This window comes from Gemmata palustris (genome assembly GCF_017939745.1).
Lineage (GTDB): Bacteria > Planctomycetota > Planctomycetia > Gemmatales > Gemmataceae > Gemmata > Gemmata palustris.
The window spans coordinates 5,917,305-6,147,990 of the sequence record NZ_JAGKQQ010000001.1 but is presented as its reverse complement, the minus strand read 5'-3'; the positions used below and the strand labels follow the sequence as shown (position 1 = coordinate 6,147,990).

The window sequence follows — 230,686 nt, the reverse complement described above, 5'->3', positions numbered from 1 at the left end:
GGAACTCTTCCTGCGTGGCCTTCTTGGTCGCGAGGAAGTGCAGATCGTCGAGGAGCAGCGTGCTGCACTCGCGGAACTGGCGCCGGAACGCGGACATCTTGCCGAGCCGCGACGCCTGCACGAACCGCGTGGTGAACTCTTCCGCGGTTACGTAGCACGGGCGCTGATCGCTCTGCCGCTTCATCCCCGCGTAGATGCCTTCGAGGAGGTGCGTCTTACCGGTCCCGACCGGGCCGTGAACCACGAGCGGGTTCGCCCCCTGCCCCGGTTCTTCGATCACGCTGAGCGCTGAAGCGTGCGCGACGCGGTTACACGGGCCGCTGACGAAGTCCGCGAGCGACTTCCACCGGCGCCCGGTGCGCTGCGACGAGATCGGCCGAGCGAGGGCTTCCGCTTCCGGATCGGGGCGCTTGACCTTCGGCTTCGGTTGCGAGACCGGGTCGCCGAACAAGTCGACTTGGGGAATCGCGGGGTGCGGAGCGCGGAGGGCAGATTTGGAAGCAGAATCCGCGGCTTTCTTGTCTTCGCTCCGCGCGGCCCCACGATCCCGGTTCTCGCTCTTCTTGTCTTCGCTCCGCGCTCCGTTTTCCTCGCTCCGCGTTTCTTCGAGGGGGAGGTTGTCCACAGCCCACCGCAGAGTCGTGTCCGCGCCGTAGACTTCGGCGACCGCCGCTTTCACGGCCGTGCCGAATGTGTGCTCGAGCCACTCCTGCATGTGCTGGTTCCGGGTCGCGACGACGATCCGGCCGCCGAGCGGGACGAACGTCGCGTTCCCCTGGAACCAGAGGTTGAAGCGCGCGGCCCCGACGCGGGACGAGACCGCGTCGGCCAGGGCTTGCACGGACGGTCCCGTCCGCACGGGGGCGGCCGAAACCGGCGTGTCCTGGTATGCGAGAGCACGAGTAGCGAGTCGGGGTGGCACAGACAAACTCCCCGGTGCGATTCTGAGTTCCTTTCAATATCTGCGCCCCGAGCCCCGCGCCTACGCGCAGGAAGGTCGGTAAGTGGCGGTATCCGGGAACGGGGCTTGGCGCGGCCGGCAGAGTCACGCGCGCCGGGTATGCGCGCAGTAATCGCGCCAGAAGGCGCAATATGGCGCCGTTTGGCGCAAGTGCCCCAGTTGAAAGCGCGAAGGTGTACTTGAACGAAATCAGAGTGAAGTTAGATGCTCCACGACGCGAGCCAAACCTCGCGCCGATCGTACTCGGCGAACCCGTGCCGTGCGTAGAGGCGCATGGCCGGTGCGTTCCGGGCATCGACGGATACGTTCAGCGGGCCGGAGTACGCAACCGAGGTGATAACAAAGTTCAATAATTCCGAACCGAATCCGCGCCCGCGCTTCGTGGGTTCGATGCCCAGGTACGTCAAATCAATCGCCCCCTCCGCGCCCGGTTCGATGATCGCCAAGCCGACGTGCTCGTCGCCCCGCGTCGCGAGATACCATTCGGAATGAGGGGTCTCGGCGAAGCCCCGCATGATCTCGGCGGCGGTTCGCGGGCGGTTCAGCTCGGGGCAGTCGAGGCTGTCTATGTGTGTGGCGAGGAGCGTGTCTTCCATGTGATCGACGAGCGGGGGCGCACTGAACGCGAACGTTAACCGAGGGGTTGGTTGCGCCGAGCTTTTTGTTCGGGTGCCCGAGTGCCGCAAGAACACCAACTGCGTGGTGTGTTTGAAACCGTGGCGCTCGAGTGGGGCCATTTCGTCGCGTTCGTTCTGGGCGGCAAACGCCTGGCAAACCTTCACGCCGCGTTCGCGGAGCCACGCGCACGCGGCGGCCGTAACTGCGTCCTCGAATTGTCGGGAATGACCGCGCGGTGGTAACGCGATTCCGAGTGCTCCCGGTAGCGTTTGAACGAGGGCCGCCGCCCGTAGTCGCCCGCTTTCTCGTGCGACAAAAATGCGCGACGCTTCGCCGTCCGAAAGGAGCCGGTCGTGACAGCGCTCCACGAACTGATCGCGGTCTGCGGCACCAGATCGGGCGAACAACAGCCGGCACGCGGGCAACAGTTCGTGTGGCGCGGCCTGCGACACGTCGAAACGTGACATGGGCAACTCGGACTCAATTCACACAATCGGAACAGTCGATTAAGATGATTACATCGTACCTTATGGACGGACCTCGCACATGGTTGTGCCAACTCCTCACCCCACAGTTTCCACAGTGGATACCGGCATTCGCGTCATTACCGAGCCGTCGGTGTACGTTCTCGGCAAGCAAACGGTGGACGACGCCGAACTCGATCGCTTCCTCGCGGACCACGGCGTGAGCTGGGAGAGCGACAGCGAGGTCGCCGGCGAGGTGCTCACCGAAACGGCCGGGCGCGTGTGCTACATGAGCTTCGCGAAGCCCCGCCCGGGCGGGAACGCGGCGTACCTCACGCACATCAAGGAAGTCGGCCACGGCAGCGTGCTCGAGCACGCCGTGTGGAACTTGCTCCTCACGGGGGTGTCGCGTTCGCTCACGCACGAACTGGTGCGGCACCGCGCGGGGTTCGGGTTCTCGCAACTTTCACAGCGCTATGTGGATGAGTCGGTGGCCGAGTACGTCGAGCCGGACATCATCGCGAACGACCCCGAGTTGCACGCGATCTGGCTCGAAACCGTGAAGCAGTCGCACGCGGCCTACGTCAAACTGGCCGAAGCGCTGAACACGAAACTGGCCGATCCCGCAGCGGCCACGGCTGCAATGCTCCCACCCGATTCGGACCGCACCACCCGGCGCAAGACCGCGCGCCAAGCCGCACGCAGCGTGCTGCCGAACGCGACCGAGACGAAGATTTTCATCACCGCCAACGCCCGCGCGCTGCGGCACTTCTTCGAGCAACGCGGGTCCGCGTTCGCCGAACCCGAGATTCGCAAGCTCGCGGGGGCGGTCCTCGACGTGCTCCAGAAGGACGCGCCTAACCTCTTTGGCGATTACCAGAAAGTTCCGCTGCCCGACGGCACCTTTGAACTCACCACACAGTTTAAGAAGGTGTAGAGGAAGATTTATGGTCTGACTTCTGCTCATTGATAAACGAAGTCAAATCTTCTTCCGATAGGATTTGTACCACAGCGAGATCGGCCAGTTGCCAGCGGATTGCCTCTCGCTGTGTTTTGTTTCCCTTGTTCAGATTCGTGATTCCTGCGTGCCCTTCCCACCCGGTGCGGGTTTCTGGAACGCGATCACCAGCTTCCGTCAGCCGGGTCGCACGCTCCCATTCAACTTCAAGTGGCGGCGTTTGCGGGAACTTCTCTACCGCCGGTGCGATGACAGTGCGAATTTGGTCGATCTTCAGGAATAACACCCAGCGACGTTTTAAATTCGCACCAACTAAAATCCAGGCTTGAGCTACACTGGTCAATGGTTCAAGCCAGACGGAAAGGCGCGGGACGATTTGCTTCTCGTCTTCGGATGACAACTTAAAGAAAGACGGGATCGCCTTCCCTTCTTGAACTCGTCGAAGTGCTTCGGGACTGAGATTGTCGAGCTTGGGTTCATTGCCCATGCGGATAGCGCGTATCCCTCCAGGCACGGGAGTCCCGTCCAGGCCAGGAATAATTGGTTCGGGCTGGGCGTCCGACGGCATCAGTGTTTGCTCGCTACGAGGCGCTCTAAATAGCGAACGATGCGCAAGGGCAATACGTCGTCGGTTGGGTTATCACCGCCCCACACTTCGCCGGTGGTCTTGTTCCGGTAGAACCAGTGGCACGCACCTTCGACCGGAATTTCGACCGACATCTGATGCGCCCCGATCTCCCAGAAATACTCGACAGGTCCATCGGTAATTGCGGCAGCTGCCGGAACGGGCAATGCACCTTCCAAAGAGATCCAAGCAACATGCCAGACAACTTTGGCCCGGTGCGCGAGTGCGGGCGACACGACCGCATCGGTCGCCATGCGCTTCAAGTACGCGAGGTGTTCATCTATCTTGCCTTGGTCGTCCGCGCGCGCGTTCGTGCGACAAAACTGGAATCGCGAAGCCCCCTTAGCTCCGCGCACGACTCGGAATTTTTTCTCTCGGATAGGTTCAGAACTGTGCCGCGACCGGTCCGAGAGGGCGAAAGTGAGATTGTCCTGCCGGGGCCAAGTATTCATGGAGCTTCTCCATCCGGGAACAAACGATCGAACTGTTGATACATGACCTCTGGAGCAGTTGCAAAGAACAGGTCGAGTGTCTCCCGAGAGTAGTCAACAGGGTAATCATCATCGTGTCGATTGTCTGGGCTTCGGTACTTTAATTGAACCCCAATATCTTCGGGCGGCTCGTAGTTTACCATGCGCCCCATCGTGAGCTCGCACGTTACCGGGAACAGCCCCGGCAATTCCGTTTGCGAGTCGCCACGAATTTCAAACTCTTGGGACGCGGCAAAGAACCCGTTCAAGGAGCGAGTTAACCCCAGCTGATCTATCAGACGAGTCGTGGAAGATTCCTCCCAAAGAAGCCAAGTCATTTCAAACCACAAGGAGCACGCTCGTTGCTTGTGAAAGTCTAAGATCAGCGAGAGGAGATCGACCGCCCAGTTCACGCGCTCGGGTATCCATTTCTTTCCCGGACCAGATTCGGCGGGAAAACCGCATTCAACCTTCGCCCTGATGTGATCGACCGTAAGAAATCCCACGCTCCCAAACATGATTTGGAACTCATCCGAGTAGGATTGCTTCCGTCGGGTAAAACCTAACTCGGTGATGTCGTCGATACGGTCGCCGTAGTGATTGAGCAGACGGGCGGCGAGCTTACTTCTCGAGGCGCTCAAATTGAAGCCGACGGCGGTCGCTTCAAACGCAATCGGCATGAATTCACTTGCCTTGAGCACGGTTTCTGCACCTCGCTTTGAGCTTCTCAACTCATTTTACCAAGAACAAGGGCAGCGCTCACCTTTCTTCGGTCCAAATGGCTCGCGACCGGCTACAATCCGCCTCGTGCCACCTTTCCGCACGAGGTTTACCCGATGGTTCGCTTGCTCGCTTCGGCCGCGTTTGTGTCTGCATTTGTTGTCGGACTCGCACCTACTCCACCCACCCTCCGCGCCGCTGACCCCAAACTGGCCGCCGCATCGGGAGAGGGGGCGGCAAAAGACTTCTTCTTCAAACCGAACGACCGCATCGTCTTCCTCGGTGACAGCATCACCGCGCAGTACCAGTATTCGACCTACATCGAGCTGTACCTCACCACGCGGATGCCCAAGGGGAACTTCGCGTTCATCAACGCGGGCATCGGTGGCGACACCGCCAACGGCGGCGCGAACCGGTTTCAAACCCACGTTCTCGCCGAAAAACCCACAGCCATCACGATCAACTTCGGCATGAACGACGGCGGGTACGGCGCGTTCAATCCACAAACGAACAAGGTGTTCGTCGAGAAGACCGCGGCCATGCTCGACATGGCGAACAAGGCCGGGGCGCGTGTCGCGCTGCTCTCGCCCAACGCGGTGGACCGTCGCAACAAGAGCAACGGCAAGCAGTACGTCGAAACGCAGAAGGAGTTCTACGCGCCGCTCAAGGATCTCGCGGCCAAGCACAAGGTGAGCTTCGTCGATCAGTACGCACTCACGCGCGCCGCGACCGACAAAATGGAAGTGGACGACCCGGCGGCGAAGAAGGCCGTGCCGTACTACGACGGGTTCCACACCTCCCCTCCGGGCGGGATGCTCATGGCCCACGCCATCCTCACCGGCCTGAAGGCGCCGGCGCTCGTGAGCGACGTTTCAGTGGAAGTGAAGAGCTCGCAAGCGGCCGGTAAGGGATGCAAAGTGGACGGTCTGGAAGTCACGCCTACGAGCGTAGCCTTCACCCGCACCGACGATGCCCTGCCGCTCCCGGTCCAGAAGGACTGGCTGCCGATGCTGCCGTACACGAACGAACTCAAAGACCTGAACTACTACGGTCTGACCGTGCAAGGTTTGAAGGACGGCGACTACACCGTGAGCATCGACGGTACTGCGGTGGGCAAGTTCTCCGCGGCGGAACTGGGCAAGGGCGTGAACCTCGGTAACGTCACCACCGGCCCGGTGTGGGAGCAGAGCAACAAGGTGCTGCAAGCGATCAACGCGAAGAACGGCATCGTGGCGCAGCGGTTCTACGACGTGGTGATGTTCCAGTTCCCGAACAAGGAGTGGCTGAAGGATCTCGCCGAGACCGCGGCCGAGCGGCGGGCGAGTGAACTGAAGAAGCGGATGGAAAAGATCGATGCCGCGCAAGCCGAGATCTACAAGCTCGCCGCGCCCGTCGCCCGTAAGTTCGAGATCAAGCCGGCTCAGTGACCCACGACCTATGTCGTGCGCTCAACTACTGATCGGAACTGTTCGGCGCGCTGCGTAACCACAGCGCGCCGAACGTGACTTACCGCTTCACCCGCCAATCGACGCGCTCCTTGTAGGCCATCGTCTCGTCCACCAGCGCGAACAATTCAGGGTCGTAAGCCTTCAGCATCTCGCGCGTCGTGATGGGTCGGTCGGCCCCATTCGGAGCGACTCCGGTCCCGACCGCGTCGAAATACGCCTCCACGCCCGCGGTCCAATATTCGGCGCGGTCGCGTGCCGCCGCCGTGCCTTTCCACAACTTCTTGTCTTTGGCCGCGTCGAATAGTGTGGTGAGCTTCTTGTCGAACTCGATGTCCAGTCGCTTCACGCGCAGTTCGTACTGTTGCTTCTCGCGCCGGTTCTCGAACTCCGGGTCTGCCGGGCGCGTCGCGGTGACGTGGTACAGCCCCTTCGCGAACACGCTCACCACCATGCACTTCCCGGCGAACGGCTCGTCGGGCGCTTTGAGCACGCTCTCCTCCGGGACGACCATCAGCTTCAGCGCCGGCGCGTAGTCGAGGTACCGCACGAGATCGAGTTCCGTCTTGTTCTTCGCGCCGGCGAACTCGGGCAGGTCGCTCAGCTTCTCCGTGCGACCGAGGACCACGAGTCGCGCGCCGTCCGCGATCATCGCTTTCAGGATGTCGTGCCGGTACGCGAACATCTTGCGCACGGTATCGTTCGCCGCGAGCAGGGCCGCGTCGCTTACCTGTTTCGACCCCAGCACCGGGAACTCGCGGGCGAATGTGAACTTGGTGTAGTACCCGTCGAACTTGAACCGCGCGGGCGGGGCAATCACGCTCGGCTGCTTGCGCACCGGGGCGTACCGCCAGTCGGTCTCCGGCTTCAGGTTCATCGTCTTCCTCACGAGTTCGTAGCCGTCCGGGTCGTGCTGCTTCAGTTGCTCGCGCGTCGCGATCGGCCCGTGGTTCCAGTTGTTCACGCGGTTGCAGTCGAAGTAGCACTGCGCGATCTCGGCCCAATATTCTGCCGGGTTCGAGGCCGCGTAGGTGTTCTTCCACAAGCCCTTCTCCAGCGCACCCTTGTACGTTTCGCCCAGGCGGTTGCGCCAGCCCACGTCGACGCGCCCGAGGGCCGCATCAACCGTGTGCAGGAACTCGTGGACGCCGATGCTCTCGTCGTCGTACCGGTCGCCCGCGAGGTTCAACAGGTTCTCCTCGCCGAAGCTCGTGACCCCGAGCCCGCCGGTCCCGCGCACGCGCTCGTTCATGTACGCCGGGTTCGGGGTGTTCCGGTACTCCGGCATGTCGGTGTAGACTTGGTCCTTGCCGATGATGATGAGCCGCGTGCCGTGCTTCGCCATCGCTTCCAGTACGTCCGGGCGCCCCGCGAGCATGTGCGTGACGATGTGGTGCGTGCGCACGAGCGCCTCGTCCGCGACCTCGTTCGCCGCGAGGATCGACAGCCCGTTCATGTCGATGTGCTTCTTGTAGAACTTGCGGGCGGCCTCCTTGTCGCCCGCGCGGTACTTGTCGAACACCGCGTCCGGCGGCGCGGCCACCTTGGGCTGGGCCGAAGCACTGGTGAGAAAAAAGGTGACGGCGAGAAGCGCGAATAGCGCGCGGTAACGCATGTGCGGCTCCGGGAGCGAGTAGCGAAACGGTTCCCGGCTACGTTACGCGGGGCGCGCCCGCGACTCAAAGATTTTCGCCCGACTACCGACACTGCGTTCGGCCCCGCGCTGGGTTACAAATTTCTCCGCTCCCCAATTTCCGCGCGCGAACCACGAACCAACTTCAGCGGTCCTGTTCGCGAATTCTCACCCTTCGAGGGCACAATGGTGAACCGTCTCCCGGTCCGCAACGAGTACGGCTACCAGTGGATGATTACCGGGCCGAACAAGTACCAGGTGTGCGGGCGCACGGCCGACGTGCTCCCGGCCGGCGCGTACACCGTGTTCCTCGATAGTTGCGGGCACCCGAACTACCAGGGCCGCGACGTCCAGGCGGACGAACTGATCCACTTCCCGGACAGCCTCCCGGCTCAAGTGCAGAACGAGATCAAGAAGTTCTGGGCGCTGGGCGACCGGTTCGCGCGCTACGGGTACCTGCACCGGCGCGGGTACCTGCTCTACGGCAAGCAGGGGTGCGGGAAGTCGTCGCTGGTCAACCAGATCATCTCGGATGTGGTCGCCGACGGGCACCTCGCGTTTTACTGCCAGTACCCCGGCCACTTTATCCACTGCATGCAGAAGTTCCGCGAGGTGGAACCGACCCGACCGATCGTGTGCGTGTTCGAGGACATCGACGCCATCATCGAGCAGTACGGCGACTCCGAACTGCTCCAGTGGCTCGACGGCAACCACCAAGTCGACAAGGCCGTGAACCTCGCGACGACCAACTACCCGGAGAAACTCGACCGGCGCATCATCTCGCGCCCCCGTCGCTTCGACCGCATCCTGCGCATCGACGCCCCGGACGCCCGGATGCGCGAAGCGTACCTCGCCCGCAAGTTGCCGGAACTCACCGCGACCGAACTCGCGCGCTGGGTTGAACTCACAAACGACCTCCCGTTCGCGGCGCTCGCGGAAGTGGTCATCAGCGTGTGCTGCATGGGGAACGAACTGGAAGAGGCGGCGAAGTTGCTCCGGTCGATCGATGCGCACAACCCGTCGAGCGCCGAGTTCGCGAACACTCCGCCGCAAGACGGGACGAACGAGGACGCTGACGAGTACGAAGATCAGCTGGCTTGAAGACCCGTCACAGATCGCAGGGCCGGAAGTCGTAAAGTCGGGTCGCGATCTGTTCTTCGACTTTACGACTTCCGGACCTGCGACCTGTGACGCTTTTAGTCCCCAATCGCACCGTTCGCCCACTCGATTGCGACGTGAACGTTGTTGAAATCGGGGTCTTCGAGGGTCCCGCGCGGGTGGCACACACCGCCCGGCGGGAGCGCTTCCATTCGGATGCTTTCGCCCTCACTAATCACGCCGCCGAGCGCCTGAAACGCGGTGAAGCGCTCGATCATCTCCGTGACCGCATCAATGTGAGTCGGGCCGACGCCGCGAACACTCAGGTCCGGGCGCCCGTACTGGCGCATCCCGCGCGTGTGGAGCCACGTCGTTTCGGGCTTGTCGTCGTCCGACACCAGGATCACGGTGTGGGCCAGCGGTTGCGATTCGCCCAGCGCGAACACTTCGTCCCGCCACTCGTCGGCGGACCACAACCACAAGCGCTGCGGGTCGTAAACCGACGTCCCGCCGCAATCGAGCAGCCACGAGACGACGCCGATCGCGTCGCGGAAGTAGTCGAGCGTGTTCGGATCGGTCGCAGTGCCGCGAACGACCACCGTGTGCGGGGCACGTTCCGCTTCAGATGCCGTTACCGGCGCGTCGCGCCGGATCTGTTCCCACAGTGGGCCGGACTGGTACTCCGCGGCCTCGGTCGGGGCTTCGGCGCGGGTGAGCCGAACGACCTCCAACCACGTACCCGGGCCGTGGGAGCGGTACTTTAGCGCACTGAACGGCTTGGTCAGATCGAAGTCGCCGAACACCACGAAGAACAGGAACGGGTCACCGCCCCCGGGTACGAAATGCGGGCGCGGCCACGAAACGAGCTTGCTCGGCATGTCGCCTCCGTTATTTCAACTCGCGTGGCTGTTGTACGCCCTCCGCGGTGACAAGTCCGACACAGACCAGGGGCGGTTTCGGAACTGATGACAACACAGGTTTGAGAGTACGGGCGGTCAGGTCGTCCGCGTCCGTGAGCAGCACGATGATGTCGGGGCCGAAGTCGAGCGCGGTACGCACCGCGACGAGGTGGTTGCTCTTCCCCCGCGAGTTCAGTGCCGCGAGTGCGGTGGTCGCGGCGCGGACGTTCGCGTCGGTCGCGGCTAGCGCGGTGCCGTTGGACGCGAGGAGCGGGTAAGCGCTGCTGTCGTAAACAACCACCTGGAACCGCACGGTCGCGGGCTGCTGTTTGAGTGTGGCGACGAGCGCGGCACGGGCCGCATCGAATTTCCCCGCTGCACCCATGCTGCCCGAAGTGTCGAGGACGTACACCACCGTTTGCGTCGGACCCAATGCGCCGTGTATCGCGCGCGCGGCAGATGTACCGGGCTTCGCTCCACTGATGCCGCTCGCGGGCTTCACGTTGGGGTCGTGGACAGCTGATGGAGGCGCGGGGGGCGAAGTCGTGATCGCGCCCGGTTTGCGGATCAGCGCAACAAGTTCGGGCGGAAGTGCCTTGGGCACAGCGGGTTTAAACGGTCCCGCCGACAGCGCCTGATCCGCACTCGTACCCGTTAATGCTTCGGGCGGTTGTGGTGCGGTGGGCGCGGGTTTCGTGGGTGTGATCTCGGGAGTCGTGCTTGGTGGTGTCGGTGTCGGAGGCGTTGGTGGAACCGGCTGTGGCGAGACCTCGACTCCGGCTGCGTCCTCGGTGAAGCGCATCCGCACGTCCGGGTCGGCCGAAGCGCGGGTGTTGATCGCCGCTTCGCGCGGCTTTTGCTCTTCGGAGCGCGACAGAACGAAAAGCGCTATTGCAACGACAACGTGAATGGCAACGGACGCACCCACCGCACTGCGAAACGCGACACGGGTCGAGCGGGAGTGCGGCCTCATGACCCGCGGAATACCGGTGCGCGCGAAAAAAGGGAAGACCGAAGCGAATGGTTGAACGATTTTCCCGGGTTCCAGGTTGAAGACCGAGGGCGCGAAGTTATGGGGCGTTTTGAACCCGGAACTCGGGGTTCGGGAACTTGGAACTCCGTCGTCGGTGGACGAACCCGCGCCCGTTCCGCACCATGACCGGTACGCGACGTTGTGTTCTCCCAAATAAAATGAGACCCGCCATGCAACGAACCCTCATTCTGTTGAAGCCGGACGCGGTGCAGCGCCGGTTGGTCGGCGACATCATCACTCGGTTCGAGCGCAAGGGTTTGCGGCTCGCGGGGTTGAAGTTGGTGCAGGTGTCGCGCGAGCTCGCCGAAAAGCACTACGCCGTCCACAAGGGCAAGCCGTTCTACGAGAGCCTGCTCACGTTCCTCACGAGCGGGCCGACGGTCGCGCTGGTGTGGGAGGGGCGCGAAGCGGTCGCGGTGTGCCGTAACCTCATGGGCGTGACCGACGGTGCGAAGTCGGCGCCTGGCACGATCCGCGGGGATTTCGCGCTGAGTGTGCAGAACAACCTCGTTCACGGCAGCGACAGCACCGAGAACGCCGCGATCGAAATCGCGCTGTGGTTCACCCCGGAAGAGCTGGTCGCGTTCACTTCGACGGACGCGAACTGGGTCGCGTAACAAGGTATTCGCGCCAGCTCGCACAAACCGAACTGCTCCCGCCTTCTGATTGCACCCGCGATCGGAAGGCTTTGCTTTTGGTGCCGCTCCCGGTCGAAAGATGGTGAAGTTGGGGCGGACGTGACATCACAGGGGGCGGAGCCATGAGAAACACGCTGATTGCGGCGCTGGTGACGTTGGTATTTGCAGGCACTGCCAGCGCGGGCGGATTGTCGCCATCGAAAGTGGGCACGCGCGGGACGACCACGCGCACGGCGGTTGTCGATCCCCGTGGTGGGGGCTTTGTTCCGGCCGCTGCGAAACTGCAACCGGTCATCGGTTCGGTTCAGCGCACGGGGCACTTCACCAACCCGTTCACGCACAAGTCGAAGTACACCGGCACGGTCTACAACCCGCTCTCGGGTCAGTTCAGCAAGCAAACTTTCCGCCGATAATCACTCCGTGACGCGCAATCGAGGGCGGCTTCTGGCTCCGAGGAGTCGAGGCCGCCCTTGTGGTATAATGAGGGCGAAGTTTTCGGGAGGGCAACGCATGAGCACAATTCACGGAACGATTCGCGGTGGTAAAGTCGTTTTCGACACACCACCCGACTTACCCGATGGAACGCGAGTGGTTGTTGATCTGGTCGCGCCGAGTGTGGAAGAGTCGCTTCCCGATGATGATGGCAACAGTCCCGAAGCGATTGAAAAGCGCCTCGCGCTAATGGACCAGTTTCAAGCCTGGATGACGCCGGAAGAGTTCGCCGAGTGGGAGAAGATGCGCGCGGAAGATAAGGCGTTTCAACTCAGTCAGTGGGAAAAGTGGAATCAGGAGGCCGCGGAATCGTGGGAGTGAAACGTTACCTCCTCGACACCGGCATTGCTGGAGCGTACATCGCTCGCCGCGATCCGGTTTTCGCTCGCGCCCGGGATGAAGTGTGAAAGGGGAACGTTATCGGTATCTGCGTTCCGGTTCTCGGAGAACTTCACTACGGTGCAGAACACAGTGCATCACGGGAACGAGCACTTCGCGAACTTCGCGCTGCGTTGCCGTCGCTGAAGATCTGGCCGTACGCGAACGATGCCGCAGAAGAATACGGGCGCTTGGCCGCCGAACTACGGCGCATCGGGCGCCCGATGCAGCAGATTGACATCCAGATTGCCGCAATCGCGCTCGTGCTCGGCAGGTGTACCGTTGTCACCACGGATTCCGATCTCTCTGCGGTGCCGGGGCTACACACGGAAAATTGGGCGACCAATTCGCCCGTGGCTTGAACAACTCCCAAGCTTGCTCTCGCCTATTTTTCACGGCACAATCCCGGTGTTGAAACACACACCAACCGAGGTTCCCGCCCGTGGCCAAAACCACTACCGCTTCGCCCGTCGCACCCGCGGACCGGGCGGCCGAACTCCGCAAGCAACTCGATCACCACAACCACCTGTACTACGTCGAAGCCGCGCCGGTCATTTCGGACCGCGAGTTCGACAAGTTGCTCCAGGAACTCGCCGCCATCGAAAAGGCGCACCCGGAACTCGTCACCCCGGACAGCCCGACGCAGCGCGTCGGTGGGGCGCCGATCCCGGGGTTCAAGCAGGTCACGCACAAGGTGCCGATGCTGTCCATCGAGAACAGCTACGACGAGGGCGACTTGCGGAAATTCGATGCGGACGTGAAGAAAGCCCTCGGGCCGAGCGCGGTTGTGGAATACGTCGTGGAACTGAAGATCGACGGCGTGTCGATGTCGATCACCTACGAGAACGGCAAGCTCGCGTTCGCGGCCACGCGCGGTAGCGGAAGTGTCGGCGACGACGTGACGCACAACGTCAAGACGATCGCCGCCATCCCGCTGAAACTCAACACCGCCAACCCGCCGACAATCTTCGAGGCGCGCGGCGAAGTCTACATGACCCGCAGCGAACTGGCCCGAATCAATTCCGAGCAGACCAAGAACAAACAGGAGCCGTACAAGAACGCCCGCAATCTCAGCGCCGGTACGCTCAAACTGCTCGACCCCCGCGAGTGCGCGAAGCGGAAGCTCAGCATGTTCGCTTACGGGTCCGGCGCGATCGACGGACTGGTCATCAAGAAGCAATCGGAGATGCTCGCGAAACTCAAGGAGTTCGGGTTCCCCGTGAACCCGCACGAGCGGCTGTGTGCGAGCATTGATGAGGTGATCGCGTACTGCAAGGAGTGGGACACGAAGCGGAAGGAGTTGCCCTACGACACCGACGGCATCGTGGTGAAGGTGAACGATTGGGCGCAGCGCGAGCGGATCGGGTACACGGCGAAGGTACCGAAGTGGGCGCGGGCGTTCAAGTTCGAGGCCGAGCAGGGGACGACGAAGCTCGGCGCGGTCGTGTTCCACATCGGGAAGTTCGGCGAGCTGACCCCGGTCGCGACGTTCGACCCTCCGGTGCAACTGGCCGGCACCACGGTCACGCACGCGAGCATGCACAATGCGTCGTGGGTCGCGGAGATGGACGTCCGAATCGGCGACACGGTCGTGGTCGAGAAAAAGGGCGAGATCATCCCGCAAGTCGTGGACGTCATCAAGGCCGACCGCACGGGTGCAGAGCAGGTCATCACGTGGCCGGAGAACTGCCCGGAGTGCGGCGGACCGGTCGTCAAGCAAGAATCCGCGAGCAGTTACAACTTCATTTGTGGTAACTCGGAATCGTGCTCCGGCGGGATGTGGAAACGACTCGAAGGCTACGCCCGCAAAACGCGAATGGAGATTGATGGACTTGGCCGCGAGGTCGCGATTCAACTCGTCGAATCCGGGCTGGTGAAGTCGGTCGCCGACCTCTACCGGTTGACCAAGAAACAGCTCCTCGCACTGGAGAAGTTCGCAGACACCAAGGCTCAGAAGCTACTCGACGGGATCGCTGCGAGTAAGGACCGCGGACTGGCTCGACTGCTCCCGGCGCTGGCGATTTACAGCGTCGGCGAGAAGATGGCCGACGACCTCGTCGAAGAGTTCCCCGATGTCGACCTCATCATCGCCGCGAAGCCGGAAGATCTGGCACGAGTGAAGGGTTGGGGGCCGGAGCGGGCAAAGTACCTGCGCGCGTACTTCGACGGCGAGAACGGTCAGAAGCTCATCGCGGAGCTGAAAGAACTCGGCATCAAGATGACGCACGACAAGAAGGCCGCGCCGGTCGGCGGGCTTCCTCTCGCGGGCAAGACGATCGTGGTTACGGGTACGCTCGTGAATTACGACCGCGTTAGTATCGAGACCGCGATCAAGGACGCGGGCGGGAAGGCGAGCGGGAGCGTGTCGAAGAAGACGGATTTCCTGCTACTCGGCGAAAACCCCGGTAGTAAGCACGCCAAGGCAAAGGAGCTCGGGGTGAAGATCATCAACGAGGACGAGTTCCGCCAGATCATTGGCGCGGGGTGAACCGAGTCGTCGAAACGTCGAGGGGGCGCAAACTTTGCGCCCCCTCGACGTTTAATCATGTATGCGACCGACGGCGGTGCTTCGATTTCACGCTCGGGCGCGGTCGGGTTCGGTCACCCGTTGCCAGGAACGCTTTGTCAGCCCGATGAGCCACCATCCACTCACCATGCCGAGTACGTATACGCTCCCCACGAGCAGCGGCAGCGGTACGTCCCAGTTCCACGACCACGCATTCACGCGCGTGACGCTGGAGTTTTCGTAAGTCAGAACGCCGAGAACAGCGATCAACGCGATCAGGAACAAGCCGCTAATGAGCCGCATGGTTTTCTCCCGAATAGGGATGAGGTTTTCGCCAATTCGACGCTCACGGTGATGCGAACGGAGTGCCGATCCTTAAATGTGGCACCCCATTCGCATGTTTCGGTCTGTATTCACCCCCACGCAGTGGAGTCGCTCATGTCGAGGAATTCCGACGACGCGACCGATTTGACAATCAATCTGTTCCAGGAGGTGGTACAGCCACCATCGATCGACCCCGCGTCTTTGCGGCGGGCGATGCGGTACGGGGCGCGCGCCCAATCGCAATATCGGGGTCGGGAGTTCTGTGACGTGGAGACGGAACTTCAGGCCGGGTGGTTTCTTCGGGGAGAAACAGCGGAATGGGAGTGGGTGCGGGCGGCCGTGTGCATTGGTTACGAGCAGGGGCCAGAGGAAGTGTGAACGTCAGTGCTTGGTAGTACGCACCTGATTTCACGATCGGCGGCGTGGTTGTCCACGCCGCCGATCGTCTTTTCTCGCCGAAGTACAACGGTAATCCGCGGGGCGACACGTCGAAGAGTATAATGCCGCGGAACCAATTTCGGGGAGCTGTGTCGTGTCGCAATCGCTTTCGCGCTGGCAGGCGGTCACGTTAGGGTTGGTGGTGGTCGCCGCGCTCGCTCTGGGCAGTTACGGCGTCGCGCGCATCGCCGACAAACAAGGATTGTGGGCCGACACCGTCGAAGTTACGGCGGGGTTCCCCGAAGCACACGACGTTACCCCGGGTACGCCGGTGCGCATCCGCGGCGTGGACGCGGGGCAGGTAATTACGGTCGAATATCCCGATCACGACGGCCCCGGCGCGGAAGTGACCGTCCGAATGCGCCTGCAAGCAAAGTTCGCCAGCCGATTGTACTCTAACGCTTCGGCTCAGATCCACGGAACCGGGATGCTGGGCTCGAAGGTTATCAGCATTCAACCCGGCGACCCGAATAAAGGGGCTCTCGCCGACGGCCGGCTCCGGGGCGTGAAGCCGTTCGCGCTCGAAGACGCGATCGCCGAAGTGCGCGACCTGGCGAAAGAAGCGAAGGGCACCGCTTCCGAGGTGAAGTTGCTCGCTTCGGAAGCACGCGAAACCGTGGCGGCGGCGAAGGGATTCATCAGCGGCGTCGAGGAGAGCAACGGCACGTTCGCGAAACTCATCCGCGACGACGATTTGTACGAGGACGCGCGCGGAACGCTCGGTGACTTGCGCAAGTTGGTCGGCCGAACGGATAAGGCCGTGGGCACGATGGAAAATGAGATGGGCAATCTCCGCGGGTTCGTCTCCGACGGCCGCGATACACTGAAGTCCGTGAAGCAGGGAAGTGAAGCGCTGAGCAAACTGCCGATCGTGCGCAGTTACGTCGAGGACTCCGTGGCCCTGCTCGTCCGCCCGACGATGTCCCGCACGCAGATGCTTTATCAGTCCAAAGACGTCTTCGAGCCCGGTACCGCCACACTCACCGGTGACGGCCGCCGACACCTGGACGGCGTGGCGAGCACTCTCAAGGGAAACAAAGCGGCCGGGTCCGAAATCGTCGTGGTCGGGTTCCACGACCCGAAAGATAAAGTGACGACGTCCGCTGTTGCACAGGAGTTAACCAAGAAACAGGCCGAGGTGGTGGCCGAGTACCTGAAGGCCGCCGGTGCCCACAAACTGGGCGCCTTTTCCCGGCGCAAGATCATTCCGTTGGGAATGGGAATGAATCTCTCGCCCACCGACCCGGACCCGAACGCCCCCTCGAACGTGCAGATATTGATGTTCACACCGCGGTAAAAAGAAATTGCGAAACTCAAATCCCGGGCGCGGAAAGAGACGAAAATAGTGTGGAGGCGCCCGGCCCGCGCAAGCCGTTTCCGGGCGCGTAGAATGTCCTTGTCTTGAGATTCATCCGCTCCCTGGATTGGCCGTGATTGCACCCCCGGAACTGCCGCCGCTCAGCCCCGCGGACAAGGGCCGCGTCACGCTGCTCTACCACTTCGCGCGGCTCCAAATGCCCGCAGTCAAGCTCTCCGAACCGGCGTTCCTCACGCACCTCCAGCGCACGCTCCGCATTTTCCTCCCGAAGGCCCCCGGCCCGCTCTCCTGGGCGGGGTACCTGGAGGGCCTGTACGCGGTCGATTGGCTCGTCTGCGTCGGGTGCCTGGACGGGCAGAACGCCGCGTGGGAGGCGCTGTTCAACGCCCGCACCGGGCGCAGTGATTGCCTGCTCGTGGACGCGCTCCGCGCCCGAGCGGTGCGCCTCTACCCGCGCAACGAAGAGCGCCAGGACACGGCCGTAACGGAGTTCTGGAGCAATCTGATCGCGCCCGAGAGCGAGGGCACGCTCCCCGTGCTCGCGCGGTACGACGGCCAGCGCCCGCTGGCCCCGTGGCTGATCCGCGTGTTCCAGAACTGGCACCTCTCGAAGTTGCGCCAGACCACCGGTGTCACGGCCCTCCCGGACGATGAAATCGCGCTCCCGATGGACGCGCCGAAGGCGAACGGTTCGGACCGGTGGCACGAGACGTTCGTCTCCGCGGCGCGCGAGTGGCTCGGCACCATTGATGACGACGAGCGCCTGCTGCTCGGCCTCCGGTGGCGGTACCGGTTGAGCCAGCGCGAGGCCGCGAAGCTGTTCAATTTGAACGAGGGCACGCTCACCCGGCGCACGGACAAGCTCCGCGACCGTGCGCTCGAACACGTCGGCGGAAAGCTCATTGCCGAGGGCTGGGCCGGTGACGATTTGGAAGACTTCGTTTTAACGGAACTCGGCGCGCTGCTCACCGACGATCCGCGCCTGAGCGCCGATCAACTCGGGCGCCTCCTCGCCGCGAAGGGCAAGGCGCTTCCCGCGGAGTGAACTTTGACCGGATGACGTGCTGAAGGAATTGGCGCGGCCCGCCCGCCGAATCACCACCGGCTCGCGCTCGGGCTGGTGCTACCGACGGGCACGGGACCGATGGTCAACGGCGCCCCGTAGATCGTCTTCCACCCCAATTCCACGACCGGCCAGATCGTCACATACGCCTGCGGCGCACCGTTGGGCGGTACGAGCGTGATTCCCCCGCCCTCGCGCTGGTGGTTCTCGGGCAGACAGTTGATGCGCGAATACGGGTCCGCCTCGGACGGGTCCGCGAGGAAGCGGCGCCCGTCCACCGCGACGATGCAGTGCGAAATCAGCCCGTGCCCGCCCCACGACCAACACGCTTTCACCAGTCCGCCGCGCTTGCCCGCGCTCGAATACGCCGGGAACGCCGGCACGAGCCGCGCTTCGCCGGCCAACCGCGCACGCACCTGAGTTTCGATCGCCGATTTGGTGTCCGCATCGAACACGCTGTGATTGTCTCGCAGAAACGCCAGGTCGTCGGGCGCGAGCGCGGCCGTCGCGTCGATCTTTTGCTGGATACTGGTGATCCGATCGGCCCGCGCCAGCAGTTCCTGAATCTCGCCCAGACGGTCCGCGAACGGCGGGTAGTTGGCGAGGGCCGCGCTGTGGGCTGCGAACTGCTTGCGGAGCGCGAACACGTCGCGGGCCGCGAGCGCTTCGGCGATCTTGCTCCATTTCTCGAGCCGGTCGCGGGCCAGAGTGAGCCGGGCGCGGAGTTCCTCGCGGTCGGCCCGGTCGCTGAGTGCCTTGCCGTGCTCGGACCACAGCGCGAGCCACCTCTGGTCCTGTTTGTCCACGCGGAGCTCTTCGGCGTCGATGCGCGCGAACCGGTCGAGCAACTGCCGCCGCTGAGTTGCCTTCTCGCCCTCGGCGTACAGCGCCGGGTTCACGCGCTCGAGCCGGTCCGCGAGCCGCGGGTTCTTCTCTTTGAGCTTGTCATACGCGGCGGCGATCGCGCGGTCCGACGGGCGCGGGCGGTCGATCGCGCGCTGGACTTCGGCCATGAGCCAGAGCCCCTCGGACCCCTCGCCGGCGCGGTTCGCGTGCGGGTGCGGGTAGCCCGCGGGCAACTTTTTCGCGGCCGCAACGACGGCGTCTTCGGGACCGCCCTGTTCGGCCTGTTTGATCGCGCGTTCGAGCGCGTCCACGAGCGCGACCCGCTCGCGCGCTTCGATCGCGCGGTGAGCGAACGGGATCGCCTCCGCGCACCCGGCGAGCGCGGAACCGTTTCCCCAGGCGGTGAGCAACTGGGTATCGTTCTCGTGGGCTGCGGCATTCGGTAAGCGCCGGAGCCGCTCCAAAAGCGGCCACCAGCGGAGCGCATCCGTTCCGCGCTGGCGGTGTACTTCGGTCACGCTGGGGTGCAACGGCCCGGCCGCGAGAACGGCTTGCCATGCTTCAGCAACCTCGCGCTCGGTCTGCGGGGATTTGGCGAACACGCGGAGGAAGGTGTCGGCCGCTTTGATGCGCGTGCGCCACCCGGCCGCGGCCGCCTCGTAGATCCGCGCTTCCGCAACGGTCGCGAGTTTCGGGGCGTGGGCGTCCCAGAGTTTCACGAGTGCCCGACCGTCCCCCGGTGCCGCGACCGCGGCCTTCAGCTCGTTAAGCAGGGGCACCTGTTCGGCCGCGGCTTTGGCCCCCGTAACGAGCTTCGGGTCCGCCCAGTCGTCGATCAGAGCCGCCTGGTACGCGGTTACGGCCGCCCGGGGGTTGCGATCATCCAGGGCCTTCTTTACCGCGTTGCGCGCGGCGACGCGCTTGCGGGCGCCCTCGTACACGGGCTTCACATCGGTCGGCAGTAAGCGCCCGGTCGCGAGCAGCCGTTCGCCCTCGCCCGCGATCTTCACCCAATCCTTGACCCGCGCCGCGCACAGTTCCCTCAGCGCGCCGACCGGGTTCACCCGGTCCCAGAGGTCCACGGGTACGTCCTTACCGGTTTTCTTGAGGCGCTCCGTTTCGGCCTCGATCTGAACCCAGTCGCGCGTGCCCGCCCCGGCGAGCTTCCGCAACCGGACGAACGGATCGAGCGTGAACGGGGGGATCTTGTTGAACGGCTTGTCGAGTGATTCCCGCAGTGCCCGTGCCCATCCGCTGATCTCGGGATCTTTGCACGCGATCAGGTCCGGCCACAGTTCCGACGCGGCCGGGTGCTGCATGTCGGCCGGCGTGAACAGCAGGTTCTCGTTATCGGTCTTGAGCACGTACTTCGCGTACAACTGCGGGTCGGCCACGATCGCGCGGAGGGCGATGAAGATGACCCACGCCGAGAACTGGTCGAGGGTGCTGCCGAGGCGCTCGACGGCCCGGGCCGGGTGCTGGTACGCGGGCTTGCCGAATTCGAGTTGTTCGAGCTTCTTCGTCGGGTCGGCCGGGTCGAGCGCGGGCACGCACATGCCGTCGTAGTCGACCAGCACCGGCGCGTCGCCCACCACCATGATGTTGTCGTGCTGGAGGTCGCCGTGCGCGATCTTCGTGCTTCGGAGCTGTTCCGTGAGGGCGACCCAGCTATCGGCCATCTTTCGGACGTCCGCGAGGCCGGGCCCCTTGCGCTCGACGGCTTGCCGCACCCACTCGCCGAGGGACACGCCTTTGACCCAGGCCATCGTGAGCGTGGGGTACCACAGCTTCCCGACCCGGATTCCGTCCGCGTGGTACCGGAACTTGACCACGCACGGCGGCTTCTTGGGGCCGAGCGTGAGTTCGAGGTAATCGGAAACGGCCCGGTAGCGCCGCGCGCGGTCCTCGTTGGGGAAGTTGAACAACTTGAGCGCGACCACGCCCTTCGGCCCGGTCATCTTGTACACGCTGGCGAACGCACCCGACCGCGCGCGCGGAACCCCCATCGGGCTGCGCTCCGCCCGGCTCTGGCGCAGGTCCGGGTCGCGGAACGCGGTGTCCGGGTTCTGGAGCGCGTCCTTGTAGTCGGATTGGGTCGGCCAACTTGCCATAGCGATTAGGGGCTTCCTCTATCGGTCTCTACGGGGCACGGAGCCGCGAGCGGGAATAGAACTCGGACGGGCCGGTGTCGTACCTTCTCCTCGTGCTGTGTTGGGAACGTGCGAACGGTGCGGTACTCGCCACCGGGTGACGGGATCGTTGGAACAGGGTTTAACGTAAGGTCCGGTTCTGGCGATCGCAAGGGATTTCGTGCCCGGAGACCGTGTTCTGTGCGGAACGTGTCACGGACGAATTATGATTCTGTGAAGTGGGACTATGAACCCGGCGAAACGGGTTCGCGGGAATGACATCGGGGCGCGTGATGTGAACCGTCAAGCGGAGAGGGAGGGATTCGAACCCTCGGTACGGTTTCCCGTACACAGCATTTCCAGTGCTGCACAATCGACCACTCTGCCACCTCTCCGTGGCGCACTCACCCGGCACCCGAAAGTGTCTGCAAGTTCGCTCGTTTAATAAGCATAGTGGACGCGGCGCCCCGCGACAACGCGGTGGTTCGTGTTCACGGCAGAAGATCGCTAACCCGGATCGATGCGCCGGGGGCCGCGAGCGGCGAAACGGTGTCTGTGGGTGCCAGTGTCGCGTGCGAGCCGTAGGCCGTGGCGTCTAATCCGGCGGCGAGAGGCGCCGGGTTGCGGAAGACGTGGAGTTGTCGGTTCGCCACGTCCAACACCCAATATTCGGGGACGTGCGCGGTCGCGTACAGTTCGGCCTTCGTCGTGAGGTCGTTAGACAGGGTTGCGTCCGCGACTTCGACGATCAGGGCCGCGACGGTCGGGTGATCGGTGTAGTCTCGTTTCGTGCCCGGAATTACGGCCACGTCCGGTTGTGGTTCCGAACCAAAAGCCAAGCCCAACACCGAGAACGGTTGCTGGACGTTGATCCAGTAGTCTGGTGTGAAAGCAACCCGGAGTATGTCCGTGACGAGTCCTACACCGAGCGCGTGGGGCCAGTTGATCGGACTCATTTCGACGACCTCTCCGAAAATGAGTTCGACCCGCTTACCGTCGAAGAAGCCGCGGTTACCGAGTTCGTAATACTGCTCTCGGGTCAACCGGCGCGAGCGTTCCGATGATGGGGGTGGGTTAGCAGTCATATGAGCCTCCTCACCGTGAGATTAACGTCACTGCTTGCCGAGTGCGAGGTCAACAACCCAGCACCCGCGGACGTGTGTCAGCGACGTATCGCGGCAGTGAGAAAGAATGTCGGCGTTGTCGCAGCCGGCGTCCTGAAGTGCGTCGGCCAGGATCGGCATCGCGCTGAAGTCGCGTGACTCGTACATTACACGAGCAAGTGATCCGACAGTTCCGGTACGCCACGATGGAGAAAATGGTCCTGAATGTGTTTCAATATCGTTAAAAAGAGATTGAAAATGGCTCAGCCAATAATCTCGCTCCTGGGTTGGTCGGGCGAGTGCGCCTGCCGCGGTGTGTAGTAGTCGTTCGTAAAGTTGATCGGGCGGTGTTCTACCACAAAGGTGAATCCAACACACCATGTCGGCTGCAACTTTCGCGTCCTCCGTCATTCGCAGGTGATAGAGGTGCGCACCGCATTGCGAGATAGCAGCCGACCAGTCATCGCTGGTTGCGTTCCCGTCAGCGAGTTTTTCTGCGACAAGAAGAGCCCGCCGACATGAATAGTCTGGGAAGAGGTGCGCCACCGTCCACGCAATGGCACACCCTTTCAAGAGCCGTTTTCGTCCCGAAATCTCACTCCGAATCACAATTAATCCTCACTTCGGTTCGCCCAAGTGAGTTTTGAAGAACGTGGCGGTCTTCGCCCACAAGCGCTCCATCACCACCGGGTCGGACGTGTACATGTGCGTGACGCCCGGTAACGGCAGTGATTCAAAGTCGCGGCCGGCACGGAACAGTGCGTTCGAGAGCTTCAGCGTGTGGCGGTAGTACACGTTGTCGTCCGCGGTGCCGTGGACCAGCAACAGCGGGCGCTTTAGGTCTTTGGCGAGCGGGAGCAGGCTCGCGTCGTCGTACTGCTTTCTGGATTCGGGAAGTAAGCCCATGTAGCGCTCGGTGTAGTGCGTGTCGTAGTCCTCCCAGTCGGTGACCGGGGCGCCCGCAACAGCGGCCTTGAACACTTCCGGTGCGCGGAGCACGCCGTTCGCGGCCATGTACCCGCCGAACGACCACCCCACGATCCCCACGCGGTCCTTGTCCAATTCCGGGAACTTGGCGCACAGGAGGTTCAGCCCCTTCACCTGATCTTCCAAGGGCACGGTACCGAACTTCTGGTAGATGCTCCGCTCCCACTCGCGCCCGCGGCCGGGCGTTCCGCGATTATCAACCGCGACCACAACGAACCCCTGATCCGCGAGCCATTGCGGGACGAGCCAGTTCCGCATCGCCTGGACAACGTGCAGGTGCTTCGGCCCGCCGTACACGTCCACAATCACCGGGTACTTTTTCTTCGGGTCGAAGTTGCGGGGCCGCACGACCGCGGTCCAGTAGTCGCCGACCTTCTCGATTTTCACGTTCAGTTTGATGTCTGGTTCGATCGCGACGGACGGTAACTCGCCCAGCGCACGATTGCCTTCAAACCCCACCACGGATTTCGGCATCTGCTGAAGTGTGGTCGTGGTCTGAACGCTAATGTTGATGTCGGGTGAGTAGACTGCTGTGCGAATACCTGGAGCGGCCGTGCGGTCGATTTGCGCGATTACCGAGCCGTCCGGCCGGTTGGTACCGACGGCCCACAGCTTCGACTGTGACGGGTCGTCCGTTGCCTGAATGAGCAAGCCGCCTGTTTTCTCATCGAGCTGAGCAATGTCTGTCACTTGAAGGTCGGACGGGGTGATGAAGCGCGCCGGCTTCTCGGAAGGCCGTGTGAGATCGAACAGGGCGAGCCGCGCGTCGCCGTCATTTTCTGTGATCCACAAAAAGCGGTCACTATCGAGCCACCACGGGAACGACCCCCGTAAGTTGGTCCAGGCCCCGGGAGTGTCGTCGTTGAGTAGTAACTTCAGTTCCCCGCTTCCCGGTTGAACCTGATACAGTGCGATGTTGTTTTGCTTGCGGCTCTGAAGTTGAGCGGTCAATCCGCCCCGCTTGTCCCACTTGACTGCGGCCAAATACTCGTACTTCTCACGATCCCACGCGACCCATTCCGTCTTCCCGCCCCCAACTGGAACCACGCCCAATCGCACGCTCACGTTCTTCTTGCCCGGGCGCGGGTAGAACTGCTCGGCCGGTTTCGCGTCCGGTTTGAACGGGTCCGCGACGAACCACGTCTCGACGCCGGTGTGGTCGGCTTCTTCGTAAGCGATGTGCTTGCCATCGGGCGCCCACCAGTACCCGGTAAACCGCCCCATTTCTTCTTGCGCCACGAACTCGGCCAGTCCGTGCGTTTTGATCGCGGTGCCGCCCTTCGTGACCGCGGTCTCTGTGTTTGTGGCGAGGTCGCACACGAACACATCGAACCCGCGAACATACGCGACCTTCTTCCCGTCCGGCGACCACTTCGGATCGACGACCGAGCCGCCCTCGCCGGTCTTCAGTTGGGTGACCTTCCCGGTCGCGCGCTCGTACACGAACAACTTGCCCGATAGCGGCAGAAGAATGTTCGTCCCGTCTTTGTCGAAGTGGAAGTCCGCGAAGCCGCCGGCGGAGAGCCGCATCCGCTCGCGTCGGGCCTTCTCCTCGGGCGTGAGGTTCTCCGCACTTCCTTTGAGCAGCGACTCCGGAGAGAGAATTTCTTTCGTCCGCGCGGTCGCGACATCGAACTCGAACAGCTTGAGCGTGGGCTTGTCGACCTCGGCGCGGAGGAACAGCACCGTCTTGCCATCGGGCGCGATTTTGGGGTTTTGCGGGCGGCCCAACATGAACCGCCGCGTCTCCGCGAACTTCTTCAGGAACGACGTGTCCACGGATTTACTTGGGGTAGGGTCGGCCGCGTGCGCGAAGGCGGCACTGGATAGGGTTAGGGCGAGCGCGATGGTGGTTTTCATGGCTGACAGGATACCACGCCGCGTGTCTGGCGCGAATGAATGTCCCGGCCGCCGATTGCCCGTGTTCTGTCGTTTTTTTCGGTTGTGAAGCTTCGTTCGATTGGGCAGATTGCGGGTTTTCGTTGACTCCTCCCCGAACTTCTCAAATCATCAGGGTGTTCCAACGAATGCCCGGGTAGCAGCGCTCGATTTTCGTCAGGGTGCGAGCGGAAATCTCCGGCGGAGACCATTATGGAAACGATTTTCTTGGTTTGTGCGGTTACGGGCGGCACGCTCGTTGTTTGTCTGCTTGTTGCGGGGATGATCGGGTTCGGCGGCGATCACGATACCGATCACGACACGGGTCACGATACCGCCCACGACGGGCTGCACGAAAAAGGCGTTAGTAACTGGTTCTTCGGGATGTTGTCCGTTCGGACCCTCACGTCCGGGCTGCTGTTCTTCGGTCTCGGTGGGCTGACGGCGCGCTATTACGGGGCGAGCGAACTCGCGGCCTTCGGCGCGGCCCTCGGTTCGGGCGCAGCCACCTTCTACCTCGTCGCGACCGCGATGAACACGCTGAAGCAACTCAAGGCCGACGGCACCGTTCGCGTCGAGCGCTCGGTCGGCTGTACGGGTACCGTGTACCTGCGCGTCCCCGGCGCGAAAGAGGGTTCGGGGAAAGTTCACCTCGCGCTCCAGAACCGCACCGTTGAGTGCCAGGCGATGACCGCGGGCACCGAACTCGCGACCGGCAAACCGATCAAAGTCGTCGCCGTAATCAACTCGGACACCGTTGAAGTCGAAGCGGCCTGATGCCGCACCCAACCGGAGTTACATCATGTTGTCGCTCGCTCTCCTCGCTCAATCGAAATCCGGCGACCCGAACCTCGCGGACGTCCCGTGGCCGGTCGTCACCGCACTGGCCGCCGGGCTGGTCCTCTTCAGCCTCCTCATGCTCCTCGTGAGGCGCTACAAGCGCTGCCCCTCGAACCGCATCCTCGTGATCTACGGTAAGACCGGCGGCGGGAACGCGGCCAAGTGCGTCCACGGCGGTGCGGCGTTCGTGCTGCCCCTCGTTCAGGACTACGCCTACCTCAACCTCGACCCGATCCAGATCGAAGTGCCGCTCAAGGGCGCCCTCTCGATCGAGAACATCCGCGTGAACGTGCCCAGCGTGTTCACCGTCGCCATCGGCACCGACCCGGAAACGATGCAGAACGCCGCGATCCGGCTCCTCGGTCTCGGCACCCAGGAGATCAAGGAACAGGCGCGCGACATCATCTTCGGCCAACTGCGGCAGGTGATCGCGTCCATGCGGATCGAGGACATCAACCGCAACCGCGACCAGTTCTTGGAGAGCGTGCAGAAGTCGCTCGAACCGGAGCTGAAGAAGATCGGCCTCGTGCTCATCAACGTGAACATCACCGACATCACGGACGAGAGCGGCTACATCGAGGCCATCGGCCGGAAGGCGGCCGCGGTCGCGATCCAGCAAGCGAAAATCGACGTGGCGGAACAAGAGAAGAAGGGGCAGATCGGCGTCGCGGAGGCCGAGCGCGAGCGGGCCATCTCGGTCGCGAACGCGACGAAGGTGCGCGAGATCGGCACCCGCGAAGCGACCCGCGAGCAGGCCATCAAGGTCGCCCAACTCGACAAGGACCGGGAGGTCGGCGAGCAGACCGCGCTGCTCGAACAAGAAACGCTCATCAAGGAATCGCAGCGCCAGCAAGCGATCCGCATCGCCGAACTCGACCGCGACCAGAAGGTCGGCGAGCAGCAAGCCGTGTTCGAGCGGGAATCGCGCATCGCCGAGGCCGACCGCGACAAGCGCGTGCGTTTGGCTGAAGCCAATGCCACAGCGATCGGCGGTGAGGCCACTGCGCAAGCCAGTATCGCGGGCGCGCAGGCCACGCTCGCGGTGAAGAACGCCGAGGCGTATCAAATTTCCGAAACGAAGAAGCGCGAAGCGGAAGCCGCGGTTCTGGAAGCGCAGAACAAGGCGATGGCCCGGGCCGCACTCGCACAGGCCGAGAAGATCGAAGCCGAACAGCGCGCCGCGCTCGAAGCTCCCGCGAAGGCTCAGAAGGCGAAGATAATCGTGGACGCCGAGGCCGCTGCGGAGCGCGTGAAGCTCGAAGCGCAAGCCGCCGCCGCGACCATCTACGCGAAGCTCGAAGCCGAGGCCCGCGGCCAATTCGAGATCCTGGCGAAGAAGGGCGAGGGGTTGAAGAAGATCATCGATGCGTGCGGCAGCCCACAGGCCGCGTTCCAGTTGCTCATGCTCGAACACATGGACGCGCTCGCGGACGCCTCCGCGAAGGCCATCTCGAACATCAAGTTCGACAAGGTGGTGGTGTGGGAAGGTGGTGGGGGAGGGAACGCGGCCGCCGGCACGTCGAGCACGGCTTCGTTCCTTCAGAACATGGCCCGGATGATGCCGCCGATGATGCAAGTGATGAAGGACATCGGCGGCGTGGAGGTGCCCGAGTACCTCGCGAAGCTCACCAGCGAATCACCCACCGAGAGCAAGCCGCCGAGCACGAACGGCACACACGCGAAGGTCGGGTAAGGGTTTCGTTGGGATTTTGTAGGGTGGGTCCAGGCTTTGCGCAGGCCCACCACACCCGCTTGCGAGCGCGAATACAAACGAAGCGCCCGCAAGCTCTTTGTTGTAGTTGTAGGGTGGGTCCAGGCTCTGCGCAGACCCACCACACCTGCTTGCGAGCGCGAATATAAACGAAGCGCTCGCAAGCTCCTCATTGACGAGTCGAAGACCGGATAGGGGCCGGCGCAGAGCCCGGACCCACCCTACAAGACCCACAAGACCAAAAATGCCTCGCAAGCCCCGGGCCTACCAGCAAGCCAAAGACCGGCTGGTGGGCCTGCGCAAAGCCTGGACCCACCCTACAAAATCCCAACGAAATCCGGATTACAGGCACTTCATAAACGCGACCAGATCTTTCTTCTCGTCCTCGGTGAGTTTCGTTTCGAGAATCAGGTTGAAGAACTCGACCGTGTCTTCGAGCGTGAGCAACCGGCCGTCGTGCAGGTACGGCGGGCTGTCCTTGATACCGCGGAGCGGGAACGTCTTGATCGGCCCGTCTACGCTCGCCGTCCGCCCGAGTACCGTCACCGGCTTAAAGAACCGTTCGGTCTGCAAGTTGTGTAGCGTATTGTCGGTGTAGTACGGGGCCGGGTGGCACGTCGAACACTTCGCCTTACCGACGAACAGCGCCTCGCCGCGCTTCTCGCTGTCGGTCGCCTTCGATTGATCGAGTTTCCCGAACAAATCCAGCTTCGGTGCGGGCGGGAAGTCGACCAGATCCTGGAACTCTGCCATGAAGTGGACCTGGGTGCCGCGGTCCAGCGGGTTGACGCCCTTCCGCGCGGCCTGCGTGTGGTCGCCGTCGAAGTACGCGGCCCGTTGCTCGAACTCGGTGAAGTCCTCGATACTCTTCAGTGCGCGCTGCGAGCCGAACAGCCGCTGCACGTTCACGCCACGCAGCGAGGGCACGTCGATGCGGTGCCGGAACTCTTGCGGTCGGATGTCGCCGACCAAGTGCGTGGCCGCGTTCGTGTGGCCGTTCACGTGACAGTCGAAGCACGTGACACCGCGGTGCGCCTTCTCGCTGCGCCGGTCGGCGGTCATGTTGAACTGCTGTTGCGGGAACGGGGTAACGAGCAACCGCAGCCCTTCCAGTTGTTTCGGGTTCAGTGCGTCCTTGAACAGCTCCTCGAAGTTGTCGATGGTGACGAGCTTACCCTTCGAGATGTCGCCGAGGTCGAGTCGGGTGGTCAGGAAGATCGGCGGCGGGAACTCGGGCAGGAAGTGGTCGGGAAGGTCGAAATCGAGATCGAACCGCGTCAGGTCGCGCGCCTCTTGTTTCTTGATTTCGTCGATGTGGAACTTCGGGAACAGCATCCCGCCTTCGGGGTGGTTCGGGTGCGGCAGCGGTAGGTACCCGGCGGGGAACAGCCCCTTCTCGCGGATCTCTTCCGGCTTCATGTCCGCGAGTGCGGCCCACGTGGTCCCGGCGGCCAGCTTCGCGCGCGGCCCCTGCTGCACGGCCTTGCCGCGCGTCATCTTCCCGTCCGCCGCGGCGCGCTCCGCGAGGTCGTACCGCGCGGCCAGCATTTCGTTATGCTTCTTCGCGATGTCGGCTTTCGCGGCCTTCATCTTCGCCATGACCGCGGCGAAGTCGTTGGCCGCCGGCGGTTGGGCCGCAGCCGGCTCCGCGACCAGTGGTTGGTCCGGCTTCGGCGCAGGCGGTTGGTTGGCGGGCACCAGTTGCCACGCCGCGAGCGCAATCAGACTCCCGGCGGCTATCACCGGCAGGGTCCAGCCCGAGTTCCGAACGCGACTCATGGAAGGTTCCTCGGAGAGGGGGCACGAACCGACCGGCACCGCGTCGGCGCGGTCCGCGAACCTGAAACGAGTTGTACTACAATTCGATGGATTGGTAAATCACCACGAACCAACGGGATCGATAGGACCGCTCTATGAGTTGCGATCCGCGAGAAGTGAACTCAGGGGCAATTTGTATGCCGCAGATCTGATAGCTAACGGCGCCGGTTCCACTCGACACGGGAGTATTTTTCGGCGACCAGTGCGTGCGCTTGGGGGAGTGGCACCGGAGCGTAGTCACCCTCGGGGCGCCACTCCGCGATGAGCAGTTGCTTGGCCTCCTCCGCGCGCAGAGGTAAGTTCGTGACGAAATCCCCGTGCGCGCGGTCCCGGCGGTACTCGGGCTGACGCTCCGGCGGGTTCAGGTATTTCGCGACGAGTGCGAGGTCGGAACCGCAGAGCAGCGTACCGTGGTGGAGGAAGAACTTGCGCTTGCGCTGCTGGGCGTTTCCCGAAAACTTCACGCCGGTCACCGCCAGATCACTCGTTCCCTCCACCGACGCAGCGACCACCGGTTTCAGTGCGTTCACGATGCGCGCGAGGATGTACCGGTTGCTGGCGGGGATCTCGTTCAGCCCGGGGGCGCGGGCGTAACTCAGCACGAGACTGAAGCACAGGCACCCGGGACCGAGCAGGACCGTTCCTCCCCCACTCGCCCTGCGCAACACCGGCACCCCGTCCGCCGCGCACGCGGACAAGTTCACATCGATCACGACCGACCCACCGGACCCGACCACAACCGCGTGGGTCGGTTGCTCCCAGAGTCGCAGTACCTCACCACCGGTACCTTCTTCCGCGGACACGAGCAGCGCTTCATCGAGCGCGAGGTTTACGGCGGGATCGGGCAATGTGAGATCGAGTAACTGCATGAGGGCCGTGGAAACAGGTGGTGCGAAGTCGGACGCCGTATCCGTTGCTGTATCAAGTGGGCAGCAATGGCACAGTGACGCTTCCCCGGACCCGCGAAGCAGATGCGTGAAATGCGATTCACCAGCGCAGGCAAACACGGTTGCCCGGCCCATCGTAGGTGAAGACGAAGTGTTCGAGGAAGTCGCGTCCCAACGCGGCCGCGGTGCCTTTGGGGTTAATCGGCCCGTCGAGCGCTTCCAGGGTGAGCCACCGTTTTTCGCCGGCGTCCGCGAGGGCGATTTCCACCACGAACACGCCGTGGTGACTCACGGTGTCGCGCCCGAGGACGTGCAACCCGGCTTCCGCAATCGGTTCGGCGCCGAGAACGTGAATCACGCCCGGGTCGAGAACGGTGACGCTCGCGCCCGTATCGAGGTACGCCGGGAACGGACCAAATTCGTTGAGCGTGCCCGCAACGCGGACCACGACCTTCACGACCGCCCCGCGCTGGCGAATGGGAACAGACAGTTCACTCATTCGCGTCACCCGGCGGCTCATCGACCGGTGCGCCGCCGTCGAACTCGCGAATGATCTTTTTATTTTTGATCGCTTGCTTCGCACTGGCCCCGCGCCGGTGCCTGCGGTCGCCGTCCGCGTGCCGGAACTCGCCGGTTTTCGGGTCCGCGTACTTTTTTTTGTTGGCCTTTTGGGGCTTTTGATCGCGCGCCATGTTTTGGCTCGATTGGGGAGTGGGCCTGCAACCCCGGACACCGAAATGGCTGCTGAGGTTCACGCTTTTACGCGACGAAATGTGAGGCTGATCCGACCGCCGGTCGCGTCCCGGTCTGTCAGAATCGCGTGCCGCCAGTCGGCTTGCATTTCGGGGCACATCCACAAGAGCGAACCGGAAGAAAGGCGGTAGCTCTCGGTCACCGTCTTATCGTCGATGCGGTGAAACGTGATGGTGCGTTCTGCGCCGAGCGAGACGACCGCAATGCCGGTGCTCGGTTCCAACTCCGCGGTCGAATCGGAGTGAAAGCCCATCGAGGATTTGCCATCGGGATAATAGTTCGCGAGGCAGTTATTCGGCTCGAATCCGACCTCCCCCGTGACGCGAGCGAATAGCGGTGCTACCACATCGGGAATCGGGGTGTGAGGCCACTCGATGCCCGAGTAGTTGTACGGCACGCCGAAACTGGCCGACTTCCGGGCACGAATGCGTGTGTCCCACACAACGGAAGCAACGAGGTGTTCGTAGAGCGCGTAGCCACCGGGCAGGAAGTCGGCGGAGAGCCGAATGGAGCCACTCTCAAGTAAACTGGGAGTCATTGCTGTGTCCCGCGTGCGGTTGTCAGATGAGACACCACACGCGGGAACCGCGTTCACTTTACCGGCGCGCCCCACGCCTTCTTCATGAGCTCGAAGCCGACGGGATCGTGCTTCTCCAGTTCGCTCCGCGTGTACGGGGCGAAGTCGTTCTTGCCGAAGTACGCTTCGCTCAACTCGGCGAAGTATTCCGCCCGGTCGGTAGTCGCGTAGGCCTTCTTCTTCCCGCCCCCGATGTACTCGACGCTCTCGTAGAGCTTCCGCTCGATGGCCTGCTTGTAGGCAGATTCGAGTGGATCGTATGCGTCGCCGAGCGTGAGGAAATGGTACGCATGGGCCAGTTCGTGAAGCACCATCCAGGGCTGCGCTCGGCGGGACCAATCGACGAAGTTCTTGAGGTTGTTGATCTCCACGCCGCCGGCCTTCTCCGGGTTGTAGCCGTTGTCCTTGAGCCACCCCTTCGACACGTGGAACTCCGCAGCCCCGTTCTTTTTCGTTTGCCACTCCACCCAGAACTTGACCTTCTTGAGTGCCGCGAGCGGCTTTTCGGGCACGACCGCGCACAACTTCTTGAGCTGGCTATCCAACTCCTCGAACGCGACTTTCGCCTCGTCCGCGTGCTTCTCCACCTCGGGGTGCACGAGCACCGTGAACCCCTGAACCTCGCGTTTCTTGTAGTTTTCGCTCGGCTCGAACGCGCTGGCGTGTGGGGCCGCAAACAGCAGAACGGCAACAGCGGGAACAAAGATGTGTTTCATGGGTGTGGCATCGTAAGATGGGGAATCGCAAAGACAGCATAGCGAACGGAATCACCAGTGCATCACGTACCCGCCGTCCACGTTGACCGTCTGGCCGGTGACGTTCGCGGCGCGGTCGCTCGCGAGAAACACTGCCATCGCCGCGATGTCTTCTGGGGTTTGCCACCTGTTTAGGGGCACGATCTTCGCGATCTTCTCCGCGGCCCACGTTTCGTAGTCCGTGCGCGCCTCCGGCGGTTGACGGTCCGCCCACGATTGCCACACCGAACGGTTCAGTGGGGTCTTAATCATGCCCGGGCACAGGCAATTCACACGCACACCGAACGGCGCGAGATCCTTGGCCGCGCACTGAGAGAAGTTGATGAGCCCGGCCTTGGATGCGCTGTAAGGCGGGTCTGTCTGCGAGCCGATTTGCCCAGCAACGGATGAGAGGAACAGTATCGTTCCCTTCTTGCGGTCCGCGAGGCGCGGGGCGAAGTGGTGTGCCACGATCGCGGCGCCGATGAGGTTCACTTGAAGCACGCGCGCCCAAACTCCGGGGTCGATTTCCCAGAACGGGAAGCCGAACTTGCCGGAACCGATCCCCACCGCGAACACGACGTGATCCACCCCACCGAACTTCGCCCACGTCTCAGTGGTCGCAGCGCGAACGGCCGAATCGTTGGTGACATCGACTTGCCAACCCGTGCCGCCGAGTTCGGTCGCGGCCGTTTGCGCGTCCGGGGACACGTCCCAGATGCCGACGCGACAACCTTCCTCGGCAAATGTGGACGCGATCGCGCGCCCCAATCCGCGTGCGCCGCCGACCACAATAACGGCACTGTCATTCAAACCCAGGTTCACGGTTCATCCTCGGCGCGAGTCGGTATGCGGGTTCAGTAGATGAAAACGCACGCGGTCTTCACCCACTGTGATACCCGACGTACCACCCGCCCGACACACCCACTTTGGTTATTGTCCCGGGTGCTTGATCCCGGCGGCGATACGCGCTTTCTCGAGGTACTCGTTCAGCGGGCGCATGGCCTTCACGTCCATGCCGCGCACGTTGTCCTCGTTCTCGTACATCTTCTTCAGAGAATTGAAGATGCCGGGGTCGCCGCCGGTAAACCCCATCACCAGCGCGAGCCACCGCTCCGCGAGTGCCCGCGCCTTCGGATCAGCCGGATCGACGCCCGTGTCCATCGCGGCCTTCACGTCGGCGTGTAGATCCGCCCACATTTGCGGGCCCTTTTGGATGGTCTCTTCCATCTCGGGTCCGCCGGTGTTGCGCCGGTCTTCGAGCTGTTTCAGTTGCTCGGGGGTGTAATACTTCTCGATCATGGTCATCACCTCAATCGTTTGGAGAAACGTCTCGGCGGGCACGTCGCTCGCCGCGTCGAGTGTTTCGGAAAGCCCCTGGAGTCGATCGCCCAATTGGGCCAGTTCCGCGGCCTGCTCGCGCACTTTCGCGAGGTGGAGCCGGACCACTTCGCGCGGGTCGTAGTCGGCCCGCGTCATGTACTCTTTGATCTGCTCCAGGCTGAAACCGAGTTGCTTCAGGCACATGATCTGGTGCAACTTGGTCACGTCCGCGGCGGTGTACCGCCGGTGCCCGGAACCGTGCGCCGACCCGCTGCGGTCCGACGGGCACAGCAGCCCGATGGCGTCGTAGTGGTGCAGCGCGCGCACCGTCAATCCCGTGCGCGTGGCCAGTTCGCCGATCTTCCACCGTTGTTCCGGCATGGCATCGATCTCCCAAAGTCACCCGACGCGGGCATGGTACAGCCTGACGTTACGTGAGGTTCAAGGAGGAAAATCAAGATTTGTCGAAGTGAGCGAAGCGATACGGGACGGGTCTACAACGAGCCGCGACCGCAAGGGAGCCGGGAGGCGCTTCCCGTTCCCTGCGGTCGCGGCTCGCTTAAAGGCATTAGCACAAGCTGATTTGCGCCCGCGTTTACTACACCTTCAGCCCGACCGCGCGCATGAGGGCGAGGCCGTTGCCGTGTGGCACGACGCCGGGACGCATCGTGTAGTCGAACTGCAACTCGCCGCCCCCGAAGCCGTCGGAGAAGTGGACGTTCACAGCGCCGGGAATCGTGTCGGTCACTGCGGTTAGACTCAGGTCGTGCGTTGTCACGAAGCCGATCGCGCCGGCGTCCAGGAGCGCTCGCGTTACGCCTTCTGCGCCCGCAACGCGGTCCGCCGAGTTAGTACCCGCGAAAAGCTCATCGAGCAAGAAGAGGAGCGGTAAACCGCTCTCGCGGGTCGCAATGTCGAGCAAGAGCCGCACCTTCGTGACTTCCGCGAAGAAGCGCGATTTGCCCTCTTGGAGCGAGTCCTGCACTCGCATCGTCGCCCCGAGAGCGAGCGGCGTCAGCGCGAAGCTGGTTGCACGTACCACTCCGCCTGCAAGGGCCAGTGCTGCGTTCACGCCGACCGCGCGTAACATCGTGCTCTTACCCGACATATTCGACCCGCTCACGATCAGGACGCGCGGTCCCGATTCGCCGCCGAGGGTGACATCGTTCCGAATGCACTTCTCGGCGGGAATCAGCGGGTGACCCACCCCGGTTGCCGTGAGTCGCACCGGGCCGGTTTCGACCGTCGGGTAAATGTCGGTGGGGTTCTCGTAGGCGTAGCCCGCGAGCGATGAGAGCGCTTCCGCTTCGCCGACCGCGCGCAACCACTGCGCGATTGCAGGGCCGGACCGCGCCCGCCACGCTTCGAGCTTGAACGCGAACCGCACGTTCCACACGCGCAGAACCGCGACCGGAATAAAGAAGGCGTTCCGCCGGGCGTTGTAGCCGTCGAGGAGTAATCGGAGTTGCCGAATTTGTTCCGAAGGCAGGTACCCGCCCGCGCGCATCGCGTTTTGAAGTTCTTTGAGTCGCGCCGCGTTGAAGGTTTCGCGCTCTAATCGGCCGAGAACGGCTTCAAACAGGGAAAGGTTCTCGGTCGCGCGATCGAGCGGCGCGAGTACGCGCCGTGCCCACGACACGAGCGGAAGCGCCAGTGCGAGTGACGGTAACCCGAACACGAGCACCGGCAGGGCGGACGTACCGACGAAGAACCACCCGGCCCACGCGAGCACGTTCGCCCAGCCGAGGAGTTCCACCGCCCACCGCTTCCACGCGGGCGGGGATTCGATCGGGACCGTTCCCCATTCCGCTAGGGCGTGGTAATCGGCTGCAGGGGCTTCCGCGCCGGCAACCGCAATAGCTTCGCGCAAATCGAGCTTCGTAGTCAAATCGGCAACGGCTTCCTGGCGCGCTTTGACTTCTGCCGGGGCAGCCGGTGCGAGTAACCATGCCGCGAGGGTGTCTTCACCGGCCCGCGTGCGGCAGGCGGTCACGCGCTCGAATACCGATCCGGGACCAAAGAGGTCGAGGTCCGCGGCGTAGGGGTGCGCGTCGCTAGCGAAGCGCTCGCCTTGACCCACCCCGCTGGGCTTACCGGCCAGTCGATCGAGCCCGCCCGCGTAGAACCGCGTCGCGCGCTCGGCCCACGCTTTGCGCCGGCGCGTCGCCTCGAACGTCGCCACGAAGTACACGAACACGAGCGCCGGGAGCAGCGTAAGCCACGGCGAAAAGAGGTCCGCGCCGAGGGTCAGCCCCGCGACCACGAGTACCACCAGGAACGCCCCGAGGCGCGCGGTGCTGAGCGCGTCGAGCCGGGCCGCGAGTGCGGTCACGGTCGCGCGGCGCGCGGCCAATCGCTCGGTGTAAACGGAAGCGGGTGAAGACTGTGACAGTGGAGCGTCACTCATCAAGAGGTAGGAACGAACGCGGGGGCCGCGCGCGGCCCCCGTCGAAGGTCAAGTTTATGAACCGAACTCCGGTGCGGTCACGGGGTCGTGACGTTGGCGCTGATTTTGTACGAGCCGATCGAATCGCAGTTCCACGGGCTGGGGGAGATTCTTATGTAGAGCTTACCGTTCTCGGTGATCTTCCCCTTATACGATGCGCCGATGACGAACGGGGTTCCGTTCGCGCCGATCCGCCCGACCACCTGACCCGGGGCGCCGATCCGCTGCATTCCGCCCAGCACCACGCCCCCGCCGGCGTGACCGGGCAGCCCGCCGGCCTCGGACATGTACTGCCCCGGTCCCTGCGGCCACTGGTCGATCTTGCCCGTCGCGGTCACTTCGAGCTGCTGCCCGGAACTGACCTCGATGGCCGTTTCCAGCCAATCCGCCTGGTTCATCTTGGCGTACTTGGCCGCGTCCAGTGCGAACTCCGAGGCCGACGCGGACCCGACGGACCGGAACGTGCGGATGTCCGAGAGCTTTACGGTCGCGTCGCCGAAATACTTGGTGCGCACCTTTAGCGTGCTGATGTCCATCCGGCCCTTGATGGTGAACTCGGCCGTTTCGATTGTGTCGTGGTCGCGCAGTTCCAACTGGTCCGGTGCGAGCTTGCTTTCCAGAAGTTTGAGAACCGCCTTTGAGCGCCGGTTCACTTCCGCGTCCTCACTTTTGGACGCACGGCGCAGCCCCGGGACCGCGAACTGGCCGATGTTGGCGAGTGTTTGTTCCGCGTTCTCGCGCGTGCGGAAGTCGGGCGCGGCGAGGTCGGCGATCGCCTTGTCGATTTTCGCTTCCGTTCCATCCGGGTAGCGGAACCCGAACTCCAGGCGCCGAACCTCGTCCGCGGGGACGATCAGCTTGCCGTACTTCGTGGCGATCGCCAGCGCCGGCTCCATCAGCGACACCTTCATAACGGTGTCGTCCACCATGCGGATCTCGAACGAGGTCGGTTCGCTCTTGGGTTCGGCTTTCGCGGCCGGTCCGCTCGACTTCGCTCCGCCCGATTTGCTGTCCTTTGGTGGCTGGCTCCCGGTGCCGGTCGTTGGTTGTGCGATCGATGTGGTCCACCCGACGACCGCGACCAAGAGGGCCGCGGGAATCACGCGCGTGAACATGGGTATCACCTCGCGAAATCGGAACCGAGTCGTTTCGCAAGCGATGATACCGCGCCGGGAGCGCGGGGTGTTGGAGTTGTTACGCGCGTGATGCGCAACGGAAGGCAGCCCGGGGTTTCAACCCCGGGTTGCTGGTTTGTACGAGTCGAGTGCTTGCTTCATGCCCTCATCGAACAGCACGCGCGGGGTGTAGCCGAGTTTGGTTCGGGCCTTCGCGATGGAGAAATCGAGGTTCAGCCCGGCGAACTTCAGTTGCGCCTGGGTGATGCGCGGCGGGTGCGGCTTGTTCTTTCGGCGGAACACCCCCTCGCGCCAGTTGGCCCCGATGCGCGCCAGCCACACCGGGACCGGCGGGAACCCGCGCGGACGCTTCAACCCGAGCCCGTCCGCCACCGTCTCGAAGAACCGGCGCTTGCTCACGAATTCGCCGTCGGTGATGTTGAACACTTCGCCCACAGTGCCTTCCGCCGGTGCGTCGATGGCGAGCAGTACCGCGTCCGCGATGTTGCCCACGAACGTCGTGTTCAGCGCGAAGCGCCCGCGCGCGATGTACATGACGCTCCGCTCCTTCAGTCGGTCCGCGAGGCGCGGGAGCACCGTGCGGTCGCGCGGGCCGTACACGAACCCCGGCCGCAGGATCACGACCGGCACCTTCTGCTTGCGGTGGTACTGGAGCGCGAGGCGCTCGGCCTCGACTTTCGATTGCGTGTACCCGTCGATGTGGTCGTTCGGCAGCGGTTCGGTTTCGTCCGTGCCGTAGTGGTGCCGGGCCGCGTACACCCCGAGCGAACTGACGTGAACGACCCGGTGGAGCGATCGCCCCAGGGTCGCGTCGAGCAGGTGGCGCAGTCCCTCCACGTTCACCGCGCGGTAGCCGTCAACGTGCCCCCAATCGCCGACCTTCGCGGCGCAGTTCACGACCACGTCGCAGCCCTCGACCGCGCGCATAAGCGCTTCCGAGTCCGTGAGATCCCCACGAACTACGGTGGGCCCGAGCGATTCGATGAACGTGGTATCGCTCCCGGCGCGGGCGAGCGTGCGAACCGTGTCCCCGCGGCGGATGAGTGCTTCGGCGACGTGCGAACCGACGAACCCGGTCGCACCGGTGAGTAGAATCGTGTGAGGCATTGCGAGTTCCGCGTTCCGGGTTCCGACGTCCGAGTTCCAAGTTTGAAGGCCCGCTGACCCAAGAACCGCCCGGCGCCCGCGCCGCTAACTTGGAACGTGAAACGTGGAACTCCGCTGATTGTGAGGCAGCGGATGTTCTGGGAAACGCTGCGAGAACGGCAAGGCTCGGCGGCCCGAACCGGGTATAGTGGAACCACCGGGAACGGCACCACGAGGAGCAGACGTGATGAACTCATTCCGCGGGCGCGTACTCGTGGGTGCCCTCGCCGTACTTTCACTACCGGCACTCGCACGGGCCGGGTTGCACTACTCCGGTGAGCAGTTCGCGGAACTGCCGAGCCGTCCGTCCGGGTTCCTGACCGACCAGCGCGCGCTGAGGGCCGCCGGGCGCGAGCGCCCCGACGGGTTGCCCTCGCCGCTCCGTGACGACTACCTCGCTGCGGCCACACGACTGGAGAAACTCGCAAAAACGCGGGCACTGACGGCTGATGAAATCGCGGATCTCGGGGCGGTTTATATTCGCCTGGGCAAAACCGACAGTGCGCTCAACGTGCTCGCGCCGGCCGTTCGCAAGTTCTCCGAACACTTTCGCATCGCGGCGAACCTCGGCACCGCGTTCCAACTGACCGGCGACCTCGAACGCGCGGGCGTGCAACTCGAAGAAGCCGTTCGGCTCGCTCCCGCGAAACTCAAGCCGTTCGAGCAGGCGCACCTCAAACTCGTGCGCCTCCGACTCAAGGAAGGTAAGGCCGCGAACCAGCCGGCGACGATTGATGACCTGTTCGGCGTGAAGTTCGTCGGCGCGTCCGGTTCGCCCGAAGCCGGCGCGCTCGCAGACGCAGAGTTGAAGAAGCTCCCCGCCGATGCGCTGGTTACGGTCCAACAACTCGGTTTGTGGCTGCCGGCGGATGCAAGACTCTTGTGGCAATTCGGCGAGCTGTGCAACGCCCTCGGCGACGTGCGCGCTGCGGCCGCCGCTCTCGACGGCTGTGTTACGGAATTCGCACTCGGCTCACCCGACCTCCGCAAGCGCCGGCTCGTGTACCGCGCCGCGGCCGATGAACTCGCGAAGAAGCCGGGCCACGAACAGCACCGCGGGACACTGAAGACCAAGTCGTCGCGCCCGCTGATTAAGGCGTTCGACGAAGCGCTCTTGCCCGCGATCGAGAGCGACAAGACCAACGCGCTGCCGTGGCCCCTTCTCGCCGCGACCAGCATCAACGCGAAGGGCCGTCCGGCGTTCGTGAAGTACCTGGAACAACTCGACGGCAAAACGGTCGCGCTCACCGGGTTCATGCAGCCGGTGAAGGACGAACTCGCGGCACGGGAGTTCCTGTTGCTTGAATACCCGGTGGGGTGCTGGTTCTGCGAAGTGCCCGACCCGACGGGGCTACTGAATGTGGAACTGAAAGCGGGCAAAAGCGCCGAGGCCCGCAAGGGGCTCATCAAGGTAACGGGTACACTCGTCCTCAACCGCGCGGACCCCGAGGGGTACCTCTTCTCACTAAAGGACGCCCGGATCGGCGAAGCGGATTGAAACAAGGATGAATGAAGAGCCACGGATCAACGCAGATCAAGACAGAAGACGGAATAGCCACAAAAAAGAGGGCAGGGGGCAGAGGGCAGAGGTATTGTTGCCTCGAATGGGGCTAGAGAAACCATACGCATCCGATCTGGTACCTTGCTTTTCGTCCTCTGCTCTCTGCCTTCTGACCTCTGCTTTTTTGTGGCCAATCTGTTTTTGCTTTTGCTTTGTCTGATCTGCGTTATCTGCGTTATCTGCGTTGATCCGCGGCTTTTCTCGTCCCAATCGTGGAGCGAACCAAAGTGCCTTGTGCCGGGCTGTGAAATGAGCAACGGCCGGGAACCTCCCGGCCGCGCGTTGCAATGCTGTTGCGGTGCTTTAGCGCACCCCGCCCTTGTACTTCTTCGTGCTGCGGAGCTTGTGCTTGCGGGCCTTGCGGCGCTTCTTGGAAGCGTTCCGCTGGCTCTTCGGTGCGTGTTGAATGCCCATTGTCGGTTCTCCGGTATGTGTATGCGAAGACCGGCATTCTAGCGGTACCGGCGCCCTTTGCCCACGCCACTCACCTCACCACGACTTGCCCAGTGCCTTCGCGGTGAGATCGTAGCCGTCGGCGGCGGTGATCTTCGCCCGCACGAAATCGCCGGAGCGCAGGTTTTTGCCCTTCACGCGGACCTCGCAATCGATCTCCGGCGCGTCCGCGAAGGTCCGCCCGCGGAAGTGGCTCGCGAACTCCGGGTCCGGGCCGTCAATAATGACGGGGTGCTCTTTGCCGACCTGTGCTTCGGCCCACCCGAACGCGACCCGCTGCTGCACTTCCATGATCGCGGCCACGCGCGCCTGTTTCACGTCTTCGGGCATGTGCCCGTCGAGCTTCTCCGCCGGCGTGCCGGGTTCGAGCGAGTAGGGGAACACGCCGGCGCGCTCGAACTTGAAGTCCGCAACGAACTGCTTGAGTTCCTCGAACTCCGACTGCGTTTCGCCGGGGAAACCCGTAATGAACGTGGTGCGGATCGCGAGGTCCGGCCATTTCTCGCGCAGGCGCAGGAGCAAGTTCTCGGTCGCGGCGCGGTCCACGCGGCGGATCATCCGCTTCAGGACGCGGTCGCTAATGTGCTGGAGCGGCATGTCCAGGTACGGAATGATCTTGGTCGCGCCGGCGAACGTCTCGATCAGTTCGTCCGAAATGTGCTCGGGGTAGGCGTAGAGCGTGCGAATCCACTCGATGCCGTCGACCTTGTCGAGTTCGCGCAGCAACTCGGCGAGCCGCGTGCGCCCGTATAGGTCCATTCCGTAGTAGGTAGTATCTTGTGCGACGATGATGAGTTCGCGCACGCCGTCGGCCACGAGTTCGTGCGCCTCGCGGACGATCTCTTCGATCGGCTTCGTAACGTGCTTCCCGCGCATCTTCGGGATCGCGCAGTAGGTACAGACCCGGTCGCACCCCTCGCTGATCTTGAGGTACGCGAAGTGGCGCGGGGTGATGCGCAGACGGGCGGTGTCTTCGAGCGCGCGAACCGGGGCCGGGCGGAACAGTGACTTCTGCTCGTCGCGCTGGGACACGGCCCGGTCCACGACGTCGGCGATTTCCTCGCGCCCGAACACCCCGACGATCTGATCGACCTCGGGCACCTGTTCGAGGAGCACCTCGCGCTGGCGCTCGGCCATGCACCCGGCCACGACCACCGCGCCGACCTTGCCGGCCTTTTTGAGTTGGAGCATTTCGCGGATGACCGCGAGCGATTCCTGCCGGGCCGGTTCAATGAACCCGCACGTGTTCACAATCACCACGTCCGCGCCGTCGGCCCCGGGCTGGAGAGCGTAGCCGTCCTGGGCGAGCTTGCCGAGCATCCGCTCGCTGTCCACGGTGTTCTTCGGGCAGCCCAAGCTAATGAAGGCGTAATTCCCCTTGGACTCGGGCGCGCGGGACGTGCCGGCACCGGGCGTTGAGGTTAGCGGCAGGCTCTTAACGGACATTCGGTTGCGGCCCGGCATGGTGTTCGGCAAAGATCGAACAGTCTTTATAGGAGTGGGGGCCGAGTCGTGTCAAGCGGCGCGGGATCGGCGCGGAGGGCTGTTACAATCGTTGTACTGGTAGGGCATAGTCGTTGGGCGCCTGACCCGCGGCCCACGGGGGTATTAATTGGGTTGTTACAATCGTCGTGACGAAGTGTCCGGTTATCGGGCGCCGTGCGCGTGGCGACAGAGCAATTGATGACGAATTAGCTTCAGATCATAGGCAAGTACCGTCGTTGACAGACTCGGGAACCCGTTCTTTGGTCGATGTTTAGTAATAATCACATTTTCATGCGACACACGCCCGAGATCGCCGCTGTATCCATGAAATTCAAGGTTTCGCGCCTCGACAGCACAATTCCGAGATTTGCGTTCCACAAACGAATCGGCCGTGCATTCTCGTGCGAAGAGACTCCCGGCTCATAGCCTTCTCATAAACTGCGGGCATACTGGAAGTGAATCTGCACCGAACCGTCCTCAAGCTCAAGCACAAACACAAGGGCATGTAACGTCAAGCGAAACTTAGCGGGGCGCTAAGTGTTGTTCTCTTGTGTTCTTTTCTAATTGGTTTTTGACACGGAACATACAGTCCATAAACACCACGCGGGTACAGCTATGTCGCGATCGTGGCTTCGCCAATTGCTCAAGAAGCGGTTTGTCGGTCAGGGTGCGTGCGCCCCGATTCAGCCGGCGCTCACGGTCGAGGCGCTGGAGGACCGCGCCCTGATGGCCGTCGCGGTGTGGACCGGTGGTGGGATCCCTGCCCCGACGGGTGGGAATTTATCCGCCTTGTGGAGCAATTCCCTCAACTGGCAGCTCGGTAATATTCCCCAGGACGGGGACGATGTCATCTTCCCGGCCGGGCTCGCGGCCGCCAACAAGCCCCCTGCGGCGATCGTCAACGGCGCGTTCATCTTCCCGAACGGGGCTCACAACCCGCCCCCCACTCCTCCGGCCGTAGGGATCGACGGCGGGAAGCTCGCGAACTCCATCATCGATGATAACCCGTTTCACAGCTTTGCGACCCGCAAGAACTGGATCATCGGCAATCTGCAGATCAACGACGACAATTATCACATCGACGCACTCACCGCGGGCACGACGCTGACGATCCTGGGGCGCGTGACTGCCAACATCCCGCAGACCGTAGGTTCGCTCGCCGGGCTCTCGCTGCTCGGGCCGACGTTCACGCCGGGGAACGGCGTTTCGAACCTGACCGTCCAGTTGAACGGCCTCAACCAGGAGTTCCGGAGCGATGGCGTCGGTGTGTTGTACATCAACGCGAACATCATCGACCCGGCCGGGGGGATGGGCGGGTTGCTGAAGCGGGGGACCGGCACGATCGCGCTGGCCGGGAACAACACGTTCACCGGTGGGGTGCGTGTCGCTGAGGGCATCCTTATCGCCTCGAGCGACAACGCACTCGGCGACACGGTCCGCGGAACCGTCGTGGACTTCGGTGCGACGATGGGCATTGCGAACGGGGCCACCGTCTCCGACTCGCTCGACCTCGTCGGGGACGGGGTGGGCGGGTTGGGGGCCCTCCGCGGTATGAATGACCCGTACCGCACGTTCCGCGGTTCTACGACCACGCAACTGCCGCACGGTACCTGGTCCGGGGGGATCGCGCTCATTGGCAACGTGAGCATCGGCGTCGACGTCTTTACGCTGGGAACCCCTGGGACGGGGCTCATTGTCGATACCACCGGGATCAGTGGGAGCGGCAATCTGACGAAGGTGGGCGCCGGTGATTTGGAGTTGGAGGTCGGGAACACTTACGGGGGCAATACTCTGATTCGGGGGGGGAGCGTCACGATCTACGATAACAATGCGCTCTCGCCCGGTTTCTCGACCACGGTGTTCAACGGCACAACTCTGAGGCTCGACAGTGGGCTCGCCGTTAACGAAACACTTTTCCTGAACGGCCCCGGCATATTCGTGGACCTTGCCCAGCGGCGCCTCGGCGCTCTGCTTTTGGACTTCGTGGGCGCGTCCACGTGGCTCGGCACCATTACCCTGCAGAGCGCTTCAAACATCGGGGCGACTCAGGGCAGCGAGTTGCTGCTTTCTGGGGCGCTCGGTGGTGCGGCCGATATGTCGAAGACCGACCAGGGGAATGTTCGCATCGCTCGCAACAACAGTGCGACCGGGGTGCCCACCGGCTTCACGCCCTTCACCGGTAACACGAACGTCAATAACGGCACCTTGGAGATCGCTAACGCTCTGGCCCTTGGGTCCAGTGGTACCGTTACGGTTAACTCGACTTCGGGTACGGACGGGGCGGTTGGTACCCTTCAAATCGAGGGGAATTACACATTAGCACGGCCGCTGGTCCTGAACGGTGTCGGGTTCGAGACCAGTGGCGCGGTTCACATCATCGGCGGGTCGGCGATTACATTCAGTGGCGCCGCCACGCTCGGATCTGCGGCCTCTCTCAACGTCGACGGTGGGAGTTCGCTGACTGTCTCGGGCAGCATCCGCGACGTCGCGACGCCCCCCGGGGGCACCATTCCGAGCTTGGAAAAGACCGGGACCGGAACCCTGACCCTCTCTGGGAACAACACGTACCTCGGGTCCACGTCCCTGCGTCAGGGGCTGACCATTATCCAATCCAACCAGTCTCTGGGCGGGACCAACGGGGCCGGTACTCGGGTGTTCGCGGGGGCCACGCTGCAAGTGGCCAATGCGATCACCATGACCGAAGCCTTGACACTTTCGGGGACCGGGGTGTCCGGTACCGGCGCTCTCGTGGTCGGCCCGGGCAACAGTCAAATCACCGGCCTCATCACTCTCCTCGGCGTTGACGCGACCCGGGCCGATATTAACGTGGCCGCCGGCGGCTCGCTCACGTTTTCGGGCGTTGTGAGTGGTGACGCCGATTTCCACAAGATCGGCGCCGGTGAGTTGCGCCTCAGCGGGACCGCGAATAACACGTTCGTCAAGCCCACGTTCGTCGACGACGGGCGCCTCACGCTCGCGAAAACGCCCGGCCTGAACGCGCTGAACGGTCAAGTGTTCGTCGGCGACGGCACCGGTGCCAATAACTCGGCCGAGCTGCGCCTGGAAGCGTCCAACCAGATCCCCGAATCGGTCAGCGCGACCACGATTCGCGTGCGCGTCCAGCAGGACGGGCTACTCAACCTGAACGGGTTCAATGAGACGCTCGGCGCGGTGACCCTCGCCGGCGGCGAGTTGACGACTGGGGCCGGGTTGCTGACCCTCGCCAGCGACGTGCTCGTTGCTGGTGCGGGCGACACCGCGAAGATCACCGGTAACGTGTCCCTCGGCGGGGTCACGCGCACCTTCAGCGTGAAGTCGCTGGCGGCGACCGAGTTCTTCTCGAGTTCGGCCGTGTCTCAATTCGGTAGCGCAGTCACGTTCACCGTGAACATCATCACCGGGAGCGGGCCAGCCGCGGGCGGGTCGGTGGAGTTCTTCGACGGCGCGACCTCCCTCGGGTTCGGCACTCCCTCTTTCAACGTCGGGGTCACGACGTTCACGCTCACCACGAGCAACCTGTCGGCCGGGAGCCACACGATCACCGCCGAGTACTCCGGGGACGCGGTCTACGCGGGCACGACCGTGGCGCTGCCGTCGACCCAGGAGGTGGTCGGGGCCCCCTCGCGGCAACTCCTCACCTCGAACGCGAACCAGACCAGCCCCGGGAACGCGGCGTTCACGTTCACGATCACCCGGTCGCAGGCGAGCAACCCGCTCCCAACCGGGAGTGTCACATTCTTTGCCACGGCAAACGGGGTTACGACTCCGATCGGTGGCGCTTTCCTGAACGCCAACGGGGTCGCGACGCTGAACTCCGGGCTGGGTGCCGGGGTGTACGTCATCACTGCCCAGTACTCCGGTGATGCGTACTACGCCCCCTCGAGCGTCACCCTCCTTGGGGGCCAGATCGTCGTCGACGCCCCGTCACTTCTGCTCACGTCCAGTGCCAACTCGTCCGCCGTGGGTCAGGGTGTGACGTTCAACTTCACCGCCACGAACCAGTTCGGCAGCCCCGTGCCGACCGGGACAGTAACGTTCTTCGATGGTGCCACCATCATCGGTGTGGCGAAGACACTCGTGAACGGCCAGGCGACCTCGGACCTGATCTCGACCCTGGCCGCGGGCACCCGCGTGATCACTGCCGTGTACTCCGGGGATCCGTTCTACGAGGCCCAAACGGTGGTCCTCTTGGGCGGGCAGATCGTGGTCAACGCCCCCGTGCTGCTCCTCAGTTCCAACGCCAACCCGACCCCGGTCGGGCAGGCCATCACCTTCACTTTCCAGGTCAACTCCGCGACCGCGACCGGGCAGGTGAATTTCTTCGATGCCGGCATCCCGCTCAACACCGTCCCCGTTAACGTGGTCAACGGGGTGGCAACGTTTACCACTAACGCGCTGCCTGCCGGATTACGCGCCATCACCGCCGTGTACTCCGGGGACGGGGGCAACGCGGGCGGGACCGCGACCCTCGGGCCGGTCCAGGTGGTGGCCACCCCGCTCCAGATCCAGCTCAGCTCGAGCGCCAGCCCGTCGTCAACGGGGCAAATTGTAACGTTCGATTTCGTTGCCACCCGTCAGGCCGGTGATCCGGTGCCCGGTGGGATGGTGACGTTCTTCGACGGGGCGACGCAGCTCGCGGCGGTGAATCTCACCACCCCCGCGGGTGGGCTCACCAGTTTCGCCTCGTTCAGTCTCTCGAACCTGACGTTCGGCACGCACTTCATCACCGCCAGGTACGCCGCGGGCGCCGGATCTGCCTATGCGGACACGACGGTGCAGCTCCGGCCGCAGCAGGCGGTTACCAACCCCCTCACTGTGCAGCTCCGCTCGAGCGCCAACACGTCCCTGGTGAACCAGAGCGTGACGTTCACCTTCACCGCCACGCGCCAGGTCGCCGCTAACCCCGCGCCGACCGGGACGGTGACGTTCTTCGATAACGGGGTCGCTATGCCGGGCGCGATCGCAATACCTCTTACCGGTGGCGTGGCGTCGTTCACAACATCGGCTCTGACTCAAGGCTCCCACACGATCACCGCCGCGTACACCGGGGACACGTTCTACGAGGGCCAGACGGCGACGGTGGCTCCGACCCAGATGGTGGTGGCCACGCTCCCGACACCCAACAAGACGGTTACGGCCGCGCAGGACGGTTTCCTCGAGGTGAGCGGCGTGATCTCCGGGAGCCCCGGTGACGGGATCATCAAGGACGGGGGCGGGGAACTGCGCCTCAGCGGGGCGAACACGTACAGTGGTACGACCACGGTCGCCCGCGGAACCCTGCAGTTGACCGGGAGCAACACGCTCCCCGACGGCACCGTCGTTGCGCTCGCGCCGGGGACCACGCTGGACTTGAACGGTCAATCGGACGCGGTCGCCTCTCTATCGGGCTCGGGCACACTCGTGCTCGGCGCCGGGGCGCTGATAATCGGCGGCGATAACTCTTCGTCGGTTTTTTCGGGCACCATCACGGGTACCGCGGGCGGCGGGGTGGGGAAGGTCGGTACCGGCACGCTCACGCTGGACGGCCCCGCCAGTCTCGGCTACGCCGGCACGACGATCATCGTCGGCGGGACCGTGTTCGTGAACACGGACCTGAGGAACGCGCCGGTGGAGGTGCGCCCCGGCGCCACGCTCGGTGGAACCGGGACCGTTGGGAGCGTCACGGTGACCTCCGGCGGTACGCTCTCGCCGGGGCTCAGTCCCGCGCTCCTCAGTATCAACGGGGATCTGACCTTTTACTCCTCGACCTTCGTTGTGGAGGCGAACGGCACGACGCTCGGGTCCGGCTACGACAGCGTCGCGGTCAGCGGGATCGCGACGCTCAACAACAGCGCGACCCTGGTGTTCAGCCCGACCTTCAGTCCCAACGTGGGCGCCACGTTTACGATCCTTACGGCCACGGGCGGCGTTACCGGTACTTTCAGTGGGCTGGCGGACCTGGCGACCTTCACCATCGGCACCCGGACCTACCAGATCGACTACACCGCGAACAGTGTCCTCGTCCGCGTGCTCGCCCTCGCTTCGACCGCGACGATCCAGTCGAATACCAACCCGTCGCTCCCCGGTCAAGCCGTGACATACACCGTCACTATCGCACCCGCGGCGGCCGGTGACGCTGTACCGGCGGGCACGGTGGAGTTCTTCGTCAACGGCGTGTCGATCGGGACGCAAGCGCTCGCTGCAACGGGCACGCTCAATCAGGCGGCGGCCTCGTTCTTGACGACGTTCGCGAACGCCGGCTCGTATACCGTTACCGCGACGTTCACGCCGACCCCGTCCACCTACGAAGCACGCACCCAGACCGATCTGCGCTTGATACAGTCGGTCACCGTCGTCTCGACGACGACCCTGCAGGCACTGAACGGGCCGAGCGTTTTCGGGGACACGGTCGGCTTCGTCGCGCGGGTGGCGCGGCAGACCGGGCTCGCGGTCCCGACCGGCACGATTACCTTCATCAACTCCACGACCGGCGAGGTCTTGGGAGTTGTGGCCCTCGACGCGACCGGCGCCGCGAGCCTCAGCACCAGCACGATCCGTGCGGGCACGAGCATCATCTCGGCCGTCTACTCGGGCGACACGTTCTACCGGTCCGGGTCCGGTACCGCGTCCCAGATCGTTGACCGGCAGGCGCGCCTGGTGGTCGGCACGGACGCGGGTCCGGTCGCCACGGTCCAGGTCTTCGACCCGCGGACCGGCGCGCTGCTCCGGGTGCTCACGCCCTTCGACGGTTACACGTTGGGGGTGAAGGTGGCGACCGGGGACGTGAACAACGACGGGATCAGCGATATCATCGTGTCCGCGGGGGCGGGGGCGCCCGGCGGGCACGTGAAGGTGTACAGCGGGTCCGATTACTCGGAACTCGCGAGCTTCTTCACGTTCATCGGGTACACGGGCGGGGTGAACGTGGCGGCCGGGGACGTGAACGGCGACGGGTTCGCGGACATCGTCGTCGGCACGGCCATCGCCAACGACCACGTCAAGGCGTTCTCGGGGCGCAACCCCGCGGACACGCTCCTGAGCTTCTTCGCCTACTCGACGAGCGGCGGGAACCCGGTCGGGGTTACGGTGGGCGCGGGCGACGTAAACGGCGACGGCCTCGCCGACGTGATTACCGGGTCGGCCACGTTCGCCGGGCACGTCAAGGCGTTCTCGGGGCAGAACAACGGGCAACTCCTCGGGAGCTACTTCGCATACGGGGCCGGGTACCTCGGGGGCATCTACGTCGCGGCCGGGGACCTGAACGGCGACGGGCGCGCCGAGATCATCACCGGGGCGACGAACGCACCGCACGTGAAGGCCCTCGACGCGCTGACGGGTGCGGAGCTGCAGAGCTTCATCGCGTACCCGGGTGCAACGTTCGGGGTCCGCGTCGGGGCGATCGATCGCGACGGCGACGGGCTCGCGGACATCCTCACGGGCGCGGGCGGCAGCGCCCCGCACGTCAAGGTCTTCGACGGCCAGACGCTGGACCTCCTGGACAGCTTCCTGGCCGTGCCGGTGAACATGCCCCCCTCGCCCGGGATCTTCGTCGGCGGTAGTACCAAGTAAGTTCGGTTCCACCGCCCCGGCTCACGTGAGCCGGGGCGGTGTCGTTTTTGTCCGGGAACGGTGCCGTTCCGATCAAATCTGCGGGTTCCCGGCGCGAATCATTTCCTGTTCCGTAGCGCGGCCCGCCGAAAGCCCGGGCTTCGCCTCTTGGCACCGTGTCGTTTCGCGGTCACAATAATTGTTATTCGTGTCCGCGTTCCCCCGCGAGCCGAGCACCATGTCCGAACTCGACCCGGCCGATTTTGCCGTACCCAAAACTCCGCCCCGCGCGCCGGACCCCGAGACGCTCACGGGCGGGCGCACCGGTCCGAGCGCGCCGGCCCGGTCGATCCCGGGCACCCGGCCCGTCCGCATCGGGCGCTTCGAGGTCCGCGCGCTGCTCGGCGAGGGCGCGTTCGCGCGCGTGTACTTGGGGTTCGACCTGGAACTCGAACGAGAGGTCGCGATCAAGGTTCCGAAGGTCGACGAACTGACCCCGGAGTTCCGCGAATCGTTCCTCCGCGAGAACCGACTGGCCGCCATCATCCACCACCCCAACGTGTGCCCGGTCTACGAGGTCGGCACCGACGGCACGCTGCCCTACATCGTGATGCGCGTGGTCCCGGGCACGCTGGCCGGGCTGCTCCAGCGCCGCGCGGCCCCGGTGCCCCCGCGCCACGCGCTCGCGATCGCGCGGAAGCTCGCACTGGGGCTGGCCGCGGCGCACGCACAGAAGGTCGTTCACCGCGACCTGAAGCCCGCGAACGTGCTCTTCGACGAGACCCACCGCGAGGTTTTGATCGCCGACTTCGGGCTGGCCCGGCTCGTCGATCAGGGGTCCGCGGCCAGTAACGGGGTGCCCAAGGGAACGCCCGCGTACATGTCCCCGGAGCAGGCCCGCGGGCTGGTGGCCGAGATCGGGCCGCTGTCGGACGTGTACAGCCTCGGCGTCATCCTCTACGAGATGCTCGCCGGGCGCGTGCCCTTTTTCGGGTCCGTCTGGGAGGTGATGCGCGACCACTGCGAAACCGCCCCGGTGCCCCCGTCGCGGGTCGTTGGGGACCTCGACCCGGCGCTCGATGCCGTGTGCCTCAAAGCGCTGGCCAAGCACCCCGCCGACCGCTACCGCTCCGCGAAAGAATTCGCGACCGCACTCGGGGCCTACCTGCGCTCGAGTGAGCGGGGCGGCGCGCTCCCGGTGGCCGCTTTTGATAGCGCGGAACCCCGATTGGGTGGCGCGCTGGAACTCACCGAGGAGCCGCCCCTCGCCGACGAGGTTCCCGAACTCCCCACCGTGCCCGTGGGCCGGTCGCCACAATCCTCGGCCAAGCACCGGCCGGTCCCGCCCCCGCTCCCCCGTTCGGTCCGCGAATTACGCGCGCCAAAAACTGCGGCGCCCGCACCGCGAGCCCGTCAGCGCCTGCCCGTAATTGCGTTACTCGTGTCGGGCGCAGCGCTACTGGTCGGCGGGGCGGCAGTGGCGCTTCTGGTGATGCAGAAGCCGGAACCCACGAAGGACTCGGGTCCGCCGGTCGCGCTCGGCGACGGCGCGACACCGAAACCGCCCGTAACAGATCCGGGCGCATCCACACTCGTTATCACTAAGCCCGAACCCATTTCCGAAGCCCCGGACCCGCGCCCGGTTTCGACTTTGAAGCCGGAACCCCCAGAACCGGAGCCGAAAAAGCCGGAACCGGCGCCCGCGGCCCCGGACCCGAAGCCGGCGATCGATGCGGACCTCCGGCGCGACTGGAGTGACTACCTCAGTGCCTCGGGGGGGGAAACGTCCCACCCGTTCTTCAAAGAGCGCGGGCCGACCCGGTGGCGCGCGTGGCGCGAAGCGGCCGAAGGCGATTGCGTGTACGGCATGGTCCTGTACGCGAACTGTCTGGAAAACGGCATCGGCGCGGCCAAGAGCGAATCGAAGGCGGCCCGGCTGTACCGCAAAGCGGCCGAGGCCGGTGAGCCGATCGCGATGACCGAGTTGGGCGGGTGCTTTCGCGACGGTAAGGGCGTTCCGAAGGACGAAACCGAAGCGGTCGCGTGGTTCCGCAAAGCCGCTGATCTCGACGACCGGATGGCAATGTATTTACTCGGGGTCAGTTACCGGGACGGGCGCGGGGTGACAAAAGACTCAGCGGAATCCGCCGAGTGGTTCCGCAAAGCTGCCGATCTCGGTGGGCCGGCCGCGATGGTCGAACTGGCGTACTGCTACGCGACCGGTTCCGGGGTGACGAAGAACCCACCGGAGGCGGTCGCGTGGTTCCGCAAAGCCGCCGACCGCGGTAACGCGATCGGGATGGACGAATTGGGGTACTGCTTGGCTCACGGCCGCGGGGTCAAGAAAGACCCCACGAAGGCCCACGCGTGGTACGAGAAATCGGCCGAACAGGGGTACTCCAACGCCCAGAACAATCTTGGGCTCCTGTACGGTAACGGGCTCGGGGTCTCGACCGACTACGCCAAGGCCCGCGAGTGGTACGAAAAGGCCGCGTCGCAGAACCACCCCGGTGCTCAAAATAACTTGGGCGTCCTGTACGAAAGCGGACTCGGCGTCACCCAGAACTACAAGACGGCGCGCGAGTGGTACGAGAAGGCCGCCGAACAGGGGTACGCCATCGGCCAGTACCACCTCGCGCTGCTGTACTACCGGCCCCTGGGTGTCACGCAGGACTACACCAAAGCGCGCGAACTGTTCGAGAAAGCGGCTGCCCAGGGCGATTCTAACGCCCAGTTGTACCTCGGGTTCCTGTACGGTACGGGCCGCCACGACAGCAAGACCGGCACACCCGACCACGCCAGGGCGCAAGAGTGGTACGAGAAGGCCGCGGCCCAGGGGCACGCGCAGGCCCTCCACAACCTCGGTGTCCTCTACAGTTCGGGCAAGCACAAGGACGGGAACGGGAAGCCGGACCACGTGAAGGCGCGCGAGTGGTACGAAAAGGCGGTCGCCCAGGGGCACGTCGGGGCCACGAACAACCTCGGTCTCATTTACGAACACGGGCGCGGTATACCCGCGGACGCCGGGGAAGCGGTTCGACTGTACCGCAAAGCCGCGGACCACGGGGACAAGAACGGTATGACCAACCTGGCCCGGTGCTACGAGAAAGGCATCGGGGTCGCAAAGGACGAAAAACAAGCCGCGTCGTGGCGGGAAAAGGCCGCGAAATTACCCGCGGAAAAGTGACCGGGCTGCAGTTCCGCGCCCGGCGCCGAAGAGCGCGGATCGATTGTTCGGAGGCTGGCTCGGTGATATAATTCGGCTATTCGCAAGGAGATAGCCATGTCCATCACGATCGCCGACGCGCTCCTCGTTACTGAACTCGCCCGAGCCAGCGCGCCGGTAGAGTTCCGCGCGAGTGACGGTCGGATCTTGGGGACGTTTACCCCGGCTTCTATGCACGGTGCAGAACCGCACATCTCCGAAGAAGAACTACGCCAGTGCGAGGACGTGACCACTGGCACGTGGTACACCGCTGCGGAGGTCGGGGCGAAATTGAGGGATCTGCGATGTTCGCGGTGATCTGGCGCGATTCGGCTCTTGACGCACTGGCGGATGCCTTCGTTCAAGCGAACACGTCAACGCGCGACGCGATCGAACGGGCTGTAATTCGGTTCAATAACCAGCTCGCTGCGGACCCAAACGATCTCGGCGAGTCGCGCTCAGGGGCCGGGCGCCGGATCGCGTATGATTCACCGTGTGCGATTCGGTTCACTGTTGATACCGCGGGCGGCACCGTTCGGGTCACGCACTTCTGGACGTACTGATTTCCTCATTTTGCACCGTCTTGTCCGTCCTTTCTTCGGCGATAGCGTAGACCACACAAGACGCTTCCCGGAGTTCCTTCATGCCTCTTCCGATCCGCACCGACACCTGCGCGCTCGACTTCCTCTCGCTCGGAGCACTGGTCCACCGGCTCGACCCCGGTGTCACGCCGTTCCGCAAGGCCCGCGGGTTCGACGTTCACGTTTCCGGCGGCGAGTACAACGTCGCCGCGAACCTCTCCGACTGTTTCGGTTTGCGCACCGGCGTCGCGAGCGCGATGGTCAACTACCCGGTCGGCGACCTGGTGCAGGCCCGCGTGCGCGAAATGGGCGTCACGCCGTTCTACAAGCACTTCGAGCACGACGGCGTGCGCGGGCCGAACATCGCCACCGTCTACAGCGACCGCGGGCAGGGCGTCCGCGCCCCGGTCGTTTTCTACAATCGCGCCAACGAAGCCGCTTCGCTCCTCAAGGTCGGCGACTTCGATTGGGCCAAGATCATGGCCGGCGGCGTGCGCTGGTTCCACTCCGGCGGCATCTTCGCGGCGCTGTCCGAAAACAACCCGGAGCTCATCATTGAGGGCATGAGGGCCGCGAAAGCGCAGGGCGCGATCGTGTCGTTCGACCTGAACTATCGCGGGAAGCTGTGGAAGCCGGTCGGCGGCGAGACGCGCGCGGTGGAAACGCTCCGGCGCATCGTCGCGAACGTCGATTGCCTCATCGGGAACGAAGAGGATATGCAGAAGGGACTGGGCGTCAAAGGCCCCGAAGTGACGAAGAAAGAGGAATCGAAGCTGAACCCGGACGTGTTCTTCGGCATGATCGAGAACACGGTGAAGGAGTTCCCGAACATCAAACTGGTGGCGACCACGCTCCGCGAAACGCACTCGGCCAACCGGCACGACTGGGCCGCGGTGCTGTGGCTCGACGGGAAGCGGTACGTCAGCCCGACGACGCAGCTCGACGTGATCGACCGCATCGGCGGCGGAGACGGGTTCGCGGCCGGCACCATTTACGGGCTCCTCAGCGGGCGCGACACCCAGCAGGCGCTCAATCTCGGCTGGGCACACGGCGCGCTGCTCACCACGTACCACGGCGACACCACGATGGGCACGCTCGCGGAGGTCGAAGCGTTCGCCTCCGGCGCCGGGGCTCGGGTGCAGCGCTAACGGAGGCGGTTCGCGTTTGCTGTCAGTTAACACCGGGCGGTACCGCGACGGTCCCCGCCCGGTTTTTGACAACAACTGAATACGGACGATTAACGAATCACTTGACGAGTTCCACTTCAAAAATGAGTGTGGCGCCCCCGGGAATACCCGATCGACCTTTGGGACCGTAGGCCAAATCCGCTGGTATCACGAGCTTCCGCACGCCACCGGGCTTCATCCCCGGGATTCCGCGCTCCCAGCCCCTAATTACCGATTTTTCGGTACCCGGGCGGAGAACTGCGTCGAACGGTACGCCCCGCGTTTTACTGCTGTCGAACTGGTGCCCGTTCACCAACCAGCCCGTGTAGTGCATCGTCACCGTCGCACCCTCCGCAACGGGTTCGCCGGTACCCTCCTTCAAGTCGCGGATTTTTAGCCCGCTGCCAATGTCTTTGAGACCGGGATCCTCGGTGCCCCCGTTGGACCCGTCGGACATCGGTTTGCCGGAGCCGACCGTAACGTCTTTCGGCGCCTCCGAGTGGTTATGGTTGTGCGCTTCAATTAGCTCGATCTCGAATACGAGTGTGCTGTCGGGCGGAATTTTCCCTTTCCCCCGCTTTCCGTAGCCCTTGTCCGGCGCGATCACCAGTTTGCGAACCCCCCCGGGTTTCATGCCCGGAATACCTTCTTGCCACCCGACGATCAGGTCCTCGAGCTTGAAAGTCGCGGGTTGCCCGCGGTCCTTACTACTGTCGAACACGGTGCCGTCGGGAACCCACCCGGTGTAGTGGATCTTCACCTCCGCACCGGGCGGGCACGATTCGCCCGTTCCGAACCTTAAATCGCGGCATTTGACGCCCGTGCTGAGTTCCTTCAGGTCGGGGTCATCGACCGAGCCGTTCGAGCCGTCGGACATTGTCTTCGGGGCCGCGGCTTCCGAGACGTACACCACCAACCCCACAAGTATCACGATCGCCGCCACCGCGAGCGCCGGTACGAGGATCTGCTTCATCTTCTGTTTGTCCAGCCCCTCGGGCTGGCTCTTATTGGGTTCCGCCACCGTGTGCCTCCGCGAGCGCGAATGAGGAAGATGGAAGTTGTTATAGGACCGCCCATCGGAATAGGATCATCCCCATTGTTTCCTCACGAGGGCTACCCATGCGCGTGTTCGTTGTTGCCGCGTTCGTCGCGGGCGCTTGCCTCACCACGAGCGTGAGCCCGCTCGGGCGCGCGCGCGCCGAAGATAAGAAGGACGAGAAGAAAGAAAAAGAGTTAACCAAGCTGCTCGACGACATCGAAACCGCGATGAAGGCGAAGAAATACGCGGACGTGATTCCGCTGGCGAAGAAGGCATCCGAACTGGACCCGAAGAACCCCGCGGCACCGTTCGCCGCGGCCACCGCACACACGCAACTCCGCCAGAACGCGGAAGCCGTCAAGGAGTGGACGAAGCTCCTCGCGCTGGAACCGAAAGCGGTGCGCGCCTACGATTCCCGCGGCGACGCGCAACTGAAACTCGGCAACTTCAAGGAAGCCCTCTCGGACTTCGACGAGTACCTCAAGTCGGACCCGAAGTTCGCCCCGGACCACTGGCGCCGCGGGATCGCGCTCTACTACGCGGGCCGCTTCAAGGACGGCGTGGACCAGTTCGAGCAGCACCGCACGGTGAACGGCGAGGACGTCGAGAACTCCGCGTGGCACTACCTCTGCAACGCGCGCGCGAACACGCCCAAGAAGGCCCGCGAAGACCTGATCCCGGTCACGAAAGACGCGCGCGTGCCGATGAAGCAGGTGCTCGAGTTGTTCGCGGGGAAGATCAAGCCGAAGGACGTGATTGATGCGGCCGAGAACGAAAAACTCAAGGGCGAACCGCTCAAGGAGGCCCGGTTCTACGCGAACCTCTACGTCGCCCTCTACTACGAGTCCGAGGGCGACGCGAAGAAGTGCCGCGAGCACCTCACGGAAGCCGTCGAGAAGTACGAAATCAGCCACTACATGTGGGACGTGGCCGCCGTTCACCTTAAGCTACTGAAGGACAAGAAATAAGCGTGCTCACCGCAGAGGGCGCGGAGAGCACGGAGAGAAGAACCAGAACTGCTCTTTAAACTCTCCTATTTGCCTTTCTCGGCGCCCTCTGTGCCCTCTGCGGTGAAACTCTTTTCTTCTTCCACGCCCGATTCGATCACGCGCATCGACTTCCACTTCCCGCTACGGAACCGGAACCAGAAGCACGCGCTCATACCGAGAATGTGCAGCGTGGCGAACACCCAGCACCAGTACACGCTCCCGCCCGCGAACACCGTGATCGCGGTGGGGATCACCATCAGCGGCCACGCCAGCGCGAACGTCAGCTTGGTGACGTACTTCGTGTCCCCGGCGCCGCGGAGCGCGAACGCGAACGACACGTTGATCGCGTCCGCCACGGAGAACACCGCGACGCATAACAGGAGCGTCGGCACGAGTGCGACGATCGTGGCGAACTTCTCTTGCTCCTCCGGCTTGTCCGGTCGGAACGGCTCGACCAGAATGCTCGGGATCGTGACGTAGGCGAGCGCGATGAGACACATGTACCCGAACGCCCACTTCAGCCCGGTATAGGTACTCTTCTCCGCTAGATCCGGCCGGTTCCCGCCGAGCCGCTGACCGACGAGAATGCAGATCGCCTGCCCCATCCCCATCATCGGCAGGAACGCGATCATGTTCAGCCGGATCGTGAGTGTGGTCGCCCCGAGCGCCGCGAAGCCGAGGTTCCCGACGAGTATCGTGAAGCAGTGGAACACCAATACATCTAAAAATACCTGCATCCCGGCCGGGCCGCCGTAAACCATCAGTCGGCGAAACAGTTCGCGCTCCGGCTTCCATCCGCTGAGCGTACCGAACTCGGCGCGGTACTTCTTGCGGAGCATCAGCGCTAGCGCAAATAGCGCCGCGGCCCACGACCCCGCAACCGTCGCCCAACCCGCGCCCTCGATGCCGAGTTCCGGGAACCCCAATCGGCCGAAGATCAGTACCAGCGCGAGGGCGATGTTCACCGCTGTGCCGAACGCTTCGATTCCCAGTACGGTCCACGTCTGTCCGCGGCCCGAGAAGAACCCGTTGACGGCACCCATCACGAGCATTGGCAGCGCGGCAAACGCCAAACACTTGAGGTAAGTGGCTTCCAGCGGCTGGATCTCCGGCGGGTGGCCGGTGAAGGCGATGAGGAGCGGCGCCGCCGGTGCTACCACCAAAAACAGGATTCCCGCGACGATCGCGAAGTGAATCCCCTGCCACACGGCCGCGCCGACGCGGTGGGGCCGCTTCGCTCCGGTGTACTGCGCGACGAACGTCGATGTGTAACTCGCGGTAACCTGCAGCAGCCCGAAGAACAGCCAGTACCACATCACCGCGGGGAACGACGCGGCCATTTCCAGCGGGTCGTGCCACGACAGGAGCACGGTGTCCACGAACACCTGCACCGTCATGAAGCTCTGGCTGACGATCAGTGGCAGGGCGAGTTTGAGAAGTTCTTTCGACCCACCCGGAACTGCCGTCGGCGCGCCGGGCGCGTCCGATTCGGGTGGGAGCGCGTGCCACTCGGCGGCTGCAGTTTCACCGGCCTCGCTCGCACCGACCGGCTCCGAATACGGGCTGGTCGGCATTCCGAGGTCCGGGGGCGGAACAGCGGTCGGATCGGCACCGGATTCGAGACGGGCGGCGGGTTGGGCACTTTCGGTCGGGGAGGGTTCAACCGGATTAATTCCCATGCGATCCGTCGTCCTTGTTTTTATGGTCCGGGCGAGTCACTTGATGGGCAGCAGCCAGATGTTCCGAAACTGCACCGGGTGCCCGTGGTCCTGAAGCATGATCGGCCCGGGCTTGGCGATGTCCCCGCCGAGGCCGGCTGTTGTGTTGTCGCTCGTCACGGGCGCGTTGTCGTGAATCTTGATTCCGTTATGAGACACCGTCATGCGGGCAGGTTCGGTTTTCTTGCCATTTTCGACTTTCGGCGCCGAAAATTCGATGTCGTAAGTCTGCCACACGGTCGGCGCCTTGCACGCATTCTCCGTCGGCGCCGCGACGCCGTAAATCGCGCCGCAATCGTTCTTTCCGCTCTTCAGCCCGTAGCTGTCGAGGATCTGGACCTCGTACCGACCTTGCACGTACACGCCGGAATTTCCCCGCCCCTGGCCCGCGCCGGCCGGCTCGTAGGGCACGCGAAACTCGACGTGTAACTTGAACGTCCCGCCGAACGTTTCCTTCGTGATGATGTCGCCGTGCCCCTTCACGCCCTCCATGATTCCGCCGTCGCGGAGCGTCCACTTCACTTTGTCCTTGCCGTTCGGCTTCACCCACTTCGAGAAGTCCTTGCCGTCGAACAACACGATCGCGCCTTCTGGCGGTTTGGCGCCGGGTGCGTCCTTCATGTCTTCCGGCTTCGCGGGCTTGAACTTGTCATCGAGCTTCCACGAATCGGCGTCCGCAGCGAATCCGACTGCGACTGGCACCAGGAACAAGGAGAGCGCGAGTGTGAGGCGCATGGGGCAGGCTCCAGAGGTGGGGAGACCGAGAGGATTGTATTGGGAAGGGCGCTCTCGTTCCGCGGGGCGTTTCAGGTGGTCGCGCTGATCGCTGTGTCAACCGAGTCGTTCTCGGTGTTCGTGGAGGGATCTTCTCTTCAAATCGCGCGGGAATAATTCCCGCATCGGGGCATCTCATCTGTGAGGGACAACGACGGGTGCGAGTTGCTCTCAACGACCGGTCAAATCGACTTCGCGCCTATTACGATTCCACATCACAACGTGTTGAGGGTGCGTTCCATGTTACGAACGTGCGTGATCTGCTGCGCGCTGGGCGGGGTTCTCGGCTTGGCGGTCGGGTGCAATCAGTCAAAAGATACAAAGGCCACGCCGACAAAGAAAGAAGAGGCCGTGGCCATCTACAAGTCGGACCTGGACAAGTTTGAAAAGCAAATCAATGACCTGAAGGCGAAGGCAGACAAGGCCGCGGGCGAAGAGAAAACCAAACTGGACACGAAGCTGAAAGAAGCCTCGGGCAAGCGCGACGCGGCCAAGAAGAAGCTGGAAGAGTTGGAGAAGGCCGCGTCCGACAAGTGGGAGGCCGTGAGCAAAGAGGCCAAGACCGCGGTCGAAGACCTTGAGAAAGCGGTCAAGGAGTAACGCGGTCAATCGCTCCACAACGACCGAGACGCGGCCTCGGTCGTTGTGGGCGCTCAGTGATTCACGATGCGGAACGTCATTTCGAGGAACACTCTACACCCGACCTTCACGCGGATGATTCTTGCCAGCACCGGGACCGCTCGTTGAATAGACGCAGCGCCGATTCACTCATTTCAAACAGAGTCCCTCATCATGCGTTCCCGCATTCGTGTCGGCATCTTGTTCGTGTTGGCCACCGCGTTCGCGCCGGCCGCGCGCGCCGATGACCCGAAGCCCCTGACCAGGATCGCGTTCGGGTCGTGCGTCGATCAAGACAAGCCGGTGCCGATCTTCGACACGATCGCTGCGGCCAAGCCCGACTTGCTGTTGCTCCTGGGCGACAACATGTACGCGGACCTCGACAGGAAGCTGAAGGTCACGCCGGACGTCATCCGCGACAAGTACCAGCAAATGGCGAAGGTACCGGGGTTCATCAAGTTAAAAGCCGCGTGCCCGATGCTCGGGACGTGGGACGACCACGACTACGGCAAGAACGACGCGGGCGCCGAGTGGGAGCACAAGGACGCCGCTCAGAAAGAGTTTCACGACTTCTTCGACACCCCGAAAGACGATCCGCGGCGCGCACAGAAGGGCGTGTACCACGCGGAGATTTACGGCCCCGTCGGGAAGCGCGTGCAAGTAATTATGCTCGATACGCGGTACTTCCGCAGCCCACTGGCGAAAGGACCAGCCGACCCGAAAACGCGCATCGTGCCGTACCTACCCAACACCGACGCGGACGCAACCATGCTCGGTGCCGAGCAGTGGAAGTGGCTCGAAGCGCAACTGAAAAAGCCCGCCGAGGTGCGGTTGCTCGTGTCGAGCATTCAGGTGGTCACCGACGAACACCCGTTCGAGAAGTGGACGAACATTCCCAAAGAGCGCGAGAAGTTGTACGCACTGTTGAACAGCACCGGGGCCCGTGGCGTGCTGATCCTCAGCGGCGACCGGCACCACGCGGACGTCTCCGTCGATACGAAGTCGATCGGCTACCCGCTCTACGACATCACGAGCAGCGGATTCAATCAGGCGTCGAAGAACTGGCGCGTGCCGGAGAAGAACTCGTACCGCCTCGCGGGGATGCCCTTCGGAGACAACTTCGGATTCATTACCATCGACTGGACCAGTGACGATCCGCGCATCGGTGTGCAGATCCGCGACGAGGACGGCGACGCGACCTGCGGGTTCAAGGTGCGATTGAGTACGCTGAAGGGGAAAGCGCCGGCAAGCCCGGCGAAGGCGCCCGACGGCGTGCTAACTCCGGCGGACACGGCGAAAAAGATCGGCGAAACGGTGAAGGTGCAATTCGTAGTTCAGTCCGTTGGTGGGAAGACAAACTTGTACCTGAACTCGAACAAAGACTTTCGCGCGAAGGACAACTTCGCGGTGGTGCTCCCGATGAAAGTGCAAACCGGACCGTGGGCGAAGGCGGGGCCGGACACGTTCGTGGGCAAGACGATTCGCGCTACCGGCAAGATCGAAGTGAACAAATCCGATTCCGTGCAACTGGAGATCGCCGACGAGAAGGGCCTGGAGATCGTGAAGGAGTAGTCCATTCGTTGAGTAGATCGTCTATAAGCGCGAACGGCTCGCCCGAAGGCGAGCCGTTCGTCTGTATTCATCTGTCGCTGGTCGCGTTACTTGTCGAACTTGATTGTCTTCGCTCCCCCACCGACACCGTAGACTTTCACACCTTTGATGTCGGCTGGTGGGTTGTCCCACGTGTGGCTCGCTTTCACCTTTGAGACGACTTGCGTCACGATACCGGTCGGGCGTACCGCGGTCAGGTCGTACTCGTAGATGCCGTCCTTCGGCGCCTCCTTCATTACACGCGGTGTGAGCTTCGCGTCCTTCCACCCACCGGTCGGAACTTGACCGGTCGCGTTCACCGTCAGCTTCTTCTTGTCTTTGTCGAACTCGTAGTTCACATCAATGACCGTCTTCAGCGCCTCGCCCTTCGTTTCTTTCTTGTCGTCAGCAAAAGCGCTGAAGGCGAGCGTTGCGGCAATAACCACGAACGCGGTGCGAGCAAATCGCAGCATGGGACTTCCCCGGGTGAAGTGAATTCGGCCAATGTGCCGGATCAAAAGCATGATATACCGCGGTCTCGCGGTCGGGCGCCACGGTCCGGCTCATTCCCGTACCCGATCGCGCAACACGCGATCAACGAGCAACACGAACTGTTGCGGGTCAATCGGCTTCTGGAGGAAGTCGTAAGCTCCCAGGCGCATCGCCTCCACCGCTTCGCGCACCGACCCGTGACCGGTGATCACCACAACCGCGCACGAGAGTGCGCGGTCCTGGACTTCGCGTAGCACGCGCATCCCGCTGGCTTTTGGCATCCGCAAATCGGTGACAACGAGGGCGTAGGGGCGCTCGGTCAGCAACTCGAGCCCGCGCACGCCGTCCGCGGCCGTATCAACCTCCACGTGTAACGCTTCCTGGAGTAGTTCCTGAAGGGATTCGCGGCTGTCTTCGAGGTCTTCCACGATCAAGATTCGGCGCGACGCGGTGGCGGTGGAAGGGCATGTGCGTTCGGCGATCATCGCGCGCTCCGTGTCCGTTCTGGCGGCGCCTTCGTCCGGTATTTGCCTCCGGACGAGAGGTTTGATCCGAATAATTGCTGCACACGGCGCGCCGCTCGCGACATTGTGTGTTGGGTGGGGAGAGCGGGCGGATGCTCCAGCATTAGTGCAGTTCCAGACGCACCTCGCTTCTTCTGAAGAACGTGGAGCGACAGTGCCGATTATTCCGTTGTGGCAACCCTCACGACAACTCGGCTCGCCTACTGCGCGTTCCTCGCGCTCGCGGGGTGTCACGCGCCCAGCGCAGCGCCCGTCCGAACCGCGCCCGCCGGGGCTCAATTGCCCATTGTGCCTCGATCCGCGATCGAAGTTGATGTGTCCGAGGTACCGACTCACTCGGCTTCACCAATCACGCGCCCCGGCGAGTACCGCCAACTCACGGCCGCGGACTGTCAGCGCCTCGCCATCGCCAACGCCCCGTTCGCGGACGACCTCGATAGGCATTCCGAGAACGAGGCACCTTCGCACGCAAAGCTGATGAAGAAGGCCGCGAAGTTCGCGGAGGTGAGTTGTTTGGTTCGCGGGCACGCGGCCGACGAACTTCGTAATCGCGCCGCGGCCGAGGCGCTCGAAGATTTCTTCAAGTTGGCCGAAGCCGAGGGACAGTTCGATTTGCTCAGTGCCGCCGGAGCCGAACTCCGCACGCAGCTCGCGGATGCGGAGAAAGCCGAGAAAGCCGGTCTCAAGGACCGCGCGGACATGCCCGCGCTTCGGCGCAAACTGCTGGACATCGAAGCTCAACAGTCCAAACTCGAAGCGGGAGCTGGCGCGCTGAACGCGAGCCTTCGCACCCGGCTCGGGCTTGCGGCAAACGATCCGCTCCCGTTGTGGCCCTCCGATCCACTGAAAGTGAAGCCCGACGACGTGGATGCGTTCCCGGCGGTCGCGATCGGCCTGCACTACCGGCCGGACCTGAACGCGCTCCGCGTGCTCGCGGGTGGAGGGGGCGCGGGCGACATGACGAACGCGGTGCTCACCGGCATCAACCCGCTGCTCGCAAAGCTGAAGCCGGACAACCCGCTCGTGCTCCTGTTCTCGCCGTTCGCAAAAGAACCCGCGCGCCAGCGGGCCGCCATGAGCGCGCGCGTCGCGGGTGTGCTCGCTGCACGTGAGCGCCAAGCCGAAGCCGAGATTCGCGCGGCCGCGATCACGCTCCGCGGGCACCGGGCCGCTGTTGCCGCTCGTGCTCTTGATGTGCGCGCGGTCGAAGCACGAATCACAGAACTTCAAAAGACGCAGGCCGCCGGGGTGAATGTCGCTGCCGATCTCGTGACCGCGAAACTCGACCTGTTCAAAGCGAAAGGCGAGCTACTGTCGAGTGTCGTCGAATGGCACCAGACTGAAGTGAAGTTGCGCCAAGCGATGGGGTTGCTGGTGCGCGAACAGAATTGAGATCAACGTTCCCGTGTTGAAAGCTTGTGCCTTTGGTTTTGTGACACAGGCCTCTGGCCTGTGGAGGCGGCGCCCACACAGTCCAGAGGCCTGTGCCACAAAACTAAGACCACACGTATCAATTCAACAGAGCAATCAACGGGTGAAGAACAAGATCGCGAGGGGTGATTGACGTGCGTTGTCAACGCGCCCGTCAATCACCCCTCGCAACTCGACAATCTCAAATCTTATTACGGCTTGATGCTGGCACCGACGGCGTTGGCGTCGATCTTGTACTTCAGGGTCGTGGTGGTCAGTTCGGACTCCACGCGGCCGAGCTTGTCCTTCATTTGAACCTTCACTTCGCCGCTCATGCTCACCTCGCCGGTGCCGGCCATGAACGACAGTTCGGTGCAGGTACCCTCGACACCGAATCCGGCGAACCGCACCTTCCCGCGAGCGGTCACGGCCGACAGCCCCGCTGCGCCCTTCTCCGGCGACTTGATGTCCACCTTTTCGCACGCGACCTTCAGAACGAGATCGTCACCGTTCTTCACCTCGAACGTCGGCTCGCCCTCGCCCACGCGGAGCACGATGCGGTACTTCGTGGCCGCGGCCGGCGCGGTTTCTGGCTTGGTCACCGGGGCTTCGACCTTGGGGGTGTCGATCGGCAGCGCGGGCGGGGTGCCCGTTTTCGGCGGCTGGAGCGCATCATTGCCGCCGGAGGGAATCACGCTGCCCATCGGCGGAAGGGCCGGTGTGGTGCCGCCAGCGCCCACGACCGGCTTGCTCGGAGGCGCAAATTCCACCGGCGGTGCGGGCGGAACACTCCCCGGCAGCGGGGTCAGCTTGTCGGGCGCGGGCGGAAACAGGTCGCCCGTCGGCGCCGACGGGATGATCTTGGGCGCGTCGGGAACGGGGGCCGGCACCGGCAACTTCGGCGGGGTCGGGGCGCTCGCGGGCGGAGCGGGAATCTTCGCGTCGGTCAGCGCGGGGGGCGGCGGCAGTACGGGCGGGGCACTCGCCGGTATGACCACCAGATCGGGCACTTTCGCGGACTTCGGTGGTTCCGGCGACGGGGCCGGCGGGAAATCGGGGATCGGGGGCAGCCCACCGGTTGGTGCAACTGCGGGTGCCTTCCCGCTCGGTGAATCGGGCAGTTTGGGCAACTCGGGTGCGGACGGAGTGGACGGCCCGGGCAACGCGAGCGTCGGCGCTGCGGGCGCGGATGGCGCGCCGGCCGGCGGCAGCTTGGTCACGTCGGCGAACGCGATCGGTTCCTCGGGCTTGCGCCCCTTCGACTTGTCGAGTTTCGGGCACTGACTCGCGGCGGCGGCCAGCCCGCCGATCGACACGCCCAGAACGCCGGCCATCAGCTTCCAGCGGGACAACGACATGGTGAGTGCTCCTCTGCGCGGCGCGGCCACCAGGGGGACCGCGGGGTTCCGAACCCGCGGGGTCGCCGAGCGCCAGGTTGAATCGGGGGAACAAATAGCCGCGCATTCTTCCCGTGTCTGCGCCACTTTCCCAGACCGGGGATCGGCGACACCGGCTGCGCCGCTTCCCCCTCTCACCACAGGACATACACTCTACCCTGACCGCCCCCCTCCCGGTCGCCCGGCCCCGTCTTTACCTCACGATTTTCATGACCAAACCTAAAGTTTTTGTCGCTCGTCGCGTTCCCGAAGAAGGACTGAACGCGCTCCGCGCCGTGTGTGACGTGGACGTGTGGCCCGATCAACTCCCGCCCCCGGCCGACGAACTGCTCCGGCGCGTCAAAGACTGCGACGGTCTCGTGTCGCTCCTCACGGACCGCGTGGACGCGGCGCTGCTCGATGCCGCGCCACGGTTGAAGGTCGTGAGCAATTTCGCCGTGGGGTTTAACAACGTGGACGTGCCCGCGTGTACCGCGCGCGGCGTCTGCGTGGGTAACACGCCCGGTGCCCTCACGGATGCGACCGCCGACATCGCGGTCACGCTGCTACTGACCGCAGCGCGCCGGATCGGAGAAAGTGCGGCCGACGCGAAAGAGGGGCGCTGGCTCACGTGGGAGCCGCTCGGCTGGCTCGGTTCGGACCTCGCGGGGCGCACGCTCGGAATCGTCGGCATGGGGCGCATCGGGTTCGCGACCGCGAAGCGCTTGCACGGCGGGTGGGGCATGAAGGTGCTCTACACCGCGCGCGGGCCGAAGGCGGACGCCGATCACGCGCTCGGCGCGACGCGGGTCGAACTCGACGAACTGCTCGCGCGCAGCGACTTCGTTTCCGTCCACGCGGACCTGAACCCTTCAACGAAGGGGTTGTTCAGCGCGGCCCAGTTCAAAAAGATGAAGCGCACCGCAGTGTTCGTGAACACGTCGCGCGGACCGCTGGTCGATCAGTCCGCGCTCGCAGACGCGCTCCGAAGCGGAACGATCTTCGCCGCGGGACTGGACGTGACCGACCCCGAACCGCTGCCCACAGATCACGAACTGTACAAGCTGCCGAACTGCACCATCGTGCCGCACATCGCGAGTGCGACCATCGAAACGCGCAACGCGATGGCCCGCTTGTGTGCGAACAATCTGCTCGCAGGCGTGAGGGGGGAGCCGCTCCCGAACTGGGTGAATCCCGAGGTCGCGGAGAAGCGGCGGAAGTGACCGATTTCGGGCCGGTAACGGGTCTGTAACCGAAAAATCCGAGGGGCGCGCGGTCGCGTCGGACTGGTGTCAGCACCGGCGGTCACATGGGGCCGCCGGGCAACACCAGGAACCAATCCGATGCACCTTTCTCACTTCACCCGGCGGCGCTTTCTCGCCACCGCCAGTGCCCTCGCCGCAGGCAGCTTTCTCGGCTCGCGTGTGCGGGCCTGTCCGCACCTCGATGGTTCCGATTCTCTGCGGGAAGCGAAGGAACTCGCAGCGGGAATCAACGCCTTCGGGCACGAGTTGCACCGCCGACTCACGAAAGGCGATGCGAGCACGTTCTTCTCGCCGTTCAGTATCGAAGCCGCGCTCGGCATGACCAGTGTCGGCGCGAGGGGTGCAACGCTCGAAGAGATGCAGAAGACGCTGCACCTGTCGGCCGATCCGCACCCGGCGTTCGGTGCGCTAATCAATCACCTGAACCGCGCGACGCGCCCACTTCCGACGCGCGCGGACCAACCCGATTCGACCCCGCTCAAACTGGTCAAGCGCGGCTACGAACTCGTCACCGCGAACGCGATCTGGGCCATGAAAGGCTACCCGTGGCGCAAGGCGTTCATGGACCTCACCCGCAAGCACTACGGCTCGGGCGTGGTCGAGACCGATTTCGGTAAACCCAGAGAGGCTCGCGCGCAGATCAATTCGTGGGTGGAAACCGAAACGCGGAAGAAGATCCGAGACCTGATCCCAGACGGCGTCCTCTCCCCGCTCACGCGAATGGCGCTGACGAACGCCATCTATTTCAAAAGCGCTTGGCTGTACCCGTTCGAGAAGACGAGCACGAAGGACGCCCTGTTCACCCGTGCGGACGACACAAAGGTTGATGTGCCGCTGATGACCCAAACGGGCTCGTTCGAGTACGGTGAGTTCGATATCGGGCTCGCGCGCCGGCCGGACCCGGTACAAGTGCTGGAACTGCCGTACTCCGGCAACGAACTCTCGATGCTCGTCTTTTTGCCGAAGAACGCGAGTTCCGTCGATCGGCTCGTTCAGGCGCTCACGGGCAAGACGCTGACGAACGTCGCGATGAAGCCGCAGCAGGTGAACGTGTCACTTCCGCGGTTCAAGGTCGAAACCACGTATTCGCTGAAACCGGCGCTGATCGACCTCGGCATGAAGGCCGCGTTCGCCGATGCCGATTTCACCGGGATGCACACCAACAGCGAGCACCTGTTCATCACGCACGTCTTGCACAAGGCGTTCGTGGACGTGAACGAAGACGGGACCGAAGCCGCCGCCGCGACCGCGGTGGTCGTCGGGCGCGAGATCGTGAGCGCCAACCCGCAGCCGAAGGAGTTCCGGGCCGACCGGCCGTTCGTGTTCGCGATCCGCGACAACGCGACCAACACGACACTGTTCCTGGGCCGGTACTGCGGTCCCGTGAAGTGACCTATGAGCCCGCAGGAGAGCGAACGGGCGTCTCTCTTTGCGGGTCGTTACACGGGTGCCGGATGCGCGACCCCCTCGCTGGCGCGTTCGCTCACTTATCCTCAACTCCGGCACAAGTTCCGCAAAGCTCCCCGCTGATGTTTCATACGGTCAACTGGGAGTTACTCATGTTCGTTTGGCTCGCAGCACTGCTCACGTCCCTTCCGGCCGCGCCAGGAGCTGCTGCGCCGCGGTACTATTTCATCCTCTTCGGCGGGCAGTCGGTCCCGTTTCAGCCGCGGACCGCGCACACCTGGGCGACGTTCGTAAAGACCACACCGGGCGCCGACGGGAAACTCGCCATCGAGCACGTCACCATTAGTTGGCTCCCGGCGAAAGGGCCGGTGCAGCCGTTACGGGTACGGCCCGCCGCGGGGAAGAACTACACGTTGGAAGAGACGTTCGCCGCGGCCGCGAAGAACAACGCGCGCACGTCGATGTGGGGGCCGTTCGAGACGGACGCGCTGCGGTACGATCTCGCGGTTTCGCAGGCCCACGCGCTGACCAGCGGCGCGGTGCGGTTCCGTAGCGTCGATTCGTTTCGCGGCAACCGCAAGGTTCAGAACTGTGTTCACGCGGTGACCTACGCCGACCCGAACTTGCAGCACCTGTGCCAACCGGTGCTCCGCGTGGGCGAACCGGACACGAGCAAACTGGCCGCGAAGTACGTGAAGAGCGGCGCGTTTACCGGCACCCAAACGCACGACTGGCTCCTGCCCGCGTTGGGTTTGGACAAGCACCCGGTGGTGCGCCGCGAACCGGGCGAACACATCCCGCGCCAGTGGCGTTAGGCGGTACAATGCCCGCGTCGCCCGCCCGTCTCGGTGCCGCCATGTCAGAAGCGATCACGGTGTCCGTGCGCCCCGATTCCGTCGCGGTGCTCACGTTCGATCAGCCGGGCAGCAAAGCGAACGTGCTCACGCGCGAGTTGTGGGCCGAGTTCGGTAACGCACTCGCGGCCCTCGACCGCCGCACGGACGTGAAGGGATTGGTACTGGCAAGTGCGAAGCCGGGCATCTTCATCGCCGGCGCCGATCTGAAGCTCCTCGCGAACGCTCCCGGCCCGAACGATCCCGAAGTGCGGGCGTTCATCGAACTGGGCTTGCGCGTGCTCGAACAACTGGAAGCACTCCCGTTCCCGACGTGTGCGGTGATCGACGGCGCAGCGCTCGGCGGCGGTTTGGAGGTCGCGCTCGCGTGTGATTACCGCGTTTGCGGCACGAACTCGAAGGTGCAACTCGGCTTGCCGGAGGTGAAGTTGGGGCTAATTCCCGGCTGGGGAGGGACGCAGCGATTGCCGCGCGTTTTGGACATGAACCGTATGCATCACGCGAGCGACCTGCTTACGACTGGTAAGAACCTGAACTACCAAGAGGCGACTGCTTACCAACTGGCCGATGTCGTCGTTGAGTCTTCTATTTTGGTCGAACCAGCGGCCTACCACGTTCTTCGGATTGACCGAAAGGAGCGCCGAGCATGGAAACTCCAGCCACTTCCGAAGAACAATTGGAAGGCGTTTAAACCGAACCATAACGTCGCCGGTGCAGCAGCGGAAGCCGTTCGCGTGATGATCGAAGGGGCCGCGTTGCCGCTTTACGACGCGATTAAACTCGAAACCGAGGCGTTCATGCGCCTGGCCGGGTCGGACGAGTCGAAGCGCCTCATCGCGGAGTTCTTTGCGAGTCGCAAGAAGTAGGGTGGGTCAAGGCTTTGCGCAGGCCCACCATCCCCCAGGGTATCGCGAGCGCGAAGGGAATCAGCGCTCCCAAGCCCCGGCTACTCGGCATGCCAAAGACGGGCTGGTGGGCCTGCGCAAAGCCTTGACCCACCCTACAGGATCGGAACAGGCCCAGGCATTCTTGCCTGGGCTTCAAGACAAACAATTGTCGTTAGAACCAGCCGAAGAATAGTCGGCGCACGTCGAGGAAGATGACGAACACCATCAGCGACAGAATCAGGAACAGGCCGGTGTACATCGCGATCGCGAACATGCGCTCCGGCACGGGCCGGCCGAGGACTTTTTCGAGTATCAGGAACACCATGTGTCCGCCGTCCAGCACCGGGATCGGCAGGAAGTTCACCACGGCGAGGTTCACCGAGATCATGCCGAGGAACAACAGGAATTGCCAGAAGTCCTCGCCCGCGAACCGGTAGGACACGGTCGCGATCGTCAGCGGTCCGCTCATCGTCTTCACGCTCACGCGCCCGAACGCCATCGCGTACAGGTTCATGTACACGACCTTGATGAACCGCCCCGTGCGCCGGGCGCCCAATTCGATCGCGTCGCCCACGTCGGCCGCTTTTTGGATCTGATTTTCGGCCTGGAACAACAGTCCGCGATCTTCGGTCGGGAACTCGGTGTTCGGGCGCCCCTGGAGCGTGACCGTGAACGTTTCGGTCTCGCTGCGCTTCACCTTCAGGTCGATCTCGAACGGCGGGCTGCCCTGGAACGCGGAGTCTACCGCCGCCCACTGGTGGGCCTGGAGGTCGTCCTTCCACTCGCCCGAGCGCGGTTTCCCGTCGGGGCCTTGTGCCTTGAATCGCACCCCGATAATGGTGTCGTTCGGTCGGAGCGTTTTCTCCTCACCGCCGGCGTCTACAGGCGGGTCGTCCAACCCGATGAACCGGCGGGCGCGGTAGTACAGGCCGGTCGGGGGATCGCCGGCCGTCGTCTTGGCTTTGGCGGCCGGGCCGTCCGAGACGACGTCGTCCACGATCGGTTCGACCCAGTAGGCCAGCCCCAGCCCGCTGATCGGCAACGGGCTGTTCGGGAGCACTTGCGTTTCGCGATCGAACCGGAACGACGGGTCGAAGTCCACTTTCAGCCGGACCTGCTCGTCGGTCGGGTGGGCCTCGCGCGACACGACCAGTTCCACCGACAGCGGGCCGGCCTTACCCGCGGCCCACTGGTTCAACTGGTGCGGCAACAGCAGCGGGTCGAGAGGGCGGGCGTCCACGCCTTTCTGGTTCGGAGTCTCGAATTCTTTCTTGCCCCAATCCAACCCGTTGACGTACCAGACGCGCTTGCCCTTCTCGTCGGGCGGCAGCATGACTGCCTTGATGCGGTCGCCGCGCTTCGGCTGAGCGCCTTCGGTGTGGGCGATCACGCCGGCTTTTTCGGCGTTGCCGTCGGCCCGTAGTGCGACGATTTCGCCCATGCGCATCCGCATCCCGAGGTCGTACCGGTACGACGGCTTCACCATGATAGCGACCGGTTGCGCGCCTTCCGGAGCGTCGGCCCGCACCGCGTGGAAGGTTACGTCCTTGCCCGCGAGCAGTACCATTCGGCGGTGGTAGTCGGTGTACGTCGCGACCGGCGTTACGGCCGCGGGGTTCGCGGCGTCGCTCATTGCGACGATGCGGTCGCCGGGCAGGAACTTCGGATCGGCTTCCGCGGCCGGGGTGCCGAGAATCACTGGCTTGAGTTCCGAGCGCTTCGGCGCGGTCATGAGCACCACGCGGTACGGCGGCGAGATGCCCAGTTGCGGGAACCGCTGCCCCTCTTCCCGGAGCGGCGAGACGAACTTGCCGCCCGACGCGGCCCCGTTCCGCTCCCACTCGATGGGCACCAACTCGTCCTTTTGGCTGCTCATCACGATCGGGCGGATGTCGTCGAAGTACGGGGTGCCGCGGGTGCCGATTTTGGTGATGTGGTCGTCGGTGCGCATCCCGGCGCGCCACGCGGCCCCGCCGCTCTCGACGGTGTTCACCGTGCCCGGCTTCTCCTGAACGCCGTGCAGGTACGCGGCGACGAAGCACGCCATCCCGAGGATGATGTTCATCACCACGCCCGCGGAGATGATGAGCATCCGCTGGCCCACGCTCTTCTTGCGGAAGCTCCGCGGGTCGTCCTCGGCCTCCTCGTTGTCGCCGCCGTCGCCCTCGCCCACCATCTGCACGAACCCGCCCAGCGGGATGATGCCGATCTTGTACGTGGTCTCGCCCCACTTGTATTGGCAGAACGGGACCGCCGGGCCGAACCCGATGCTGAACATGTTGACGTGAACGTCGCACCACTTCGCCGCGAGGAAGTGCCCGAGTTCGTGAATGAAGATAATGAACCCCAGCCCGAGCACCACCTTGAGGGTGTCGATCGGGTCGAGGTACGCGCACACGAGCGCAATCACGACGGCGGTGGTGACCAACGAGAACGCGTTCTCGCGCACCCACGACTTGACCGCGGACACCTCACCGCTGTGGTCCGGTTCACCGGCGGGCGCGGGGGTTCCCGGCGGGCCGCCCGGCGGGTTCACGGGGACGGAGCTACCGGCGTTCGGGTTCGGGTCCAACGGGCTACCTCCTGCCGCGCCCACGCATCGAGGGTTTTGAGCCGCTCGAGCGTGGGGCGGGTTTCATAGTCGTGCGAAGAGAGCACCGCCCGGCAGCACCGGGCGATGTCGAGGAAAGCGAACTCACCATTCAGGAACCGACCGACCGCGGCCTCGTTCGCTGCGTTGAGCACGGCGCCGCAGGTTCCACCGCTCCGGGCCACTTCAAACCCCAACTCCAGCGCGGCGAACGTCTCCCGGTCGGGCTGCTCGAAGTGCAGCGCCGTGAGCTTCTGCCAGTCGAGGCGCTTGGCCGGACCGCCGACGCGCTCCGGGTGCAGGAGCGCGAGCTGGATCGGCAACCGCATATCGGGCGGGGAGAGTTGGGCGAGAACCGAGCCGTCCGCGAACTCGACGAACGAGTGGACGATCGATTCCGGGTGAACGATCACGTCGATCTGCTCCGCGGCCAGCCCGAACAGCCAGCGCGCCTCAATGACTTCGAGCGCCTTGTTCATCAGTGTCGCGGAGTCGATCGTGATCTTCGGCCCCATTTGCCAAGTGGGGTGCTTGAGTGCCTGGGCCGGGGTAACGGCTTCGAGGTCCGCAGCGCGCTTGCCGCGGAACGGCCCGCCGCTGGCGGTGAGCACGACCCGCGTTACATCGGCCGGAGTGTGCCCGGTGAGCGCCTGAAAGATCGCCGAGTGTTCGCTATCGACCGGGAGCAGTTTCGCGCCGCGCTCGGCGGCGAGTTCGGTCACGAGCGGCCCCGCAACGACGAGCGTTTCCTTGTTCGCGAGCGCGACCGTCTTCCCGGCTTCGAGCGCGGCCCACGTTCCCGCGAGCCCCGCGGCCCCAACTACTGCCGAGACAACGATATCCGTTCCCGCATCGGTCACGAGCCGGGCGACCGCGTCCTCGCCGCACAGCAGCTCGGTTTCCTTCGGAAAAAGCGTCCGGTCGGCTTGTTTGAACGCGACCGGATCACACAGCACCGCGAACCGCGGCTTGAATTCCCGGCACTGAGCGGCGAGTTGTTCCCATTTGGAATGTGCGGCAAGGCCCGCAATATCGAGCCGGTCGGGGAGGTGTCTCACCACATCGAGCGTACTGGTACCGATGGACCCGGTGGACCCGAGTAGCGCGACCCGCCGCGGGCGTTGGGCGGTAAATGTGGGGGACGGCATCGCGCGCACCGGTGGACCGCGGGTTGGAACCCGCAAGTGATACCGGGCATTGTACGACCGAGCCGAAGAAAGCAGCAAGGTGGGCGCGAGCGGAGTATTCGGTGCGACCCGCAGGTCCGTTTTTGGCCCGGCGCGAACGAAATCGCTCCAAGTTCGCTGTTACTCCTTCCCGAGTACATGGTCTACTACCCAACACCCGCGCACGTGTAGGCCGGCCCCACGGCAGTGGTTGAGGATGTCGGAGTTGTCGCACCCGGCGTCTTGGAGCGCATCGGCGAGAATCGGCATCCGGTCGAATGCGCTCAGTTCATAAATGCCTTTCGCGAGTGAGAGAACATCTGATGTGCGCCACTCTTGTTCGAAGATGACGGGGCGAAAGGGATTGCCAACGATCTCGCGCAGGATCGCTGCCTGCGCCGCGCGCTCCGCCGGATATGTCGGGTGGCGACGACGGAATAGCGAGGTCGCGCTCACTTCTGCAGCGCGCTGGACAACTGGCCCGATGTCGAGTTGGTGCGGTTCCGCCAGTAGTTCCAAATACATTTGCTCACTTGGGTTACTTCGCATCGACCAAATCACGGCTGATGTGATGTGCGGTTCTGGATCAACAAAATCCCCGTCAGCTCGCGATTCCGCTAAATTCAGTATTCGTGCACGTTGGGAATCGGAGATACCAGTTGTTTCTGCCATGCGCTCCAGGCACGCAACAGCGAAGAGAAGGAGTTTGCGATAACGCTTAGGACCGCGGACCAAGCCCAACATGATTTCCGGGTCGTCGCATGCCGACCACTCTATTTCAGTCATTGTTTAGCCCTCGAAGCCGTTCCCAGCATGACTGATTTAGCGCGTGCAGCAAAGGGGCACTTTGCGACAACCGCGCACTTTCGGGTTCCGTTCGGGCACGATTAGTGGCACAATACCCTTGCCTACCAACGAGCAAGTTTCTTCCACCACCCGCCAATTGATATCCCGAACGTCCGTGCTCCCGCGTTGATCGTGGTCGCCCCTCCCGGTTGTTGGCGACTACGATACCTAGAGACAGCCGCACGCGCGTTACAGCGGGGTAGTTCAGCGATACGAGGCGATTCCATGAAAACCCTTTTGCCCGCGTTCGGGTTGGTCTTGCTTGCCGGCGCGGTCGCGGGGCCGATGGTATGTGCCGATCCGCCCGCGAAACCCGCTCCTGAAATCGCCACCGCGCAGCCGGATTTCAACCGCGACGTGCGGCCGATTCTGGCGGCGCGGTGCTTCAAGTGCCACGGCCCGGACGAGAAGAGCCGCAAGGCCAAGCTCCGGCTCGATACTCGCGAGGGCGCGGAACAGATCCTCGGGAAAGCGAACGATAGCGAATTCCTCCGGCGCATTGAAACGACCGACGAGGGCGAGGTGATGCCCCCTCCATCAACGAAGGTCGTGCTCACCGCAAAGGAGAAGCAGACACTCAAAGCGTGGATCACGGCCGGCTCACCATACGCGGCACACTGGAGCTTCGTGCCGCCAAAGCGCCCGCCCGTGCCCGAAATTCGGAACGCGAAGGAAATCGTCCGCAATCCCATTGATGCGTTCGTCGTGACTCGTCTCCAAAAAGAGGGCCTGGCACTTTCGCCGGAAGCCGACCGGTACACACTCATTCGCCGGGTGTACCTCGACCTGATCGGTATCCCGCCCACACCAGAAGAGGTGGACTCATTCGTCAAGGATCAGTCACCGAACGCTTACGAGAAGGTGGTTGATGCGCTGCTGAAGTCCCTGCGGTACGGTGAGCGCTGGGCGCGAAAGTGGCTCGACCTCGCCCGCTACGCGGACACCAACGGCTACGAAAAGGACCGCGGGCGCTCCATTTGGCCCTACCGCGATTGGGTCATTCGGGCGCTCAACGACGATATGCCGTTCGATCAGTTCACGATCGAGCAACTTGCAGGAGACATGCTCAAAAGCGAAAAGGGCGCGCCTCCTTCCCTCACGTCACAGATTGCGACCGGGTTTCACCGCAACACGATGCTCAACGAAGAGGGCGGTATCGACCCGCTGGAGTTCCGCTACCACGCGGTTACCGATCGCACGAGCGTGACGGGAACCGTGTGGCTCGGGCTCACCGTCGGCTGCGCGCAGTGCCACACGCACAAGTTCGATCCGATCACGCACACCGAATACTTCCGCTTCTTCGCGCTCCTGAACAACGCGGACGAACCCGAGCTTCCGGTGGCGACGCCGGAATTGACCAAGAAGCGGGCCGAAATCGAATCGAAGATCCGTGCCGCACAAGAGGATGGGGTTAAGAAAGTCGCCCCGGAAGTGCTCGCGACCGCGTTCGACGAGTGGGTGTCCGCAGGGCGCAAACACGCGGTGAAATGGACGACGGTACGGCCAACGAAGATGGAAGCTGCACCAACGAAACTCGCGCTGCAAGCGGACGGCTCCGTGTTCGCGAGCGGCGACGCTCAGAAACGCGACCTGTACACGCTCGCTCTCAACGATCTGCCCGCGGGAATCACGGCGATCCGGATCGAAGCGCTACCCGACGACCGCCTACCCGGGTCCGGTCCCGGCCGCGCGTACTACGAGGGGCCGAAGGGCGACTTCCTTCTGAGCGAATTCACGCTCACCGCGAACGGAAAGCCGGTGGCGATTGCGGGTGGCTCCGAGTCGCACGTGCGCGCGAACCTGGGCGCGAAGATGGCGCTGGACGGGCACCCGTTTACCGGCTGGGCCGGGAGCGGACGCGCGGGGGGCGCTGCGTCAGCGGTGTTCAACCTCGCGCAACCGCTCACAACGAAGGGCGCACAACTCGAACTCCTCTTCGAGCGCCACTACGCGGCCAGCCTCGGCCGGTTCCGCCTCGCGGTAACGACCGATAGTCGCGCGGTAACAGCACGCGACCTGCCCGCGGAGGTGGAGGAACTCTTCGCGCGCCCGGCGGAATCACTCACCCGTGCGGAACGAGCGATTCTGTTCCGACACTGGCTCACGATCGCGCCGGAACTAAAGTCCGCACGCGACGAGGTCGACGCACTTCGCAAGCAACTTCCAGTGCCCCCAACGACGCTCGTGATGCGCGAGCGCCCCGCCGACCACCCGCGCCCGACGTTCCGCCACCATCGCGGCGAATTCCTGGAGCCGAAGGAGGAAGTGCGGCCCGGCGTTCCCGCGGTACTGCCGCCGTTGCCGAAGGGCGCGGAAGTGAACCGGCTCACGTTCGCGAAGTGGCTCGTGGCGCCGGAGAACCCGCTCACCGCGCGAGTCACGGTGAACCGCCACTGGCACTCGTTCTTCGGTCGCGGGCTCGTTCGCACACTTGATGACTTCGGCTACCAGGGCGAAGTCCCGACGAACCCGGAACTGCTCGACTGGCTCGCTCTGGAGTTCCGCGAGAACGGGTGGAGCGTGAAAAAACTGCACCGACTGATTGTCACGTCCGCGACCTACCGGCAAGTGTCCGAGGTGACGCCCGAACTGCTGGCGAAAGACTCGGAGAACAAGCTCTTGGCTCGCGGTCCGCGGGTGCGCCTCGAAGCCGAGCAGATCCGCGATTCGGCTCTGACGGCTGCCGGGTTGCTCTCGACGAAAATGTACGGGCCGAGCGTGTTCCCGCCGCAACCGCCGGGCGTAACGACCGAGGGAACTTACGGCCAACTCTCCTGGAAGGTGAGTGAGGGCGAGGACCGGTACCGGCGCGGGCTGTACACGTTCACCAAGCGCACCGCCCCGTATGCGATGTCCAACACGTTCGACGCCCCCAGTGGCGAAGCCTGCACCGCCCGGCGCGAAGTATCGAACACCGCGCTGCAAGCGCTCACGATGCTGAACGATGCGGTGCTGCTCGAAGTGGCGCAGTCGCTCGGCCGGCGCACAGCCACGCACGACGGTTCGACGGCCGACCGGGTGAAGTACCTCGTGCGGCTGTGCCTCGTGCGCCCGCCGACCGCCGAAGAGTTGTCGCTGTTGACCAAGTTCTACGAGACGCAGTACGCGCGGTTCGCGGACGATCCGAAGCGCGCGGCGACGGTCGCCGGAACCTCGCAGGACGCCGTTGCTCGTGCGGTCTGGACCGCTACGGCCCGCGCGGTCCTGAACTTCGACGAATTCGTAACCCGGGAGTGAGTCGTGATCGAGATCACCCGTCGGCACTTCTTCCGCGACTGCGGCTACGGGCTCGGTAAGGCCGCACTCGCGTCGCTGCTCGTGGGCAGCGCTCGCGGGGCCGATGCGCCACGCGCCCCCGAGCCCCTCGCGCCGAAAGAGCCGCACTTCCCGGGCAAGGCGAAGGCGGTCATCCACCTGTTCATGACCGGGGCGCCCAGCCAACTCGACCTGTTCGACTACAAGCCCGCGCTGGCCAAGCTCGAAGGCAAGCCGCTCCCGCCGGAAGTGATTAAGGGGCAGCGGTACGCATTCATTCGCCCGGACGCCGCGGTCCTTGGCCCGCAATTCAAGTTCGCCAAGCACGGCAAGTGCGGCGCGGAACTGTCCGAGATGTTACCGCACCTCGCGAAGACGGTCGATGACGTGTGCTTCCTGAAGGCTGTTCACACGGACCAGTTCAACCACGCCCCGGCGCAGATCTTCTTCAACACCGGGTTCTCGCAACCGGGCCGGCCGAGCATCGGGTCGTGGGCGGTGTACGCACTCGGCTGCGCGACGAAGGAGCTGCCCGCGTTCGTGGTGATGTCCACCGGGGGTGGGATCAGTGGGGGCGCGGCCAACTGGAGTAGTGGGTTCCTCCCGACCATTTACACCGGCACGCGGTTCCGCAACCAGGGTGACCCGATCCTGAACGTGTCGTCGCCGGCCGGGGTCGATGCCGCACTCCAAAAGGATACGCTCGACCTCGTGGCCGAGATGAACAAGAAGCGGCTCGGCGCGGTGGGCGATCCCGAGATCGCAACTCGTACCGCGGCTTATGAAATGGCGGGCCGGCTCCAGACGGCCGCACCCGAACTCACCGACTTACGGAAGGAGCCGAAGAAGATACTCGATCTCTACGGCGCCGACCCGGACAAGCCGAGCTTCGCCCGCGCGTGTCTACTCGCGCGCCGAATGGTGGAACGCGGGGTGCGGTTCATCACCATCTACCACGAGGGCTGGGACGCGCACTCGGATGTGGTCGGGAATTTGCGCGGAAACTGCAAAGCGACCGATCAGGCGTCTGCGGCGCTCGTCGCCGATCTGAAGCGCAAGGGGCTGCTCGACAGCACGCTGGTCGTTTGGGGCGGCGAGTTCGGGCGCACGCCGATGGTGGAATCGAACCCGGTGCTCGGGCGCAGTTTGGGGCGCGACCACCACCCGCAGGCGTTCACGATCTGGATGGCGGGCGGCGGGACCAAGCCGGGCGTCACGCTCGGCAAGACGGACGAACTGGGATTCCACCCCGCAGAAGGCGGGGTTCACGTCCACGACGTGCAAGCTACGATTCTCAACCAACTCGGATTCGACCACGAGAAGCTGACGTACCGGCACGCGGGCCGCGACTTCCGCCTCACCGACGTCTTCGGGCACGTCATCAAGGACGCGATCGCCTGAGCCGGTTCGCATTCCGAAGTCGGTCGGGTCGCGACTGGTGGGAAATCTGTCGCGCACCGCTGACTCGTACCCAACACCGATTACGCTTGGTTCCGCATTCGTTTCAAGAATTCGGCGAAAAGCGCGGCGATGTTCCATGCATCGTCGTGGCCGCGGTGGTGCGTCCCTTCGAGCTTCAAACCATAGAGTGCCAGGGCTTGGGGAAGGCCGATCTCCGTGGGTAGCCCTTTGGCAACGGAGCAGAGCGTCTTCACGTTCAGGTGGCTGGGGCCGAACGGGTAGCGCACGCCCTCGTCGCGGCACTGCTTGTCGAACTGCCGGCGGTCGTAGTCGCCGAAGCTCGCCCACAGCCGCTCCTGCGACAAGTATTCGGTTTCCAGAATCTTGCACGCATCCTTGAACAGGATGCCGGTATCCACCTGCTCCTGAGTGAGCGTGGTGAGCTGTGTGCAGAACGGGCTCACCTTCGAGCGCTCCGGGCGCACGAGGATGCTCCGCTTCTCCAGGCGCCGACCGCTACTCAGTTCGAGCGGGGTCAAGCCGATCTCGATGATGTCGTTCATCTCGCCCCGCGGTGGGGTTCCGCCGTCCCAGCACGTCGATTCGATGTCGATGACGAGGACGTGGTCGAGTCGTTTGGCCATTGCGCGTCCCGTTCCGAATGATTTACGGTGCCGGCGCCCTCGCAGCGCGAGAGCGTGTGATATCGTATGGTCAGTGTAGCAACCGTGCCGCACCTTCTGGCGCGGCATGTGCATTGCGAACGCACTTGTGTCACAAACTCGAACGCGGAGAGACCAAATGGCAGACGACACTCAAGACGGCACGAGCGACAAGGACACCGAGTCACTGGGCACGGTCGGCGGCGCGGCCGGCGGCGCGATGGCCGGGGCCGCGGTGGGGTCAATCCTCGGCCCGCTGGGTGCGGCCGTGGGCGCGGCCGTGGGCGGGGTCGGCGGAGCGATTCTCGGCAAGGACGCGGCGAAGGGCAAGTCCGCGCCCGCGGTGAAGAAAGCAGTCAAGGCCGTCAAAAAGGTTGTTGCGAAGAAGCCGGCCGCGAAAGCTGTCGCGGCCAAGAAGCCCGCGGCCAAGAGCGCGCCGGCCAAGAAGCCGGCCGCAAAAGCCGCAGTCGCGAAAGCTGTTTCGGCCAAGAAGCCGGTTGCGAAGAAACCCGCGGCGAAGAAGCCCGCGGCCAAGCCGGTCGCGAAAGCTGTCGCGGCCAAGAAGCCCGTTGCGAAGAAGCCAGTCGCCAAGAAGCCGGTCGCGAAGAAAGCAGCCCCCAAGAAGAAGTAGCGGTCCGTCGTTTGAACGGGCCGAACTTGAAACGCGGCCCGTTAACTTCCACACTAGTGGCATCCCCGTCGGAGCTACCCAATGGAAGTGCTAATCACCGCCGACCGGATTCACGCGCGCGTGGAGGAATTGGCCACCGAGATCGCTCGCACCTACGACGGTAAGCCGGTCACAGTAGTGGGCATTCTGACCGGCTGCCTCATGTTCACGGCCGACCTGATCCGGCGCATTAACTTGCCTCTGCGGGTCGCGTTCATTACTGCGTCGAGCTACCGCGGGGAGACGCTCGTTCCGGGGCTCCTGGAGATCCGCGACGAACTCTTGCCCGACATCGCGGGCAAGCACATCCTGCTCCTGGACGACATCCTCGATACGGGGAAGACACTCACGCGCGTGGTCGCGCACCTGATCGACCGCGGCGCGGCGTCGGTGAAAGTGGGCGTGCTGCTGCGCAAGATCGGGCGCCAGGAGGTGCCGTTCGAGCCCGACTTCGTCGGGTTCACGATCCCGGACAAGTTCGTCGTCGGCTACGGGCTGGACTTCAACGACGAGTACCGGCACCTCCCGTTCGTCGGGGTGCTCCTGGGCGGCGAATAGGGTTTCGTATTCCGCGTTTCGAGGTTCGCGATTAGAGTGTGTTTCGCCCATATCCGTATCGTTTCCGGGAACCCAAGTCGATACTTGTGAAGCTCTTTTTCTTGGCGTCCGATCTCGGTGATAGTGACGCGGCGGGGCAACTCGCGCTGTTGGCTCGCGCGCTGCCGCGCGACCGGTTCGAGGTCACGGTCGGGGCGCTCGGTCCCGCGACCGGGGCCGCTGCCGATGCGCTGCGGGCCTCGGGCGTCGCGGTCGCCGCGCTACCGGTGCGCACCGCGCTCGACCTCAGCGGAATGCGCCGGCTCCGGCGCGCCGTTCAGGGTTGCGGCGCAACGATCTTTCACACGTTCGGACCCGACGCGGTTCGGGTCGCGCGCCTGTGCTTGGCGGGCTACGACGAGGGGACCGCCCCTCGACTCGTGGCCACCGGCGCGGTGCCCCCCGGCGGCGGGGTGAGCGGGTGGCTCACCGCGCGCCAGGTCCGGCGCGCGGACCGCGTGATTGCGACCGGCTGGGCGCAGGGCGAACGGTACCGGCGGATCGGAGTGGCCAGCGACCGCCTCACGCGAATCGCACCCGCCGTAGCGCTGATCGAGGAACCCCCCGATCGTGTCCAATTCTGCTCGGACGTGGGTGCCCCCAAAGATGCGCAACTGATCTTCGCCGGAGGGCGCCTGGACGCCGCACACGGCACGAAGGACGCGGTCGGTGTGTTCGACATGATCCGGTACAGTTCGCCCGCGCTCCAACTGGTGCTCACCGGCGACGGGCGCGACCGGGCGGCGGTGGAGGGGTTGGGGCGGGCGCTCGCGTTCGACGACTTCCGTGTCCGCTTTAGCGGCGCCCGGCCCGATCTCGCCGCCGCGACGCTTCTGGCGGATCAGGTGTGGGTGACGTGTGAGCGCGGCGGCGAGCACCTGGCACTGCGGGCGATGGCCGCGGGCAAGCCGGTGGTTGCGTACAACACGCCGGAACTGAGTGAAATCATTGAGGACGGCGTGACCGGTTTCGTCGTGCCGCACGGGGACCGCCCCGCGCTGGCCGCCAAATCGCAGGCGCTACTCGCGGACCCGGACGCGGCCGCACGCATGGGCGCAGCCGGCCGAACCCGCGCGGCGGAACGGTTCGGTGTGGCTCGCTTTGCGGAGCAACACGCGCGGGTGTATCAGGAACTGGGGTGATCGGTCTTCTCGTTACGACACTCGGCGGCGTAATGAGGAGGAACCCGACGCTAGCCGCGAAGGGCCAAGAAGTTCCGTAGGATGGTCGGCCCCTCGACCGTGAGGAAGCTCTCCGGGTGGAACTGAACGCCGTGGAGCGGCCATGTTTTGTGGCGCACGCCCATGATCTCGCCTTCGGCGGTCCAGGCCGACACTTCAAAGTCCGGGTTCGCCCACGTCTCTTTCTTGATGACCAGCGAGTGATACCGGGTCGCATCGAACGGGTTACTCATCCCCGCGAACAGCCCCTTACCGTCATGGTGAATGGGCGACACCTTCCCGTGCATGATGCGGCTGTTGCGGATCACCTCGCCGCCGAACGTGTGGCCGATGCACTGGTGGCCCAGGCACACGCCGAACACCGGTACCGTGGGCGCGAACCGCTCCAGCACGGCGTTGGAGATCCCGGCTTCCTTCGGCGTACACGGGCCGGGGGAAATGACGATGTGCGTGGGCGCGAGCCCCGCGATCTCGTCGAGCGTGATCTGGTCGTTTCGCACGACCCTCATGTTCAGCGCGGAGTCGATCTCCCCGAACCGCTGCACGAGGTTGTAAGTGAACGAGTCGTAGTTGTCGATCAGGAGGAGCATGGGGGAATTCTATTAGTCGGGAACCCATTCGTGGAAGCCAAATGGCTCGGACAACTGCCGGTAGAAGTCATCGAGCGACTTGGCCGACGATGCTCCGTGGAACGCACCGATCCCGCCGTTCGGTCCGCAGACGTGGCCGAAGAAAATTCGCACGTGCCCGCGGCTGTCCTTCACGACCTGTGTGCCGCTCCCCAGGCGAAGGTGATCGTGGCTGCTGATTCCGTGTCCGAACACCCATTCGCCGTTCGGGAACCGTAGTGTGTCCCAATCGGGATGTAATTGTAACGCCGTATCGGGATCGGGAATCGACTCCATCTCGGTCTTCAGTCGCCGACCGACGCTCGGCAGCCCATCGGGGGAAATCGCGCGCCGCGTGCGGCGGTACTCGCGATCCTCGGGCGTGAGTTGAAATGCGTATTGGTACAGACTGGGGAGAATGCTGATACCAACGCACCCCGCACACGATAGGCACCCGACGCCCGCGACCAGTAGCAGTAATCGGAGCGGCGATTGGCGATTGAGCCAATTGTACCGGCGGTGCCAGAGGTCTGAAACGGGCATCAGTTACCCCTGTCGGCCGGGCAACTTCTGAGCACTGTTGGCAGTAGCGTCGAATCTGTCCTTCGCGTCCGCGTCCGGGACCACTTCGAGGTGCGCATCCGTTGCGGGGATGTCGTACCAGGCGCCATCAGCGAAGTCGATGATCGCCCGGCCCCCGTAGTTCACCGTCACCACGCGGCCCACTTTGCCCGCGAACCGCTCGTACTCCGTGTGCCCCGGCTTCACGCGGACGTACTTGTCCGTCCACGTGCGCTTCAGCACTTCGGCTTCGTCATAAGTTGGGAATCGCATGGTTGAATCCCGAAGGCCGCGATTAGCGGCTCCCTTCGCTCTTCCGGTATTCTGTCGTTAATTGGCCCGCGAACCCCCAGTTTTCTGGGTCGATCTCGTCGATAATGATGTGCGTGTGCTCCGGCCGCTTGCCCAGAACGCGCTGGAGCGTCTGCGTGATCTCGGCGACGATCTGCGCCTTTTGTTCGGCCGTGACGCCGTCCCGGGTGATTCGCACGTTCACATAAGGCATGGTTTCGTTTCCGTAACGGGCTACCCCCGGAACGCTTTCGGGCCGTGCGCCGGCGGGTCAAAGTCGAGCTGCTTCAGGAACCGCAGCGCGTCCGCGGCGCCGTACTCGCGGTCCATTCCCGGATCGTGCCAGTCCACCGAGAGCGGCCCGTCGTAACCGATGGCGTTCAGCCCGCGGATAATGGCGGGCCAGTCGATGCCGCCGTGACCGGGCGAGCGGAACTGCCACCCGGCCCGCGGGTCGCCGCTCGGCCAGTACCCTGCCAGCACCCCGGCGCGGCCGTTGAGCGTCAACTGCGCGTCCTTGATGTGGACATGATAGATGCGGTCCGGGAACCGGCGCAAGAACTCGACCGGATCGATCCCCTGCCAGTGCATGTGGCTCGGGTCGAACGTGAAGCCGAAGTCTTCGCGCCCGTCCAAGGCGTCGAGGACGAGTTCCGCGGAGTACAGATCGAACGCGAGTTGCCCCGGGTGGACCTCGCACGCGAACCGCACGCCCGCTTCACGGGCCGCGTCCAGGATCGGGTGCCACTGGTGCGCGAACTGCCGCAGCGCGTCCGCGATGACGTCCTGCCGCGGCGCCGGGTACCCCGCGACGTACCCCCAAATGGGCGACCCGGTGAACCCGCTCACGACGCCCGCCCCGAGTCGCTCCGCGAGCCGGAACGTCGCCTTCATTTCCTCCGCGGCGCGCTGCTGGACCCCCGCGGGCGTGCCGTCGCCCCACACGTAATCGGGGAGCAGCGACTGGTGGCGCTTGTCGATGACGTCCGAAACGGCCTGTCCAACTTTATGATTCGCGATGACGGGAACTTGCAGGTCGTGGCGCGCGAGTAGGTCGAGGCGCGCGGGCGCGTAGCCGTCGTCGGAAAGCCCGCGCTGTGCTTCGAGGTGATCGCCCCAGCAGCACAGCTCGAACCCGGCGTACCCCCAACTCGCGGCCTTCGTCGCGAGCGAATCGAGCGGCAGATCGGCCCACGGACCACTGAAGAGCAGGATCGGCCGGCCCATTCACTCACCTGCCGTCAGAGAAAGCGGAAAGACAGAAGGCAGAGAACAGAGAACAGAGAACAGAGAACAGAGAACAGAGAACACAGATCGGATGTGTGGAGCTTTTAGCCCCGTAGGGCGCCAGTGTTGACCGGCACCCTACGGGGCTTGTTCGCGTTATCGGACGCCCCTTCCGGGGCTAAGCTCACGCACGTTTTTCTTCCGTCCTCTGAGTGGAGGCCCCAATGGACGATCAACCCAGCGGGGCCTCGGCATCGTCCGCGGGCTTCTTCGGCTCCGCGGGCGGCGTGGGCGGGCTAATCGCCGGCACCGGAGGCGGACTGCTCGCGGTCGGCGGGCTGAACGGGAGCGTCGCCGGGGGCGGAGGCGGCGATTGCACGACCACCGGCGGCGGGCTGACCACGACCGGAGGAGGGGCCACCACGGGGGGCGAAACCGCCGGCTTGTTCAGTAGGGCGCTGCCGAGCGGAACGGTGGCATCGGCCGGCGCGGGCGCCGGGGTCGGTGCCAGTTTCGGCGGGGCCAGCGGGGCTTCCGGCTCGTCGTCCTCGAACACTTCGTCCAGTTCCGCCTCGTCCACTTTCTTCCGCATCAGGAAGTAGATCATCGTCGCGGAGGACCAGAAGAAGCTGTAGCTGAAGCCCAACATCATCAGGAACGCCAGCGTGAGCCAGAAGCACACGATCCCGGCGCCCCACGTGTTGTACATCCAGAATTCCTTCTTGCTCTCGACGTAGAGCTCCTGGTTCACCGGCTTGTACTGGTACACCTGACGGATCACCTTCGTCGATTCGGTCGTTGTATTACCGTCGCGGTCCAGCCCCACCCACTCGCCCTGTACGGCGTAGGGGCTGTCCTTCGTCAGCAGTTCCTTCCAGCCGAACGATTCCGGGGCGTAGATGAACAGGTACTCCGGTTTCCGGTCCTGCCAGACCCCGCTGGCCGTGAGGCCCACGGCCCACTTGCCGACGTACACCGTGACCGACGCGAAGAACAGCACGAACAGCGTCACCGCCGCGCCGTAGATGATCGCGACGAACCAGTTCCAGAGGTAGTGCCACGGCGCCTGGTAGACGTAGTTCACCGACCGGCTCAGCGCGTCGAACGTGTCGCTCTGGTCGCCCTCCACGCTCAGCGTGGTGTACATCATCGGGTACCCGACGAGGCCGACCAGGAACACCGTCATAATGGCCCCGCCGACGATGACCAGCGGCAGGCCGACGCCGAGCAGCACGATGTCACCGATGAACGGGATCAGCGCTACGAGGCCGTACAGGACCAGCCCGACCACGACCAGGCCGATGATCCCGAGCGGCACCAGTGGCGCGCCGAGGTAACTCAGGTAGCGCTGGGCCACGAACCGGACCGCTTGCTTCAGGGTGATCGGCCCTTTGTTCGCGAGCTGGACCGCCGCGAGCCGGGTGATGACGCCCCCGCAGAACGCCCACACCGCCACGTTGCTGAGCAGGATGAGGAACAGGTACATGCGGGTGAGCGGGCTGACCCCGGGCGAGAGGAGCTTCGCGACCGGCAGCAGCAGTTTCACGAGCGGCTCGATGAGAACCGGCACGGACCCGCTGAAGAACCCGTAAACGACCTTCTCGCGGTCCGCGGCCGACCCGCCGAGCGCGTCGGTGAAGAACAGGAACGGGTTCGGCCCGCGGTACTCGTACCACGGCATCGTGCGGAACCGCCCGCCCGGGCCGGCGAGCGCGTCGAGTTGCTGCCACTGCTCGTAGTCCCGCTTGTACCGTTCCGCGCCGATCCGGGCGAGGTCTTCGTCGGTGTAGTTGGCGTCGTTCGCCTTTTTCTTGCCGTCGTATTCCTTCCGAAGGGTCCCCCCGCTGTATTCCTGGTCGGTCGCGAGCGGGGCCTTGTAATAGAAGACGTTCGACAGCAGCCACCAGGAGAACGACATCGCGAGGATGCCGAGGGCGGCGACGAACAGCTTCCTCGGGTCCAGGGCAATCTGGAAGGACCGAAATATGTTCGTCCACGGTAGGGCCGTGCGGTAACTGAACCCGCCGGATTGGTCGCGCCCGTCGGCCATGCTGGCTCCTCAAAGTGTCTGAAGTGTGTCGCGAGCCGCGAACCGGTGGGCGTCCGCGGGACAGGGGGGGATTATACCCGCCCCGGCGGGCTCGGCAATCACCCTGGGGAATGATGAACGCCCGGTACCCTACCGGCGGCCCAAGGGCGACCGAATCCGGGTGACACATCCCGACGGTTCGGCGCCGGTCGTTCGGCCCGACCGTGCGCGGGCGCCGGCGGGCCATCGGGCACTCGTTCGGTCCGCGCAAGCGCCAACACGGTCCGCCACACGCCTCCCCCCGGAGGCGCGCGGCGGACCGCATTTGGGGATTAGGATGGGTCGTCCCGCTTGGCTTAGAAGAAGAACCCGATGCCCACATTGAACCCGTGAATCAGCCGGAAGTACTTGGTCCCGTAGTTCGGGTCGATGTTCCCGAAGTTGTACCCCACCGGCTCCCGCATGTACCGGGTGTTGAAGAACGACATCCCGCTGTACCCGAGTTTCAGTTGCACGCCCTCGACCGGGTACATCCACAGGTTGAAGTCGGCCGTGGCACTGGGCACCAGGTCGAACGACTCGCGCCCGAACTTGGACTGCGTGGTCTTGTCCCCGAGTTCGTACTTGGCCCGCTGCTTGGCCACGTCCATGTACGCGGCGGCCGTCAGGTCGAGGCTGGCCGAGAACATGTTACCGAGGTAGACCTCGTGCCCGCACCCGACGAACAGACCGTACATGCGCTGCGAGAGCGAGTTGGTGTACACGGCCGCACTCTGCGGCGTGCTGTTGCCGGAGTTGTCGATGTCCACCGTGCGCCAGGTGAAGCGCTCGAAGAACCACGCGAACCGGGCACCGGAGAGCCCGTACACGCTGCTCATCTCGGTCGCGTACATCGGGATCCGCATCCCGATTTCGGCCTGTTGGTACCGCTGGGTGAATTTCGTGTCCATCACGTCGGCCGCGTTCCAGATGCCGACCGTGTTGCCCCCGCCGTTGGTCCCGTTGTCGAACGCGGTGTCCTGCAACGGCCCGTTGAACAGTTGGTTGAAGTTGTACACCGGGGCCGACAGAAACGTGTCGGCCAGGTCGGGCCGGGCGCGGAACCCGAGCGGGTACTGTGTGGCCCCCGCCGAGTAGTGCGCGTCGTACAACTGCAAGTAGTTGGCGTAGATCCGGGTACCGGTGTCAAATTTGTACCCGATTTCCACCTTGAACCCGGGCTGGAACTCCCGGCGGCCCATCTTGTTCGTGTTCAGTGCGTCGACCCCGCTCCCGACGAACGTGCCCGGGACGCCGGTGATCGCGCCCTGGGCGTCGAAGAACCCGCGCACCCCGATCGACTGGTTCCCCAGGGCCCGCGTCTGCGTGAGCATGACGAACTCGGCACCGAAGTAGAACCCCGGTTCCCCGGCCCGCCCGGTCGGAATTGGGATCACGTTTTCACTGTTGATGGGTGTTTGGAACCCCCCACCCTCTTGGGCCGTGGCCCCGCCCGGCCACGCGATCGCAACCACGGCCGCCAGCACGGCTCCCCCGATGTACCGATGGCGCATAACCCGCTCCCCCTTCAACGGACTGCATGAACGACCGGCCGCCGCAGGCTCCCCAACCTGCTTCGACCCGGCCCCCCGGTTCGTCCGAGAGGCCGATCCCCTGAATACGGCACTTTGCGCACGTGTTGCGGAAAGTCGCGGGACGATAACGCACGCTCCGCTCAGGTCAAGCGCTCTTGCCCCCGAAAATCGGCCCTTCACCAAGAAAAATCAGGGCTTCGGACCCGTACCGCGCGAAGCTGAACGGGCTACCGGCGCGCGGGTAAACCGGGGCGCCCCGCGCGCGGTCGCGACCTGGGTAACCCGCGCAGAATTGGTACCCGTTGCCCGGAAAATTCGGGGCCGAAATGAGCGGACCAGAGGCCCGGCGCGCGGTTTACCCGGAACGGCTCGCGGTCAAAGAGGGTGAATCTCCCGACGCGACGCGGATTACGACTGCGGGGCTCTCATTTTGGTGTCGCCCCACCTGCATAAAGGGCGTCGGCGCTTTTGCACTGTGCGCAAGCGCCTTCAAACGGGGTAAAATCGAACTACTTTCCGTGGGTGCCCAAAATCACTCCGAGCGCCGGCGCGTTCGCGGGCAATACACGGTGACGGACACGAGTCGTTCCGGGTTCCGAGTTGGAAAGGCCCGTAGCTCGACTGCAGCTCAGGCTCTACGACACGGAACCGTTGAAAGAGGCCTCCCATGCCCACCGGGCAAGCCGAACGGTTGATGCCCACGCTCCGACGGGTCGTGATGGCCCGCCAGTCGGCCGCGCGCACGGACGGCGAGCTCCTCGGCGCGTTTGTTCAGAGCGCAAGCGGGGGATTGGGGGGCGCCCGGGCCGGGGACGCGCAGTCGCAGGAAGCCGCCGACGCCTTCGCCGAACTGGTCCGGCGGCACGGGGCGATGGTGCTCGGCGTGTGCCGGCGCGTAGTGGGTGACCACACCACCGCGGACGATGCGTTCCAGGCCACATTTTTGGTCCTGGCCCGGCGCGCCGCGTCCGTGCGGCCCCGCGAACGGGTCGGGAGCTGGCTCTACGGTGTGGCGTACCGCACGGCGCTCAAGGCCCGAATGGTTCTGGCCCGGCGCCGGTCCCGCGAGAAGCAGGTGGACGTCATGCCCGAACCGACCGCCCCGTCCGCCGCGCCCGCGTGGGGCGACCTCCAAGTCGTGATCGACGAGGAACTGGCCCGGCTCCCGGACAAGCTCCGGCTCCCGGTCGTGCTGTGCGATCTGGAGGGGCGCCCCCAGCGCGAAGTGGCGAAGCACTTGAACGTGCCCCCCGCCACGCTCGCGACGCGCCTGGCCTCGGCCCGGCGCACCCTCGCGACCCGCCTCACCCGAAGGGGCGTGGCCCTCTCGGGGGGCGCACTCGCGGGGCTGTTGGGCCAGCACGCCTCCGCGTCGGCGGTCCCGTACACGCTGGTCACGGGCGTGGTGCGCGCGGTCGAAATGGGCGCTGCGCAGGGCGCACTGAACTCACTCGTGTCCGCTCAGGCCGTTCAACTATCCGAAGGAGTGATACGAATGATGATGATCGCCAAACTGAAGGCGGTCGCGGTACTCGCCGCGGTCGCCCTGGCGCTCACGACCGGGCTGGGCGTGGGCCTCGTGCCGGCCGCGGCCGGTGACCAACCCGCCACAACGGGCGGGGCGAACGCAACCAAGGCGAGTTCCAAGGCCGCGACCGCGGAATCCGTCGGCGAGTACGTTACGGAGCGCTTGAAGAGCATCCGGGCGGGGGAACCGGGCCTCGACGACACGACCTTCCTCCGCCGCCTGAGCCTCGACGTGCGCGGCACCAACCCCACCGACGTGGAGACGTGGTTCTTCGTCTCCGACGGGGACGAAGACAAGCGCGCGAAAGTGGTGGAGTGGATCACCGACGACGAGGTGACGCGGGCCACCATCGCGAAGAAGCTCGGCGTACCGATCGAGCGCGTGCGCGTGGTCCGGGCGCGCCTGGTTACGGACGAAAAGGGCACGGTCACGGCCGAGATCGGGGACGCGCCCGCGATTGTGAACGGCGCCGGAACGCTCAATTTCACACCGGACGGTAAGAAGCTGATTGTGACTGCCGACACACAACTTGTGTGGGGCGAAAAGCTCGTGGGTGACAAAGACGCGAAGAAAACCGACCGGTCCGTTGTCCGCGTGTACGGGGCCAAAGCCGGGAAGTCGGGCGACCACCTGGGGTTCTGGCCCTCGGCCCTCGCGGGCTCAAAGCAAGTTGAGGGCACGTTCTTCCACTCTGTGGTCGACGCGCGCGGTGACAAGGACGTGTTCCTGACGCTGCCCGACGAGAAGCCGGGCAGTGAAAGGCTCGCGACCTTCGACTACTTCATTGCGGACTCCGTGGACACCGACGGCGAGTTCCTCAAGCGCGTGCTCACCGACGTGCGCGGCAGCGGGCCGACCGCACTGGAAGTCAAATACTTCACCGAGGACAAGGACCCGAAGAAGCGCGAGAAACTCATCGACACGCTCCTGAAAGACCCCGCGGTGCAAAAGAAGCTCGGCGACGAGTGGAAGAAGAAGATGCTCGCGTTCAAGACCGCGAACCTGAAGGCGCAGGGGGAGTTCCTCTACCGCGTAACCCCGGACGTCACCAGGGAACTGGCGATCGAGGTACTCCCGTCTAAGCCGCTCGTCGTGCCCGTGCAACCGACCGCACCGAAAGCCCCGAAGCCGCCGGTTCCCCCGGCCCCCCCCGCGCCCAACGCGAAGCCGCCGGCTCCCCCGGTCGCTCCGGCGGCCCCGCCCGCGCCTCAAGCCGACCGCCTGGAGAAACTCGTCGGCGAGCTGATCGCGGCCCAGAAGAGTAACGAGGCCGTTCTGGAAGCGATTACGCTCGCGACGCTGAGTCGGTTGCCCACGGATGCCGAGAAGAAGCTCGCGCTCGCCGTGGCCGGTACCGCGGCCGACCGCAAGGCCGCGTGGGTCGCGATGGCCCGCGCGCTCGCCGGCACGGACACGAAGAAGGCCGACGTCCTCGTTCCGCGCTTCCGCGTTGAACTGGTCCACCCGCTCGTGCCGCCGACCCCGCCCGTTCCTCCTGCGAAACCGTAATTCGCGAACCACGAATGAAACAGGGCCTACCCATTTGGGTAGGCCCTGTGTTTTTCTGCCCGGGTCGCGAACGAGAACCGATTACCCCGCAACACTTTCCGGGCGCGGGGCGAGTGCGGGCGGCTCCTCGGCCAACTCGAAGCCCAGGAGCGGTTCGTCCGCGAGGCGCGCGGCGATGCGCACCGTGAACGTGCTCCCGCGTCCGAGTTCGCTGTGAACGGTGACGTCGCCGCCGAGCAACTTCGCCAGTTCACGCACGATCGAGAGCCCCAGCCCGGTGCCGCCCTGCTCGCGCGTCATCGGGTTCGCGGCCTGCCGGAACTTCTCGAAGATCAGGTCCTGTTCTTCGGGCGCGATCCCGACCCCGGTGTCCGACACGGTGAACACGAGATCGGTCCCGTCGGTCGCGGCCTTGAGCGTGACGCGCCCGCCCTCCGGGGTGAACTTCACCGCGTTCGAGAGCAGGTTGGTTACGATCTGGTGGACCTTACCCGCGTCCTGGCGCGTGGGCGGGGCGTTCGGGTCCGCGACTACCTTCACGTCAATGTTTTTCTTCTCGGCCTGCGGGCGGATGAGGGACGCGGCGTGTTCGCAGGCCTGGGCCGCGTTCAGGGGTTCGGGGTGCAGCCGCATCTTGCCGGCTTCGAGCTTCGCGAGTTCCAAAATGTCGTTAATGAGGGCCATGAGCCGCTGGCCGCTCGTCATGATGTTCCCGGCGTACCGGTGCTGTTTCTCGGTCAGGTTCTCGGCCGCCAGGAGTACTTCGCTGAACCCGATGATGCTGGTGAGCGGGTCGCGCAACTCGTGGCTCATGGTGGAGAGGAACTCGCTCTTGAGCCGGTTGCCCTCGAACAGCGCCATGTTCACGCGCGCAAGTTCGTCCACTTTGCGGTCGAGGTCCGCGATCAGCTTCTTGTTGCGCTCCTGAATGTTCGTCAGGTTGCGGAGCATCCGGTTGAAGGCGTGCGACAGGTCTTCAAACTCGTCGCCGGTTTGGATCTCGCTGCGGATGTTCAGTTCGCCGGCCGCGATCGCCTCGGACACTTCCTTGAGGTGTTTTACCGGTTTCACGATGACGTAGCGGATGATGAGATAGCAGCCCGCAATGATGAGCAGCGACGTGCCGATGGCGAACGAGAACAGTACCGCGCGGTTGGTGTGGAACCCCTCCTCAATGGACTGCGTGGAGAGCCGGATGCGGACCACGGCCATCACCTCGCCCGGTTTCAAATCGGGGCGCGCGAGGCGCTCGCCGACTTTTGCCGCGTCCTTGTGACAGTTCACACACGTGTTCCCGGCCCGGATCGCCCCGTAGTAGTAAAACGCGGTCTCTTTCGGGGCCAGTCGCGTTTCTTCGTTCCGGGTGGGGTCGTTCTGGATGCGGTGAACGGCGGTGAGGTCTTCGCTGATGGACTTGTTGTCGTCGTCCTTCGCGTCGGGCTTGATGAGCTTGTAGTTGTACCCCCTGAGTGTGTCCGGCCAGTTCTTCTCGGTCAGCTTTTGGAACTCGTCTACGGCCTCGAACTGTTCGCCTTTCACGTGCAATCGGGCGACGGTCGGCGACAGCAGCGCCCGACCGGTCGTTTCGAGTTGCTCGTAGGCGAGACCTTCCGTCTGCTTCGCGTACACGAGGAAGCTGCCGGTCATCAGGATGAGCACGCCGGCGCCGAGCAGCCAGCGGCACTTCCGCTCCAGGCTGGTCTCGCCGATCAACCGCTTGAACGCCTTGTATGACATGGCAGAATTCGTGGGTCGGGATTCGAGATTCGGGGACAACGTTCAGAACCGGGTCAGGGCCGGGAAGTTGGCGCCCGAGGCGCCCTTTTGCGCTTCGCCGGTGTCCCGCTCGCTGTGCCCTGGCACTGCGGGCAATAGTGCGACGCGCGCCCGGCGAAGCGGGCGCACGCGATCGCGGTGCCGCACACCGGACACGGCCCGTCGGTGCGGCCGTACACCGCGAACTCGTTCTGAAATCCGCCGCGCAGCCCCGATCCGCCCACGTAGTCGCGGATGGTCGAGCCGCGCGACTCGATGGCCCGTGAGAGCACCGCTTCGATGGCCTCGCGGAGCAGGTCGCATTCCGCGTTGGTGACGCTCTTGCCGGTACGCCCCGGGTGCAGTTTCGCGCGGAATAGGGCCTCGTCCGCGTAGATGTTGCCCACACCTGCGACGATCTTCTGATCGAGTAGAATGGCCTTCAGGTTACGGGCGGTCCCACGAACGGCGCCACGAAAGTAGTCCGCGTCCAAACCGAACGGCTCAGGTCCGAGGTCCGTGTGCATTTCAGCTTCGAGTGCGGCGCGATCGGGAAAATACTCTGCCGAGCCGAACCGACGCGGGTCACGGAGCCGGAGTTCGCTCCCACTGTCGAGCGCGAACACGACGTGCAGGTGATCCGGTTCTGTTTGGATTGCGGGCACGACGGTGAATTGCCCCGACATACCGAGGTGAACGCGGAGTAGAGGGGAAGGGGATCGGGGTGCCAGGTCTATCAGAATCCACTTCCCGCGGCGCCGAACACCCTCGACACGCGCGCCGGTCGCGTTCGCGTTCCACGCCGGCTTCCACGGGCGCCGGAGCTTGTGCTTACTCTGTCGCACGCCGGTGATCGTGCGCCCGACGAGCAGCGGGCGCAGATCCCGAACAACAGTTTCCACTTCCGGCAATTCGGGCATTTGAATGCAATCGACCGTAGAGTGCGGGGACGGACACCGAGATTATGACGCATCCGCACCGCGGCGCGAACCCCGTTCGGGCTGCTACAATCAATCTCGTTGTTATCTCGCCTGAGCTTCCTGCGGTGAACTTTTCATGCCAACAGTAACAGCAACAACTCCTTCGATATCTGCCGTTCCCGACGCGCGCGGGCGGTTCGGTCCCTACGGCGGCCGGTTCGTGCCCGAAACGCTCATGTTCGCGCTCGAACAACTCGACACCGCGTACCGCGACGCGAAGAACGACCCGGCGTTCCACGCCGAGTTTCACCGCCTGCTGAACGAGTACGTCGGGCGCCCGAGCCGGTTGTACTTCGCGGAGCGGCTCACGAAAGAGGCCGGTGGCGCGCGCATTTACCTCAAGCGCGAGGATCTAAACCACACCGGCGCGCACAAGATCAACAACGCGCTCGGCCAGGCGCTCATTACGAAGCGCATGGGCAAGACCCGCGTGATCGCGGAGACGGGTGCCGGGATGCACGGGGTCGCCACCGCGACCGCCGCGGCGCTCTTCGGCATGACGTGCCGCGTGTACATGGGATCGGAAGACATCCGGCGCCAAGAACTGAACGTGTTCAGGATGCGCGCGATGGGCGCGGAAGTGTTCCCGGTCGAGAGCGGCAGCAAGACGCTGAAGGACGCGACGAACGAAGCGATGCGCGAGTGGATGAGCAGCGTGGAGCACACGCACTACATCATCGGCAGCGTGGTCGGCCCGCACCCGTTCCCGCGCATGGTGCGCGATTTCCAGTCGGCAATTGGCGACGAAACGAAGGCCCAGTGCCTGACTCAAGTGGGGAAGTTGCCCGAAGTGGTCGTCGCGTGCGTCGGGGGCGGGTCGAACGCGGCTGGGATGTTCTACCCGTTCGTGGACGACGCGACCGTGGAACTGGTGGGCGTCGAAGCCGGCGGGCGGAGTACCCGGGCGGGCGACCACGCGGCCACACTGAGCAACGGCAAGCCGGGTGTCCTTCACGGCAGCTTCAGCTACGTGCTCCAGGACGACGACGGCCAGACCGCGGACGTTCACAGCGTGAGTGCGGGACTCGATTACCCCGGCGTCGGCCCCGAACACAGCTACTGGCACGACGCGAGCCGTGTGCGATACTGCAGTGTAACCGACCAAGAAGCCCTCGATGCGTTCCACCTGTGCGGTCGGAAGGAAGGCATCCTTCCCGCGCTGGAAACCGCGCACGCGGTCGTGGAAGCGATGAAGATTGCCGCGAAACGGTCGAAGGACGACGTCGTGGTGGTGTGCTTCTCCGGCCGCGGCGACAAGGATTGTGCAGAAGTAGCGAGGCTGACCGCGCGTTGAGGCGAACCCCGCCCGCAAGGGCGGCGGGTGAAGTACTCGGCGCGGGTGTCGACTACTATTGGTAGCACCACTCCCCGCCCTTGCGAGCGGGGTTCGCCTGTGGGTGGTTGCAATGCCCAAGTCTGAGGTGACACCACCCCGCCCGCAAGGGTTGGGGCGCCGAGGGCTCCCATGATCCCCACACTCATTCAGCGGCGGGGCGCGCAGCACCTCGCGGAAGAGGAAGCTGCGGAGGTACTGTCGGCCGGCGACACACCCGCACTGAATCCGCCGCGCGCCGTGGTGGAACTGATCCCCGAATCGGTCGCCCGCGAGAACTTTGTCTTTCCGGTCGCCCTTGAAGGCCGCTCACTGCACGTCGCCACCACCGACACGTCCGACATTCTGCTCCGCGACAAGCTCTCGTTCATCTTCAACAAAGACATCAGGTTTATTGAGTATCCGCGTGCGGATATCTTCCGCGCCATCAACGAGCACTACGACCGATCAGAAACTCAGTCCGTCGATTCGATGCTCGTGGAGTTCACGGACACGGCGATCGATTTCGCGCGCACGAAAGACAGAAGCTCCGGCGCCACGCCGCACACCAGTGCGCCGACGCCGCAAGATTGGCGCGCCGTGCGCCTACCCCGCTCCGCCTCCGCTCACGGGGAGAAGCCTCGGAAACCGACACAGGTTATCAAAAGCGCGCTCAAACTCGAAGGTGTTGGGAGCGGTGATTTTGACCTGGATGAGATGTCAGAGGGGCCGGGCGAGTACGGCTTGAACAATTCCGGCGAAGAGCGTTCCCCCAATCTCGGGAGAAACGGTGTGTGGTACTACACGGTCGAAGACGGACAGCGCGCCCTGATGATCCGCAAAGACGGCCGCATGGAGGTGATCGTCGGCCCGCGGCGCGTGTGGATCGGTTCCAGTCGCTTCGAGCGGATGCGGCATTTCGTCGCGCACCCCGGCGACTTCCTCATCGTCCGGTTCCGCGACGGGCGGCAGGAGCACCTCGCCGGACCCGCGGACATCTGGTTCGACCCGCGCATTCACGAACAAATCACTCGGCAAGAAGCGCTGCAACTCGCCGCAAAAGAAGCGGTCGTGGTGTACTCGAAGGCGATCGAGAACGCGCCGATCACCCGGCGCCTCGTGTACGGCCCCACGCTGTTCGTTCCGGCGCCGGGCGAGTGGCTGCACACGTTTTCGTGGCACGGCTCCGACGGCGGTTCGCAGGGCGTTCGGAAGGTCGCGAAGGGGCTCGTGTTCCAGAAGCTCTGGCTGATGCCGGACCAGATGTACCACGACGTGACCGATGTTCGCACCGCCGACGACGCGGTGCTCACCATCAAGCTGATGATGTTCTTCGAGCTACTCGACATCGACCGGATGCTGGAAGCGACGCACGACCCGATCGGTGACTTCGTGAACGCGGCCACGTCCGACGTGGTGGACTTCCTCGGCCACCGCACGTTCGAGGGGTTCAAGAAGGAAACCGGCCTCCTCAACGAACTGGAAACGTACCGGCAACTCACCGCTCGCGCGACGCAGAACGGGTACCGCATCAACAAGGTGGTCTATCGCGGCTACGGCGCACCGGACCGGCTGCAAACGATGCACGATCAGGCGATCGAAGCTCGTACCAAGCTCCAACTCGAACGCGCGACCGAGGAACAAGCACAGACCCTGGAAGACTTCAAGTTGACAGCTCAAATGAACCGCGCAGCGCGCCGGCGCACCGAACAAGCGATCGAGGTGGACACCGAAATCGACCTCACCCGCAAGCGCCAAGACGCCGAGCGGCAGCAGAAAGAAGCCGAGCGCACTGCGACCCGCGAACAGCGCCGGCGCGACGCCGAAACCGAGCAGGAAACCCGGCGGCAGGCCGACGAGCGCCAGCGCGCCCACCTCGCCGCGCTCAGGGAGATGGGAGTCGATCTCACCGCGCTACTCACGCAGGGTCGCGCGGATCGCGTGATCGAGCTGCGCGGCGGTAAGGGCGTGAGTCCGCACCTGCACCTCGATAACTCCGATGGCGAATCTTCGTGACAGCGGCGTTACGCGCGAGATGCGATGTTGAGCTTCTGCCCGTGACCCGCTGGAGGCTCCGTCATGCGTCTCGCGTTTGCGCTTTTCCCGTTCCTCGCGTCCCTCACCGTACCGGCCGCCGACCCGATGGCGCCACCTGCGCCGAAAACCGTGAAGGTCGCGGCGGTGCAGTGCTCGTCCAACATCGGTGACGTGGTGGGGAACACCAAGAAGCTCACCACGCTCACCAAAGAGGCCGCCAAAGCCGGCGCGAAGTTCGTTGTGCTGCCCGAAAACTCGATTACCGGCTACCTGTCGCAAGACCTCAAGACGAACTGGCACGTGAAGGGAATGCCCATCGAGAAGCCGTTTGAAGGGAAAGACCCGAAGGATTTTGCCGAAGAAGTACCGGGGGCGTCCACGAAACACTTCTGCGCGCTCGCAAGGGAACTGAACATCTACCTGACGATTCCGCTACTCGAAGTGGACGTCAAGAACGGCAAAAACGACCCGCGCTACTTCAACACGGTGTGCCTCGCGAATCCGAAGGGTGAATTGGCCGCGCACTACCGCAAACTGACGCCGTGGCCGTACCCGGAGAAGTCGTGGGCCACGGCCGGGGATCGCGGCGTGCAGACTTACGACACGGAGTACGGCCGCGTGGGGCTGGGCGTCTGCTTCGACATTCACACCATTCTGGAGAAGTACGAGCCGCACAAGATCTGGTGCCTCTTGTACCCGATCGCGTGGGTGGACACGGAGCACCCGGCCGAGTGGATGTGGACGAAGTTGCCGGAGCGCGTGAAACCGTTCAAGCACCACCTCGTCGGCGCGAACTGGAGCGTCGATCAGAAACAAGACTGGCGCGGGTACGGGTTCAGCGTCGTCGTCTCGAATGAGGGGAAGGTGATCGCGAGCGCGAAGAGCTTGTACGGGAGCGAGATCGTCTACGCGGATTTACCCACGGCAAAATAACTGCGCTCCGGGAACGCGCCACACTCAGGCCGCGAGTTCGTACACGGGCGTTTCGGGCTGGTCCGCGGCAAACACCTTCACGACAACACCAGGGGTCTGGCGCGCCGCCGCGAAGAGATAGTCCGCTACCCGTTTGCACGTTTCGACCGCATGAGTCGGGTCGTTCGGTGCGAGGACGATTTCGACCTTGCCTTCGCGCACACCGGAACGCACACCGTCCACCCACACACCCGCGCGCCCGCGGAGGGCTTCGATCTCGTTCACTTTCTGGACGATCGAGTGCAGCACGGCCAGTGCGTGTTCACCCTTCTCTCCGCCGATCAACGGCAGTTCAAGAATAGTGACAACTTGTGGAACAGGTTCAAAGCTCAACGTGCCGCGCTTCAGCGGGTGTCCGACGCGGATGAGCGGCCCTTCGGTAACCGGGCCGTCGAGCGGGACGGTCGGCTCCATGTTCACTGTGATCCTCTTCAGTGGGCGCCGAACGTGAATCAACTTCGGTTGTCGATCCGAGCTACTCATACGGCACCTCCCGCGGTCCCATCGGCCGGCAAAACAGCTACGCGGATCGGGGGAAACGGAATCTGAATGTGATCGTTCGGTTCGTGCAAATTTGCGGCGTTCGCATAGACGAGCAATTCGTACACGTCTGGTGCTGGAAACACAAGCCGGTTGAGCGCGATTGTCCGTTCGAGCGGGAACACTTCGTCTGCTGCGTCGAGGTCGTCATCGAAGTGAGCAATCGTCACCTCACGCGCGCCCCCAACGAGACGCAGAACAACGCGGAAGAAAAATAAGCCGAGATCGCCCTGAAGTTGAACGTAAAGAGTCAACACTGGCGGCCGGTAGTTCCGAGACGTGCCGGGTGGAAACCGGAGTGTGTGGACCGGGAACCGGATGATGGCCGGTCGTTCGGTACCGTCCTCCTCGACATCTTCGCATAACACCGCGAGCCGTAGGATGGGTAGCTTCCGCGCGGGTTCCGGGTTCACGGCGGTCTCCGGCAACAATCGGCCCCGTTCATGTTACCCCGCTGCACGAACCGTCACAAGAGCCGGTCACTACAACGCTCTCCATGCACACCACGATCTTCGCGCTGCTGGCGGTGGGCGCCGGCGCGTGCATTGCGCTACAAGCCTCCGCCAACGGCAAGTTCCGGCAGAACATCGGCGACAACCCGATGTTCGCGGCGTTCCTCTCCATTTGCGGAACCATCATCACCGCGACCCTCGCGATGCTGATCCTCCGGCCGCCGATGCCCAGCACCGCAGTGCTGCGCGAAACGCCGTGGTGGAACTGGATCGGCGGGCCGCTCGGCGCGCTCATCGTGCTCGCCGGGGCCGCGCTCACGTCGCGGTTGGGCGCCGCGCTTTTCATCGCGCTGGTCGTCGGCGGGCAACTGCTCTGCTCGCTGGTACTCGATCACTTCGCGCTCATGGGGCTCAAAGAGCAACCGGTCACCGCGGGCCGCGTCCTCGGGGCGCTGCTCGTGGTGACCGGCGTGCTGTGCATCAAGTACCTGTGACCGCGGGCGCGGTTACTTTTTCGGCTCCGCGAACTTCCGCAGGTCGAGTTCGCCCGGTTGGGGCAGCGGTTGGAACAGTTTCACGGTGTACTTCGTATGGGTGTCGTGCAACACAGTAACCACCCTGGAAATAAGGAGCAACCGATCGGTGTGACTGAACGCCGCTTTCGTGTACCCGGCCGCCGCACACGCCGCGAGCACGGGGCGAACGTGATCGAGCGAATGGTCCTTGCACGCGATGATGCGGAGCTTCTTCGGCCCCTTCGGGTCGTTGAACGCTCGGCTCAGGTATCTGGTGAGAATGTCCAAGTTGGAACAGGTGACCTCGGCGATCCGCTCGTTGACCACCTCGCGGACGGTGTACGCCGATTGCCCCGCGTCGCCGACCACGACCGCGAGGTCCTTCCCCAACTCGGCCGCAGCGTCGGCCGCGGCCTTTTCTCGCTTCGAGTCTTCGAGCTTTTGCTTCTCGGCTTTCAGGTCTTCGAGCGTGGTATCCAGGAGTTGCTTCTGCTTTTCCAGATCCGCCAGCCGCTTTTCGAGTCGTTTCACGGCGTCCGGCTCTTCGGGCGCTGCGCCCGATACGGCCAGGCCGAGTGGTTCGGTGGCTTGGGCGACGCTCTCCGAGCGCCCCGCCAGGCCGAACCCCAGCACGCCCGTGCCGACGACGAGTACAGCGACCACAGTCGCGGTCAACACTTTCTTCATCCAGAACATGCGAAGCACTCCATCGATTAGTCCGGCCACCGCCGGCGACACGCCGGTTACGGCCAGAGTCGAAGTCGAATAAACCATTGCGGATCGAACAGTTGCGGACGCCAGCCCGGTCGGGAGCGTAACCGCCGCACCCACCAGTGCGGCCGGGGCACCATTGCCCAGACGCGCCCGCAGGTGCTGGAACGCGCGGTTGAGTCGCGCAGAGAGCGTACCCTCGGGGCAGCCGAGGCGCTCGGCTGCTTCGCGTCGGGTCAGACCCTGCAAGTGGCACAGCACCACCGGCACGCGGTACCGCTCCGGCAGTGCGAGCAGCGCCGCGTCGAGATCGAGTTTTTCCTCGGTCGCTGCTGTCCCGGGCGCCGGGATCTCGTGCTCCATTGGCCCGGTGACGGCGGTCCGGCGCCGGTTGGAGCGGCTCACGTTTCGGGCCGTCATCAGCGCGACCCGATACAACCACGGACCGAGCGGCACATCGTCGTGCAATCCCGTGGCCCGACGGAGCAGGACGAGGAACGTTGCCTGGAACGCATCTTCTGCGTCCTGTGTGTTGACGAGCGCCCGGCGGCACGCGCCCCACACGACCGGTCCGTACCGGCGCACGAGTTCCGCGAACGCGGCTTCGTCGCGTGCGGTCAGGAAGCAGTCGAGCAGGTGCCGGTCGGTCGCGGCGTCCGTGCGCTGCTCGCGGAGAATCATCAAGACCCGGTTCATGCCCCCATACTGTCCGGAAACCGTCCCGCGCGTGCAGAAAATCCGCCGGGCGCGTGTAAAACACCCACATGAACCCAATCGACAGCCTCTTCCAGCGGTTGCGCGCCGCGAAGCGCGCCGCGTTCATGCCGTTCGTGACCGCCGGTGACCCGGACATCGCCTTCACGCGCGAATTGCTCCCCACCGTGGCCGACGCGGGCGCGGATCTCATGGAGATCGGCTTCCCGTTCTCCGACCCGATCGCCGACGGCCCCGTGATTCAGGCCTCCTACACCCGCGCGCTGAACAAAAAACTGAAGCTCGCGGACGTCTTCGCCGCGCTCCGTGACACAACGGCCCGGCCCGCGTGGAGCGCGCCGCTCGTCGCGATGGCGTCGTACTCGCTGATGTTCAAGATGGGGCCGACCGCGTTCATCGACGCGGCGAAGGCTGCCGGGGTGAGCGGGGCCGTGGTGCCGGATTTGCCCGTTGAGGAAGCGGCCGAGTTATCGAAGCTGGCAGCGGATCAGGACTTCAAGCTCGTTCTTTTGGTCACGCCGACCACATCGCCGCAACGGGCCGAAAAAGTGGTGAAGGCGTGCGGCGGGTTCGTGTACGTGGTGAGTGTCGTGGGCATTACCGGTGCGCGCGAGGCACTGCCGACCGCACTGCGCGAACAACTCGGTCGCCTGCGCACGATGACCGACCTTCCGCTGTGCGTCGGGTTCGGGGTGAGCCGGCCCGAGCAGGTCCGCGAGCTCAAGGAAATCGCCGACGGGGTGATTGTCGGCAGCGCCGTGGTGAAGAAACTGGAAGCCGCCGCGACCGATCGCACGAAGGCGCTCGCCGACGTGAAACAGTTGGTGAGCGAACTACGCGCGGCACTGGGATGATTTGTGTAACATAGGGTGGGTCAAGACTTTGTGCAGGCCCACCCTACGTTGCGCCACAATCACATGCCCGAAATGACCACGGAGTACCCGCGGTTCTCGATCACCGAGCAGTCCCCGAAGGTGTCAAAGATGAGCGGAACCACAGCGGTCGGCATCTTCGTCACGATGTAGTACCGGCCGTGTGGCCTCAAGAGCTCGCGGGCGCCTTCAATGAACAGCCGCGTGATTTCCGACTTCGCGTAGTACGGCGGGTTCGCCAGGATCACATCGAACGCGCGCTCTTCCAGCCCCTCTAACCGCGTCGCGGTCACGAACCGCGCGTTGGTGATGTTGTTGGCCTTCGCGTTCAGTTCCGCGAGCGCAACGGCCCGCAGGCTGCTATCGATGAACGTCACGCGCCCCTTCGGTCCGGTCATCGCCCCGGCCAGGCACCCGACCGCGCCGTTGCCGCACCCGAGGTCCAGAATGCCGTCGCGCTCCTTGATTTCGACCACTTCGAGCATCGCCCGCGAGCCCGCGTCGAAGCGCCCGTAACTGAACGTCCCCGGCCGCGACACGAACTCCATCGGTTCCCCCTCGCCGATCTTCGCGTGGTACGTGACCTCGTGCCGCCGGCGCGCGTCCGACGAGTCCGTCTTCGTACTGAAGAACGCCATGCCGTTTTCGCTCGACGGGGTCTCGCCGCACTTGCCGAAGATTTTCTTATGGAGCTTCGCGAACTGGCTGTCCCTCTCGTACTCGGAGAGCGTGAGGAACAACCCGTCGGGCGCGAGAACGTGGTACCCCTGCTCGACGACGTCGAGTTTCAGTTCGCGGTCCGCGTGTGCGGACGCGGGGAAGATGACGGTGTTGAACTTCGGGGGCAAGTCCCACAAATCGGGGACCGTGACGACCTCGGCCTTCGCGTCGATCTCCGCGAGCGTTTCGCGCACGCGGTCCGTTTGGTGCAGGTCGAATTGCGCGCAGGTGACTTCGGTTTCGGGCAGCCCGAGCGCCTTCACGAGATTGGCGACCGGCCACGGGGGACCGAGCGCGATGAGAACCGGCGGTTTAACGCGGTGGGCGACCGTTGAGAACAGTTCGTTAATGTGCTTCATTCTGGCATTGTAGATGCGCAGCGCACGAAGTGGACGGCGCAACCCGCGCGCGAACGGGGCGTTTCGCTCACCGGTTCACCATCTGCACCCTACGGTTTCTTCTTTTTGGCCCTCTCCAACAGCGCCTCAAAGCGGTCCTTTGTGTGGCGGTCGAAGTTGTCGCGGAACTTCGCGAGGTCGTCTTTCGCGGCCGCCAGCTCGGTGCGCAGCACCTCGGTGCGGTGCTCCAGCGATTGCAGCTCGAGTTCGACGAGTTCCCGCGCGAGCACTTGGAGCTGCTCCTCGACCATCTTGCGCGAATCCTCCTTCGGCGTCGCGAGTTTCGCCACCAGCACGAGCGCCTGGTTCTCGGCCTTCCACATCTTCAGTTCCAAATCGTGCCGCTTGGGGTCGTCCTGAATGTCCGCGAGCAGTTCCGTGACCTGGAACGTTTCGCGGATCTGGAGCTCGTAGGCCGGGCGCGCGGATTTTTTCAGGTCGTCGAGCAGTGGAACGAGGTCCGGGCAGTGTTTCCGAACGAAGTGGAGCGCAGCGGCCTCGCGCTCCTCGGTGAATCGGGGGAGCGGGTCGGCGTGCGCGGCGCACGGGAACAGTGCGAGCACCGCAACAGCGGTGGCGCGAACGAAGGCCGTCCTCGACATTGGTACCCTCATTTTCCCCAGACGGGATCGGGCCGGCAGCGCGGACGGGTACGAAACGGGAGCGCGTTCGGTCACGGACTGTCGGCCCGGCTCGCGGCCGATACGTGGTGCGGGTGCGAGAGGTTGTGCATCTTCTGGCGCCAGCGCTGCTCGTCGTCGCGCACCTTCTCGACCTGGTCGTGCGTGCTCAGGTCGGCCCATATTTCGGCGACGCTCCGGGACGCATCGGTCCCGACACACGGGGAAGAAGCGAGGTGCTCCATGATCCCCTGGGCGCTCTGTTCGTGTTGCTCCGGGGCGGCCGCGCTCTCCGCGCCCTCTGCGCTGCGCGGGTTCGGGGCCTCTTCGGTCGGGGGCACCGGAGCGACGTTCGCGGGCGCGCCCGCCACCGGCTCGGTGCTGTCGGCCAGTGCCAGTCCGATGAACGTGCAGGCCGCGACCACAGCGGCGCCCGTAGCGGCCCACGCGAGCGGGTGCCCGCGGGAGTGGTCCCAGTTCAGGCGCGCGCGGAGGATCGCCCGAAAGGACGGGTTCGGGGTCGGCGGCTTCTGGCCGATCGCGGCCGCCGAGAGGCGCACGGCCTCGGACAGCGCGTCGCGCGCGTCCTGGTCGTCCGCGAGCTGCGCCTCGAACGCGGCGGACTCGTTCGGGTTCAGATCGCCGGCCGCGTAGCGGAGCGCGGTCGTCTGGAGGGTCGGCTCAGGCATGGCGGGCCTCCCACAACTGACGGAGTTTTTTCAGGCCGTCGTGCATCCGGGCCAGCGCGGTGTTGAGCGGGCACCCCAGCGCGGCCGCGACCTCGCGGAACGTTTTACCGTCGAACACGCGCGCGGAGATCACGGCGCGCTGTGGTTCGGGCAGCAGATCGAGCAACTCGCGCACCTGGCGGGCGTCGTCCGTCGCGCCCGCCCGCAGGTCCGCCGGTTCGTCCCCGATTAACCCCAGAAGAGCGAAGTCGTCGGCCTGCGCGGGCAGGCGCTTCGTCTTGCGCTTCAGCAGCATCGCCTGGCGGTACGCGACCGTGAACAGCCACCCGCGGAACGTGTCCGCGGCAACGCTATCGGCCTTGCGGAGCGCCTGGACGAAGGTTTCTTGCAGCGCGTCCTCGGCCCCGTGGTGGTCCTTGAGTACACCGAACAGGAACCGGAACACCGGCTCCTCGTAGCGCGCGAACAGCGGTTCCAGTGCGGCCGAGTCGCCCGCCCGGAACCGGGCGAGTAACTCCGCATCGGTCGAGTCGGTAATCGTCATTCCTCGCCGTCGCCTCCGTTCGCCTTCTTTGTTAGCCTTTTACCCGCCTCACTCACCGGTTCCGGGCCTTCTCCTTGCCCGCCTTCTTTCCGCGTTTCGCTTTTTCATCCTCGTCGTCATCATCCTCGTCGTCATCATCCTCGTCCTCATCATCGCCCCCGCCTTCATCCTCGTCGTCATCGACCCCGCCCTCGATCTCCTCGAAGCCCGCTTTCACCTTCGGGTTCTGGAGCATGACGATGCCGTAGATGCCGATGAGGAGCGGGACGATGCCCATGATGGCCCCGACCATCGCCCACGGGTACGACGCGAGTTCCTGCATCTGGCTGGCGCAGAAGCACACCATTGCGCCCCAGAACAGGGTCACGACGCCGAGCATCATGTAGACAATGGCTTCTTCGGTCTCTTCTTCACCGGGCGGGGCATCGTTGAAGATCAGGGGCCACACGCCGTACATGAACATGCCGAGCCCGGCGACGCCCGTGATGAGCCCTTCGAGCGTGAGCAGGTTGCTGGGCATGACCAGGAGCGACATCGCCGGGCCGCGCGCGCTCTTCTTGAACTTGTCCTGCACCTCGGTGAACTTCGGCTTGTTCTCCTCGGCCTTGTCCTTTTCTTCCTGTGTCTCCCCGATAACGCCGTAGCCCCTCTTGACCGAGGCCGCGTCCTCGTCGTCATCGTCTTCAAACGGCTTCTTGGCGGGCGCGGGTGGCGGGGCGGGCTTCTTCGGTTCGGCGGCCAATTTGAGAACGCCGGCGCCGGCCGAGGACGCATCCTCCTCCGGTTCCGGGACGAATGTCTGGCCGCACTTGGGGCACGGAACGGCCTTCCCGACCTGCACGCGCTTGGGCGTCTTGAGCGTCACCCCGCAATGGGTACACGTGTACGACACGGACATTCGGCACTCCCGCGGCGAAACCGGCTGAACTCGGCGAACGGTGACAGAGATGACAGTTCTTAAAACTATCCTACCCAACCGCGTACCCGGATGCCAGCCGATAGAAAATCAACCGCCCGCTCCGGCCCGGACCGCGGCAATCGAGACGCGCATGGAATCGAACGCGAGTTCGTCGTCGGCCACGTCGCGCGGGAACCGCCATTCGATCCCGGCCACGCCGTCGAGTGCGGCCGCCGTGTCCGGGGCCAATGCGCTGGCCGTGAACACCAGATCGACCACCGGGTACGTTACGTCGCGGTACAAGTACATGTTCGGGAACGACATCAGGAACCGCACGTTCTCAACGGCCAACCCGACCTCTTCGCGGATCTCGCGCCGCAATCCCTCTTCCGCCGTTTCGCCGAAGTCGATGAACCCGCCGGGGATACCGAGTTTCCCCGCGGCCGGGTCGTGTGCGCGGCGAATGAACAGCGCGCGCCCGTCGGGCCGGCTCACGAACGCGGCCGCGGCAACCGTAGGGTTAAAGTAGAACGTAAACTGGCACGCCGCACACCGTAACGGCGACTGCCCGACGTTCTCGGGCGCTCGCGGCGCAGCGCAGCGCGGGCAGAACGTGAAGACTTCGCTCGGGCGCATGTTCGAGGCTCGTGAGCTACACCTTACCCAGAATGAGGTCAACCACCCAACACCCGCGTGCGTGAACGCTACCTTCGCGGCAGTGCATTAGCACGTTGGCATTGTCGCAGCCAGCGTCCTGGAGCGCGTCGGCCAAAATCGGCATCCGGTCGAAGGCGTGATCGGCGTAGATACCTTCGGCCAACGCGACGACGTCCGAGGTGCGCCACGCGGGATCGAACGCTACCGTGCGAAACGGATTGCCGAAGATGTCGCGGGTGAGATCGGCGAGTTGTTGTTTCTCTTCGGCCGGTGAGTTTTGGCGGACCGCGTTGAACTCGGCCCCGGACGTCAATCGCCAAACCTTCACGGCCTCCCACGTCTCGTTGTTACAGACGCAGAACAGCGCGTTCATTAGTGGCTTGTTTTCCGTTCCGGGAAACGACTGCCCGGCCTTCGTCCAGGCGTTCCACAAATCGGTCGGGGTTCCGTCCCCGTCGGCGAACTGCTCCGCGACCTCGACGGCACTGCGTTGGGCGACCTGACGGAGGGCCGGCCAAACGCGGCGGATGCACCCGACCGCGAACAGCCGGAATTTGCGCCGCCCCGCTTGCCCGCGCAGTGTCGGGGTGGTGCGCTTCGCGTACATCAGCAGGTCGAGCGGGTTCTTCGCGGACAGCCACTCTTCCTCCGTCATCGCCTCACCCTCACGAGTTCAGTGGCTTCCCGGCCCAGGCCATGCGTGCGGCTTCACCGACGGCCTCGCTCAGCGTCGGGTGCGCGTGCGTGCAACGGGCGATGTCCTCGGCACTGCCCTTATACTCCATGATCGTCACGCACTCCGCAATCAGATCGGACGCACGCGGGCCGAGAATGTGAACGCCCAGCACGCGATCGGTTTTCGCATCGGCGAGCACCTTCACGAAACCGTCCTGTTCGTCCATCGCTTTCGCGCGCCCGGTCGCGCTGAACTTGAACTTACCTGTGCGGTACTCGATCCCCTTCTCTTTGACTTGCTCTTCGGTGAGGCCTACGCTCGCGACTTCGGGCCAAATGTAGATGACGCTCGGAATCGCGTCGTAGTTGACGTGCGGCTTCATGCCCGCGAGCGTTTCCGCGAACACGACGCCCTCTTCGCTCGCCTTATGCGCGAGCATCGGACCCGTAATCAGGTCACCGATTGCGAAAATGCCGGGCACCGAGGTCTGGAAGTGCCCGTCCACCTCGACGCGGCCGCTCTTCGGGTCGTATTTCACCCCGACGTTGTCCAGTCCGAGCCCTGCGGTGTACGGGCGCCGGCCTACCGCCACGAGCACGCGGTCGCCCTGGATGCTCAGTTCTTTGCCATCCTTCGTCTGGGCGGTCACGGTAACCGAGTCGCCCTTCACTGTGGCGCCGGTCACCTTCGTATCGAGGTGGAACTCGAATCCCTGCTTCACGAGCAGCTTGTGAACTTCATTGGCGACTTCGCCGTCACTGATTGCAAGGATGCGAGGTAGGAACTCGATCACCGTCACTTTCGCGCCGAGCCGCTTCCAAACGGAACTCAGTTCCAGACCGATGTACCCACCGCCCACGACGATGAGGTGTTTGGGCACTGGGTTGAAGTTGAGCGCTTCGGTCGAGCTGACGATGTACTTCCCGTCGAACTTCATGAACGGTAGTTCGGTACTCTCGCTGCCGGTCGCGAGCAGCACGTTCTTCGCTTCCAGCACGCCCTTCGCGCCGTCCGCGGCGGTCACCTCGACCTGCTTCCCCGTGAGCAATTTGGCGGAGCCGAAGACCGGCGTCACGCCGTATTTCTTGAACAGGAACCCGACGCCGCCGGTGAGCTCGCTGACGACCTTGTCCTTGCGCTTGAGCATGGTGTCGAGGTCGAGCGCGACGCTGCCGACCTTGATGCCGTGGCGCGCGAGCTTGTGCGTCGTGACTTCGTACATCTCGGACGAATCGAGCAGCGCCTTACTCGGGATGCACCCGACGTTGAGGCACACGCCGCCGAGCGCCTTGTTCGGTCGCTTCTCGACGCACGCCACCTTCAACCCGAGTTGCGCCGCGCGAATCGCCGCCGTGTACCCGCCCGGTCCGCCGCCGATCACCACGAGGTCGTAACTGTCCGCCATGTTGTCTCCAAGAAGGATTCACCGCAGAGGGCACGAGAGGGCGCGGAGAGAAGAACTGATTGGATTCCTCGGTTCTTTTCTCCGCGCCCTCTCGTGCCCTCTGCGGTGAATATCAGATTTCAAACAGAATGCGTTCCGGGTTCTCCACGCACTCCTTGATGCGCACGAGAAACTGCACGGCCTCGCGGCCGTCAATCAACCGGTGGTCGTAGCTGAGCGCGAGGTACATCATCGGCCGGATCACGATCTGGTCGTTGACCACGACGGGCCGCTTTTGAATGCTGTGCATCCCGAGGATCGCGCACTGCGGGGGGTTCAGGATCGGCGTGCTGAGCATCGAGCCGAAGATCCCGCCGTTGGTGATGGTGAACGTGCCACCTTCGAGTTCGGGCACCGTGACCTTGCCGTCGCGGGCCTTCTTCGCGACTACGGCGATGGCCTTCTCGATGTCCGCGAAGCCGAGCTGGTCCGCGCCGCGGATCACCGGCACCATCAGCCCCTTCTCCGTGCTGACCGCGACGCCGATGTCGTAGAAGTGCTGGTGAACGATGTCGTTCCCATCGAGGCGAGCGTTCACGAGTGGGAATGCCTTCAGCGCCTCGATCGCGGCCTTCACGAACACCGACATGAAGCCGATCTTCGTTCCGTGTTTCTTCTCGAATTTCTCGTTGTACTTCGCGCGCAAGTCTTGAATCGCGGTCATGTCCGCTTCGTTGAACGTCGTCAGCGTCGCGGTAGTGTTCTGGCTGTCGAGGAGCCGCGACGCGATCGTCTTGCGGATCTTCGACATCGGCTCGCGGGTGGTGCGCGTCCCCGGTTGGCTCGGCACCCGTGGGGCTTCGACTGTGGGCTTCTTCGCCTCGCCGTTCGCAGCGGGCGACGCCTTGGGCGCCGACGCAGCCGCGATCGCGTCTTCCTTAAGAATGCGCCCGCCGGGACCGGTTCCGGTCACGTCGCCCGGCTTCACACCGGCTTCTGCGAGCACGCGGGCCGCGGCCGGCGACGGAATCGCGTCTTGCTTCGGCGCGCTGGGGGCGGCCGCTCCCTGTGGCTTGGGAGCGCTCGCTTGGGACGCGGGCGCGGCGGCCGGGGCCTTCGCGTCGGTGTCGATTTGCGCGACGGTAGCACCGATGGCGACCGTGTCGCCCTCTTTCACGAGGTGCTTCACCACTCCAGCGACCGGCGCAACGACTTCTTGCGAAGCCTTGTCGGTGCCCATCTCGAAGAGCGGCACGTCCGCCTTCACGAACGCCCCGTCCGCCACGAACCAGCGGTTTAGCGTGGCCTCGGTGATGGACTCACCGGCCTTCGGCACCGTCACTTGTTCGATCGCCATGACCATCCCCGGTACGAAAACGATACCACCTAACCCCCGGCCCCCTTCCCTAAGAAGGAAGGGGGAGAAAGGCACCTCGGCTCTTTCTCCCCCTTCCTTCTTAGGGAAGGGGGCCGGGGGTTAGGTTCTTCTCTTCGCTACGCCTTCGCTGTGTCCGTGGGCGCGCCGTGCGTCCCGTTGGATTCCACCGCGTTCCAGCCGATCCACCCCGGACCGATCGGACCCGACGGCGTCGGCGCGAACGCGCCGTCCACGAGCAGTTTTTGCTCGCGCTCGTGGACGTGGTGCGAACCGGTCGCGGGGCTGGCGCCGGCGTCCCGGCCCACGTACTCGAAGGGGAAGTTCATCGCCCGCAGGCGCGGTTCCACGAACGTCCACCCGCCCATGTTCTGAGGTTCTTCCTGGACCCACACGAACTCGCGGGCGCGCCGGTAGCGCCCCAGCGCGGCGGCGAGTTGCTGTTCAGGCCACGGGTACAGTTGCTCGATGCGCAGGATCGCGACCGCCTGCGTGCCGAGTTCCTCGCGCTTCTTCGCGAGGTCGTAGTACACCTTCCCTGAGCACACCAACACGCGCGTCACCTGTTCCGGGTTGGACTTGTCGTCGAGCACTTCGCGGAAGTGCTGCCCGGTCGCGAACTCGCTCACCGGCGACACCGCGGCCGGGAGCCGCAACAGGCTCTTCGGCGTCATTACGATGAGCGGCTTGCGGAACTTCCGCTTCATTTGCCGGCGGAGCAGGTGGAAGTATTGCGACGGCGTGGTCGGGTACGCGACCTGAATGTTGTCCTCCGCGCACATCTGGAGGAACCGTTCGAGGCGCGCGGAAGAGTGCTCCGACCCCTGGCCCTCGTAAGCGTGCGGGAGCAGTAGCACGAGCCCGCTGGACCGGTTCCACTTCGATTCGCACGACGTGATGAACTGGTCGATGATGACCTGGGCGCCGTTGGCGAAGTCGCCGAACTGCGCCTCCCACATGACCAGCGATTCCGGGGCGTCGAGCGAGTACCCGAAATCGAACCCCATCACGGCCGCTTCGGAGAGGGAACTGTCGATCACGTCGAAGGGCGCCTGCTTCGAGTCGAGGTTCGCGAGCGGGTAGTGTTCCGCGCCGGTTTCGTAATCAACGACGACCGCGTGCCGCTGCGTGAACGTTCCGCGCCGGCTGTCCTGACCGCTGAGTCGCACCGGGGTGCCTTCGAGCACCAGCGAACCGAGGGCGATCGCCTCACCGGTGCCCCAATCCACCGTGCCGCGCTTCTTGATGTTCTCGCCGCGCGTTTGGAGCGTCTTGAGCAGGTTCGGGTGAACCGTGAAGCCGTCCGGGAACGTGCCCAGCGCGGCGGCGATGCGGTCCAGGGTCGCGTCGCTCACGCCGGTCGCAACGGGGTCGTGCGAGTAGCGATTGGTGAAGTCCTTCCAGCGCCCGGAAAAGCCCTCCATTCCACGCTTCTTGGTCTGGCCCTTCTTCACCATCTCCTTCACTTGCTTGTGCGCGGCCTCCATCTCGTTGCGGTACGCGGCGACAATGCTTTCGGCGTCGCGCAGCGCCTCGGCGAGCTTGTTATCGAACTCGCCGACGAGGTCCGCGACGACTTCCGGCGTCACGCTCGGGTCGTCGGGCCGCCCGGCCAGTTGCGCCGAATAGACGGTGGAGATGGGCGGCTTCTTGGCGATGACTTTTGCCTGGAGGGGCTGTGTGTAGCCCGGGTTGTCGCCCTCGTTGTGCCCCCACCGGCGGTAGCACACCAGGTCGATGACCACGTCCTTCTTGAACTGCTGGCGGAACTCGAGCGCGAGTTCCGCAGCGGCCACGCACGCTTCCGGGTCTTCGGCGTTGACGTGGAAGATCGGGGCCTGCACGAACTTCGCGATGTCGGTGCAGTATTGTGTGCTGCGGGAGTCGCGCGGGTTCGTGGTGAACCCGATCTGGTTGTTCACCACGATGTGAATGGTCCCGCCGGTGCGGTACCCGGCGAGGTTCATCAGGTTGAACGTCTCCATGATGACGCCCTGGCCCGCGAACGCCGCGTCGCCGTGGATGAGCACCGGCACGCCGGTGGTGCGCTCCTTGTCGCCGTGCTGCCGCTGCTTGGCCCGCACCCGGCCCTCGACCACCGGGCCGACGATTTCCAGGTGACTGGGGTTGGGCGCAACGGACAGGTGAACCTTCCCTCCGTCGGCCGTTTCGGTGTCGGCGGAGAACCCGAGGTGGTACTTCACGTCTCCGTCGCCGTCGTGCGAGGAGAGCGGGAGGTAGTTGTCCTCGAACTCGTTGAAGATTTCGGAGAAGGGCTTGTTGAGCGTGTTCGCGAGAACGTTCAGCCGGCCCCGGTGGGCCATCCCGATGACGATCTCTTTGACGCCGAGCGCCGGGCCTTTTTCGGTGATCGCGTCGAGGATCGGGATGAGCGTTTCGCCGCCCTCGAGCGAGAACCGTTTCTGGCCGACGTACTTGGTGTGCAGGAACTTCTCGAACAGTTCGGCTTCGTACAGCGTGATGAGGATGCGGTACTTTTGCCGCAACTTGAGCATCGGCCGGTTGCACGTCGGCTCGATCCGGGACGCGATCCACCGGCGTATTTCTTGCGAATCGATGTGCATGTACTCGATGCCGGTGGTGCCGCAGTAGGTGGCACGCAGCGTATCGATGAGGTCGCGCAACTTGACCGGGCCGTTCAGCCCGAAGTACATACTGCCGTCGACGACGCGGTCGAGGTCGCTTTCCGAGAGGCCGAAGCTTTCGAGTTGGAGGAGCGGGCACGGGGGAGGTGATTGAGCCGCGAGCGGATCAGTATCGGCTTGAAGGTGCCCCGCCTGCCGGTACCAGAACACGAGCCGCACCACACCGGTTTGCACCCGCAGGTCCGCGGAACTCGCTGCTGCTCCAGTGGTTGCGGCCCCACCGGGGAGTTTTCCGGCGAACTGCATCCCCGCGAAGAAGCCCTGCCAGGTCGGTTCGACGGAGTTGGGGTCTTGCTGCCAGCGGTGGAATTGCTCTTCGAGGTACTCGCCGTTCTCGCTGAACATCAGAAACTCCGGAGGTGCGCGCGAGGCACTGAGCGGGGCAATCGCGGGCCGGTAAAGCTACTGATAGCCCCCCCCAACGCGCCGGGCAAGGCGAGCATACCAACCTGCGCATTATACCCCTCATCTGTGCGGCAGAGCGCCCGCCGGCGCACCGGCACAGTGCAGCAGGATGATGCACAAGACACGGGCGGGAGTCAGTTTCCCCGGCTCATCACTGAAGCTCGCGCGATCCCACTGGGGCTCGATGGTCGCAGCCACGTCCAAGGGAGTGCGCCCGTCCGCGGCACGGACGCCAAGTTGTGCCCCGTGCGCAAGCAGAAGGGCAACCAGTTCCGGTGACTCGTACTTCGCGGCCGTGTGGAGCGGGGTAAAGAACGTGCCCGGCACCGAAATGTTAGCGGCGTCATTCGGGTAGGTGTTACGCAGTGCAGCGTTTTTGGTCCTTGCGCGAGCGGCTCGTTGGGCCTACGATCGTGTCATGAGCGTGCCCAAGGTGTTTCCGCGTGACTACATCGAGTTCTTGATCGCGACCCCGAAGGCGTGCTCGGGAACGGAGGCCGCGCGGGTGCAACCGGAACAACCGGACCCACCGGCCCACGACGCGTTTACCCGACTGCTGACCCGGTTGGAACCCGATCCCGACACCCTCTGGGCCGACGCGCAAGCCCAGGTCCGGCGGGACGACGGGGTTCTCGTCGTGGACGACTCGACCCTGGACAAGCCGTATGCCCGGTCCATCGAATTGGTCACCCGACACTGGTCCGGCAAGCACCGCGCGGTGGTCCAGGGGATCAACCTGGTGTCCCTGCTGTGGACCGATGGGGACCGACACATCCCGTGCGACTACCGCGTGTACGACAAGGCCGATGCTCGGACCAAGAACGATCACTTCGGGGACATGATTCGGACCGCCTACGCGCGGGGGTTCGCCCCTCGGTGCGTGGTGTTCGACGGCTGGTATAGCAGCCTGGAGAACCTGAAGTTGATCCGCAACTGCGGGTGGACGTGGCTCACCCGGCTCAAGTCGAATCGGCTGGTGAACCTCGACCGTCGGGGCACGCGAGCCCTAGCGGACACGGCCATTGCAGCCACGGGCACGGAGGTGTGGTTGCCCGGGTTCGGGTTGGTGAAGGTATTCGGGATTGCCACCCCAAACGGTGGCACCGTGTACTGGGCCACCAACGACCTGGGGATGGGCGACCTGACGCGGTTGCAATTCGCCGACTTCTCCTGGGCCATCGAGCACTACCACCGGGGCATCAAGCAATGCACCGGCGTCGAGAGGTGTCAGTGCCGCACCGCCCGAGCCCAGCGGAACCACATCGGGCTCGCCCTGCGTGCCTTCCTGCGGTTCGAGGCCCATTGCTTCGCAACCGGTATCAGTTGGATTGAAGCCAAGACCGCAATCATCCGGGACGCCGTCCGAGCCTACCTCGCACGCCCCTGTATTGGCTTCCCAAGCCATCGCACTGCGTAACAACTATCGGGATAACGTGAGGGCAGCAAATGAGCGCTGCCACCAATTCGGGTGGCAGGGCCGGCGGGTGGTTAACCGAAGGGAAGAGATCCGTACCAGCCGGATCGTGCCGCGAACGATTCCACTATGGATTAGGTCGCGGGGCGGTGATCCCGGTCATGACGCCGCCCGCGTTGTTGACCGGGTCGCGCCGCGGAGGGGCGTCCGCGCCCGTTGCGAAGATGCCCCCGGGCAGGAGACGCGGGGTGGGTTTGATCGCGGGCACGTCCGAGGCGGGCGCCGGTCGGACCGGGTTTGCCGCAATCGGCACCGAAGCGGGCGGTGACCCCACGGGTGCTTTGACGTCCGGGACGAATACAGGATTGGCGGCGAGTCGGCGCATCCGCTTCAACACTTCGTCGCCGAATTGGACCAGGGCCTTCGTTTTCGCCAGCGCGATGGCGTCCTTCTCTTCGATCACGAACGTCGGGCGCACGATCTTCCCCACGCCCTCGGCTTGCACGCCGGTGTAGATGTAGCCGTTGTCCACATCGAGGAGGATGCCTTCTAGCATGAACAACGAGTCTTTGTGGCTCCCCGGGATGACGTAGCCGCCCACAAGGGTCAAGTTGAACACCGCTGCGAAGTTCTTGTAGCTGTCGGTTTGGGCCGCGCCGCGGATCACGAGCAGTACGTCGGCCCCGCACTTGGCCGCCGCCAGTCGCAGTTCCTTCAGATCACCCTTGTCACCCTTGCCCGCGAGCATTTCGGGCAGCGGGAACACGTCGGCCGCGATCTTTTCCTTGCGGAGCGCTTCGGCCCACACTTCCATCGCGGCCTTGTCTTCCGGCGTCCAGCGCCAGTCGTGGCCCTCGGGCTGGAGGTACACCGCGATCCGGCACGGGAACCGGAGCTGCGGCTTCAGCCCGCGCGCCTCGGCGATGGTCGAATCGGGCATCTGAACGGACCCGTCCTTCAGGCGCTCTTGTAGCGCGGCCCGGTCGAACCCGGACGTACACCCGCAGAGCAGTGCCAGGAGCAACAACGGCGATTTCTTCCACGCGCGCATGGTCAACCTCCGCGGGTCGGGGCGGCTCCGGGGTATGTGCGTCGGGTCGGGGTGTGGCCGGCGGATAGCGGAGGGGACGCGCCGGGGTCAAGTCCAAGCGATCGGCAGATTGGCGGACAGGGCGGTTGAGTTCTTGTGATATGGCGGAGATCCCACCCGCTCGTTGGCACTCGCGGTTCGCCAAGAGGCTCAGGGCGAACCGCGAGTGCCAACGAGCGGGTGGTGCAGCACGGTGGTGACTCACCCCTCGTGCCCAACGTCTTTACTTCTTCTTCGGTTCGGCGTCGGGCGGGAGCGCGGCCTTCATCAGCGTGCCGTTGGCGCCGTTGTACACGCGGACCACGCCGTCCTCGCACCCGCTCGCGACCACGGTGCCGTCCGTGCTCGCGCTCACCGCGTACACGAAGTCGGCCGCGCCCGGGAACGACCGGACGTTGCCGCCGTTGTCCGCGTTCCACATGCGGACGCTCGCGTCGCCGCTACCCGTTACGAACTGTGCCGACTTGCCCACAAAGACGAGCGACGTGACCTGCTTCTGGTGCCCCTGCATGTCGCGGATCTTTTCGCCCTTCTCGTAGTCCCACACCTTCACGAAGTTGTCCGCGCCGCAGCTCGCGATCTTCTTGCCGTCCGGCGTCCAGCCGATGCCCATCACGTGGTGCGTGTGGCCCTCGAAGGACTTGGCGAACCGCGGCGCCTTGGGACCGGGCGGGAACGGCCACCCCCAACCCGCGTGCGGCATCTCGAACACCTTCACGAACTTGTCCGCCCCGCCCGTGGCGAGCAACTGCCCGTCCGGGCTGAACGCGACGCCGAACACGGTGTCGCTGTGCCCCGCTTTGATTTCCCAGAGCACTTTGCCGGTCGGCGCGTCGAAAATTTTGATCTCGCCGTCTTCGGTCGGCGCGCCCCCACCGGTCACGAACTTCTTGCCGTCCGCGGAGAACCCGATCGCGCACACTCGGTCCACGAACCCGGCGACCCGCTGCTTCGGCTCGCCCTTCTCGACGTCCCACAAAGTCAGTTCCTGGAAGCTGCCCGTTGCGAGCGTCTTCCCGTCCGGGGAGAAGGCCATCGACTCGACGAGCGAGATGTGCGCGGCCTTCGCGGGTTTGCCTTCGGGGGTTTTCAGTTGCGGGTCGAAGAACGACTTCGCGTATTCCCACTCCTTCTTCTCCGCGCCGCCCTTCTTGTCGGCCGGGGTCGTTTTCAGTGCGAAGATGTGGAGCTGGTTCCCGCGGCTCGCCGCGATGGTCTTACCGTCCGGGGAAACCGCGAGTGCCCGGACCGGCTTCACCAGGGCCGCCGGCAGGTTCACGATGATCTTTTCCTTCACTTTCATCGTGGTGGGGGCCTTCGCGCCCTCGTCGATCCACAATTTGATGAGCGACAACTCTTGCGAGTTCAGTGGCTCATCGGTCTTCGGCGGCATCATCGGTAGTTTCTGCCGTGCGCAGAACAGAAAGAGGTTGCTCTCGGCCGATTTGCCCGGCACCACCGCGATGCCGCGCTTCCCGCCTTTGAGCACCTTCTCGTGGGTGCCCATGTCGTACTTGCCGCGCAACTCGGTCCCGGAGTGGCACACGAGGCACTTCTTCTCGAAGATCGGCTCGATGTCCTTTCCGTACTCGACCGGCTCTTTCCGCTTCAGATCGATGACCGGGATCGGCGGGTACTCGTTCTTCTCGTCCTTCTTCGGCTCCTGGGCGAAGCTCGGGGCGGCCATCAGCGCCATTACGAGCGCAACGAATCGGCGCATGGTGTTGAGTCTCCAGATCATCAGGTGTGCGGAAGGTATGTCGGGTGGTTCAATCGCGGCCGATGGTCGCGGAACCAGTCACTTTGCCAGATTGAAGCTCACCTTGTTTTCGTAGGTCACGGGGTACTTCCCCGCGTACAGGGCCGTGACCACGACGGTACCGGCCAGCGCGCCGGGTTTGGCGTCAGCCGCGGTCTTCAGCACGAGCTTCACTTCGTCCTTCCCCGCGGGGATGACGACCTCGGCGGCCGTTACACCGGTCGCGTCCTTTGCCGGAACGAACGTCACCTGGTATTCGCCCGCGAAGTCGTGCATTCGCTCCACCTTGATCGGCAGATCCGTGCTGCTGCCGAGTTTGAGCGTGTTGTTCGGTAGTGGTCCCGTGGTGAACCGGCCCAGCGCGCTGGGGATCACCAACACCTGGATCGGCGTGCTAAACGCCTCCGCCGGGATGTTCGGCTTCGCCTTCGCCATCGGGTCTTTCGCGAACGGCACTTGTGCGGTCCCGCGGAGCACGACGGTGTACGCGCCGGGAACCGCGTTGGACTTCGCGTCCACGTTCACCATCACCTCTGGCTTGTCCTTGGTCGGTTGGGCCGTGATCTGAACGGACACGGGTCCGCTCTGCTGATTCTGGGCCATCGGTTCGGCAACGAGCGTGACGTTCGGCTTCTCCGGGACCGACCATTCGACCTTCACAGGAACGGTCGACTTGTCGCCCTGGCGCATCACGATGACGGGGCCTTTCACCTTGTCTTCTTTGCCCGTCGCCGGCTTCACGATCGCGTTCGCGAGGTCGGCCTTGATGCTGAAGAGTGCTTTCTCGGGCCGAACCGCGATCACGAGCGACTGATCCAGCCTCGATACCACCGGGATCTGTTGATCCGGCTGTGGCACTCCCCACGTCACCGATGCCGGCCGTGCCGACCGGATGAGAGCCTTGCCGGTGCTGTCTGTGCCAGTGAGTTTCACGGTAAAGGCCGCGGTCGCGTGCGCGGCGCCGGGCGCGACGTCGAGAACCAACAGCCCCCAGCGCACGGCCGGCCCGATGGTGAGTGGTTGAGCCGTCACGCCGGCCGGCAACCCCTCCACGCTGACCGCGATCGACCCGGTGTAACCGTCCTGCCGTTGCGCGAACACGTAATACGCTTGCGAACTACCTTGCCACGCTGCCGAGCCCGTTTGGTAGAAGCGGCTGTAGGGCATCACCACCGCGCGGAAGTCCGGCACCGGTTGACCGAGCCGGAGCCGGTACGTGGCCTTCGGGCCGTTCAGGTAGCTCGACTCGCGGCACGCGACCGCGATCAGGTACTTGCCGTCTTCCGGGGCCGTGAACTGGTACGGCGCGGGATCGCTACTGCGCGAGTAGAACCCGAACGGGTGGAGCGTGTCGTTGTCATCGTCCTGCTCGCCGCTGAGGTCTCGCTTCGGGTCTTTGCCGTCACGCACGGAGAAGTAGAAATCGCCGCTCGCGCCGATCCGCTCGGCCGCGAGATCAATGGTGATCTTCTCACCCTTCTTCGCGGTGAACGCGACCCAATCTTTTTCCCCTTTCTTCGCGAGGAACCCGGCCACTTCGCTGCCGGCGGGAACCACCTCGGCGGTTTCCGGCGAACCTGCTACCTTCGTCTTCACGACGAGTTTGTTGCGTGCGAAGTAGATCGTGACGGGGTTGGACGCACCGCCCGGTCCTTTCAGACTGTACGCGAAGCCGTCTTGGAGCGCGCGACTCGGTTCGACGTGGGTGGGGCTGACCAACTTGGTGTTCGCGGTCGCGTCGGTCGGCGGGGTGATCGTAACCGTGAGCTGTTCGAGCGGGCGCCCGTCCGCGGCGTAACCCTCCGCGAGCTGGCCACCGGGCAGGTTGCGCCCGTAGAGCGTGACCGGCGTGGGCTTGCCCGGTTCGACGACCGGCGGGAACACGGCATCGATCCACGGCGCCGCGCTCACGCTCAGTCGGTAGACGTGGTCCGGGCCGCCCGCGGTGTAAGTGAACTGGAACAGCCGAACGAAGTATTCGCCGTCGGTCGGCAGCACCACGTCCGCGACCGCGTCGTTGTCGCGGTAGTTGCGGTTGGTCGTGAGCTTGCGGCCGCTCGCGTCGAAGATCTCGATCATCGGCTCGGCTTTGCTGTCGATCGACGAGGCCTGGCAGGAAACGACGATGCGCTGGCCTTTCTTCCCCGTGAACGCGGCGTAGTCCACGTCTGTGGGATTGGAAATCACGCCGTTGATCGTGGTCCCGATTTCGATCTTCTGCACATCCGGGATATCGTTATTCGGCTCCTTCTCGTTCACCTCGAGCAAGTCACCAACGACGAACGCGCGCGGGTTGCTCGCGCCCCACTTCCCCACGAACCGCACATCGAACACGCCGAGCGGTACGTCCGCCGCGGCCGTCACTTTGAACTTGTGCGGCCCGGCCGGGTTGACCTTCGGCGCCGGGATGGTCTTCTTCGGGTCTTTGGGGTCCGGGGTCGGGTCTTTGGGCGGGCTGATGTATTCGCCCTTCAAACCCGGGTGCGCGAAGAGTAATTTCTCGGGGTCTTCCACATCGAAGCCGGTAACGGTCACTTCGACGCTGGTGCCGGCCTTCACGCCGCACGGGAACACGTTCTGAAGGCGGGGCGATGGCAGACCGGGCGGTGGTTGTTGAGCGCTTGCCGAACCGACCATCGCGACCGACGCGGCGAAAACCATAAGCCCGAACACGAGCCGGCGCATGGTCGAGGCTCTCCGAGGTGAGTTAGTTTGGCGGGTTGAGGGGCGTTGGCCCCTCGCAGTGGTAAGGCGCATTCTGGCGGGATGAAGATAATCGTAAGCTGGCGGCTCGTGCGGGTCAAGCGAATCGTTTGTGGCAAGCTGGGGGGACGAGCGCGACGACCACAAGGCAATTGAATGTGAATATAGGCAGGGGAGTTGCTCCACCCGCTCGTTGACACGCGCGGTTCGCCTGAGTCTCTTGGCGAACCGCGCGTGTCAACGAGCGGGTAGAGCTTCCCAAAACTGTAACTCGATTGTTTTAATAATGTTCAGTTTCCCATTGCGGGAACTGGGGAGAAAGCTATAGAGCCGTCCTTCTAACCGAACAACCAATACGCGACGGACCCGTATCCGGTTGTTTGCCCTAGTAACGGACGAAAACGAATGCTGCGGCGAATGCTGCTGGGGTCGATCGGCGCGGTAGTGGTGTGCGGAACGACCGTGGCCGCCCCGCCGGGGCTGCAACCCAACCCCCACTCGGAGGGGCGCGAACTGGACCCGGTCGCGCGGGAGTATTACCTGCCGTCCGCACCCGCGAGCGAAGACTCGCCGGAACGCGGGCCGACCGCGTTCGACGACCGCAGCGCGCTGTGGGCGATCGTCCTCGGCGCACACGAAGCGATCATCAACGAGTTCACGATGCAGCTCGGCGTGGTCGAAATGCCCCACTCAGAACGCGGAGCACGGAATTAACGACGGTCAGAGGTGCCATAACCCGAGCGCCCTTGCGTATTGCAGGCGTACTCGGGTTTGCTGCGTTTATTCGAGCGTCTTCGGCACCGGGAACGCGGCACTCTTCGGGTCGCGAACGTTCAGCCACTTCGAGAAGATGCGCGCGAGCGCCTGCGGGGTCGTCGGTTCGGTGCGCACGCCCCCCCGAATCCCAGGGCCGTACACCAACAGCGGTACGTGCGTGTCGTAATTGAACGGCGCGCCGTGTGTCGTACCCGTTTCGCCCGGCTTGCTGCCCGGCAGATAGTACGGCTCCAGCACCACGAATATGTCCCCACTGCGTGCCGGGTAGAACGAGCGCTTCACCCGGTTCGCCATCACGTCTGATTCGGGGAACGTTCCCGCAAGTTCTGCCCGAGTGAACGTCCGCATCACGTTGCTGTTTTTGAGTTCCCGGAGGTACTTCGACGCCTCCTCCGCGATTGCCGCTTGCGGTTGGCCACTCGCAGCGACCAAGCGCGGGTTCAGGTACACCCACGGGAACACAAACTCTTCCACCCACCGCGCGGGCTTCCCGTCCGCCGGCTTGGGCGTCGGGAATTTTGCCGTGAGATGCGTTTCCAGGCGCGCCCGGAGGTCCGGGAGGTTCACCCGGCCGCGGGGCGGGTTCGGCCCGAACGTGATTTCTGGTAACGGGCAGACGCCGTGGTCCGCGGTGACACCGAGGAGGTACTCGTTCTTCCCCACGGTCGTGTCGAGGAAGGCGAGCAGATCGGCCATTAGCGCGTCCGACCGGAGTGTTACGTCCAGCACCTCGTGCGAGTCCGGTCCCCACGTGTGCCCGATCAGGTCGTTCGACGAGAAGCTGACGACGAGCAGGTCCGGCGCGTCGTCCGCGCCCAGGCGCTCGGCCGTCACACACGTCTTCGTGAATTCCAGGAGCAAATCGTTACCGAACGGCGAGTTGGCGAGCGCTTCGTAGTAGTTCTTCCCGAGGGCCGGTTTCCCGCCCGTGGTCGGGTGCGGGAACGCGCCCCGCTGCCCGACCCCAGCGCCCTCGCCGCGCACGTCGTCCGGCTGCCCGCTCCACCGGGTGTAATCCACGTCCGGGCGGAAGTGGGTCCAGTCCCGCCCGAACCACTGGTCCGCGAACTTCGACCGGTTGAACTGCTCCACCCACGGGTGAACGCGCTCGGTGTAGTACGTCGAGGTTCCGAACGTGCCGTAGAACCAGTACGCGCCGTCCGGGCGCTTCCCGGTCGGCAGGATCGCGGAGCGGTCCTTGAGCGAGAGGCCGAACACCTTCGACTTCGCGCCGTGAACCTCCTTCAGTACGTCGGCCACCGTTTCGCTCCGGAGGCGCTCCGGGGAGCCAATCATCGGGACTTTGGCCGCGGGCTTGTCCTTGGTGTCCTTGGGGCTTGGTTCGGCGGGGAACGCGGGGGCCGGGGGAACCAGTTTGTACCGCGGAGAGCCGGCACAGTACACCTCCTGCCCGCCCTCGGCCCAGGTGTTGTTCACGATACCGTGCGCGTCCGGGCACGCGCCGGTGAGCATGGATGCGTGGCCCGGGCCGGTGGTGGTGGTCCCGTAGGGGTAATGGCAGTTCGTGAACCACGCGCCGTCGCGCTGGAGCCGCGCGAACCCGTTCGGCCCGAACAGGGCGTGCCAGCGCTCCAGGAAGTCCCCGCGCATCTGGTCGAAGACGACGAGGACCGCGAGCTTGACTTTGCGCGCGGGTTGGGGCGCGGGCGCTGCGGGTTGGGGGGCGAGGAACAGCCCGGCGCCGATCGCCACGGCGAACAGCGCGGCGAGGGAGCCGAGTGCGGAAATGGGGCGCATGGAGGGCCGACCCGGGGTGAAAATGGGAGCGCGTGCGGGAGTTGTACAACGCGCCCGGGGTCGGTGCAATGCAATCACGGGCGTGTGAAAGATTCTTCACACGAACTGATTTACTCTGGGTCGGTGAGATCGTTGGTCCGCTCGCCCTCCGGGAGCGCGAGCTTGCGGGCGTACTGTTCGATGGCGCGCTCCTGGTCGAGCGTTTCCACGGACCCGGGCCGGAGGTCGCGCAGTTTGATGAGCGCCGCGCGCGCCGACAGGCCCGACGCGACGAGGTACGCGGCGAGCACCGTCCCGGTGCGCCCCAACCCCGCGGCACAGTGAACGGCCACGCCCATGCCCGATTGGTTCGCCCGGCGGATGGTCGCGATGACGTGATCGAGCTGGCGCTCGGTGGGCGCTTCCATGTCCGGCACGGGTACGGACACGGCCATTACGCCCGCGTCGTTCACCCAGTTCCGCGGGAGCGGGTTCTCGGTGAGCGTCACGAGCACGTCGATGCCGTTGCGCCGGAGCCAGCGGAGGTCTTCCGCCGATTGCGGGCGCGCGAGCGCGGCGAGGCGCGGGCGTTCGACCCAGGAAAAGCCCTGCGGGGGCATCACGCACCAGAATCGGGTGTGTCGGGATCGGGCGCGGGTCGCGCGAGTACCCGGTCTGACACACGATACACGATCCCCGGCCGATCGGCGCACCCGATTCCGATTTCCGGCCCGCCGTAAGTACCCGTAGCGCGGGTCACGCGGGCGACTTACGGCGGAACGCGGAAGTAAGGAATCACCGAAGTGTTTTGTGCCCGGCGACGGTGCGGAGGCGGTTGGCTTCTTGCCACACCTTCGGCTCGATCTGGAGGAAGTCGATCAGGTTCCCGGTGGACACGCCGAGCAGCCCGGCCGCGTCCGCGACGCGCGCCCCAACAACCGCCAGCACGTCCAAAATCACCCCTGCCGCGGGCCAGAAGCGCGGGTCTTTTGCGGTCATGTGCAGCCGGCCGGTCCTGTCACGGGCGCTGGCGTAATCGGGCAGTACAGTGACGATTTCGGGGGTGAGATTCGTTGGCAAGGAATCGCGGAGTTCGAGAAACAGTGCGTGCCAGAGGCGCTTCAGTGCTTTCGCCTTGTTCTCGTGCTGCGACCGGCTCTCTTCGGCGATGACGATCAACCCCGTGGGCGGGTGCCGCAACCGAACGGCGGAGCTGGTTTTGTTGCGCTTCTGCCCGCCGGGGCCGCTCGCGCGGTACGTGTCCACTTCGCACTGCGCGAGCAGCCGGTCTTCGGGCAGGTGCGCCCACGTCGCTCGCGGGAGCCCGTTCGCCGATGGGGGTGAGTGCGCCACAACCGACCCTCGCGCCGCGCAATGAACTTCAGGAACTGACAGTGCAACGCCCTCCGCGGTTCGGACCGGGGCGCGCTAGTACGTCTGGTCACAGACGACGCAGTAGCGCGAACCGGAGCGCCCCGGGGTCTTGCGCCCGCACGTGGGGCACGCATCGGGATTGCGCACGGGAGCCGGAGCCGGCGGCGAGGATGGTCGCGCGCTGGGGGCGGACACTGGAGCGGGATGCGGGTTCGTCGATTGGGCGAACGAAGGCGGGGCCGGGAGCGCGGGGAGCGGGAGCACGTCGTTGTCGCTAGACTGCGCCTTTGCAACGGGTTGCGTTTTCGGTACGGGCGGAATGGGGCGCGGCGCTGCGGCAGGAGGGGCCTCGGCTCCGCTGCCGGTCCGTACCACTACGATCACGTTGCCCGCAGCGCGGGTGTCACCGGCGCTCACCGCGAACTCTTCGCGGGCCGGCACGTCGGTGCAGATCACTTTCCCGTCACGGATGAAGTACCGCAGCGCGACGTCGGCCGCACCGCGCGCCCAGACGGTACAGGCCCGAGCATCCCCGCCAACTTTCACCGGTTCCGCGCCGAGGTTCACGGTAATCACTTCGCGCGGGCCGTACCGCACTTCGAGCCACGCGCGCCGGAACGCGGCTTCCACCACCGCGACCATCAGCCCGATGCACAGCCCCAGTGCCAGACCGCCCGCGAGTCGACCGAGTTGCGCACCCGCGGCCGCGGTCACCAGGATGTACCCGATCGCCCCGACCGCTCCCCCCAAGGCGCCGCCCATCAAACCGTACCCGGTCTTCAGGTTGGGAACGAAGATCGACAACCCCGCACCTGCCAATCCGCCGAGAAGTGCCCAGCTCAGCAGTTGGAAGACGACCGTAAGGGCTTCGTTACCGGGCGCGAGTAGAAACAGACCCTGGCCGGCCGCCCCGCCGACCACCCCCACAACCAGTCCTCCCGCGAGGCCCGCGACCGCACCGCCCACGGACGGCAGCCCGCCGCGCAAATAATGGTGCTGACCGCCCAACAGGAACAGACACACCAGCCCCGCGATGGCTCCCGTCCACGCGCCGACCGCGAGCACGAGTTGCCCCGACGAACTCGCGTCGAACGTTTGGTCCGACTGAACCGCTTTCACCGTCTTGAGTTCGGGCTTCGCCACGTCCTGTTTCGCCAGTTCCGGGCGCGCTGCAGGCTTTGCCTCTGCTGCCGCGATGATGGCCTTCGTCATTTCCGGGAGCAGCACGTTGGTGAACGTCGCGGACTCGTTCGCGGTGCGGTCCAGGCTAAACTCCTTGCCGCGGTCGGTGCCCTTCTCCGCGGGCACGCCGATCGCGCCGAGTTGCACCTCGCGGTACTGCGCGCGCCCCGGGCTGTTGATGACGAGGTGCAGCAGGTCGATTTTCTTGGTGGTCAGGGCGTCCGCGGCCGCGCGGACGCTCACCCCGTCGCGCCGGGGCGGGGCGTCGGTGATCAGAATCAGGCTCCGCGTCGCGCCCTTGCGGAAGTCGTAGCCGGCCGCCTCGATGATCGCCTCCAGGCTGCTCTCCGGGTCGTCCCCGCCGCCCCGCGCACGCAGCCGCGCGACCTCGTTGCTAAACGCCGATGCGTCGTCCGTGAATTGCGAACCCCTAAACTTGAGGATCTGACTCGGCTCGCCCTCTGTCAAATCGCGGAACGCGATGCACCCGAAGCGCGCGTCCACCTTGGCTTCGCGGAGGTCGTTCGCGAAGGTGCCGATGCCGTCCTTCAACCCGTCGATCTGCTTCTGCATGCTGCCGGTCACGTCGAGCACGAACACGATGTCCGCTTCCGGCGGCGCGGAGACCAGCGGTGTGAGAGCGAACGAAGTCGTCTCGGTCACCTCTTTGGTGCCGCCCGCTCGCGCGGAAGCGATCACCTTCAAACTCTTGTGGTCCACCCCGAGTCCGGCGCGCGTGGCGAACGCGGCCCGCAGTTCGACCTCGCCCGCGGTCTTGCCCGCGGGGATGACGGCCTCGTGCGCCGTGACGCCCGCGGGCAGCCCCTCGACGCGAACGGTCACGTCGTCGTCGAAGGCGTCGCGCGCGATCTGCACGAGCAGCTTGTTGGTCCCGCCCTGGTAGATTTGCAGCTTGTCCGACGCGCTGACTGCGAGTCGCGGTTCCGGTGCGGCCGGGGTCGGGGCGGTCGCTTGTTTCGGGCCGAGGGCCAGCATGATGGGCTCGCCCAACAGGAGCGCGCCGAGTAACCCGCCGATGGCCCCGTACAGCCCGAACAGGACCGGCTTGGGCAGGGCGGAGAGGAACTTCGGCGCGGGCATGTCGCGAACTCCGAATGGGTCTGTTGTCTCTCGGCACGGCGCTCGGACCGGCGCCACACCACCATACAGTACCGCGGGCCGGCCGCACGGGGAACGGCGTTCGCGGCGCGGCAAACGAAAGCGGCCCGCGAGCGGCGCTCGCGGGCCATTGGGTTGTCACACCGGCTCGTCACTTACTGGCCGGGCTGCCGCCCCTCGGTTTGGATGATCTCCTCTTCCGAGTTGATGATGATGCGCGGCGTCACCATGATCATGATGTGCGTGCTGTCGCGCCCCACGCCCACGTTCTTGAACAACCGGTTCAGGTACGGGATCTTGCTCAGGAACGGGGGGCCGAACTCGTTGCGGCTCTCCCGCAGCGTCTTCAACCCGCCCAGGAGCACCGTGCCGCCGTCCGGGCACACCACGGTCGTCTGGATGTTCAGGTTGGTGAACGCCGGCTGCTGGAGGAACTGCGTGAACGGGATCGGCTGGCCCTGGCTCCCGCCCTCGAACACCGGGGTGATGAACGTCGTGACCGGGAACAGGGGCACCGACGCCCCGGACTGGGCCGCGAGGTTCACCGGCAGGTTCAACCGCACGAACCGGCGGTCGGCCGACACGACGGCCTGGATGCTGATGCTGGTCGAGCCGCCCTGGTTGAAGTCCCCGGGGCCGGGCAGGGCCTGGTTCTGCGGAACGAACACGATCTGCCCGTTCACCGACAGCACCTGGACGCCCGTGACGAAGAACTGGGTGTTGCTCACCGTCAGGGTCGCCGTCTGGCCGTTGAACAGCGTCAGCTTCGGGGCCTGCATGATGTTGGCCCGCTGGTCGCCCTGGGCCATTTCCATGAACGTGTACACCTGGATGTCGTTCAGGAACGCGAGGCCCAGCGAGACGCCGCCGTTGTTGCCCGGGGAGTTCGGGTAGTTCCCGAAGCCCGGGATGCCCCGCTGGAAGCTCGTCGCCCGGACCGGCACGTCCAGGTCCGGGGTGAACGTCCCGGCCGGCGTCAGCCCGACCGTCGTCCCGGTGGCGTTGATGTCGTTGATGTACGGCGTCGGGCGGAACGTCCCGCTCGTCAGCGACGGCTCGAACTTCGTGGTGTTCGTCTTGATGTTCACCGAGAAGTCCACGCCCATCCGCTCGAAGAACGATTCGGACAGAGACACGATGCGGACCTCGACCGCGATCGCGAGGTCCTGCAGCCGGCGCAGGGCCTCCAGCAGGTCCGACACTTCCGAGATCACGTCGGCCGTCTGGTTCACCACCAGGGCGCTACCGATGTCGAAGAACTCGACCTTACCGTTGCCCCCCTGACCGTCCCACGAGTACGGGCGCACCATGCTGGTAATCAGCTTGATGAGTTGCTCGTGCTTCGTGTTGCTGCCGTTCACCACGTTGGACGACGCGCCAAGCGGGTTGGTCTGCAGGCTGCCGCCCGCACCGAACGGGGTCGCGCCCTGGATGCCCGGTGACGTGGCCTGGGCACCGGTCGCGAGGCTGGCCGCTTGCCCGCCGCCGAGCCCACCGGCCGGGCTGAACGGGGTCGCGCCGCCGACGCCCGGGGACACGCCCTGGATCATCAACTGCCCGCTGCTGAGCGGCGTGCTCTTGAGCATCTTGTCGAAGTTCGCGTAGTCGGGCAGCGCGAAGTTCGGCACCGGGGTGACGAGGTCGGCGACCGAGAACACCTTCGTGTACTGCCGGCCCTTCGCCTTTTTCATGGTGGTGATCTTCACCACGTCGCTCTCGATCACGTAGCTCAGACCGGCCGGCTCGAGGATACACGCGAGCACGTTCCGGGCCGCGATCGGGGTGCCCACGTCGAAGTTCGTCAGTTGAACTTCGCTGATGTGCTCGGCCTGGAGCGACGTGACGTCGAGCCAGATCGGAGCGCCGGTGAGCGTCTGCAGGTTCTTGATCGCCTGGTCGAGCGGGGTCGACCGGAACTCGACCGACACGGGCTTGTCGAGCCGCAGTTCGATCTCGTAAGTGGCCGGCGTGCGGGTCCTGATGTGGAGGTCGTTACCGGACCCGCGGAGGCTCGCCCGCTGGGACGCCCGCAGTTGCACCGCGAGGGGGTCGTCACTGGTGACGAGCGGCCCCATCCGTTCCGCGTCGTTCATGCCCGCGAGGAAGAATTTCTCGCGGTCGGACTTCGCTTGCTCGGCTTCCTTGACGCGCCGGTGCAGTTTGGCGGACTCGTAGAGCGCGCCCACGGCGGGGTCGTCCGGGTCGAGCTGCTTGGCCTGCAGCGCGACCCGTTCGGCCATCGCGTAGTCGTTCTTCTTGAGCAGCTCGTTGTACCGCCGCACGAGGACCGCGACTTCCTTCTTGCGCTCCTCCTCGGCGATCCCGCGCCCGACGACGAGATCCTTCGCCTCGCGCTTCTCCTTGGTCAGCCGGGCGGTGGCGTCGATCTGGCCCTTCATCAGGCGGAAGGTGTCCAGCCGGCCGTCCACCGGGCGGAGCAGCATCGCGACGCTCGAGGCGTCCAGGCCCGCGGCGCGGACCTTGTTCGAGTAGTCCACGAGCATGGTCATGGCGAGATCGGTCTCGCCGCGCCCGAACGCGGCCTGGGCGTCCGTCTGGACCTTCAGCCCCTCGCTCCGGAGCTTCTGGAACTGGACCTTCTTGAGCGCGTCGGCCTGCGAAACCGGGCCGTCCGTGGTCACGCGGGCCGTGCCCGGCGGGTTCGTGCCGGGGGCACTCGCCGTCGGGTCGGTGGTCTGCGGGGTGCCCGCCGGCGCACCCGTCGGCAGCCCCATGTCCGGCGGTTGGATGCCGCCCGCGGTCGCGATGCCGGTGCCGGTCTTATCGAGTTCGGCCTTGCACGCGGTCAGCATCTGACTGCGCGCGGCCCGCAGGTCGCCCGTGAGCAGGTTCCCGTCGACGAGCACGAGCACGTCGAAGGTCTGCTGGTAGTCCTTGTTCTTGTAGGACGCCTTCGCGTTCTCCACCGTGGCGACGGCGGTCCGCTGCTTCAGCGCCAACTTTTCGGAGTCGATGCTGTTCAGCAGGCGCCGGGCCTCGTCCTGCACGCCGCCCAGGTTGTGCGCCTGGAGCGCGAGCTTCTCGGCTGTATCGAACTGGCCCTGCTTGAACTCGATCGCGGCCTGGTCGAGCAGCGCCCGGCCGGTCACGGTCCCGGTCGTGCCCGGCTTGGCGGGGCTGTAGACGGTCTGCGTGCCGGGCGGAACGGCGGGCGCAGTGCCCCCGATCGGTCCCGCCGGGACGAGGTACTCGGGTCCGCCGGCCGCGACGATCCCGCTCGGGGGCGCGCTGCCGAACTTACCGGCCGAGGCGGTCCACAGGGCTTGCTTGGCCTCGACCACCGGCTTCGGGAACAGCCCGAGCGTGGCCGCGACTTGCATCGCGTTGGCGAGGGTCGTGTTCGCCTTCGCGAAGTCCTGTTGCGCGGTGAGCGCTTGCGCGTCGCGGACCATCTTGTCGATGGCGACGGTGCCGCGCGTGTTCAGGTCCTGGAGCGCGAAGCCCGGGCTGAACTCGCCCGCGTTGAAGGTGGCCCCGAGCTTGTCGGCCTCGGCGTACTTGGCCTTCGCCGCGACGAAGTTGCCCTGCTCGGCGAGCGCCCGGCCCTCGGACACGAGTCGCATCGCGCTCTGCTTCCGGGCGTCGGTACCGGCCGGCGGGAGCGTGCTCGCGAACGGCTTGTTCGTTTGCGCGCCGGCGGTGGCGGTCCCGGTCGGCGCCGCGGGGGCGCTCTTCAGCTTGGCCCGGGCCGCCTGGAGCTCCTTAATCAACTTTTCGGGCCGTTCGCCCATGTCCCAAGTCGAGTACGGTCCGTGCAGTTGGTCCGCTTTGCGGGCCATCTGGAGCGCGGAGTCCAGATTGTAGGCGCGCTCGGCGTCGTTGGCGGCCGGCTTCACGGCCACCGCCTTCGCCTGCTTCATCAACTGTTCGGACTGGATCTTCTGCGCCTTGGCCTGGGCGGACTCGATGTCCTTGCGGAGCGCGTTGGGCGTGTCGTCGAACAGCCCCCACTTGCCGCCCGGGTTGTTGGCCTCGGCCGCCATCGCGAGATCGCGGGCGTCGGCGAACCGGCCCTCGTCGAGCGCCTTGCGGCCGTCCTTCAAGAGCTGCTTCGGGTCGCTGGTCGCGGCCCCGCCCCCGAGCCCGCTCGCGGACCGGGACGGACCCGACGCCGTACTCGGCATCGCGGACGATGCGGCCTTGTCCTTACCGAACTGGGCGTGAACGATGGCGACCGTCCCCCCGGTCAGCACCGGCACCAGCAGCAGGTTGGCCGCCACCCGCTTCCAGTTCCACTTCTTTGCCTGGAACACCAATGGCCTCCTTTGCCCCCGCGCTGGATAACGAGTCGAACCGGCACGAATAGCCCCCGTCGCTCGGTAAGGGTGACCCGACCGAGCGGTGCCGGCGCGAGCGCCGGGAACCGCCCCAGCGGCCCCGACTCTCGGTTTCCTAGGGCGTCTTGCCCCGCGTAGAGAGTGTTTGAGAAAGCGGGGTGGCTATAACTCCGCTTCCCGAAGCAGTCAAGCGTTTTGGCTCAAGTTTCACAGTGCCAGCGCGCGTGAATCTGGGACGGGGGGGCGGTGATTGGCGAGAGATGGAAACTGGGTAGGGACTTTTCGACCGTGCGTTGAGAGGCGGCAAGAATTTGCGAACCACTCAACGCGGGGGGCGGAGCCCACTAACCCACGATTTGGCGGAAGGTGGCGATGGTTTGGCGCGCCGCAGTGTCCGAATCCGGGAGCGGCAGCACTTCGGCCGACAGGTACCCGGCGAAGCCGATCTCGACCAGCGCCGAGATCACGGGCAGGAAGTCCGTGTGGCCCAGACCCGCCGCCCGGCGGTTCGAGTCCGCGAAATGGACGTGCCCGATGCGCGCGCCCGCGTTTCGGATCGCGTCCGCGAGGTTCGCTTCCTCGATGTTCATGTGGTACAGGTCGGCGAGAATCTTGACGTTCTCCGCGCCGATGCCGGTGAGCAGCGTGGCGGCGTCGCCGAGCGTGTTGATGAGGTTCGTTTCGTAGCGGTTCAGGGGCTCGTAAAGGAGCGTCGTGCCGAGATCCGCGGCGTGCGTGTCCAGTTTAAAGAGCGCGTGCCCGAGGTGCCGGAGCGCTTCCGGCTTCGTGACGCCGTCGCCCCACCGCCCCTGCATCGAACCGATGATCGCGGGGGCCTCGAACGGCGCCGCGAGGTCCATGATCGAGCGCACGAACGCGAGTGCCTTTTCGCGCACCGCGCTGTCCGGACTCGTCAGCGAGAGCTTGTGCTTCACCCACCCGGCGCCCGTACCCACCGCGGCGAGCGAAAGCCCGTGGTCATCGAGTAGGGTGCGAAGTTCGCGGGGATCGATCGCGTCCGCGCTCGGCGGGAACACTTCGACCGCGTCGAACCCGCGCGCGGCGGCCTCGCGGCACCCGTCGGCGAGCGAGTCCCAGTACACGAACGGCCCGCCGCGGGCTTCCGGCACGAGCGAGATGGTGACGGCTGAAAGCATAGCAGCTCCCGGTGAACCTCGCCCGCGAGGGGGGCGGGTGGGCAGAGGACCAATCCGCGATCCTTCAGCGGTCCGCACATTCGCGCACCGACCATTTGCCCGAGCTTCCGTACTTCGTGTTGGTTGCTCCTCTTGCTACCGACTGAGGTTCGGTCCGGCAGCCCTAAATTGAACTTGTGAGCGAGGTGATTGGTTTTCACAGGGCGCTAATGACTTGAAGCGCCCCACCGCTCTTGTGAGCGGGGTTCACCATCGGTTGTTCCGGATCACGGTTCCAACTTCGGGGCGTCGCGGCGGTGTTACGAGCCGCGACCGCAAGGGAGCGGGGCAGAGTCACTCGGTGTGACCGAATCGCCGTGAACCTCGGGTGCCTCCCGCTCCCTCGCGGTCGCGGCTCGTAACACCACGCTCTCACTTGTGGTCGCGCCACGCGACACCGAAACCGGTCAGCTCCGAACGAGCGCGGAGTAGTCCGCGACCAACTGCTGCGTGACCGGCCCCACCTCGAACTCCTGTTTGTCGATGGCCGACACCGGCTGCACCTCGACCGCGGTACCGGTGAGGAAGACTTCGCTCGCGTGCGCGAGTTCGTTGGGCCAAATTTCGCGCTCGACCACCTTGATCCCGCGCTTGCGGGCGAGGTCCATCACGGTCAGGCGCGTGATGCCGTTCAGGATCGTTTCTGTCGTGGGCGTGTGCAGTTCGCCGTTAATCACGAGGAACAGGTTCGCGCCGGTGGCTTCGGAGAGCCGCCCCTTGTAGTCGTGCATGAGGGCGTCCTGCACCCCGGCCGCGAGCGCCTCGTCCTTCGCGAGCGTGCAAATGATGTACAGGCCCGCGGCCTTGCTCCCGGCGGGCGAGCTCTCGGGGCTGGGGCGCTTCCACCGGCTCGTCATCAGTTTGATCGCCTTTTGACCGTAGTACGCCCCCCACGGGAACGCCGCGATCATGACGTGGACGTTCGTGCCAATGGCGGACACGCCGATGACCTCGGCCCCGCGCCACGCGAGCGGGCGCACGTAGCCGGAATCGAGCTTGTTCTCGCTGACGACGATCTTGGTCGCCTTGTCGAGTTCCGCGACGGTGTAGGGCAGGTCGTAGGCCAGCATCTTGGCGGATTTGACGAGCCGCTGCGAGTGCTCGGTGAGTTTGAACACCTTGCCGTTGTAGATGCGCTCGCCCTCGAACACGCTGTTGCCGTAGTGGAGGCTGTGGACGAGGACGTGGGCCTTGGCCTCGCGCCACGGGACGAGATCACCGTTGTACCAGATGACGCCGTCGCGATCGTCCATCGGCAGTGCAGGACCGGCCATGTCGTTTACTCCAGCGGAAGGGAGAGGGTGTCTTCCTCTTAGTGTATCGCTCGCCCGCCCCTCCGGGGGAGGCGCATTGTGCGGGAGCGGCCCCGTCAATCTCGGGCCGACGCACGGATCGTGATGGAAGCGATCTTGAGAGGATCGGGCCGACCGTCGGCTACTCAGCAATGTGACATCAGAGATTCCGCAGATATGACATTGCGAACACTAATTTATCGAGATAGTATCTGGTGTGGAATTCGACGAAACACTGGCACCGACGCGCGAATCCAGAGGGAACGTTGAGTTGATAGCAGGTGGGCGGTGGGCCGTTTATGTAAGGTGATATTGTGATTGCAATTGCGATAATTTGCTAACATCCGGGTACTCCGAAAACGTTAGCAAATGCTAGCTGTTTTTTGCGATCGCTACAGGTTACCGACGCCGCTCGAGTTTGGCCCGGAGATGGGCTACTTGACGGAGGCGAGATTCGGTTGTGGCGTTCGGATCGTAATCGAGCGCGCCGGAGTCCTTCGCAACGAACTTCAACACTTCAAACGCGCGATTGCGCAGAACCGCGTCGCGGCGCTCCATCGCTTCGAGCAGCGCCGGGATTGCCGCGGCCCCGCGGGCAACGAGTTCCACCATTGAGGCTTTCAGGGTGCGATCGTCGGCCAGACCTTCGACCGCTCGGCGGATCTTTTCGAGCTCCAAAACCGCGGCCATCGGTCCACCGAGGGCCTGACCCACCGGCGGCGGCGTTGTGGTGGTCATGGGAGCAGAGAACGGCGAGGGCGGGGCCGCCGGGAACACCGACGGGGCCGTGAGAGTCGTGGTCGGCGCCGCGGACGGTGCGGGCGCTTCAACGGGCGCGACCGGCCGGCTCGCGGGCGGCGAGTAGCGAACGACGGGCGGGGCCGCGAGCGTCGACGTGGACGATTCCGATTTCTTCTTCGTGGCGCGGGCGTCGAAGTGGCGCGTGAAGCCGTCCTCCTCGAAACTGCGCCCGAGGTACGCATCGATCGCGACCGGGTCGTTGACCAATTCCATCGGCGTACCGCGGGTGACCACCTTGCCGGCCGTGATGAGGTACACGCGGTCCGCGGTGCGGAACACCTCGCGCACGTTGTGGTCGGTGATGAGGATGCCGATGCCCGAATCGGCCAGTTCGCGGATGTTCCGCCGGATGTCCTCGGTGGTGATCGGGTCGACCGCGGCGAACGGCTCGTCGAGCAGGATGAGCATCGGTTCGCACACGAGGCAGCGGGCGATCTCCAGTCGGCGCTTTTCGCCGCCCGAGCACCGGCCCGCGGTGGTCTTGCGCACCGGGTCCAATTTGAACCGGGTCAGCGCCTCGTTGGTGCGCTCCCACCGCTCGGCGCGGCTCAGTCGGCGCCCCAACTTGCGGCTCCGCGGGAGCGCTTCGAGGATCGCGAGCAGGTTGCCCTCGACCGAGAGCTTGCGGAACACGCTCGGTTCCTGCGACAGGTAGCCCATTCCCCGGCGCGCGCGCTGGTACATCGCGAGCGAGGTCACGTCCTCGTCGTTGAACGTCACCTTGCCGTCGTTCGGCTGGATCTGCCCGGTCGCCATGCGGAAACTGGTCGTCTTCCCGGCCCCGTTGGGGCCGAGCAGCCCGACCACCTCGCCCGCGTCCACGGAGAACGACACGCCGTTCACAACGGCCCGGTTGCCGTAATACTTGACCAGCCCCTCGACTTCCAACAGCGGCATTCGCGCGCTCCTCCCGCGGGGCGAATTGTGGGTCCGCACAACTCGCGCACCGGGCGGCAAGAAAGATTCGTGGAGGGGGGATTACCCGAACCGGGTGAAACACGCAAGCAGAAGTGAACCGGCGCGCCCCGGCCCCGGGCATTTTCCGAGCCCGGGCGCGCCGGCAGCAGTTACTTCGGTTCCGTGGCGAACCAGAATTTCACCCAGTATTCGCGGCTGTACTCGCCGGTTTGGTGCGTGAACGCGGTTGCGGGGAGCTTCTCGAACACGTCCCTCATCTGTTCGCGGGTGGCGCGCGCCCGGGGCGCGTCTTCCAGCTTCTCGTAAGCCTTGTACATCAGGCTGAGGATGATGAGTTCCTCGATCGTTCCCTTGTACCGGTCCCGGAGTGTCGCGCCCTCAAAGAGCAGGTTCCGCGCCTGTTCCTTATCCGACATCTGCTGGTAGCACTGGAGCACGCGCAGCGAGGCCTGGAGCCGCAACCACGCCTCGCGCTCGGTGAGTTTGCCGCCGCGGGATTGAGCGGCCTTGTCACAGTCCGCAACGATCTCCTTGAACTTGGTCACGGCTTCGGTTCGCAGCTTCAGCGCCTCCGCTGGGCCGAGTGTTGCCGCGCGTTGGAGGAGGCACACGCCGAGTAAGAGTTTGGCGAGCTGCGACTCCGGGCCGTCCTTGTAGAGCGCGAGTTGCGCGCGGAGCCGGGCCTCCGCGTCGACGAAATTCTTCTGTTGGATCAGGTCGTTTGCCAACTCGGTCAGCGCGCGCTCGTGGAACTCGCGCTCGTTCGGTTCGATGTTTTGTTGCTTGGCGATCTGCTCGAACAGCGCGCGCCCGATGGGAACCAGTCCCGGGTGCCGCGTGTCCACGAACTCCCGGGCGATCCGGTACCGGGTCGCGGTCGAGGCCGCGCCGGGAGTGGCCAGGATCTCCCGGAAGACCTTCCACACTTCGTCGGTTTGCTTGGCCGCGAGCATCGCGTTGGCCAGGTCCGTCAGCAGCGGGCCGAGGGCCGGTTCCGGAATACCCGGCAGTTTCGCCGCTTCTTTTAAGCGCGTCGCGGCGAGCGCGGGTTCGTCCGCTTGCCGGTACAGTGCGGCCGCCCGGCGGAACATTTCGAGTTTGCCGTCGGTCTTGGGCTGGAACTCGGCGAGCGCGGCGAACTCGTCGGCCGCGGCCTTGAGTTTCGGCTTCGCGCTCCCGTTGGTCTTCTTGAGCGCGGCGCCCCACGCGGCCAGCACGTCGGCGCGCCGCTCGCGCTCGCGCGGGACCGGTGCGACCGCGGCATACGTCTCCGCGGCCTTGAGCGCCGGCTCGAACGCGCCGTCCGCGAGGAGCGTCGTGACGGCCAACTCGAACGCGGCTTGCACGTCCGTCACGGGCACGAGTTCGCTCTTGTACTCGGCGGCGGACTTCACGCCCTTCACCGCGTCCGCGAGCAGCTCGACCGCGAGCTTGTGGCGCGCGGCGTCCGGGGAGTGGAGGTGCAGGTCCGCGAGCTGGACCGCGGCGGCGGCGGCTTCGGCCCCCGTTCCCCGGATGGCTTCCTCAAAATACTTGGTCGCGGAGTCCCGGTCGTTCGCGCGCAGCTTGCAGACCGCGAGGTCGTAGGCCGCGCCGGTGCGGTACAGGGCGGGTACGCCCTGGATGGTGCGGAGGGCTTCCAGTTCCTTTGCCGCGCCGAGGAAATCGCCGTCGGCCATGAGCGCCCGGGCCAGGCCCGCTTTCGCGGGCGCGAGCACCTCGGAGGGGGCGTCCCCGCCGACTTGCGCGAGCCACTTGCGCGCCGGCTCGTACTCGTGCAGTTCCAGGAAGATGGCGCCGAGCCGGAGCCGCGCGCGGGCCAGTGCCGCCGGCGGGGTCGAGGTTCCGGCGCTCACGAGGTACTGCGTGAGCGACGCTTTTGCGAGAGCGAAGTCCATCGGGCTTTTGCGCAGCGCGAGATCCGCTATCAGGCGCCGCGTTTCGCCCCCCTCTTCACCCGGCGGCGGGGCCGATAGGACCTGGATCAGCAGTGCGACGAGGTCGGCGTTGGGCGCCTCCGGGAGCCCGATGGCGGCGCGCACTTTCGCCGAGCGGAAGTCGAGTTTCGGTCGGTCGTTCGAGTCGCGGAGCTGTTCGGCGGTGACCAGCGCGAAGTGCTGTTGCGCGAGCGTCCAGTACCCGCGGGCTTCGTCCGCCGAGGGGGTGATCTCCGCGAGCCGCACGTACCCGCTACCGAGGTGGAACCTCGCTTGTGGGGCGTGCTCGGGGAACGTTTCCACGCTCTTAGCAACGTTGTTCAACTGCGACTTCAGATCGGTCGCGTCCGGCGTCAGTTTTTCGTAACTGGCCTTGAGCGCAGCAATATCTCGGGTAAATGCCGATGCCGGATCGTTCCGGCCGACCGGCAACCACCCCTGCCACGCGGACACGAACACACCGATGCCGAGCAGGAGCACGGGTAACTGCCACAGGTGCCGCGTCGGGTCGGTGGGGTGGGGGGCGGTTCGACCGTCCGCCGGCGCGGGGCCGGCGAAGGCACCACTGTGGGCGGTCGGGAGCGGGGCCGTGTCCGTGGCCATAAACGTGTCCCGGTTTGGAGCGCGAAAATCCGAACCGAGAGTAGAACGGGTGAGAGCGGCGCGAGTCAAGGCCAACTGCGCGCCCGTTGATAGGTGCTTATTTTGCTTTGCGGAGCCGCGCCCAGTACCCGCCATCGGACGGGCGCCCCGGCGCCGACGAGTGCTCCGCTTCGAGCGACAGGCTCCGCATTCCGCGGCACACGGCTTTCACGACGCCCTCGTTTTCGTCCGGCTCGATGCTGCAGGTGGAATACACCACCGCGCCGCCCGGTTTGACGCGCTCGGCCGCGAGAATGAGCAGCCGCGTTTGCAAGCGAATGAGGTGCTCGAACTCGTTCGGCTTCAGCCGCCACCGCACTTCCGGCCTTCTGCCGAGCACGCCCGTGTTGCTACACGGGACATCGACCAGCGCCGCATCGAACGGTCCCGGGGGCAGTTCGCCGTCTTCGTTGAGTAGAACCGTTTCCACGTCCTTCATCTGGAGCCGTTGGCACAGCGTGGTCACGGTTTCGAGGCGCTTCGCCTCAATGTCGCATGCGGTGACGTGTCCCCGATTGTCCATCAACTCCGTGAGGTGCGTCGTCTTGCCGCCGGGCGCAGCGCACGCATCGAGAACGCGCATCCCGGGCTCCACCCCGAGCGCGGACGCGACCAGCATCGACGAGTGATCCTGCACCGCGAAATCGCCGGCGGCGTAACCGGGGAGATCGCGGATCGAATGGTGTTCGGCGAACCGGAGCGATTGTGGGTGCGCCCCCGGCTCCGCTTCGATCATCTGCCCGGCGAGCTGAGCGCGGTACGATTCGCGGCTCGCGTTCTGCTTGTTCACACGAATCCACAGTGGCGGTGGCGCGTTGAACCAGAAACCGAGCCGCGTGCATTCGGCCGGGCCGTAACGCTCGACCCACCGGTTCGCGAGCCACTGCGGGAACGAGAACGCCGCAGCGAAGTACCCCGTGGGATCGGCGACGGGATCGGGAAGAACGGGGCGCGCGAGCCGGCGGTAAGAACCTTTCCCACCGGTGACTGCACTCGAAGAACCTACCCCCCCGTCCCCCCTCACTTCTGGTGAGGGAGAACCCCCCGCGGGTTCCCCCTGCAACCCCCTCCTGCTAGGGAAGAGGGAGAACGAACTGTCGGATACCGTCTCCAGCATAGCGGTCGCGCGCGCCTGCTCCCCCTTCCCTTCAGGGAGGGGGGACGGGGGTGTAGGTTGTCTTTGTTCCTCCCCCTCCCCTGAAGGGAAGGGGGACGGGGGGGGAGGTTCCCACGCGAACGCCACCGCGTCCGCGCCCGGCTTGTCCGTGAAGTCTTCCGTCACCAGTTCTGACACGCGACGCAGCACGCCGTTGACGAAACCCTTGGCCTTCAGCGCCCCGACGTAGGGGGCGAGTTCGACCGTTTCGTTCACGGCCGCGTGCTTGGGGACGTGCGTGAGGAACGTGAGTTGAAACGCCCCGAGGCGCAGCAAGTCCCACACGCGCGGCTGGACCGCGTGGAACGGGAGGTGGATGAACGGTTTCAGAATCGCGTCGAGCGTGCCCGCGCGCCGGGTGACACCGAACACCAGTTGCGTGACGAAGCGGCGGTCCTGGGCCGTAAGGCTCACTTTGCTGAGTGCGTCGTCGATGAGTTCGGCCGCGAACCCGTCGCGCGAGCGCGAGCGGTTCAGCACGTCGGCCGCGACTTGCCGGGCGGTAATCGTCATACCAGCACTTCCGGGCCGAACCGCATGCCCTCAACGATAGGGTACCCGCGCAAGAATTCCTCTGCTGTCATCTTCTTCTTTCCCGCCGGCTGAAGTTCGTGAACTTCCAACACTGAGCGCTCTGCGGAATTCACTTCCCCTCCAACGACGAAGAGGGATTGTGGGAACTTCGCATCCACGAACGATCGGCCGGCGGGTGCTTCCGGGGCGTAACGTACAGGAAATTCGTTTGCCGCGATGACGATCACCCGCATCGGTTCCTTGCCGGGCCGGTGCAAGAACGTGTACGCCGTTGGCCACGGCTGCATCGCGCGGACGTGGCGCTCGATGCCGGCCGCGGGCTTCGTCCAGTCGATCAACCCGAACTCCTTCTTGATCTTCGGGGCCTTCGTCACCAGTGCCGGGTCTTGCTTCACGCCTTCCACCGGCCCACCGGCCGCGTATTTGTGCGTGGCTTCGACGGCCATTTGTGCGCCGAGTATCGAAAGTCGCGCTTCGAGGCTGCCCGTGGTGTCGGTCGGGAGGATGTCGAGCGATTCCTGAAGGATCATGTCGCCGGAGTCGAGGCCGGGCGTCACTTTGATAATGGTCACTCCGGTTTGCGGCTCGCCGCTGAGAATCGCATACGCGACCGGCGCCGCGCCGCGGTACTTCGGCAGTAGTGAGGCGTGAACGTTGATCGTGCCGCGCGTGGGTACAGTCAGCACATCGCGTGAGAGAATCTGACCGTATGCCGCGACGACGAGCAGGTCGGGTTGCGTTCCGCGGAGCAGTTCCAAGCCCTCGGGCGTGTTGATGCTCTCGGGCTGCGCCACGGGAATGTTCGCAGCGCGCGCAATATTCGCCATGCCCTTACCGGTCTGGCGCGTGCTCCCGCGCTTGTTGCCGGCGTCGCGCTCGGGCTGCGTCACCAACCCCACGACGTCACCACCGAACGCCGCGATCAGCGCCTCGAACGTCGGCTCCGCGAACGTCCCCGTTCCCATCATCACTATTCGCATGCAGCACTCCGCGCGCCCCCGCCCTTGTGGGCGGGTGATTCACACTCGACAGAGCCCACCGCCCTTGTGGGCGGGGTTCACCGTTACATCTTTGGTTCCAGGTCCGGCGGTAGGTCGCCCTTCTTCTTGTCCTTCTCGAAGTCCGAAACGAACTTCTCCAGGTCGCGCTGGCTGCGCGAGAGCCCGAGCGAGCCCATTTTGTCGATGAACAGCGTACCCTGAAGGTGGTCGATCTCGTGCTGCCACACGCGCGCCGCGAGGTCGTGGCACACCATCTCGAACTTCTCGCCCTTCAGGTTGTACGCCGCCACGTGTACGGTCTTCGCCCGGCGCACGTTCTGGTACAGCCCCGGGAAACTCAAACACCCCTCGCGGTCGTTCACCGTGCCGCCTTTAGCTTCCAGGATCACCGGATTGATGGCGACCACTTCTTGGTCGGGGCGGTCCGCTTCGCCCGCAAAGTTCATCACGATCATCTGGTAATCGAGCGTGACTTGCGGCGCGGCGAGGCCCAGCCCCTCGCTTCTGTACATCAGTTCCAGCATCTCGGCGGCGGCCTTCTGCACGTCCGCGTCGATGGCGGTAACGGGCCGCGCTTTCACACGGAGCGCCGGGTGCGGGTATCTCGCGATCTTCATTTCACTTCTGCCCAAAGCCTCGGTGCGGGAATGGTAGGTCGATTATAGCAGGCCCGACAGAATTTAGTTGTGGTGCGCGCCCGCACCCGGTGCGGAAAACCGTGGACATCGCCCGGCCGGCGCGGTGTCATGGGCGCCGGTCCCACCCTGAAGGAGCTCCCCATGCCCCGCCTCTTCCTCGCGCTCGGCGCGATAATCGCTCTCGCGAGCGCCGCACGCGCCGCGGACGTTCCCGTGATCCCCGACGTCGAGGGGCAACCGCTCGCGGCGAACGCGGAGCGGCTCGTGAAGGCCCTCGACTTCCTCGGCACCCCGCTCCCCGAAGAAGCCGGCAAGCAACTGGCGAAAGCCATCGAAGACAAGGACGCGAAGAAGGTCCAGGAGGTTCTCGACAAGCGGGTGCTGTTCGCGGTCACGATCAACCCGGAAGCGCGCCTCAAGGTCGCGAAGGGGCCGGGGGACACCATACTTCAGCAGGCCGGGTGGACGCCGGTGCTCGTGAAAGTCATGAACGACAGCACCGTGAAGAAACAGTTGCGCGTCATGAGCGCCCAGGCCGGACCGGTGTACAGCGGCCCGGGCCAGAACGCCAAAAACTCGAAAGACGACCCGAAAATCGTCGAGCGGTTTCTCGGCGCCGAGATATTCAGCGCCCCGCCGATGACCGACACGCTCAGCGGGCTCAAGGTCGAGTACGCGATCGTGCTCCTCTACTCGTCGGAGAGCGGCCGGCGCGAAGCGACCATCGGGTTCGACATCGGGCAGGGCAACCAGGATCTCGGGTTCCGTGGGGAAACGCCGGTGCTGTTCGAGGTGAAACCGGCGGTCGCGGTGAAGGTGAAAGTGACGGACTTCGACGGCAAACCCACGACCGGGCGGTTCCTCATCACGGACGCGAGCGGCCACATCTACCCGCCCCAGGCCAAGCGCCTCGCCCCGGACCTCTTCTTCCAGCGGCAAGTTTACCGGCACGACGGCGGAACGATCTTGCTCCCGCCGGGCAAGTTCCTCGTGCAGTACGGGCGCGGGCCGGAATACGCACTGAAGACGCAAGAGCTGACCGTTCCGTTCGACGGTAAAGGGCTCACGTTCGCCGCGAAGCTCGAACGGTGGATCAACCCGGCCGATTTCGGGTTTTTCAGTGGCGATCACCACATCCACGCGGCCGGCTGCGCCCACTACACGAACCCCACCGAGGGCGTGCTCCCCGAAGACATGTTCCTGCACGTCAAAGGTGAGGGGCTGAACGTCGGCTGCTGCCTGACCTGGGGACCGTGTTACGACTACCAGCGCAAGTTCTTCGAGGCGAAGCCGTGGCAAAAGAGTGAGCCGTTCACCATCCTCAAATACGACGTCGAAGTGAGCGGCTTCGGCTCGCAAGCGCTCGGCCACGTCTGCTTGCTGAACCTGCGCGACCAAACGTACCCCGGTTCCGACGGCACCAAACTCAAGGGCTGGCCGACGTGGACGACTCCGCTGATGAAGTGGGCAAAGGACCAGGGCGCTGTGACCGGGTACGCGCATTCCGCGAACGGCCTGGGCGTGAACCCGAAGGAGGCCGCGAAGCGGCTGCTTGACGCGCTCGACACCAACAAGGACGGGTCTGTCAGCCCCGACGAGGCGAGGGCCGGCAAACTGCCGCTCCCGGAGCCGTTTGCCACCATCGACACGAACAGCGACGGCGCTCTCAGTGCGGCCGAATTGCTCAAGAGCACTGAGAAAACGGCCAATACGCTACCGAACCTGAATGTCCCGGAAATGAACGGCATCGGCGCGCAGGAAATCTGCGTCACCACCGCGATGGGTGTGTGCGATTTCATCTCCGCGATGGACACCGCACGCACGCCGGAATGGAACTGCTGGTACCACATCATGAACTGCGGGTTCCCGCTGAAGGCGAGCGGCGAAACCGACTTCCCGTGCATTTCCGGGAGCCGCGTCGGGCAGGGCCGCGTGTACGTGCAGCTCGGCAAGAAGACGGACATGGTCGACTACGGCGCGTGGTGCAAGGGCATCGCGCAGGGGCGCTCTTACGTCTCCGATGGCTACGCCCACGCCCTCGAATTCGCGGTGAACGGCACCTCGGCCGGGTTCGGCGACGTGAAACTCGACGCGGCCGGCACGGTGAAGGTGGCCGCGAAGGTCGCGTTCGCGAAGGACGTCTCGCTCGGCACCGCGCCCGGTGCGCAAGCCCCCACCGGGCCGTCGCGGAAGCTCGAACTCGTGGTGAACGGAAAAGTGGTGCAGTCGAAGGACATCCCGGCCGACGACAAAACGCACGACGTGAGCTTCGATGTGAGCATCGACAAAAGCTCGTGGGTGGCGATCCGGCACTTCCCGCAAATGCACACGAACCCGGTGAACGTGATCGTAGCCGGCAAGCCGATCCGTGCCAGCAAAGCGAGCGCGAAGTGGTGCGTCGGCGTGATCGAACAGTTGTGGCTCGTTCGCGGACCCGGGATCAAGGAAAGCGAACGCGCCGAAGCCGAGAAGACGTTCAAGAAGGCGCTGGAAATGTACAAGAAGATCGCGGAGGAATCCGCGGACGATTTGAGGAAAGTGGACTGAGGATAGAGAACAGGAAGCAGAGCCGCGGATAACGCAGATCACGCGGATCAAAACCACGAATAAAGATCAAAAGACGGACGTGTTGTTTTGTAGCCCCTACCGGGGCTTAAAACCAGCACACGTCTGATCTCTGTTTTCTAATCCCTATTCATGGTTCTGATCCGCGTGATCTGCGTTATCCGCGGCTCTCCAAACTCTCTACCGCGGCGGCGGCTTCTTACCCGCATCTTTCCACATGCGATCCCAGTTCGCGCGGTCGATCTCGTCGGCCGACTTGAAAGTTTCCATGAACTTCTCGGGGGGCGCTGCCGGTGGTTGCGTTTCTCCCATAACGTTGTTCACCGTCCACCAAGCAGAGAAGGCGCCCGCGATCAGGATCGCCCCGACCGCACTTCGCCGCCCCAACGACCAAGGGTTAGTAGTTTCCACTGACCACCTCCCCGCCGTCGCGTGTGGCCAGCGCGCGGAACGTCGCCCCGGACGCATTGACGTTCACCGGCCCCCGACTCGGGGCCGCGGTCCCGGCCGGGTACTGGTGCCCGGGGGAGGCATCGGCGTTAATCCGATCTGTGATGAACCGCACCGACCCGTCCGCGAGCGTGAAATTGCACCCGCCGGTGTGCCCGGAGCGGAAGGCGTGGAAGTAGCTCCCCCAGAACACCCCGGTGCCGTTGGTAACGTGTGTGTTCAGCTTGTTGCCCGCCAGGGTCGCCAACGTCGCGTAGGTGTCGGTCCACGTGGGCGGGTAAATGTGCGCGGTGGGCGCGCCCGTAGTCTCGTCGCGAACGATGCCCCACTTTTCGCCAAACGCTAGGGTGTTTGACGTGCCGTCTGTGATACTCGACAGACTGATTACCTGACCGCCACTGCGGTAGCCGCACGACGCCGAGAAATCGAAGATCCCGTCAAAATACAGCCTGTCCTTCGGGTAGTACACGCAGTAGTACGCGGCCGGGTCGGTCCCGGCACAGTTCCAGGCCCACCCGTAGTTAATCGAACCCGAATTGATGCCATACGACAGGTACGTCGCCGCGGCCCCGGCCGGGGGCGTGTCGGACGGGCAGAGGTACATCGCGATCGATTTCGTGCGGATCTCCGTGTTGGTCTCGTAGTTCGGCTGCTCGATGTACGGCAGCAAAAGCATGAACGGGTTCCGCCCGGCCGGGCACCCGCCGGCCGTGGCCGGGGCCGGGCTGAACTTGCGGAAGTGGGGCAGCGCGCCCTGTTGGTCGTGGAAGTTGTGGAGCGCGACACCGAGTTGCTTCAGGTTGTTCTGACACTTCATCCGCGCCGCGGCGTCGCGGACCTTCTGGACCGCGGGCAGGATTAGTCCAATGAGGATCGCAATAATGGCGATCACGACGAGCAGTTCGATCAGTGTAAAGGCGCGACGGGGCGGGGCCGATGTTCGGCGCATGGCAACACTCTCCGGTAGGGGATCGGTTATCGGACCAGGAGATGCGTTGCGAACGTGGCTTGCTCGTGTGGAGCGTAGCTGCGGGTGCGGAGCAATCTCGTAGCAAGTTGTTGAGATTTAATCTCAACACTTCGAGGGTGATGATATGTGTCACTCAGCGCATTGCAAGGCAAAAAAGCACGGGCTGAGTACGAATTCTCAAGGGCGCAAATGCGTGATTCACAAGGGAATATCGAGAGGCGGCTCTGGAACACTGCGCCCCCGGGTCAACACTCCGATCCGTGACTCGGCAACTCGACAATGCGAACGTGTGGTAGCGCCGGCCCGGGTGGGCGACACGAAACTTCAGCGGGAAGCACGACGGTCGGGGCAGCCCCGTACCCTTTGGGCACAGGGCTGCCGTAAAACGCACGAACCCGGTCCGCTACTTCTTCCCTTTGATCACTTTCCGCGTGCCCGGTTTGCCGTTCTTGTGCGGCTTGGCTTCGCCGGCTCGGGGCGTGCTGACCGAGTGCGGGGCGGAGCGCGCGGGTGGTAGGAACAGTTGCACCCCAATTTGTTCGAGAGTGCCGGAGTCCTGAGCGGCCCGGTCCTCGACGCGCACCGTCCATTTTCCGTTACACTTCGCCCCGCGGTACGCGCGCAGCGCGGGGGTGTTCGACTCGTCGTACAGCATGTCGATGTCGTCACGCGATCCCCCGGCGCGGTTGTGCAACACGACGGGTGCCAGATCGCTCGCGGGTGGCGGTACGACGGTGACGACCAGATCCCCGATGTACGTGTGCCGGAGCCGCACGGAAACCGCGACCTTTTCCGCGAGCGCCGTTTCGCCCGCGGTCACGCTCCCCTCGACGGTGCCCAGGTCCGGGATCGGCTCGTTGAGGAGCATGTTCAGGATCACGACCCGGCCGATGTTTTCACGGGCGAGGCGGACGGCCGTTTCCGCGTTGAGCCGACCGTACCCGTAGAAGTCGCTGTGCCCGTTCGCGTCGTAGTTCCCTCCGGCCGGGTCGATCTTGTCGCACGCGCGGCTGAACAGTTCCTTTACCTCGTTCCACCGCAGTTCCGGGTTGGCAGCGAGCACCAGCGCGGCCACGCCCGCGGCACCGGGGCACGAACTGGACGTGCCGCCGAAATCGTTGGCGAATCTCCCCGCCGCGTCGCCGAACTGAGTGTTGCCGGGGTTGTACCCGAACCGACCGACCCGGTCGGTGGTCCAGATGCCCGTCGTCAGTGGGTCCGGGTGCGAGAACGGCTGGTGGCCGAAGTCGCTGCTCGGGAACGCGCACCAAACGGCCGTGCCGAAGTCGCTGTACACGCTCCGCTTCGACCGGTCGTTGCACGCGGCGACCGCGATCACGTTCTCGTAACTGGCGTACCCATCAATGTCCACCGATTCGTTGCCGTTGCCCGCGGCGAACAGGACCACGCACCCCCGCCCCCCGCGCCCATTTGTTACGGCGTAGTCGATGGCGTCCTTTGAACTCGCCGGCAGTCGGAACGGGGTGGTGTGAAGCGGATCGGCGGCGTTAAACCACTCGCCGTCTTCCGGTCCCCAACTGCACGAAATTACGTCGGCCCCGTTGTCCGCGGCCCAGCGGAACGCTTTGGCCTCGCGCATTGATCCCAACCCGTCGGCCAACCGGATCGGCATGAGCCGGGCTTGCGGCGCGACCCCCGACGCGCCCTCAGTACCGTTGGCCGTTGCCACCCCCGCGCACGCGGTCCCGTGGTTGTCGCCGCGCGACCGGCTGGGGATGGTGTCCTTCGGGCGCGGGTCGCTCGTTTCGAGCGTCGCGTCGCGCGGGGCCACGATCTTCCCCGTTCCCGCGAATTCCGGGTGGTCGATGTCCACCCCGTCGTCGATCACCGCGATCGTGACGCCGGCCCCGCGGGTAATGGCGTGCGCGGCTTCGACGTTGGCGTGGGCGTTGACCGCGACGCTGTCCACCGTGGTTGCCTTCAGGTGCCACTGTTGCGGGAAGATCTGTTTGCGCCGGCGGCGCTGGATCAGTTCCGGGTGACAGTAGATCACGTCGGGCCGGTTGAGAAGGGTTTGGGCGATCTCGAACACTTTTTGACCGGTCCCCTCGGGCGCGGCGACGGAGTACGCATTCGTGGCGAAGTCGAGTTGCTCCTTCACGGTCAACCCGGCGCTGCGGATTATGGCCTCGCAGTCGTCCGGGTCCACGTCCTCGCGGAACCGGATATAGAGGTTCTCGGTGTACAGCACCGGTTCACCGGTATCCGGATGGACCAGCACGGAGCCGGCGAACTGAACGTCCGGGGCGGCGCGCAGCGTGCGCTTCCGCTCGTCCACGGAGCGCGCGCGGGTCGGCACGCGGTACACCTCGACCCCCGCGTCCGGGAAGCTCGTGACGAGTGTCCCGTCGGCCACTTCCGCGGTCGCGGGGAGGGGAACCGGCCCGACGCCCGTCACCGAGCGCCGGCTCCGCGTGCGCACGGCGATCAGATCGGGGCTTTCGACGAGGTCGAAACCGGCTTCGTTCTTCGTTCCGAAGTTGACGTGTGGCACGGGCGTACTCCTGACCAGGAAGGGCTAATGGTCGGACACTCGCTGGTCAGATTTTGTGCGATGTGCGGGAGCCGTGCAAGGTGCTGCGATCAGATTTGTGGCGAAGCTTCGCGCTTGCGCGGCGGGACGAAACTTCACCACAATCGTCGCGCTCTAGGGGCGCGGAGCCTTCGTGACCTCGGTGAGAAGAGCGTCGGTCGCGGCGGTACTCAGCTTTGCCGCGGCGAGCTTGCGCAACTCTTTCAGCCCCTCTTCGCTTCGGCCGTGAGCGTTCGCCGCCGGTCGGTACAGCCCCCGCAGTTGCAGCACGAGTGTGTTGCGCCGCTGGACCAGATCGCGGACAAATTTCGCCTCCCGGCGTGCTTCCATTTGGACCGCTTGTTGAGTACGTATCCGAGCCGCTTCGACCGGATCGTTTTCAAGTTCGCCGCCAATTCGGTTCACAGCGGGTAGTTCCGGGGCCTCGGCCGGCAACTCTTGAGCGAGTGCTTCGGCGAACCCGGTGAGCAGTACGTCCGCAGCGAGCCGCCGGCGCTCCTCGAACGTCTTGAGCGTGTTGTCACACTCCGCGGCGCTGGCGAGGTAGCTGTACATGGTGCCGCGTGCGACGGGATCGCGGCTCTGTTCGAGCACTTTGCGGCCGTATTCGCGGACCCGCGCGATTTGTTTGTCGATCCGACTTTGTGCTGCGATGTGGGCCACCTGGAAGTAGATGTATCCGCGGTCGTCCTGTCCGGGGTACTTCTTTGCCCACTCGTCCGCGGTCCGCTCCAGTTCGGCGAACTTTTCCTCGGACCCGTGCCGGAACGCCGTGTCCCACCGCGCGAGTTCGGCCTGTAAGTTGGGTTCCGGGTCGGGTACCCGGCCGAGTTTCTTCGGCGGGTCAGCAACTTTCTTTTGCTTCTCGACCACGAGCACCCGGACCTTCCGCTTTTCGAGTTTGAGCGTCAGCCCGGTCTGGTCGGCCACGTTCTTCAGGACTTGTGCGGGGGCGGCGTCTTCAGCCCGCGTTTTGGGCGTAATCGGGTAACGAAGGTGGTGCCGAATTGTGACCCACACCGAAGCGGATTTCAGGTTCGACTCGTCGATGACCGGTAGCCCCAGAAACTGTGCCAGTTGCGAGGGTAATCGTTTGGTATCGGTGTAGAAGCCGCCCGCGTGTTCCTCGCGGGCCTTCGCGTAGAAATGCACGACTGCTGCGTCGTCGTGAGGTCGGGTCGGGTCGGCGGCCGGGGACACCAGCGTGTGCTTCCCGCTGATCCGCACCACTTCGGTTTCGACTTCCGCGAACTCTAAACGCAGGTCGGTGCCGTATTTCGCTTTCAATTCGTCGCGAAGTGCCGGGATCAGCTTGTCGAGTGCCGCGTTTTTCTGAAGCACGACGTCCGCATCGAGTACCACGGACTCCAGCAGGTGGTCCCGGTCCAGCACGTTCGCCATGTCGACGCGCAACGGGTATTCGAGGAAGAGCGCGAGCGCTGCGCCGGACGATTGGCGGTCGGTGAATGCGTTCGCCGATACGGGCGTACCTCCGTTCGTGTAGACCGCCATCAGGCGCGTTTCGGACGGGGGAGGGGGTTGAATCCCTTTCACCGCCTCGAACTTCGTGTACAACCGGTCGCGTTCCTCCGGGAACGGCGCGCGAACGAGTTTCAGCACCGCGCCCTCTTTGAGCGCGTACTCGGAGGGAGCCGGGGCTTTCTTTTCTTTGTCACCCGGTGGTTCCACTTTGGATCGAGCGGGTGCTTCAGGGAGCGCGCCGTGGTCACGGTCCTGGAAGGAGCCGGCGGACAACCCGATTCCGCCCGCGGCCAGAGCCACGGTCAGAACCAACCCGGCGAGCGCGGTCACTTTCTTGACAGACATCGTGGTAACTCCCTCAATCAAGGCGGCAACTGCGGGCGGAATGACATCCGTGCTCGTACCCGCGGTCACAAGTAAACCGGCGATCCGAACAGTCGATGCTCCCAGGGCAGGCGGCACGGCGGTCTCGAACAGGGCACCGGTCGTGAGTACGGCCGCGGGCACGATCCCGCGGCGGGTGAGTCGCTCTTGAAGGATTCGGCGCGCCCGGGCCAATCGGCTGGACACTGTGCCTTCGGTACACGACAGTTCGACCGCAGCTTCCGGGCGCGTCCGGCCTTCGAGACAGCACAGCACGAAGGTGCCGCGGAACGGTTCCGGTACGCGCGCAAGCTCTTCGTCGAGCGCGCCTCGGAGTTCCGCCAGAGATGCAGTAGATAGAGGCGCTTCTATTGATTCGCGCGGGCCGACTCCGACAGCAATTTGTTCGTGCTTGGTGCGCCGCAGGCGGCTCTTCCGGGCGTTCAGTGCGGCCCGGCGCGCGACCCCGTGGAGCCAACTGGCCACAGACGCGGTGTTGCGAATGCTCCCCGCCTTCAGCGCCAGAAACAAAAACGTCGCTTGGAACGCATCTTCGGCGTCCGGTCCCGCGGTCAGGATTCGGCGACACACCCCGAAAACCATCGGGCCGTGCCGCCGGACGAGTTCCGCGAACGCGCTTTCATCTCGAACGCCGGCGAAGCGCTGCACGAGTTGCTCGTCGGGAACGACGGAAAGGCTTTGGGCACCCGACCGGGTCAGCAAATCAATGGCCGTTGCCAATCGCGGATGTGCCATGATTCGCGTTCTCCCGTGCCGATCTTCGGCGGAACGACCCACCCGATATCTAGTGTCCCACGGGGGCCGAACCCGTCCCAGTATTTTGCCCTGTATTGCTCCCACGCTTAGATAAGCGGGCCGCGTTGGAACTACTCGCACTGCGCCCGTGCCCCACGAACCCAGGTGTCGGGATCGTGCCGCCCGGGTAAGTTACCCGCGTCGATCCGAAAAAATTCTGATGGCGGTCGGCGCACGAGTTGCAATACGGCGTCAAAACCGATGGCAGGTACGGACGTTCCCAACGCTGCGATTGGCCCACACACATGAGGACCCCATGAGCACGAGTGCGAGTCCCGCACCGGAACAACCGGGCACGCAGAAGGCTCCCGCGCCCCCGCGCCACGGAAAGCGATGGATCATCGGGGCCATGGTTCTGGTCGTGTTGGTAGCGGGGGCGGTGTTCGCCGTTCCCACAATCGAAACGGCGCTGAACACGGTTTCGACCGACGATGCGTATGTGAACGGGCACGTCACGTTCGTGGCGCCGCGGGTGTCGGGCCAGGTTCAGCGGGTGCTCGTGGACGACAACGCGCGCGTCAAGGCGGGTGACCTGCTGATCGAACTGGACCCCGAACCGTATCAGGTTCAGGTCAACATTAAGCGCGCGGCTCTCACCGCGGCGGAAGCGGACAAGCGGGCATCGGAGTCCGAAGTCCGCGGGATGCTCGCGCAGCTCCGGAGCCAGCGGTGGAAGCTCCAGACAACAATGGAGCAGGTTGACAACCAAATTGCCCTTCTGAACGCCCGCGTGTCAGCGCTCCGCAGTAAAGAGGCGATCCAGGTGCGCGCGAAGTCCGACCTCGCGCGGGTCAAAGAGACATTCGATAAGGGGGCCGGGAGCAAGCAGGAGTACGACGCCGCTGTCGAGTCCTTCGGCGTCGCGGAGGCACAAGTCAAGCAAGCGACCCAGGAGGTGTACGAGGCCCGCGTGACTCTCGGCCTCGAACCGCAACCCGCGAAGGGAGCACTCACTGACGTCCCGGTCGACCTGAACCAGACGTTCTCGACCGTGCGCCAGGCGGTCGCGGATTTGATCCGCATCGCCGCTCAGGTGGGGTTACCGCTCTCCAAGTCCGAAGCTACCCCAAAGCAGGTGCTCGACGAGTTCCGCGCACGCGACGCGCAGCGAGACGTGGACCGTATCTTCACGGCGCTGGTCCCGGAAGCCCCCGCGGTGAAGCAGTCGGAAGCCAAATTGCTCCAGGCGCGCCGTGATCTCGATCAGGCCGAACTCAACCTGCGTTATTGCCGAGTGGTGGCCGAGATCGACGGCGTGGTGACGCGCCGAAACGTGAACCCCGGCAACAACGTGCAAGCCGGTCAGCAGGTGATGGCGGTCCGATCTTTGACCGAAATCTGGATCGACGCCAACTTCAAGGAAACGCAACTCACTCAACTCAAGATCGGTCAGCGGGTGGAAGTCTTCGCGGACATATACGGGAACCGTCACGTGTTCCACGGGCGCATCACCGGGTTCACTCACGGGACCGGTTCGACGCTGGCCCTTCTCCCCGCGCAGAACGCGACCGGGAACTTCGTCAAAGTCGTTCAGCGGCTCCCGGTCCGGGTCGAATTGGAAGACTACGACCCCGAAGCCGACACGCTGTACGCGGGGCTATCGGTGACGCCCTACGTGTACTTCAAAGAAGCCCCGACGGGACCGAACGCCGGGCGCAGGCTCCAGGATTTCGCCCGTCCGGGCGCGCCGACCGCACCGACCGGGGGTAAGCCATGAGTGGCCCCGCGCGGAGTCCCAATCACTGGTTGATCGCGGTCGCCGTTGTGATCCCGACCTTCATGGAGGTTCTGGACACCACCATCGCCAACGTCGCGCTGCGGTACATGGCCGGGAGCCTCTCGGCCGCCGAAGTCGATAGCGAATGGGTGATTACCAGTTATCTCGCCGCGAACGCGATCGTGCTCCCGATGTCCGGGTGGCTCCTCACGCGGCTCGGGCGCCGGAACTATTTCCTCTTCTCGGTCGCGGGGTTCACGTTTAGCTCCCTGTTGTGCGGGTTGGCAACGAGCCTCGATCAACTGATATTGTTCCGCGTCCTCCAGGGGCTGTTCGGCGGCGGGCTTCAACCGTGTACGCAGGGCATCCTGCTCGACACGTTCCCCAAAGAAAAACAGGGGCAGGGACTGACTGTGTTCGCGCTGGCCGCGCTGGTCGCGCCCGTCATCGGCCCGACGCTCGGGGGGTACATCACCGATAACTACTCCTGGCGCTGGATCTTCTTCATCAACGTCCCGATCGGATTACTCGCCCTGGCCGCGTGTTACGCACTGATCGAAGACCCGCCGTACCTGGTGGCGGCGCGGGCCGCGGGGCGGAACAGCCCGATCGGGTTCGACACGATCGGACTGGGGCTGTTGGTGATCGTGATGGTGACCTGGGAAGTGGTGCTGAGCAAGGGGCAGGAGTGGGACTGGTTCGGTGACCCGTTCTACCGCGTCCAGACGCTGTCGGCCCTGTTCGTCGCGTGCCTCGTGGGGTTGGTCGTCTGGGAACTCCGGCGCCCGGCGCCGCTCGTGGACTTCCGGCCGCTCGCCGATCGCAATTTTGCGGTCGGGGCGATCGCGATCGCGTGCGCGTTTGCCGTTCTGTACGGCCAAACGGTTTCGCTCCCCGGAATGCTCCAAACGCTATTCGGGTACGACGCCACGCACTCCGGGTTGGTGCTGTCGCCCGCGGGGATCTGCGCGGTACTGCTCCTGCCGATCGTGGCGTTCCTCCTGGGTTGGGGCGTTGACGCGCGGTGGCTCGTGGTAGCCGGTCTAGCACTCATGGCGATCGGGAATTACTGGCTGAGTCAGATGAATTTGGACATCGGCCCGTGGGACGTCGTGTGGCCGCGTGTGGTGACGATCGCGGGGCTTTCGCTACTGATTACCCCACTGAACGTGGCCGTGTACCAGAAGGTCCCGCTCCACCTGCGCGGGGCCGCGGTCGGGTTGTTCAGCCTGCTCCGCAACGAGGGCGGGAGCGTCGGCACCTCGGTCGCGCAAACGATTCGGGAGCGGCGGGAACAGTTCCACTTGCTGCGGTTGAATGAGTATTTGGACCCACTGAACCCGACGCTACAGGAATACCTTGCCGGGATTCAAGCGACCCTCTCCCCGCTCACCGGCGATCCGGTTGCGACGAAAGCCATGAGCGCCCAGGTCCTCGACAATTTGCGCCAACAACAGGCGCTATCGCTGGCGTACTTCGACGTCTTTTGGGTGTTCGCCGTGCTTGCCGTCGGGCTGATCCTCCTCGCGCTGTTGATGCGCCGGTCGGTCGCCGAAAAGGGCGCGCACCTCGCGGCGGAGTGAGTGGGTTGTGTTGTTGAGAGCGTTCCCAGGGAGCATTCGGATGAAGATCAAGCGCAAAGGTTCGGCGGCGTGGCAGGGCGGGATCAAGGACGGCAAAGGCGCGCTCTCGACCGAGAGCGGCGCGCTCACGGCGTACCCCTACGGCTTCGCGAGCCGGTTCGAGGGCCAGCGCGGGAGCAACCCCGAAGAGCTGATCGCCGCGGCCCACGCGGGCTGCTTCACGATGGCGCTGTCGCTGATTTTGGGTGAGGCCAAGCTCACCGCGGAGCAGATGGACACGTCCGCGGAAGTCACGCTGGAGCAGGTGGAAGGCGGGTTCGCGATCACCGCCGTTCACTTGACCCTGAGGGCCAAGATTCCGGGAGCCGACCAAGCAACGTTCGAGAAGCTCACCGGCATGGCAAAGGCCGGGTGCCCGGTGTCCAAGTTGCTCAAGGCCGAGATCACGCTTGATGCGACTCTGGTGGGCTGAATCGCCAGATATTGAACGAGATCGTTTTGCAACACGAACCCGCGCTCAAGTGGAGCGCGGGTTCGTGTTGTCATGTAGATTTGTGCGAAATCAAGATCCACACCAACTCGCCCGCGCACTACTTCGTCACGATCGTCTGTTTCGCGACTTGTTCGGCGAGTGCCTTCAAATCGATCTGCTGCCCCTTCTTCGGGAAGGGGTGCGATAGTAACCACCAGTCTTCGATGAACGACGCGGACTCACCGGGCTTCAGGTGCTCGCGCGGGCCGATCGGTTCGAGTTCGATTTGCGGACCGTTCGGGGACCAGACCGAGAGCGTCAGCCCCGCCGCTTCGTTGTAAACGCGGTCGGGGTACGTCGGGTAGCGCTTCACGAACACCGTGTCGTTGGGCATGACGTAGGCGAGCCACCCGGCATACGTGTCGAACCCCAGTTTCGGCTTCCGCGGAGGAGCCAGGATTTCGAGGAACCCGTCGCGCTCGCGGATGCGCTCGTCGGTCGCCTTCACGTTGATGACGGTGTTGTCTTCGTACATCGCGTACTTGCTCGGGAACCGGCTCGGGCGGTCGCCGAGCGGGATCACACAGATCCCACCGCCGGGTGAAAACGACCGTCCCCAGTGGCACACTTCGCGTGTCTCCTTCGCGACGTTCGCCATTGTCTGCTTGCACGACAGGCCCACGGACTTGCCGTGCGGAACGAGCCGGAACTCGCGAGTGAGTTGAATGCCTCCATCTTCGGGCGGGCTCGTAAGTTTGACGGAGTTGGTCTTGGTGATCTCGGCGGTCCACTCGCCGCCCCACGCTTTCGGGTGCGGGGTCACAGTCAGTTCCGGTCCGTAATCGAACCGGCCCGCGGTGATCGGTCCCGGCTTCCCTGGTTGCCAGTTCTTTTCAGCGGCCTCGAAGTACATCGCGTCCGCGCCATCGACCGAGAACTCCAGCACGCGCCCGCCGGCTTGCGGGCACAGCACGGCTCGCGTCTTCCCGAGCTTTATTTCGATGGCCTCCGTGTAACCGTGGAACTTGACGACTCGCGCGGTCGGCTCCTCCGCGAACGCGGGCGCCCCCCACATCGTGACGAGCACGCCAACGAACAGCGATCGCGCGAACATGTTGTTCTCCGTGACGCGGATTTGCAGCCGTCTTGCTCGAAGTGCTTGACCCGGTTGAGTAACCGGGGATGGGGGGAGCTTACCGTCGGTCCGCGTCGCGGTCACTCGAAAAGCCGAATTGGTGATGGGTTCCCGGCGGCACAAGCTTTTGAGCCCGCGTCGCCGGGTGAAGGCTATTTCTTCTCAAGGGCCTTTTTCAGCATTTCGATTTGTTCTTCGAGTCGGACGATGTGCGCCCGGAGCGCGGTTTGTTCGTCACTGAACTTTTCGAGATCCAGCTCGGGCGCGGGCTTCTTGGCGAGTTGCTCGAGCAGCTTCGTTCGTTCGGCCAAGAGCTTCGCGAATCGCGTGCTCAATTCGGCGTCTTCCTTCAGAACTTTATCGAGCGCGTTCAGGTCTTCCTTTGTGAGCGCGGTGACGTCCGCCTTCGCGTCATCGATGTTAACGACCTGCCCGTCGGCCCGTTCAACGAACTTGCGAAACTCGGCGCGGTCGAGGTCCGGTTTGAAGGGAACGATCGACCCGTCCATCATGCCGGCCATGACGACGTTCTTGAACGGCCCTTCGAGCTTCGGGAACGGCTTCTTCGGATCGTAAGCGATGTCCCCGGGCTTGGTCCACTCGCTCGGCGGGCCGGCCTCGACCACGCCGATCGTGTTCGACAGCCCGTCCGTGATGCCGGCGAAGGTGAGCTTTTGGCCCGTCTCGAACGCGGCCCCCGGCCCGGAGAACACCCGGTAGTAGGTTTTGGTCTCGCCTTTCGCCTGGTCCGTGACGCGGAACAGATTGGGCATCTGTGCCAGTAGCTTCTTGTTGGTCGCCGAGTCCCACGGTTCGTCCAGTTTGAATTCTTTGTAGAGTCTTTCGTGCTCGACAAAGGGCAGGATCGCGACGCGCCAACTCAGTAGCGGCTTACCGTTCTTGTCCACGATGTCCTGCGGTACCGCACCATAGGCGTCCGCGTAGTTGTGAATCGCGATCAGGATCTGCTTGAGCGTGTTCGCGCTCTTGGCCCGTTGGACCGCGCCGGCGATGCGCGCGTCCGACTTCGGGGCCGGTGGATCTACTGCGGTCAGCGCCGCTACGGGTGGCGCGTCCCCGTTTGGTGCGGTCAGCGCCGCTGCGGGGGGCGTGTCCTCATTTGGCACGGGAGCGGGGGCGTTGAAGGCCCACACGCCTGCGGACACGGTGCAGACCACAGCAACGGCGGCGGTCAGTTTGAATGACGAGATCATGGGTTGGGTCGCTCCTCGGGCTAGGGAAAGAACGGAACCAGAAACGAGAGGCGCGATGGGGTGACCGGTGGCGAACAGTGCCGCGGCCCGGGCGGTGGAGCCGACGAACGTGCCCGACACGACCGGAAGGGCCACGGCGACGAGCGCGCCCCCGCGCCGAGACAATCGGCGCGCGAGCAGTACCTTGGCCCGTGACAGCCGACCGGCGATCGTGCCGACCGGTAACCCGGTCCGACGTGCGGCTTCCGTGTGGGTCAGCCCCTCAAAGAAGCACAGCAGCACGGGAACGCGGTACCGTTCCGGCAACCGATCGATCTCTTCGCACAGGGGGCCGGTGTCCGCGGGCGCCCCGGGACCGTCGGGGGCGGGAACGCGATCGAGTTCCGCGCTGGCGGCCGGGTACCGGGCGCGCTGCTTCGCGAGCCGCACCGACACGCGCCGGGCGACGCGGTACAACCACCCGACCACGGTCCCGCGCCCGGTAAACGTACCCGCCTTGCGCGCGAGCGCGAGGAAGGTCGCCTGGGTCGCGTCCTCGGCCGCGTGCTGGTCCCTCAGCACGGACCGACACACCCGCTGCAACAGCGGCGCGTGGCGCCAGACCAACAACTCGAACGCGGCCTCGTCCTGTGCCGCGCTGAACCGGGCGACGAGTTCGGCGTCGCTCGGCCCGGTCGCGGCCGGATCGATGCCCACCGCCCGCAGATAGTTGTTGATCCCGGTCCCGCTCATGAGTCACCCATTAATCGGCCTCTCACTCCCGAAGAGGCGCGCGGCCAGCGATCGCATACGCGAGTTGCTGACTTTTTGAAAAATCCCCGCCCCGAAGGAGTGCATTCTCAAGAGTTACACTCCGACGAGCGTAAAGCCGACAACGTCCGCATCGTCGGCGATCGTTACGCGTATATTTTTGTCTCAATGGTGGTTTGGCAAAGATGACGAAGATCGCTCGATTCTCATCTTTTTCGTTCCTGAGTTTGCTGTAAGTGCCGTGCATGGAAACGGTATCCAAAAGTGCTGCGTCCGCTTTTGCCCATGTCGCAGTTTTGCCCGCAACGCCCTGCCGCTTGCTCTCAATTCTTTGGTTGTGAGGTCCAAATGTTCTCTCCCAAGGCCCACTCGGGTCGGCGCGCTTTTACGCTCATCGAGTTACTGGTGGTGATCGCGATCATCGCCGTTCTGATCGGTCTGCTGCTGCCCGCCGTGCAGAAGGTGCGCGAGGCGGCGTCACGAATGAAGTGCCAAAATAATCTCAAACAGATCGGTCTCGCTCTGCACTCGTGCCACGACGCGAACAACGCCTTCCCCGGGGGCGGGTTCAACTATCAGCCCTACGGTCGGCAAGATTCAAACGTCCAGAATATTACCGTGTCGGGGTCGCCGCCGCCGTGGAACAACTACGCGAGCGGCGGGTGGGCGTTCCAGATCCTGCCGTATCTGGAACAAGACAACGTCTACAAGGCGACCAATCTGGCGATCATCGAAGGGACGGCGATCCCGGTTTATGCGTGCCCGTCGCGCCGCAGCAACGGGACCAACGCCAACGGCATTGCCCAGACCGACTACTACGGGAACGCCTTTAATTGCTACGGCACGTCCGCGGGGCAGGGAGTGTTCCGACCGTACAACTTCGGCCGGGTGAACATGGTCTCCGTGTCCGACGGAACGAGCAACACGATCGCGGTCGCTGAGAAGAACGTGTGCAAAGCGACCTTCGGGACCGGTAACGACAACGTGGACCGCGCGGGCTGGTCGTGGGGCCTCGACTACGGCAACCTGGGAAACTGGGACGCGACCACGCTGACGAACAATCACAACTTCGCGGTGCAGGCCGATCTGGGGACGAGCACCGGGTGCAGCGAGGGCACGCACGGGTTCGGGTCGTCGCACACGGGCGTCTTCAACGCGCTCTACCTGGACGGGTCCGTGAAGAGCGTGCAGTTCTCGATCAGTACCACCACGCTGCAACTCCTGCTGAGCATCTCCGACGGGTACCCGCTGCCGTCCGACGCGCCGTGATTGGGGCGCGCTGCCCTTTTGAAGTCATGCGAGCGGATCGGGGACGAATCCCGATCCGCTCGCGGTTTTATTCGTGTGCGGCGGCCCGCGTGAGCCGATCGCGCACCGCTGCCCACTCGGGTGTATCGGGAGGCATCTCGATCACGATGCGGTCGTATTGCCCGCTGTCGAGTTCGTGGAGAACCGCGTACAGGTCGGCCGCGTACTCTTCCGGGTCGCCTGAAATGGACTTGTAAGCGTAAATCAGATCGTGGCCGAGCGAGATTACGCGAAAGCCGCCTTCTCTCAATCGCTGGTGTTCCGCGTCCGCGTCATCGGCTAGTACCAGCGGCGTTCGCGGGCTGTAGTGCTTCACCATCTGGCCCGGGGCGCGCGCGATTCCCCCACTTGCCGTGCCGAATTCGACCCGGCCGCACACTTCTTCCAGCATCGGTACCGTAATCAGGCCGGGGCGCAATACGCGCGGGAATTCGGCCGTTACGTCAACGACCGTCGATTCGAGGCCGCCGGAACACGGTCCGCCGTCCAACAGAAGGTCGATTCGCCCGTTGAGGCTCTTGAGGACGTGTTCCGCGCGCGTGGGGGAAAGTTCGGTGCTACGATTCGCGCTCGGCGCCGCGAGCGGCGTGCCCGCGGCGCGAATGAGCGCCCGCGCGACGGGGTGGTTTGGACACCTCACCGCCACCGTCTGCCCGCCTGCGGTTACAATATCGGGAACGTTGTCGCGCTTCGGTACGACCAAGGTGAGTGGCCCGGGCCAGAACCGCGCCGCGAGCCGCGCCGCGGTCGCGGGCCAGGCGCTCGCAACGTTTAATACTTCAGACACGTCCGGGACGGTGTGTGTTTGAGGAACCTGTGGGTGGTTCCTCACCATTCCAGAAATGTGAACGATGAGCGGGTTCGTGGCGGGCCGGCCCTTTGCAGTAAAAATGCCCGAAACCGCGTCCGTGCTCAGTGCGTTCGCTCCGAGTCCGTAGACCGTTTCCGTGGGGAACGCGACCAGTCCGCCGGCGCGGATCACGTCCGCCGCCCGGCGGATCACGTCCGGTTCGGGGTTCGCGGGATCGACTTTTAGTACGACCGTGTTCAAGGCGCAGTTTCCCTCTTCCCTTTGTGGTACAACATCATGGTACGCGCCCAGAGCAGCCCGCGCACCGGCGCCGCCCCGCGAGGAGAGGCCACCGCCATGTCCGACCAACCGCCCGTCAGCGCGGTTCCGGCACCCACCGCCGAGCAGAAGCGCATCGCGCAACAGAGCTTCACCAAAGCCAAAGAGCTCATTACCGACGGCGGGTTCGACTACGCCATTCAATTGCTGCTCACCTGTTGTCGGCTCGATCCGGGCAACTTCTTTTACCGCAAGCAGCTCCGCGATACGCAGAAGGCGAAGTACGGGAACAACTTGCGCGGGAGCCGGTTCGCGTTCCTCACGACGCCACGGTGGAAGGCCAAGTTGCGCGTCGCCAAGCGCAACCGCGACTACGTGAAGGCGCTCGAGTACGGCGAACAGGTGCTCTGCCGTAACCCCTGGGACCAGGGCGCGCAGATGGACATGGCCGAAGCGTTTGATGCGCTCGGGCTGTCGGACCTCGCGGTGTTCACGCTCGATCAGGCGCGGCAAAAGTACCCCAAGGACGCCACCCTCAACCGCGCGCTCGCGCGCCAGTTCGAGAAGCGCGGGGACTTCCAGAAGGCGATGGTGCTGTGGCAGCTCGTTCGCGACACCAACCCGTCCGACGTCGAAGCACAGCACAAGGCGAAAGACCTCGCCGCGAGCTCCGTCATTCAGAAGGGCGGCTACGAAGAGGCGGCGGCCGGCACGAAGGAATCGCCGATCCTCGGCCGGATCGAGTCGCGCGCGAACGAAAAGCAGGACAAGCTCGCGCGCGAAGCCGAGCCGCTGATGAAGCGCATCGAGGCCGACCCGACCGAACCGTCACTGTACCTTCAACTGGCCGGCGTGTACCGCAAGAACGGGCAGGAGGACCGCGCCCGCGACGTGCTCCAGCGCGGGCTGGGGCCGACCGGCAATGCGTTCCAGATCCGACTGGAGCTGATGGAACTCGACCTCGCACCGGTTCGCAAGAACCTCGAAATCGCGGACGCGCGGTTCCGCAAACTCAAAGAAAAAGCACGAGCCGCGACCGACGACGACACCGACGTTCCCGCGACCGGCGAGGAGATGACCGAGGCGGAACTGGCCGCTCTGCGGGCGCAGTTGGTGAAGGAAGTCAACACCCGCGAGATCGAGCTGTTCCGCGTGAAGGCGGACCGGTCCCCCAACGAACTGAGCCACCGCATCGAACTCGGTACGCGGTTGCTGAAGGTCGATCGCGTGGACGAGGCGATTGCTGAATTGCAACTCGCCCGGCGCGACGAGCGGCTGAAGTGGCGCGCGGCGCTGCTCCTCGGGATGTGCTTCAAGAAGCGGAACAACTGGCGGCTCGCGCAGCGCAACTTTGAAGAGGGCTTGGCCGGGGTGCCCGAAACCGAAGAAGCGGTGAAAAAGGAGCTGCTCTTCCAACTCGCGAGCGGCGCTGCCGAAAACGGCGACCTGCCCCGCGCGATCGACCTCGGCCACGAGTTGGCCAACCTCGACTTCTCGTTCAAGAACATCGGCAAACTGCTCGACGAGTGGCACGACCGGTTGCAGTCGGCCTGACCGAGTCGGGCAAATTCAAAATTTGAAGTACGAAAGAAGGCTTCGCTCCCGACTTGAGCGAAGCCTTCTTTCGTACTTCGCACTTCGTGTTTCGGACTCAACTCTCCATGCACACGATCCGCCTCGGACCGCCGTGGGACGTCACCTCCACCCCAGCCGGCACGCGGCACGCGCGGAAGTTCGGGCGCCCGCGCACCCTGGCGCCCGACGAGCGCGTCTGGCTCGTGTGTGCGCATATTCCCGGCGCTGCCGAGGTTCACGTCAATGGGGCCACCGTCGAAGTACCGACGCCTTTCGCGGTGGACATTACTACTCTGCTCAGCCCCCGAAACGAAGTGATCTTCACGGTCGCTTCGGAGGCACCGATCGGCGCCGTGGTGTTGGAAATTCGGCCCGCGTGAGGGTCTTTGCGGCAATTTCGGACACCAAAAGTCGCAGAATTCAGGTCCGTTTGTAATTCGCGCCGGCAATTCGTGCTGGGGGGAAGTTGACAACTCGAAATGTGAACTAGAGTGGCGTGCGAACACATCGGCCGTTCAGACGCCCACTCGGTCCGAGATCGCGATTCGATCCGAAGTGTGGGTGCGGTGGTCCCGCCCGGACCAATCATTATCACCCGCGCCCGGACCGACTCCCAGGGGAGAGTCAATGGTGGCCAGTTGCCCCCGGTGCCGAGTCGCTGCCCTGAACCGCGCACGGGTGTGCGTCCGGTGCGGCGCGCCCTTGTTCGGTGCGCTGGCGGACCTGGAAGCCCCGCTCCCGGCCCCGATGACCGAACCGGTTTTGGTGCTCGACGTCCTCGCTTGCGAGCCGCTCCCGCCCACGCCGGCCCTGTCCAAACCGTTCGACGATTCGGCCGCGCTCCCGAACCGCCCCCGAACCGTGCCGCCCGAACCGGCTCGCGCGCACGTCGCCGGTGCAACGCTGCCGGCTCACCCCGGACTACCGGACCATCCGATGAACGAACTCGAAGAAGCCCTGGTTCACGTCACGATCCCCGCGACCGACCGCGCCGATCACGCGCCCGGTGGCCCCGTGGTCCCGACCGTGAAGCCGAAACTGGTCGTGCTGCGCGGGATGAAGATCGGCGCCGAGTACCCGCTCTACGAGGGCAAGAACATCGTCGGCCGGTTCGCCGACAAGCCCGTGGACATCGACCTCGTGAGCCAGGAGTCGGTCGAACAGATCTGGTGCTCGCGCCAGCACGCGACGCTGACGTTCGAGAAGGGGAGCGTGTTCCTCGAGGACTTGAACAGCCTCAACGGAACGTGGCTCAACGGGATTCGCGTTCACGCCGGCCAGCCGCGCCCGGTGAAGCCCGGCGACGTGGTGCAGGTCGGCACCGTTCAGTTGAAGCTCGTCGTGGGGTGAAGTGGAGCGACTCGTCGCTTCAGATCCCAATAAAATCACGGGCGCGGTGCCTCACTTTGGCATCGCGCCCTTTTCCATTTCATCCGGCTCGATCCGGCCGTGCGTGCGTTCCGCCAAGAACCACATCATGTGCCCCCAAACGTACCCGACCGCGAAACCAACGAAGCCGAGTGAGAAGACAACTGCCAGAACGACCGTCGCGTCGTCGCGGCAAACGGCGGTGCCCTGCTAACGTTGTCCGTTCCGTGACGTGAGTGCGCGGTGCTTATCGCAGTACGTCGCCCTGTTCCAATGGGGCCACAACCTCAAAAACTGTCGCCGATGACTTCCGCCGTATTCTGCTCGGCATGCACGCGACTACCGATCAGGCAATACCGACCGGCGCCCGATACAAGACATGAGCCAAAAGGCTTTCAAATCGCCCCAGCTTGCGCGACCGCCCCCGATGAAAGATCGTGCCCGTGCTCGTGTAAGATCGTCCACGCGCGGTCGCGCGCGTTGCCCGCGGAAACCGCGAGGATGAACGGGCCATCAGCGAAAGTGGTCGCGGGGGCATCTACCCCGCGCCGGTGAAGGCTCATTCCGATCCACCCGCCAACGAAGCTGACGAACAGCGCCCCGAATACCGCACACGTTATTGAAAGATTGAACAGATCACTCGGGCCGGTGGGCGGGGCCATTAGCCAGGCCATTGTCGGGGCGAGAGCCGCGCCGAGCGCAGTCCCAGCGATTCCCCCAAAAACTGCCCCGGCAATCGAGTGGTCGCGCTCCATCAGGTCCGTTGTGTGACCGTTGGCGAGCCGACCGGTGTAGCCGATTTGAGTGTCCCGAAACCCGGCGAGGCGCAATTGGAGCAGAGCCTCGTCCGCGTCGTCTTGGTTGTCGAAGGCCGCGACCACATCCGCGTGCCGCAACGTGTTATCATACGCCCACATGACGTACCTCTTTCGTCCTCGACTTGGGCTACTTAAAAAGTGAGCAATTGGCGCGCCGGAATGCACCCGCATTGGGCTTCCCGGAAAGGCACGGGGCGTCTGGTTTTTGAGGGATAATGAATGCTGACGATCTACATCGACGCCGATGCGTGTCCGGTCAAGGACGAGGTGTACAAGGTCGCGCGCCGGTACGCGCTGAAGGTATTCGTCGTCGCCAACAGTACGATGCGCGTGCCCGCTGATCCGCTAGTCGAACTAGTCGTTCGGGCCGGGTTCGGCGCGGCCGACGATTGGATCGCGGGTGTAATCGGATCGTGTGATATTTGCATCACTTCCGACGTTCCGCTGGCCGCGCGTTGCGTGACCAACGGGGCCGTCGCGCTCGATCCGAAGGGCCGACTGTTCAACGCCGATACCATCGGCGAAGCGGTCGCGGCGCGAGACCTGATGGAAGAACTTCGCGCGATGGGACAGATAGGCGGCGGGCCGTCCGCGATGGCCCCAAAGGACCGGTCGCGGTTCCTGTCGCGACTGGATGAAGCGATCGGCGCCGCTCGGCGGGCCGCGTCGACGTAATATGGTGCCACTCGTCGAGCAAACTGGTGCTCGGGGCGAATCGCCGGCCGAGCACTCCTCCACCGGGCCGCTTGTGACGAGCCGCGACCGCGAGGGAGCGGGACTTCCCGAGTTGTACGGGTTCCCTAACCCGGGAAGTCCCGCTCCCTCGCGGTCGCGGCTCGTTCGATCGCGACGGTGAATTGCCCCGTAACCAAACAAGGATGCTCTCGGTACTGGAGAAACGAAAAAACCGGGAGCCACATGGCTCCCGGTTCGGTTGAGCATTACGTGCTCAGCACATTACTTCTTCGCGTCGGGCTTGGGGATGTCGGCCAACTCGACCGGCACCTGCGCGTAGTGGCTGAACTCCATCGAGAAGCTGGCCTGACCCTTTGTCGCGCTGCGCAGGTCGTTGGTGTACCCGAACAGGTTCGACAGCGGCACCTTCGCCACCACCTGGGCGATGCCCTTGTCCTCGCTCGTCTCCTCGATCAGCCCGCGCTTGCTGCTGATGTTACCCGAGATCTGGCCCTGGTACTCCTTGGGCGAGACCACCACGATCTTCATGATCGGCTCGCGCAACTCGATGCCGCCCCGCTCCTGAGCCTCGCGGAACGCTTCTCGGGCACACAGGAAGAAGGCGTCCTGCGACGAGTCGACGTCGTGCATTTTCCCGAAGTGGAGCGTAAACTCCAGGTCCACAAACGGGAACGGGTACTTGTACCCCTTCTTCGCTTCCTCCCTGAGTCCCTCTTCCACGCTCGGGATGTACTCTTTCGAGATCGACCCCTGGGTGATGGCGTTCACGAAGTACACGTTGTTCGGGTCCGGCTTCACCTTCGGGTCGCCCAGTTCCTCGATCTCCGCGACCTTCTCCTGGATCTGCTCCGGGGTGAGCGGGCTGTACTTCACCGAGATCACGGCGAACTTACCGCGACCGCCGGTCTGCTTCTGGAACTTGTACTCGAAGTCGATCGTGCGCGCCAGGCACTGGCGGTACGCCACCCGGGGCTTGCCCAGAGTGATCGACTTGACGTCGTCCTGCGGCACCCCCACCGCGCGCTTCAGTTTCTCGACGGAGATTTCCAGGTGCAACTCGCCCATCCCGGAGAGGATGGTGTCCTTGGTCTCATCGTCCGTGTGCGTCTTCAAAGTCGGGTCGTCCCGCACCAAGCGGTTGAGCGCCTCCCCCACCTTGCCGCTGTCCAGCAACTTGCTGAACGACAGCGACTGGGCGACGACCGGCTTGGGGAACTGGATCGCTTCGAGCGCGACCGGCTGGTCGGGGTCGCACAGGGTGTTACCCGTGTACGTCTCCGACAGGCCCATGGCCGCGACGATGTCCCCGGGGCCGGCCTTCTCCAGCGAGATCCGCTTGTCGCCCATCATGCGGTAGAACCGCGCGATCCGCTCCTTCTTCCCGTTGGTCGTGTTCGTGTACGTCTCGCCCGGCCGCATCTCGCCGGAGTACACGCGGATGTACACGAGGTCGCCGTTCACCTCGGCCACGGTCTTGAACGCCAGCGCGCTCATCGGCTCGGACGGGTCCGGCTTCCGGATCACCGCCTCCTTGGTCTTCGGGTGGATGCCGTCCACCGGGGGCCGGTCCAGCGGGCTGGGCATGCAGTCCACCACGAGGTCCAGTAGCTGCTGGACGCCGTGGAAGTGCTTGCTGCTGCCGCAGTGGACGGGCGTGAAGATGTTCTCCAGCGTCCCCTTGCGGAGCGCCACGCGGATCAGGTCGTCCGGCACGTCCTTCCCGTCGAGGACCAGCTCCGTGATCTCGTCGGACGCGGCCGACACCCCGTCGAGCATCTGCTCGCGGCGCAGCTGCGCTTCCGCGAGGTACTTCTCCGGCACGTCGGTGGTGAAGAACTTGCGGTTCGTCTTGTCGTTCAGGTCGCGGGTCACGAGCTTCATCGTGATCAGGTCGATGATGCCCTCCAGCGCCGAGTCCTGGCCGGCGGGGATGGTGACCACGACCGGGATCGCGCCCAGTTTGGTCTTCATCTGCTCGACGCACCCCCAAAAGTCCGCGCCCATGCGGTCCAGCTTGTTCACGTAGGCGAGCCGGGGCACCTTGTACTTAGCGGCCTGGCGCCACACGGTGCCGGACTGGACCTCCACGCCGCCCTTGGCGCAGAACACGCCGACCGTACCGTCGAGGACGCGCAGGGACCGCTCGACCTCGGCCGTGAAGTCCACGTGGCCGGGGGTGTCGATGATGTTGATGGCGATGGGGCCACCCGCGCGGTCGGCCCAGTCGATGGACACGGCCGCCGAGTTGATCGTGATGCCCTTCTGCCGTTCCAGCGGGTCGAAGTCGGTGGTGGTGTCCCCGTCATCGACGTCGCCGACCTTGTGTTTGGTGCCGCTGTAGTACAGGATCCGCTCCGTCGTGGTGGTTTTGCCAGCGTCCACGTGAGCCATGATCCCGATGTTGCGTACTTTGTCGAGCATCGTCGTTGCGGCCGGGGTGTTTTACCGGCTCCTTCCACATGGGGAAAAGGTAACCCGCTACCCACGCGGGTCGCGGCCAGAGTTAGACGCCGTGGGTAAGGAATGGGTTCGTGACTTCGAGACCCGTTCCCGTGCCTGCCAAAACTAGGGGCAGGAGACGACGACAGAAAGCAATATTGTATCGTATCGCCGAACAAAAGGCAGTCTACCCCGGCTCCGTGAAGTGCCGGTGAAGACGGGCCCTCATTTTACCCCGACCGCGTTGAGCTTTCGGGCGTATTTCGTGGCGCTGATCCAGAGTGTGAGCGTGTCGCCCTCCAGCGCGAGGTATTCGGGTTTGCCCGGTGCGGCCGGCGCCAGCACCCCGCACAACCGACCGGTCGGATCGAACACCTGGACGCCGATCTCGGTCGCCGCGTAGATGCGGCCGTCGCGGTCCGTCACGAGGCCCGTGACCTCGATTGCCGCGTCCCCGTTCTTCGGGCGCAGCGGACAGTACGCAATGTACGGCTGCGCGTCGGGGGCTTTGATTTGCCGCGCTTCAATGAACCGCCCCGACGACAGCGCCCACCGGAAGGCGGTGCTGCCGTCCGGCGAGTGAGTGAGGACCGGCCTACGGGGAGCCTGCGATCCGGGATTTTCCACCTTTTTCCACCCCTCGCCATCAATGAGGATCTGCGCCAGCGGCATATCTTGGGCGCGGCCAACAGACGAGACCACCAGGACCAGTACGACCGACGCGAGAAATCGCTTCATGGAGCAAGCTCGTTGCACGAAATTTGAGGAGGGGAGTTGGCGCACCTACCGGTCCTCTCTTGCACCGGCGGCGATCGCGGAATCACTTCGCCGGTTTGGTATCGCGCCACAACCACCGCAGCGCGTCCGGGAGCGTGACCCCGCCGTGCTTCCCGTTGTGTCCGCCGTCGCCGTACACGAGTTTGTAGTCGTAGTCCATGTACTTCAAGGACGCGGCCATCGACAAGTTCGCCAGCGGCCAGTGCCCGTGCAGGTTATCGAGATCGCCCGCGCCGTCTTGTAGGAACACGCGGATCGGTTTCCTCTCCGTTTTGCGGATCAGCCCCGGGTACACGTCACCGCCCCGAATGTTGGTGAAACTGCCGACGTGAGAGAGTACCTTCGAGAACAAATCCGGCCGTTCCCATGCCGCGGTAAAGGCGCAAATCCCACCGGAACTAATCCCGCAGATCGCCCGACCGTCAGAGTCTGTTCTTAATTTAACGTTTTTCCCAACTTCCGGGAGTATCTCCTTTTCCAGGAACTGGGCATACTGGTTAGAAACGGTGTCATACTCGAAGCTCCGGTTCTGGCGCCAGTCCTTCTCCTCCTTGCCCGGAGTGGGGAACTTGCCCGGATTGATGAAGATGCCCACCGTCACGGGCATCTCCTTCTTATGAATCAGGTTGTCGAACACGACCGGCGCGCGGAACTGGCCCTTCTCGCCCACGTAGCTCCCGCCGTCCTGAAACACCATCACGCACGCCGGCGCCCGGCCGTCGTACTGACTCGGCACGTACACCCAGTAGTCGCGCTCGGTGCCCTCGAACACCTTGCTCGTTTTCCAGCGGAACTGTGTCACCGTCCCCTTCGGCGCGTTGCTCTGGGGCGCCGAGTCGGGACCATAGGTGTAGTCGTCGGCGGCCGAGATCGGGGTTCGGGGCACTGTTACGGCAACGATCAGCCCGGTGAGAGTGGCGAGCGGAAACAAGCGGCGCATCAGAAGAGCCTTTCGGGTTGGCGGGCGCAGGCGGTGAGCGAAAGCCTACCGCATCGGCCCACGGCCCGCAACACGCGCGGGGCACTTCACCCATGACCACGACCGCCCCGATCGAAGTCCTGCTTCGCGAGGCGCTCGACCGGCTCGTGCGGCAGGAACAGCGGACCGCCGCACTCGAAGCGGCGCTGCTCGGCTCCATTCCCCGAATCGTTCCCATTACACCGATCTCGAACGCGCTCGCACAAACAACTCGAACCTCAGAAACGCCCACGGTTACCCTCTGGCCCGCACCGCGCAAGGCGGAGCGCCCCGCCCCCGGCGACCACGCGCCGGACGCCGCCGTTTCGCCCGCCGCAGTGGTGGCCTCGCTCGACGACGTGATCTGGTCCGTGTCGCCGGACGGCCAGTCGGTGTTCTTCGCGGGCGGGGCCGTCGAGCGGCTCTACGGCCTGACCGCGCACGAAATCGAGATCCAGCGCGGTCGTTGGATCGATGCGGCCCCAGCCGACGACCGGGACCGGTTGCGGCTCGCGTTCGCACGTTTGCCGGATGCCGGTACCTTTTCGCTCGAGCACCGCGTCGCGCACGCGAGCGGCGGTATTCGGTGGGTTATCACGCGCGGCAAACTGGTACGCGACTCCGAGGGGCGCCCGCTCCGCGTGGACGGCTCCACCACCGACGTCACCCGCAAGGGCCGCACCCGCGACGCGGTCCTCACCGTTCTCGAGGGCGCCGGCCCTTCAACGGCACGCGACTTCCTCGTGCAACTCGCGCGGTATTTGTGCATCGCGTGCGCGGTCCGCGCCGCGATCGTTGTCGAGCCACACACGTCCGACAAAGCGCGGACCGCGGTCGCGTGGATCGGCGGGCGCGCGGTGGAGCCGTTCGCCTTCGACACGGGCACCGGCGTGGTACACGACCTCGTTGCGGGCGGGGCCGTCCTCGTGCCCTCGGGCGCACGCGACCGCTACCCCGCCGACCCGCTCCTGCTGAAGCTCCGGGCCGAAGCGTTCGCCGCCGAGCCGCTCGTGGATGCGGCCGGCCGGTTACTCGGCTTCGTCGCGATCGCCGATGACCGCCCCTTTGACACCGACCTCGACCCCCGCACGGTCCTCTGCGCGCTCGCGCCGCGGGCCGCGGTCGAACTGGCGCGGGCGACCGAAGCGGACACCGTGCGCGAACTCGAAGCGCGCCTCGCGGCGGCCGAAGAACGGGCATTTTCCGCGGAAAACGCCACGCGCGCGACCGCGAACCTCGCCGACGCGGGGCGCCTAGCGGCAGGAGTTGCGCACGACTTTCACAACATGCTCGGCGTCATCATCGGCAACGCGGACCTGATCCACTCGGCCCTGCCCGACGGCGACCCGCACCGCGAGTTCGCCGACACGATCGCCCGTACCGCACAGACCGTCGCGATCGTGAGCCGGCAGTTGGTCGCGATCGGCAAGCCGGGCGCCCCGAACTTCGCCCCGCTCGACGTAGCCGCAGCGCTCCGCGCGCTCGAACCGATGCTCCGGCGGCTCACCGAGCGAAAAATCGCGCTTCAGTTCGATATCGCCCCCGGGCTCCCGCTCGCACGCGCCGACGCGACCGACTTCGACCGCGTGCTCCTCAACCTCGTGCTGAACGCGCGCGACGCAAGCTCTTCTGGAAGCACCATTACGGTGCGAGCCGCGGCCGCGCTCGCCGAACCAGGACACCGCGGCTGGCCCGCCGACGCCCCGCCGACCGAGTTCGTCGCGGTCACGGTCGCGGACCAGGGGTGCGGGATGACGGCCGAGGTCCGCGAGAAAATGTTCGACCTGTTCTTCACCACAAAGGGCGAGCGCGGCACCGGGTTGGGTCTCGCGACCGTGAGTGCCGCGGTCCGCGCCGCGGGCGGCCACATTGAAGTGGAATCGGAACCCGGTTGGGGCACGACGATCCGCATCTACTGGCCGCTGGTCCTGGAACCGACCCGCTCCCGCTTCCCGCGCCGTGCCGAGTAGCCGGTCACCGGCCCACTAACGTCTTTCGCCTCTCGTTTTATTCGCTAAATCATTACTAAATATGCACTTGCAACTCGCGACCCGTTCCGAGGGTAACAAACGCTAACATTTTGGGCTTTCGGGGTCCGCACGACCCGAACCATTAAACTCGAAACGCGCCAACTGCTGAAATTTCAGGCATATCGGCTTCATTCCGCCAGCCGACCGTTTTTGGTGAGTTACTGCATTTCGCTAACATCGGCTAACATCGCCTCAATTTCCGTGACAGCCATCGTTGCACCCCTAATAACGCCTCTTCGCTGTTCGTTCTTGGTCCAATATTCACCCACTCTAATTGTAACGCTCAGGGGCGGGACTAAATGTCCGAAGTCAAGTTCTGGCGCGGGCAGCACGTCTGCGTCGCCGGAATCACTTCGGCACTGCGTCGGGATGTGTGTGAAACGCTCTCGGCCGGTGTGGACCGGCCGGCAGAAACGCCAGAAGAGCGCTTCTGCCGACCGGTCCGCACCGGCCGAGTGCTTAATGGGATTTTCTTACCTCAGCCGTTCCACATACGGGATCACCGGCTTGTAGTTAATCGACCTGTAATCGAACAAGGGCTGCGGTCCGGCATAGCCCGGTCGCACGTTCGACACGCACGAGCCGCCCCACGCAGGTCGGTTCAGACCGGTCACGCCCAATTGGTTCACACCTAGGCCGTTGGGGTAATTGGTATTCACACCCATACCGAGTGGCCCAACGGCATCGACGGTCACGTACTGAATATCGGCTCCGTAACCGATGGCGAGTTGAGTCCCGGCGCTGACCAAAACCCGCTGATCATCCACCACGCTGGGTTGCATGGTCACAGGAACGCGCGAGAGGATGGTCATCGTGGTTCCGTCGCCGGTCCCGGACGCGAGCGAGATCGGTACTGGAGTCGTGACTGCTGCTCCAGGTCGAACGGTACCCGTCAGCGATGTAAAGAACGGCTGCGGCGAGTTCGGCGAGTAGACCGCGTGGGGGTTCGCGTCATTAGCGACCGGCTGGGGCTTCATCGCCATGTTCGCCATGTCGATGAAGGCGATGTACTTCTGCCGCATGTCACCCGGGATCTTGTCGTACACCTCGGCGCCGAATTGCGGCGGAATCGGCACGTTCACGTTGTTCGGCCACCCGGCCGGCGCGGTAGCCGGATACGTCACGTCAAAGTAGCCGATGGTGACGTACACGACGAACGAGTGGCTGACGGTGGTGATGTTGTTGTGTACCTTCCGGAACGCCTCGATCTGCGTGTAGGGGTGAGTCGTGGGGTAGGTTGTCGCAACAGTAGTATCGTACAGCAGTGGCAGCACCGGAGTGGTCAGGTCGCGCCGCAGAACTGTGTTATCGATCCCGCTTCCCGTACCGTAGGCGAAGATGGTGCCGGCGGCTGATGCCGCAGGTGTGCCGAACGGAAGGAACGGGCGATCGGGACTCGCGGTCGAACCGACCACACTCGAATCAGTCACACTCGAAGTCGGCACCGGTACTTCAAACGTAGCCACGCCACTCGCGTTGTTGCGCGTCTGGAACGGGGTCCGTGATTTCATCCACGAGGTGGTTGCGTTCGTAGCCGTCCCCCACACCGTGGTGTTTACGAAGTTCAACTGGTTGCTGGTCAGCGGATCCCACAGCCCTTGCGCGACGCGGAGGTCCTGCATCGCGTTCACGTTGATCTTGCCGGTCACGCGCCCGCCGTGCGCGACGTGGTAGCTCGGCGATTTGACCGTGAGATATTCCAGTGCCCGGGCCAGGCCGTTATCGTGGAACCGCCAGCGCGCGTAACCGGCATCCTGCACCACACCGGCGGGCGTGTTCCTTACAAATTCGTTCGTGAGCATGTGCGGTTTGGAATCCCGTGCGAGAAACACATCGCCGAGCGTTTCGAGCGGCCGGTCCATGTGCGGCAGCCAGTCGAACGGCGTCATGATCGTATCGCTGATCGTCGCGACAGCGTTCGGAGGGGCAGTGACGGTCGATCCCGCCGGTTGTCCGGCGTTGCCGTTGTGACGCCCGAACGTGTTCTTCGGCTCGTTCGGGTCCGGCGTCGGGCGCGGCATTGTAGCCAGGGTCGTTTGGGCCAAAACCATCGAGGTCGCGAAATCGTATTTGTTGTACTTTCCCGGCGTAAAAGTAGTGGTCGGGTCATATGCCGCCCAACCAGCGAGTGGTTGCACTTTGCCAATCGAGAAGCGGTCAGCGACCGGGTCGTAGTAATCCTCCGGATTCTTCCCCATCGGAATCATCGCGGGACGCGACCCGCGGTCCGTTGTCCCGTTCGCAGCGCGGTGGACCGAGTCAAACGCGGGCACCTCGTTCATCATGTCTACTGTGACATAGGGATTGATGGGGAGCATGCTGTTGTACGTCGCCGTCAACAACGGGTCGTTCGGTGTCAGGTACGGGTTCGCCGCGCGGCGGAGCAGGACCGTGTGCCGCTTAAACTCTTCCGTTGAGAGTGTGGCGGCCGGGGGCATGTCGAGCGTGTACCCCATTGCGGTGCTCACTCCCGATTTGCCCATGACTGCAGGCGCCACCGAGGTCACCTTGTTCGTGCTCGCCCAAACACCTGTGTTCGGCGGGTTGAACTCGGCCGCGGCCGGGGTCTTTGCAGTAACCTCTGGTCCGACCAGCACGACCCCGTTTAGAGGCAGGTTTGTCGGGTCCGAAGGCTGGTACTGTGCGTTGTTTGGCTCGACCTTCGCAGGTTGGTTGACCGGCGCCGCGGGGAACGTGAACGTTGTGTCGGCAGCTTCGACGAACCGCCCCGTAACGTTCGACTGGAACTCAGGATCGGTTGGGATAAGAAACGCTGACAACTGGTCCTTTGGCATCGGTGCCCCACCCGTCTTGCGCTTCTGACGCGCGATCTGGATCTGGTAGGCACTCAGATTAACGGCACCCGTACCGAAGATCCCCTGGGGACCCGCAGCGGGCGGGAGCGGCAGCGCCGGCGGATTCGTGTGCGGAGTCGAGGTCGGGTTGAGCAACTCCGCCCAGAATTTGATGTGCGCCTGTGCGTTTGCAGCGAGCGCCTTCGGCATCATTGTCATCGGATCAATCGCGTCCTGGACAGGGTCGCCCGGGGCGTTAGTGATCTCACTGTAAATTTCGTTGAGGACGAGGCGCGGTTTCTCGATGCCGAACACCACACGGTTCCCGACGTCATTCGGGTTCGCGAAATCGGTGGTTCCGGTCGTGGGCGGGTTCCACACGAAGGTGGTGTTCACGTCATCGTTGTCGATATAGTCGACGATGTTCGCAGCTAGCTGTGCCAGATAGCGAAGCACCCAGTAATGCTGCGCTGTGTAAGTAATTGGAGCACCGCTCACTGGTGTGAGGATGAAAGTCGTCGGATCGGGTAGTCTAATAGTTACGCCCGTGTTATCGAACCGAACCTGCGCAGCGGCTCCTAGCGCCACACAGAGTCGCGCGAAAATGTCTCTTGCAAGAGCTTGCCGGTCCTGATCGGCCTGATTCGCAACAGTGGGGTTGGTGTTCGCGTTAGTCAAAGGCAGATTCGTATCGACCCGGTAATCGGCAAGCGGACGGTTTAGATTCACCGAACCAAGTTCGGCCGTCGCGTTTACCCACTGGTTGCCGGCCGCGAAGTCGGAGATGCTACCGAGGCCTTGAGGGGACGGGTACGGTCCGGCTGCGGCTGACAATGCGCTGGGCTTGGTTGGACCACCGGGACCGGTACCGAACGTCAGGGCGCCGGCCGCGTCGAGGTTAAGGAAGTTCGGCGCGATGGCGGGGCGGTCGAGACTGTTGTTCCTCGGGCTAAACAGATTGCGCCGCGGGTGTACCGGGTCGAGCCGGTACTGAGAGGGCGTATTCGCGCCCGGACTGGCAACGTATGGGTACGTGCCCGTATCGCTGCGGAACGCCGCTGACGTGTTTTTTGCTGAGAACGCCTGTAAGTGCCAGTCTGGGGTGAAGGCGTAACGCAGGCTCAGACGCTTGATGTCGCTGTAAGGGGAAATGAACGGTTTGAGAGGGTCCGCGTCGCTGAGCGTGACGAACTCGTTCGGGTTGTACCCCGCGGGGTGCCCCACGGCGGCGTTGGTGCTTTGGAAGCCGCCGTATGCCGGGGCGAACGACGGGTCACCGAACGAGGGCAGACCGCGAAGGCTCCCAGCCGTGGGCAGTGCAAAAGTAACTGGCGCACCGGTCCAACTGACCGAAGAGTAATTGGGTAGTTGGCGCCCGCCCGTGTACGGATCGAACGCGGCCGCCACACCCGTTCGGTTGATAAGGAGGTTCTGGCGATCGGCTTCCAGCGCGGTCGACAGAGCCGCGGGCGTCGAACTGGTTCTGTCGTAGTTGTTCAGCCCGTACCCTATGTTGACTTCCCACGGGCCGTACCCGCCATACGACGCATGGGCGTTGCCGGTACCGAGCCGGTTCCCGTGTACGCTCTGGTCGAACAGACCATCGAACGGGAGAATCAGCGGGGCAACCATCGGTTGCACGATGCGCCCGTCCGCGAGCGTGATCGGCTTCAGACCGATGTGCATCCACAGGCTGTCGTTCCTTTGAATCCCGAGCGCGCCGGTCAGGTTCTGGACGTCGCCGGTGAACGAGCCGTCGGGGTTGGGGGGAACGCGCGGGAACTTCGGGTGGTCCACCGGCAGCGGGCGCAGGATGCGGAGCCGCGCGTCCTTTTCAGGCTGCCCGACCCCCGTGGCGATGCCCCAGTTCGGGTTGCTCGGATCGAGCGCGGATTGCGTCGTGAGGTTCTCGTGACGGAACAGCCAGTCGCGGTAGAACGATGGCGCCAGCACTTCGCCGGTCGCCGGGTCGCGGGCGCCGAGGAAGAAGTTCTTCAGGTCGGGGTAGGTGTAACCCGCGTGCAGGCCGACATAATTCCGCCCGGCCAAGCTCTGATTGAACGCCGTCAGCACGGGTTGCAGAGGGATGGTGTTATCGGCGAACCGGTTCCCGGTCCACTCGGGGTCGATCACCAGCGCTTTGCTGTCGAGTGTCATGACCGTGTGATTCACGAACCGGGAGCGGTCACGCCGGGTCGCGGGGAGCAGACCGGCGAGTGACGGGTACGTCGTCGCCGGCCCACTGAGGTAGCCCGCGGGGTCTTCGTGGAACGTGCCGACGCCGGCCCACGGGACCGTGGAACCGACCCACGGGTTCGTGTTCGAGTAGTCGGACCGGCTGCCGTACATGGCCCGGGCGATGCTGTGCCCGCGCAGCGCGTTGTGGAGCGCGTCGGCGTCGTCGTAGTCGTCGTAGAGGAGCGTGCCGAGGAACTTGTTGATCGTACTGGTCGGGTCCGGTGCCGCAGTGCCGGGTGAGCTCGCGGCCTCCTTGTGGGCTTGGGCCACGGCCTTTTCTTTGACGGCGTACATCATGAACGCCAGCCCGAGCACCATCAGGATGGTGATAAGGGCGAAGATCGTGATCACGACCACGGTCCCGCGGCGCGGGGCTCGTCGGTGCGATCGGGTGAGAGGCCGGAACATGGCGGCGGTCTCCGGGCGAGTGCGTGTGTGGGGCCAGCGCCCGCGCCACCGGGCGCGAGCGGAACGGTGTTTTCGGGTGTCGCGGGGCGGGGATCGGTTAGAGGTCCACCATCATCGTCGTCTGCCGCGTGGTCTTGGTCGCCGGGCTCCAGCACCGCAGGCGGATCATCGCGCCGGTGATACGGATGCGCTTCAGTGTTCTCGTCGGAAATGCGCTCGTCGCCAGGTTCGTGGGCTGATTCCAGTCTTGAGCGGTATTATTTATAAGCTGATTAAAAGTATCATAATTTCCATCATACGGAAGGTTATCGTAAGGATAATCCGTATTCGGCGGGGACCCGGAGAACGGGCGCGGCCAGGTGGTAGACGTGTCGGTGGCCCCTGGTGCCGCCCAAGAGAGATCTGTTCCGACCGTTGGCCCGACGGACCCGGTGAATTTGACTTCAAACGATGTCACACTGTCGTGCAGGACGTCCTCGCCGACGCGGAACCCCGTGGCCGGAGAAATCTGGGCGCGGGGCACGCGATTTCCTAAAGCGAGATCGCTCATGGTCAACATTTGGAAGTTGGGAGCAGGTCCACCGATCACCGCCATCACTTCGGGTGGATCATTTTTGTCCGGGCCGGGAAGGGGGGGCGCATTCAAAAGCGCGGAGTAAGCCGGTGCGTCGTCACCGGTTCGAGCCGCGATGCGCCACCGGCGGATGAGTTTGTACCGCGCCACGCCACCCGACGTTGATATGTTCGGAACAAGAAAATAGGCAACTTCACCACACGTGCCCGTGATCGATTGACCATTTGAGGCCGGCACGTTTACAACGAGGCGGTCTTCTGGTGCTCCGCCCGGGACCACGATCGTGAACTGAAGCACGTGGTTCGCGGACCGGGACGACCGGAACCCTTCGGCGTCCGAGTTCTCGGGAAAATTCCACGTGGCGTCGTTCGTTGCGGCCCACGTCGGTTCCGTCAGCGGAGCCGGACGGCTCGACGCGAAGAAGTACCCGGCCCGGGGCGGCTTGTAGCCGTCGAGCCGGTTGGTTGTTGCGTTCAGAAACAGCCGATCGGTGCGCTGGTCACTCAACTTCCGGCCCTGGTTCGGCTTGCCGTCTTCTTCCAGGAAGTGATCGCGCATGAGGTCGCGCCGGATGAGGGCGACGATCGCGCGCTCCTGCGACATGTGGTTGCCCTGAGCCTTGGCCGCGCGAACCGTGTCCGTCGCGATCGAGGACGCGGCCACGAGGATGCTCATCAGAATCAGTACCACCACCGTCACCACCATCAATTCGATGATGGTGAACGCCCGGCGGCGCGCGGTTCGGCGTGTGTGTGTGAGGCGGATCATCGGTCGCCCTCGCACCGGTGCCGGACGGGGCGAGCCGTCGGACCGGAAGGAATCACTGTTCGGAGCTGGTCGGACCGGGCACAGTGCCCACAATTCAGTTTCCCGTGCGATCCGTTAATTGGTGTTCCCGGTCAGCGCCGGGCGATCGAACACATCGGCGACGCCGGCCATGACGACGACGACCGCGTTGTAAGCGTTGGTCCCGCCGTCCACCCGCTTGACCGGCGTGTGGAGCTCCACGTCGTAAAAGCCCGCGGTATTTTCCGCCACACTCACGACGCGGTAAAAGTTCGCGTGCCTGACGGTCCCGTCGATCGTTGCGTCCATGATCCAACTCCCCTTCCGAATGTCGGCCGCGCTCGAAATGGTCATCGCGGTGCTCCCGGGAGTGAGCGAAATGCTCGCGGGGTTCGCGGTGTTCGGGAACACGGCTTCGGAGCCCTGGGGGAAGAACCCGTCGCGGCGGTTGATGAAAACAACAACTTTGAGCGTGGCGTTGTACCGATCGCGGTTCACCGGGCGCTGTAACACGGCCAGCGCGTTGTACCGCAGTTCGCGCGTGTCGGTCGCGGCCGGGCGCGAGTCCTCGTCCCAGGAGAACCCGTCGGGCTGGCTCCAGAGCCGACGGGCCAGGCTCGGCTCTTGCGTATTGGGCGTGTTAAATGCCGCGGGCGGGGGCAGGTCCGTAACGAGCCGCATGCTCCGTCGGGGTACAAATGAGGGGCCGGACGCGGACCCAGTGGAATCACCGACCCAACGCTTGCTCGCACTACTGTTGCTCCGCCCGGCCCACCCCATCGGGTCAAGGAACACGGGGTAACTGGGTTCCAAAGGGTTCGTCGGGGTTGGCGTCGCTACGTTGGACGGGTGTGGCCCCTGGTCGCTCGGATTATCCATTGCGGTCCAAAACGGCTCGTTGTTACCGAACCCGCTTGTGTCTTCAACAACTTTCTCTTTCCAGTAGCCCCGGACCAGCCCGTCGATGGCGCCGGCGTGAGAGGCCGAGCGGTCGCTGATGAGGGCGTCGCTCATCTGCTTCGCGCCGAACGGGAACATGCTCATCACGCCCACGAGCCCGATCGCCGTGATGAAGATGGCGACCAGGGCTTCCGTCATTGTCAGACCGGGTCGGCGGGTCATCGGTCGCCCTCGGGTTGGCGACCAGCGGGGGACGGCCGCCGGTCAGGAGTCGGGGATCGGGGAGCGGAGCCGCTCCCGGAAGAATCATTCGCAGTGCAATCACGGGCGCCAAAAAATCGCGCGAAGTTTCGCGTCAGTTGTTCAGCTCTTGGCGAACCAAGCTGAACTGGTTCTGTCCCGTGGCGTAAGTCCCAAAGGTCGGGCCAGGAGCCACCTCGGGCCAGAGCGGTTGGTTGTGCCCGATGGCCCCGGACGAGCGGACCGAGATGATGTACTGGTCGCCCCCGCGCCGGAACGCGGTCAGCAGATTCCCGTCGGTGGCGGCGGGGATCGCCATCGTCGGGGTCTTGGTGTAATCGCGGACCCACAAGAAGATCACGCCATTGGAGTTCTCGATGAGTTTCCCGTCCGGTCCGAACATCACATCGAAGTCGCCCGTTGCGCTCGGGAAGCTAACGCTCATGTCGACGCAGATGTTTTTGGGAATCAGCACCGTCGGCTCGCCGACGAGCGGCGTCGCCGGGAGGTAGATCGCGAAGTAGTTGGTCGTAGCCAGTGTGCCGCCCCCCATGACCGCGTCGGGGTAGACTTCGAGGGTCACTTCCAGGTCACTGAGCGGCAGCCCCAAAGCCGAGGTGCGCCCGTTCGATTTCGGGTTGGCCGGCTGCGGCGCGGGGAGCGGCGGAATGGACCAGTTGAGCGGGACCGCGGTAATCTTGCTCCAAAATCCGAAATTTGGCATCACAACCGTGCAGCCCCCCAACTGAACCTGCTTGTACTGATCCTCGGTCAGATTCTCGATGATGCACCGACGACTCTGGATCGCTCCCGTGGGGCCGAGCGTGTATTCAAACTTCACACGTGGCTCGGCTTCCAAATTAGGAATCGAGTTCGGGTTCGAGCTCTGATTGACGAGCGGCTTCAGGTTCGGGATCAGGGGCGGCGGGAGCTCGATGTACTGGAGCTCGGTCACGAACTGGGTGCTGGTTCTCGCGGGGTTCGCGATGAGGTCCGTGGGGGCTGCGATGAACCGGACCCCACGAGGGGCCTTGTCACGCGCGGCCATCCCCTGCGCCATTCGGAGCGTGATCTCCACGTCACTGACCGCGTTGCGCGCCCGGTCCTGATCCCGCGCACCGGGGTACACGAGCAGGATGAACCCCGCGAGGGTGGTGATGATGGCCATCGCGACGAGGAGTTCAATCAGGGTGAACCCGGCCCGCGTATTCGTGCGAGTCATGACGTTTCCCCTTAGTTTCCTTGGCGATTGAATTGGTAGCCGAGGACGTCGTCGCCGGACAAGTTGTCGAACGTCTTGTTATCGCCCCAACCAACAACCGAGGGCACGCGGTTGCGGCCGTTGAACTGGAGGTTGTACGGTGCCGCGTTCAGGGCATCGCGCTGGGTCGATGGCGTCCAGTTAATAACGAGCTTCTTCGGATCGAGCGGATCGGGGCTCCCCACCGTTGCGTAGGGCGGGTTGTCGAGTTCCGTGGTCTGCGCCCATCGTTTGAAGGAAACGGGGGCCCCACGGACGTCAACGAATATGCTGAAATCCTTCCCCCCTAGGTTGACGGTCTTAATTTCACCAGTGCTCCCGCCTTCCTCGCCCCCTCCCCCCCCGATCGATTTCTCCTTGAGGATCAGGTAGAGCAGCACCGCGGACTGTTCGGCCGCCGAACCGCCCGTATTGTTCCACACAGGCTTGAAGGACACCTTCTGCTCGTAAAGAGCACCAATTGAGAACGATGGGGTCGAGGCCTCGGTGAACGTTTCGGGGAAGTTGACCCGCAGCGTGGCCGCCGTATGTACAGCTTTGGCCCGTTCTCGATCCCCGCCGCAATACACGATGACCGCGTCCGGCACGGGGTCTTTCTGGCATTTCGCTAAAACTGTAGCGTATTCCTGATTCAGTGCGAGCTGGAGGCGCTTGACCTGACTCTTGACCGCGTCGTTGGTCGTGTTCGCCCGGAACTTCATGAGGGCCACGAATCCCAGGCCCACCAGAACCGCCATAATGCTGACGACGACGAGCAGTTCGACGAGGGTGAACCCCGCCCGGCGCCCGGTTCTGACGGGCGTAAGTGCGTTTGTTTTCATGTGATTCTCCGTTACTGGGGGCCGGCGCCGATAACGGCGGTCGAGAAATTGCTCTTGTCGTCCTCACCGGCACCATTGATGGGGCCGCTCCAAATACCCCCAGCTCCAAACGTCTTGTTTGGACCCGCAGAAATGATCTGGAGAGTCTTGGGGTTCTCGTACTTCGGGGGCGGGGGCGTGGCCGGGAGCGGCAAAGTTTGGCGGTAGTACGGAGAGACGATAACGCTGCCGGACGTGAACGTCTGAACGGTCGTGGTGGAACCAGCAACGGTGTACGTCCCCTTCGACCCGGCCAGGAAGACCACGTAGGGCGAACCGTAAGGATCCAATACCCGCGCGTGGCCGTTCGCGAGCGTTTCGTACATGTTCAACTTGAGTTGGAGGAACGGCCCGATCCGCTGCTCGTCGCCCTGGGCTTTCTTCGTGAAAGGCTTCTGCCCACGAGCGAACCCCTGGAACTCCATCGGCGCACCGCCAGTCAGGAAGAAGACCGCGATTTGATTACCGTCGTCCAGCACAGCATCGGTTAAACCCGTGTCCGCCAAGTAGAGGTTCGGGAAGAGTCGCTTGAGGTAGCTGGCTTCAATTGTGTACGTTGGGTCGAGAGAACCATCTGACAAGGTGTAATTCTTCTTCAGGCGAAACGGGGGCGGGGGCAAATGCCCGGGCTGACTGAGTTCTGCACTGACGCCGAAAGAATTCGCTGCGACAGTAATCTGCTCCATCCGCCAGCCGTTATCGGCACGAATGACCGCGTCCCGGCCCTTCATGACCCCGGCCGTCGTCAGCGCCACCAGGACGCCGATGATGGAGATCACCACCAGCAGTTCGATCAGCGTGAAGCCGTCGCGTCGGTAACCGCTCAGCCGCGTCATTGGTCGGTCCCTCCCCTGTAAATCCGAGAGCCAAAATCCGAATCGGAGCGGCGGGCGGGGCACGGACGAAGACCAGTTCGGGCTGTTCTTCGGAATCCCGCGCCCCGCCCCGCCTCCGGGTTACTTACTCAGGCCTTCCAGCAGCTTGATGAGCGGCAGGAACAGCGAGATCACAATCGCCCCGATCGTGAAGCCCAGGAACACGATCATGATGGGCTCCAGCAGCGAGATCAGCGACTTGACGAGGTTATCGACCCACTCGTCGTAGAAGTCGGCGATCTTGTAGAGCATGGTGTCGAGGTCGCCCGTCTCCTCGCCCACTTCCACCATATTCACGACCATGTTGTCTACCAAACGGGACTCGCGAAGTGGTTCCGCGATCGTATCGCCTTCCCGGATCGACTCGAAGATCCGCTGGAACATGCGCTCGAAGACCGCGTTATTCGCGGTTTCCTTCACGATGCTGATGGCTTCTAGGATGGGCACGCCGGAGCTAATCAGGGTGCCGAGGGTCCGCATCGTCCGGGCAACGATCGTTTTTTCCACGAGTTGCCCGACAACGGGTATCCAGAGCGTGGCCCGGTCGAGGGCATAATTCCCGGCCCGCGAGAGCCGGATGAGTTTTATCAGGAAGTAGACGGAGACCGGGAACAGGGGGATCGTCCACCAGTACTCGCTCATCCAGTTGGAGACCTTGATGAGCGTCAGCGTGGCCCACGGCAGGGTCATGCCGAACTCGTCGAAGATCTTCTTAAACTTCGGGATGATGGCCACCATGATGAACGTCAGGATGGCGACCGCGACGAAGATCACGACGGCCGGGTAGACCATCGCCCCGATGATCTTGGCCTTGAGGCTCTGGGCCTTTTCGAGGAAGTCCGCGAGGCGCTGGAGGATCACTTCCAGCGCACCGCCGGCTTCACCGGCCCGGACCATGTTCACGTACAACTTGCTGAACGCCTTGGGGTGCCGGCCCAGGGCCTCCGAGAGCGCGGCCCCGGACTCGACGTCCTCCACCACGTCGATGAGCGCGTTCTTGAGCGCGCTGGGTGTCATCTGGCGCTCCAGGATGCGGAGCGACCGGAGCACCGGCAGGCCGGCGTCCTGGAGCGTGGAGAACTGGCGGGTGAAGGTCACCAGTTGCTTCGATTTGACGCCGCCGATGACGAACGTTTTGCGGCTCTTGCCGGTCTTTTTCGCCTTCTTGCCCTTCGACCCCTTACCGCCCGCCATCGCGGTCAGTTTGGTGACGAAGTAGCCCTTCGCCTTCACTTTCTGCTGGGCCTCTTCCTCGTTGGCGGCCTCAATCGAGTCCTTGACCTCGGCCCCGGACGTGTCCAGCGCCTCGTACTTGTATGTAGGCATTTACCGTCCTCACCCTGGTGGTGTGTGTCGAGCGCGGGCCGAGTCCCGGCGCCCCCTAAAGGGGGCTAACGTCTGTGGCGAACGTCTATTCCAATTCCGAGCGTGCGAACAGGGGGTGCGAGCCCCCTCTAGCAGGGTCAGGGGTCGGGATTCAGGATTCGGCATTCAGGAGGCAAACCAGCAGCCAAACTCAAAGCCCATCGACCTTTTGCCCGAATGCCGAATCCTGAACCCCGGCCCCTGCTCCGATCACCCTTCGTCTTCCTGAACGGTTTCGCGGACCACCTCGTCCAGCGTGCTCGTGCCCCCGAAGAGCGCCCGCAGCCCGGCGTCGCGGAGGCTCTGGGTGCCGGACTTGCGGGTGTGGGCGCGGACCGCGTCGGTGCTCGCCCCGCGGCTCACCATGTCGCGCAAGTCGTCGTTCATGACGAGCACTTCGTACAACCCGGTGCGCCCCTTGAAGCCCAGGTTGTTACACTTGTCGCACCCCTCGCCGTAGTAGAACGGGCGGCCCTTGAGTTGCTCCGGCGTGAGGTTCAGTTCCATCAACTGTTCGCGGGTCGGCTCGTAGGAGGTCTTGCAGAACGTGCAGATGCGGCGCACGAGCCGCTGGGCCTGGATCGCCTCCACCGTCGCGGTGATGAGGAACGGCTCCACGCCCATGTCGCGGAGCCGCGTGATGGACGAGGGGGCGTCGTTGGTGTGCAGCGTGCTGAACACCAAGTGCCCCGTCAGCGAGGCCTGGATCGCGATGCCCGCGGTCTCGAGGTCGCGGATCTCACCGACCAGGATCACGTCCGGGTCTTGACGGAGGATGGCCCGCAGCGCGCTGGCGAACGTGACGTCGATTTCGTGGTTGATCGGGCACTGCACGATCCCGTCGATTTCGTACTCGACGGGGTCCTCCGTGGTGATGATCTTGGTGTCGATGTCGTTGAGTTCCGAGAGTGCGGAGTACAGCGTGGTCGTCTTGCCGGCCCCGGTCGGCCCGGTCACGAGCACGATGCCGTTGGGCTTGTGGATGATCGCGCGGAACTGGCCGAGCAGGTCCGCGGGCATCCCGATGCGGTCGAGCGAGAGGCCGACGTTCGTGCGGTCCAGCACCCGGATGACGACGCTCTCGCCGAACAGCGTGGGGAGCACGCTCACGCGCATGTCGACCGGGTTCCCGCCGACGTTGAGCTCGATGCGCCCGTCCTGCGGGAGCCGGCGCTCGGCGATGTCCAGGTTCGCCATGACCTTGATGCGCGAGGCGATCGCGGTCGCGAGGTGGCGGGGCGGCGGCACCATTTCGTAGAGCACGCCGTCGCACCGGTACCGCATCTTGTACTCGTCCTCGAACGGCTCGAAGTGGACGTCCGAGGCGTGGTCGCGGATCGCCATCAGCAGCACCATGTTGATGAGCTTCCGCACCGGCGCGGCGTTCGCCATTTCCACCATGTCGCCGATGTCGATGGACGTCTCGCGCCCGACCGTGTTGGCCCCGATGCTCGCGTCCGCTTCGATCTGGGCGTACACCGAGCTGATCGTCTCCTCTTTTTCGGTGGAGTACGCCTTCGCGAGGAGCTGCGCGATCTGCTTGGGCGGGCCGAGGATCGGGTTCACCTGCTTGATGCCGAGCAGGTTCCGCAGGTCGTCCATCGCCTGCATGTTGTTGGGGTCGGACATCGCGACCGTCAGCACGTCGTTCTCGTAGCTGATCGGCACCAGCTTGTACATTTCGGCGATGTTCTTCATCACCAACTTGACCGCGCTCGGGTGCGGCTTCGTGTCCTCGAGGTTGGCGACGCGCATGCCGTGGATTTCGGCCATCGCCTGGAGCAGTTGCTCCTCGTTGAGCACCCCGCGCTGCATGGCGATTTCGCCGAGCTGCGAGTCGCTCGTGCGCATGTCTTCGTAGAGCGTTTCGATCTGTGCCCCGTCGAGGAAGCCGAGGTCTTCGAGCTTCTTGGCGAGCTGGAGCGTGTTGGCGTCGATGTGGGAGAAGCGGTTCTTCGCGGGCTGGGGTTTCTTCTGCGGGGCCGGCTGCGCGGGCTTCTGAGCCGCGGGCGCAGTGGGCTTCGCGGCGCCGGGCGCTGCGGGCTTCTGGCCCGGCGCAACGGGCTTGGCACCTTGCGCTTGCGCGGGCGCGGTGGGCTTCGCGGCGCCGGGCACTGCGGGCTTCTGGCCCGGCGCAACGGGTTTCGGCTGGCCGTTACCGGCGGTGACGGGCTTGCTCGCGGCCTCGCCGGGCTTCTTCGGGGGCAGGTTCGGGTTATTCGGCGCGGTGGACATGAGTGTTCCGTTGTTCGTTCGTGTTTGGTATTCGGTAATGAGTGTTTGGCCACACTGAGGTCGGGAGCTCGGGGGCACTCGGGCACCGGTCGCGAGCCCTCAACCGCCAAACACGAGCGCGTCACTCCTCGTCTTCGTCCTCGTCTTCGTCCTCATCCTCGTCCCCACCGCCCTCCTCGTCCTCGTCATCGAGCCCGCGCTCGGCGTGGGCGATTTTCGCGGCCAAGTCGTTCGGCTTGCTCGATTTAAGGAGAACCTCTTCCTTCTCGCAGAGGTCTTCGCGCCACAACCGGAACAGTGCGTCGTCGAGCAGGAACATGCCGTGCTTGCGCCCGGTCTGCACCGACGAGTCGATACGGTACGTCTTGTTCTCGCGGATCAGGTTCCGGATGGCGGGCGTGACCACCATCATTTCGTAGGCCGCGATCAGGCCCTCGGGCTTGCGCGGGAGGAGCGCCTGGGACAGCACGCCGATGAGCGAGCCGGCCAACTGCGTGCGGATCTGGTCCTGTTCGTTTTCGGGGAACACTGTCACGACGCGGTCCACGGTGCTCGCCGCACCGGACGTGTGCAGCGTGCCGAACACCAAGTGCCCGGTTTCGGCGGCTTCGAGCGCGGCGCGGATCGTTTCGAGGTCTCGCATTTCACCGACGAGGATCACGTCGGGGTCCATACGCAGCGCGCGGCGGATGCCCTCTTTGAAGTCCGGCACGTCGATGCCGATTTCGCGCTGGTTGACGGTACTCTTTTTGTGCTTGTGGAAGTACTCGATCGGGTCTTCCAGCGTGATAATGTGCCGGTCGTAGTTGTCGTTCAGGAAGTTAATCATCGACGCGAGCGAGGTCGTTTTTCCCGAACCGGTCGGCCCGGTCACAAGAAACAGTCCGCGCGGGCGAATGATGAGTGAGCGGATCGCTTCCGGCGTGCGCAGTTGCTCGAACGTGAGGAACTGGCTCGGGATGCGCCGAAGCACCATCCCGACGGTGCCCTTTTGCTTGAACACCGCGACCCGGAACCGGTACCCATCGACGTACTCGATGGCGAAGTCGGCTCCACCCTTCGACTGGAGTTCCTGCTGGCACCGGTCGGGCGTGATGGACTTCATCAGCCCGGTCGTGTCGTCGTTGTCCAGGATCAAACCGTTGAGGTCGAGCTTCTTCATGCGCCCCTGGTGCCGGACCACGGGCGGCTGACCGACACTGATGTGCAAGTCGCTCGCCTTCAACTGGATCACAGTTGCGAGCAACTTCTCCATCGAGACTTTAGCCACGGTACCCCCTCAGCCTGGGCGACGGCGTCGACGCGAACCAACCCGTGAGCGGAACGGGAACCGCAAAAGGACACAAGGACACGCCTTCGCTGCCCTGGTGTCGCATTATCGCGGGGTGCGACAACGCAACCAAAAATCGGAGCGAAACTCCCCGCCGCTCGGGGGATAGGGCGAAATAAAGGTTCCGTCGGCGTGCCACGCAGGGCGCGCCGACGCTTCTTTCAACGGCACACGCGGGCCACTATTCCTTTGCCACCAGTACCTCGGCGTGGCAGGTGCTGAGCACTTCCTCAAGGGTGGTACCGCCCTTAAGTGCTTTCAGGATACCGTCATCGAGCAGTGTTCGCATCCCCGTACTGCGCGCTTTTCGGCGGATGTCTTGCGTTGGTGCTTGGGCAAATGTCAGTTCGCGGATGGTCGAGGACATCCGCATCATCTCGAAGAGGCCGTGCCGCCCCCGGTAACCCGTTTGGCGACAGTGGTTGCACCCGCGCCCCTTCATGAACGTCGCTTTCGAGGCTTGCTCCTGACTGATCCCCGCCGCCCGGAGTTCCGCCGCTTGCGGCTGGTACGACTCTTTGCATTTCATGCAGTTCACCCGCACGAGCCGCTGGGCCATGATCGCGATAACCGAGCTGGCGATGAGGAACGGGGGCACCCCGATGTCCGCGAGCCGCGTGATCGCGCTGGGCGCATCGTTCGTGTGAAGCGTACTGAAAACCAAGTGTCCGGTCAGAGATGCCTGCACTGCGATTTCCGCCGTCTCCTTGTCGCGAATTTCGCCCACCAAAATAATGTTAGGCGCTTGACGAAGCATGGCGCGAATAATCCGGGCGAAATCGAGCCCGATGCCGTGCTTCACCTCGACTTGGTTGATGCCGGGGAGGTAGTACTCGACCGGGTCTTCGGCGGTGATAATCTTGCGGTCCGGACGATTGAGTTCGTTCAGGGCGGAGTACAGTGTGGTGGTCTTGCCCGAACCCGTCGGCCCCGTGACGAGGAAGATGCCGTTGGGACGCTTAATAATCTGTTGAAACTTCATGTAATCGTCGTCCGCAAACCCGAGGTCGCGGATGCTGACCTGGATGTTGCTGCGGTCGAGGATGCGCATCACAGCGGACTGGCCGTGAACTGTCGGGAGCATACTGACACGAAGGTCGAAGTGTTTCCCCTGGACGGTCATCTTGATGCGCCCGTCCTGTGGTCGGCGCTTCTCACTGATGTCGATCTGACCCATGATCTTCAAACGCGAGAGCAACGGTGCCAGGAGCCGACGCGGGGCGGAGTCGCGTTCGACCAGCACGCCGTCGATCCGGTACCGGATGCGCACGCGGTCCGCGAACGGCTCAATATGGATGTCCGACGCGCGCTGGGTCACCGCCTCCGAGATAATGAGGTTCACCAGGCGCACGACCGGGGCGTCGGAGTCGTCCGCGTTGGCCATCGCGGAGACGGATTCCGTCTGCGTGAATTCGATCGCGGTGTCGGTGAACTCGACGAGCATCGAGTCGACGGACTCCGTTTCCGACTGACCGTAGTTCTGGTTGATCGCTTCCTGGATCTGTTCCTGTACGGCAAGAACCGGCCGGATCTCCTTGTTCAGAATGAACTGGAGCTTCTGAATGGTGTCGTAGTTGGTCGGGTCCGCGGTGATGAGTTCGAGGGTGTTGTCCTCGAGTTGGAGCGGCAGCACGAGGTTTTCGCGGGCCACCGATTCGGGCACCAGTTCGATAATCGCCTTCGCGATCTGGACCTCCTTGAGGTCCACGAACTTCATCCCGAAGTGCTCGGCCATCGCCGACATCACCTCGTTGGCCGAGAGGTACTGGAGCTTGACGATCGCGTCCTGCAACTTCACGCCGCCGGAACTCGCGGCGCCCTCGGCCTCGGTGAGCTGGTCCGGGCTGAGCATTTTCTTCTTGAGGAGAATGTCCGCGAAGTCGCCTCTGCCTTTGGCCATGATGGACGCTCCTTGCGTGAAACGGGGTCGTGCGCGGGGTTGGTTACCGGGTTCGTGTGGGCGTCGGGCAAGAAGATGAATCGACGGTGACAATTCGCATCTGGATCCGAAACGACCGGGAACACATGAATGACTGATGAATTCAGTGTGACATGCCGCGCGCGGGGAGTGCAAGAGTAAAGACCGTGAAAGTGGGCAGATTTAATGCCGCCGCTCTTTCGGCGTAGCGCCCGGGAACAAGGCGCTCAAATCAGTTCGCCAAAAGGCGCGGCCGCTGGTCCGCACCAATTCCCAGGCGCCCGACCCTCAACGTGTGATCCGCGCACTAGCCGCGGGCGCGACTGGTACCGCGCCCGTGGCGCTGGTACCGTGAGGGCCGGAGAGGACTCGCCGCCCGGTTCGCGTCGCTGACCTGTTGCCGTGATCGGGGAGGGAGCCCGCCATGCGGTTCGCGGTTCGTACTTTCGTCGCGTTCCTGATCGTCGCGATGACCGCCGGCCACGCGCGTGCCGGTGTTGTTTGGGAGGGGGCCAGCCTCGGCTCGTGCTTCTGCTGCGCCTGCGGTGCTCCCCTGCTCCCGCTCGTCCTGACCATCGTCTCCTTTTACGCTCGGAAGCCGAAACCGCGCCTTCCACGCCCGCCGTTTCCCCAACCCGACTCGGAGAGCGCCCATGACGGCCCTTGACCGCTACCGCGGGTGCCTGCTCGGTCTCGCCGCGGGCGACGCACTGGGCACCACGCTGGAGTTCAAAGATCCGGGCGAGTTTGAACCGCTCACGGACATGATTGGCGGCGGGCCGTTCGACCTGAAGCCGGGCGAGTGGACCGACGACACTTCAATGGCGCTGTGCTTGGCTGAGAGCCTTGTCGCGCAAAAAGACTTCGACCCGATTCACCAGCTCGAAACGTACTGCCGCTGGTACCAGCACGGCCATTTAAGCGTGAAGGGTCGGTGCTTTGATATTGGCATCACAACGGCGAGCGCCCTCCGCCGGTTTGAAACGCACCGTCAACCGTATCCCGGTTCGACCGACCCCGGGGCGGCCGGGAACGGCTCGCTCATGCGGTTGGCTCCGGCTCCGCTCGCGTATGCCAGCAAGCCCGACATCGCGATTTACATGGCCGGGCAAAGTTCGCGCACCACGCACGGCGCGGCCGAGTGCGTCGAGGCGTGTCAATACTTCGCGGGGCTGCTGCTCGCGGCCGTCAACGGAATGTCGAAGCGCCAGATCCTCAACAATAACTACGAGCCCGCGATGACGCACTTCCTGCGCAATCCGCTCACGGGCAAGGTGGGCGCGATCGCCGGCGGGTCGTTCGCGGTGAAGGAGCCGCCGCAAATTCGCGGCAGCGGGTACGTGATTCACACGCTCGAAGCGGCACAGTGGGCGTTCCACGGCACGGATAATTTTCGCGACGGTGCGCTCAAGGTGGTGAACCTCGGCGAGGACGCGGACACGACCGGGGCTGTTTATGGCCAGATCGCGGGCGCGTACTACGGGGCGGACGGCATCCCGGCGGAGTGGCGCGAGAAGCTCGCCATGCGTGACCTGATCGAACAGCGCGCCGGCGAGTTACACGCGATGGGCTTGGGTGGGTTGTAAAAAGAGCACACAGGGCTTCCGCCCTGTGCTACGAACGCCGGCCCCCCTGGGGCGAAGACCGATACACGCTTCCGCTGCGGAGCGGCCGGCGCGTTTAGCGCCGGACGGAAGCCCTGTACGTTCTGTGCTTTACTGCAATAAAACCCCGGTATGAAATCCCCCTCCCTCAGAAGCGTCATTTAAGCGATGGGACCGGACCAACTAGCGACCCTGGTCGATCGGTACGCGGCCGCACTCGTGCTGTACGCGCGCCAGTGGTGCGCGTGCCCCGAGGACGTGGTGCAGACCGCGTTCCTGAAACTGGTCCGCATCGGTACCCCGCCGGACAACCTCTTGCCGTGGCTGTACCGGGTGGTGCGGAACGGGGCCATCGACGCGAGCCGGGCCGCCCGCCGGCGCACCCGGTACGAGTCCGCCGCGGCCGATAACGCGCCCAAGTGGTTCTCGCCCTCTTACGACCCTACCGGGCTGGACGCCCAGGCCGCGGCCGGGGCGCTGACCCACTTGCCGGCCGAGACGCGCGAAATTATTGTCGCGCACTTGTGGGGCGGGCTCACGTTCGAGCAAATCGCCGAGGCCGTCGGCAGCTCCGCCGCCACTTGTTACCGGCGGTACGCTGCGGGCCTCGAAACCCTCCGCCAAAAACTCGGGGCCGAGCGCCCCGCTCGTACAAAATGAATACGTCGACCCCCAACCACCCGCCGAACGCGCCCGACCCGCTCGCGGTGGCGCTCGCCAAACTGGACCCGGCCCCGCACGGGTTCGAGTGGAACGCGCTCATGTTCGCCGCGGGGCGCGAGTCGAAGGCCCGCGCGCTCGCGTTCTGGCGCACCACCTCGGGGGTGCTCGCCGTGATCGCGGGCGGGTTCGCGTTCGCGTTCTTCGCGCGCTCACCCGTCGTGGTGGAGCGCCAGAACACCGTCTACGTCGATCGCGTGGCGCCGACCCCCACCGGCGTCCCGGCCGCGCCCGCCCCGCGCCCGCTTCCCGAAATCCCCCCGCCCCCGCGCTAACCGACGACCGGACGAGGTTGCCCTTCCCAAAGGCTCACAGACCGGCCATTCCATTTAAAAGATGACACCGGGGCGCGATCGCGTCTCCTCTGGCGCTGCGCGCCCCCCATCTCGCCCCACTTCTCATCGCGCGGCGTTTCGTCATTCCGCGGCACGATCTTGACACAAAATCGCACCCGGCTTATGTGCCCGCCCTCGCAGCCGCCGATGCCGATCGAATGCCCGGTTGCCCCAAGGGGAATCCGATGCCCGCCTGCCGTCGTTACCGCTCGTGGCTCGTTGCCGCCGTGCCCGTGTTCGCGATGTTCGCGGGCGCGCACGGGTGGCTGAGAGCGGCCGACAACCCACAAGGGAAGCAAATTGCTGAAATCCAAACGGCCGGTAACCGCATCCACTCGACCGCGCAACTCCTCAACGTGATGCACTCGCGCGCCGGCAAGCCCTACGACCAGGCGCTCATTCAAGAGGACGTGCGCCGGCTCCAGAGCACCCGCTGGTTCACCCCGGACGGCATCCGCGTCCTCACCACCAACGAATCGGACGGGCGCATCACGGTCACGATTTTCGTCACCGAACTGTCGAGCACGGTCCAGGAGGTCGTGTACCGCGGCGCGGAGCACATCAGCCCCAGCGAGTTGCGCACCCTCACCGGGCTGCGCAAGGGCGACCCGATGAACCCGCTGGCCAACGAACTCGGGCGCGGGGCCATCCTCCGGCGGTACCAGGACGACGGGCGCTACTTCGCGACCGTGGAGTTGGTGGAGGGCAGCAAGCCGACCGACTCCCGCGTGGTTTACGACGTCGTCGAGGGGCCGGTGGTGAAGGTCGCGCGCGTCGAGTTCGTGGGGAACTCGGGTGCGACGTCCGGCCGGCTACAAACGCAACTGGTGACCAAGAAGGCGTTCGGCGGGCTGATCGGCGGCAAGTTCAACCCGATGTCACTGGAACTGGACCGCAAGGCGCTGATCGAGTACTACCAGGCACTCGGTTACCTCGCGGCCCAGATCAAGCCGGAGGTCCAGCGCTCGGCCGACATGAGCCACGTCACCATCGTGTACCACATTATTGAGGGCACGCAGTACCACGTTTCCGACAAGCTCATCACCGGGAACACCTCGTACCCGACGGAGACACTCTCGGCGGTCACCGAACTGCAGGTCGGTGGGAAGTACGACCGCCGCATGGCCCAGCGCGACCTGACCCGGCTCCGCGACTACTACGGGCTGCGCGGTCAGATGGCGGGTATCGAGGAGCAGTGGACCGAGGTGCAACCGGGGCTGGTCCAGGTCAATTACAACGTCCTCAACGACCGGGGGATGCAGGACCGCGTGGGCCGGATCATCATCGAGGGCAACGAGATCACCCGCGACAGCGTGATCTGGAACCAGCTCGACCTGCGCCCGGGGCAGGTCCTCCAGTACCCGAAACTCGAGGACGCCAAGATGCGGCTCGCGCGCCTGGGCATTTTCGACATGGACGATCCGCCCGCGGTGGACGTGATCCCGAACGAACTGGACTCCGGTTTCAAGGATATCCGCGTGCGCGTGCGCGAGACCCGCACGGGCCAGATCGTGTTCGGCGGCAGCGTGAACTCGGACGCCGGCCTCACGGGTAACATCGCGATCAACGAGCGCAACTTCGACCTGTTCCGGTTCCCGACGAGCTGGGACGACGTCCGCTACGGGCGCGCGTTCCGCGGCGGCGGCCAGGAAATGCGCATCGAGGCCGCCCCCGGCACGACCTTTCAGCGCTACTCGGTCACGTTCCGCGAGCCGTACCTGATGGACACGCCGTTCGGCCTGACCACGTCCGGGTACTACTACAACCGGGCCTACGCGGAGTACAACGAGGACCGCTTCGGCGGGCGCATCACGTTGGACCGGCGCCTCGACCCGATCTGGACCGCGTCCGCGAGCACGCGCATCGAGGGCGTGAACGTCAAGGACGTGCCGTACTACGCCCCGTACTCGATCAGCAAGGACGCCGGCAGCCACTTCCTCCTCGGGTTGCGGGCCGGGATCAATCGCGACACCCGCGACTCGTACATCTACCCGACGAAGGGCAACGTGTTCGACGCCGGGTTCGAGCAGGTGCTGGGCGACTACACGTTCCCGATCGGTACGGCCGAGTTCACGCAGTTCTTCTCGTCGCGCTACCTGGCCCGCGAGGACGGCAGCGGCCGGCACGTGCTCGGGTTCCGCACGCAGGTCGCGGTGGCTGGCACGAACGCGCCGGTGTTCGAGCGGTTCTACGCCGGTGGTATTCGGAGCTTCCGCGGGTTCAGCTTCCGCGGGGTCGGCCCGTTCGAGAACAACCTGGCCGTCGGCGGGACGTTCTCGCTGCTCAACACGATCGAGTACCAGATCCCGGTGCTGCCGAACGACAAGATGTTCGCGGTCGCGTTCGTGGACCACGGGACCGTGGAGCGCAACTTCGAGATCCGCGATTACCGCGTATCGGTGGGTGCGGGCATCCGGTTTTCGGTCCCGGCACTCGGGCCGCTCCCGCTGGCGTTCGACGTCGCGTTCCCGCTGCACCAGGGCTCGGGCGACAAGCGCCAGGTGTTCAACTTCTCGATGGGTCTGTTCGGCAGCCAGGGGCGCTGACCGGTACCGGACACGCGGTCGACGAACGGGGGCTTCGGCCCCCGTTCGTCGTTTTCGGGCCGGCGCCCTGCGCGGCAGCGCCGACGCTTTCGCCCGGGCGCCTACAATTCCGGTGCCGAAACACCCGGAGCGCACCCCATGTTCCTATTCGGGCTGGATACGGACCAAGTGTCCGCCGAGTACACCAAGCGCGTCGTGGTGACGATCCTCGTCGCCGCGACCACGTCCGGCGCGACGTTCGCGTTCACCTGGTGGTGGGCGCGCCGACAGGCCACGCGCCAGTGGTACGCGAAGGAGTTCCTGGACCGCATCATCGTCAGCCTGAACATCTTCGCCGACGGCGCGCTCAAGATCCGCACCGTGCTGGAGCGCTCGCTCGACGAGATCTTCCTGAACAAACTGGCGGTCGCGAAGGTGTGGGCCGCGGCCCGCGCCACCACGACGGACAACCCGGTGATGCCGATCGCGAAGGAGGACCGCTGGTTCCTGCTCAACTTCGTGCTGAACGCGGTCGCCGAGCACTTCGTGGAGGGGCACATCAAGCGCGACGCCGGGCTCCCGGTTACTACCGTGAAGTACGCCCTGTTCCTGACGTGCGAGCTGGTCGGCGACGAGCGCATTCGCAAGGTGCGCGCGATGCTCGTGCGCCACGACGTGTTGGAAAACTTCCCCTACCCGGACACGATGCCGGTCCTCGAGAACCCGTGGCACGAGGACCGCATCAAGACGCTCCGGGCCGCGTCCGCGCTGTACAAGAAGGAGCCCGATAACTTCTTGGTTCTGGAAGTGTGCGTGTAGAAAAGTGCTCAGCGCTCGGAATGCTGCATTGAAATCAAGGATATTTGCGAACGGCGCGGCGTAAGCCCGTCGGTGGTTCAAGCACTACCGGCGGGCTTACGCCGCGCGTTCGCAAAATTTCAACACAGCATACACCACCGAGCGCCTTACTTCTTCCCGGCCGCGGCCTTCTCGAAGTACGCGCCCGCGTTCTTCGTGTCGATGGTCGCGGCGCCCGGCTTCCAGTCGGCCGGGCACACCTCGCCGTGCTTCTCGAAGTGCTGCAGCGCGTCCAGCACGCGGAGCGCCTCGTCCACACTGCGGCCCAGCGGCAGGTCGTGGATGGTGATCGCCCGCACGATGCCCTTCTGGTCGATCACGAACAGCCCGCGGAGCGAGATGCCCGCGTCGAGCAGGACGCCGTAGTCGGCGCTGATCTTCTTCGTCAGGTCGGCGACGAGCGGGTACTTCAGTTCGCCCAGCCCGCCCTTGGCGCGCGGCGTCTCGACCCACGCGAGGTGCGAGAACTGGCTGTCCACCGACACGCCGACGACCTGGCAGTTCCGCTTCTCGAACTCGGCGATCCGGTCGCTGAACGCGATGATCTCCGTGGGGCACACGAAGGTGAAGTCGAGCGGGTAGAAGAACAGGACGACGTACTTCCCGCGGTTGCTCGACAGCTTGTAGGGCGCGTCGTCCGGGGTGATCTGGCCGTTGACCACGGCCTTTGCGGTAAAGTCCGGAGCTTCCTTCTGTACTTGAGCCGGCATCGGTGAGTTACTCCCGTTAAGAGCGTTGGGTCGCGGACCGGCACACCCGCCGGTCCCCGCAGACATGATTAGGGATGGGTACGGCCGTTTCCAGCGGGCGCCGCGAAGGGAACGCATCGGGCGGGCCGATCCGCCCGCGCTGCACACCCCGCCAATAAAGCAGAAACACGGCTCTTTGGAGCCGTGTTTCACGTGTGTCGGGGAAGTTGCGTGTTATCTGGTGCGGCGCCGGTTGACCGCTCGTAAACCGGCCGCGACCAACCCGCCGATGCCGAAGAGCAAGCCCGTCGCCGGCTCCGGCGTGGCGACCGGACCGGTCGGGTCGCCGCCCGTACCCCCGCCCGTGCCTCCCCCGGTTCCGCCGCCCGTACCCCCGCCTGTTCCACCACCGGTGCCCCCGCCCGTTCCGCCGTCCCCGCCGCCCGGGTTCGTGGTCGGGTCCTGGTCGCCCGGCCCGAGTCCGATCACCCACCACCCGCCGTCCGGCACGCTCACCACTCCCCCGGCAACCGGGTTCGATGCCGGATCGGTGACGGCCACGGTCAGGGAGCGGGCGCCGGCCGCGTTGGGGTCGCCCAGGTTGGCCGTCAGAAGGAGCGCGTTCTCGGGCGGGGCGGTCGCGGTCGCGTCGGGCGCGCCACTCGCCAATCCCTGGCCGCCCGCCGTTTGCCGCTTGAGCGCGCCACTCAGGTCGCTCGGCTTCGCACCACCCGCCAGGTACGCGTACCCGTCGGTCGTGGGCAGTACCACCGGCACCGCACCGCCCGTAAAGAAGCTGCTGCCGCCGCCGGTGGTCCCCTCGGCGGTCCCCCCGGTAAGGCCCGTAACCGCCACCGGGGGCGGGCCGTGGGGCGTCTCGAACCACCAGTCCTGATAGCCGGTGGGGGTAGACGAACCCGCCACGCCGGTAGCAATCGACACCCAGAACCCGTCCGCGGCCGCCGCCGGCCCGGTGAGCCCGAGTACAGCGACGCCGACCACGACGACCCACGCCGTTGCTCGACGCATAACGCCACGCCCCTTCCTGAGAAACCTACCTATTCAGCCCCGACGGCGCGGACATTAGCGACCCCGCGGGATGAAAAAAAGACGAACTTGGCGGGATGGGAAACAAGAAACCCCGGCGCCGGGGCCGGGGTCAGGTGGGGGCGGTACCAATTCGTGGGACCGGGGTTACGGGGCCGGGGGCGTCCCGGCATCGGCTTTCAGCTCCTGGCCGAGCGGGCGCACGTTCGGCGCGCCCTCTTTCGGCGGGCTCTTCCCGCCGTACTGATCGTTGTCCAAGTACAGCAGCGCGCACCCGGCCGCGACCGCCACCAGGGTGATGAACAGCATCACCACATAGGGACCGTCGCGCCGCACCTGCTGCGGGCGCTTGGGGGTGTCGTCGTCGCTATCGTCGCGGTTCCGGCTTCTGGCCATCGGTCGGTCTCCGTGCGAGTGTGTCGGCGCCCGGCGCGGGTTAGGGGAGCTTGGGTCCGCCGGACGAGATGATGCCCACGGTGTCGCCCTTGCGCGGGAGCTCGTCGGCGCGGAGCTGCGAGACGGGCACCCGGCGGGCCGGGCGGAACTCGGCGACCGCGTCCTTCGGGTACAGCGACTTGGTCACGACGAGCGTGCCCAGGTACTGGCCCCCGCCGGACTCGCGGTACACGTCCAGCCGGGAGCCCGGCTCCAGCCCGGCGTCGATGCCGATGCTGATCTGAACGAAGTCGCCGGCGAGGTCGCGGAGGACGGTGCCGCGGGTGTTGTCCGGCAGCGCGGGCGGAACCTTATCAATGGTGCGGAGCACGGCCCCGGTGCCGGTGCCGCCGGTCTGCCGGAACTGGGCCACGAGGTCGGTGAGCTCGAGGATCTTCTTGGCGTTGTCCTCGGCGACGGCGCGCTGGAGCTTGGAATCGTTCTCGGCGCGCAGGCGCTCGCGCTCGGCGGTCTGCACCGACAGCACGAGCTTGACCACCTTGTCTTCGAGCTCGGTGTTCCGCTTGCGCGTGTCGGTCAGTTCGCTCAGGGTCACCTTCTCGCTCGCGTCCTTCAGGGCCGCGATCGCGGCCGTGGCCCGCAGCGTGTCCGTGGCCTTCTTGAAGTCGTCGTCGCCCTTCTTGCTCAGCGTGGCGAGCTCTTCGTACTTGCCGTTCAGTTCCGTGGTGCGGCTCTTTTCGGTTTCCAACTGGCGCACCAGTTGCTCTTTTTCCGCGCGCGTGCTGGTCAGCTCGGCGAGGCGGTTGTCCTCGCTCTCTTTCAGGGCCTTCGCGTAGGTGTCGGCGCGCACTTTCCAGTTGGTCCGCGTCACGTAGACGCTGACGGTGAAGTACGCCCACACGAGTGCGGCGATGAGAACCAGGAACGTCAGAATTTTTCCGAGCCAGCTCATCCCACGCCCTCCCCACAACCTTGTTTCGCGCCCCACCAAGATCCAGATGTCGGTATTCCCGTCGGCCTTTCGGATTTCCGGTCCGGGCCGATCAGGGGTTGGCAACGCCCAGCGCCTTCAGCCGCTTCAGCAGTTGCTGCTGGCGCCGGGCGACCGTTTCGCGGGTCTCGTACACGTTCACCTCGAACGTGAAGAGGAAGAACAGTTCCGCCTGTACGCTGTCGCGGATCGTGTTCATTTTGCCCGCGCTCTTCTGCGTCGCGACCACGTCCGCGCTGAGTTCGTCGAACTTCCGCCGCTGTTCGGAGATCTGCGCCGCCAGCTCCAGCATCTCTTTGAGGTCGCTCGACACCGAGTCGGTCAGCGTGTCGATGCCGGGCAGCGGTTGCTCGTCGCTCCCGAGAATGGCCGCACCCTTGGGTTTACCGGTCGCGTCCGCGCTCAGATCGTGGAGCTTCAAGATCGGATCGATCGTGGGGGCGTAGAACCCCTTGCCGCTCCGGGGGTTCGCCGGGTCGATCAGGTCTTTGGGGTTGCCCTTGCGCGCCCAGCGGTTGCGATCGGCGAACCCTTTGAGGCGGTTGGCGCGGAGCGCCTCGCGCGCCTCCAGCTCTTTCAGGCTGGTGCCCCACACGTCGCTCGCGACGCCCGCGCTGCGGTTCAGGGCGTCGATTTCGACCTTGAGTTGAGCGAACGTGGCCGTTTGAGCGTTCTTGTCGACGCCGCCCTCCGGGATCGGGTCGAACCAGCCCGGGCGCTGGGCGTACGCGCTCACCGCCCACGTCATCATCGCGAGCCCAACGGCGAGAAGCAGGAAAGCCATCAGCTTGCCGATTGCGGTCATCGTCGCACCTGGCCGAGTTGAGCGAGTCGCGTTTCGGTTCGAGTCTTCGTGGCGCGGGATTTTGGCCCGGCGCCGTTCTGTTCAATAAGGGGCACGGGCTCGAAAGCCCGTGCCGCGAAACATATTACGGCTGGCGCGGCAGGAGCCCGTACCGCTCGCGCTCGACTTGAATCAGGAGCGCTTCGAGCCGGTACACTTCCTCGAGCGTCAGCGCGACCTCGCGCTGGGTCTCGTACAGCTCCTTTTCGATCACGGTCTGCCGAACGAGCAGCTCGTCCACCTCGGTCCGCACCTTCTGGAGCTGTGCCCGCAGCTCGGTGAACTGGGTCTGCCGGCGGCTCACGGCGTCGTCCGCAGAGGTCTTCTGCTCGACGAGCTTCGCCTTCTCGTCCGCGATCACCAGCGCCCGACTCACTTTCTGCCGCGCCTCGTTCAGAAGGAAGTCTTGAACCTTCTGGAAGCTCGCCTGGTCGGAGGCGAGTGGCAGGTCCACTTGGCTGCGCATCTCGCGGAACCGAACGGTCTGGGCGGTGATCGCGGCCACGTAGCGCCGGAGCCCGACGACCACGGCCACCCGCCGCTGCCACGCCGCGTCCCGGTCGAGGTGGACGAACAGGTGTGCGAGCCGGGCGCGGCGATCGGCCTCGTCCGTCGCCACGGGCGGCTTCACCAGGGCCACGGCCGCGGCGTCCGCACCGGCCTCCTCGATCTTCTTCTGCATCTCCTGCCATTTGGCCGGAGCGAGCGCGGCCCCCTCGCCCGTGTAGAGCTTGGGCGCGACGCGGTAGAACTTGCGGTCCAGAGCGTGGAGCAACGAATCCGCGTCGGCCGCGAGCTTCTCGGCGGACTTCGGCGCGCCGGTCTTGTCGCCGGGCGCGGCCCACTCCTGGTACTGAATCCGCTCGTTCATCGTTTCGGCCTGGATCAGCAGCCAGCCCTGAACGAGCGCGATCTTCTGGGCCGCGTCGGGAGCCTTGTCGAGCTCGGCCTTCAGGAGCCCGAGCACGCGCTTCACCTCGGCCACCTGATTGGCGACGGGCGTGTTCGCGGCGAGGGGGGCCCGGCCCGCGGCCGGCTCCGCACCCCCGGCGGGTGCGCCGGCGCCCGCGGTGTTGTCGCGGAAGTAGGACTCGATCAATTTTTTGCTGACCGTGCTGGTGACCTCACCGCCGGCCATCGGAACCTCGAAGGGCGTCTCGTCCTCGGTGCTGAAGTCCGGGCCGTCCACGGGGAGCCCCTGGAGCAGCAGCAAGTGCCGCAACCCGGCCGCGTTGATCTGCTGGCGGCCCTTCCAATCCTGGGTCGCGAGGTAGACGTAGCCGCCCCCGGCGAGGAGGATCAGAACAATCAGCAGGATGCCGAACAGTCTCATGGCAGTTCGTGTCCCTGCGGGGTTGGGATGCGAGAACCCAACCAGCATTTGGAGTTACGTCACATGCGCTCGAGCGCTTCCAGATGCGATTCTGGCGGACAACACGGACCTTGACAAGCGCGGAACTCACACAAAACGCGGGAGATCGGAAACTTGGAAAGGCCGTGTCGGTCCTACCGGTTATGTGGGACCGTGGGAGAACCTTTCAGAGATTCTACGCGCACCAAACGGGCGCTGTAACCGGAACTGTCCGCGCACGCGGCCCGCGTTTGGACTATAAGTATAATACCCGCGCGCCGGTCCACGTACCGCCGGCGGCCGTCGGAGCGCACCCTTATGCCAGTCGAAACACCCGTCCCGACCCAGCTCGGCAACTACGACATCGTGTCGAAGATCGCCGAGGGCGGGATGGGGACCGTGTACAAGGCCAAGCACCGGACCACGGGCGAGATCGTGGCCGTGAAGGTGATCGCGCCGGCCACCGCCAAGAACCCGATCCTGCTCCAGCGGTTCGAGCGCGAGTTCCTCGCCGCGAAGGTGCTGGACCACCCGAACGTGGTCAAAGCGATCGAGTACAGCGGCGCGCTGCCGCACCCGTTCCTCGTGATGGAGTTCGTGGACGGGATGTCGATCGGCCAGCGGATCGAGCGGCAGGGCGCGTACCCCGAGGCGGAAGCCGTGCGGCTCGTCGCCCAGGTGTGCGACGGGCTCCAGCGCGCCCACAAACAGGGCCTCGTCCACCGCGACGTGAAGCCGGACAACATCCTGGTGAACAAGGAAGGCGTCGCGAAACTCACCGACATGGGGCTGGTCAAGGAGGTCGAAGGCGACCTGAACCTGACGCGCACCGGGCGCGGGCTGGGCACCCCGCACTTCATGGCCCCGGAGCAGTTCCGCAACGCCAAAACCGTGGACGTGCGGGGCGACATCTACTCCCTCGGCGCCACCCTCTACGCGATGGTCACCGGCGTCGTGCCCTTCGAGAACGCCAGCCCGCTCGACTGCTGGATGCGCAAGATCCGCAACGAGTTCCGGGCACCGAAGGATCTGAAGCCCGCGATCTCGGACCGCGTGGACTGGGCCATCCGCCGGGCGATGAGCGCGGAACCGGGCCAGCGGCCGTCCAGTTGCCGCGAGTTCCTCGAAGACCTGACCGGCCAGAGCCGCTCGACCCCCGCGGCCGGCGGGCAGCCCGCTCAACCGCAAGCGCCCGCGGTCGACGTGTGGTACCTGGTCTACCGCGACGAGAATGACAAAGCGCACACGGTCAAGGGCAGCACCGACGGCATCCGTAACGCGCTGCGAGACAATCTGCTCGGCGACCCCTCGGGCGTGCTCGTGAGCCGCACGAAAAACGGCCAGTTTACGCCGCTTTCCAGCGTGCCGGAGTTCCGCGACCTCGTCGTGACGCCCGCGGCGCTGACGATGCCGCCGACCCGCACCCCCGGCGCGGACGAAACGACCGACTACGGCGCCCCGCTGTCGACCGGCTCGAGCTCGTCCGCGTCGCGCTTGCGGGCCGGGAGTTCCGTCTCCCGGTCCAATCCCACCCCCGCGCCCTCGACCCCACAATCCAAACAATCGCAACCGTTGCCGCCCCCGATCCCGTCGAGCGGGGCGTACAAATCGGCCGCCCCGTACAGCTACTCCGGGGCGTCCGGCGCGCACCCCGCCCCACCGCTCCCGCGCGAAACCAGCAAGCCGAAGTCCGGTCCCCCGCGCGCACGCGACGAGAACCGCGAGGGCTCGTTTAACTGGACCCCGGTCCTGCTCGTAGTGGTGATGACCCTGTCCGCACTCGTCGGCTACCTCATCCTGAAATAGCCAGCAGCTTGTTGACCTGCTGTCCGCGAAATGCGATCCTCCGTGGACCGTTCGCGGAGACACGTCGTGGCCAAGAAGAAGAAGGGTAATCAGGCTCCGGTTCCGCCCGTCGAGGAGCCGGACGATGCCCCCGGCTGGCACGCAATCGATGCCGCGTGCGAACGGATCTACCCCGATCAACCGGACCCGGTCCACGCCGCGTCCGCCCCGCACCCGCCGTTCGGCGACGGCCTCATTTACGGCATCAGTGCGTACCGCGCGACCGAAAGTGCTCCGCACTGGCACTTCGTTACCTACGGGTTCAGCGAGCTGTACGCGAAGGAATCCGACGACCCAGACGTGAGCGGGTGGGGCTTCGAGTTGACGTTCCGGCTCGCACGCGGGGCCGAGGAACTGCCGCCCAATTGGGCGATCAACTTCCTGATGAATTTGGGCAAGTACGTTCGCCGGTCCGGGAACGCATTCGACTCCGGACACTTAATGGACCTGAACGGCCCCATTGCTTTGGGAACGGACACCGCGATTCGCGCAATCGCGCTCGTCTCTGACCCACAACTTGGCACGATCGACACGCCGAACGGGCGCGTCAAATTCCTGCAAATCGTTGGCCTCACGAGTGACGAGCACGGGGCCTGCGGCGACTGGCACACGACGCCCGTTCTGAACCTCCTCCGAGGCGCCAATCCGTTGTTGCTGACCGATCTGGATCGCCGTTCGGCCCTCGAAACCCCATCGGTTGCGGAACAAATTCAAACCGGAATCGACCGCGAAGGCTCTCAGTCCCCACTCATCTTTGTTACGTTCGTCGAATGGGAGACGGCGGGCAAAGGCGCGTCACGAACTGCGGTGCTCGTTCTCGGCGCGCGGGGCGTTCAGGCGCTGGTGCCGAAGTTGCGTTCGCGTCTTGCACACGGTCGCGACTTTCGGCTGATCGGTCGCGAACAGGCTGTCAACTTCTGTGCTCGTGACGCAGCCGGGTGGAAGACCGATGACGCGGTGCTGACGATCGACCTTACCCCAACCGCACTCGCAGCCGTCCGCGCGAATCTTCAGCCGGTTCGTGGTCGGTACACCTGGCCAGAACTTCCCAACTTCGTGCTCGAAGTACAACCGTCAAACATCACCGACGCCGACGGAAACGTGATCGATGTGATCGGCTGAGTGCTCACAACTCGCGGAACATGACGAGCGCGTCCACGAAGCCGTGTTCCTTGTGCTGGAACGCCCCCGGCAGGCGGCCGACCGCAGCGAAACCACACCGCTCCCACGCCCGCACCGCGGACGCATTCGTACTCACCACGAAGTTGAACTGCATCGCGGTAAAGCCGAGGCGCTTCGCGGTTTCGAGCGAGTGCTGGCACATCGCGACCGCGGCCCGCGCCCGCGAAAGTCCGAGGAGACCATGTAACCCGCGTTCGCGACGTGGCTCCCGCGCCCGGGGTGATTGGGCCGAACGTAGTACGTCCCCGCGAACCGGCCGCCCTCTTCGCACACGAAGCACGTCGCGGGTAGATCGAACCACAACTTCCGCGCGACCGCCTCGGTCGTGGATTCGTCGTAAGCGAACACATCGCCGCTCGCAGCAACGCTCTGGAACAGCGCCCACACATCCGGCCAGTCACTTTCGCTGGCTTCGCGAATTGTCACGGTCGACTCCGTCCGTTTTTGTCCATTTTCAGCGTATGTCAATTGTCAGTTTGGAGCTGATATTCGAGATCCACAAGCACATGCACGAGAAAATCATGCCTCTAAATCACTCGACACTCACGCGATCTGCGGGCCACCGAACGCTTGCTGCATCGGGATTCACTATCGCGATCGTCGCGCCTCACTGATCGCCCATTTTGCCCTTTTTCCAGCGGGCCGTTCGAGTTACATCACATTCCGCGAATGTGGTATCCCCTTTGCATGAGCGTTGGAAGATCGTCGGGCCGCGCAAGTTTCGCACCGTTCGGCGTTGTTTAGCGGACCAAGTGATCGCACCGCTGCTTATTGAGGTACACAATCATGACCGAACGAGTGCTGAAGGTGCTGCCCCTCGGCGTGTTCGGCGCGCTCGCGTTCACGCTCGTCGCCATTGACACCGCGCCCGCCCAAGAGCCGATCCCGCTCGTTACGCCCGGTCGGTTCCCGGTGGGCCAGCCCGACCCCGTTCCCCTCCCGCTCCCGTTACCCGGGCAGCAGGGGCAACCGGTCGAACCCGCGCAGCCGGTTCAGCCGGCGCAAGGCGAAGGAATTGAGGTGCTCGCGAAGGGACCGGTTCACGAGGCGTTCGCGGCCACTGCCGAAGCGCCTGTCGCGTCGCCCGTCATCGCGAAGCAACCGCCCGACCCGATCGAAGAGCTGCCGCCGGACCAGAAACCGGAAGGCGACAACGTGCAATGGATTCCCGGCTACTGGGGCTGGGATGAAGAGAACAGCCAGTTCATCTGGGTGAGCGGGTTCTGGCGCCAACCGCCCCCGGGGCGCGTGTGGGTGCCGGGTTCGTGGCGCGAGGCGAGGGGCGGTTGGCAGTACGTTCCCGGCTTCTGGCAGGAACTGACCCCGCCGCAACCGCAACAGCCCCAGCAACCGCAAGCACAGCCCGAAATCGAGTACCTGCCGCAACCGCCGGTCACACTGGAAGTCGGCCCCACGGTCGAAGCGCCTAACACCACGAGCGTGTACGTGCCCGGGTCGTGGGTGTGGCGGAACAAGTACGTGTGGCGCCCGGGCGTGTGGGTCGAGTATCGCCGCGACTGGGTGTGGGTGCCGGCGCGCTACCACTGGACCCCGGTCGGGTACGTGTTCTGCGACGGGTACTGGGACTACCCCCTCGCCACCCGCGGGGTGCTGTTCGCGCCGGTCGTGATCTCCCGCCCGGTCTACACGCGGCGCGCGTTCGTTTACACGCCGGTGTACGTGGTGAGTGAGCCGTGCATGACGGGCGCATTGTTCGTGCGCCGCGGGTACGGGAACTACTACTTCGGCGACTACTTCGACAACCGGTACGCGACCGGCGGGTACACCGCGTGGTGCGGGACCGTGGGCCGCAACGGGTTCGCTATCGGGTTCGGCGCCGGCCGCACCTGGGGTTACGATCCGCTGTGGAGCTACTACTCCGTCCACTACCGCAGCACCCCGCGCTGGCAGGGGGGCGTGAACGACCTGTACGCCGGCCGGTACCGCGGCGACGTGGCCCGTCCGCCGGTTACGCTCGTGCAACAGAACCGGACCATCAACAACATCACCAAGACCAACGTCACCAACGTGACGAACAACATTACGGTGGTGAACGGCGCCTCGACGGTGAACAACCGCGACGTATCGAACGTGGCGATGCTCGCGCCGCTGAAGGTCGCGCCCGATCTGCAGCGGACCAAGTTCGAGGCTGTGAGTGCCGAGCGCCGGCGCGACGAGGCGACCGCGGCGAAGCAGATTCGCGAGGTCGCGGTTCAGCGCACCAAGTTGGAAACCGCCGCGGTGAACCAGCCCAAGCCGATGGCGACGCCGGGCACCACTCAGCCGCCGGCCAAGCCGCAGACGATCAAACTGGACGTGCCGAAGGTCGCCGCACAGCGGGCCGCGGTGAGCACCGACGAGAAGAAGGCGCCCCCGCCGAACCCGCACCGGTCGGTCAACACCCCCGGCGCGAAGGTGGACCCGAAAACCCCGGGAACTCCACTTCCCAAGGTGGACCCGAAAACTCCGGTGAACCCGCCGGTGAATCCGATGCCCAAGACCGACCCGCCCAAGGTCGATCCGAAGGCCCCGGTCAACCCGAAGATCGATCCGAAGCCACCGGTGAAGCCGGGCGTGCCACCCACGCAACCCCCGGTCAACCCGATGCCGAAGACCGAACCGCCGAAAGTGGACCCGAAACCACCGGTGACTCCGCTTCCCAAGGTCGATCCGAAGCCGCCGGTGACGCCTTTACCGATGGTTGAGCCCAAGCCGGTCATCCCGATGCCGAAGACCGAACCGCCGAAGGTCGATCCGAAGCCGGTCAATCCGCCGGTTCCACCGAAGGTCGAGTTGCCGAAGGTGAACCCGCCGGTGGTCCCGAAGGTCGATCCTAAGCCGCCGACGCAGCCGCCGGTGACTCCCCTGCCCAAGGTTGAGCCCAAGCCCCCGGTCAATCCTCCAAAAGTTGACCCGCGGCCCCCGGTCAGCCCGCCGATGAGCCCGTTGCCGAAGGGGCCAGTGACTCCGCCGGTGGTGCCGAAGGGTAACCCGCCGGCGCCCCCGAGGAACGATCCCAAGCCCCCGCCCAAGAGCGACCCGAAACCGCTCGCGGTCGTGCCCGTTGTGAACCCGCAGCCCAAGCCGGTCGCGGTCGCGCCGGTGGGTCCGCCGAAGACGCAGCCGGCTCCGGTGGCTCAACCGCGCCCGGCAGCAATCGTCCCGACCGCGCCGCCAATGAAGGTGGTTCAGCCACCTAAAGCACAACCGCCGGCCGTGCAGCCGAAGGCACAACCGGCCGGGAAACCCGCGAAGAAGCCGCGGTAAAGTGGAAATAGAAGTGCGCGTTTGAACCAGTGGGGTCGGTCGTGGAGCGGCAAGATTAGCCGTTCTGCGACTGACCCTACTGCGTTACATCAATGGAAACGGAGTGCGGGTCTCGTTACTGAGTCTAGTAACGAGCCGCGACCGCAAGGGAGCGGGAGGCGCTTCCGGGATCGTTTAACGTGTGATGTGGTCAGAGACGGTGCCAACCACCCGCTCGTTAGCACGCGCGGTTCGCCCAGAGGCTCGGGTGAACCGCGCGTGCTAACTAGCGGGTGGAGCCAATCACACTCGCCCCATATTCACACATTAAACGGCCCTGGAGGCGCTTCCCGCTCCCTTACGGTCGCGGCTCGTTACAGAGAGCCCAGAACCGGGCCTCACGCGCCGGGCAACAGTTCCAGCAGTTCCGCGAACGACGTGAGGACACGGTCCGCTGGCTCATTGGGCTCGGTCGATCCCGTCGGCACGAGCCACACCGCAATCCCAGCCGCACGCGCCGTTTGCACGTCTACCACCATGTCGCCGACATAAATCGCGTCGCCGGCTGAAACCCCCAGACGGGTCAGCCCCTCTAAGAGCATGGCGGGGTCGGGCTTTGCCCGGTCCGCGACGTCGTCCGGTCCCAGGACGCAGGCGAAGCAGTCGGCTAAACCGAGTGCGCGCACGAGTTCGCGCGTAAATTCGACGCGCTTGTTGCTGCACACAGCGAGCTTCAGCCCGCGCCGCGCGAGGGCACGAATCGTATCGCCGACATCGGGCATGAGGCGCGTTTCCGCGACCATGACGCCCGCGTGGTGCGCGCGGTAGCGCGTGACGGCCTCGTCCACCGGCGCGCCCGGCACGAGATCGGCCATGAGGTTCGCCAGACCGTACCCAACGAACCCGCACACTTCGGCTTCGGGCAACGGCTGCAAACCGTAGCTCTGCCGGACGTGGTTGGTGCTCGATGTGATCGCGGCGAAGCTGTCGGCGAGCGTGCCGTCGAAGTCGAAAAGAGCAGCTTTCATGCAGTGACGGGGCAAAGGGTGAAGGGTATGAGGGGTAAAAGGACGAACGCGCACGGCGCGCGGGACGGGTACCGGAGGCGGGTTCTTCTCGCCCTTTCGCCCCTTCACCCTTTCGCCCCTTCTGCGTTCCTTGCTATGGTAGGGAGAAGCCCGCTCCTCGCCCGCGAGCCCCCCGCATGGTCGCACCGCTGCCCGAGAAACTCACGCCGGAACTGGTGTTCCGCGAGTACGCCCCGCGCATCTTCAACCTCGCCCGTCGGATGCTCGGCAACGACGCCGACGCCGAAGACGTGACGCAGGACGTGCTGCTCCAGGTGGTGCGGAAGCTCGACACGTTCCGCGGGGATTCGCAGATTTCGACGTGGCTGCACCGCGTGACGGTGAACGCGGCGCTGGCCCACCGCGCGAAGCGGGCGAACCGGCAGAAGCACGAGTCCGGCGATCTGGCCGACGACGCGCTCGAGACGGCCGCCCCGGAGACGGAAGTCAAGCGCTGGAACCTGCCACCGGACGAACCGGTGCTCGCGGCCGAACAGCAGGCGATCATCGAGAAGGCGATCAACGAACTGCCCGAACCGTTCCGCGACGTGTACCTGCTCGCCGACGTCGAGGGCCTGCCCAACTCCGATATCGGCACCATGCTCGGGCTGAGCGTGCCCGCCGTGAAGAGCCGCCTGCACCGGGCGCGAATGCGGATGCGCGACCTGCTGGCCCCGCACTTTGAAGAAAAGGATGCGCTATGACGTGCACGGAACTGGCGGCGCTCTTGGTGGACTACCTGGGCGGCGAACTGGTGGTCGAGCACCACGAAACCGTCACGGTCCACATCAGCGGGTGCAAGAAGTGCGAGGTGTTCGTCGCGACGTACAGGCACACGGTGAGCGTCGCCCGCGCGCTCCCGAAGTGCGGCGCGCTCCCGCCCGCGTTCGAGGCGCGCCTGCGGGCCGCGCTCGGCGATACCCTCGGCACGGAGTGAATCACGCTCCCGGGTGGCACTGCGGTGTTACCCGCCGCACGGGATGGTTGCCGATTCCGGGAGCCACCCGACCACGCCGCCGGGCAACTGCACCTGAACCCACCCGCCGCGCCGTGTCAGTTCGCGCACCTCCGCTCCCTTGGGGAGTGCCGGTTCGATTCGCGTGGGGTACTCGGTCGCGTTGCCCCTTCGCAAGTACACCTCGTCCGTCACCACCAAGAGCGGGAGCGATTCGTCGCGGGCGCGCTGGCGCGAGTCCTCGACCCACAGCGCCCCCAGTGCCCCGAGCGCCGCCACCCAGAGCGCGACAAAGGCGAGCCAGAGGGCGTTCCGCGTCATCACGAAACGAACCACCCCGCCGCACGCGAGGAGCCACGCGAACCCGGCCGCGACCCACGCATCCGCGTGCGACAGGCGCGTGCTCACGGTGCGCACCGGGCGCGGGCGGCCCTGGAGCGCGAGTTCGCCCTCGCTCGGGTACAGCACCCGCGACCGGGCGTCTTCGAGTTCCACCCGAAGCTCGCGCGCGAACCGGGCCACGGCCAACCCGTCGTGCAGGGCCGCGATGCAGCGCGGGAGGTTTCCGGCGAGCCGGTGCGCGCGACTCCGGTTCAGCGCGAGGTCGGTCGTGCGGTACCCGCGCGCCCAGAGCTCGTCGTACCCGGACGCGGCCCGCGCGAACGCCGGCCTCGCGCGATCGGAATCGCCGCGCGCCTCCACGCCCTCCGCGAACGCTCGTTCTGTCGCCGCGAGCGTGTCTTCGGGCGAAGCCGCGGACACGGGCGCGGTCGAGAGGAGCAGGGCGAGGGCTACAGCGAACCAACGGCGCCCGTAATCCCGAGTGGCCGGATTCACGCGAGCGCCTCCAGTCGGGTGACGGCGGCCTCGGCGGTCGCGGCGAGCGCCAACTCGTTGTCACCCGAGGGGGCGAACCGGGCGCGGTCGCACGCGCGGAACACGTCGCTCGTCCGTTCGGCGATCTCGTCGGGCACGTTCTGGTCCTTCAGGGCGGTGGCGATCTCCGCGGGCGTTGCGGCCGATTCGGGGAGCGGGAACCGCGCACGCAGGTAGCCCAGCAGCGCGTTCGCGATGAGCGCGGGCGGGTCCGGGGTGCGGCTCGCTTTGCGGATCAGGTCGTTCGCGCGCCGCGCGGCCCGGGACCGGCGCAGGCGCGCGAGCCGGGCCGCATCGGGGTACACCCGGCGCCACACGAGGAGCCAGCCGAAGGCCGCGAGCGGGCCGAAGCACGCCGCCGCGAGCCACGCCCACTGGCACGGCACGAAGGGCCCGCTCCCGAGCACGTCCTGGCCGGTTACGGGGTGGAACAGGAACTCCGGGGCGTCGAGCGGGACGATCTGGCGCTCGATCTTCGGCGGTTCCGTTACGGTGATCTCAACGGCCTCCGCGCGCGTGGACGGGAACTGTTTCGGCCCCGGTGCGGCGGACGCATTGAAGTAGTGGAACTTGAGTTCGGGCACTTCCTTCACGGACGTGTTTCGCGGCGCGAGCTTGTACGCGAACCGCACCTCTTTTGCGTCCCGGGGTGGGTCGGCAATATCGGTGACTTTGAATACGTCGAACGCCTTCAGTTTCCGCAAGTCGGGCTTCACGATCTCGGTCGGGTTCTGAGCGCCGGTGATGACAAGAGTGGCTCTAAAATCGCTGCTCACCTGGACCGTCGGCGGCTCGATCTCCCACTTCACGCGGAGGCTCCGCCCCTTCGCCTTGTAGTAGTCTTCCTTCGGCTCGAAGAAGGCGGGCTGCCCATTCGCAATGCTAAAGGAAAAAGTGAAAAGGAAAAAGGAAAGGCACCCGACAACAAGCGAGCGCGGGTGAAGTGTGCGTCGCTGTGTCATCGCTGTACGGCTCCTCAATTCACTTGTCCCGTCTCGCCCGATTGCAATTGCGCGTTCCCCGCTACCAGTCCCGCACGCTCGGGCGCTCGGGGCCGTAGAGCGTGCGCAGGAGCGACTGCTGCTCGCGCTTGATGCGCTTCGCGGTTTCGGCCAAGTTCGCCCGCGCGTCCTGCTCGCTGAGCTGCTGAACGTCGGTCCGGTCTTCGAGCGGTTGCATGGTCGCGTTGTTCCCGGGCGTCGTCTGCTCGGTCGGGGTGGGGCTGTTGGCGCCGTTGGGCAATTGCTGCGGTTGCGTGCCGACATTCTTCGGGTTGGCGCCGGCACGAGCGGGGTCGGAATCACTGCCGGGATTGTCATTACCGCCGGCCTGCTGGTCCGGGTCCGGGCGCGATTGGGGGTTCTCTTCCGGCGGCACGTCCGTGTTCGGCGACTTCTTCTTGTTCTCTTCCTTCTTCCGCTCCTCGTTCCACAGCAGCTTCGCGAGTTCGAGGTTGTCCGCGGCGCGGTCCTTGAGCGGCTTGTCGGCCGCAGCGCTATCGAGCGCGTGCTCGAAGCACGCGATGGCCGCCCGGTACACCTCAATGGACCCGCCGCGCCACAGCAAACAGGTGCCGCGGTTGTACCACGCCCGGGCCGCGCGCTCCGGCGGGCACTCGGCGTCCTTCAGCACGCGCTCGTAGTGCTGTTCGGCTTCGCGATACTGTTTGCGATCGAACAGCACCGCGCCGCGGTTGAACGCGACCAGTCCCGGGTCGGGCGCGCGCTCTTCGGCGGTCGCGTAGAGTTTGTCGGCCGCGTCCTTGTCCCCGGCGCGGAACACGTCGTTCGCCCGGCGAATGAGGTCGTCCGGCGTTTCCGCTTGTGGTGGCGCCGCGGCGCTGAGAAGAACACAAAGGGCAAAGGGCAAAAGACAAAAGGCGAACCGCGTGAAGCGCGATGTTGCCATTGGACCCTCCGTTTCGCGGTTTCCGCCTCGATTGTACCCGTATCCGGTTCCGCTTTCCCAGGGCTCGTTACTTACCGCCCGCGGAGCCACCCCACGAGGAACAGCCCCAGCGCCGGGGCCAAAAACCACGGGTACCGCTCTTTCGGCTGCGGAACCTGATCCTCGCCCACGATCGTTCGCGATTTCTGCCCCTCAATGCGGTTGTGGAAGAACTCGCCGAGCTTCGGGCTACTGGTGCGGGACGCGACGTAGTCCCCGGACGTCTCCCGCGCGATCTGCTCCAAGAGCTCTTCCTGCAACTTCGTGCCGAACGGGTCCGCCGCCTCCGAATCGACTTCGGGAACGGTTACTTTGGTCGGGTGCCCGACGCCCACGGTGTAAACGGGGATGTTCGCGGCACGGGCGGCGTTCGCCCCGCGCACCCATTCCCGGTCGCTCTCGTCCGGGTCGTCGCCATCGGAAATGAAGAAGATGTCCTGTGAACCGGTGAACCGCACGTCGTGCGTATCGACGGCCGCGATCAGGGCGGACCCGAATCGCGTACCGGACGTGATGTTCGGGTCCGCACCGGCCTTGCACTCCGGCGGGGGGAGCTTGCCGTTGATGTCTTCCAGCACGGCTCGCGCGTGCTTGTAGTCGGTCGTGAGCGGGCAGATCACTTTCGGCTTCGACGCGAACACGATCACGCCGACCCGGTTCCCGCCGCGCCGGGCCATTGCGCCGAGCAAATCGAGGGCACCGGCACGGGCGCCTTCCCAGCGCGATTTCGCCCTCGGATCAGCCATGTCCTCCGCGAGCATCGAGCGGCTCACGTCGATCACGATCACCACATCGCGCCCGACCGCGACGCCCGGTTCGTCGCTCTTGCCCCACCGGGGGCCGGCGATGCCCAGAACGAGCAGCCCCCACGCGAGCGGGTACGTGAAGCCGAACCACCGGCGCGGCGGGCGCGGGTGCGTGAGCTGCCCGGCGACCGCCGCAGGGCGCCCGATCGTCGCGACCGCGTGCTTCCGGCGCCGCACGGCCCAGCGGTTCAACAACCCGAGTAGCGGGAGCAGGAGCAACAGCCACAGCGCGTCCGGCCGGGCCAGCCGCACGACCGCGAGGAACTCGCGCCCGTCGGTCAGCAACCCGTTCAACCCGGAGGAGGTGCCGAAGAAATTCATAAGGCCGTCATTGCCCGTGGCTAACATTTGCTAACATTTTCGCTCGGCGGACCCATTGCACCGGCTCGACGCGCCACCAAGTGCCGGAAATTCTAGAACTTGGAGCGATCCGGCACCGCCGCCGAATGCCGCAGGTGGCTGACATCGACTAACATTCGCCAACACTACCTCGCTGTCTTCGACCTTTAGTTTCGGAATCTGCCGAGATCGATCGCTCGGATTTACGGAATTATACGCACTTAGTGGACGAAAATCCATTAAGCTTGTGCCGCCCACAAAAGCGTATTCGCACTCACGTCACCGCGCGCCAGAGGGTGCGATCGAGCGCGTGAGTGGACAGAATTAAGACGAGTGCGGCCCCCGCGAACCACGCATAATACTCGAAGTACTGGCGGTAGATCGGGGCCAGCTCCGGCCCCTTTTCCAGTGTGCTGATTTCACGGTACGCGGCGAGCAAGTCGGTTCCGCTGGTCGCTTGGAACGACTTGCCGTTGGTCATCTCGGCCACGTCCTTGAGCGCCTGGCGCCCGGCCTTGCGCTGCGCGACCATGTCCGGCGTGGAACCGGGGGGCGGTTCGCCGCCCGCATCAATGGTGTAAATCTTGACGTTTAGGTTCGCGGCGAGCTGTGCGGCCTCGCGCGGCTTCAGCGTGCGGTCGATGCCGGGCTTCTTCGCGTCCGGTACGTCTTCCTTGAAAACGTTGTGTTCGCCGTCACTCAACAGGATCAGCACACGGGCCTTCTTCGGATTGTCCACCGCGTCGAGGCGGATAATCGCCTCGGCGAGCGAATCACCGATGTTCGTGCCGGCATCGACTCCACCCCTGGGTTGGAGCCCGTCCACGACCTTGAAGAATACGGAGTGGTTCAGTGTGAGTGGACACGCGGTTTGTGGGACGGCGGCGAATACCACTAATCCCACAGAATCGCCCGGGCGGGGTTTGAAATTCGTGCCGTCGGGCGCGTCCCCACCGGCCAAGAACAGCTTCAGCGCACGTCGCGCGGCATCGAGGCGCGACACCGGCGGGCTGTTGAGGTTCCACGCGACGTCTTCGGTGCCCATGCTGCCACTCACGTCGAGCGCCATCACGAGCGCGATCCCTTCGGACGGAAGAGACGTTTCCGTGTCCGGCCTGCGCGGGCCGGCGCACGCGACGACGAGGCACACGCACGCCAGCCCGCGCAGGACCGGGCCGCCCCAACTCGCGACCGATGCGCGCCGACCGGTGCGGTTCCCGAATCCGCTCACGTCGCTGAAGCGCAGCGCCGGCCGCCGGCGCCGGCGCCACCACCACGCGACGACCAGGGCCAGCGGCGTCAGCCACAGGAATTCGGGGTTCGTGAACGAGAGCATAAACTCCAGCATGCGCGAAGCGAACACGAGAGACAAGGCGCCCGTGCGCAAACCAACCCTTGCCCCGCGCGGCCCGCATCCGGTACTCTGGAGGCGTTTGGTGCTTCGCTCCCTCCGGGGCTTACCAATGCGGTACGCGCTCCTCTCGTGTGTTTCCGCGCTCCTCGTTGCGGCCGCGGGTGCCGCGCCGGTGCCGCCACCGAACGCGCGCGAAGCGCCGCCCCTCATTGAGAAGCTCGGGAGCGAAGACTTTGCCGAGCGCGAGGCCGCGACCAAGCGCCTCGACGAACTGGGTCTGCTCGCACTCAGTGAGCTCCGCGCCGCGACCCAGTCCGAGAACGCCGAGATCGCCGACCGCGCCAAAGACCTCGTGCGGAAGATCGAGCGCCGGGCGGCGAACGACCGCGCGCTCGCGCCGACCCTCGTGGACCTCGACCTGAAGGACCAGCCGCTCGATACGGTGCTGGCGGCGCTCTCGAAACAGGCCGAGGGCGAGGTCGTTCTCGGCGGGTTGAAGGCCGGCGAACTCGCGGGCAAAAAGGTCACGATCGCGACGGGCAAGGTGCCGTTCTGGACCGCGGTGCTGAAAGTGTGTGACGCCGCGGAGCTTCAGATTGCCGGCGCCGGTGGGTTCTTTGCCCCGGGTGCCGCGCCGTACACTTCGCGCCTCGACAAAAAGGGCGCGGGTACGGGAGTCGCACTGCGCGTCGCCGCGAACCCGAGTAAGGCGGTGATACTGGAAGCCCGTGACGGCAAGAGCCGGCCCGCGTCCGTTCACGGCGCGGCGCTGATCGAGGCGTTCGAGGTGCCCAAAATCGCGGCCCCGAAAACGGTTGCGTCTGTTGTGCTTCAAGTGTGGCCGGAGCCGAAGCTCGTGTGGCAATCCGCGGCCGACGTGAAGGTAACGAAGGCGACCGACGCCGAGGGCCGCAAGCTCGTGCCCGACTTCACGCCGACAGTTACGCGACCACAAGTTCAGCGCCTCAAAGACGGGGGCGTGGTGGTTGTTCGCAACGCGGACGGCACCGTCACCCTCGTGAACCTCAACGCCACGGCTCCGCTCGATGTCGGACCGAATTTCACGCCCAACGCGCGCCAAGTGATCGTCAAATTGAAGACCGGCGCGAGTGCCGCGAGTGAACTGGTCGGCTCCGTGTACGGGCTTGTGCGATCCCCCGCGGAACCGCTCGTCGTGGTCTCGCTCGGCGCGAAGGACGCGGTGACGGCGACCGGCCCCGTCGGCTGCGAGGTAACGGCGGCGCTCCGGGCGGATGCGAAGGGCAAACAGTTCGTGGATGTGAAACTGGCTTACGATCCGCTGCGCGTGGACCCCGTGCGAACGAGCGACGAACTTCCAGACGTGAAGCCCGCACCCAATGGGAACCAAACGGTTCACGGGCTACGCATCACCGACTCCGAAGGCAGAGCGTTTGACGCATCGCTAGCGAAAGCCTCAAACGACTTCGACGGTCGCGGTCAGCGGCGCATTGTGTTGACGATGCAGCTCGAATTGCCCGTGACAAAGGACGGACCAACCACACCCGCGAAACTCGTGTTTTGGGGCCATTACGCGAAATCGGTGGAGGTGCCGTTCGCACTGAAGGGCGTGCCGCTCGTCGGCGGCGCGAAGTAGCCGTGCGGGTCGTATTCGTGTGGTCCGCTCGCTCCGCGAGCGGTGCGGCTCGCACGATCGGCTGACGAGCATTACTTTGCGAGGCCCGAACACAGTGAAGCCGCTCGCGGAGCGAGCGGACCACACTCACGAGCCAAAACCACACATGCTCGCTCCGCGAGCCACACTCACGCACGGTTCCCAATGCTCGATCGGTTCCTCGCGTTCGCAACCCATCCGGCTACGTTGATCGCGGTCGGGGGTGGTGTCGGGGCGAACGCCCGCTACTGGTTCGGCAAGTTGGTGGCGAGCTACTTACCCCCGGGCGCGGTCGCGTTCCCGTGGGCCACGTTCGCCATTAATGTGTCGGGCTCGGTGGTTCTTGGATTCGTCGCGTCCGCGTTCCTGAACCACCCGGACGAGTCGCGAAAGAGTTGGTACCTGCTGCTCGGCACCGGGTTCTGTGGTGGGTTCACCACGTTCTCGACGTTCAGCCTGGAAACGCTGCAACTGATGCGCGCGGAGCGCCCGGGGACCGCCGCGGCCTACGTGTTCGGTTCGGTCGCGGCCGGGTTGCTCGGGGTCTGGCTCGCGACGAAACTCGGGAGCGGATCGTCCGAGTAGTGTTGGCCGATTCGAGCCGAAAACGGGAAACCGATGTCGCACCAATCTAACCGAGCGACGAGTTGGTCCCGTTTTTCCCCAAGACCGCTGAGATCCCGTTCGACGAGAAGTGGCCGTTCGTCGGCACGAAGCAGAAGAACTGCGACCCCGAACTGCTCGAGGTACTTGGCGACCTACCTATCGGGATCGGTTCACGATCCGAAATCGTGCATCTTCCCGACGGGTTGCTTCTTATCGTCTCGAATCTCGTCGGCGCGTCAAAGCGCGTCAAAACTCCGGACATCCTGGAGGTTTTGCATTTCCAACCGACACCAGTTGCCCCTCATCACCTCCGCGCGCGGGTGTCGACAGGTGTCAGCCCGAAGGTGTTGATGCTCTTCTCGACGGTGCTTGTGCTCGTTTGCACTGTGCGATTTGCCAAAGGCGCTGCCGAACACAGGGAGCCGCTTGTTAAGCTCCTCTTGATCTGAAAATATGGGTCAAGTCGTCATAACAGGATCGGCTAAAGTGGTTTAATTGAAATGGCGAGTAATGTCGATAAGCCTGGTGGTTGGGACGGCTCTCGTGGAGCGCATCCGATGCGATACTGTGTCTTGTGCAGCGCGTGGCTCACAGCAATCGGGATGACGGCCCCGGGGTGTGCCGCACCCGGTTCACGGGTCGAAGGAACTCGTTCTCTTCCCCCGTTTCCCGTCACCACCGGTGAACCTGCTTTGGGCCTCCCGTCCCCGTTCCTTCCCCCCTCATCGTGGGGCCAAAAGTCTCCGGCGTCCCGGCCCTCGATCGCTCGCACGGAACTCGTTCCGGCGCAAATCGAAGGCTCAAGTGGAGCGCCGATTACCGCGCTCCCGGTGCGCGAGGAAGCAATCACGTTGGAGTGGTACGGGGTCTCTCGATTGCCGATCGCGCCTTCATCCAGAGATGTGATAAGCCCGATTTCATCCCCTCATGTCGCGGCGGTTAAGGGAGACCCATCAAAAGCGGCATCTCCGGTTTGGAAGACCGTGAGTACGGACAGCACCTCTAAATGAATGACTCGCAGAGGTCGTGGATAAGTTGGCAGCGCCGCTCCTGTGCCCGACAGGAGAGCCGGAGCCGTCTGGAGTGGGACAAGTGCTCCCCCGACGAGGTCGCGGCGATCCAACCGCAGGCTACTCGTGCCTTACCGCCGCAACAGCGGCTTGACGTGAGAGCCGGGCGCCCTTGCACTTAGGCAGACCGGTTCAACCCGCTGCATTAAATTCCGCCGCAGTATCGGGGCTTGAGCCGGCGAGAGAGCCGGGCGCGGCTCATGACCGGCTCGAACCCTCGCGAGTCGTGCTCTTGGCCGAACCGACCAGAGCGGCCAAGAACGTGCGGAGCCGCCGCATTGGGTCGCCTAAACACTACGGGGCCGTGCCTGAAATCCCTTTCGATCACCCCTACAACGCACCACTCGAACCTCGGCTAATCCCTTCCGCGTTAGCTAGCTGCTGAGGTCAAGGCTTTTACACGCGGGGCAAAATCACCACGCAATGGTGTACGGGTTCGCTCGGCAAGTTGGTGGGTTCGTTGAGCTCCACAGTGAGCCGGGGCTAGGGGCCACTTGCGAGCTTTTTCTTCCCCGAACCGGCGAAGTCCGACGCCGGGACGTGCCCGAGCCACAACCGGCCCCGCACGGGCGGGAGACGGTGCTTCTGGTCGAGGACGAAATCGCGGTGCGCGCGTTCGTCACGCGGGTACTCCGGCGCTACGGGTACAATGTTCTGGAAGCGTGCGACGGCCCGGACGCGCGGCGCACGGCTCTGGCACATGGTCCTCGAATCGATCTGCTGATTTCGGATGTGGTGATGCCCGGCGGGATGAACGGGCGCAAGGTCGCGGAGGCGGTTCGCGTGTCGCACCCCGAGGCGCGGGTGCTCTACATCAGTGGTTACCCCGGAGACGCCTTGGCGCCTCACGGGGTCCGGCCGCAGCAATTGAATTTCCTTCACAAGCCGTTCACCCAAGACGCACTCGCCCGAAAAGTGCGCGAGATGTTGGATGCCGACGAATCGTCCCAATTGAAATAGCGACTATAAATTTGTCGTAATGTTATGTTTATTATAAATATGTAAAATTCAAAACATTTGCCACCACCGCCGCCGCGCTTTTGGAGCTGAAGCGGGCGCAAAATACGAGTCGTAGCGCTGGCACAACTGCCACAATTCAGCGACGGATGCCCGGTCCAGGGTGCGGAGCGCCTTCAGTGTCACCCACGGTTCGACGAGTACCGCGATCTGGTCGCACGGCCCCGTGGTCCGACCCGCGGTGGCGGGCGTAGTTGGCCCGAGGGCCGAGATCAGCGCCCGGTACAATTCGGCGTATTGAACGTCCGAAATGTTCAATGTTTGACCGCCAGCGCACGCCTCAACGACCACGCACCACTCTAACCAGAGCCGCTGGGCCGCCGCCGGGAGCACGTGCGCGGGTTCCTCGGCGCGAATAACGGTGACTTCCGATTCCGGTTCGACACGACTCGTTGGGGGCGGGAGGACCGGGGGCGTAGAGGAACACGAGTTCGACAGCATCCCGGGTGCCCGGTTCCCGTCATCAAACATTCCGGAGAGCAGAACGTCGTTCAACGCTGCGCACAGGTCCGCCGCGCTCTGGTAGCGATCGACCGGGTCCTTCGCGAGCAGGCGCTGGACGACCGCGGCCAATCCGTGAGGGACATCGGGGCGCAGGTCACGAACCGATCTCACGGCCTTGTTCGCGTGCATTTCGAGCGTGAGCCGGCACGTAGCGCCCTCGAACGGGAGTTGCGCCGTTAGCAGGTAGTAAAACGTACACCCCAGGCTGTACAGGTCCGAGCGCGCGTCGGCCTCGTGAAAGTTCCGGGCTTGTTCGGGTGCCATAAACGCCGGGGTACCGACGACCGCGCCCGCGTCGGCGAGTAGGGTGCCGGTCGGCTCGTCGCCCCGTGGGTACAACCGCGCCAGACCGAAGTCGATCACCTTCACCCGGACCGGCTCGGCGCTCGTCGAACCGGCCGGCCCCGAGCCCTCGGAAATGAGAACGTTCGCCGGTTTGATGTCCCGGTGGATCACTCCGTTCTCGTGCGCGTGCCAGATGCCCTGCGCGATCTGCAGCATGATCGCGCGCGCCAGCGGGATGGGCAGCGGACCGTTCTCGTGAACGTAGGTGTGGAGCGTCACCCCGGCGACGAACTCCAGCGCCAAAAACAGTACGTCGTCGATCTCATTAGCGTCGAACGTGAGTGCCACGTTCGGGTGGTTGAGCCGCGTGACGGCGGCGACCTCGCGACGAAACACGTCCCGGTACAACCGGCTCTGGCAGTAGTCGAGGGTGACCAGCTTGAGCGCCACCGTGCGCTCGAGCACCATGTGCTGGGCCTTGAACACCTGGCCGAAGCCGCCCCCGCCGATCTCGTCGAGGATCCGGTACTGGCCCAGAACCAGCCCCTGCGGGTTCCCGTCGCGGATGCGGCTCAACTGGTACTCCGTGAGGAGCCCCTGTTCGAGCAGCATCTGCTGGATGTCGCTGGCCCGCGCGGCCGGGGCCGCCCGCTCGATGAGCTCGACGTCCGCGGGCGAGAGCAACCGGCTGGCACGCAGGTTCCGGAGGAACTGCCAACGGAGCACCTCCGGGGACTCTTCGAGCACGGGTTCGACGGCTTCCAGCGCGGCGGTGCTCCACATGGGGTGCTCCCTCTGGCAACGGTATCAAGGGGGTTATTCAACGGCGCGCACGTCGGCGACGCGGGGCGGGGTGCCCCGAGTAGGTTCCAGAAGTCGGGGGGATGTTCGCGGTCACGGCGGGCACCGGGTCGCCGTTCGCGAGCGCTACCTGTTCGGCGGCGGCGGCGCGGGGGCTCTCAGTTGGGTCCGTTCCGTGGTTCGTCCAGTAATTCGTGTACAGATCGGCGCCCGCGGCCCGCGCAGAAGCATCGGCCGCGGCCCGGGCGCGCCGGCGCTCGTCGCACATGCGCCTGCCGCCCGGGTGCAGTGCGATCACACCGATCAAAACGGGAAGGCGGATCGCGACCGTAACGAGAACGGCCCCGCGCCGGTACTTCTGAGTTCGTGCGTACATTGCTCCCTCGCCGACCGGCGCCTCAATTGGACATGGGCAGTTCGCACACGCTCTGCATGGTTGTCGTCCCCCAAAACATTCCGGCGGGCCACCGGTAGGTAACGGTGACGCGAACGGTGTTGCTGACGTACTCTCCCATCGGGGTGATCGAGCGCATGTCCCTCGGCGCCGAGTCCCAGTCCCATGCGGTGTCAGTTGAGCGGTCGATCCACTCGACCTTGACGCTCACGTCTGCGGGGTTCATCCCGACGGTCTTCGGTGTCACCGCCTGATCGATGATTTGCTGCAGGCTCACCGCACTCGTGTTCGGCTCCTTCTCGTACTCCCCCCCGTGCGTACTGGCCCACCGCGCGCCCTCGCAAGCGAGACACGTGACCTGCTGGTGGCGGAAGACGCCGATCCCGCCGATAATCAGCCCGCAAACCAGTAAAAAAAGCACGCTCAGAACGATCGCGGTTTCGACGGCCGTGGCCCCGGTGCGCCGGGGCGAAGGGGCGAGTAACATTGCGGTCCCTTTCGTCTGACTGTGAGGCGCGCGGTTTCTTTACGGATCGACTCAATCACCGGGACGCAGAGCGACCGGGGCGATTGCTGTGCGCTGGAGTTGAACTTTACCCCCGGGCACGATGAACCCGCAAAACAGCGGGAAGTCGTAGGTCACCGTTACGGTCACCGTGCTGCTGGTAGCCGTGATCGCGACCTGGCTCGTGTTCAGTGGCGGGTCGAGGGCCGCACCCTGGGTCACGGCGGCGGCTTTCGCGGCGTCCGCGGTTGTCGTTGTTGAGGCCGGCGTCCAAGCGGTTCCGGTCGCGTAAGAGCTGGCGGAACTCGCCGCGCTCTGGAGGATTTGCGTCGCCCGGAACACGCGCGCGAAATCGACCCCGGCCGCGAACAGCAGCGCCAAGAAGGGCAAGAGCACGACCAGTTCGACCGCCGCGGCCCCACGAGGGGGGCGTTTCGACTCGGGAGTACATCGGACCACAGTTCGGCTCCTTTGCTCAACTCTCGGGGCGCCCTTAGCGCGCGAAAATCTTCGACATCTGCATCGCCGCCGGCCCCAGGAGCACAATGAAGATCGCGGGGAAGATGCACAGCAGCATCGGGAACACAATTTTGACGGAGGCCTTCTGTGCCACTTCCTCGGCCCACACCTGGCGCTCCTGCCGGGCCGAATCCGCATACGCCCGTAGTGCCTTCCCCACACTGGCCCCGTACTTCTCCGTTTGAAGGAGCGCCGCTGCGAGGTCCCGGGCCTCTTCGATCCCGCACCGGTCGGCGAACGCTCGGAACGCTTCCCCGGTCGAAAGACCCAATTGGACTTCGCGCTGAACAACCACGAGTTCTGCGCCGAGAACCGGGTGAACCGTTTGAATTTCTTCGGCCGCCCAGTTCAGCGCGGCGTTGAGGCTGGCGCCCCCCTCCACGCTCAGCACCATGATGTCCAGAGCGTCCGGCAGGGCGTTGCGTATGGCGCGCTGGCGCTTGTTCACGCGGGACGTTAATAGGAACGTCGGGGCGATGAGCCCAACCGCGCCCCCCACGGGCGCCCACATCGCCGCCCGCTTCCACCCCGTGTCCAGGGCCGCCGATGTGCCGCCCGCGGCCCCGGCCAACGCGATCACCGCGGCGAGTTGGAACGCGGTGTAGTACAGCACCACCGACGGGTCGCGGTAGCCCGCGAGCGCCAGGCGGGACGCGAGTGCGGCGGCCCGCGCGCCGTTCCGCGGCACGAGCCGGCTGCCCAGGCGCGCGACGGTGTCTCGGAACCCGCGGCGCGGGTCCCCGTCGCCCGCTCCGGGGCCGTCGGCCAGCGCGCGCAAGCGGTCCGCGGCCCGGCGCTGGTCGTTGGACGGCCGGGATTCCAGGTGGCGCCCGGCGACCATGACCCCGGCGGTCACGGCGAAGAACGCGAGCGCCCCGAGCACAACCGTGAGCATGGATTCTAGCCCTCGAAATTCATGATGTTCCGAATCCAGAACGTACCCGCGCTCATGCACGCCACGGCCAACAGGAGCAGGCGCCACTGTGTGAACAGTGCCTCCGCGTACTCCCGGTTCAGGGCGTACATCACCCCGAACGTGACCACCGGCATCACGGTCAGTGTGAAGCTCTGGAGCCGCCCCTCCGCGGTGAGCGCGCGGATCTTTTGGCGCATCCGGAGCCGCGTGCGAACCACGCCCGCGAGCCGGTCCAGAACCTCCGACAGGTTCCCGCCGGTTTGCCGCTGCACGTTCATAGTCACAACGAAGATCTGGAGCTCGAGCACTCCCGCCCGCTGGCTCAGTTCGCGGAGCGCGGTTTCCGGGCGCAGCCCGTGTTCGATCTGGTGCAGGCACCGGCCGAATTCCCCGCGGAGCGGGTCGCCGAATGATTCCACGGCGGCGCGGAACGCCTCCGGGACCGATTGCCCGGCGCGCAACACGCGGGCCATCAGCTCGAACGCGCCGACGATTTGCGCCACGTACTTTTCGCGGCGGGCCTTCCGCCGAACGTTGGCGACCACGAGGGGAGCGACCGCACCCGCGCACCCGGCTACGCACCCGACCACCGCGCCCCCGGACACGAGTCCGAGTACCCCGCCGCCCGCGGCCGCACAGACAACGATCCCGAGGAACTGGCGCGCGCTCAGCGCGGTGCCAGCCTGGCGCAAAAACTCGTCCCCGCGCACCCGCCACGAGTCGGCCGGTCGGTTCGCACCGGTGCCCGTTCCTGCGGGCGCTTGGTCCCCGCCGGCGGGGGCGTCGAGGATGTCGAGCGTCTTGTACAGCGGGCTCGGGACGTCTCGGGCGCCGTCACCGCGGAACTCTTCGGCCAAGCGCCTGCGGAACCGGGACCGTGCCGGTGCCCACCGCTCGGCCGCGAGCCGGAACAGGGTCAGCGAGCCGGCGGTCACCGCGACGAAGATACCGATCTGCAACATGAGGCCTTCCCCAGCGCCGCGGCGCCGGCTCTAGCGCGCCCCGGGCTGGAGCATGCGCTTGCGGAACAGGTCCATTGAGAGCGTCAACCCGTGCGCCTCCAGGCGCTCCATACAGTTGGGCCGCAGCCCGGTCGCGTGGAAGCACCCCTGCGCGCGGCGGTCGCCGTCCACCCCGGTTTGTTTGAACACGAACAGGTCCTGCATTGCGAAGTTCTCGCCCTCGGTGCCGGTCACCTCGGACACCTTCACCACCTTCCGCGCCCCCCCGACCAGGCGGCTCACCTGCACCACGACGTTCACGGCCGCGGCGATCTGGCGCCGGATCACCCACATTGGGAGGTCGAACCCGGCCATACCGACCATCACCTCCAACCGGCCGAGCGCCTCGCGCGTGTCGTTCGCGTGGACCGTGGTCAGGCTCCCGTCGTGCCCGGTGTTCATCGCCTGCAGCATGTCCAGCGCTTCCGGCCCGCGGCACTCGCCGACCACGATCCGGTCCGGGCGCATCCGGAGGGCGTTGCGCACGAGGTCGCGGGTCCCGACGGCCCCCGCGCCCTCGATGTTGTTCGGCCGGGTCTCGAGCCGGCCGATGTGCGGCTGCTGGAGCTTCAGTTCGGCCGCGTCCTCGATGGTGATGACCCGCTCGTTGGCCGGGATGAACGCGGAGAGCGCGTTCAGGAGCGTCGTCTTCCCGCTCCCGGTCCCGCCGGACACCACGATGTTCAGGCGGGCGCGGATGCACACCTCGAGGAACTCCATCATCTCCTGCGGCACGGACCGGTTCGCGACCAGGTCGGCGGCGCGGATCGGCGTCGCGCTGAACCGGCGGATCGAGACCAGCGCCCCGTCCAGCGCGAGCGGCGGGATGATGGCGTTGATGCGGCTCCCGTCCGGGAGCCGGCTGTCCACCATCGGGCACGTTTCGTCCACGCGGCGCCCGGTCTGGGTGACCATGCGCTGCACGATGTGGAGCAGGTGGGCCGCGTCGGTGAATCTCACGTCGGTCAGTTCGAGGCGCCCGCCGCGCTCGACGTAGACCGTGTGCGGGCCGTTGATCAGGATGTCGCTGATCGTCGGGTCGCGCATCAGGGTTTCGAGCGGGCCCAGCCCGAACGTTTCGTCCAGCACCTCGTTGACCAGGCGCTCGCGCTCCTGCTGGTTGAGCAGGTTCGGGCTGCGCTGGCACAGTTCCTCCGCGACCCGGCGCACCTCCTGCCGGAGCTGGTCGCGGGACATCGCGTTGAGCGCGGACAGGTCCATCCCGACCACGAGCCGGCGGTGCAACTGGGCCTTGAACCGGCGCACGTCGTCCGATCCGTCGGATTGCGCGACGGGGGCGTCAGAACGCACACGCTCGGGAATCGGCAGCGGGCTCCGGGGGGGAAATCGGTTCATAGCACACCTTCGTTTCCGCCGCGAGCGGCGGGGCGGGGACCGGGGCCGGGCTGTTGAAGCGCGCGCGCAGGGTGCGGACCCAGGGCAGCACGCGCTCGCGGTAAAACGCGCCGAACCGGGCGCGCAGGTCCGGGGCCGGGGGCACCGGGGCGTCCAGACCGACCAGTTTGGCGATGCTCTGGACCACCGGCGCCCGGTCGTCCTTGAGCGCGGCCGGGATCCCCACGTTTGTGGCCCACCCCATTTCTCCGGGGGCGTGCGGGATCAGGTGCGTCACCTTCACCCCGAGTGCCATTTCCGCGTCGTCCACGGAGAGCTCGTTCGGTAGGCCCGTGTGGTTCATAACCACCTCGATCCGGTCGCGCGGAACGCCCCGCGCGGCGAGGTGGTCCATCGCGCGCCGGGCGTTCCGGATCGCGGTGAAATCGAGTCGGCAGACGAGGAGGATCCGGTCGGCGCGTCCCAGGACCGCGACCTGCTCGTCGTGAATACAGTCCTCCAGGTCCACGACGACTTGGGAGAAGGCCTCGCACGCGAGCGAAACGGCCTGTTCCACTCCGTAGATCGTGAGGGCCCGCGCCTCTTCGTGGAACCGCGGCCCGGCGAGCAGCGCGGTGCCCGAGGGGTGGATCGTCAAGAGCTTCTCGTACATCGTCCGGTCGAGCCGGTCCTCGTTCTGGCAAAGATTCGAGAGCGTGTACTGGGGCTTCAGGTCGAGGAGCGGCGCGAGATCGGCCTTGTTCACGTTCAGATCGATCAGGTTGCAGCGCCCGTACTTTTTCGCGAGCACAACGGCGAGGTTCACCGCAATGGTGCTCGCCCCGCACCCGCCCGACGCGGACAGAACGCCGATCAACTGCCGGGCCTCGGCCCCGCTCGTCAGGTTCAACCGGGTGAGCTCGCTGTCGAGGGCCGGTTCCAGTTCGTCCTGGTCCAGGAACCGGTCCCCGCCGGCTTGCATCGCCCCCAGGATCAGTTTCGGGTCGGTCGCCGGTCCCACCACGAGAACGTGGGTGCCCGTGGCCCGCAGGGCGCGGACGACTTCGAGCGACTCGGCCACGCAATCGCTCGCCAGAATTACGAACACCAACTCGAACCCGCCCTTTTGGGCGCGCTCCGCGGCCCGGTCGAACGTCACGAGTTCGAGGCCCCCGACCCCTGGGCGCGATTGGAGCAGATCCCCGAGCCGGCTCAGGAGCAAGTTTTGCCGCGTGGGGCCGACGAGTAGGGTGGGCATAATGGGGTAACCTGTTCAATGGAGCCGGCGAGTCGGTTCTGTTCGAGTTTTGACGTTCGTAAACACGGCGCTGCGACGGATGCGACCGTAAGCGTCACAACCGTAGAGCCCGGTCCCAGCGAAGCGTGTAGGGGAAACCCCGAAAAGCGGCCGGACCCCGTCTCGCAATCGCACAAGCAAATATCGCCCCGGATTCTTGTGACAATCGTCAGCTTTAGGTATTCTTGAGATTGCTGTGAAAGAAGTTGTTGCGGGACGCCGTAGCAAATTGCCCTTACGAACTCGCCCGGCGCAACTCGGTTCTACTGTGTTCGAGAACTGAGGTTTCCAGCGTACCGGCTCAAATGCCGGCCACTTTCTAAGAAAGTTGCCCGGCATCGAGCGATCCCTGCGATTCGTACCGGTGGCACAAGTATGAGTGAGCGCCCCCGCCCCAGAGATGCTCGTCCCCCAGATACGGTTCCCGCGCGCGTTCTGATCGTTGACGACGACGAGCGCATCCGGCGCTTCGCCTCCAAGGTCGTGACCGCTGCGGGGCACGTGATCGAAGAAGTGCAGAGCGTCAACGAGGCCCTGGCCCGGTTCGCGAGCGCGAGCTACGACGTCGCTCTCGTCGACCTGAACATGCCGGGCCGAAGTGGTTTGGACCTGCTCGCGGCACTCGCGGACCAGAAAATCGATGTGGTCCCCATTCTTATGACCGGGACGACCGACGTCGGCGCGGCCGTGACCGGGATACAGCGCGGGGCGTTCGACTACATCGCGAAGCCGGTCGATCCCGCGGCCCTGTGTTGGGCGATCGAGCGCGCGGCACGGGTCGCGCACGCCCGGCGCCGGGAGCACATCCTGGAATCGGTCGTGTCCGAATGGGCGGCCACGTTCGATGCGTGCCCGGACATGCTCATGATCCTCGATCGCGATGGGCGCGTGGTGCGCGCGAACGAGGCCGTCGCCCGGGTCACCGGAGTACCCCGCGCACAACTCGCCGGAGCACTCGTTGAGGATCTGTTCCCTGGGGAGCTGGGGGGCGCGATCCGGGCGCGCCAGCAACTCTCCTCGCGCGCGGACGCCGACCCGACCGCAACGACCCGCGAACACGACCCGGTCCTTGACAGTCATTTCCTTTTAAGTGCGAATCCGATCCGAACCAACTCCACCACGTGTGCCGTTGTCGTGCGCGACGTCACTCTGCTCGTTCGGCGCGAGGAAGAGCGGAAGCGCCTACTGCAGCGTGTACTCACCGTCCAAGAGGACGAGCGCGGGCGCATCGCGCGCGAATTGCACGACGGGATCGGGCAAGCGCTGGTTTCGCTGGCCGTCGGGCTGGCGACGATTGAGGGCGAGGTGACGTGCGAGCGCGTGCCGCGCCTGCGCCAGATCGCGGCCGAGAGCCTGGACGAGGTCCGGCGCCTCGCGCACGGGCTGCGCCCGACCGTACTCGACGACATGGGGCTCACCGCGGCGCTCAAGCGCCTCACCGAAACGTTTACTCGCGTCCACTCTGTCCGCGCGGAGCTACTCGTTCCCGAGGGGGACGGATTGCGGCTCCCCAAAGACGTCGAGTCGGCCCTCTATCGGATCGTTCAAGAGGCTCTGGCGAACGTCGCCAAATACGCTCACGCGCGAACCGTGGACGTTGTTCTGGAGATCGACGGGTTCGCGCGCGTGTCGATCACGGACGACGGGGTCGGGTTCCAGGCCCCCCGTGGCTCGAACGGCGCCACCGGCCTGGGGTTGAGAGGGATGGAGGAGCGCGCGCATTTGCTCGGTGGGACGTTTCGTGTCGAGTCGGTCGCCGGGCGCGGCACCACGATCGACGTTCGAGTTCCGATTTCTGAGGGAGTGCGATGAACCGTACCAAAGTGGTTCTGGCCGACGACCACGCGATCCTGCGCGAGGGGCTGCGCGCGCTGATTAGCATACAAGCCGATTTGGAAGTCGTCGGCGAAGCAGCGACGGGGTTGGAGGCCATCGACCGGGTCCAGGAGACGATACCGCGCGTGCTCTGCCTCGATCTGTCGATGCCCGGGTGGGGGAGCGGCCCCACGATCGCGCGCGTGAACCAGGTGTCGCCGCGCACCCGCGTCCTGGTGCTGACCATGCACAACGACCCGGCGTATGTTCGCAGCGCGCTCGCGGCGGGTGCGGCCGGCTACTTCCTGAAATCCTCACCGTCCCACGAACTGCTCGCCGCGATTCGAGCGACCGCGACCGGCGCGCGGGTGATCGACTCGGCCCTTCAGGGCGTTCTCGAGGACGCGCCCCCGCCGGCCGGGCTGCCTCAATTCAGCCGGCGCGAGACGGAAGTACTCGAACATCTCGTCAAGGGGCACACGCACCAGGAAATTGCCGACCTGCTGTTCCTGAGCGTCAAAACGGTGGAGACGTACCGCGCGCGGTTGCGCGAGAAAACGGGGCTCAAGTCGCGCGCCGACTTTGTTCGGTACGGTCTCGATGCCGGGCTACTGAACGCGCCCGAGGCGGTGACGGACTCGTTACCCGAAGACTGATCGCGCACCGAACCTCTGCAACGCTCTCGCTCTCGCGATCGAACGTGATCCGAGGGCGCCGTTGAATGCGGCCCGATCTCCCATCTCGATCGTCGCAGAGCCGAACGCCTCGGCCTCCCACGTCTTGTACGCCGCCCGCGCAAATTCCCACGCAACGTTGTTCGGCCGCGCCCCGCGCGCACGTCGGTACTTCCGGGCCCACTTGCGCCCTCGCGCGCCGGTTCATTTCTGGGGCTTTCCCCGACAAGCTCGCGATCGCGACCGGTCTAAGGTTGGGCTCCCAAGCGGCAGCGACCGCCGTTCGTCCCGACAAAGCTCGAACCGCGCCGGTTCTGTTGAAGACCGCGGCTCCACAGAGAGGACCGAGACCATGACGCCCAAATCTTTCGTTCGACTTTTCGCGCGTAACGCTTCAAAATCGTCCCGCGCGCACAAGACGCCCCAGCGGTTCCAACTCGACTTACTTTCCCTTGAGGACCGCTCGACCCCGGCACAACTCTGGGTCGCGTCCGCGGGGGCAATGAGCATCCTTCAGGACGTCGGCCCCGTCGGGCTCAGCGCGGGGGACACCGTGCGCGTCGCCCTGCCGAACGCGCAGTTCACGGATTGCACCTTCGGCACCACCGCGTTCAACACCCTCGATTCCGCCGTACAAACAGCCAACGGCAACGCGGACACATCGAACTCGATTCGGCTGCTCGGGGGCACCTATACCCTCGGCGGTTCGCAGCTCGCGATCACAAAGAACCTCGACCTCGTGGGGTACGGTCCCGGTACGACCACGGTTCGGGCGGGTTCCAACACGCAGACCGGCAGCGGCAGCCCGACCGCGGACACCTCGGCCGCGCTCCTCGTGAACCGCGGAGTGGCACTCAACATCAGTTCGATGACGCTCGACGGCGGGGCCGGATCGGGGCTGAACGTTCCGATTCTGGTCAAGTTCACTAACAGCGGTTCGGGGACCGCGGTGACGAGTGTCCTGAGCGACGTGATCGTCCAAAACGTGGGTACAACGGGAGGGGCTGCGGGTACGGGGGTACTCGTGGCCCACGGGAACGTTCGGGTCATGAACTCCCTCATTCAGAACACCGACACTTACGGTATCCTCTACAGTGGTTCCGGGGCAACGGGCGCCGTCACCGGGACCACGTTGTTCGGCCAGGGCGTGGGCATACGTGCCAACGTCGGGATCGGGGCGCAGGACTCGGGCCCCGTCACCATTCAGGGGAACACGTTCCAGAATTTCCTCGGCACGACGGGGCTCGCGGACTCGGCCGGTGTGTCCGTGCAGGGGGCCGTTCTATCGGTGCCGGTGGTGGACATCGAGAACAACCAGTTCAGTGCGAATCGTATCGGGGTCGGGGTCGGGCTCTCGTTGAACTTGGGCTCGACCACCATCCGCAACAACAACTTCCTGAACAGCACCGTCGCGGGGATTTCGTCCCTTACGGGCGCGACGCTGAGCGGCCTCCAGAACTTCATCCAGAGCACCGTTTTCGGCGCGCAAGGCGTGGTCGGCCTACTCGGGAGCACACTGCTCGGGACCGCGGCGACGATTACCTCGTCGCCGCTGACTTCCGCCACTGTTGCCGTGACGACCGGTGTGCTGAACGGTCGGGTGACCGACACCACGACCGGCAACGGCGTGGCCGGGGTCACGGTGTACCTCGACGCGAACCTCAACGGGCTCCGGGACCAGACCGAGATCGCCATCACAACGGACGCCAATGGGAACTTCACGTTCTCCGGCCTTCCGGTGCTCAACCTGTCATCTCCGACCGGGTTCCGGATCAAACTGGAGGTGCCGTCGGGCGCGACCGCGGGTGGGACGGGCACGGTAAATGTGAACCTGAACCCGCTCCAACTTTCGGTCTCGGGTCTGAACCTGAACGTCACGATTCCCTCGAGTGGGAACGGCGGTGGCGGTAATAACGGCGGTAACAACGGCGGTAACAACGGCGGGGGGAATGGAGGCGGCACGGGCGGGGGTGGCACGGGTGGGGGTGGCACGGGTGGGGGTGGCACCGGAGGTGGAACGGGGACTGGTGGGGGCACCGGGACCGGAGGCGGGACCACCAACTCGGGAGGTACCACCGCCGGCACTCCCCAGGGGCCGGGACGCCCAACAGACGGGTCGAGCTTGCACTTCTCCGCAGGGGCTGCTGGCTCCGGCGCGGAACCGCGTGTGATCGTGTACAACCCGGACGGATCGGTCCGGTTCAACTTCCTGGCTTTCGACGCAAACTTCAAGGGCGGGGTTCGCGTCGCGACGGGAGACATCAACCGAGACGGCGTCGATGACATTATCGTCGGTGCCGGTGCCGGTGCCGGGCCGCACGTCAAGGTGTTCGACGGGGCCACGGGTGAGTTGATCCGCAGTTTCCTGGCGTTCGATGCGAAATTCAAGGGGGGCGTTGCGGTCGCGTCCGCGGACGTCAACCGCGACGGGTTCGACGACCTGATTATTGGCGCCGCGTCCGGGTCCGCGCCGCACATCAAGGTGTTCGACGGGGCCACGGGCGCCGAGCAAATGAGCGTCATGGCGTTCGACGCGAGCTTCAAGGGCGGCGTGACGGTGGCCGGCGGCGACGTCAACGGGGACGGGTGGGAGGACGTGATCGTCGGAGCCGCCCCCGGGGCCGGGCCGCACGTGCGCGTGTTCAGCGGGCGCGATCAGTCGCTCATGCAGAGCTTCTTCGCCTTCAGCCCGGCTTTCGCCGGTGGGGTGACCGTGACCGCGGGCGACGTGAACGGGGACGGGCGCGCGGAAGTGATCGTCGGGGCCGGTGCGGGCGCCGACCCGCGTGTGAGCGTGTTCGACGGAACATCCGGGCGCCTTGTTCGCTCGTTCCTGGCCTTTGCTCCCACGTTCCGTGGGGGCGTGAACGTCGGGTTCGTGGTAAGCGCTGACGGTGACAACTCCATCCTCACCGGTGCCGGAACGGGGGGGCACGCTCACATTCAAGAGTTCGATGCGGGCGACGGGAGCCCGGAGGAATCGTACTTCGCTTGGGACACGACGGACATGAGCGCGATCCGTGTGAGCTAGTTCGGCCCCGGTTCGCTGATAAGTCTTGTGACTGTTCGGGCAAAACGACAATTTCCAACAAGTGTCAATATGTAGTTTGCTCGTTCTGCGAGCAGGGCTCGGCTCCCGGTGCGCGGGAGCCGAGCCCTGCTCGGAAAGCAACCGCTCGCACAGCGGACCGTACCGCGGTTCGCGATCCCATCGCGCCGAAAACCTGCTCTGATCGAGAAGCCCCTTAAGTAAGCATGTCTGACCCGGCGCCCAGTGCAAGTAGCGGAGTTTACCTGACAAATTTTGTTCCCGTCAGGAACTAAACTCGTAGCTCCTCGTAACGGAGCGTGAGAACTGTGTTCCTTAAAAACTCGCTATCCCGCCGGCGCACGGGCGCCGTTCTCGTTAAAGTCGCAATTTGCCTGCCGGTGCTGATCGGGATTTTGGCCCTAAATTTGGACGGCGGGCGCATGTACGACGAGCGCCGGCGGTTACAGTCCACGGCTGATGCCGCCGCCCTGGCCGCAGGCGCCGACCTGTACGAGAACTACTGGGACAACAAGGGCAAGGACGTGTACGGCACGGCCCGCACGGCGGCCGAGAAGATCGCGGTCGCCAACGGGTACCCGGCGTCGGCCGTGACCGTGAACATCCCCCCACAGTCGGGCACGTACACCGGCCTGCCCGGCCACGCCGAGGTGCTGATCGATGCCACGCTCCAGGCGAGCTTCGGGCGCGCCATCACCGGGGCCAACATGCCCGTGTCGGCCCGCGCGGTCGGCAAGGGCGAGCCGCTCAAGTTCGGGATCATCACCCTGAATCCGAGTATGTCGGGGGCGTTCACCAACAACGCGCTCGTGTTCGCACTCGTCGGGCGCCCGCTCATCGTGAACTCGTCCAGCCCCCAGGCCCTGAAGTCCTCGAGCCTGGTGATGCTGTCCCTGAACCGGATCGACGTGACAGGGGGCGTC

At 64.8% G+C, this 230,686-nt stretch carries 183 protein-coding genes, 1 tRNA gene and 1 pseudogene (2 of these 185 only partly in view); 69 read left to right on the top strand and 116 right to left on the bottom strand.

Annotated elements, in window-relative coordinates:
- Together J8F10_RS25555 and J8F10_RS25550 are read right to left on the bottom strand one after the other, a co-directional pair.
- On the bottom strand, nt 1-922 hold the 5' portion of the coding sequence (locus J8F10_RS25555) for a chromosomal replication initiator protein DnaA (protein WP_315854163.1). The gene continues 680 nt to the left of window position 1, outside the view; 922 of the gene's 1,602 nt are visible here — the first part of the coding sequence; its start codon is at nt 920-922; its stop codon lies beyond the left edge, outside the window.
- 239 nt (nt 923-1,161) lie between these two features.
- Nucleotides 1,162-2,046 (bottom strand): GNAT family N-acetyltransferase, encoded by an 885-nt coding sequence (locus J8F10_RS25550; RefSeq protein WP_210658787.1) that lies wholly within the window; start codon nt 2,044-2,046, stop codon nt 1,162-1,164.
- Between the two features lie 127 nt (nt 2,047-2,173).
- Between J8F10_RS25550 and thyX the strand changes: the two genes are divergently transcribed.
- Nucleotides 2,174-2,980, top strand: a complete 807-nt coding sequence (gene thyX, locus J8F10_RS25545) for an FAD-dependent thymidylate synthase (RefSeq protein ID WP_390891150.1) — start codon at nt 2,174-2,176, stop codon at nt 2,978-2,980.
- Here the strand turns inward: thyX and J8F10_RS25540 are convergent.
- The 3 genes from J8F10_RS25540 to J8F10_RS25530 are packed head-to-tail and all read right to left on the bottom strand — an operon-like array spanning nt 2,967 to nt 4,797.
- Nucleotides 2,967-3,569, bottom strand: a complete 603-nt coding sequence (locus J8F10_RS25540; RefSeq protein ID WP_210658783.1) for a hypothetical protein — start codon at nt 3,567-3,569, stop codon at nt 2,967-2,969. The two genes, thyX and J8F10_RS25540, sit on opposite strands and share 14 nt — an antisense overlap.
- Nucleotides 3,569-4,078, bottom strand: a complete 510-nt coding sequence (locus J8F10_RS25535) for a hypothetical protein (protein WP_210658782.1) — start codon at nt 4,076-4,078, stop codon at nt 3,569-3,571. Before J8F10_RS25535 ends, J8F10_RS25540 begins: the two co-directional genes overlap by 1 nt.
- Nucleotides 4,075-4,797, bottom strand: a complete 723-nt coding sequence (locus tag J8F10_RS25530; RefSeq protein ID WP_210658779.1) for a hypothetical protein — start codon at nt 4,795-4,797, stop codon at nt 4,075-4,077. Before J8F10_RS25530 ends, J8F10_RS25535 begins: the two co-directional genes overlap by 4 nt.
- 135 nt (nt 4,798-4,932) lie before the next feature.
- Here J8F10_RS25530 and J8F10_RS25525 point away from each other — a divergent pair, with 135 nt between their 5' ends.
- Complete coding sequence (locus J8F10_RS25525; protein ID WP_210658777.1) at nt 4,933-6,243, top strand: SGNH/GDSL hydrolase family protein; 1,311 nt, start codon at nt 4,933-4,935, stop codon at nt 6,241-6,243.
- 79 nt (nt 6,244-6,322) lie between these two features.
- Here the strand turns inward: J8F10_RS25525 and J8F10_RS25520 are convergent, their stop codons facing one another.
- A complete protein-coding gene (locus tag J8F10_RS25520) occupies nt 6,323-7,876 on the bottom strand; it encodes a hypothetical protein (RefSeq protein ID WP_210658775.1) in 1,554 nt (517 codons plus the stop codon).
- A gap of 204 nt (nt 7,877-8,080) precedes the next feature.
- On the opposite strand from J8F10_RS25520, the gene J8F10_RS25515 reads away from it, so the two are divergent.
- Nucleotides 8,081-8,995 (top strand): AAA family ATPase, encoded by a 915-nt coding sequence (locus tag J8F10_RS25515; protein ID WP_210658773.1) that lies wholly within the window; start codon nt 8,081-8,083, stop codon nt 8,993-8,995.
- A gap of 95 nt (nt 8,996-9,090) precedes the next feature.
- Here J8F10_RS25515 and J8F10_RS25510 read toward each other — a convergent pair whose 3' ends face one another.
- Nucleotides 9,091-9,870, bottom strand: coding sequence for a hypothetical protein (locus J8F10_RS25510; RefSeq protein WP_210658771.1), 780 nt, complete (start codon nt 9,868-9,870; stop codon nt 9,091-9,093).
- 10 nt (nt 9,871-9,880) lie between these two features.
- Entirely contained in the window at nt 9,881-10,864 is a 984-nt protein-coding gene (locus J8F10_RS25505; RefSeq protein ID WP_210658769.1) for a VWA domain-containing protein, read from the bottom strand.
- A gap of 230 nt (nt 10,865-11,094) precedes the next feature.
- Between J8F10_RS25505 and ndk the strand changes: the two genes are divergently transcribed.
- The 5 genes from ndk to ligA all read left to right on the top strand — a co-directional run bounded on the left by ndk (nt 11,095) and on the right by ligA (nt 14,920).
- The gene (gene ndk / locus J8F10_RS25500; RefSeq protein WP_210658767.1) at nt 11,095-11,541 is read left to right on the top strand and encodes a nucleoside-diphosphate kinase; all 447 of its coding nucleotides are present in this window, start codon (nt 11,095-11,097) and stop codon (nt 11,539-11,541) included.
- A 143-nt stretch (nt 11,542-11,684) separates the two neighbouring features.
- Nucleotides 11,685-11,975 carry a hypothetical protein gene (locus tag J8F10_RS25495; protein WP_210658765.1) on the top strand — a complete coding sequence of 97 codons (291 nt, stop codon included), beginning with the start codon at nt 11,685-11,687 and terminating at the stop codon, nt 11,973-11,975.
- Between the two features lie 97 nt (nt 11,976-12,072).
- Nucleotides 12,073-12,375, top strand: a complete 303-nt coding sequence (locus tag J8F10_RS25490; protein ID WP_210658763.1) for a hypothetical protein — start codon at nt 12,073-12,075, stop codon at nt 12,373-12,375.
- A 98-nt stretch (nt 12,376-12,473) separates the two neighbouring features.
- Nucleotides 12,474-12,794: a type II toxin-antitoxin system VapC family toxin gene (locus tag J8F10_RS39255; RefSeq protein WP_315854240.1), complete on the top strand. Its 321-nt coding sequence runs from the start codon at nt 12,474-12,476 to the stop codon at nt 12,792-12,794.
- An 80-nt stretch (nt 12,795-12,874) separates the two neighbouring features.
- Nucleotides 12,875-14,920 (top strand): NAD-dependent DNA ligase LigA, encoded by a 2,046-nt coding sequence (ligA, locus tag J8F10_RS25480; protein WP_210658761.1) that lies wholly within the window; start codon nt 12,875-12,877, stop codon nt 14,918-14,920.
- An 87-nt stretch (nt 14,921-15,007) separates the two neighbouring features.
- Here the strand turns inward: ligA and J8F10_RS25475 are convergent, their stop codons facing one another.
- Nucleotides 15,008-15,241 carry a hypothetical protein gene (locus tag J8F10_RS25475; protein WP_210658759.1) on the bottom strand — a complete coding sequence of 78 codons (234 nt, stop codon included), beginning with the start codon at nt 15,239-15,241 and terminating at the stop codon, nt 15,008-15,010.
- 135 nt (nt 15,242-15,376) lie between these two features.
- Here J8F10_RS25475 and J8F10_RS25470 point away from each other — a divergent pair, with 135 nt between their 5' ends.
- The 3 genes from J8F10_RS25470 to J8F10_RS25460 all read left to right on the top strand — a co-directional run bounded on the left by J8F10_RS25470 (nt 15,377) and on the right by J8F10_RS25460 (nt 18,063).
- Complete coding sequence (locus J8F10_RS25470; RefSeq protein ID WP_210658757.1) at nt 15,377-15,640, top strand: hypothetical protein; 264 nt, start codon at nt 15,377-15,379, stop codon at nt 15,638-15,640.
- A gap of 154 nt (nt 15,641-15,794) precedes the next feature.
- Nucleotides 15,795-16,997 carry an MlaD family protein gene (locus tag J8F10_RS25465; RefSeq protein ID WP_210658755.1) on the top strand — a complete coding sequence of 401 codons (1,203 nt, stop codon included), beginning with the start codon at nt 15,795-15,797 and terminating at the stop codon, nt 16,995-16,997.
- Between the two features lie 133 nt (nt 16,998-17,130).
- The gene (locus J8F10_RS25460; protein WP_315854162.1) at nt 17,131-18,063 is read left to right on the top strand and encodes an RNA polymerase sigma factor; all 933 of its coding nucleotides are present in this window, start codon (nt 17,131-17,133) and stop codon (nt 18,061-18,063) included.
- A 50-nt stretch (nt 18,064-18,113) separates the two neighbouring features.
- Here the strand turns inward: J8F10_RS25460 and J8F10_RS25455 are convergent, their stop codons facing one another.
- From J8F10_RS25455 to J8F10_RS25435, 5 genes are all read right to left on the bottom strand, one after another.
- Nucleotides 18,114-21,038 carry a hypothetical protein gene (locus tag J8F10_RS25455; RefSeq protein WP_210658751.1) on the bottom strand — a complete coding sequence of 975 codons (2,925 nt, stop codon included), beginning with the start codon at nt 21,036-21,038 and terminating at the stop codon, nt 18,114-18,116.
- Between the two features lie 326 nt (nt 21,039-21,364).
- A tRNA-Ser gene (locus J8F10_RS25450) sits at nt 21,365-21,451 on the bottom strand.
- Nucleotides 21,452-21,547: 96 nt separating this feature from the next.
- A complete protein-coding gene (locus J8F10_RS25445) occupies nt 21,548-22,141 on the bottom strand; it encodes a Uma2 family endonuclease (RefSeq protein WP_210658749.1) in 594 nt (197 codons plus the stop codon).
- Nucleotides 22,142-22,168: 27 nt separating this feature from the next.
- Nucleotides 22,169-22,327, bottom strand: a complete 159-nt coding sequence (locus J8F10_RS25440; protein WP_210658747.1) for a hypothetical protein — start codon at nt 22,325-22,327, stop codon at nt 22,169-22,171.
- Between the two features lie 450 nt (nt 22,328-22,777).
- Complete coding sequence (locus tag J8F10_RS25435) at nt 22,778-25,006, bottom strand: S9 family peptidase (RefSeq protein ID WP_210658745.1); 2,229 nt, start codon at nt 25,004-25,006, stop codon at nt 22,778-22,780.
- A 231-nt stretch (nt 25,007-25,237) separates the two neighbouring features.
- Here J8F10_RS25435 and J8F10_RS25430 point away from each other — a divergent pair, with 231 nt between their 5' ends.
- Nucleotides 25,238-25,801, top strand: a complete 564-nt coding sequence (locus J8F10_RS25430; RefSeq protein ID WP_210658743.1) for a hypothetical protein — start codon at nt 25,238-25,240, stop codon at nt 25,799-25,801.
- 25 nt (nt 25,802-25,826) lie between these two features.
- Entirely contained in the window at nt 25,827-27,557 is a 1,731-nt protein-coding gene (locus tag J8F10_RS25425; protein ID WP_210658741.1) for a flotillin family protein, read from the top strand.
- Nucleotides 27,558-27,917: 360 nt separating this feature from the next.
- On the opposite strand, the gene J8F10_RS25420 is transcribed toward J8F10_RS25425, so the two are convergent.
- The 11 genes from J8F10_RS25420 to J8F10_RS25370 all read right to left on the bottom strand — a co-directional run bounded on the left by J8F10_RS25420 (nt 27,918) and on the right by J8F10_RS25370 (nt 38,356).
- Nucleotides 27,918-29,354 carry a cytochrome B6 gene (locus J8F10_RS25420; protein WP_210658739.1) on the bottom strand — a complete coding sequence of 479 codons (1,437 nt, stop codon included), beginning with the start codon at nt 29,352-29,354 and terminating at the stop codon, nt 27,918-27,920.
- Between the two features lie 194 nt (nt 29,355-29,548).
- On the bottom strand, nt 29,549-30,262 hold the full coding sequence (locus J8F10_RS25415; RefSeq protein WP_210658737.1) for a lipoate--protein ligase family protein: 714 nt from the start codon (nt 30,260-30,262) through the stop codon (nt 29,549-29,551).
- A 118-nt stretch (nt 30,263-30,380) separates the two neighbouring features.
- Complete coding sequence (locus J8F10_RS25410) at nt 30,381-30,779, bottom strand: hypothetical protein (protein WP_210658735.1); 399 nt, start codon at nt 30,777-30,779, stop codon at nt 30,381-30,383.
- A complete protein-coding gene (locus J8F10_RS25405) occupies nt 30,772-30,972 on the bottom strand; it encodes a hypothetical protein (RefSeq protein ID WP_210658733.1) in 201 nt (66 codons plus the stop codon). The genes J8F10_RS25410 and J8F10_RS25405 overlap by 8 nt, the downstream gene beginning before the upstream one ends.
- 59 nt (nt 30,973-31,031) lie before the next feature.
- A complete protein-coding gene (locus tag J8F10_RS25400) occupies nt 31,032-31,571 on the bottom strand; it encodes an alpha-ketoglutarate-dependent dioxygenase AlkB family protein (RefSeq protein WP_210658731.1) in 540 nt (179 codons plus the stop codon).
- A gap of 53 nt (nt 31,572-31,624) precedes the next feature.
- Entirely contained in the window at nt 31,625-32,326 is a 702-nt protein-coding gene (locus J8F10_RS25395; protein WP_210658729.1) for a hypothetical protein, read from the bottom strand.
- 51 nt (nt 32,327-32,377) lie between these two features.
- Nucleotides 32,378-33,169 (bottom strand): SDR family NAD(P)-dependent oxidoreductase, encoded by a 792-nt coding sequence (locus tag J8F10_RS25390; RefSeq protein ID WP_210658727.1) that lies wholly within the window; start codon nt 33,167-33,169, stop codon nt 32,378-32,380.
- A 108-nt stretch (nt 33,170-33,277) separates the two neighbouring features.
- Nucleotides 33,278-34,048: a MerR family transcriptional regulator gene (locus J8F10_RS25385; RefSeq protein ID WP_210658725.1), complete on the bottom strand. Its 771-nt coding sequence runs from the start codon at nt 34,046-34,048 to the stop codon at nt 33,278-33,280.
- A gap of 217 nt (nt 34,049-34,265) precedes the next feature.
- Complete coding sequence (locus J8F10_RS25380) at nt 34,266-36,074, bottom strand: MutS-related protein (protein WP_210658723.1); 1,809 nt, start codon at nt 36,072-36,074, stop codon at nt 34,266-34,268.
- A 77-nt stretch (nt 36,075-36,151) separates the two neighbouring features.
- The gene (locus J8F10_RS25375) at nt 36,152-37,228 is read right to left on the bottom strand and encodes a hypothetical protein (RefSeq protein ID WP_210658721.1); all 1,077 of its coding nucleotides are present in this window, start codon (nt 37,226-37,228) and stop codon (nt 36,152-36,154) included.
- Nucleotides 37,229-37,345: 117 nt separating this feature from the next.
- The gene (locus J8F10_RS25370; protein WP_210658719.1) at nt 37,346-38,356 is read right to left on the bottom strand and encodes an NAD-dependent epimerase/dehydratase family protein; all 1,011 of its coding nucleotides are present in this window, start codon (nt 38,354-38,356) and stop codon (nt 37,346-37,348) included.
- 226 nt (nt 38,357-38,582) lie between these two features.
- Between J8F10_RS25370 and J8F10_RS25365 the strand changes: the two genes are divergently transcribed.
- Complete coding sequence (locus tag J8F10_RS25365) at nt 38,583-39,893, top strand: DUF3299 domain-containing protein (RefSeq protein WP_210658717.1); 1,311 nt, start codon at nt 38,583-38,585, stop codon at nt 39,891-39,893.
- A 552-nt stretch (nt 39,894-40,445) separates the two neighbouring features.
- Here J8F10_RS25365 and rimO read toward each other — a convergent pair.
- Nucleotides 40,446-41,855 (bottom strand): 30S ribosomal protein S12 methylthiotransferase RimO, encoded by a 1,410-nt coding sequence (rimO, locus tag J8F10_RS25360; RefSeq protein ID WP_210658715.1) that lies wholly within the window; start codon nt 41,853-41,855, stop codon nt 40,446-40,448.
- A gap of 654 nt (nt 41,856-42,509) precedes the next feature.
- On the opposite strand from rimO, the gene J8F10_RS25355 reads away from it, so the two are divergent.
- From J8F10_RS25355 to J8F10_RS25335, 5 genes are all read left to right on the top strand, one after another.
- The gene (locus J8F10_RS25355; protein ID WP_210658713.1) at nt 42,510-49,442 is read left to right on the top strand and encodes an Ig-like domain repeat protein; all 6,933 of its coding nucleotides are present in this window, start codon (nt 42,510-42,512) and stop codon (nt 49,440-49,442) included.
- A 217-nt stretch (nt 49,443-49,659) separates the two neighbouring features.
- The gene (locus J8F10_RS25350) at nt 49,660-52,608 is read left to right on the top strand and encodes a protein kinase domain-containing protein (RefSeq protein ID WP_210658711.1); all 2,949 of its coding nucleotides are present in this window, start codon (nt 49,660-49,662) and stop codon (nt 52,606-52,608) included.
- 96 nt (nt 52,609-52,704) lie between these two features.
- Nucleotides 52,705-52,944, top strand: coding sequence for a hypothetical protein (locus tag J8F10_RS25345; protein WP_210658709.1), 240 nt, complete (start codon nt 52,705-52,707; stop codon nt 52,942-52,944).
- On the top strand, nt 52,932-53,189 hold the full coding sequence (locus J8F10_RS25340; RefSeq protein WP_210658707.1) for a hypothetical protein: 258 nt from the start codon (nt 52,932-52,934) through the stop codon (nt 53,187-53,189). Before J8F10_RS25345 ends, J8F10_RS25340 begins: the two co-directional genes overlap by 13 nt.
- Before the next feature lie 80 nt (nt 53,190-53,269).
- A complete protein-coding gene (locus tag J8F10_RS25335; RefSeq protein WP_210658705.1) occupies nt 53,270-54,355 on the top strand; it encodes a sugar kinase in 1,086 nt (361 codons plus the stop codon).
- A gap of 97 nt (nt 54,356-54,452) precedes the next feature.
- On the opposite strand, the gene J8F10_RS39250 is transcribed toward J8F10_RS25335, so the two are convergent.
- Nucleotides 54,453-55,394 (bottom strand): FKBP-type peptidyl-prolyl cis-trans isomerase, encoded by a 942-nt coding sequence (locus J8F10_RS39250; RefSeq protein WP_315854161.1) that lies wholly within the window; start codon nt 55,392-55,394, stop codon nt 54,453-54,455.
- A 98-nt stretch (nt 55,395-55,492) separates the two neighbouring features.
- Between J8F10_RS39250 and J8F10_RS25320 the strand changes: the two genes are divergently transcribed.
- Entirely contained in the window at nt 55,493-56,380 is an 888-nt protein-coding gene (locus tag J8F10_RS25320) for a tetratricopeptide repeat protein (RefSeq protein WP_210658703.1), read from the top strand.
- A gap of 65 nt (nt 56,381-56,445) precedes the next feature.
- Here J8F10_RS25320 and J8F10_RS25315 read toward each other — a convergent pair whose 3' ends face one another.
- Both J8F10_RS25315 and J8F10_RS25310 read right to left on the bottom strand, forming a co-directional pair.
- Nucleotides 56,446-57,975 carry an MATE family efflux transporter gene (locus J8F10_RS25315; protein WP_246523570.1) on the bottom strand — a complete coding sequence of 510 codons (1,530 nt, stop codon included), beginning with the start codon at nt 57,973-57,975 and terminating at the stop codon, nt 56,446-56,448.
- A 141-nt stretch (nt 57,976-58,116) separates the two neighbouring features.
- The gene (locus J8F10_RS25310; protein ID WP_210658699.1) at nt 58,117-58,854 is read right to left on the bottom strand and encodes a 3-keto-disaccharide hydrolase; all 738 of its coding nucleotides are present in this window, start codon (nt 58,852-58,854) and stop codon (nt 58,117-58,119) included.
- Nucleotides 58,855-59,133: 279 nt separating this feature from the next.
- Here J8F10_RS25310 and J8F10_RS25305 point away from each other — a divergent pair, with 279 nt between their 5' ends.
- Both J8F10_RS25305 and J8F10_RS25300 read left to right on the top strand, forming a co-directional pair.
- Nucleotides 59,134-59,493, top strand: coding sequence for a hypothetical protein (locus tag J8F10_RS25305; protein ID WP_210658697.1), 360 nt, complete (start codon nt 59,134-59,136; stop codon nt 59,491-59,493).
- A gap of 192 nt (nt 59,494-59,685) precedes the next feature.
- Nucleotides 59,686-61,083, top strand: a complete 1,398-nt coding sequence (locus J8F10_RS25300; protein ID WP_210658695.1) for an alkaline phosphatase D family protein — start codon at nt 59,686-59,688, stop codon at nt 61,081-61,083.
- Between the two features lie 86 nt (nt 61,084-61,169).
- Here J8F10_RS25300 and J8F10_RS25295 read toward each other — a convergent pair whose 3' ends face one another.
- Both J8F10_RS25295 and J8F10_RS25290 read right to left on the bottom strand, forming a co-directional pair.
- On the bottom strand, nt 61,170-61,574 hold the full coding sequence (locus J8F10_RS25295) for a hypothetical protein (RefSeq protein WP_210658693.1): 405 nt from the start codon (nt 61,572-61,574) through the stop codon (nt 61,170-61,172).
- Nucleotides 61,575-61,664: 90 nt separating this feature from the next.
- On the bottom strand, nt 61,665-62,078 hold the full coding sequence (locus J8F10_RS25290) for a response regulator (RefSeq protein ID WP_210658691.1): 414 nt from the start codon (nt 62,076-62,078) through the stop codon (nt 61,665-61,667).
- A gap of 210 nt (nt 62,079-62,288) precedes the next feature.
- On the opposite strand from J8F10_RS25290, the gene J8F10_RS25285 reads away from it, so the two are divergent.
- A complete protein-coding gene (locus J8F10_RS25285) occupies nt 62,289-63,509 on the top strand; it encodes a hypothetical protein (protein ID WP_210658689.1) in 1,221 nt (406 codons plus the stop codon).
- 230 nt (nt 63,510-63,739) lie between these two features.
- Here J8F10_RS25285 and J8F10_RS25280 read toward each other — a convergent pair whose 3' ends face one another.
- Complete coding sequence (locus tag J8F10_RS25280; protein ID WP_210658687.1) at nt 63,740-64,885, bottom strand: hypothetical protein; 1,146 nt, start codon at nt 64,883-64,885, stop codon at nt 63,740-63,742.
- A gap of 248 nt (nt 64,886-65,133) precedes the next feature.
- Between J8F10_RS25280 and J8F10_RS25275 the strand changes: the two genes are divergently transcribed.
- The 4 genes from J8F10_RS25275 (at nt 65,134) to J8F10_RS25260 (ending at nt 69,295) form a co-directional block, all read left to right on the top strand.
- Nucleotides 65,134-66,126 carry a 2-hydroxyacid dehydrogenase gene (locus J8F10_RS25275; RefSeq protein ID WP_210658685.1) on the top strand — a complete coding sequence of 331 codons (993 nt, stop codon included), beginning with the start codon at nt 65,134-65,136 and terminating at the stop codon, nt 66,124-66,126.
- A 120-nt stretch (nt 66,127-66,246) separates the two neighbouring features.
- A complete protein-coding gene (locus J8F10_RS25270) occupies nt 66,247-67,560 on the top strand; it encodes a serpin family protein (RefSeq protein WP_210658684.1) in 1,314 nt (437 codons plus the stop codon).
- Nucleotides 67,561-67,727: 167 nt separating this feature from the next.
- Complete coding sequence (locus J8F10_RS25265) at nt 67,728-68,390, top strand: hypothetical protein (RefSeq protein ID WP_210658682.1); 663 nt, start codon at nt 67,728-67,730, stop codon at nt 68,388-68,390.
- 41 nt (nt 68,391-68,431) lie between these two features.
- Complete coding sequence (locus J8F10_RS25260; protein ID WP_210658679.1) at nt 68,432-69,295, top strand: enoyl-CoA hydratase-related protein; 864 nt, start codon at nt 68,432-68,434, stop codon at nt 69,293-69,295.
- Nucleotides 69,296-69,488: 193 nt separating this feature from the next.
- Here the strand turns inward: J8F10_RS25260 and J8F10_RS25255 are convergent, their stop codons facing one another.
- The 3 genes from J8F10_RS25255 to J8F10_RS39245 all read right to left on the bottom strand — a co-directional run bounded on the left by J8F10_RS25255 (nt 69,489) and on the right by J8F10_RS39245 (nt 73,858).
- Entirely contained in the window at nt 69,489-71,888 is a 2,400-nt protein-coding gene (locus J8F10_RS25255; RefSeq protein WP_210658677.1) for a site-2 protease family protein, read from the bottom strand.
- Entirely contained in the window at nt 71,849-73,054 is a 1,206-nt protein-coding gene (locus J8F10_RS25250; RefSeq protein WP_210658675.1) for a 1-deoxy-D-xylulose-5-phosphate reductoisomerase, read from the bottom strand. The genes J8F10_RS25255 and J8F10_RS25250 overlap by 40 nt, the downstream gene beginning before the upstream one ends.
- 159 nt (nt 73,055-73,213) lie before the next feature.
- Nucleotides 73,214-73,858 (bottom strand): hypothetical protein, encoded by a 645-nt coding sequence (locus tag J8F10_RS39245; protein ID WP_246523568.1) that lies wholly within the window; start codon nt 73,856-73,858, stop codon nt 73,214-73,216.
- Between the two features lie 285 nt (nt 73,859-74,143).
- Between J8F10_RS39245 and J8F10_RS25240 the strand changes: the two genes are divergently transcribed.
- Both J8F10_RS25240 and J8F10_RS25235 read left to right on the top strand, forming a co-directional pair.
- Nucleotides 74,144-77,155, top strand: coding sequence for a PSD1 and planctomycete cytochrome C domain-containing protein (locus J8F10_RS25240; protein WP_246523565.1), 3,012 nt, complete (start codon nt 74,144-74,146; stop codon nt 77,153-77,155).
- A 3-nt stretch (nt 77,156-77,158) separates the two neighbouring features.
- Nucleotides 77,159-78,574, top strand: a complete 1,416-nt coding sequence (locus J8F10_RS25235) for a DUF1501 domain-containing protein (RefSeq protein WP_210658673.1) — start codon at nt 77,159-77,161, stop codon at nt 78,572-78,574.
- 80 nt (nt 78,575-78,654) lie between these two features.
- Here J8F10_RS25235 and J8F10_RS25230 read toward each other — a convergent pair whose 3' ends face one another.
- Nucleotides 78,655-79,218, bottom strand: a complete 564-nt coding sequence (locus tag J8F10_RS25230) for a 3'-5' exonuclease (RefSeq protein ID WP_210658671.1) — start codon at nt 79,216-79,218, stop codon at nt 78,655-78,657.
- A gap of 157 nt (nt 79,219-79,375) precedes the next feature.
- Between J8F10_RS25230 and J8F10_RS25225 the strand changes: the two genes are divergently transcribed.
- The 3 genes from J8F10_RS25225 to J8F10_RS25215 all read left to right on the top strand — a co-directional run bounded on the left by J8F10_RS25225 (nt 79,376) and on the right by J8F10_RS25215 (nt 81,645).
- On the top strand, nt 79,376-79,867 hold the full coding sequence (locus J8F10_RS25225; RefSeq protein ID WP_210658670.1) for a hypothetical protein: 492 nt from the start codon (nt 79,376-79,378) through the stop codon (nt 79,865-79,867).
- Nucleotides 79,868-79,948: 81 nt separating this feature from the next.
- Nucleotides 79,949-80,464 (top strand): hypoxanthine phosphoribosyltransferase, encoded by a 516-nt coding sequence (gene hpt, locus J8F10_RS25220; protein ID WP_210658668.1) that lies wholly within the window; start codon nt 79,949-79,951, stop codon nt 80,462-80,464.
- 86 nt (nt 80,465-80,550) lie between these two features.
- Nucleotides 80,551-81,645 carry a glycosyltransferase gene (locus J8F10_RS25215; RefSeq protein ID WP_210658665.1) on the top strand — a complete coding sequence of 365 codons (1,095 nt, stop codon included), beginning with the start codon at nt 80,551-80,553 and terminating at the stop codon, nt 81,643-81,645.
- 50 nt (nt 81,646-81,695) lie between these two features.
- Here J8F10_RS25215 and J8F10_RS25210 read toward each other — a convergent pair whose 3' ends face one another.
- The 7 genes from J8F10_RS25210 to J8F10_RS25180 all read right to left on the bottom strand — a co-directional run bounded on the left by J8F10_RS25210 (nt 81,696) and on the right by J8F10_RS25180 (nt 87,953).
- Nucleotides 81,696-82,274 (bottom strand): anthranilate synthase component II, encoded by a 579-nt coding sequence (locus tag J8F10_RS25210; RefSeq protein WP_210658663.1) that lies wholly within the window; start codon nt 82,272-82,274, stop codon nt 81,696-81,698.
- A gap of 12 nt (nt 82,275-82,286) precedes the next feature.
- Entirely contained in the window at nt 82,287-82,835 is a 549-nt protein-coding gene (locus J8F10_RS25205; protein WP_210658660.1) for a hypothetical protein, read from the bottom strand.
- A gap of 3 nt (nt 82,836-82,838) precedes the next feature.
- Entirely contained in the window at nt 82,839-83,126 is a 288-nt protein-coding gene (locus tag J8F10_RS25200) for a hypothetical protein (RefSeq protein WP_210658658.1), read from the bottom strand.
- A gap of 22 nt (nt 83,127-83,148) precedes the next feature.
- On the bottom strand, nt 83,149-83,358 hold the full coding sequence (locus J8F10_RS25195; RefSeq protein WP_210658656.1) for a tautomerase family protein: 210 nt from the start codon (nt 83,356-83,358) through the stop codon (nt 83,149-83,151).
- 20 nt (nt 83,359-83,378) lie between these two features.
- Nucleotides 83,379-84,371 (bottom strand): sugar phosphate isomerase/epimerase family protein, encoded by a 993-nt coding sequence (locus J8F10_RS25190; RefSeq protein ID WP_210658653.1) that lies wholly within the window; start codon nt 84,369-84,371, stop codon nt 83,379-83,381.
- Nucleotides 84,372-84,603: 232 nt separating this feature from the next.
- A complete protein-coding gene (locus tag J8F10_RS25185; RefSeq protein WP_210658651.1) occupies nt 84,604-86,421 on the bottom strand; it encodes a hypothetical protein in 1,818 nt (605 codons plus the stop codon).
- Nucleotides 86,422-86,756: 335 nt separating this feature from the next.
- The gene (locus J8F10_RS25180; RefSeq protein ID WP_210658650.1) at nt 86,757-87,953 is read right to left on the bottom strand and encodes a hypothetical protein; all 1,197 of its coding nucleotides are present in this window, start codon (nt 87,951-87,953) and stop codon (nt 86,757-86,759) included.
- Nucleotides 87,954-88,641: 688 nt separating this feature from the next.
- Between J8F10_RS25180 and J8F10_RS25175 the strand changes: the two genes are divergently transcribed.
- Complete coding sequence (locus tag J8F10_RS25175) at nt 88,642-91,011, top strand: RNA polymerase sigma factor (RefSeq protein WP_210658646.1); 2,370 nt, start codon at nt 88,642-88,644, stop codon at nt 91,009-91,011.
- A gap of 81 nt (nt 91,012-91,092) precedes the next feature.
- On the opposite strand, the gene J8F10_RS25170 is transcribed toward J8F10_RS25175, so the two are convergent.
- Complete coding sequence (locus tag J8F10_RS25170; RefSeq protein ID WP_210658644.1) at nt 91,093-92,748, bottom strand: ATP-binding protein; 1,656 nt, start codon at nt 92,746-92,748, stop codon at nt 91,093-91,095.
- A 53-nt stretch (nt 92,749-92,801) separates the two neighbouring features.
- A complete protein-coding gene (mutM, locus tag J8F10_RS25165; RefSeq protein ID WP_210658640.1) occupies nt 92,802-93,686 on the bottom strand; it encodes a bifunctional DNA-formamidopyrimidine glycosylase/DNA-(apurinic or apyrimidinic site) lyase in 885 nt (294 codons plus the stop codon).
- A gap of 136 nt (nt 93,687-93,822) precedes the next feature.
- Between mutM and trpB the strand changes: the two genes are divergently transcribed.
- The 3 genes from trpB (at nt 93,823) to J8F10_RS25150 (ending at nt 98,028) form a co-directional block, all read left to right on the top strand.
- Nucleotides 93,823-95,040 (top strand): tryptophan synthase subunit beta, encoded by a 1,218-nt coding sequence (gene trpB, locus J8F10_RS25160; protein ID WP_210658638.1) that lies wholly within the window; start codon nt 93,823-93,825, stop codon nt 95,038-95,040.
- Nucleotides 95,041-95,211: 171 nt separating this feature from the next.
- Nucleotides 95,212-97,074 carry a GspE/PulE/PilB domain-containing protein gene (locus tag J8F10_RS25155; protein WP_210658636.1) on the top strand — a complete coding sequence of 621 codons (1,863 nt, stop codon included), beginning with the start codon at nt 95,212-95,214 and terminating at the stop codon, nt 97,072-97,074.
- A 63-nt stretch (nt 97,075-97,137) separates the two neighbouring features.
- Entirely contained in the window at nt 97,138-98,028 is an 891-nt protein-coding gene (locus J8F10_RS25150; protein ID WP_210658634.1) for a carbon-nitrogen hydrolase family protein, read from the top strand.
- Nucleotides 98,029-98,052: 24 nt separating this feature from the next.
- Here J8F10_RS25150 and J8F10_RS25145 read toward each other — a convergent pair whose 3' ends face one another.
- Complete coding sequence (locus J8F10_RS25145) at nt 98,053-98,550, bottom strand: hypothetical protein (RefSeq protein ID WP_210658630.1); 498 nt, start codon at nt 98,548-98,550, stop codon at nt 98,053-98,055.
- Nucleotides 98,547-99,020, bottom strand: coding sequence for a hypothetical protein (locus J8F10_RS25140; RefSeq protein ID WP_210658628.1), 474 nt, complete (start codon nt 99,018-99,020; stop codon nt 98,547-98,549). The genes J8F10_RS25145 and J8F10_RS25140 overlap by 4 nt, the downstream gene beginning before the upstream one ends.
- A gap of 83 nt (nt 99,021-99,103) precedes the next feature.
- On the opposite strand from J8F10_RS25140, the gene J8F10_RS25135 reads away from it, so the two are divergent.
- The gene (locus J8F10_RS25135; RefSeq protein ID WP_210658626.1) at nt 99,104-99,553 is read left to right on the top strand and encodes a DMT family transporter; all 450 of its coding nucleotides are present in this window, start codon (nt 99,104-99,106) and stop codon (nt 99,551-99,553) included.
- 12 nt (nt 99,554-99,565) lie between these two features.
- Here J8F10_RS25135 and J8F10_RS25130 read toward each other — a convergent pair whose 3' ends face one another.
- A complete protein-coding gene (locus J8F10_RS25130) occupies nt 99,566-100,981 on the bottom strand; it encodes an RNA polymerase sigma factor (protein ID WP_210658624.1) in 1,416 nt (471 codons plus the stop codon).
- Nucleotides 100,982-101,049: 68 nt separating this feature from the next.
- Between J8F10_RS25130 and trpA the strand changes: the two genes are divergently transcribed.
- The gene (gene trpA / locus J8F10_RS25125; protein ID WP_210658621.1) at nt 101,050-101,853 is read left to right on the top strand and encodes a tryptophan synthase subunit alpha; all 804 of its coding nucleotides are present in this window, start codon (nt 101,050-101,052) and stop codon (nt 101,851-101,853) included.
- A gap of 59 nt (nt 101,854-101,912) precedes the next feature.
- On the opposite strand, the gene J8F10_RS25120 is transcribed toward trpA, so the two are convergent.
- From J8F10_RS25120 to J8F10_RS40945, 11 genes are all read right to left on the bottom strand, one after another.
- Complete coding sequence (locus J8F10_RS25120) at nt 101,913-102,950, bottom strand: class I SAM-dependent methyltransferase (protein ID WP_210658619.1); 1,038 nt, start codon at nt 102,948-102,950, stop codon at nt 101,913-101,915.
- Nucleotides 102,951-103,039: 89 nt separating this feature from the next.
- Nucleotides 103,040-103,591 (bottom strand): hypothetical protein, encoded by a 552-nt coding sequence (locus J8F10_RS25115; protein ID WP_210658617.1) that lies wholly within the window; start codon nt 103,589-103,591, stop codon nt 103,040-103,042.
- A 71-nt stretch (nt 103,592-103,662) separates the two neighbouring features.
- On the bottom strand, nt 103,663-104,298 hold the full coding sequence (locus J8F10_RS25110; protein ID WP_210658616.1) for a hypothetical protein: 636 nt from the start codon (nt 104,296-104,298) through the stop codon (nt 103,663-103,665).
- Nucleotides 104,291-104,842, bottom strand: coding sequence for an RNA polymerase sigma factor (locus J8F10_RS25105; RefSeq protein WP_210658614.1), 552 nt, complete (start codon nt 104,840-104,842; stop codon nt 104,291-104,293). The genes J8F10_RS25110 and J8F10_RS25105 overlap by 8 nt, the downstream gene beginning before the upstream one ends.
- A 52-nt stretch (nt 104,843-104,894) precedes the next feature.
- Entirely contained in the window at nt 104,895-105,740 is an 846-nt protein-coding gene (locus tag J8F10_RS25100; protein WP_210658613.1) for a hypothetical protein, read from the bottom strand.
- A 108-nt stretch (nt 105,741-105,848) separates the two neighbouring features.
- Entirely contained in the window at nt 105,849-106,376 is a 528-nt protein-coding gene (locus tag J8F10_RS25095; protein ID WP_210658611.1) for an NUDIX hydrolase, read from the bottom strand.
- Nucleotides 106,377-106,392: 16 nt separating this feature from the next.
- A complete protein-coding gene (locus tag J8F10_RS39240; protein ID WP_246523564.1) occupies nt 106,393-107,052 on the bottom strand; it encodes a hypothetical protein in 660 nt (219 codons plus the stop codon).
- A gap of 10 nt (nt 107,053-107,062) precedes the next feature.
- Entirely contained in the window at nt 107,063-108,478 is a 1,416-nt protein-coding gene (gene lpdA / locus J8F10_RS25085) for a dihydrolipoyl dehydrogenase (RefSeq protein ID WP_210658609.1), read from the bottom strand.
- 112 nt (nt 108,479-108,590) lie between these two features.
- A complete protein-coding gene (odhB, locus tag J8F10_RS25080) occupies nt 108,591-109,814 on the bottom strand; it encodes a 2-oxoglutarate dehydrogenase complex dihydrolipoyllysine-residue succinyltransferase (RefSeq protein ID WP_210658607.1) in 1,224 nt (407 codons plus the stop codon).
- A gap of 137 nt (nt 109,815-109,951) precedes the next feature.
- Nucleotides 109,952-112,843 (bottom strand): 2-oxoglutarate dehydrogenase E1 component, encoded by a 2,892-nt coding sequence (locus tag J8F10_RS25075; RefSeq protein ID WP_210658605.1) that lies wholly within the window; start codon nt 112,841-112,843, stop codon nt 109,952-109,954.
- A 120-nt stretch (nt 112,844-112,963) separates the two neighbouring features.
- Nucleotides 112,964-113,230 (bottom strand): ankyrin repeat domain-containing protein, encoded by a 267-nt coding sequence (locus tag J8F10_RS40945; RefSeq protein ID WP_210658603.1) that lies wholly within the window; start codon nt 113,228-113,230, stop codon nt 112,964-112,966.
- A gap of 91 nt (nt 113,231-113,321) precedes the next feature.
- On the opposite strand from J8F10_RS40945, the gene J8F10_RS25065 reads away from it, so the two are divergent.
- Nucleotides 113,322-114,320 carry an IS701 family transposase gene (locus J8F10_RS25065; protein WP_210658601.1) on the top strand — a complete coding sequence of 333 codons (999 nt, stop codon included), beginning with the start codon at nt 113,322-113,324 and terminating at the stop codon, nt 114,318-114,320.
- Nucleotides 114,321-114,444: 124 nt separating this feature from the next.
- On the opposite strand, the gene J8F10_RS25060 is transcribed toward J8F10_RS25065, so the two are convergent.
- From J8F10_RS25060 to J8F10_RS25050, 3 genes are all read right to left on the bottom strand, one after another.
- Nucleotides 114,445-115,368, bottom strand: coding sequence for a hypothetical protein (locus tag J8F10_RS25060; protein WP_210658599.1), 924 nt, complete (start codon nt 115,366-115,368; stop codon nt 114,445-114,447).
- A gap of 262 nt (nt 115,369-115,630) precedes the next feature.
- Complete coding sequence (locus J8F10_RS25055) at nt 115,631-117,127, bottom strand: WD40 domain-containing protein (RefSeq protein WP_210658597.1); 1,497 nt, start codon at nt 117,125-117,127, stop codon at nt 115,631-115,633.
- 78 nt (nt 117,128-117,205) lie between these two features.
- Nucleotides 117,206-119,851 carry a PPC domain-containing protein gene (locus J8F10_RS25050; protein WP_210658595.1) on the bottom strand — a complete coding sequence of 882 codons (2,646 nt, stop codon included), beginning with the start codon at nt 119,849-119,851 and terminating at the stop codon, nt 117,206-117,208.
- 423 nt (nt 119,852-120,274) lie between these two features.
- Here J8F10_RS25050 and J8F10_RS25045 point away from each other — a divergent pair, with 423 nt between their 5' ends.
- A complete protein-coding gene (locus J8F10_RS25045; protein WP_210658594.1) occupies nt 120,275-120,583 on the top strand; it encodes a hypothetical protein in 309 nt (102 codons plus the stop codon).
- 66 nt (nt 120,584-120,649) lie between these two features.
- Here the strand turns inward: J8F10_RS25045 and J8F10_RS25040 are convergent, their stop codons facing one another.
- The 12 genes and pseudogenes from J8F10_RS25040 to def form a co-directional block, all read right to left on the bottom strand.
- A complete protein-coding gene (locus J8F10_RS25040; protein WP_210658592.1) occupies nt 120,650-122,404 on the bottom strand; it encodes an alkaline phosphatase family protein in 1,755 nt (584 codons plus the stop codon).
- Between the two features lie 110 nt (nt 122,405-122,514).
- Nucleotides 122,515-123,003 (bottom strand): phosphatase domain-containing protein, encoded by a 489-nt coding sequence (locus J8F10_RS25035; protein WP_210662134.1) that lies wholly within the window; start codon nt 123,001-123,003, stop codon nt 122,515-122,517.
- Between the two features lie 478 nt (nt 123,004-123,481).
- Nucleotides 123,482-123,652, bottom strand: a pseudogene (locus tag J8F10_RS40940) (peptide chain release factor family protein); the annotation flags it as partial.
- Nucleotides 123,653-123,811: 159 nt separating this feature from the next.
- Nucleotides 123,812-126,040: a vWA domain-containing protein gene (locus tag J8F10_RS25025; protein ID WP_210658588.1), complete on the bottom strand. Its 2,229-nt coding sequence runs from the start codon at nt 126,038-126,040 to the stop codon at nt 123,812-123,814.
- Between the two features lie 173 nt (nt 126,041-126,213).
- Nucleotides 126,214-130,332, bottom strand: a complete 4,119-nt coding sequence (locus J8F10_RS40395; protein ID WP_210658586.1) for a type II secretion system protein GspD — start codon at nt 130,330-130,332, stop codon at nt 126,214-126,216.
- A 368-nt stretch (nt 130,333-130,700) separates the two neighbouring features.
- On the bottom strand, nt 130,701-131,513 hold the full coding sequence (locus J8F10_RS25015; RefSeq protein ID WP_210658583.1) for a sugar phosphate isomerase/epimerase family protein: 813 nt from the start codon (nt 131,511-131,513) through the stop codon (nt 130,701-130,703).
- Between the two features lie 446 nt (nt 131,514-131,959).
- Complete coding sequence (locus J8F10_RS25010; RefSeq protein WP_210658581.1) at nt 131,960-132,826, bottom strand: branched-chain amino acid aminotransferase; 867 nt, start codon at nt 132,824-132,826, stop codon at nt 131,960-131,962.
- Between the two features lie 417 nt (nt 132,827-133,243).
- Entirely contained in the window at nt 133,244-134,542 is a 1,299-nt protein-coding gene (lptB, locus tag J8F10_RS25005) for an LPS export ABC transporter ATP-binding protein (protein WP_210658579.1), read from the bottom strand.
- 170 nt (nt 134,543-134,712) lie between these two features.
- Complete coding sequence (locus J8F10_RS25000; protein WP_210658577.1) at nt 134,713-137,103, bottom strand: hypothetical protein; 2,391 nt, start codon at nt 137,101-137,103, stop codon at nt 134,713-134,715.
- Between the two features lie 97 nt (nt 137,104-137,200).
- Nucleotides 137,201-138,811 carry a transcription antitermination factor NusB gene (locus J8F10_RS24995; RefSeq protein WP_210658576.1) on the bottom strand — a complete coding sequence of 537 codons (1,611 nt, stop codon included), beginning with the start codon at nt 138,809-138,811 and terminating at the stop codon, nt 137,201-137,203.
- Nucleotides 138,808-139,812: a methionyl-tRNA formyltransferase gene (gene fmt / locus J8F10_RS24990; protein ID WP_210658574.1), complete on the bottom strand. Its 1,005-nt coding sequence runs from the start codon at nt 139,810-139,812 to the stop codon at nt 138,808-138,810. Before fmt ends, J8F10_RS24995 begins: the two co-directional genes overlap by 4 nt.
- An 83-nt stretch (nt 139,813-139,895) precedes the next feature.
- Entirely contained in the window at nt 139,896-140,450 is a 555-nt protein-coding gene (def, locus tag J8F10_RS24985) for a peptide deformylase (protein ID WP_210658573.1), read from the bottom strand.
- A 162-nt stretch (nt 140,451-140,612) separates the two neighbouring features.
- Between def and J8F10_RS24980 the strand changes: the two genes are divergently transcribed.
- Nucleotides 140,613-143,018, top strand: coding sequence for a CehA/McbA family metallohydrolase (locus tag J8F10_RS24980; protein ID WP_210658572.1), 2,406 nt, complete (start codon nt 140,613-140,615; stop codon nt 143,016-143,018).
- 415 nt (nt 143,019-143,433) lie between these two features.
- Here J8F10_RS24980 and J8F10_RS24975 read toward each other — a convergent pair whose 3' ends face one another.
- The 3 genes from J8F10_RS24975 to J8F10_RS24965 form a co-directional block, all read right to left on the bottom strand.
- Nucleotides 143,434-144,435 carry a DUF1559 domain-containing protein gene (locus J8F10_RS24975; protein WP_210658570.1) on the bottom strand — a complete coding sequence of 334 codons (1,002 nt, stop codon included), beginning with the start codon at nt 144,433-144,435 and terminating at the stop codon, nt 143,434-143,436.
- A gap of 424 nt (nt 144,436-144,859) precedes the next feature.
- Entirely contained in the window at nt 144,860-146,971 is a 2,112-nt protein-coding gene (locus J8F10_RS24970) for a S8 family serine peptidase (protein WP_210658568.1), read from the bottom strand.
- A gap of 153 nt (nt 146,972-147,124) precedes the next feature.
- A complete protein-coding gene (locus J8F10_RS24965) occupies nt 147,125-149,611 on the bottom strand; it encodes a sigma-70 family RNA polymerase sigma factor (protein ID WP_210658567.1) in 2,487 nt (828 codons plus the stop codon).
- 316 nt (nt 149,612-149,927) lie between these two features.
- On the opposite strand from J8F10_RS24965, the gene J8F10_RS24960 reads away from it, so the two are divergent.
- The 3 genes from J8F10_RS24960 to J8F10_RS24950 are packed head-to-tail and all read left to right on the top strand — an operon-like array spanning nt 149,928 to nt 153,443.
- On the top strand, nt 149,928-151,388 hold the full coding sequence (locus J8F10_RS24960) for an efflux RND transporter periplasmic adaptor subunit (protein ID WP_246523562.1): 1,461 nt from the start codon (nt 149,928-149,930) through the stop codon (nt 151,386-151,388).
- Complete coding sequence (locus tag J8F10_RS24955; protein ID WP_210658565.1) at nt 151,385-152,971, top strand: DHA2 family efflux MFS transporter permease subunit; 1,587 nt, start codon at nt 151,385-151,387, stop codon at nt 152,969-152,971. Before J8F10_RS24960 ends, J8F10_RS24955 begins: the two co-directional genes overlap by 4 nt.
- A gap of 40 nt (nt 152,972-153,011) precedes the next feature.
- Complete coding sequence (locus J8F10_RS24950; RefSeq protein WP_210658563.1) at nt 153,012-153,443, top strand: OsmC family protein; 432 nt, start codon at nt 153,012-153,014, stop codon at nt 153,441-153,443.
- A 118-nt stretch (nt 153,444-153,561) separates the two neighbouring features.
- Here the strand turns inward: J8F10_RS24950 and J8F10_RS24945 are convergent, their stop codons facing one another.
- A complete protein-coding gene (locus tag J8F10_RS24945) occupies nt 153,562-154,557 on the bottom strand; it encodes a hypothetical protein (RefSeq protein ID WP_210658562.1) in 996 nt (331 codons plus the stop codon).
- A gap of 173 nt (nt 154,558-154,730) precedes the next feature.
- Entirely contained in the window at nt 154,731-156,524 is a 1,794-nt protein-coding gene (locus tag J8F10_RS24940) for a sigma-70 family RNA polymerase sigma factor (protein ID WP_210658559.1), read from the bottom strand.
- A gap of 366 nt (nt 156,525-156,890) precedes the next feature.
- Between J8F10_RS24940 and J8F10_RS24935 the strand changes: the two genes are divergently transcribed.
- On the top strand, nt 156,891-157,811 hold the full coding sequence (locus J8F10_RS24935; RefSeq protein ID WP_210662129.1) for a DUF1559 family PulG-like putative transporter: 921 nt from the start codon (nt 156,891-156,893) through the stop codon (nt 157,809-157,811).
- Between the two features lie 67 nt (nt 157,812-157,878).
- Here the strand turns inward: J8F10_RS24935 and J8F10_RS24930 are convergent, their stop codons facing one another.
- Nucleotides 157,879-158,901 carry an L-threonylcarbamoyladenylate synthase gene (locus J8F10_RS24930; RefSeq protein ID WP_210658558.1) on the bottom strand — a complete coding sequence of 341 codons (1,023 nt, stop codon included), beginning with the start codon at nt 158,899-158,901 and terminating at the stop codon, nt 157,879-157,881.
- A gap of 96 nt (nt 158,902-158,997) precedes the next feature.
- Between J8F10_RS24930 and J8F10_RS24925 the strand changes: the two genes are divergently transcribed.
- The 3 genes from J8F10_RS24925 (at nt 158,998) to J8F10_RS24915 (ending at nt 161,844) form a co-directional block, all read left to right on the top strand.
- Nucleotides 158,998-160,473: a tetratricopeptide repeat protein gene (locus J8F10_RS24925; RefSeq protein ID WP_210658556.1), complete on the top strand. Its 1,476-nt coding sequence runs from the start codon at nt 158,998-159,000 to the stop codon at nt 160,471-160,473.
- 107 nt (nt 160,474-160,580) lie between these two features.
- Nucleotides 160,581-160,874: a hypothetical protein gene (locus tag J8F10_RS24920; RefSeq protein WP_210658554.1), complete on the top strand. Its 294-nt coding sequence runs from the start codon at nt 160,581-160,583 to the stop codon at nt 160,872-160,874.
- Nucleotides 160,875-161,121: 247 nt separating this feature from the next.
- Nucleotides 161,122-161,844 (top strand): FHA domain-containing protein, encoded by a 723-nt coding sequence (locus J8F10_RS24915; RefSeq protein WP_210658552.1) that lies wholly within the window; start codon nt 161,122-161,124, stop codon nt 161,842-161,844.
- Between the two features lie 413 nt (nt 161,845-162,257).
- On the opposite strand, the gene J8F10_RS24910 is transcribed toward J8F10_RS24915, so the two are convergent.
- On the bottom strand, nt 162,258-162,779 hold the full coding sequence (locus tag J8F10_RS24910) for a hypothetical protein (protein ID WP_210658550.1): 522 nt from the start codon (nt 162,777-162,779) through the stop codon (nt 162,258-162,260).
- A 120-nt stretch (nt 162,780-162,899) separates the two neighbouring features.
- On the opposite strand from J8F10_RS24910, the gene J8F10_RS24905 reads away from it, so the two are divergent.
- Nucleotides 162,900-163,355: a YaiI/YqxD family protein gene (locus J8F10_RS24905; protein WP_210658549.1), complete on the top strand. Its 456-nt coding sequence runs from the start codon at nt 162,900-162,902 to the stop codon at nt 163,353-163,355.
- 282 nt (nt 163,356-163,637) lie between these two features.
- Here J8F10_RS24905 and fusA read toward each other — a convergent pair whose 3' ends face one another.
- The 3 genes from fusA to J8F10_RS24890 all read right to left on the bottom strand — a co-directional run bounded on the left by fusA (nt 163,638) and on the right by J8F10_RS24890 (nt 167,532).
- The gene (gene fusA, locus J8F10_RS24900) at nt 163,638-165,797 is read right to left on the bottom strand and encodes an elongation factor G (RefSeq protein ID WP_210658547.1); all 2,160 of its coding nucleotides are present in this window, start codon (nt 165,795-165,797) and stop codon (nt 163,638-163,640) included.
- Between the two features lie 243 nt (nt 165,798-166,040).
- A complete protein-coding gene (locus tag J8F10_RS24895) occupies nt 166,041-166,553 on the bottom strand; it encodes a hypothetical protein (protein ID WP_210658545.1) in 513 nt (170 codons plus the stop codon).
- A gap of 82 nt (nt 166,554-166,635) precedes the next feature.
- Nucleotides 166,636-167,532, bottom strand: a complete 897-nt coding sequence (locus tag J8F10_RS24890; protein WP_210658543.1) for an alpha/beta hydrolase — start codon at nt 167,530-167,532, stop codon at nt 166,636-166,638.
- 92 nt (nt 167,533-167,624) lie between these two features.
- Here J8F10_RS24890 and J8F10_RS24885 point away from each other — a divergent pair, with 92 nt between their 5' ends.
- A complete protein-coding gene (locus J8F10_RS24885; protein ID WP_210658541.1) occupies nt 167,625-169,520 on the top strand; it encodes a hybrid sensor histidine kinase/response regulator in 1,896 nt (631 codons plus the stop codon).
- Between the two features lie 533 nt (nt 169,521-170,053).
- On the opposite strand, the gene J8F10_RS24880 is transcribed toward J8F10_RS24885, so the two are convergent.
- The 10 genes from J8F10_RS24880 to J8F10_RS24835 form a co-directional block, all read right to left on the bottom strand.
- Nucleotides 170,054-175,021 (bottom strand): hypothetical protein, encoded by a 4,968-nt coding sequence (locus tag J8F10_RS24880; protein ID WP_210658539.1) that lies wholly within the window; start codon nt 175,019-175,021, stop codon nt 170,054-170,056.
- A gap of 97 nt (nt 175,022-175,118) precedes the next feature.
- A complete protein-coding gene (locus J8F10_RS24875) occupies nt 175,119-176,363 on the bottom strand; it encodes a type II secretion system protein (protein WP_210658537.1) in 1,245 nt (414 codons plus the stop codon).
- Between the two features lie 114 nt (nt 176,364-176,477).
- Complete coding sequence (locus J8F10_RS24870) at nt 176,478-177,503, bottom strand: type IV pilus modification PilV family protein (RefSeq protein ID WP_210658535.1); 1,026 nt, start codon at nt 177,501-177,503, stop codon at nt 176,478-176,480.
- Between the two features lie 133 nt (nt 177,504-177,636).
- Nucleotides 177,637-178,743 (bottom strand): pilus assembly FimT family protein, encoded by a 1,107-nt coding sequence (locus J8F10_RS24865; RefSeq protein ID WP_210658533.1) that lies wholly within the window; start codon nt 178,741-178,743, stop codon nt 177,637-177,639.
- 11 nt (nt 178,744-178,754) lie between these two features.
- On the bottom strand, nt 178,755-179,603 hold the full coding sequence (locus J8F10_RS24860; RefSeq protein WP_210658531.1) for a type II secretion system protein: 849 nt from the start codon (nt 179,601-179,603) through the stop codon (nt 178,755-178,757).
- An 11-nt stretch (nt 179,604-179,614) separates the two neighbouring features.
- Entirely contained in the window at nt 179,615-180,478 is an 864-nt protein-coding gene (locus J8F10_RS24855) for a type II secretion system protein (protein WP_210658529.1), read from the bottom strand.
- A 120-nt stretch (nt 180,479-180,598) separates the two neighbouring features.
- Nucleotides 180,599-181,843: a type II secretion system F family protein gene (locus tag J8F10_RS24850; RefSeq protein WP_210658527.1), complete on the bottom strand. Its 1,245-nt coding sequence runs from the start codon at nt 181,841-181,843 to the stop codon at nt 180,599-180,601.
- A gap of 249 nt (nt 181,844-182,092) precedes the next feature.
- On the bottom strand, nt 182,093-184,117 hold the full coding sequence (locus J8F10_RS24845; protein WP_246523557.1) for an ATPase, T2SS/T4P/T4SS family: 2,025 nt from the start codon (nt 184,115-184,117) through the stop codon (nt 182,093-182,095).
- 121 nt (nt 184,118-184,238) lie between these two features.
- A complete protein-coding gene (locus J8F10_RS24840; protein WP_315854160.1) occupies nt 184,239-185,387 on the bottom strand; it encodes a type IV pilus twitching motility protein PilT in 1,149 nt (382 codons plus the stop codon).
- 241 nt (nt 185,388-185,628) lie between these two features.
- Nucleotides 185,629-187,347: a GspE/PulE family protein gene (locus J8F10_RS24835; RefSeq protein WP_210658525.1), complete on the bottom strand. Its 1,719-nt coding sequence runs from the start codon at nt 187,345-187,347 to the stop codon at nt 185,629-185,631.
- A 442-nt stretch (nt 187,348-187,789) separates the two neighbouring features.
- Between J8F10_RS24835 and J8F10_RS24830 the strand changes: the two genes are divergently transcribed.
- The 6 genes from J8F10_RS24830 (at nt 187,790) to J8F10_RS24805 (ending at nt 193,368) form a co-directional block, all read left to right on the top strand.
- On the top strand, nt 187,790-188,032 hold the full coding sequence (locus J8F10_RS24830) for a hypothetical protein (protein ID WP_210658523.1): 243 nt from the start codon (nt 187,790-187,792) through the stop codon (nt 188,030-188,032).
- Nucleotides 188,019-188,951, top strand: coding sequence for an ADP-ribosylglycohydrolase family protein (locus tag J8F10_RS24825; protein WP_210658521.1), 933 nt, complete (start codon nt 188,019-188,021; stop codon nt 188,949-188,951). The genes J8F10_RS24830 and J8F10_RS24825 overlap by 14 nt, the downstream gene beginning before the upstream one ends.
- Before the next feature lie 186 nt (nt 188,952-189,137).
- Nucleotides 189,138-189,629: an RNA polymerase sigma factor gene (locus tag J8F10_RS24820; protein WP_210658519.1), complete on the top strand. Its 492-nt coding sequence runs from the start codon at nt 189,138-189,140 to the stop codon at nt 189,627-189,629.
- A complete protein-coding gene (locus J8F10_RS24815; RefSeq protein WP_210658516.1) occupies nt 189,626-189,964 on the top strand; it encodes a hypothetical protein in 339 nt (112 codons plus the stop codon). Before J8F10_RS24820 ends, J8F10_RS24815 begins: the two co-directional genes overlap by 4 nt.
- A 245-nt stretch (nt 189,965-190,209) precedes the next feature.
- A complete protein-coding gene (gene bamA, locus J8F10_RS24810; RefSeq protein WP_210658514.1) occupies nt 190,210-192,570 on the top strand; it encodes an outer membrane protein assembly factor BamA in 2,361 nt (786 codons plus the stop codon).
- Between the two features lie 138 nt (nt 192,571-192,708).
- Nucleotides 192,709-193,368 carry a hypothetical protein gene (locus tag J8F10_RS24805; RefSeq protein ID WP_210658512.1) on the top strand — a complete coding sequence of 220 codons (660 nt, stop codon included), beginning with the start codon at nt 192,709-192,711 and terminating at the stop codon, nt 193,366-193,368.
- A gap of 146 nt (nt 193,369-193,514) precedes the next feature.
- On the opposite strand, the gene J8F10_RS24800 is transcribed toward J8F10_RS24805, so the two are convergent.
- The 6 genes from J8F10_RS24800 to J8F10_RS24775 all read right to left on the bottom strand — a co-directional run bounded on the left by J8F10_RS24800 (nt 193,515) and on the right by J8F10_RS24775 (nt 198,707).
- Nucleotides 193,515-194,117: a peroxiredoxin gene (locus J8F10_RS24800; RefSeq protein WP_210658510.1), complete on the bottom strand. Its 603-nt coding sequence runs from the start codon at nt 194,115-194,117 to the stop codon at nt 193,515-193,517.
- A 213-nt stretch (nt 194,118-194,330) separates the two neighbouring features.
- Nucleotides 194,331-195,125 carry a PEP-CTERM sorting domain-containing protein gene (locus J8F10_RS24795; RefSeq protein ID WP_210658508.1) on the bottom strand — a complete coding sequence of 265 codons (795 nt, stop codon included), beginning with the start codon at nt 195,123-195,125 and terminating at the stop codon, nt 194,331-194,333.
- A gap of 165 nt (nt 195,126-195,290) precedes the next feature.
- Complete coding sequence (locus J8F10_RS24790; RefSeq protein ID WP_210658506.1) at nt 195,291-195,539, bottom strand: hypothetical protein; 249 nt, start codon at nt 195,537-195,539, stop codon at nt 195,291-195,293.
- A gap of 40 nt (nt 195,540-195,579) precedes the next feature.
- Nucleotides 195,580-196,491: a hypothetical protein gene (locus J8F10_RS24785; protein ID WP_210658504.1), complete on the bottom strand. Its 912-nt coding sequence runs from the start codon at nt 196,489-196,491 to the stop codon at nt 195,580-195,582.
- A gap of 91 nt (nt 196,492-196,582) precedes the next feature.
- Nucleotides 196,583-197,335 (bottom strand): hypothetical protein, encoded by a 753-nt coding sequence (locus tag J8F10_RS24780; protein ID WP_210658502.1) that lies wholly within the window; start codon nt 197,333-197,335, stop codon nt 196,583-196,585.
- A gap of 124 nt (nt 197,336-197,459) precedes the next feature.
- Complete coding sequence (locus J8F10_RS24775; RefSeq protein WP_210658500.1) at nt 197,460-198,707, bottom strand: hypothetical protein; 1,248 nt, start codon at nt 198,705-198,707, stop codon at nt 197,460-197,462.
- Nucleotides 198,708-199,043: 336 nt separating this feature from the next.
- Between J8F10_RS24775 and J8F10_RS24770 the strand changes: the two genes are divergently transcribed.
- Together J8F10_RS24770 and J8F10_RS24765 are read left to right on the top strand one after the other, a co-directional pair.
- Nucleotides 199,044-200,531, top strand: coding sequence for a serine/threonine protein kinase (locus tag J8F10_RS24770; RefSeq protein WP_210658498.1), 1,488 nt, complete (start codon nt 199,044-199,046; stop codon nt 200,529-200,531).
- 66 nt (nt 200,532-200,597) lie between these two features.
- On the top strand, nt 200,598-201,692 hold the full coding sequence (locus J8F10_RS24765; RefSeq protein WP_210658496.1) for a suppressor of fused domain protein: 1,095 nt from the start codon (nt 200,598-200,600) through the stop codon (nt 201,690-201,692).
- Nucleotides 201,693-201,696: 4 nt separating this feature from the next.
- Here the strand turns inward: J8F10_RS24765 and J8F10_RS24760 are convergent, their stop codons facing one another.
- A complete protein-coding gene (locus J8F10_RS24760; protein ID WP_210658494.1) occupies nt 201,697-201,894 on the bottom strand; it encodes a GNAT family N-acetyltransferase in 198 nt (65 codons plus the stop codon).
- Nucleotides 201,825-202,025, bottom strand: coding sequence for a hypothetical protein (locus J8F10_RS40935; RefSeq protein ID WP_390891149.1), 201 nt, complete (start codon nt 202,023-202,025; stop codon nt 201,825-201,827). The genes J8F10_RS24760 and J8F10_RS40935 overlap by 70 nt, the downstream gene beginning before the upstream one ends.
- 513 nt (nt 202,026-202,538) lie before the next feature.
- Between J8F10_RS40935 and J8F10_RS24755 the strand changes: the two genes are divergently transcribed.
- Nucleotides 202,539-205,019 (top strand): YXWGXW repeat-containing protein, encoded by a 2,481-nt coding sequence (locus J8F10_RS24755; protein WP_210658492.1) that lies wholly within the window; start codon nt 202,539-202,541, stop codon nt 205,017-205,019.
- Nucleotides 205,020-205,396: 377 nt separating this feature from the next.
- On the opposite strand, the gene J8F10_RS24750 is transcribed toward J8F10_RS24755, so the two are convergent.
- A complete protein-coding gene (locus tag J8F10_RS24750) occupies nt 205,397-206,026 on the bottom strand; it encodes an HAD family hydrolase (protein WP_210658489.1) in 630 nt (209 codons plus the stop codon).
- 176 nt (nt 206,027-206,202) lie between these two features.
- Here J8F10_RS24750 and J8F10_RS24745 point away from each other — a divergent pair, with 176 nt between their 5' ends.
- Nucleotides 206,203-206,769: an RNA polymerase sigma factor gene (locus J8F10_RS24745; protein ID WP_210658487.1), complete on the top strand. Its 567-nt coding sequence runs from the start codon at nt 206,203-206,205 to the stop codon at nt 206,767-206,769.
- Complete coding sequence (locus J8F10_RS24740; protein ID WP_210658485.1) at nt 206,766-207,002, top strand: anti-sigma factor family protein; 237 nt, start codon at nt 206,766-206,768, stop codon at nt 207,000-207,002. Before J8F10_RS24745 ends, J8F10_RS24740 begins: the two co-directional genes overlap by 4 nt.
- Nucleotides 207,003-207,029: 27 nt before the next feature.
- Here the strand turns inward: J8F10_RS24740 and J8F10_RS24735 are convergent, their stop codons facing one another.
- The 5 genes from J8F10_RS24735 to J8F10_RS24715 all read right to left on the bottom strand — a co-directional run bounded on the left by J8F10_RS24735 (nt 207,030) and on the right by J8F10_RS24715 (nt 212,336).
- Nucleotides 207,030-207,857, bottom strand: a complete 828-nt coding sequence (locus tag J8F10_RS24735; protein ID WP_210658483.1) for an SH3 domain-containing protein — start codon at nt 207,855-207,857, stop codon at nt 207,030-207,032.
- Nucleotides 207,854-208,858 (bottom strand): hypothetical protein, encoded by a 1,005-nt coding sequence (locus J8F10_RS24730; RefSeq protein ID WP_210658481.1) that lies wholly within the window; start codon nt 208,856-208,858, stop codon nt 207,854-207,856. Before J8F10_RS24730 ends, J8F10_RS24735 begins: the two co-directional genes overlap by 4 nt.
- A gap of 61 nt (nt 208,859-208,919) precedes the next feature.
- Entirely contained in the window at nt 208,920-209,804 is an 885-nt protein-coding gene (locus J8F10_RS24725; protein ID WP_210658479.1) for a tetratricopeptide repeat protein, read from the bottom strand.
- A 71-nt stretch (nt 209,805-209,875) separates the two neighbouring features.
- On the bottom strand, nt 209,876-210,970 hold the full coding sequence (locus J8F10_RS24720) for a vWA domain-containing protein (protein ID WP_210658477.1): 1,095 nt from the start codon (nt 210,968-210,970) through the stop codon (nt 209,876-209,878).
- Nucleotides 210,971-211,262: 292 nt separating this feature from the next.
- Nucleotides 211,263-212,336, bottom strand: coding sequence for a vWA domain-containing protein (locus tag J8F10_RS24715; RefSeq protein ID WP_210658475.1), 1,074 nt, complete (start codon nt 212,334-212,336; stop codon nt 211,263-211,265).
- Between the two features lie 115 nt (nt 212,337-212,451).
- Between J8F10_RS24715 and J8F10_RS24710 the strand changes: the two genes are divergently transcribed.
- From J8F10_RS24710 to J8F10_RS24695, 4 genes are all read left to right on the top strand, one after another.
- Nucleotides 212,452-213,957 (top strand): hypothetical protein, encoded by a 1,506-nt coding sequence (locus J8F10_RS24710; RefSeq protein WP_210658473.1) that lies wholly within the window; start codon nt 212,452-212,454, stop codon nt 213,955-213,957.
- A gap of 183 nt (nt 213,958-214,140) precedes the next feature.
- A complete protein-coding gene (gene crcB, locus J8F10_RS24705; protein WP_210658472.1) occupies nt 214,141-214,560 on the top strand; it encodes a fluoride efflux transporter CrcB in 420 nt (139 codons plus the stop codon).
- A gap of 62 nt (nt 214,561-214,622) precedes the next feature.
- Nucleotides 214,623-215,030 (top strand): hypothetical protein, encoded by a 408-nt coding sequence (locus J8F10_RS24700; RefSeq protein ID WP_210658470.1) that lies wholly within the window; start codon nt 214,623-214,625, stop codon nt 215,028-215,030.
- Nucleotides 215,031-216,191: 1,161 nt separating this feature from the next.
- Nucleotides 216,192-216,611, top strand: coding sequence for a response regulator (locus tag J8F10_RS24695; RefSeq protein WP_210658468.1), 420 nt, complete (start codon nt 216,192-216,194; stop codon nt 216,609-216,611).
- Between the two features lie 48 nt (nt 216,612-216,659).
- On the opposite strand, the gene J8F10_RS24690 is transcribed toward J8F10_RS24695, so the two are convergent.
- The 8 genes from J8F10_RS24690 to J8F10_RS24655 are packed head-to-tail and all read right to left on the bottom strand — an operon-like array spanning nt 216,660 to nt 224,186.
- Nucleotides 216,660-218,240 (bottom strand): serine/threonine-protein kinase, encoded by a 1,581-nt coding sequence (locus tag J8F10_RS24690; RefSeq protein ID WP_210658465.1) that lies wholly within the window; start codon nt 218,238-218,240, stop codon nt 216,660-216,662.
- A 37-nt stretch (nt 218,241-218,277) separates the two neighbouring features.
- Nucleotides 218,278-218,634 (bottom strand): hypothetical protein, encoded by a 357-nt coding sequence (locus tag J8F10_RS24685; RefSeq protein WP_210658463.1) that lies wholly within the window; start codon nt 218,632-218,634, stop codon nt 218,278-218,280.
- A 22-nt stretch (nt 218,635-218,656) separates the two neighbouring features.
- On the bottom strand, nt 218,657-219,139 hold the full coding sequence (locus J8F10_RS24680) for a TadE/TadG family type IV pilus assembly protein (protein ID WP_210658461.1): 483 nt from the start codon (nt 219,137-219,139) through the stop codon (nt 218,657-218,659).
- A 51-nt stretch (nt 219,140-219,190) separates the two neighbouring features.
- Nucleotides 219,191-219,616, bottom strand: a complete 426-nt coding sequence (locus J8F10_RS24675) for a TadE/TadG family type IV pilus assembly protein (protein WP_210658459.1) — start codon at nt 219,614-219,616, stop codon at nt 219,191-219,193.
- Between the two features lie 34 nt (nt 219,617-219,650).
- Complete coding sequence (locus J8F10_RS24670; protein ID WP_210658457.1) at nt 219,651-220,571, bottom strand: type II secretion system F family protein; 921 nt, start codon at nt 220,569-220,571, stop codon at nt 219,651-219,653.
- Nucleotides 220,572-220,576: 5 nt separating this feature from the next.
- Nucleotides 220,577-221,554: a type II secretion system F family protein gene (locus tag J8F10_RS24665; RefSeq protein WP_210658455.1), complete on the bottom strand. Its 978-nt coding sequence runs from the start codon at nt 221,552-221,554 to the stop codon at nt 220,577-220,579.
- Between the two features lie 30 nt (nt 221,555-221,584).
- Entirely contained in the window at nt 221,585-222,949 is a 1,365-nt protein-coding gene (locus J8F10_RS24660; protein WP_390891119.1) for a CpaF family protein, read from the bottom strand.
- Nucleotides 222,894-224,186, bottom strand: coding sequence for an AAA family ATPase (locus J8F10_RS24655; protein ID WP_210658453.1), 1,293 nt, complete (start codon nt 224,184-224,186; stop codon nt 222,894-222,896). Before J8F10_RS24655 ends, J8F10_RS24660 begins: the two co-directional genes overlap by 56 nt.
- Before the next feature lie 414 nt (nt 224,187-224,600).
- Between J8F10_RS24655 and J8F10_RS24650 the strand changes: the two genes are divergently transcribed.
- The 4 genes from J8F10_RS24650 to J8F10_RS24635 form a co-directional block, all read left to right on the top strand.
- A complete protein-coding gene (locus J8F10_RS24650) occupies nt 224,601-226,037 on the top strand; it encodes a hybrid sensor histidine kinase/response regulator (protein WP_210658451.1) in 1,437 nt (478 codons plus the stop codon).
- Nucleotides 226,034-226,696: a response regulator transcription factor gene (locus J8F10_RS24645; protein WP_210658449.1), complete on the top strand. Its 663-nt coding sequence runs from the start codon at nt 226,034-226,036 to the stop codon at nt 226,694-226,696. The genes J8F10_RS24650 and J8F10_RS24645 overlap by 4 nt, the downstream gene beginning before the upstream one ends.
- Nucleotides 226,697-227,066: 370 nt before the next feature.
- On the top strand, nt 227,067-229,745 hold the full coding sequence (locus J8F10_RS24640; protein ID WP_210658448.1) for a beta strand repeat-containing protein: 2,679 nt from the start codon (nt 227,067-227,069) through the stop codon (nt 229,743-229,745).
- 326 nt (nt 229,746-230,071) lie between these two features.
- Nucleotides 230,072-230,686, top strand: partial view of a pilus assembly protein TadG-related protein gene (locus J8F10_RS24635; RefSeq protein ID WP_210658445.1) — the beginning only. It continues 639 nt past the right edge of the window; 615 of the gene's 1,254 nt are visible here — the first part of the coding sequence; the start codon lies at nt 230,072-230,074; its stop codon lies beyond the right edge, outside the window.

Bases quoted from the DNA above. Each gene is read 5' to 3' on its own strand.
- J8F10_RS25550 (WP_210658787.1), bottom strand. From the start codon at position 2,046: ATGTCACGTTTCGACGTGTCGCAGGCCGCGCCACACGAACTGTTGCCC.
- J8F10_RS25540 (WP_210658783.1), bottom strand. From the start codon at position 3,569: ATGCCGTCGGACGCCCAGCCCGAACCAATTATTCCTGGCCTGGACGGG.
- J8F10_RS25535 (WP_210658782.1), bottom strand. From the start codon at position 4,078: ATGAATACTTGGCCCCGGCAGGACAATCTCACTTTCGCCCTCTCGGAC.
- J8F10_RS25525 (WP_210658777.1), top strand. From the start codon at position 4,933: ATGGTTCGCTTGCTCGCTTCGGCCGCGTTTGTGTCTGCATTTGTTGTC.
- J8F10_RS25520 (WP_210658775.1), bottom strand. From the start codon at position 7,876: ATGCGTTACCGCGCGCTATTCGCGCTTCTCGCCGTCACCTTTTTTCTC.
- J8F10_RS25515 (WP_210658773.1), top strand. From the start codon at position 8,081: ATGGTGAACCGTCTCCCGGTCCGCAACGAGTACGGCTACCAGTGGATG.
- J8F10_RS25510 (WP_210658771.1), bottom strand. From the start codon at position 9,870: ATGCCGAGCAAGCTCGTTTCGTGGCCGCGCCCGCATTTCGTACCCGGG.
- J8F10_RS25505 (WP_210658769.1), bottom strand. From the start codon at position 10,864: ATGAGGCCGCACTCCCGCTCGACCCGTGTCGCGTTTCGCAGTGCGGTG.
- ndk (WP_210658767.1), top strand. From the start codon at position 11,095: ATGCAACGAACCCTCATTCTGTTGAAGCCGGACGCGGTGCAGCGCCGG.
- J8F10_RS25495 (WP_210658765.1), top strand. From the start codon at position 11,685: ATGAGAAACACGCTGATTGCGGCGCTGGTGACGTTGGTATTTGCAGGC.
- J8F10_RS25490 (WP_210658763.1), top strand. From the start codon at position 12,073: ATGAGCACAATTCACGGAACGATTCGCGGTGGTAAAGTCGTTTTCGAC.
- J8F10_RS25475 (WP_210658759.1), bottom strand. From the start codon at position 15,241: ATGCGGCTCATTAGCGGCTTGTTCCTGATCGCGTTGATCGCTGTTCTC.
- J8F10_RS25470 (WP_210658757.1), top strand. From the start codon at position 15,377: ATGTCGAGGAATTCCGACGACGCGACCGATTTGACAATCAATCTGTTC.
- J8F10_RS25455 (WP_210658751.1), bottom strand. From the start codon at position 21,038: ATGGCAAGTTGGCCGACCCAATCCGACTACAAGGACGCGCTCCAGAAC.
- J8F10_RS25445 (WP_210658749.1), bottom strand. From the start codon at position 22,141: ATGACTGCTAACCCACCCCCATCATCGGAACGCTCGCGCCGGTTGACC.
- J8F10_RS25440 (WP_210658747.1), bottom strand. From the start codon at position 22,327: ATGTACGAGTCACGCGACTTCAGCGCGATGCCGATCCTGGCCGACGCA.
- J8F10_RS25435 (WP_210658745.1), bottom strand. From the start codon at position 25,006: ATGAAAACCACCATCGCGCTCGCCCTAACCCTATCCAGTGCCGCCTTC.
- J8F10_RS25430 (WP_210658743.1), top strand. From the start codon at position 25,238: ATGGAAACGATTTTCTTGGTTTGTGCGGTTACGGGCGGCACGCTCGTT.
- J8F10_RS25425 (WP_210658741.1), top strand. From the start codon at position 25,827: ATGTTGTCGCTCGCTCTCCTCGCTCAATCGAAATCCGGCGACCCGAAC.
- J8F10_RS25420 (WP_210658739.1), bottom strand. From the start codon at position 29,354: ATGAGTCGCGTTCGGAACTCGGGCTGGACCCTGCCGGTGATAGCCGCC.
- J8F10_RS25415 (WP_210658737.1), bottom strand. From the start codon at position 30,262: ATGCAGTTACTCGATCTCACATTGCCCGATCCCGCCGTAAACCTCGCG.
- J8F10_RS25410 (WP_210658735.1), bottom strand. From the start codon at position 30,779: ATGAGTGAACTGTCTGTTCCCATTCGCCAGCGCGGGGCGGTCGTGAAG.
- J8F10_RS25405 (WP_210658733.1), bottom strand. From the start codon at position 30,972: ATGGCGCGCGATCAAAAGCCCCAAAAGGCCAACAAAAAAAAGTACGCG.
- J8F10_RS25400 (WP_210658731.1), bottom strand. From the start codon at position 31,571: ATGACTCCCAGTTTACTTGAGAGTGGCTCCATTCGGCTCTCCGCCGAC.
- J8F10_RS25395 (WP_210658729.1), bottom strand. From the start codon at position 32,326: ATGAAACACATCTTTGTTCCCGCTGTTGCCGTTCTGCTGTTTGCGGCC.
- J8F10_RS25385 (WP_210658725.1), bottom strand. From the start codon at position 34,048: ATGCCGGAACAACGGTGGAAGATCGGCGAACTGGCCACGCGCACGGGA.
- J8F10_RS25380 (WP_210658723.1), bottom strand. From the start codon at position 36,074: ATGAGTGACGCTCCACTGTCACAGTCTTCACCCGCTTCCGTTTACACC.
- J8F10_RS25375 (WP_210658721.1), bottom strand. From the start codon at position 37,228: ATGTTCACGCGCGTGATTCCCGCGGCCCTCTTGGTCGCGGTCGTCGGG.
- J8F10_RS25370 (WP_210658719.1), bottom strand. From the start codon at position 38,356: ATGCCTCACACGATTCTACTCACCGGTGCGACCGGGTTCGTCGGTTCG.
- J8F10_RS25365 (WP_210658717.1), top strand. From the start codon at position 38,583: ATGAACTCATTCCGCGGGCGCGTACTCGTGGGTGCCCTCGCCGTACTT.
- rimO (WP_210658715.1), bottom strand. From the start codon at position 41,855: ATGTCCGTTAAGAGCCTGCCGCTAACCTCAACGCCCGGTGCCGGCACG.
- J8F10_RS25355 (WP_210658713.1), top strand. From the start codon at position 42,510: ATGTCGCGATCGTGGCTTCGCCAATTGCTCAAGAAGCGGTTTGTCGGT.
- J8F10_RS25350 (WP_210658711.1), top strand. From the start codon at position 49,660: ATGTCCGAACTCGACCCGGCCGATTTTGCCGTACCCAAAACTCCGCCC.
- J8F10_RS25345 (WP_210658709.1), top strand. From the start codon at position 52,705: ATGTCCATCACGATCGCCGACGCGCTCCTCGTTACTGAACTCGCCCGA.
- J8F10_RS25340 (WP_210658707.1), top strand. From the start codon at position 52,932: ATGTTCGCGGTGATCTGGCGCGATTCGGCTCTTGACGCACTGGCGGAT.
- J8F10_RS25335 (WP_210658705.1), top strand. From the start codon at position 53,270: ATGCCTCTTCCGATCCGCACCGACACCTGCGCGCTCGACTTCCTCTCG.
- J8F10_RS25320 (WP_210658703.1), top strand. From the start codon at position 55,493: ATGCGCGTGTTCGTTGTTGCCGCGTTCGTCGCGGGCGCTTGCCTCACC.
- J8F10_RS25315 (WP_246523570.1), bottom strand. From the start codon at position 57,975: ATGCCGACCAGCCCGTATTCGGAGCCGGTCGGTGCGAGCGAGGCCGGT.
- J8F10_RS25310 (WP_210658699.1), bottom strand. From the start codon at position 58,854: ATGCGCCTCACACTCGCGCTCTCCTTGTTCCTGGTGCCAGTCGCAGTC.
- J8F10_RS25305 (WP_210658697.1), top strand. From the start codon at position 59,134: ATGTTACGAACGTGCGTGATCTGCTGCGCGCTGGGCGGGGTTCTCGGC.
- J8F10_RS25300 (WP_210658695.1), top strand. From the start codon at position 59,686: ATGCGTTCCCGCATTCGTGTCGGCATCTTGTTCGTGTTGGCCACCGCG.
- J8F10_RS25295 (WP_210658693.1), bottom strand. From the start codon at position 61,574: ATGCTGCGATTTGCTCGCACCGCGTTCGTGGTTATTGCCGCAACGCTC.
- J8F10_RS25290 (WP_210658691.1), bottom strand. From the start codon at position 62,078: ATGATCGCCGAACGCACATGCCCTTCCACCGCCACCGCGTCGCGCCGA.
- J8F10_RS25280 (WP_210658687.1), bottom strand. From the start codon at position 64,885: ATGTCGTTGTCCCGCTGGAAGCTGATGGCCGGCGTTCTGGGCGTGTCG.
- J8F10_RS25275 (WP_210658685.1), top strand. From the start codon at position 65,134: ATGACCAAACCTAAAGTTTTTGTCGCTCGTCGCGTTCCCGAAGAAGGA.
- J8F10_RS25270 (WP_210658684.1), top strand. From the start codon at position 66,247: ATGCACCTTTCTCACTTCACCCGGCGGCGCTTTCTCGCCACCGCCAGT.
- J8F10_RS25265 (WP_210658682.1), top strand. From the start codon at position 67,728: ATGTTCGTTTGGCTCGCAGCACTGCTCACGTCCCTTCCGGCCGCGCCA.
- J8F10_RS25260 (WP_210658679.1), top strand. From the start codon at position 68,432: ATGTCAGAAGCGATCACGGTGTCCGTGCGCCCCGATTCCGTCGCGGTG.
- J8F10_RS25250 (WP_210658675.1), bottom strand. From the start codon at position 73,054: ATGCCGTCCCCCACATTTACCGCCCAACGCCCGCGGCGGGTCGCGCTA.
- J8F10_RS39245 (WP_246523568.1), bottom strand. From the start codon at position 73,858: ATGACTGAAATAGAGTGGTCGGCATGCGACGACCCGGAAATCATGTTG.
- J8F10_RS25240 (WP_246523565.1), top strand. From the start codon at position 74,144: ATGAAAACCCTTTTGCCCGCGTTCGGGTTGGTCTTGCTTGCCGGCGCG.
- J8F10_RS25230 (WP_210658671.1), bottom strand. From the start codon at position 79,218: ATGGCCAAACGACTCGACCACGTCCTCGTCATCGACATCGAATCGACG.
- J8F10_RS25225 (WP_210658670.1), top strand. From the start codon at position 79,376: ATGGCAGACGACACTCAAGACGGCACGAGCGACAAGGACACCGAGTCA.
- hpt (WP_210658668.1), top strand. From the start codon at position 79,949: ATGGAAGTGCTAATCACCGCCGACCGGATTCACGCGCGCGTGGAGGAA.
- J8F10_RS25210 (WP_210658663.1), bottom strand. From the start codon at position 82,274: ATGCTCCTCCTGATCGACAACTACGACTCGTTCACTTACAACCTCGTG.
- J8F10_RS25205 (WP_210658660.1), bottom strand. From the start codon at position 82,835: ATGCCCGTTTCAGACCTCTGGCACCGCCGGTACAATTGGCTCAATCGC.
- J8F10_RS25200 (WP_210658658.1), bottom strand. From the start codon at position 83,126: ATGCGATTCCCAACTTATGACGAAGCCGAAGTGCTGAAGCGCACGTGG.
- J8F10_RS25195 (WP_210658656.1), bottom strand. From the start codon at position 83,358: ATGCCTTATGTGAACGTGCGAATCACCCGGGACGGCGTCACGGCCGAA.
- J8F10_RS25190 (WP_210658653.1), bottom strand. From the start codon at position 84,371: ATGGGCCGGCCGATCCTGCTCTTCAGTGGTCCGTGGGCCGATCTGCCG.
- J8F10_RS25185 (WP_210658651.1), bottom strand. From the start codon at position 86,421: ATGGCCGACGGGCGCGACCAATCCGGCGGGTTCAGTTACCGCACGGCC.
- J8F10_RS25180 (WP_210658650.1), bottom strand. From the start codon at position 87,953: ATGCGCCATCGGTACATCGGGGGAGCCGTGCTGGCGGCCGTGGTTGCG.
- J8F10_RS25175 (WP_210658646.1), top strand. From the start codon at position 88,642: ATGCCCACCGGGCAAGCCGAACGGTTGATGCCCACGCTCCGACGGGTC.
- J8F10_RS25170 (WP_210658644.1), bottom strand. From the start codon at position 92,748: ATGTCATACAAGGCGTTCAAGCGGTTGATCGGCGAGACCAGCCTGGAG.
- mutM (WP_210658640.1), bottom strand. From the start codon at position 93,686: ATGCCCGAATTGCCGGAAGTGGAAACTGTTGTTCGGGATCTGCGCCCG.
- trpB (WP_210658638.1), top strand. From the start codon at position 93,823: ATGCCAACAGTAACAGCAACAACTCCTTCGATATCTGCCGTTCCCGAC.
- J8F10_RS25155 (WP_210658636.1), top strand. From the start codon at position 95,212: ATGATCCCCACACTCATTCAGCGGCGGGGCGCGCAGCACCTCGCGGAA.
- J8F10_RS25150 (WP_210658634.1), top strand. From the start codon at position 97,138: ATGCGTCTCGCGTTTGCGCTTTTCCCGTTCCTCGCGTCCCTCACCGTA.
- J8F10_RS25145 (WP_210658630.1), bottom strand. From the start codon at position 98,550: ATGAGTAGCTCGGATCGACAACCGAAGTTGATTCACGTTCGGCGCCCA.
- J8F10_RS25135 (WP_210658626.1), top strand. From the start codon at position 99,104: ATGCACACCACGATCTTCGCGCTGCTGGCGGTGGGCGCCGGCGCGTGC.
- J8F10_RS25130 (WP_210658624.1), bottom strand. From the start codon at position 100,981: ATGAACCGGGTCTTGATGATTCTCCGCGAGCAGCGCACGGACGCCGCG.
- trpA (WP_210658621.1), top strand. From the start codon at position 101,050: ATGAACCCAATCGACAGCCTCTTCCAGCGGTTGCGCGCCGCGAAGCGC.
- J8F10_RS25120 (WP_210658619.1), bottom strand. From the start codon at position 102,950: ATGAAGCACATTAACGAACTGTTCTCAACGGTCGCCCACCGCGTTAAA.
- J8F10_RS25115 (WP_210658617.1), bottom strand. From the start codon at position 103,591: ATGTCGAGGACGGCCTTCGTTCGCGCCACCGCTGTTGCGGTGCTCGCA.
- J8F10_RS25110 (WP_210658616.1), bottom strand. From the start codon at position 104,298: ATGCCTGAGCCGACCCTCCAGACGACCGCGCTCCGCTACGCGGCCGGC.
- J8F10_RS25105 (WP_210658614.1), bottom strand. From the start codon at position 104,842: ATGACGATTACCGACTCGACCGATGCGGAGTTACTCGCCCGGTTCCGG.
- J8F10_RS25100 (WP_210658613.1), bottom strand. From the start codon at position 105,740: ATGTCCGTGTCGTACACGTGTACCCATTGCGGGGTGACGCTCAAGACG.
- J8F10_RS25095 (WP_210658611.1), bottom strand. From the start codon at position 106,376: ATGCGCCCGAGCGAAGTCTTCACGTTCTGCCCGCGCTGCGCTGCGCCG.
- J8F10_RS39240 (WP_246523564.1), bottom strand. From the start codon at position 107,052: ATGACGGAGGAAGAGTGGCTGTCCGCGAAGAACCCGCTCGACCTGCTG.
- lpdA (WP_210658609.1), bottom strand. From the start codon at position 108,478: ATGGCGGACAGTTACGACCTCGTGGTGATCGGCGGCGGACCGGGCGGG.
- odhB (WP_210658607.1), bottom strand. From the start codon at position 109,814: ATGGCGATCGAACAAGTGACGGTGCCGAAGGCCGGTGAGTCCATCACC.
- J8F10_RS25075 (WP_210658605.1), bottom strand. From the start codon at position 112,843: ATGTTCAGCGAGAACGGCGAGTACCTCGAAGAGCAATTCCACCGCTGG.
- J8F10_RS25065 (WP_210658601.1), top strand. From the start codon at position 113,322: ATGAGCGTGCCCAAGGTGTTTCCGCGTGACTACATCGAGTTCTTGATC.
- J8F10_RS25060 (WP_210658599.1), bottom strand. From the start codon at position 115,368: ATGCGCGCGTGGAAGAAATCGCCGTTGTTGCTCCTGGCACTGCTCTGC.
- J8F10_RS25055 (WP_210658597.1), bottom strand. From the start codon at position 117,127: ATGCGCCGATTCGTTGCGCTCGTAATGGCGCTGATGGCCGCCCCGAGC.
- J8F10_RS25050 (WP_210658595.1), bottom strand. From the start codon at position 119,851: ATGCGCCGGCTCGTGTTCGGGCTTATGGTTTTCGCCGCGTCGGTCGCG.
- J8F10_RS25045 (WP_210658594.1), top strand. From the start codon at position 120,275: ATGCTGCGGCGAATGCTGCTGGGGTCGATCGGCGCGGTAGTGGTGTGC.
- J8F10_RS25040 (WP_210658592.1), bottom strand. From the start codon at position 122,404: ATGCGCCCCATTTCCGCACTCGGCTCCCTCGCCGCGCTGTTCGCCGTG.
- J8F10_RS25035 (WP_210662134.1), bottom strand. From the start codon at position 123,003: ATGCCCCCGCAGGGCTTTTCCTGGGTCGAACGCCCGCGCCTCGCCGCG.
- J8F10_RS25025 (WP_210658588.1), bottom strand. From the start codon at position 126,040: ATGCCCGCGCCGAAGTTCCTCTCCGCCCTGCCCAAGCCGGTCCTGTTC.
- J8F10_RS25015 (WP_210658583.1), bottom strand. From the start codon at position 131,513: ATGCTTTCAGCCGTCACCATCTCGCTCGTGCCGGAAGCCCGCGGCGGG.
- J8F10_RS25010 (WP_210658581.1), bottom strand. From the start codon at position 132,826: ATGGCCGGTCCTGCACTGCCGATGGACGATCGCGACGGCGTCATCTGG.
- lptB (WP_210658579.1), bottom strand. From the start codon at position 134,542: ATGCCGCTGTTGGAAGTCGAGGGGCTGGTCAAGTATTACGGCAACCGG.
- J8F10_RS25000 (WP_210658577.1), bottom strand. From the start codon at position 137,103: ATGGCCACGGACACGGCCCCGCTCCCGACCGCCCACAGTGGTGCCTTC.
- J8F10_RS24995 (WP_210658576.1), bottom strand. From the start codon at position 138,811: ATGACGATTACCGCCCGGCAAGTCGCGGCCGACGTGCTGAACCGCTCG.
- fmt (WP_210658574.1), bottom strand. From the start codon at position 139,812: ATGCGAATAGTGATGATGGGAACGGGGACGTTCGCGGAGCCGACGTTC.
- def (WP_210658573.1), bottom strand. From the start codon at position 140,450: ATGAAGATCGCGAGATACCCGCACCCGGCGCTCCGTGTGAAAGCGCGG.
- J8F10_RS24980 (WP_210658572.1), top strand. From the start codon at position 140,613: ATGCCCCGCCTCTTCCTCGCGCTCGGCGCGATAATCGCTCTCGCGAGC.
- J8F10_RS24975 (WP_210658570.1), bottom strand. From the start codon at position 144,435: ATGCGCCGAACATCGGCCCCGCCCCGTCGCGCCTTTACACTGATCGAA.
- J8F10_RS24965 (WP_210658567.1), bottom strand. From the start codon at position 149,611: ATGGCACATCCGCGATTGGCAACGGCCATTGATTTGCTGACCCGGTCG.
- J8F10_RS24960 (WP_246523562.1), top strand. From the start codon at position 149,928: ATGAGCACGAGTGCGAGTCCCGCACCGGAACAACCGGGCACGCAGAAG.
- J8F10_RS24955 (WP_210658565.1), top strand. From the start codon at position 151,385: ATGAGTGGCCCCGCGCGGAGTCCCAATCACTGGTTGATCGCGGTCGCC.
- J8F10_RS24950 (WP_210658563.1), top strand. From the start codon at position 153,012: ATGAAGATCAAGCGCAAAGGTTCGGCGGCGTGGCAGGGCGGGATCAAG.
- J8F10_RS24945 (WP_210658562.1), bottom strand. From the start codon at position 154,557: ATGTTCGCGCGATCGCTGTTCGTTGGCGTGCTCGTCACGATGTGGGGG.
- J8F10_RS24940 (WP_210658559.1), bottom strand. From the start codon at position 156,524: ATGAGCGGGACCGGGATCAACAACTATCTGCGGGCGGTGGGCATCGAT.
- J8F10_RS24935 (WP_210662129.1), top strand. From the start codon at position 156,891: ATGTTCTCTCCCAAGGCCCACTCGGGTCGGCGCGCTTTTACGCTCATC.
- J8F10_RS24925 (WP_210658556.1), top strand. From the start codon at position 158,998: ATGTCCGACCAACCGCCCGTCAGCGCGGTTCCGGCACCCACCGCCGAG.
- J8F10_RS24920 (WP_210658554.1), top strand. From the start codon at position 160,581: ATGCACACGATCCGCCTCGGACCGCCGTGGGACGTCACCTCCACCCCA.
- J8F10_RS24915 (WP_210658552.1), top strand. From the start codon at position 161,122: ATGGTGGCCAGTTGCCCCCGGTGCCGAGTCGCTGCCCTGAACCGCGCA.
- J8F10_RS24910 (WP_210658550.1), bottom strand. From the start codon at position 162,779: ATGTGGGCGTATGATAACACGTTGCGGCACGCGGATGTGGTCGCGGCC.
- J8F10_RS24905 (WP_210658549.1), top strand. From the start codon at position 162,900: ATGCTGACGATCTACATCGACGCCGATGCGTGTCCGGTCAAGGACGAG.
- fusA (WP_210658547.1), bottom strand. From the start codon at position 165,797: ATGCTCGACAAAGTACGCAACATCGGGATCATGGCTCACGTGGACGCT.
- J8F10_RS24895 (WP_210658545.1), bottom strand. From the start codon at position 166,553: ATGAAGCGATTTCTCGCGTCGGTCGTACTGGTCCTGGTGGTCTCGTCT.
- J8F10_RS24890 (WP_210658543.1), bottom strand. From the start codon at position 167,532: ATGCGCCGCTTGTTTCCGCTCGCCACTCTCACCGGGCTGATCGTTGCC.
- J8F10_RS24885 (WP_210658541.1), top strand. From the start codon at position 167,625: ATGACCACGACCGCCCCGATCGAAGTCCTGCTTCGCGAGGCGCTCGAC.
- J8F10_RS24880 (WP_210658539.1), bottom strand. From the start codon at position 175,021: ATGTTCCGGCCTCTCACCCGATCGCACCGACGAGCCCCGCGCCGCGGG.
- J8F10_RS24875 (WP_210658537.1), bottom strand. From the start codon at position 176,363: ATGATCCGCCTCACACACACACGCCGAACCGCGCGCCGCCGGGCGTTC.
- J8F10_RS24870 (WP_210658535.1), bottom strand. From the start codon at position 177,503: ATGACCCGCCGACCCGGTCTGACAATGACGGAAGCCCTGGTCGCCATC.
- J8F10_RS24865 (WP_210658533.1), bottom strand. From the start codon at position 178,743: ATGACTCGCACGAATACGCGGGCCGGGTTCACCCTGATTGAACTCCTC.
- J8F10_RS24860 (WP_210658531.1), bottom strand. From the start codon at position 179,603: ATGAAAACAAACGCACTTACGCCCGTCAGAACCGGGCGCCGGGCGGGG.
- J8F10_RS24855 (WP_210658529.1), bottom strand. From the start codon at position 180,478: ATGACGCGGCTGAGCGGTTACCGACGCGACGGCTTCACGCTGATCGAA.
- J8F10_RS24850 (WP_210658527.1), bottom strand. From the start codon at position 181,843: ATGCCTACATACAAGTACGAGGCGCTGGACACGTCCGGGGCCGAGGTC.
- J8F10_RS24845 (WP_246523557.1), bottom strand. From the start codon at position 184,117: ATGTCCACCGCGCCGAATAACCCGAACCTGCCCCCGAAGAAGCCCGGC.
- J8F10_RS24835 (WP_210658525.1), bottom strand. From the start codon at position 187,347: ATGGCCAAAGGCAGAGGCGACTTCGCGGACATTCTCCTCAAGAAGAAA.
- J8F10_RS24830 (WP_210658523.1), top strand. From the start codon at position 187,790: ATGCGGTTCGCGGTTCGTACTTTCGTCGCGTTCCTGATCGTCGCGATG.
- J8F10_RS24825 (WP_210658521.1), top strand. From the start codon at position 188,019: ATGACGGCCCTTGACCGCTACCGCGGGTGCCTGCTCGGTCTCGCCGCG.
- J8F10_RS24820 (WP_210658519.1), top strand. From the start codon at position 189,138: ATGGGACCGGACCAACTAGCGACCCTGGTCGATCGGTACGCGGCCGCA.
- J8F10_RS24815 (WP_210658516.1), top strand. From the start codon at position 189,626: ATGAATACGTCGACCCCCAACCACCCGCCGAACGCGCCCGACCCGCTC.
- bamA (WP_210658514.1), top strand. From the start codon at position 190,210: ATGCCCGCCTGCCGTCGTTACCGCTCGTGGCTCGTTGCCGCCGTGCCC.
- J8F10_RS24805 (WP_210658512.1), top strand. From the start codon at position 192,709: ATGTTCCTATTCGGGCTGGATACGGACCAAGTGTCCGCCGAGTACACC.
- J8F10_RS24800 (WP_210658510.1), bottom strand. From the start codon at position 194,117: ATGCCGGCTCAAGTACAGAAGGAAGCTCCGGACTTTACCGCAAAGGCC.
- J8F10_RS24795 (WP_210658508.1), bottom strand. From the start codon at position 195,125: ATGCGTCGAGCAACGGCGTGGGTCGTCGTGGTCGGCGTCGCTGTACTC.
- J8F10_RS24790 (WP_210658506.1), bottom strand. From the start codon at position 195,539: ATGGCCAGAAGCCGGAACCGCGACGATAGCGACGACGACACCCCCAAG.
- J8F10_RS24785 (WP_210658504.1), bottom strand. From the start codon at position 196,491: ATGAGCTGGCTCGGAAAAATTCTGACGTTCCTGGTTCTCATCGCCGCA.
- J8F10_RS24780 (WP_210658502.1), bottom strand. From the start codon at position 197,335: ATGACCGCAATCGGCAAGCTGATGGCTTTCCTGCTTCTCGCCGTTGGG.
- J8F10_RS24775 (WP_210658500.1), bottom strand. From the start codon at position 198,707: ATGAGACTGTTCGGCATCCTGCTGATTGTTCTGATCCTCCTCGCCGGG.
- J8F10_RS24770 (WP_210658498.1), top strand. From the start codon at position 199,044: ATGCCAGTCGAAACACCCGTCCCGACCCAGCTCGGCAACTACGACATC.
- J8F10_RS24760 (WP_210658494.1), bottom strand. From the start codon at position 201,894: ATGTGCCAGCACTCGCTCGAAACCGCGAAGCGCCTCGGCTTTACCGCG.
- J8F10_RS24755 (WP_210658492.1), top strand. From the start codon at position 202,539: ATGACCGAACGAGTGCTGAAGGTGCTGCCCCTCGGCGTGTTCGGCGCG.
- J8F10_RS24750 (WP_210658489.1), bottom strand. From the start codon at position 206,026: ATGAAAGCTGCTCTTTTCGACTTCGACGGCACGCTCGCCGACAGCTTC.
- J8F10_RS24745 (WP_210658487.1), top strand. From the start codon at position 206,203: ATGGTCGCACCGCTGCCCGAGAAACTCACGCCGGAACTGGTGTTCCGC.
- J8F10_RS24740 (WP_210658485.1), top strand. From the start codon at position 206,766: ATGACGTGCACGGAACTGGCGGCGCTCTTGGTGGACTACCTGGGCGGC.
- J8F10_RS24730 (WP_210658481.1), bottom strand. From the start codon at position 208,858: ATGACACAGCGACGCACACTTCACCCGCGCTCGCTTGTTGTCGGGTGC.
- J8F10_RS24725 (WP_210658479.1), bottom strand. From the start codon at position 209,804: ATGGCAACATCGCGCTTCACGCGGTTCGCCTTTTGTCTTTTGCCCTTT.
- J8F10_RS24720 (WP_210658477.1), bottom strand. From the start codon at position 210,970: ATGAATTTCTTCGGCACCTCCTCCGGGTTGAACGGGTTGCTGACCGAC.
- J8F10_RS24715 (WP_210658475.1), bottom strand. From the start codon at position 212,336: ATGCTGGAGTTTATGCTCTCGTTCACGAACCCCGAATTCCTGTGGCTG.
- J8F10_RS24710 (WP_210658473.1), top strand. From the start codon at position 212,452: ATGCGGTACGCGCTCCTCTCGTGTGTTTCCGCGCTCCTCGTTGCGGCC.
- crcB (WP_210658472.1), top strand. From the start codon at position 214,141: ATGCTCGATCGGTTCCTCGCGTTCGCAACCCATCCGGCTACGTTGATC.
- J8F10_RS24690 (WP_210658465.1), bottom strand. From the start codon at position 218,240: ATGTGGAGCACCGCCGCGCTGGAAGCCGTCGAACCCGTGCTCGAAGAG.
- J8F10_RS24685 (WP_210658463.1), bottom strand. From the start codon at position 218,634: ATGTACGCACGAACTCAGAAGTACCGGCGCGGGGCCGTTCTCGTTACG.
- J8F10_RS24680 (WP_210658461.1), bottom strand. From the start codon at position 219,139: ATGTTACTCGCCCCTTCGCCCCGGCGCACCGGGGCCACGGCCGTCGAA.
- J8F10_RS24670 (WP_210658457.1), bottom strand. From the start codon at position 220,571: ATGCTCACGGTTGTGCTCGGGGCGCTCGCGTTCTTCGCCGTGACCGCC.
- J8F10_RS24665 (WP_210658455.1), bottom strand. From the start codon at position 221,554: ATGTTGCAGATCGGTATCTTCGTCGCGGTGACCGCCGGCTCGCTGACC.
- J8F10_RS24660 (WP_390891119.1), bottom strand. From the start codon at position 222,949: ATGAACCGATTTCCCCCCCGGAGCCCGCTGCCGATTCCCGAGCGTGTG.
- J8F10_RS24655 (WP_210658453.1), bottom strand. From the start codon at position 224,186: ATGCCCACCCTACTCGTCGGCCCCACGCGGCAAAACTTGCTCCTGAGC.
- J8F10_RS24650 (WP_210658451.1), top strand. From the start codon at position 224,601: ATGAGTGAGCGCCCCCGCCCCAGAGATGCTCGTCCCCCAGATACGGTT.
- J8F10_RS24645 (WP_210658449.1), top strand. From the start codon at position 226,034: ATGAACCGTACCAAAGTGGTTCTGGCCGACGACCACGCGATCCTGCGC.
- J8F10_RS24640 (WP_210658448.1), top strand. From the start codon at position 227,067: ATGACGCCCAAATCTTTCGTTCGACTTTTCGCGCGTAACGCTTCAAAA.